Source organism: Sphingomonas oligophenolica (assembly GCF_039522915.1).
Lineage (GTDB): Bacteria > Pseudomonadota > Alphaproteobacteria > Sphingomonadales > Sphingomonadaceae > Sphingomonas > Sphingomonas oligophenolica.
Genome location: NZ_BAAAEH010000040.1, coordinates 1 through 205,043 on the forward strand (window position 1 = coordinate 1; position 205,043 = coordinate 205,043).

Annotated in this window: 201 protein-coding genes, 1 tRNA gene and 2 pseudogenes; 109 read left to right on the forward strand and 95 right to left on the reverse strand. The window is 62.9% G+C overall.

The annotated features are described in order from the left end of the window. Window positions 1–88: 88 nt before the first annotated feature. The 5 genes from ABD050_RS19800 to ABD050_RS19820 form a co-directional block, all read right to left on the reverse strand. Entirely contained in the window at window positions 89–319 is a 231-nt protein-coding gene (locus ABD050_RS19800; RefSeq protein WP_343891228.1) for a DUF4170 domain-containing protein, read from the reverse strand. 63 nt (window positions 320–382) lie between these two features. Continuing rightward, window positions 383–802: a hypothetical protein gene (locus ABD050_RS19805; protein ID WP_343891229.1), complete on the reverse strand. Its 420-nt coding sequence runs from the start codon at window positions 800–802 to the stop codon at window positions 383–385. Beyond that, window positions 799–1,149 carry a DUF3618 domain-containing protein gene (locus ABD050_RS19810; protein WP_343891230.1) on the reverse strand — a complete coding sequence of 117 codons (351 nt, stop codon included), beginning with the start codon at window positions 1,147–1,149 and terminating at the stop codon, window positions 799–801. Before ABD050_RS19810 ends, ABD050_RS19805 begins: the two co-directional genes overlap by 4 nt. Then, complete coding sequence (locus ABD050_RS19815; RefSeq protein ID WP_343891231.1) at window positions 1,146–1,502, reverse strand: phage holin family protein; 357 nt, start codon at window positions 1,500–1,502, stop codon at window positions 1,146–1,148. The genes ABD050_RS19810 and ABD050_RS19815 overlap by 4 nt, the downstream gene beginning before the upstream one ends. Before the next feature lie 36 nt (window positions 1,503–1,538). After that, complete coding sequence (locus tag ABD050_RS19820; RefSeq protein ID WP_343891232.1) at window positions 1,539–2,177, reverse strand: hypothetical protein; 639 nt, start codon at window positions 2,175–2,177, stop codon at window positions 1,539–1,541. Window positions 2,178–2,326: 149 nt separating this feature from the next. Between ABD050_RS19820 and eno the strand changes: the two genes are divergently transcribed. Together eno and ABD050_RS19830 are read left to right on the forward strand one after the other, a co-directional pair. Then, window positions 2,327–3,604: a phosphopyruvate hydratase gene (gene eno, locus ABD050_RS19825; protein WP_343891233.1), complete on the forward strand. Its 1,278-nt coding sequence runs from the start codon at window positions 2,327–2,329 to the stop codon at window positions 3,602–3,604. 52 nt (window positions 3,605–3,656) lie between these two features. Then, the gene (locus ABD050_RS19830; RefSeq protein ID WP_343891234.1) at window positions 3,657–3,971 is read left to right on the forward strand and encodes an FtsB family cell division protein; all 315 of its coding nucleotides are present in this window, start codon (window positions 3,657–3,659) and stop codon (window positions 3,969–3,971) included. Window positions 3,972–3,977: 6 nt separating this feature from the next. Here ABD050_RS19830 and ABD050_RS19835 read toward each other — a convergent pair whose 3' ends face one another. Next, window positions 3,978–4,154 carry a hypothetical protein gene (locus tag ABD050_RS19835; protein ID WP_343891235.1) on the reverse strand — a complete coding sequence of 59 codons (177 nt, stop codon included), beginning with the start codon at window positions 4,152–4,154 and terminating at the stop codon, window positions 3,978–3,980. Window positions 4,155–4,279: 125 nt separating this feature from the next. On the opposite strand from ABD050_RS19835, the gene ABD050_RS19840 reads away from it, so the two are divergent. From ABD050_RS19840 to ABD050_RS19850, 3 genes are all read left to right on the forward strand, one after another. Next, window positions 4,280–6,007: a DUF885 domain-containing protein gene (locus ABD050_RS19840; RefSeq protein ID WP_343891236.1), complete on the forward strand. Its 1,728-nt coding sequence runs from the start codon at window positions 4,280–4,282 to the stop codon at window positions 6,005–6,007. A 13-nt stretch (window positions 6,008–6,020) separates the two neighbouring features. Next, window positions 6,021–7,019 carry a GlxA family transcriptional regulator gene (locus ABD050_RS19845; RefSeq protein WP_343891237.1) on the forward strand — a complete coding sequence of 333 codons (999 nt, stop codon included), beginning with the start codon at window positions 6,021–6,023 and terminating at the stop codon, window positions 7,017–7,019. A 62-nt stretch (window positions 7,020–7,081) separates the two neighbouring features. Next, the gene (locus ABD050_RS19850) at window positions 7,082–7,702 is read left to right on the forward strand and encodes a cytochrome P460 family protein (RefSeq protein ID WP_343891238.1); all 621 of its coding nucleotides are present in this window, start codon (window positions 7,082–7,084) and stop codon (window positions 7,700–7,702) included. Here ABD050_RS19850 and ABD050_RS19855 read toward each other — a convergent pair whose 3' ends face one another. After that, complete coding sequence (locus ABD050_RS19855) at window positions 7,703–9,097, reverse strand: MFS transporter (RefSeq protein WP_343891239.1); 1,395 nt, start codon at window positions 9,095–9,097, stop codon at window positions 7,703–7,705. A gap of 57 nt (window positions 9,098–9,154) precedes the next feature. Further along, window positions 9,155–9,646 carry a pyridoxamine 5'-phosphate oxidase family protein gene (locus tag ABD050_RS19860; RefSeq protein WP_343891240.1) on the reverse strand — a complete coding sequence of 164 codons (492 nt, stop codon included), beginning with the start codon at window positions 9,644–9,646 and terminating at the stop codon, window positions 9,155–9,157. Window positions 9,647–9,783: 137 nt separating this feature from the next. On the opposite strand from ABD050_RS19860, the gene ABD050_RS19865 reads away from it, so the two are divergent. Continuing rightward, the gene (locus ABD050_RS19865) at window positions 9,784–10,122 is read left to right on the forward strand and encodes a WYL domain-containing protein (protein WP_343891241.1); all 339 of its coding nucleotides are present in this window, start codon (window positions 9,784–9,786) and stop codon (window positions 10,120–10,122) included. On the opposite strand, the gene ABD050_RS19870 is transcribed toward ABD050_RS19865, so the two are convergent. Beyond that, the gene (locus ABD050_RS19870) at window positions 10,119–10,538 is read right to left on the reverse strand and encodes a cupin domain-containing protein (RefSeq protein ID WP_343891242.1); all 420 of its coding nucleotides are present in this window, start codon (window positions 10,536–10,538) and stop codon (window positions 10,119–10,121) included. The genes ABD050_RS19865 and ABD050_RS19870 overlap by 4 nt on opposite strands. A gap of 9 nt (window positions 10,539–10,547) precedes the next feature. Beyond that, window positions 10,548–11,492 (reverse strand): phosphatase PAP2 family protein, encoded by a 945-nt coding sequence (locus tag ABD050_RS19875; protein ID WP_343891243.1) that lies wholly within the window; start codon window positions 11,490–11,492, stop codon window positions 10,548–10,550. 313 nt (window positions 11,493–11,805) lie between these two features. On the opposite strand from ABD050_RS19875, the gene ABD050_RS19880 reads away from it, so the two are divergent. After that, a complete protein-coding gene (locus ABD050_RS19880) occupies window positions 11,806–12,315 on the forward strand; it encodes a hemerythrin domain-containing protein (protein ID WP_343891244.1) in 510 nt (169 codons plus the stop codon). A 132-nt stretch (window positions 12,316–12,447) separates the two neighbouring features. Here ABD050_RS19880 and ABD050_RS19885 read toward each other — a convergent pair whose 3' ends face one another. The 3 genes from ABD050_RS19885 to ABD050_RS19895 all read right to left on the reverse strand — a co-directional run bounded on the left by ABD050_RS19885 (window position 12,448) and on the right by ABD050_RS19895 (window position 14,316). After that, on the reverse strand, window positions 12,448–13,458 hold the full coding sequence (locus tag ABD050_RS19885) for a GlxA family transcriptional regulator (protein WP_343891245.1): 1,011 nt from the start codon (window positions 13,456–13,458) through the stop codon (window positions 12,448–12,450). 50 nt (window positions 13,459–13,508) lie between these two features. Next, complete coding sequence (locus tag ABD050_RS19890; RefSeq protein WP_343891246.1) at window positions 13,509–13,781, reverse strand: DUF4242 domain-containing protein; 273 nt, start codon at window positions 13,779–13,781, stop codon at window positions 13,509–13,511. Between the two features lie 97 nt (window positions 13,782–13,878). After that, the gene (locus ABD050_RS19895; protein WP_343891247.1) at window positions 13,879–14,316 is read right to left on the reverse strand and encodes a hypothetical protein; all 438 of its coding nucleotides are present in this window, start codon (window positions 14,314–14,316) and stop codon (window positions 13,879–13,881) included. Between the two features lie 172 nt (window positions 14,317–14,488). Here ABD050_RS19895 and ABD050_RS19900 point away from each other — a divergent pair, with 172 nt between their 5' ends. Further along, window positions 14,489–14,692 carry a hypothetical protein gene (locus ABD050_RS19900; protein WP_343891248.1) on the forward strand — a complete coding sequence of 68 codons (204 nt, stop codon included), beginning with the start codon at window positions 14,489–14,491 and terminating at the stop codon, window positions 14,690–14,692. Between the two features lie 125 nt (window positions 14,693–14,817). Here ABD050_RS19900 and ABD050_RS19905 read toward each other — a convergent pair whose 3' ends face one another. The 6 genes from ABD050_RS19905 to ABD050_RS19930 form a co-directional block, all read right to left on the reverse strand. Beyond that, the gene (locus tag ABD050_RS19905; RefSeq protein WP_343891249.1) at window positions 14,818–16,656 is read right to left on the reverse strand and encodes an aspartyl protease family protein; all 1,839 of its coding nucleotides are present in this window, start codon (window positions 16,654–16,656) and stop codon (window positions 14,818–14,820) included. A gap of 80 nt (window positions 16,657–16,736) precedes the next feature. Further along, window positions 16,737–16,892 carry a hypothetical protein gene (locus ABD050_RS19910; RefSeq protein ID WP_343891250.1) on the reverse strand — a complete coding sequence of 52 codons (156 nt, stop codon included), beginning with the start codon at window positions 16,890–16,892 and terminating at the stop codon, window positions 16,737–16,739. A 157-nt stretch (window positions 16,893–17,049) separates the two neighbouring features. After that, a complete protein-coding gene (locus ABD050_RS19915; protein ID WP_343891251.1) occupies window positions 17,050–17,847 on the reverse strand; it encodes a PDC sensor domain-containing protein in 798 nt (265 codons plus the stop codon). Between the two features lie 556 nt (window positions 17,848–18,403). Next, window positions 18,404–19,207 carry a DUF6454 family protein gene (locus tag ABD050_RS19920; protein ID WP_343891252.1) on the reverse strand — a complete coding sequence of 268 codons (804 nt, stop codon included), beginning with the start codon at window positions 19,205–19,207 and terminating at the stop codon, window positions 18,404–18,406. A gap of 145 nt (window positions 19,208–19,352) precedes the next feature. Further along, the gene (locus tag ABD050_RS19925; RefSeq protein ID WP_343891253.1) at window positions 19,353–19,775 is read right to left on the reverse strand and encodes a type II toxin-antitoxin system VapC family toxin; all 423 of its coding nucleotides are present in this window, start codon (window positions 19,773–19,775) and stop codon (window positions 19,353–19,355) included. Next, entirely contained in the window at window positions 19,775–20,017 is a 243-nt protein-coding gene (locus tag ABD050_RS19930) for a type II toxin-antitoxin system Phd/YefM family antitoxin (protein ID WP_343891254.1), read from the reverse strand. The genes ABD050_RS19925 and ABD050_RS19930 overlap by 1 nt, the downstream gene beginning before the upstream one ends. Before the next feature lie 141 nt (window positions 20,018–20,158). Here ABD050_RS19930 and ABD050_RS19935 point away from each other — a divergent pair, with 141 nt between their 5' ends. After that, on the forward strand, window positions 20,159–20,770 hold the full coding sequence (locus ABD050_RS19935; RefSeq protein ID WP_343891255.1) for a plasmid pRiA4b ORF-3 family protein: 612 nt from the start codon (window positions 20,159–20,161) through the stop codon (window positions 20,768–20,770). A gap of 240 nt (window positions 20,771–21,010) precedes the next feature. Then, window positions 21,011–21,520, forward strand: coding sequence for a DUF2147 domain-containing protein (locus ABD050_RS19940; protein WP_343891256.1), 510 nt, complete (start codon window positions 21,011–21,013; stop codon window positions 21,518–21,520). Window positions 21,521–21,656: 136 nt separating this feature from the next. Here the strand turns inward: ABD050_RS19940 and ABD050_RS19945 are convergent, their stop codons facing one another. Continuing rightward, on the reverse strand, window positions 21,657–22,226 hold the full coding sequence (locus tag ABD050_RS19945) for a hypothetical protein (RefSeq protein WP_343891257.1): 570 nt from the start codon (window positions 22,224–22,226) through the stop codon (window positions 21,657–21,659). Window positions 22,227–22,510: 284 nt separating this feature from the next. Then, window positions 22,511–23,986, reverse strand: coding sequence for a lignostilbene-alpha,beta-dioxygenase (locus tag ABD050_RS19950; RefSeq protein WP_343891258.1), 1,476 nt, complete (start codon window positions 23,984–23,986; stop codon window positions 22,511–22,513). 118 nt (window positions 23,987–24,104) lie between these two features. Between ABD050_RS19950 and ABD050_RS19955 the strand changes: the two genes are divergently transcribed. Beyond that, window positions 24,105–25,010: an AraC family transcriptional regulator gene (locus ABD050_RS19955; protein WP_343891419.1), complete on the forward strand. Its 906-nt coding sequence runs from the start codon at window positions 24,105–24,107 to the stop codon at window positions 25,008–25,010. 387 nt (window positions 25,011–25,397) lie between these two features. Here ABD050_RS19955 and ABD050_RS19960 read toward each other — a convergent pair whose 3' ends face one another. The 3 genes from ABD050_RS19960 to ABD050_RS19970 form a co-directional block, all read right to left on the reverse strand. Then, window positions 25,398–26,372, reverse strand: coding sequence for a hypothetical protein (locus tag ABD050_RS19960; protein WP_343891259.1), 975 nt, complete (start codon window positions 26,370–26,372; stop codon window positions 25,398–25,400). A 342-nt stretch (window positions 26,373–26,714) separates the two neighbouring features. Beyond that, window positions 26,715–27,848, reverse strand: a complete 1,134-nt coding sequence (locus tag ABD050_RS19965; protein WP_343891260.1) for an SIR2 family protein — start codon at window positions 27,846–27,848, stop codon at window positions 26,715–26,717. Between the two features lie 207 nt (window positions 27,849–28,055). Beyond that, window positions 28,056–30,356, reverse strand: a complete 2,301-nt coding sequence (locus ABD050_RS19970) for an ATP-dependent helicase (protein ID WP_343891261.1) — start codon at window positions 30,354–30,356, stop codon at window positions 28,056–28,058. 150 nt (window positions 30,357–30,506) lie between these two features. Between ABD050_RS19970 and ABD050_RS19975 the strand changes: the two genes are divergently transcribed. The 3 genes from ABD050_RS19975 (at window position 30,507) to ABD050_RS19985 (ending at window position 32,638) form a co-directional block, all read left to right on the forward strand. Further along, window positions 30,507–31,997 (forward strand): amidohydrolase family protein, encoded by a 1,491-nt coding sequence (locus ABD050_RS19975; protein ID WP_343891262.1) that lies wholly within the window; start codon window positions 30,507–30,509, stop codon window positions 31,995–31,997. A 75-nt stretch (window positions 31,998–32,072) separates the two neighbouring features. Continuing rightward, window positions 32,073–32,345, forward strand: a complete 273-nt coding sequence (locus tag ABD050_RS19980; protein WP_343891263.1) for a CopG family ribbon-helix-helix protein — start codon at window positions 32,073–32,075, stop codon at window positions 32,343–32,345. Continuing rightward, window positions 32,333–32,638, forward strand: coding sequence for a type II toxin-antitoxin system RelE/ParE family toxin (locus ABD050_RS19985; RefSeq protein WP_343891264.1), 306 nt, complete (start codon window positions 32,333–32,335; stop codon window positions 32,636–32,638). The genes ABD050_RS19980 and ABD050_RS19985 overlap by 13 nt, the downstream gene beginning before the upstream one ends. A 19-nt stretch (window positions 32,639–32,657) precedes the next feature. Here ABD050_RS19985 and ABD050_RS19990 read toward each other — a convergent pair whose 3' ends face one another. From ABD050_RS19990 to ABD050_RS20000, 3 genes are read right to left on the reverse strand one after another with little or no spacing between them, the layout of a single operon-like run. After that, the gene (locus ABD050_RS19990; RefSeq protein ID WP_343891265.1) at window positions 32,658–33,233 is read right to left on the reverse strand and encodes a DUF1348 family protein; all 576 of its coding nucleotides are present in this window, start codon (window positions 33,231–33,233) and stop codon (window positions 32,658–32,660) included. Continuing rightward, complete coding sequence (locus ABD050_RS19995) at window positions 33,133–33,765, reverse strand: pyridoxamine 5'-phosphate oxidase family protein (protein WP_343891266.1); 633 nt, start codon at window positions 33,763–33,765, stop codon at window positions 33,133–33,135. The genes ABD050_RS19990 and ABD050_RS19995 overlap by 101 nt, the downstream gene beginning before the upstream one ends. A gap of 55 nt (window positions 33,766–33,820) precedes the next feature. After that, window positions 33,821–34,363, reverse strand: coding sequence for a carboxymuconolactone decarboxylase family protein (locus ABD050_RS20000; RefSeq protein WP_343891267.1), 543 nt, complete (start codon window positions 34,361–34,363; stop codon window positions 33,821–33,823). A gap of 115 nt (window positions 34,364–34,478) precedes the next feature. Between ABD050_RS20000 and ABD050_RS20005 the strand changes: the two genes are divergently transcribed. The 3 genes from ABD050_RS20005 to ABD050_RS20015 are packed head-to-tail and all read left to right on the forward strand — an operon-like array spanning window position 34,479 to window position 38,454. Next, window positions 34,479–35,384: a LysR family transcriptional regulator gene (locus ABD050_RS20005; protein ID WP_343891268.1), complete on the forward strand. Its 906-nt coding sequence runs from the start codon at window positions 34,479–34,481 to the stop codon at window positions 35,382–35,384. A gap of 60 nt (window positions 35,385–35,444) precedes the next feature. Further along, complete coding sequence (locus ABD050_RS20010; RefSeq protein WP_343891269.1) at window positions 35,445–37,097, forward strand: inorganic phosphate transporter; 1,653 nt, start codon at window positions 35,445–35,447, stop codon at window positions 37,095–37,097. A 55-nt stretch (window positions 37,098–37,152) separates the two neighbouring features. Further along, window positions 37,153–38,454: an MFS transporter gene (locus ABD050_RS20015; protein WP_343891270.1), complete on the forward strand. Its 1,302-nt coding sequence runs from the start codon at window positions 37,153–37,155 to the stop codon at window positions 38,452–38,454. Here the strand turns inward: ABD050_RS20015 and rsmD are convergent. Both rsmD and ABD050_RS20025 read right to left on the reverse strand, forming a co-directional pair. Beyond that, complete coding sequence (gene rsmD / locus ABD050_RS20020; RefSeq protein ID WP_343891272.1) at window positions 38,432–38,968, reverse strand: 16S rRNA (guanine(966)-N(2))-methyltransferase RsmD; 537 nt, start codon at window positions 38,966–38,968, stop codon at window positions 38,432–38,434. The two genes, ABD050_RS20015 and rsmD, sit on opposite strands and share 23 nt — an antisense overlap. 3 nt (window positions 38,969–38,971) lie before the next feature. Next, the gene (locus tag ABD050_RS20025) at window positions 38,972–40,351 is read right to left on the reverse strand and encodes a pseudouridine synthase (RefSeq protein WP_343891273.1); all 1,380 of its coding nucleotides are present in this window, start codon (window positions 40,349–40,351) and stop codon (window positions 38,972–38,974) included. A 147-nt stretch (window positions 40,352–40,498) separates the two neighbouring features. Here ABD050_RS20025 and ABD050_RS20030 point away from each other — a divergent pair, with 147 nt between their 5' ends. Further along, the gene (locus ABD050_RS20030; protein WP_343891274.1) at window positions 40,499–40,930 is read left to right on the forward strand and encodes a response regulator; all 432 of its coding nucleotides are present in this window, start codon (window positions 40,499–40,501) and stop codon (window positions 40,928–40,930) included. A gap of 126 nt (window positions 40,931–41,056) precedes the next feature. Here the strand turns inward: ABD050_RS20030 and ABD050_RS20035 are convergent, their stop codons facing one another. After that, window positions 41,057–42,199, reverse strand: a complete 1,143-nt coding sequence (locus tag ABD050_RS20035) for an aromatic ring-hydroxylating oxygenase subunit alpha (RefSeq protein ID WP_343891275.1) — start codon at window positions 42,197–42,199, stop codon at window positions 41,057–41,059. A 65-nt stretch (window positions 42,200–42,264) separates the two neighbouring features. On the opposite strand from ABD050_RS20035, the gene ABD050_RS20040 reads away from it, so the two are divergent. The 3 genes from ABD050_RS20040 to ABD050_RS20050 are packed head-to-tail and all read left to right on the forward strand — an operon-like array spanning window position 42,265 to window position 44,911. Continuing rightward, window positions 42,265–43,995: an AmpG family muropeptide MFS transporter gene (locus ABD050_RS20040; protein ID WP_343891276.1), complete on the forward strand. Its 1,731-nt coding sequence runs from the start codon at window positions 42,265–42,267 to the stop codon at window positions 43,993–43,995. Then, window positions 43,992–44,165: a hypothetical protein gene (locus ABD050_RS20045; protein ID WP_343891277.1), complete on the forward strand. Its 174-nt coding sequence runs from the start codon at window positions 43,992–43,994 to the stop codon at window positions 44,163–44,165. The genes ABD050_RS20040 and ABD050_RS20045 overlap by 4 nt, the downstream gene beginning before the upstream one ends. Further along, on the forward strand, window positions 44,162–44,911 hold the full coding sequence (locus ABD050_RS20050; protein ID WP_343891278.1) for a tetratricopeptide repeat protein: 750 nt from the start codon (window positions 44,162–44,164) through the stop codon (window positions 44,909–44,911). The genes ABD050_RS20045 and ABD050_RS20050 overlap by 4 nt, the downstream gene beginning before the upstream one ends. An 18-nt stretch (window positions 44,912–44,929) precedes the next feature. Here the strand turns inward: ABD050_RS20050 and ABD050_RS20055 are convergent, their stop codons facing one another. The 16 genes from ABD050_RS20055 to ABD050_RS20130 form a co-directional block, all read right to left on the reverse strand. Beyond that, complete coding sequence (locus tag ABD050_RS20055; RefSeq protein WP_343891279.1) at window positions 44,930–45,391, reverse strand: DUF6628 family protein; 462 nt, start codon at window positions 45,389–45,391, stop codon at window positions 44,930–44,932. A gap of 70 nt (window positions 45,392–45,461) precedes the next feature. Next, entirely contained in the window at window positions 45,462–46,808 is a 1,347-nt protein-coding gene (locus ABD050_RS20060; protein WP_343891280.1) for a bifunctional folylpolyglutamate synthase/dihydrofolate synthase, read from the reverse strand. A 37-nt stretch (window positions 46,809–46,845) separates the two neighbouring features. Beyond that, window positions 46,846–47,700 carry an acetyl-CoA carboxylase, carboxyltransferase subunit beta gene (accD, locus tag ABD050_RS20065; RefSeq protein ID WP_343891281.1) on the reverse strand — a complete coding sequence of 285 codons (855 nt, stop codon included), beginning with the start codon at window positions 47,698–47,700 and terminating at the stop codon, window positions 46,846–46,848. After that, the gene (trpA, locus tag ABD050_RS20070) at window positions 47,697–48,509 is read right to left on the reverse strand and encodes a tryptophan synthase subunit alpha (RefSeq protein ID WP_343891282.1); all 813 of its coding nucleotides are present in this window, start codon (window positions 48,507–48,509) and stop codon (window positions 47,697–47,699) included. Before trpA ends, accD begins: the two co-directional genes overlap by 4 nt. 1 nt (window position 48,510) lies before the next feature. Further along, window positions 48,511–48,891 (reverse strand): endonuclease domain-containing protein, encoded by a 381-nt coding sequence (locus ABD050_RS20075; RefSeq protein WP_343891283.1) that lies wholly within the window; start codon window positions 48,889–48,891, stop codon window positions 48,511–48,513. Window positions 48,892–48,946: 55 nt separating this feature from the next. Beyond that, complete coding sequence (gene trpB, locus ABD050_RS20080; protein ID WP_343891284.1) at window positions 48,947–50,176, reverse strand: tryptophan synthase subunit beta; 1,230 nt, start codon at window positions 50,174–50,176, stop codon at window positions 48,947–48,949. Between the two features lie 59 nt (window positions 50,177–50,235). Beyond that, window positions 50,236–50,874: a phosphoribosylanthranilate isomerase gene (locus ABD050_RS20085; RefSeq protein ID WP_343891285.1), complete on the reverse strand. Its 639-nt coding sequence runs from the start codon at window positions 50,872–50,874 to the stop codon at window positions 50,236–50,238. Between the two features lie 111 nt (window positions 50,875–50,985). Then, window positions 50,986–51,663 (reverse strand): orotidine-5'-phosphate decarboxylase, encoded by a 678-nt coding sequence (pyrF, locus tag ABD050_RS20090; RefSeq protein ID WP_343891286.1) that lies wholly within the window; start codon window positions 51,661–51,663, stop codon window positions 50,986–50,988. Next, complete coding sequence (locus tag ABD050_RS20095; RefSeq protein ID WP_343891287.1) at window positions 51,660–52,049, reverse strand: hypothetical protein; 390 nt, start codon at window positions 52,047–52,049, stop codon at window positions 51,660–51,662. The genes pyrF and ABD050_RS20095 overlap by 4 nt, the downstream gene beginning before the upstream one ends. Before the next feature lie 60 nt (window positions 52,050–52,109). Then, window positions 52,110–54,404, reverse strand: a complete 2,295-nt coding sequence (locus ABD050_RS20100) for a patatin-like protein (protein ID WP_343891288.1) — start codon at window positions 54,402–54,404, stop codon at window positions 52,110–52,112. A 172-nt stretch (window positions 54,405–54,576) separates the two neighbouring features. Next, window positions 54,577–55,272 carry an endonuclease/exonuclease/phosphatase family protein gene (locus ABD050_RS20105; protein ID WP_343891289.1) on the reverse strand — a complete coding sequence of 232 codons (696 nt, stop codon included), beginning with the start codon at window positions 55,270–55,272 and terminating at the stop codon, window positions 54,577–54,579. A 42-nt stretch (window positions 55,273–55,314) separates the two neighbouring features. Continuing rightward, on the reverse strand, window positions 55,315–56,805 hold the full coding sequence (locus tag ABD050_RS20110; protein ID WP_343891290.1) for a tryptophan halogenase family protein: 1,491 nt from the start codon (window positions 56,803–56,805) through the stop codon (window positions 55,315–55,317). Between the two features lie 19 nt (window positions 56,806–56,824). After that, a complete protein-coding gene (locus ABD050_RS20115) occupies window positions 56,825–57,856 on the reverse strand; it encodes a cupin-like domain-containing protein (protein WP_343891291.1) in 1,032 nt (343 codons plus the stop codon). Between the two features lie 10 nt (window positions 57,857–57,866). After that, a complete protein-coding gene (locus ABD050_RS20120; RefSeq protein ID WP_343891292.1) occupies window positions 57,867–58,619 on the reverse strand; it encodes a SapC family protein in 753 nt (250 codons plus the stop codon). Between the two features lie 223 nt (window positions 58,620–58,842). Next, window positions 58,843–61,977, reverse strand: coding sequence for a TonB-dependent receptor (locus ABD050_RS20125; RefSeq protein ID WP_425542490.1), 3,135 nt, complete (start codon window positions 61,975–61,977; stop codon window positions 58,843–58,845). 205 nt (window positions 61,978–62,182) lie between these two features. Beyond that, the gene (locus ABD050_RS20130) at window positions 62,183–62,860 is read right to left on the reverse strand and encodes a DJ-1/PfpI family protein (RefSeq protein WP_343891294.1); all 678 of its coding nucleotides are present in this window, start codon (window positions 62,858–62,860) and stop codon (window positions 62,183–62,185) included. Between the two features lie 281 nt (window positions 62,861–63,141). On the opposite strand from ABD050_RS20130, the gene ABD050_RS20135 reads away from it, so the two are divergent. The 5 genes from ABD050_RS20135 (at window position 63,142) to ABD050_RS20155 (ending at window position 69,349) form a co-directional block, all read left to right on the forward strand. Then, window positions 63,142–63,771 carry a zf-HC2 domain-containing protein gene (locus ABD050_RS20135; protein ID WP_343891295.1) on the forward strand — a complete coding sequence of 210 codons (630 nt, stop codon included), beginning with the start codon at window positions 63,142–63,144 and terminating at the stop codon, window positions 63,769–63,771. Further along, the gene (locus ABD050_RS20140) at window positions 63,768–65,036 is read left to right on the forward strand and encodes a S8 family peptidase (protein ID WP_343891296.1); all 1,269 of its coding nucleotides are present in this window, start codon (window positions 63,768–63,770) and stop codon (window positions 65,034–65,036) included. Before ABD050_RS20135 ends, ABD050_RS20140 begins: the two co-directional genes overlap by 4 nt. After that, window positions 65,008–65,745: a TorF family putative porin gene (locus ABD050_RS20145; protein ID WP_343891297.1), complete on the forward strand. Its 738-nt coding sequence runs from the start codon at window positions 65,008–65,010 to the stop codon at window positions 65,743–65,745. The genes ABD050_RS20140 and ABD050_RS20145 overlap by 29 nt, the downstream gene beginning before the upstream one ends. Before the next feature lie 153 nt (window positions 65,746–65,898). Continuing rightward, on the forward strand, window positions 65,899–67,647 hold the full coding sequence (locus ABD050_RS20150; RefSeq protein ID WP_343891298.1) for a flavin monoamine oxidase family protein: 1,749 nt from the start codon (window positions 65,899–65,901) through the stop codon (window positions 67,645–67,647). A 1-nt stretch (window position 67,648) separates the two neighbouring features. Next, entirely contained in the window at window positions 67,649–69,349 is a 1,701-nt protein-coding gene (locus ABD050_RS20155; RefSeq protein ID WP_343891299.1) for an alpha-keto acid decarboxylase family protein, read from the forward strand. A 98-nt stretch (window positions 69,350–69,447) separates the two neighbouring features. Here ABD050_RS20155 and ABD050_RS20160 read toward each other — a convergent pair whose 3' ends face one another. The 4 genes from ABD050_RS20160 to ABD050_RS20175 all read right to left on the reverse strand — a co-directional run bounded on the left by ABD050_RS20160 (window position 69,448) and on the right by ABD050_RS20175 (window position 73,964). Continuing rightward, window positions 69,448–70,773 carry a hypothetical protein gene (locus ABD050_RS20160; RefSeq protein ID WP_343891300.1) on the reverse strand — a complete coding sequence of 442 codons (1,326 nt, stop codon included), beginning with the start codon at window positions 70,771–70,773 and terminating at the stop codon, window positions 69,448–69,450. After that, window positions 70,770–71,921 carry an ATP-binding domain-containing protein gene (locus ABD050_RS20165; protein WP_343891301.1) on the reverse strand — a complete coding sequence of 384 codons (1,152 nt, stop codon included), beginning with the start codon at window positions 71,919–71,921 and terminating at the stop codon, window positions 70,770–70,772. The genes ABD050_RS20160 and ABD050_RS20165 overlap by 4 nt, the downstream gene beginning before the upstream one ends. Beyond that, window positions 71,921–73,276, reverse strand: a complete 1,356-nt coding sequence (locus tag ABD050_RS20170; protein WP_343891302.1) for a protein kinase domain-containing protein — start codon at window positions 73,274–73,276, stop codon at window positions 71,921–71,923. The genes ABD050_RS20165 and ABD050_RS20170 overlap by 1 nt, the downstream gene beginning before the upstream one ends. A 433-nt stretch (window positions 73,277–73,709) precedes the next feature. Then, window positions 73,710–73,964 carry a hypothetical protein gene (locus ABD050_RS20175; protein WP_343891303.1) on the reverse strand — a complete coding sequence of 85 codons (255 nt, stop codon included), beginning with the start codon at window positions 73,962–73,964 and terminating at the stop codon, window positions 73,710–73,712. 195 nt (window positions 73,965–74,159) lie between these two features. On the opposite strand from ABD050_RS20175, the gene ABD050_RS20180 reads away from it, so the two are divergent. The 4 genes from ABD050_RS20180 to ABD050_RS20195 all read left to right on the forward strand — a co-directional run bounded on the left by ABD050_RS20180 (window position 74,160) and on the right by ABD050_RS20195 (window position 77,381). Next, window positions 74,160–74,807, forward strand: coding sequence for a VOC family protein (locus ABD050_RS20180; RefSeq protein ID WP_343891304.1), 648 nt, complete (start codon window positions 74,160–74,162; stop codon window positions 74,805–74,807). 89 nt (window positions 74,808–74,896) lie between these two features. After that, window positions 74,897–75,889 (forward strand): hypothetical protein, encoded by a 993-nt coding sequence (locus ABD050_RS20185; protein ID WP_343891305.1) that lies wholly within the window; start codon window positions 74,897–74,899, stop codon window positions 75,887–75,889. A 111-nt stretch (window positions 75,890–76,000) separates the two neighbouring features. Then, the gene (locus ABD050_RS20190) at window positions 76,001–76,570 is read left to right on the forward strand and encodes a hypothetical protein (RefSeq protein WP_343891306.1); all 570 of its coding nucleotides are present in this window, start codon (window positions 76,001–76,003) and stop codon (window positions 76,568–76,570) included. A gap of 97 nt (window positions 76,571–76,667) precedes the next feature. Next, window positions 76,668–77,381 carry a VC0807 family protein gene (locus ABD050_RS20195; RefSeq protein WP_343891307.1) on the forward strand — a complete coding sequence of 238 codons (714 nt, stop codon included), beginning with the start codon at window positions 76,668–76,670 and terminating at the stop codon, window positions 77,379–77,381. Window positions 77,382–77,412: 31 nt separating this feature from the next. On the opposite strand, the gene asd is transcribed toward ABD050_RS20195, so the two are convergent. After that, on the reverse strand, window positions 77,413–78,264 hold the full coding sequence (asd, locus tag ABD050_RS20200) for an archaetidylserine decarboxylase (RefSeq protein ID WP_343891308.1): 852 nt from the start codon (window positions 78,262–78,264) through the stop codon (window positions 77,413–77,415). 151 nt (window positions 78,265–78,415) lie between these two features. Here asd and rsgA point away from each other — a divergent pair, with 151 nt between their 5' ends. Further along, window positions 78,416–79,408, forward strand: a complete 993-nt coding sequence (gene rsgA, locus ABD050_RS20205) for a ribosome small subunit-dependent GTPase A (protein ID WP_343891309.1) — start codon at window positions 78,416–78,418, stop codon at window positions 79,406–79,408. A 46-nt stretch (window positions 79,409–79,454) separates the two neighbouring features. Here rsgA and ABD050_RS20210 read toward each other — a convergent pair whose 3' ends face one another. From ABD050_RS20210 to cofH, 5 genes are all read right to left on the reverse strand, one after another. Then, on the reverse strand, window positions 79,455–79,793 hold the full coding sequence (locus ABD050_RS20210) for a hypothetical protein (RefSeq protein ID WP_343891310.1): 339 nt from the start codon (window positions 79,791–79,793) through the stop codon (window positions 79,455–79,457). Between the two features lie 78 nt (window positions 79,794–79,871). Next, window positions 79,872–80,231, reverse strand: a complete 360-nt coding sequence (locus ABD050_RS20215) for a hypothetical protein (protein ID WP_343891311.1) — start codon at window positions 80,229–80,231, stop codon at window positions 79,872–79,874. 155 nt (window positions 80,232–80,386) lie between these two features. Then, window positions 80,387–80,968: a 2-phospho-L-lactate guanylyltransferase gene (gene cofC / locus ABD050_RS20220; RefSeq protein WP_343891312.1), complete on the reverse strand. Its 582-nt coding sequence runs from the start codon at window positions 80,966–80,968 to the stop codon at window positions 80,387–80,389. A 12-nt stretch (window positions 80,969–80,980) separates the two neighbouring features. Next, a complete protein-coding gene (gene npdG, locus ABD050_RS20225) occupies window positions 80,981–81,631 on the reverse strand; it encodes an NADPH-dependent F420 reductase (protein WP_343891313.1) in 651 nt (216 codons plus the stop codon). Between the two features lie 36 nt (window positions 81,632–81,667). Continuing rightward, window positions 81,668–84,010: a 5-amino-6-(D-ribitylamino)uracil--L-tyrosine 4-hydroxyphenyl transferase CofH gene (cofH, locus tag ABD050_RS20230; protein WP_343891314.1), complete on the reverse strand. Its 2,343-nt coding sequence runs from the start codon at window positions 84,008–84,010 to the stop codon at window positions 81,668–81,670. Between the two features lie 158 nt (window positions 84,011–84,168). Between cofH and ABD050_RS20235 the strand changes: the two genes are divergently transcribed. Then, window positions 84,169–85,275 (forward strand): helix-turn-helix transcriptional regulator, encoded by a 1,107-nt coding sequence (locus ABD050_RS20235; protein WP_343891315.1) that lies wholly within the window; start codon window positions 84,169–84,171, stop codon window positions 85,273–85,275. Between the two features lie 25 nt (window positions 85,276–85,300). Then, window positions 85,301–85,714: an EthD domain-containing protein gene (locus tag ABD050_RS20240; RefSeq protein ID WP_343891316.1), complete on the forward strand. Its 414-nt coding sequence runs from the start codon at window positions 85,301–85,303 to the stop codon at window positions 85,712–85,714. Window positions 85,715–85,749: 35 nt separating this feature from the next. Here ABD050_RS20240 and ABD050_RS20245 read toward each other — a convergent pair whose 3' ends face one another. Further along, the gene (locus ABD050_RS20245) at window positions 85,750–86,265 is read right to left on the reverse strand and encodes a nitroreductase/quinone reductase family protein (protein ID WP_343891317.1); all 516 of its coding nucleotides are present in this window, start codon (window positions 86,263–86,265) and stop codon (window positions 85,750–85,752) included. Between the two features lie 156 nt (window positions 86,266–86,421). Here ABD050_RS20245 and ABD050_RS20250 point away from each other — a divergent pair, with 156 nt between their 5' ends. Beyond that, window positions 86,422–87,576 (forward strand): sulfotransferase family protein, encoded by a 1,155-nt coding sequence (locus tag ABD050_RS20250; RefSeq protein ID WP_343891318.1) that lies wholly within the window; start codon window positions 86,422–86,424, stop codon window positions 87,574–87,576. A 14-nt stretch (window positions 87,577–87,590) separates the two neighbouring features. After that, complete coding sequence (locus tag ABD050_RS20255; RefSeq protein WP_343891319.1) at window positions 87,591–88,628, forward strand: hypothetical protein; 1,038 nt, start codon at window positions 87,591–87,593, stop codon at window positions 88,626–88,628. A gap of 3 nt (window positions 88,629–88,631) precedes the next feature. Here the strand turns inward: ABD050_RS20255 and ABD050_RS20260 are convergent, their stop codons facing one another. The 3 genes and pseudogenes from ABD050_RS20260 to ABD050_RS20270 form a co-directional block, all read right to left on the reverse strand. Next, a complete protein-coding gene (locus tag ABD050_RS20260; RefSeq protein WP_343891320.1) occupies window positions 88,632–89,495 on the reverse strand; it encodes a helix-turn-helix domain-containing protein in 864 nt (287 codons plus the stop codon). 101 nt (window positions 89,496–89,596) lie between these two features. Next, a pseudogene (locus ABD050_RS20265) lies at window positions 89,597–90,308 on the reverse strand (molybdopterin dinucleotide binding domain-containing protein); the annotation flags it as partial. 145 nt (window positions 90,309–90,453) lie between these two features. Beyond that, window positions 90,454–90,693 (reverse strand): response regulator transcription factor, encoded by a 240-nt coding sequence (locus ABD050_RS20270; protein ID WP_343891420.1) that lies wholly within the window; start codon window positions 90,691–90,693, stop codon window positions 90,454–90,456. Window positions 90,694–91,098: 405 nt separating this feature from the next. Here ABD050_RS20270 and ABD050_RS20275 point away from each other — a divergent pair, with 405 nt between their 5' ends. Both ABD050_RS20275 and ABD050_RS20280 read left to right on the forward strand, forming a co-directional pair. Beyond that, window positions 91,099–92,445 (forward strand): GntT/GntP/DsdX family permease, encoded by a 1,347-nt coding sequence (locus tag ABD050_RS20275; protein WP_343891321.1) that lies wholly within the window; start codon window positions 91,099–91,101, stop codon window positions 92,443–92,445. A gap of 50 nt (window positions 92,446–92,495) precedes the next feature. Further along, window positions 92,496–93,173: a FadR/GntR family transcriptional regulator gene (locus ABD050_RS20280; RefSeq protein WP_343891322.1), complete on the forward strand. Its 678-nt coding sequence runs from the start codon at window positions 92,496–92,498 to the stop codon at window positions 93,171–93,173. Between the two features lie 6 nt (window positions 93,174–93,179). Here ABD050_RS20280 and ABD050_RS20285 read toward each other — a convergent pair whose 3' ends face one another. Together ABD050_RS20285 and ABD050_RS20290 are read right to left on the reverse strand one after the other, a co-directional pair. Then, window positions 93,180–94,073: an alpha/beta hydrolase gene (locus ABD050_RS20285; RefSeq protein WP_343891323.1), complete on the reverse strand. Its 894-nt coding sequence runs from the start codon at window positions 94,071–94,073 to the stop codon at window positions 93,180–93,182. Next, window positions 94,070–94,627, reverse strand: coding sequence for a gluconokinase (locus ABD050_RS20290; RefSeq protein WP_425542491.1), 558 nt, complete (start codon window positions 94,625–94,627; stop codon window positions 94,070–94,072). Before ABD050_RS20290 ends, ABD050_RS20285 begins: the two co-directional genes overlap by 4 nt. 333 nt (window positions 94,628–94,960) lie before the next feature. On the opposite strand from ABD050_RS20290, the gene ABD050_RS20295 reads away from it, so the two are divergent. Together ABD050_RS20295 and ABD050_RS20300 are read left to right on the forward strand one after the other, a co-directional pair. Then, the gene (locus ABD050_RS20295) at window positions 94,961–97,990 is read left to right on the forward strand and encodes a TonB-dependent receptor plug domain-containing protein (protein WP_343891324.1); all 3,030 of its coding nucleotides are present in this window, start codon (window positions 94,961–94,963) and stop codon (window positions 97,988–97,990) included. Window positions 97,991–98,099: 109 nt separating this feature from the next. After that, complete coding sequence (locus tag ABD050_RS20300; RefSeq protein ID WP_343891325.1) at window positions 98,100–101,123, forward strand: glycosyl hydrolase family 28-related protein; 3,024 nt, start codon at window positions 98,100–98,102, stop codon at window positions 101,121–101,123. A 77-nt stretch (window positions 101,124–101,200) separates the two neighbouring features. On the opposite strand, the pseudogene ABD050_RS20305 reads toward ABD050_RS20300, so the two are convergent. Beyond that, window positions 101,201–101,542, reverse strand: a pseudogene (locus ABD050_RS20305) (sugar phosphate nucleotidyltransferase); the annotation flags it as partial. A 794-nt stretch (window positions 101,543–102,336) separates the two neighbouring features. Here ABD050_RS20305 and ABD050_RS20310 point away from each other — a divergent pair. From ABD050_RS20310 to ABD050_RS20400, 19 genes are all read left to right on the forward strand, one after another. Next, the gene (locus ABD050_RS20310) at window positions 102,337–102,465 is read left to right on the forward strand and encodes a hypothetical protein (protein ID WP_343891326.1); all 129 of its coding nucleotides are present in this window, start codon (window positions 102,337–102,339) and stop codon (window positions 102,463–102,465) included. A gap of 389 nt (window positions 102,466–102,854) precedes the next feature. Beyond that, a complete protein-coding gene (gene rfbF / locus ABD050_RS20315; protein WP_425542496.1) occupies window positions 102,855–103,613 on the forward strand; it encodes a glucose-1-phosphate cytidylyltransferase in 759 nt (252 codons plus the stop codon). Continuing rightward, window positions 103,598–104,692 (forward strand): CDP-glucose 4,6-dehydratase, encoded by a 1,095-nt coding sequence (gene rfbG / locus ABD050_RS20320; RefSeq protein ID WP_343891327.1) that lies wholly within the window; start codon window positions 103,598–103,600, stop codon window positions 104,690–104,692. The genes rfbF and rfbG overlap by 16 nt, the downstream gene beginning before the upstream one ends. Further along, window positions 104,683–106,047, forward strand: a complete 1,365-nt coding sequence (gene rfbH, locus ABD050_RS20325) for a lipopolysaccharide biosynthesis protein RfbH (RefSeq protein WP_343891328.1) — start codon at window positions 104,683–104,685, stop codon at window positions 106,045–106,047. The genes rfbG and rfbH overlap by 10 nt, the downstream gene beginning before the upstream one ends. A 174-nt stretch (window positions 106,048–106,221) precedes the next feature. Next, window positions 106,222–106,812, forward strand: a complete 591-nt coding sequence (locus ABD050_RS20330; protein ID WP_343891329.1) for an aldolase/citrate lyase family protein — start codon at window positions 106,222–106,224, stop codon at window positions 106,810–106,812. Next, window positions 106,812–107,522, forward strand: a complete 711-nt coding sequence (locus ABD050_RS20335) for a hypothetical protein (RefSeq protein WP_343891330.1) — start codon at window positions 106,812–106,814, stop codon at window positions 107,520–107,522. Before ABD050_RS20330 ends, ABD050_RS20335 begins: the two co-directional genes overlap by 1 nt. After that, window positions 107,512–109,257: a thiamine pyrophosphate-binding protein gene (locus tag ABD050_RS20340; protein ID WP_343891331.1), complete on the forward strand. Its 1,746-nt coding sequence runs from the start codon at window positions 107,512–107,514 to the stop codon at window positions 109,255–109,257. The genes ABD050_RS20335 and ABD050_RS20340 overlap by 11 nt, the downstream gene beginning before the upstream one ends. Window positions 109,258–109,266: 9 nt before the next feature. Continuing rightward, window positions 109,267–110,280: an NAD-dependent epimerase/dehydratase family protein gene (locus tag ABD050_RS20345; RefSeq protein ID WP_343891332.1), complete on the forward strand. Its 1,014-nt coding sequence runs from the start codon at window positions 109,267–109,269 to the stop codon at window positions 110,278–110,280. Window positions 110,281–110,375: 95 nt separating this feature from the next. Further along, on the forward strand, window positions 110,376–112,322 hold the full coding sequence (locus ABD050_RS20350) for an SLBB domain-containing protein (RefSeq protein ID WP_343891333.1): 1,947 nt from the start codon (window positions 110,376–110,378) through the stop codon (window positions 112,320–112,322). Continuing rightward, window positions 112,319–113,452 (forward strand): GumC domain-containing protein, encoded by a 1,134-nt coding sequence (locus ABD050_RS20355; RefSeq protein WP_343891334.1) that lies wholly within the window; start codon window positions 112,319–112,321, stop codon window positions 113,450–113,452. Before ABD050_RS20350 ends, ABD050_RS20355 begins: the two co-directional genes overlap by 4 nt. Continuing rightward, entirely contained in the window at window positions 113,445–114,395 is a 951-nt protein-coding gene (locus tag ABD050_RS20360; RefSeq protein ID WP_343891335.1) for a glycosyltransferase family 2 protein, read from the forward strand. Before ABD050_RS20355 ends, ABD050_RS20360 begins: the two co-directional genes overlap by 8 nt. 4 nt (window positions 114,396–114,399) lie before the next feature. Beyond that, the gene (locus ABD050_RS20365) at window positions 114,400–114,789 is read left to right on the forward strand and encodes a GtrA family protein (protein ID WP_343891336.1); all 390 of its coding nucleotides are present in this window, start codon (window positions 114,400–114,402) and stop codon (window positions 114,787–114,789) included. 38 nt (window positions 114,790–114,827) lie between these two features. Beyond that, the gene (locus tag ABD050_RS20370; protein ID WP_343891337.1) at window positions 114,828–116,195 is read left to right on the forward strand and encodes a hypothetical protein; all 1,368 of its coding nucleotides are present in this window, start codon (window positions 114,828–114,830) and stop codon (window positions 116,193–116,195) included. Between the two features lie 45 nt (window positions 116,196–116,240). Continuing rightward, window positions 116,241–117,974 carry an ArnT family glycosyltransferase gene (locus ABD050_RS20375; protein WP_343891338.1) on the forward strand — a complete coding sequence of 578 codons (1,734 nt, stop codon included), beginning with the start codon at window positions 116,241–116,243 and terminating at the stop codon, window positions 117,972–117,974. Between the two features lie 109 nt (window positions 117,975–118,083). Then, window positions 118,084–118,242 (forward strand): hypothetical protein, encoded by a 159-nt coding sequence (locus ABD050_RS20380; protein WP_343891339.1) that lies wholly within the window; start codon window positions 118,084–118,086, stop codon window positions 118,240–118,242. A 272-nt stretch (window positions 118,243–118,514) separates the two neighbouring features. Further along, window positions 118,515–119,666, forward strand: a complete 1,152-nt coding sequence (locus ABD050_RS20385; RefSeq protein WP_343891340.1) for a tyrosine-type recombinase/integrase — start codon at window positions 118,515–118,517, stop codon at window positions 119,664–119,666. A gap of 574 nt (window positions 119,667–120,240) precedes the next feature. Further along, on the forward strand, window positions 120,241–121,302 hold the full coding sequence (locus ABD050_RS20390; RefSeq protein WP_343891341.1) for a hypothetical protein: 1,062 nt from the start codon (window positions 120,241–120,243) through the stop codon (window positions 121,300–121,302). Between the two features lie 176 nt (window positions 121,303–121,478). Continuing rightward, complete coding sequence (locus ABD050_RS20395) at window positions 121,479–121,769, forward strand: hypothetical protein (protein ID WP_343891342.1); 291 nt, start codon at window positions 121,479–121,481, stop codon at window positions 121,767–121,769. A gap of 2 nt (window positions 121,770–121,771) precedes the next feature. Next, on the forward strand, window positions 121,772–122,593 hold the full coding sequence (locus ABD050_RS20400; protein ID WP_343891343.1) for a formyltransferase family protein: 822 nt from the start codon (window positions 121,772–121,774) through the stop codon (window positions 122,591–122,593). A 583-nt stretch (window positions 122,594–123,176) separates the two neighbouring features. Here ABD050_RS20400 and ABD050_RS20405 read toward each other — a convergent pair. Beyond that, window positions 123,177–124,076: an ArdC family protein gene (locus ABD050_RS20405; RefSeq protein ID WP_343891344.1), complete on the reverse strand. Its 900-nt coding sequence runs from the start codon at window positions 124,074–124,076 to the stop codon at window positions 123,177–123,179. Between the two features lie 238 nt (window positions 124,077–124,314). On the opposite strand from ABD050_RS20405, the gene ABD050_RS20410 reads away from it, so the two are divergent. Continuing rightward, window positions 124,315–124,503, forward strand: coding sequence for a hypothetical protein (locus tag ABD050_RS20410; RefSeq protein WP_343891345.1), 189 nt, complete (start codon window positions 124,315–124,317; stop codon window positions 124,501–124,503). A gap of 218 nt (window positions 124,504–124,721) precedes the next feature. Here ABD050_RS20410 and ABD050_RS29075 read toward each other — a convergent pair whose 3' ends face one another. Beyond that, on the reverse strand, window positions 124,722–125,522 hold the full coding sequence (locus ABD050_RS29075) for a DUF1036 domain-containing protein (RefSeq protein WP_425542493.1): 801 nt from the start codon (window positions 125,520–125,522) through the stop codon (window positions 124,722–124,724). 791 nt (window positions 125,523–126,313) lie between these two features. On the opposite strand from ABD050_RS29075, the gene ABD050_RS20415 reads away from it, so the two are divergent. Continuing rightward, a complete protein-coding gene (locus ABD050_RS20415; RefSeq protein WP_343891346.1) occupies window positions 126,314–126,691 on the forward strand; it encodes a hypothetical protein in 378 nt (125 codons plus the stop codon). A 204-nt stretch (window positions 126,692–126,895) separates the two neighbouring features. Here the strand turns inward: ABD050_RS20415 and ABD050_RS20420 are convergent, their stop codons facing one another. Continuing rightward, a complete protein-coding gene (locus ABD050_RS20420; protein ID WP_343891347.1) occupies window positions 126,896–128,539 on the reverse strand; it encodes a recombinase family protein in 1,644 nt (547 codons plus the stop codon). 273 nt (window positions 128,540–128,812) lie between these two features. On the opposite strand from ABD050_RS20420, the gene ABD050_RS20425 reads away from it, so the two are divergent. From ABD050_RS20425 to ABD050_RS20440, 4 genes are all read left to right on the forward strand, one after another. After that, complete coding sequence (locus ABD050_RS20425; protein ID WP_343891348.1) at window positions 128,813–130,174, forward strand: hypothetical protein; 1,362 nt, start codon at window positions 128,813–128,815, stop codon at window positions 130,172–130,174. A gap of 83 nt (window positions 130,175–130,257) precedes the next feature. After that, entirely contained in the window at window positions 130,258–130,599 is a 342-nt protein-coding gene (locus ABD050_RS20430; protein WP_343891349.1) for a helix-turn-helix transcriptional regulator, read from the forward strand. Beyond that, window positions 130,596–131,129 carry a hypothetical protein gene (locus tag ABD050_RS20435; protein WP_343891350.1) on the forward strand — a complete coding sequence of 178 codons (534 nt, stop codon included), beginning with the start codon at window positions 130,596–130,598 and terminating at the stop codon, window positions 131,127–131,129. The genes ABD050_RS20430 and ABD050_RS20435 overlap by 4 nt, the downstream gene beginning before the upstream one ends. A 520-nt stretch (window positions 131,130–131,649) precedes the next feature. Continuing rightward, window positions 131,650–132,816, forward strand: coding sequence for a type IV secretory system conjugative DNA transfer family protein (locus ABD050_RS20440; protein ID WP_343891351.1), 1,167 nt, complete (start codon window positions 131,650–131,652; stop codon window positions 132,814–132,816). A gap of 216 nt (window positions 132,817–133,032) precedes the next feature. Here ABD050_RS20440 and ABD050_RS20445 read toward each other — a convergent pair whose 3' ends face one another. Genes ABD050_RS20445 through ABD050_RS20455 form a run of 3 tightly spaced genes read right to left on the reverse strand, consistent with a single transcriptional unit; the run spans window position 133,033 to window position 137,407 of the window. Further along, a complete protein-coding gene (locus ABD050_RS20445) occupies window positions 133,033–134,481 on the reverse strand; it encodes a hypothetical protein (RefSeq protein ID WP_343891352.1) in 1,449 nt (482 codons plus the stop codon). Window positions 134,482–134,483: 2 nt separating this feature from the next. Then, a complete protein-coding gene (locus ABD050_RS20450) occupies window positions 134,484–135,524 on the reverse strand; it encodes a toll/interleukin-1 receptor domain-containing protein (RefSeq protein WP_343891353.1) in 1,041 nt (346 codons plus the stop codon). After that, complete coding sequence (locus ABD050_RS20455) at window positions 135,521–137,407, reverse strand: tetratricopeptide repeat protein (protein WP_343891354.1); 1,887 nt, start codon at window positions 137,405–137,407, stop codon at window positions 135,521–135,523. Before ABD050_RS20455 ends, ABD050_RS20450 begins: the two co-directional genes overlap by 4 nt. A 473-nt stretch (window positions 137,408–137,880) precedes the next feature. Between ABD050_RS20455 and ABD050_RS20460 the strand changes: the two genes are divergently transcribed. After that, the gene (locus ABD050_RS20460; protein ID WP_343891355.1) at window positions 137,881–138,453 is read left to right on the forward strand and encodes a tyrosine-type recombinase/integrase; all 573 of its coding nucleotides are present in this window, start codon (window positions 137,881–137,883) and stop codon (window positions 138,451–138,453) included. Window positions 138,454–138,584: 131 nt separating this feature from the next. Here the strand turns inward: ABD050_RS20460 and ABD050_RS20465 are convergent, their stop codons facing one another. Further along, window positions 138,585–141,695 carry a phosphorylase family protein gene (locus ABD050_RS20465; RefSeq protein WP_343891356.1) on the reverse strand — a complete coding sequence of 1,037 codons (3,111 nt, stop codon included), beginning with the start codon at window positions 141,693–141,695 and terminating at the stop codon, window positions 138,585–138,587. A 378-nt stretch (window positions 141,696–142,073) separates the two neighbouring features. Between ABD050_RS20465 and ABD050_RS20470 the strand changes: the two genes are divergently transcribed. From ABD050_RS20470 to ABD050_RS20480, 3 genes are all read left to right on the forward strand, one after another. After that, a complete protein-coding gene (locus ABD050_RS20470; protein WP_343891357.1) occupies window positions 142,074–142,565 on the forward strand; it encodes a hypothetical protein in 492 nt (163 codons plus the stop codon). Between the two features lie 84 nt (window positions 142,566–142,649). Continuing rightward, a complete protein-coding gene (locus ABD050_RS20475) occupies window positions 142,650–143,147 on the forward strand; it encodes a Ros/MucR family transcriptional regulator (RefSeq protein ID WP_343891358.1) in 498 nt (165 codons plus the stop codon). A gap of 20 nt (window positions 143,148–143,167) precedes the next feature. Continuing rightward, window positions 143,168–143,362, forward strand: coding sequence for a DUF6961 family protein (locus ABD050_RS20480; protein ID WP_343891359.1), 195 nt, complete (start codon window positions 143,168–143,170; stop codon window positions 143,360–143,362). A 55-nt stretch (window positions 143,363–143,417) separates the two neighbouring features. Here ABD050_RS20480 and ABD050_RS20485 read toward each other — a convergent pair whose 3' ends face one another. After that, complete coding sequence (locus ABD050_RS20485) at window positions 143,418–143,819, reverse strand: hypothetical protein (RefSeq protein WP_343891360.1); 402 nt, start codon at window positions 143,817–143,819, stop codon at window positions 143,418–143,420. Window positions 143,820–143,926: 107 nt separating this feature from the next. On the opposite strand from ABD050_RS20485, the gene ABD050_RS20490 reads away from it, so the two are divergent. Beyond that, window positions 143,927–144,553 (forward strand): SOS response-associated peptidase family protein, encoded by a 627-nt coding sequence (locus ABD050_RS20490; RefSeq protein ID WP_343891361.1) that lies wholly within the window; start codon window positions 143,927–143,929, stop codon window positions 144,551–144,553. Between the two features lie 27 nt (window positions 144,554–144,580). Here the strand turns inward: ABD050_RS20490 and ABD050_RS20495 are convergent, their stop codons facing one another. From ABD050_RS20495 to ABD050_RS20505, 3 genes are all read right to left on the reverse strand, one after another. After that, on the reverse strand, window positions 144,581–144,895 hold the full coding sequence (locus ABD050_RS20495; RefSeq protein WP_343891362.1) for a hypothetical protein: 315 nt from the start codon (window positions 144,893–144,895) through the stop codon (window positions 144,581–144,583). After that, window positions 144,895–145,317, reverse strand: coding sequence for a hypothetical protein (locus ABD050_RS20500; RefSeq protein ID WP_343891363.1), 423 nt, complete (start codon window positions 145,315–145,317; stop codon window positions 144,895–144,897). Before ABD050_RS20500 ends, ABD050_RS20495 begins: the two co-directional genes overlap by 1 nt. Window positions 145,318–145,808: 491 nt before the next feature. Further along, complete coding sequence (locus tag ABD050_RS20505; RefSeq protein ID WP_343891364.1) at window positions 145,809–146,210, reverse strand: hypothetical protein; 402 nt, start codon at window positions 146,208–146,210, stop codon at window positions 145,809–145,811. A gap of 124 nt (window positions 146,211–146,334) precedes the next feature. Here ABD050_RS20505 and ABD050_RS20510 point away from each other — a divergent pair, with 124 nt between their 5' ends. The 3 genes from ABD050_RS20510 (at window position 146,335) to ABD050_RS20520 (ending at window position 152,568) form a co-directional block, all read left to right on the forward strand. Continuing rightward, entirely contained in the window at window positions 146,335–146,997 is a 663-nt protein-coding gene (locus tag ABD050_RS20510; protein ID WP_343891365.1) for a hypothetical protein, read from the forward strand. Between the two features lie 180 nt (window positions 146,998–147,177). Further along, entirely contained in the window at window positions 147,178–147,951 is a 774-nt protein-coding gene (locus tag ABD050_RS20515) for a hypothetical protein (RefSeq protein ID WP_343891366.1), read from the forward strand. Window positions 147,952–148,173: 222 nt separating this feature from the next. Then, on the forward strand, window positions 148,174–152,568 hold the full coding sequence (locus ABD050_RS20520) for an SIR2 family protein (protein WP_343891367.1): 4,395 nt from the start codon (window positions 148,174–148,176) through the stop codon (window positions 152,566–152,568). 34 nt (window positions 152,569–152,602) lie between these two features. On the opposite strand, the gene ABD050_RS20525 is transcribed toward ABD050_RS20520, so the two are convergent. The 3 genes from ABD050_RS20525 to ABD050_RS20535 all read right to left on the reverse strand — a co-directional run bounded on the left by ABD050_RS20525 (window position 152,603) and on the right by ABD050_RS20535 (window position 155,164). After that, window positions 152,603–154,216: a peroxidase family protein gene (locus ABD050_RS20525; RefSeq protein WP_343891368.1), complete on the reverse strand. Its 1,614-nt coding sequence runs from the start codon at window positions 154,214–154,216 to the stop codon at window positions 152,603–152,605. A 543-nt stretch (window positions 154,217–154,759) separates the two neighbouring features. Beyond that, window positions 154,760–154,903 carry a DUF3761 domain-containing protein gene (locus tag ABD050_RS20530; RefSeq protein ID WP_343891369.1) on the reverse strand — a complete coding sequence of 48 codons (144 nt, stop codon included), beginning with the start codon at window positions 154,901–154,903 and terminating at the stop codon, window positions 154,760–154,762. A 33-nt stretch (window positions 154,904–154,936) separates the two neighbouring features. Beyond that, complete coding sequence (locus tag ABD050_RS20535; RefSeq protein ID WP_343891370.1) at window positions 154,937–155,164, reverse strand: hypothetical protein; 228 nt, start codon at window positions 155,162–155,164, stop codon at window positions 154,937–154,939. Between the two features lie 159 nt (window positions 155,165–155,323). Between ABD050_RS20535 and ABD050_RS20540 the strand changes: the two genes are divergently transcribed. The 6 genes from ABD050_RS20540 to ABD050_RS20565 all read left to right on the forward strand — a co-directional run bounded on the left by ABD050_RS20540 (window position 155,324) and on the right by ABD050_RS20565 (window position 160,537). Beyond that, entirely contained in the window at window positions 155,324–156,232 is a 909-nt protein-coding gene (locus ABD050_RS20540) for a S1/P1 nuclease (RefSeq protein ID WP_343891371.1), read from the forward strand. A gap of 303 nt (window positions 156,233–156,535) precedes the next feature. Continuing rightward, complete coding sequence (locus tag ABD050_RS20545) at window positions 156,536–157,102, forward strand: M15 family metallopeptidase (RefSeq protein WP_343891372.1); 567 nt, start codon at window positions 156,536–156,538, stop codon at window positions 157,100–157,102. 127 nt (window positions 157,103–157,229) lie between these two features. Continuing rightward, a complete protein-coding gene (locus tag ABD050_RS20550) occupies window positions 157,230–158,312 on the forward strand; it encodes a hypothetical protein (RefSeq protein ID WP_343891373.1) in 1,083 nt (360 codons plus the stop codon). A 131-nt stretch (window positions 158,313–158,443) separates the two neighbouring features. Continuing rightward, window positions 158,444–159,172: a hypothetical protein gene (locus tag ABD050_RS20555; RefSeq protein ID WP_343891374.1), complete on the forward strand. Its 729-nt coding sequence runs from the start codon at window positions 158,444–158,446 to the stop codon at window positions 159,170–159,172. Between the two features lie 114 nt (window positions 159,173–159,286). Next, window positions 159,287–160,087, forward strand: coding sequence for a hypothetical protein (locus ABD050_RS20560; RefSeq protein ID WP_343891375.1), 801 nt, complete (start codon window positions 159,287–159,289; stop codon window positions 160,085–160,087). Between the two features lie 255 nt (window positions 160,088–160,342). Then, entirely contained in the window at window positions 160,343–160,537 is a 195-nt protein-coding gene (locus ABD050_RS20565) for a hypothetical protein (RefSeq protein ID WP_343891376.1), read from the forward strand. A gap of 137 nt (window positions 160,538–160,674) precedes the next feature. Here the strand turns inward: ABD050_RS20565 and ABD050_RS20570 are convergent, their stop codons facing one another. From ABD050_RS20570 to ABD050_RS20600, 8 genes are all read right to left on the reverse strand, one after another. Continuing rightward, window positions 160,675–161,625 (reverse strand): replication-relaxation family protein, encoded by a 951-nt coding sequence (locus ABD050_RS20570; RefSeq protein ID WP_343891377.1) that lies wholly within the window; start codon window positions 161,623–161,625, stop codon window positions 160,675–160,677. Window positions 161,626–161,726: 101 nt separating this feature from the next. Beyond that, window positions 161,727–163,703 carry a type IV secretory system conjugative DNA transfer family protein gene (locus ABD050_RS20575; RefSeq protein WP_343891378.1) on the reverse strand — a complete coding sequence of 659 codons (1,977 nt, stop codon included), beginning with the start codon at window positions 163,701–163,703 and terminating at the stop codon, window positions 161,727–161,729. Beyond that, window positions 163,700–164,455, reverse strand: a complete 756-nt coding sequence (locus ABD050_RS20580) for a hypothetical protein (protein WP_343891379.1) — start codon at window positions 164,453–164,455, stop codon at window positions 163,700–163,702. The genes ABD050_RS20575 and ABD050_RS20580 overlap by 4 nt, the downstream gene beginning before the upstream one ends. Window positions 164,456–164,760: 305 nt before the next feature. Beyond that, entirely contained in the window at window positions 164,761–164,952 is a 192-nt protein-coding gene (locus tag ABD050_RS29080; RefSeq protein WP_425542494.1) for a helix-turn-helix transcriptional regulator, read from the reverse strand. A 502-nt stretch (window positions 164,953–165,454) separates the two neighbouring features. After that, a tRNA-Thr gene (locus tag ABD050_RS20585) sits at window positions 165,455–165,530 on the reverse strand. 30 nt (window positions 165,531–165,560) lie between these two features. Then, on the reverse strand, window positions 165,561–166,430 hold the full coding sequence (locus ABD050_RS20590) for a hypothetical protein (protein WP_425542495.1): 870 nt from the start codon (window positions 166,428–166,430) through the stop codon (window positions 165,561–165,563). Continuing rightward, on the reverse strand, window positions 166,430–166,777 hold the full coding sequence (locus ABD050_RS20595) for an MmcQ/YjbR family DNA-binding protein (RefSeq protein ID WP_343891381.1): 348 nt from the start codon (window positions 166,775–166,777) through the stop codon (window positions 166,430–166,432). Before ABD050_RS20595 ends, ABD050_RS20590 begins: the two co-directional genes overlap by 1 nt. Then, complete coding sequence (locus tag ABD050_RS20600) at window positions 166,774–168,087, reverse strand: replication-associated recombination protein A (protein ID WP_343891423.1); 1,314 nt, start codon at window positions 168,085–168,087, stop codon at window positions 166,774–166,776. Before ABD050_RS20600 ends, ABD050_RS20595 begins: the two co-directional genes overlap by 4 nt. A 211-nt stretch (window positions 168,088–168,298) precedes the next feature. On the opposite strand from ABD050_RS20600, the gene ABD050_RS20605 reads away from it, so the two are divergent. Both ABD050_RS20605 and ABD050_RS20610 read left to right on the forward strand, forming a co-directional pair. Continuing rightward, a complete protein-coding gene (locus ABD050_RS20605; protein ID WP_343891382.1) occupies window positions 168,299–168,871 on the forward strand; it encodes a PadR family transcriptional regulator in 573 nt (190 codons plus the stop codon). A gap of 102 nt (window positions 168,872–168,973) precedes the next feature. Beyond that, a complete protein-coding gene (locus ABD050_RS20610; protein WP_343891383.1) occupies window positions 168,974–169,285 on the forward strand; it encodes a DUF2218 domain-containing protein in 312 nt (103 codons plus the stop codon). A gap of 283 nt (window positions 169,286–169,568) precedes the next feature. Here the strand turns inward: ABD050_RS20610 and ABD050_RS20615 are convergent, their stop codons facing one another. Next, entirely contained in the window at window positions 169,569–170,717 is a 1,149-nt protein-coding gene (locus ABD050_RS20615; RefSeq protein WP_343891384.1) for a glycosyltransferase family 4 protein, read from the reverse strand. Window positions 170,718–170,905: 188 nt separating this feature from the next. On the opposite strand from ABD050_RS20615, the gene ABD050_RS20620 reads away from it, so the two are divergent. The 13 genes from ABD050_RS20620 to ABD050_RS20680 all read left to right on the forward strand — a co-directional run bounded on the left by ABD050_RS20620 (window position 170,906) and on the right by ABD050_RS20680 (window position 180,169). Then, on the forward strand, window positions 170,906–171,613 hold the full coding sequence (locus ABD050_RS20620; RefSeq protein WP_343891385.1) for a glutathione S-transferase family protein: 708 nt from the start codon (window positions 170,906–170,908) through the stop codon (window positions 171,611–171,613). A 346-nt stretch (window positions 171,614–171,959) separates the two neighbouring features. Then, window positions 171,960–172,421 (forward strand): hypothetical protein, encoded by a 462-nt coding sequence (locus ABD050_RS20625; protein WP_343891386.1) that lies wholly within the window; start codon window positions 171,960–171,962, stop codon window positions 172,419–172,421. Between the two features lie 11 nt (window positions 172,422–172,432). Continuing rightward, window positions 172,433–173,806, forward strand: coding sequence for a DNA repair protein RadA (radA, locus tag ABD050_RS20630; RefSeq protein WP_343891387.1), 1,374 nt, complete (start codon window positions 172,433–172,435; stop codon window positions 173,804–173,806). 80 nt (window positions 173,807–173,886) lie between these two features. Further along, complete coding sequence (locus tag ABD050_RS20635; protein ID WP_343891388.1) at window positions 173,887–174,462, forward strand: CvpA family protein; 576 nt, start codon at window positions 173,887–173,889, stop codon at window positions 174,460–174,462. After that, entirely contained in the window at window positions 174,459–174,893 is a 435-nt protein-coding gene (locus tag ABD050_RS20640) for an iron-sulfur cluster assembly scaffold protein (protein WP_343891389.1), read from the forward strand. The genes ABD050_RS20635 and ABD050_RS20640 overlap by 4 nt, the downstream gene beginning before the upstream one ends. After that, the gene (locus ABD050_RS20645) at window positions 174,890–176,680 is read left to right on the forward strand and encodes a cation:proton antiporter domain-containing protein (protein WP_343891390.1); all 1,791 of its coding nucleotides are present in this window, start codon (window positions 174,890–174,892) and stop codon (window positions 176,678–176,680) included. The genes ABD050_RS20640 and ABD050_RS20645 overlap by 4 nt, the downstream gene beginning before the upstream one ends. Beyond that, window positions 176,677–177,054, forward strand: a complete 378-nt coding sequence (locus ABD050_RS20650) for a diacylglycerol kinase (RefSeq protein WP_343891391.1) — start codon at window positions 176,677–176,679, stop codon at window positions 177,052–177,054. The genes ABD050_RS20645 and ABD050_RS20650 overlap by 4 nt, the downstream gene beginning before the upstream one ends. Before the next feature lie 10 nt (window positions 177,055–177,064). Next, on the forward strand, window positions 177,065–177,397 hold the full coding sequence (locus tag ABD050_RS20655; RefSeq protein WP_343891392.1) for a DUF423 domain-containing protein: 333 nt from the start codon (window positions 177,065–177,067) through the stop codon (window positions 177,395–177,397). 64 nt (window positions 177,398–177,461) lie between these two features. Beyond that, entirely contained in the window at window positions 177,462–177,731 is a 270-nt protein-coding gene (locus ABD050_RS20660) for a CopG family ribbon-helix-helix protein (protein ID WP_343891393.1), read from the forward strand. Then, the gene (locus ABD050_RS20665) at window positions 177,728–178,024 is read left to right on the forward strand and encodes a type II toxin-antitoxin system RelE/ParE family toxin (protein ID WP_343891394.1); all 297 of its coding nucleotides are present in this window, start codon (window positions 177,728–177,730) and stop codon (window positions 178,022–178,024) included. The genes ABD050_RS20660 and ABD050_RS20665 overlap by 4 nt, the downstream gene beginning before the upstream one ends. 254 nt (window positions 178,025–178,278) lie before the next feature. Continuing rightward, window positions 178,279–178,731, forward strand: coding sequence for a DUF1003 domain-containing protein (locus tag ABD050_RS20670; protein WP_343891395.1), 453 nt, complete (start codon window positions 178,279–178,281; stop codon window positions 178,729–178,731). A gap of 101 nt (window positions 178,732–178,832) precedes the next feature. Beyond that, entirely contained in the window at window positions 178,833–179,294 is a 462-nt protein-coding gene (locus ABD050_RS20675) for a carboxymuconolactone decarboxylase family protein (RefSeq protein ID WP_343891396.1), read from the forward strand. After that, window positions 179,294–180,169 carry a sigma-70 family RNA polymerase sigma factor gene (locus ABD050_RS20680; protein ID WP_343891397.1) on the forward strand — a complete coding sequence of 292 codons (876 nt, stop codon included), beginning with the start codon at window positions 179,294–179,296 and terminating at the stop codon, window positions 180,167–180,169. The genes ABD050_RS20675 and ABD050_RS20680 overlap by 1 nt, the downstream gene beginning before the upstream one ends. A 20-nt stretch (window positions 180,170–180,189) precedes the next feature. Here ABD050_RS20680 and ABD050_RS20685 read toward each other — a convergent pair whose 3' ends face one another. Next, the gene (locus ABD050_RS20685) at window positions 180,190–180,597 is read right to left on the reverse strand and encodes a hypothetical protein (RefSeq protein WP_343891398.1); all 408 of its coding nucleotides are present in this window, start codon (window positions 180,595–180,597) and stop codon (window positions 180,190–180,192) included. Between the two features lie 261 nt (window positions 180,598–180,858). Between ABD050_RS20685 and ABD050_RS20690 the strand changes: the two genes are divergently transcribed. From ABD050_RS20690 to ABD050_RS20700, 3 genes are all read left to right on the forward strand, one after another. Further along, window positions 180,859–181,167 carry a hypothetical protein gene (locus tag ABD050_RS20690; protein WP_343891399.1) on the forward strand — a complete coding sequence of 103 codons (309 nt, stop codon included), beginning with the start codon at window positions 180,859–180,861 and terminating at the stop codon, window positions 181,165–181,167. A 244-nt stretch (window positions 181,168–181,411) separates the two neighbouring features. Beyond that, the gene (locus ABD050_RS20695) at window positions 181,412–181,834 is read left to right on the forward strand and encodes an ester cyclase (protein WP_343891400.1); all 423 of its coding nucleotides are present in this window, start codon (window positions 181,412–181,414) and stop codon (window positions 181,832–181,834) included. Between the two features lie 19 nt (window positions 181,835–181,853). Then, complete coding sequence (locus ABD050_RS20700; RefSeq protein WP_343891401.1) at window positions 181,854–182,468, forward strand: TetR/AcrR family transcriptional regulator; 615 nt, start codon at window positions 181,854–181,856, stop codon at window positions 182,466–182,468. Window positions 182,469–182,522: 54 nt separating this feature from the next. Here ABD050_RS20700 and ABD050_RS20705 read toward each other — a convergent pair whose 3' ends face one another. Beyond that, the gene (locus tag ABD050_RS20705; protein ID WP_425542497.1) at window positions 182,523–183,482 is read right to left on the reverse strand and encodes an alpha/beta hydrolase; all 960 of its coding nucleotides are present in this window, start codon (window positions 183,480–183,482) and stop codon (window positions 182,523–182,525) included. 490 nt (window positions 183,483–183,972) lie between these two features. On the opposite strand from ABD050_RS20705, the gene ABD050_RS20710 reads away from it, so the two are divergent. Then, window positions 183,973–184,464 (forward strand): YHS domain-containing (seleno)protein, encoded by a 492-nt coding sequence (locus ABD050_RS20710; RefSeq protein ID WP_343891403.1) that lies wholly within the window; start codon window positions 183,973–183,975, stop codon window positions 184,462–184,464. 128 nt (window positions 184,465–184,592) lie between these two features. Next, window positions 184,593–184,982, forward strand: coding sequence for a TlpA family protein disulfide reductase (locus ABD050_RS20715; RefSeq protein ID WP_343891424.1), 390 nt, complete (start codon window positions 184,593–184,595; stop codon window positions 184,980–184,982). 199 nt (window positions 184,983–185,181) lie between these two features. Here the strand turns inward: ABD050_RS20715 and aroB are convergent, their stop codons facing one another. Together aroB and ABD050_RS20725 are read right to left on the reverse strand one after the other, a co-directional pair. Then, complete coding sequence (gene aroB, locus ABD050_RS20720) at window positions 185,182–186,291, reverse strand: 3-dehydroquinate synthase (protein WP_343891404.1); 1,110 nt, start codon at window positions 186,289–186,291, stop codon at window positions 185,182–185,184. Beyond that, window positions 186,288–186,827: a shikimate kinase gene (locus tag ABD050_RS20725; RefSeq protein WP_343891405.1), complete on the reverse strand. Its 540-nt coding sequence runs from the start codon at window positions 186,825–186,827 to the stop codon at window positions 186,288–186,290. Before ABD050_RS20725 ends, aroB begins: the two co-directional genes overlap by 4 nt. A 201-nt stretch (window positions 186,828–187,028) precedes the next feature. Between ABD050_RS20725 and ABD050_RS20730 the strand changes: the two genes are divergently transcribed. The 3 genes from ABD050_RS20730 to ABD050_RS20740 are packed head-to-tail and all read left to right on the forward strand — an operon-like array spanning window position 187,029 to window position 190,681. Then, window positions 187,029–188,810, forward strand: coding sequence for a hypothetical protein (locus tag ABD050_RS20730; protein WP_343891406.1), 1,782 nt, complete (start codon window positions 187,029–187,031; stop codon window positions 188,808–188,810). Further along, complete coding sequence (locus ABD050_RS20735; RefSeq protein WP_343891407.1) at window positions 188,807–189,721, forward strand: tyrosine recombinase; 915 nt, start codon at window positions 188,807–188,809, stop codon at window positions 189,719–189,721. The genes ABD050_RS20730 and ABD050_RS20735 overlap by 4 nt, the downstream gene beginning before the upstream one ends. Before the next feature lie 12 nt (window positions 189,722–189,733). After that, the gene (locus ABD050_RS20740) at window positions 189,734–190,681 is read left to right on the forward strand and encodes an acetyl-CoA carboxylase carboxyltransferase subunit alpha (RefSeq protein WP_343891408.1); all 948 of its coding nucleotides are present in this window, start codon (window positions 189,734–189,736) and stop codon (window positions 190,679–190,681) included. Between the two features lie 456 nt (window positions 190,682–191,137). Here ABD050_RS20740 and ABD050_RS20745 read toward each other — a convergent pair whose 3' ends face one another. Both ABD050_RS20745 and ABD050_RS20750 read right to left on the reverse strand, forming a co-directional pair. Beyond that, entirely contained in the window at window positions 191,138–191,305 is a 168-nt protein-coding gene (locus ABD050_RS20745) for a Flp family type IVb pilin (RefSeq protein ID WP_272626647.1), read from the reverse strand. A gap of 129 nt (window positions 191,306–191,434) precedes the next feature. Continuing rightward, window positions 191,435–191,875: a Flp family type IVb pilin gene (locus ABD050_RS20750; protein WP_343891426.1), complete on the reverse strand. Its 441-nt coding sequence runs from the start codon at window positions 191,873–191,875 to the stop codon at window positions 191,435–191,437. Here ABD050_RS20750 and ABD050_RS20755 point away from each other — a divergent pair. From ABD050_RS20755 to ABD050_RS20765, 3 genes are all read left to right on the forward strand, one after another. Then, on the forward strand, window positions 191,783–192,115 hold the full coding sequence (locus ABD050_RS20755; protein ID WP_343891425.1) for an NUDIX domain-containing protein: 333 nt from the start codon (window positions 191,783–191,785) through the stop codon (window positions 192,113–192,115). The two genes, ABD050_RS20750 and ABD050_RS20755, sit on opposite strands and share 93 nt — an antisense overlap. A 54-nt stretch (window positions 192,116–192,169) precedes the next feature. After that, the gene (locus ABD050_RS20760) at window positions 192,170–193,312 is read left to right on the forward strand and encodes a sterol desaturase family protein (protein ID WP_343891409.1); all 1,143 of its coding nucleotides are present in this window, start codon (window positions 192,170–192,172) and stop codon (window positions 193,310–193,312) included. 105 nt (window positions 193,313–193,417) lie between these two features. Beyond that, window positions 193,418–195,661 (forward strand): CHASE2 domain-containing protein, encoded by a 2,244-nt coding sequence (locus ABD050_RS20765; RefSeq protein ID WP_343891410.1) that lies wholly within the window; start codon window positions 193,418–193,420, stop codon window positions 195,659–195,661. A 56-nt stretch (window positions 195,662–195,717) separates the two neighbouring features. Here the strand turns inward: ABD050_RS20765 and ABD050_RS20770 are convergent, their stop codons facing one another. Further along, window positions 195,718–196,638 (reverse strand): TIGR03619 family F420-dependent LLM class oxidoreductase, encoded by a 921-nt coding sequence (locus tag ABD050_RS20770; RefSeq protein ID WP_343891411.1) that lies wholly within the window; start codon window positions 196,636–196,638, stop codon window positions 195,718–195,720. Window positions 196,639–196,776: 138 nt separating this feature from the next. Then, window positions 196,777–197,715: a tetratricopeptide repeat protein gene (locus tag ABD050_RS20775; protein WP_343891412.1), complete on the reverse strand. Its 939-nt coding sequence runs from the start codon at window positions 197,713–197,715 to the stop codon at window positions 196,777–196,779. Between the two features lie 128 nt (window positions 197,716–197,843). On the opposite strand from ABD050_RS20775, the gene ABD050_RS20780 reads away from it, so the two are divergent. The 5 genes from ABD050_RS20780 (at window position 197,844) to ABD050_RS20800 (ending at window position 204,682) form a co-directional block, all read left to right on the forward strand. Continuing rightward, on the forward strand, window positions 197,844–200,297 hold the full coding sequence (locus ABD050_RS20780; RefSeq protein ID WP_343891413.1) for a cyclic nucleotide-binding domain-containing protein: 2,454 nt from the start codon (window positions 197,844–197,846) through the stop codon (window positions 200,295–200,297). Between the two features lie 20 nt (window positions 200,298–200,317). Continuing rightward, entirely contained in the window at window positions 200,318–201,193 is an 876-nt protein-coding gene (locus ABD050_RS20785) for a hypothetical protein (RefSeq protein ID WP_343891414.1), read from the forward strand. A gap of 10 nt (window positions 201,194–201,203) precedes the next feature. Further along, the gene (locus ABD050_RS20790; protein ID WP_343891415.1) at window positions 201,204–203,015 is read left to right on the forward strand and encodes a cytochrome c3 family protein; all 1,812 of its coding nucleotides are present in this window, start codon (window positions 201,204–201,206) and stop codon (window positions 203,013–203,015) included. A gap of 15 nt (window positions 203,016–203,030) precedes the next feature. After that, the gene (locus ABD050_RS20795; protein ID WP_343891416.1) at window positions 203,031–203,879 is read left to right on the forward strand and encodes a phosphodiesterase; all 849 of its coding nucleotides are present in this window, start codon (window positions 203,031–203,033) and stop codon (window positions 203,877–203,879) included. Between the two features lie 116 nt (window positions 203,880–203,995). Then, on the forward strand, window positions 203,996–204,682 hold the full coding sequence (locus ABD050_RS20800; protein WP_343891417.1) for a hypothetical protein: 687 nt from the start codon (window positions 203,996–203,998) through the stop codon (window positions 204,680–204,682). A gap of 11 nt (window positions 204,683–204,693) precedes the next feature. Here ABD050_RS20800 and ABD050_RS20805 read toward each other — a convergent pair. Beyond that, window positions 204,694–205,043 (reverse strand): hypothetical protein (locus tag ABD050_RS20805; protein ID WP_343891418.1); only part of this gene is annotated, 350 nt, incomplete at its 5' end.

Sequence of the window (205,043 nt, forward strand, 5' to 3'; positions counted from 1 at the left end):
CATGGCGCATCATGTCCATCGGCATGCGCGGCTGGGCTAAGGAGTTCTGACTAATGGGACTTGGTATGAAGCGCTTTCGCGCCGGACATCAGGCCTGAGGGGGCGTCAGCAGATCGGGCTGGAGCAGCCGGTGGAGATGGACCACCACATATTTCATCTCGGCGTCATCGACCGTTCGCTGCGCCGCAGCGCGCCACGCCTTTTCAGCGCTTTTGTAATCGGGGAAGATACCGACGACCTCGATCGAATTGAGGTCGTCGAAATCAAGACCGCGCGGATCGCTGACGCGGCCGCCGAAGACGAGGTGGAGCTTGCTCATGGATCGGGATTTCCAAAGGGAGGGGTCGCCCAGCCTTTAGAACCTGATTCGAGCGAGGTGAACTCATTCCTTGCCGCTTGATGCCTTCGCAGCTGCAGCACCGGCGCTCGAGAGCGCCTTGATCACGCCCTCGATCACCTTGCCGACCTGATCGCGCGCGGCCTCCTTGTTGAGGCCGAGCGAATCGAGTTCCGCCTTGCCCGCATCGCGCGCAGCCTGGACTGCCCCCGTAGCGGTCTCGGTGAGGCGCTTGCCGACCGGTGCGAGGAGTTTGCTCTCCTGCTCGGTGCGCGGGATCAGGGCGCCGGCGAGCACGCCGAGGGCAACGCCGCCGACGAGTACCGAGATCGGGTTCGCCTCGATCCCCTCAGCGGTGCGGCGGGCGGCGTCGCGCGCCGTCTGCCTCGTGGTGTCGATCGCCCTTTCCACTGCCTTGCGGGGCGCCGGCTTGGGCTTGTTGTCGATGGTCACGGGAGCGTTCATTCGGAGGATCCTTTCGGTCGGGCGCGAGTCCGTCTGGCTTTCAAACTCGCCGGGGCCTCTGGGGTTTCATCGAGATAGGTATCAATAACATGCCGGAGCGGCCCCCGGGCGAAAAACAGGCCGAGCGCCGCGGTCGCCCCGGCCAGGGTGATGGGATGGCGCTTCAGGCTCTCCAGCCCGTCGCGTGCGATTTCCTGCGCCGCTTCCTTCAACTCCTGCGCGGCCTCGCGCGCAAGCGCCTTGGGGTTGAGCCGCGCCTGGATGTCGACGAGCGTACCGGCCAGCCTTGCGCGCGCCGCCCCGGCCCGGCGTTTGGCGACGGCGAGATCATCATCGTCGCCCGTCATTCCGGCTTATCCTTGATTTCGGTGATCGCTTGCACCTTCGCGATTGCAATGTGCACGAGCAGCGCGGCGATCCCCAGCGAAACGGCCACGACGATAATGGTCGCCCACACTTCCCCGAGCGGATGCCGAAGGATCAGCAACAGGCCGAGTACCGTCGCGATGACCGCCGACTGAGCGAGCAGCAGCGCGACGACACCGAGAATGATCGCGACCCGGGCCTCGCCGACGCGACTCAGGAACTCGGCACGATAGAGCCTGATCTCCGCCCGCACGAAGCGTTCGGCATCATCGATCAGGCGCGAGAACAGCGCCGCGATGCTGTTGCGATCATCGTCCGCTGGTCGTTCGGCCATGGTCCCCCCGGCTATGTGGTCAGGCCCGCTTTTGTGTCAGGCGTCGCGATCGGCTGCGTCGAGGCCCGATTTGATCAGCCGCACCAGCACGAAGCCGAGCGCCGCCGCAGTGCCGATGGCCACCGCTGGGCTCTTCTTCACGAAGTCGCGCGCATCCTCGATCAGGTCATCGAGCTTTTTCGCCTTGAGCGAATCGGAAAAGTCCGAGACGCCGCCGGCAGCACTGCGGGCATATTGGCCATATTGCTCACCGAGCTTCTCGTCGACCGTGCCGGCCGCCTCGTTCATCATCCGGGCCAGTTCGTCGAGCACGCCACCGGCGCGGGTCTTGCCCTCCTCGGCATAGGCGCGGGCCTTGTCGCCGGCCTCCTTGGTGAGCTTGGCCGCGCTGTCCTTGATGAGCTGCGAGGCGTTGGGTTTCGTGTCCGCGGGCTTCGCGCTGCTGCCGGAGCTCTCGGGTTTGTCGATGGTGCTGGTGTCCACGGTGGGGCCTTTCTTCGGCTTTACCGGTTTGGGGGTTTGGGCCGGTTTGGGGGTCGGGGCTGCGCGCGAGGGCTTGGCGGCGGCAGGTTTCGGCGACGCGGCCCTGGCCGTGACGGCCTTTGGCGTCGCGGTCGTCGCAGCCTTCTTCACCGGCTTGGCGGGTTTGGGAGCCTTGGGTGTGTCGGTAGCCATGCTGTCGCCCTTTTCTCGCTCGTCAACAATGAACCGGTCAGTGCATGTCGTGGTTCCATGCACCGAGACGAATTGCCGATCCGGATGATAGCCGATAGAGGCTCGCCCGGCATCCGTAGATACCCCAAGTTCGTTAGAAGGATCGTAACGTGACCGCAATCATCGACATCCACGCCCGCCAAATCCTCGACAGCCGGGGCAATCCTACGGTCGAGGTCGATGTGCTGCTCGATGACGGCTCGTTCGGCCGCGCCGCCGTGCCGTCGGGCGCGTCGACCGGCGCGCATGAAGCGGTCGAGCTGCGCGACGGCAACAAGAGCTTCTATCTCGGCAAGGGGGTGACCAAGGCGATCGAGGCAGTGAACACCGAGATCGCCGATACCGTGCTTGGCCTCGAGGCCGAGGACCAGGCCGATGTCGACCGCGCGATGATCGCGCTCGACGGCACCGAGAACAAGAGCCGGCTCGGCGCCAACGCGATCCTCGGCGTCAGCCTGGCGGTCGCCAAGGCGGCGGCCGATGCGCGCGGCCTGCCGCTCTATCGCTATGTCGGCGGGGTTTCGGCGCATGTCCTGCCGGTGCCGATGATGAACATCATCAACGGCGGCGAGCATGCCGACAACCCGATCGACTTCCAGGAATTCATGATCGTACCGGTTGGCGCCACGACCATCGCGGACGCAGTGCGCTGTGGCTCCGAGATATTCCATACGCTGAAAAAGGGCCTGCACGACAGGGGGCTGGCGACGTCGGTCGGCGACGAGGGCGGCTTCGCCCCCAACATCGCCTCGACCAGCGACGCGCTCGATTTCATCATGAGCTCAGTCGAAAAGGCCGGCTACAAGCCTGGCGACGATGTGATGCTGGCGCTCGATTGCGCCGCGACTGAATTCTACAAGAACGGGAAGTACGACATTTCGGGCGAGGGCAAGATCCTCTCAAGCCATGAGATGGCCGAATATCTCGCTGACCTGACGCGTCGCTACCCGATCTTCTCGATCGAGGACGGCATGGCCGAGGATGATTTCGAGGGCTGGAAGGCGCTGACCGATCTGATCGGCGACAAGGTCCAGATCGTCGGCGACGATCTGTTCGTGACCAATCCGAAGCGGCTGAAGATGGGCATCGAGAAGGGGCTCGCCAACTCGCTGCTGGTGAAGGTCAACCAGATCGGCACGCTGACCGAGACGCTCGAGGCGGTGTCGATGGCGCAGCGCGCCGGCTTCACCGCGGTGATGTCGCATCGCTCGGGCGAGACGGAGGATGCAACGATCGCCGACCTCGCGGTCGCGACCAATTGCGGGCAGATCAAGACCGGCAGCCTCGCCCGCTCGGACCGGCTGGCGAAGTATAATCAGCTCATCCGGATCGAGGAGGAACTCGACGAGTCGGCGGTTTACGCCGGGCGGAGCATAATTCGCGCTTGATTAGGTAAAATTCCCGCTTGATCCGCGAGTCGCTAGCTGCGAGAATCGCGGAATGGCCAGACGTTCCACCTTCCGCACGATGCTCCGCCGGGCGATGGCGCCGGCAGCATTGCTGATCGTCGGCGCGTTTTTTGGCGGCTATGCGATCATGGGGCCGAACGGCGCGCTCGCTTATGGCGATATCAAGCGCCAGCTCGCCAAGCGCCAGGCCGAATATGCGATGCTGGACAAGCAGCGCGCCGAGCTGAAGAACCGTGTCGACCTGCTCGATCCGCGCCATGCCGACCCCGACATGGTCGATGAGCTGGTGCGCAAGAAGCTCAACGTGGTGAATCCCGACGAGGTCGTCGTCGAAGGGGCGAAGTAGCCGCCCTCAGCGCAGCCCGGCGAGCTGGTTGATCGTCAGGGCCGCCAGCAATCCGCCCGCGGTCCAGGCCAGCACCGGGCTGTTGGACAAGGAGACTCCCAGGACGATCATCAGCAGCGGCGCCATGACATGGTACCGGGCGCGCAGAAGCTTCAGCTTCTCCTGCATGGTCATCGGCTTCATGACGAGAGGGTGGCACGGGCGCACCTGGTTCGCAACGCGTGAACATCCTGCCCGGCGCGAACCCGCTGGCGCGCCCCGTCGCAAACTGCCAGCATCCGGCCGTCAACGAATCGAAGGAATGGGGAATGCGGAAGGTCTTGCTGGCGGGGATCGCGCTGTTGGCGGTGGCGGGATGCGGGCCGTCAACCACGGCGCCGGCCGACAAGGGTAGCCTGGCGCTGCCAACTGACAGCTGGAAGGATTTCCGGGACAGCTTCATCGAGGACTGGTTCAAGCTCGACCCGGCCAATGCGGTCTATCAGGGCAGGCATGATTTCGACGGTGGGCTGCCCGACTGGAGCGCTGCCGGGCTGAAGCGGCAGGCTGATTTCCTGACTGACGCGATCGCCAAGGCCAGCGCGTTCCCCGATGCACGGCTCGACAAGCACGAGAAGTTCGAGCGCGATTATCTGACAGTGGTTGCCCAGGGAAAGCTCTTCTGGCTGACCGACGCCGATCAGCCGCATACGAACCCGGCTTATTATGTCGGCGGGGGGCTCGACCCCAACACCTATATCGCGCGTAATTACGCCGACGCGCCGACCCGGATGAAGGCGATCATCAAATTCTTCAGGAACGTCCCGGCGGCCGCCGCCAACATCAAGGCCAATCTGAAGACGCCGATGCCGCTAAGCTTCGTCAATTACGGGGTCGCGGGCTTCAAGGGCTTCGCTGATTATTACACCGGCGATGCCAAAAAGGCCTTTGCCGGCGTGAAAGATCAGGCACTCCAGAAGGAGTTCGATGACGCAGCGGCCCCTGCGGCCAAGGCGATGGCCGATCTCGCGACCTGGCTGGAAGGCCAGCGCGGGTCCGCCACGCAGGGCTTTGCGCTGGGCGCCGACAAATTCTCGCGGATGGTGAAGCTGACCGAAGGCGTCGATGTGCCGCTCGACACGCTCGAGGCGGCGGGCAAGGCCGATCTCGCGCGCAACCAGGCAGCGCTGAAGGACGCCTGCGCGAAATATGATCCGGGGGCGACGATCGTCGCCTGCACGCAAAAGGCGGGCGCGCACAAGGCGGATGGCGGACCGGTCGCCGCGGCACGCAAGATGATCCCGGATTTGCGCGCCTTCGTCATTGCGCATGATCTCGTCTCGATCCCGGGAACCGAACAGGCGCTGGTCGAGGAGAGCCCGCCCTATAACCGGCAGAACTCGGCCTATATCGATCCGCCGGGGCCGTTCGATAAGGGCGTGCCCTCAATCTATTATATCTCTCCGCCCGATCCCGCCTGGCCCAAGGCCGAGCAGGACGCGTTCGTGCCCGGCTATGGCAATCTGCTTTTCACCTCGGTCCATGAGGTGATGCCCGGGCATTTCGTCCAGTTCCTCCACGCCAACCGGTCGCCCTCGCTCTTCGGCCGCCTGTTCGTCGGCTATGCCTTTGCCGAAGGCTGGGCGCATTATGCCGAAGAGATGATGTGGGATGCGGGGCTCGGCAACGGCGATGCCGAGACTCATGTGGGCCAGCTTTCCGAAGCGCTGCTGCGCAATTGCCGCTATCTGTCGGCGATCGGGATGCATGCGCGGGGCATGACCCAGGATCAGTCCCGCAAGATGTTCGTCGAGCAATGCTACCAGGACGAGGGCACGGCGAAGCAGCAGGCGGCGCGGGGCACCTATGATCCCGCCTATCTCAACTACACGATGGGCAAGCTGATGATCCGCAAGCTGCGCGACGACTGGACCGCGACCCATGGCGGGCGGCGGGGATGGAAGGCGTTCCACGACCAGTTCCTGAGCTATGGCGGCCCGCCGATCCCGCTCGTCCGCAAGGCGATGATGGGCGGCGACGGCAAGGCGGTATTTTGAGCGAGTCCGGCTTTTGAGCGCGCCAGGCCTGCTCGCCACCCGGCGGGTAGGCCTGATCGCGTTCGAAGGTGTCAACGGCATCGATCTCGCTGGGCCGCTGGAGGTCTTCGCCACCGCCACTGCGCTCGATCCGACCCGGCCGGGCTATACGGTGGAGGTGGTCGCGGCCGCGCCTGATCCGATCAGGACCGAAGCGGGGCTACTCATCCTCCCGGACCGACTGTTCGCCGATGCGCCCGATTACGACACGATCGTCGTGCCCGGCGGCGCGACGCTGCGGGAAGGCGATGTCGCCCCCGCGGTCGTCGATTGGCTGACGACACGGTTGGGGCGAACGCGCCGGCTCGCCTCGGTCTGCACCGGCTTTTACGGCCTCGCAGCGACCGGTGCGCTCGATGGTCGAAGCGCGACCACGCACTGGCGGTTCGTATCCGACGCACAGCGTCGCTTCCCGGCGGTGCGATTGCAGGCAGATTGCATCTATATCGAGGACGGGCCCTGTTTCACCTCGGGCGGGGTCTGCGCCGGGATCGACCTCGCGCTTGCACTGGTGCGTGACGATCTCGGGCCGAGCGCGGCGCTGGAGATCGGGCGCGAGATGGTCGTGCACAGCATGCGCGCCGGGCCGCAGCCGCAATTCTCCGAAGCCTCGCGCGTTCAGGCACGTGCGCCGCGACGGCTTGCCGATCTCGTCGCGTGGATCGTAGCCAATCTCGGCGCCGATCTGTCATTGCCTGTGCTCGCGGCGCGCGCGGCGATCGGCGAGCGTCAGCTTTCGCGGATGTTCCGCGACGGTCTTGGCGAAACCCCCGGTGCACTCGTCGCGCGGCTGCGCCTGGAGGCGGCGCGCGACCTGCTGAGCGCGGGGCGGGTGCCGGTCAGTGAAGTCGCTCGCCTGGCCGGCTATCGCAGCGCCGATGCGTTCGGCCGGGCTTATGTCCGTGCGCATGGCGAGCCGCCGGGGGTGACTCGCGACCGACTCAGCCGGACGATGTCCGAAACGGCAGGATAGTCGACAGCGTCACCGATGTTCCGATGACCTATCCTCATCGCATTCGAGGTCGGGAGAATGAGATGAGCCGTTTGACGAAATGGATGGCGCTCGGCGGTGCCGCGGTGCTCACTGCGTCGATGGCGGTTGCGACCGGCAGGGCCGGGGCGCCGGAAGGACCAGCGGCGCAGTTCACCGCCAAGGGCGAATTGCTCTTTCCGGCCGACTATCGAAGCTGGACCTTCCTGACATCGGGTCACGGTATGAGCTATAATGCCCAGGCCAATGCTGCGGCAGACCAGCCGTTCGACAATGTCTTCGTGAATCCGGAAGGCTATGCCGCCTTTCTGAAGACCGGTCACTGGCCCGAGGGCACAATGCTCGTCCTCGAAATCCGCCGCAGCACCTCGAAAGGCTCGATCAACCAGCACGGCGCCTTCCAGTCGGGCGATCCGGTCGGCATGGAGGTGCATGTCCATGACAGCAACCGCTTCAAGGGCGGCTGGGGCTTTTTCAGCTTCAACGGTAGCAAGCTGGCGACGCTGATCGGCTATGAGGCCAGCTGCTACGCCTGTCACCAGGCGCACGCTGCGGTCGATACGACCTTTGTGCAATTCTACCCGACCCTGCTGCCGGTCGCGAAGGAGCACGCGGCATTCAGCGCCGCCTATCTGGCTGACGAGAAGGCGGCCGCGAAACCCTGATCAGCGCACTTGTGCCGCCGGCTGGACATCCTGGGTTTCTTCGCGCTGCGGATTGCGGATCGAGGGGCGCAGGCGGGCGAGGCTGCACGCGCCGGCGACAAAGGCTAGGCCGGCAGCGACCAGGGGCGGGGCCATCCCGGTGCCGATTCCGACGGCAAGCAACGCAGCGACCAGGGTTGCGCCGGTGGTCTGGCCGAGCAGGCGGATGGTCGAGACCATCCCGCCCGCCGCGGCAGCGCGCTCGCGCGGCGCCGAGCCGATGATCAGCCGGGCATTGGGCGGCAGGAAGGTGCCGAAGCCCGATCCGCAGAGCGCCATGCGCCAGATGATGTCGAAATAGGAGGGATGGACCGGCATGAACGCGATCAGCACCAATGCGACGATCGAGATCGCCATGCCGATCCCACCGAGCAGCCCGGCCGGAATCCGGTTCGAGAGCCAGCCCGTCAACGGCGCGACGACGACATTGGTGAGTGGCCAGGGCGCCATCAGGATGCCCATTTCTGGCGGCGTGAAGCCGAACTCATGCTGCAGCCGGAAAGGCATCGAGATGATCAACGTCATTGATGCGATGAAGGCCGTATAGGCGCCGATGGCCGATAGCGCGACCACCGGACGGTCGAGCAGGTCGAGCGGCAGGATCGGGTTGGATTCGCTGCGTTCGCGCCGGACGAAAAAGACGCCGAGCACGGCGCCTGCCAGGACGATCGCAGCGGAGACGACCGGGCTGTCGCCGTGCACGCCGCTTTCGAGCCCGCCGATCACCAGTCCGAACATCGCCGCGCACAGGATCGCGCCAGGCAGGTCGAACGGTAGGTCGCGGGCGCGGGGATTGGGCAGCGTCCTGCCGAGGGCGAGTGAGCCGATCGCGAAAGGTATCGTGCTCGCAAAGACCCAGGGCCAGGGCGCGATACCGAGGATGAGTCCGCCAAGCGACGGCGCCAGCGCGGCGGACGCCGAGACGATCGCCGAGTTGATCCCAAGCCCGCTGCCGAGCGACCTGGCTGGATAGGTGGAGCGGATCAGCGCTGAGGACACGCTGAGCGCCGCCGCCGCGCCGATCGCCTGCGCGGCGCGGACGATCAGCAGGAAGGGCAGGCTTTTGGCGAAGAAACAGAGCAGCGTGGCGACGGTGAAGACCATCTGGCCTGTCTGGTAGAGGCGCTTGAGGCCGATCCGCTCACCGAGCCCGGCAAAGGGCAGCAGCAGCATCACCAGCATGAGCTGGTAGATGGTCACGATCGAGACGACCGAGCTGCTGTCGACATGCAGGTCGCGTGCGATCGACGGCAACGCGATATTGGCCACGCCGCCGTCGATGATGATCAGCGCATTGCCGAGCGACAGCGCAGCGATCGCGAGATAGCGGCGGGGAAGGGGGAGGCCGTCGGTCATCCAGCCCGCATAGCCGCCCGCGCTTCCATGGCAACCATGAGCCGCCCCATTCTGTCGTCAGCCGAGTGAAACCTCGGCCACCTTGTCCTTGTAATCCTCTTTGGGATCGGACCCGAGCATCATCTTCACGCCTGCCAGCAGGCTCGAATCGTTGAGCCAGATCTGCGCGCGCTCGGGGTCGAAGCGGAGCAGCTGGAGCTTGGGATCATCCTTGCCACCCTCGAACCAGGCGGCGACGAAGCGGTTCCATAGCCGGTCGATCGTCGAACGATCATTGTCAGCCACCAGATTGCCGTGGAGCGTCGCGAACAGGTCGTGACCCTTTGAGACGAAATGAGCGACTCCATTGCTGCTGCCGCGCAATTGCTGGACGAGATCAGCTTCCTTCGAGGTGAAGAACCAGATCGGGCCGCGGTCATCGTCGCTGGCGAATTGCGCGGTCATCGGCTGGGCGTGGCCGTCTGCAATGCCATCCAGGCCGAGCATCAGCGTCATGTCGGACCGCAGCGCTTTCCAGAATTTCGCTTCGATTTCCTGAGGTTCGGTCATGATGCTCATCCTTGCTCTGTTGCGGCATCCGAACGGGTGGGGGGCTATGGTGGTTCCGATTGCATTCTGTTCGGCACCATAAGGTTTCGTCGATCGTTACTTGCTGCGATGCAGCATTTTGGTGTAAGGGAGATCGCATGAAGCTACCCTCAGAAAGCGACAAGGGCGCGCCGAGCGGCCCCGTTCCAACCATCTTCGAAGCGATCGTGCGTCAGCAATGCGTCGTCGCGACCTATAATCGGGTGACGATGACGCTCGCGCCGCACGTGATCTACACCAAGCATGGCGACCTGTTCATCGACGCGGTGGCGATCGACCGGGACGGCAAGCCGCCCAAGGAAGTGAAGCTCGGCACTTTCAAGCTGGCCGGGCTCAACGACCTGCAGCTGACGGAGCGCAGCTTTCCGGCAAATCCGTTGTTTCATGCGAACGACGCAAAATATGCCGAAGCGCTGATGGCGGTCGAGGCAGCCTAACCGGGCTCCCAGCCCTCGGGCGCGAGTTCGAAGCCGGCGAACTCGAACGCTGGCGTCACCATGCAGCTGACGAGAGTCCAGCCGTCTCGCGCTTCTGCCGACTGCCAGGCCCGTGGCGGCACAAGCGCCTGTGGCACTTCGCCTGCGAGTATGTTTCCACCCAGCCGATAGTCGCTCGCTATGCCGTCATGGACGAGCAACGCCAGCGGCGCGCCGGCGTGCCACAACCACAGCTCAGTCGCGTCCACCCGGTGCCAATGCGAACGCTGGCCCTCTTCGAGCAGGAACAGGATCGCTGTCGCCAGTCCGCGACCATCCGGATCGGGTGCGGGCTGGCGGAAAGTTTCCCGGTACCAGCCTCCCTCGGGATGGCGCTCGAGCCCTAGCCGGGCGATGAGGGCGGCAGTTTCGCTCACCCCGCGACCCTAGCTGCCCGTAACGACGCTCGCCATCGCCAATTCGGCGGGCGCACGCGTCGCCAGCCGATAACGCACCTCGGCGATGATACCGAGCGCGGCTATTGCCACCAGCGCGCCGGCGATCATGTCGGCAAGATAATGGGTGCCTTCGACCGGGGTCGAGAGCAGCATCGCCACGTTCAGTACCAGCAGCGGCCAGCGCAGCCGACGGAAGGGCCAGGCGGCGGCGATGTAGAGGATGGCGCTCGCGGTGTGGAAGCTCGGCGCCGATACCAGCCCGCGCAGCGCGCCGAGATCGACATGGCTCATGGCATGATGGCGAAGCTCAGGGATGAGCGACATCTCCCACAAGGCGCTTTCCGGCATATAGGGGATCGGTCCGTGCCACAGAAAGGCGAGCGGTCCTTCAGCGGGCAGGAAGGGGAAGAGCAGGAGAGAGAGTATCGCGGCGACCCAGAAGGCGGCGATGAAACCGCGAGCCGCGGCGCGGTGGCCGGTCCAGGCGAAATAGCCGAGCAGAATGGCAGGCGACACGAAGATGCTCTGATAGGCGGCGGTGCCGAGCAATTGCAGCGAACGGTGCGCGGCGACGAGATCGTACCAGACGATCCAGTTGAAGCGGAGCACAGCGTCGATCCGCTCGAGCGACGGATCGACAAAGCCGTGGGTGCCGGCTGATAGCGGATAGGTCGCGATCGCGCCCATCAGCGAAATGAGGGTGAAGAGCCCGAAATACTCGCTCGCGTCGCGCGCGATGCGCTGGGCGCGCGTCGCGGGATTGCGCAGGGCATAGCTGGTCGCGGCGAGCAGGCCGGTAACGGTGCCGAGCAGCAATGTGCTTCGCGCGAACGGATCGACCTTCAGATGTTCCCACGCCATCAACGCAATCAGCGCGGTCAGGCTGAGCAGGGCGGCGCTCGCCAGCCACCGGCCCGGGACGAGACCGTGCAAGTGGGGGCGGGGCGTATCGGTATGGCGTTCATTGACGGAGGCAATCAGGAACGATGATCGGGTCGGTAGGTACACGTATCAGCCTGGTTGGGGCGGCGCAGACGCGCTGCCCTGAGATTGAATCACGGTTACCGTGATGTGGACGCTCTAGCGTGAACTTTATGTGACAGCCAGATGAAGATGTGATCGCGCACGGCCCCGGAATGTCCTGATCTCGATCAAGGGCTTTAGCGAACGACTCGCAACAGTTTGAAAAGCTGGAACGAAATGAAACAAAGGGGGGTTTTCAGCCTCACATTGACAGGAGGCTAACATGGCAGACACAAAGCAGGACGCGATCGCCCTTCTCAAGGCCGATCACCGCAAGGTCGAACAATTGTTCGAGCAATTCGAGGGCGCGACGGGCGACGGCAAGAAGCAGAAGATCGCGCTGCAGATCTGCCTCGAGCTGACCGTTCACGCGCAGATCGAGGAAGAGATCTTCTATCCGGCGTGCGAGGGCAAGATCGACGAGGACCTGCTCAAGGAAGCCTATGTCGAGCATGACGGCGCCAAGGTGCTGATCGCGGAGATAGAGGCAGGCGGGCCGGATGATGACTATTATGACGCCAAGGTGAAGGTGCTTTCCGAGCAGATCGAGCATCATGTCGAGGAAGAGGAAAAGCGCATGGAGGGCATGTTCTCCCAGGCGCGGCAAGCGGGGCTCGATATGGATGCGCTCGGCGACCAGCTTCGCGCCCGCAAGGAAGAGCTGATTGCGACCTACAAGGCGTCCGGTCTGGCCAAGCCGGAGACATCGACCTTCGAAGCCGTCACGGTCTGAACCGCGCAGCCGCCACGACGATCGTCGAAAAAGGGAGATGACGGATGGGCAAGGGCATATTGATGTGGCTGATCGGCATTCCGATCCCGATCATCATCCTGCTGCTGATCTTCTGGCACTGAGCAATATGCTTCAGCCCCGCTCGGCCGCGGCATTGCCGCGCACGCTGAGCGGGGCGAAGTGGCGGCGATATTCGGCCGGCGTCATGCCGGTGCCGCGCTTGAAGAGGGCGCGGAAGAAGGACACGTCGTCATAGCCGATCTCAGAGCTGATCGACTGGATCGGCTTTGCCTCACGTTCGAGCATTGCCTTGGCCGCCTCGATGCGGAGTGCCTGGAGATAGGCGGCGGGCAGGCGGCCGGTGGCTGACTTGAAATGGCGGACGAAGGTCCGCTCGCCGAGCCCGGCGCGATCGGCGAGCGAGCGGGTTGGTATATCGTGGCGGAAATTGGCCTGCAGAAACGCCTCGACCGCCCGGATCCGGGCATCGTCATGCGGCTGCGATACCGGCAGGGTGGCATAGCTGGATTGGTAGAGGCGCGGCATCGGCAGCAGCAGCGCCCGCGCGCATTTGACTGCCACCTCATGCCCGCACAGTTTCTCGACCAGATAGAGGCTGACATCGATCGATGCGCCGACACCGCCGCTGCACAGCAGGCGCGAATCCTCGGTGACGAACAGCTCCGGCCGCCACCGCACCGAGGGGTAACGGGCAGCAAAGGCGCCGGCTATCGCCCAGTGCGTGGTCGCGATCCGGCCGTCGAGCAGGCCGGCTTCGGCGAGATAGGCAGCCCCCATGCACACGCCGACGACATAGGCGCCCTGTTCATAATGGCGGCGCAAATGCGGAAGGAGAGCGCTGTTCTCGAGCAGCTTGCCGTCGAACTCGAGTCCCGAGGTCGGCACGATCAGGATATCGGTGCGGTCGACATCGCCGATCGCGCCGCCGGGGGCGACCGAGAAGCCAGTAGGCGAGTGGACGGGGCTGCCATTCAGCGACACCGTCCGTACCCGGAAAGCGGGTTCCGCGGGCTTGTCGTTGAGCTCGTTCCACAGAGCGCCGGCGCAATGGAATATCTCCGCCGGCATGACCGCGGTGGAAGAAAGGCCGTCGTCGAGCAGCATTATCGTCACGTCGAGCATCGCATATCCTCTGCCGTCTCGGCCTTCTCCACCGCGCGCGCCGGGGCGCGTCAACCCGCGGTGGTGGGGTCGATCACCCTGACCAGTTCGGTGATGCGCGTTGCGGGAAAGCCGCTCAACCGCGCATGGTCCTCGATCGCAGCCTCATCCTCGGCGAGGTAGATGCAGAAGGTCTTGTCTGCCGCGACAAAGGATTCGAGCCACTGCACGCGCGGCGCGAGCTGGGCGAGAGCGCTGTTGGAGGTCGCCGCTGCACCCTTCAGCTCAGCACCGCCGAGCGTGTGGACACCGGGAATCGCGCGTTCGATGACGTATTTCTTCATGACCATCTCCATCGTTGAGACGGCCGGAATGCCGGCGAGCGCGCGTCGCTGCTAGGGAGCGATCCGGACAATGAGGAGGGGCAATCGCGCCGGCCCCTCAGCGCTCGGGGCGCACTGTCAGCGCGCGGCCGTCATCCGTGTCGAAATAATGGGTGCCGATGAAGGTGCGACGGTGATGCACGCCCTGGCCGACAGCCGGACGCTGGCCGGCGGCAGTAGTGGCCCATTCGCTGCCGTCGGCGAGGCGCACGCGATAGAACCCGTTCTGAAGGGGCGATACCGCGACCACGCGGCTGTCGAAGGTGCGGTTGGGGTTGGCGTCGGCCGAGGCCGGGGCAGCGGGCCGCCGCGCCAGTTCGACCGGGGCGGGCGCCGCGGCCGGCGGCGCCGAGCCGCTGTCGCGCGCATCGTAACAGGCGAGGCGGCGGGCGGGATCGGCGATCGCATGGCAATTCTCGCCCTGGGGAGCCGCCACCGCGCCGCCGGCGAGAAGGAACGCCGCCGAGATCGCCAGCGCCCGATATGACAGCGTCATCACCATTCCCCTTCCCTATATCCTATATCCTGTCCGACATTTAGCGCGGGCATGGCCTCGGCGCCATAGGCGTGGCGAGTGCCGGACTTGATTGGACCGCCACGTTCCCGGGCGCATCCATCCGCAGCCCGGGACGTTCTGGCGGAGCGTCGAGACACGAGAGGAGCATGACATGAATGATCCAACACCCCGCAGCACCCCCGATATCCCGCCGGAAAACGGTAAAAGGGCATGGATCGATTCAGCGACCGGCGAAGTCCATGGCAGCGGGGTCGGTGCGGGCGGCGGCAGCACCGGCGAGGATTATGACAGCGACAGCGCCGCGGGCGACGGGCCGGTGCCGCTGCCGGGATCGCCGGAGAAATCCGGAGACTGATCCGCCCAAGATGCGGCGCTGAAGCGCCCCAGCTTTCGGAGTCGCGGGCGAAGGAACTGGTCATTGTCCGGCTATGGCATTGCCGGTACCGGGGTTGAATCGGCAGCGTTGGTGGCGCCGGCTGGCTAGTCGGGCGCTCCCGCCAAGCCGATCTTCCTTGCTCTTTCGGGCAGATCCGGCTCGAGCGCGACGGCGGCGGCGATGTCGGTTTTTGCCTGGGCGGCAAGGCCCTGTTTCTGCTCGATGATACCGCGGCCGTAGAGCGACCAGGCGAGCTTCGGTTCGATCGCCAGCGCCGCCTGGTAATCAGCCATCGCCTTGTCGAGATCGCCATTGCGCAGGCGGGCGAGACCGCGGCTGCCGAGATAGGCGGCGGTGTGCGGGCGGAGCTTCAGCGCACGATCGCAATCCGAGATCGCCCCGGCGAGATCATGCCCGGCGAGCGCGCGTGCCCAGCAGCGGCCGTTGAGCGCATTCGGCATCCGGCTGTCATCGGGATGGGCTGCGATCCAGCGATCATATTGCGGGATCGCCGCATCGAGATCGCCGACCGCCTCATAGGCATGGCCGAGCTCCAGGCGCTTGTCCGAAGGCGCGGCGAGCACGCGATCGGCCGTGTCGAGATCGGCGCGGGCGGCTGCCCTGTCGCCGCCGCGCAGCCGGAGGTTGGCGCGGAGCAACAGCGCATCGGCATGGTCGGGCTTGAGCGTCAGCGCGCGCTCGAGATCAGCCATTGCCATCGGGCGTCGCCCGGTCCGCAGCAGGACGAGCGCGCGCTGGTAGCGATAGTCGGCATTGTCCGGCGCGAGCTCGCAGGCGCGCGTGAGATCGGCGAGCGCCGACACGAAATCGAGCCGCGCGGCCCGGGCATTGCCGCGCAGGCTGTAGTCAGCGGCGGTGACGGGTTCGGGCCCGTCAGCCGGCTTCGCCTCCGGAGGTTTTGCCGCGTCCGGTGCCGCCGGGGCGGGCGTCGCCGTCGGGGCGGCGTTCGCGATCGTCTGGGGTTCGGCCACATGGGTTTCCTGCGGCCTGACGCTCAGGTCGAACACGCGGCCGCCATTATAGGTGAAATACATCTTGTGCTGCGCGTTCGACACATAGATCCGGTGCGACAGGAAGAAGTCGGCGCCGAGCAGCATGTCGAAATCGACATCGCCGAGATCGCCGAACCGCAGATGGATCTTCCGGATTTCCTCGTCGCCGATCTTGAGGCTCTGAAAGGGGCCGATCCAGGTGCGCGCCGTGTGGCGGCCGAGGCCGCTGCTGAACCCGGCGCTGGTTACGCCGGGGCTGTCCGGCTTTACGCCGGCACGGGCGGCGGCGGCGCTCGTCAGCATCGACACGGGCGCGCCGGTATCGAAGACGGCGCGAATCTTCACGCCATTGAGGAGGACAGTGCCGGCGGTGTGATATCGCGCCTCGGACGGCGTTTCGATGTCGAGCTGCGAGATGGGTTTGTCCGCCGCCCAGTAAGCGAGGATGGTGTGGGGGCAGTTGTGCGGCTTGAGCAGGCGGATCGCCGCATTGGCGAGATCATATTCGACATCGTCGAGGCCAAGGACGTTCTGGCCGAGCAGGCCGGCATTGCCGCCGACCTCGCTGCCGCCGACGAGGAACTGGACATGGTGGAGAATCGACGGGCCGAGTCCGAAATCCTTCGGAATCGCAATCGACATGTTCGCCTCGCCGCCGATCCCCCTGACGATGAGGCCTGGCGGCGCCGATTGCAGCTTGAGCCCGAGCTCGGCGGCCGTGCCGGGGGAAATCGAGCTGTAAAAGGCGCCGCTGTCAGCGATGAACCTGACCTCATGCCCGTCGATCGTGGCGGGCACCATCGGGCGCAGGCCGACCATGGTGACCGGGAATTCGAGGAATTTGTCGACGGAGCATTTGGTTTCGGCAGCGGCGGCGCCGGGAAGCGCCCCGGCCGCGAGGGCGGCGAGGAGTGCCAGCAATGTCCGCACTTTATGCCCCCTCTGGTGAGAGTCGTCAGTCGCTGGTGTTTGCGCCGGGGCGCGGCCCGGTCAAGGGCGGAAAGAGGTTGTCAGGCGGAGACCCTGTCGCGCGGGCCGGCGATCAGGTTCTTCAGGACCGCAATGCGCTGGCGATCTTCGGTGGCGTCGCGCGAGGGGTGTGCCTGGATGCGATCGAGCAGGAACCGCAGTTCCTTTTCCCATTTGTGCGTGTCGAGCTGCGACATGGATGCCTCCTCTCCGGTGGGTTCGCGGCTGAAACGAATGCCCGGGATTGCGGGTTCCGTCCGGCCGTGCGGCGAGCCTGCCCGATGGGCTTGCGCGGGGCCCGAAGGCCGGGAGGATGTGCCCCGGGGAGCAATCAGGGCAACAGGCTAGCCTATCCTACCGCCCGACCCGGACGAGCACGAACCGCCAGCCGGTCGCGTCCGATGTCCGGAAGATGGCGGTGCGATCGTCGTTGCGGAACCGGTAATGCACAACCCCTTCGCGCTGCCCCAGGATGGTCTTGACCGCTGCCTTGAGCGAGGAGTCCCCCATGTCGGACGGGAAGGCGAACATGAGGTCCGGATCCTTGTGGATCGCCGTCTTGCCGGTGGAATCGAGCGCATAGAAGGTCAGGTCGGCAGGCAACAGGCCATGGTCGGTCACCAGTTGCGAGATCAGCCTGGCGCGCAAGGTGACGCCGATCGCGGCCACGACCTTGCCGTCGCGCATCACCGGTGTGGCCACGACGATCGAACGGTGCCCGGTTGCCTTGCTGACGACGAGGCTGCCGACGACATCCTTGCCCGCCATCAGCCCCGGGAAATAGGCACGGTCGCTGAGATTGTCGGGGCTCTGGCCGATGGCGGTCGTCGCATAGCTGCCGTCAGGCTGGACATAGGAGATCGTCGCGGCCGTCGGCAGATCGGCGCTCAGTCGCTCCAGCGCCGGCCTGATCCTGGCCCAGTCCCCACTCCGGGCGTCCGAGGTCACCGCCAGGGCCTTGATGCTGCGCAGGACGCCGGCGAGATGCTCCTCGACCATGGCCTGATAGGCGGCGAGGGCGAGGGTGCCATCCACCTTGAACGCAGCCACGGGCCGTGCGGGTTTGGCGGGGCCAGGCGAGGAAGCAAAGCCGGGGGAGGATAGTGCGAGACAGGCGGCAAAGGCAGCGCACGGGAACGCAGGACGAAGCATGAGAGCTCTCCTCGATCGCACTGGAGCGCAGGCGGAAACGCGCTACGACAGGCGATGGGAGTATCCCATTGCAGCGAGGCGCTGGCCAGCTTTTTCAGGAGGCCAAGGCTCCGCGCGGGAAATCCGGACGCCGGATTTGGGCGCATCGTGAAAAGCTGAAAACCGCTACCTGTCCCCCCGCCTTGGCCCGCCAGTACGTCCAACCGCGGCTCCGGTTTTCCGCTGTTCCCTGCTGTTACCCGCGATTTTTTATTTTCGCCGCTGTTATGTTGGATTTTTCGTCCGATTTTCTCGATCGTTATCAGTATCTTACCGGAAATCCCGCTGTTATCGAATATCAGCGGGAAAACAGCGGGGAACAGCGACGATAACAGCGGCGAGGAACAGCGGGATCAGCGGAGGAACAGCGGGCCTGTCGGAATGGCAGCGCCGCCGGCTGAAGAAAACGGTCATATCAAAGAGCAGGGGCGGAACCCGGGCAGCATCCCACCCGTACGCGGTCCTTTCACAATCTCCCCCAGCGTTGAATCGAACCAACCCATTCCCGATCGCATCGTCACGCTTCCCGATCGTCGAGCCTGAAATGGAACAGGCGGCTCGGGCCGTCTTCCGGCAAGAGAAAGAGATCGCGGCCCTTCAGCGCCATGCCTTCGCCGGTGTAGGGCCTGGCGCGATCGGTGACGCCGGTGCGCTCCGTCCGCAGGAGCTTCATCGAGGGCCAGTCGATCCAGTCGATCGTCCCGCTGAGCGGCGTTACCGTGCCGCTTGCGACAAGCCGGCCGCCCACGAGCTTGATGTCCTGATAGGCCGTCGCGAAAGGGTTGGGCACGACCCGGAGCTGTTTCCCGCTGCGCAGATCGAAGATGCGCAGCAGCCGGCTGTCCCAATTGCCCGCGATGAGAATGGTATCCGAGACCGCCACGCAGCCGAGATGGTCAGCGACATGGATCCTGCGGCGGATCTGCAGGCTGTCGGTGTCGATCTCTTCGAGCGTGGCTGAGCTGTTCGGCGTCATTTCAGCGACGGCGACCCAGATCGAGCCGCCGTGCAGCGAGAGCCCGCCGGGATGATAGCGGGGGCCGTCGGTGAGCTCGAGGCGCCGCAGCAAGGCGCCGCTATGCCGGTCGAATTCGTGGAGATAGGCTTTGCGGTTGGCGCGATCGACCGAGGTGACCCAGATGCGCCGGCTGTCGAGATCGACCCCCTGGACGTGGAAGACCTCGCCGTCGAGGGGGAGGATATCGACGAGCTGCGCGTCCTGGATCGGCTCGCTGATTTCCTGCTGCGCGGTGGCCGCGGTGAGGCCGAGCAGCAGCAGGGAGAGGGCGGTGAGGGTGGTCCGTATCGTCTTGCGGGTCATGTCGTGACGCCTCCGGGGCTTTCGGCTCATCCGCTGGGGATGCGCGGCCGGTAGCGTCGGTTTGCGACGGTGATGTGAATGGGCGGTGGGGTGCGGAATGATCTTGGCGGAGGCGACCGATGTCGGCGCGAACGCTGCGGCCGTTTCAGGGCATCAGCATGCGAACGCCCAGCGCGGTTGCCGCGGTCGCCAACAGCCTGTCCAGCGTTACCATCACCTGGCCGGCCCCGGCCGCAACGGCGAGATGGAGAGCATCGCCGGCGCGCAGCCCGAGATCGACATGGTCGATGAAGCCGGCGGCGGTCGCGAAATGGGCCTCGGTGACCGGCAGCATGGTGAGGCTGGCGGCGCGCAGGTTCGTCCAGGCGGCGATCACCTCGGCGCGCTGTTCTGGGGTAAGGGCGCCGGTGCGAACCTTGATCGCCAGCGCGCTCGACACCTCGGTCAGTGCCCAGCCGCTGACATAGAGGCTGCCGGCGTCCTGCGCGGCGAGCCATGCGTGAATGCGGGCGGTTGAGTCTTCAGGGAGGAGTGCCGCGATGATGACCGAGGTGTCGAGGTAGAGCATTAGCTGCGATCGCTATCCCGCATGTGGCGGACCATGTCGGCCGCGCTTTCGGGCTGGGCCGGCAGGCGCTCGGTGAGCGCGTGGAGCGCCGCGGCATCGACCCTGGCTTTGACGGGGCTGGGCGGGGTCAGCCGCGCAGCGAGCTTGCCACGGCGGACGATGTCGATCGTCTCGCCGGTCTCGGCGCGATCGACGAGCTCGCTGAGATGGGCCTTGGCGTCGGCGAGGTTGATGCGGTCCATTGAAGCTCCTGACTAGTTTGGTGACTATATCGCTGCCGTGGGCGTCGCGCAACCGGGAGGGGCTGATGCGGATCGTCGGCGTCGGACGCGACCGTGATCCGGGACTGGACAGCGGAAACCACGCGCGGCAGCTTAAGCGACATGAGTGAGACCATTGCCCGCCTGCGCATCGCCCTGTCCGATAGCGACCCGGAGATCTGGCGGACGGTCGACGTGCCGCTCGGCGCCAACCTCAGGATGCTCCACGACATCGTCCAGGCAGCGATGGGCTGGCAGGACCATCATCTGTGGGAGTTCGAGGTGGCCGGCCGGCGCTATGGCCGGCCCGATCCTCATTGGAGGGACGGCAACCTGTTCGCCGCGAGCAACATCAGGCTCAAGGCGCTGGTCGATCGCGGTGTCGGGCAGTTTGGCTATACCTATGACATGGGCGACGACTGGCACCACGACATCGCCATCGAACGCGTCGAACCGGGCCAGCCGGGCACGGAATATCCGCGCTATGTCGGGGGCGCGCGCCGCTGCCCGCCCGAGGATGTCGGCGGCATCCCGGGTTTCGAGAATTTTCTCGATGCCATCGCGAACGCCGACCATCCCGAGCACCAGGACATGACTGACTGGCATTTCGCGGGGTACCGGACGGCGTTCGACCCGGACCTCGTCGACGAGCTTGCGGCAAGGCGGCGCATCGGCACCATCGTCAAACGCCGCGCGGCCGGGAAAGCCGCCTATGCCAAACAGCAATCCGGGTGAGCGGGGCGCGATATCGCCAAGCGGCTCATCGCGTTTCGCGAGAGGGCGCGTCGGCTGTCGGTTTGCGACGGTGATGTGAATGGGGGCGGGCTCGCTGCCCGAGAGGGGCGTCGCTTCCCCCTGTCGCGCTCCGGGGACCGCGACACGGCCGCGCGGCAAGCGACGGCCTCGCCAATCGCCGCGACGATCAGGGCGGAGTGTGGTAAACCGGCCGCAAGTCGCCACGGCACGGTAAGACCGATGATGATGCTGAACGGAGCGAAGCCCCCGGTCTTGCCGCGCGGGCTGTTGCGCCTGGTGCGCTGGCTGCCTCCCATATTGCTGTGCCTGGCCGTTCCTTCCCCATGCGTCGGCGGCGCCCCGGTTACCGAGGGCGTGTGGCTCATGGACGCGAAGGTGGCCGTCCAGATCTTCGATTGCGGCGAGATGATGTGCGGGCGGATCATCTGGCTCATCATACCGCGCGACGCGCAGGGCGTGCTGAACCGTGACCTGCGAAACCCCGATGCGGCGCTCCGGCAACGCCCGCTGTGCGGCATGACGATCCTCTGGGCGCTGCATCCGGTGGGCAGCGATAAGTGGGAGGGCGGCTGGTTTTACAATCCGTTCGACGGCGAGACCTATCGCGTTTCGGCGCGGCTCAAATCCGCCGATGTGATGACCGCGCGCATCTATCGCGGGCTGCCGCTGTTCGGGAAGACCAAGACGCTGCAGCGCGTAGTGCATGGGACGGTGGAGGGGTGGTGTTGATTGGGGGACGCTGGCGGGGGCGGTAATCGTTCTTGGGTCCGGTGACAGTCACCTATCTCGGACTGGAAGGCGCTAGTTATCGGATTGGTAGGCCAATTAAGTGGACTCTTACCGTAATTCCGGTGCCGAGGCGCGCTCAGCCGCGAGGGCGGATCAGCAGGTTGGTGTAGAGAAATTCGCCGGTCGAGCAGACGATGCTCACGACCGGCTTCGCCGCCGTGAAGGCGAACTGCTTCTCATGGCCGTCGACTGACACAGTGACATGCGTGCCGTCATAGAGGACCGAAAAGGGTATTTCGGCGCCGCTCGCGATGGCGATGGGCTGCATATCCGGTTTCTTCCCGGTTTCTCTGATCGAATAGGCGACGATGGAGGCGGCGGGGTTTTTCTTGTCGGCCGGAACCATGTCGAATTCGAAACCCGCCCAAGCCTGATCGGACGGGCCCGGCTGATCGGAGGCGTTGCTGATCGCCAGGCGCGCGAGCGGCAGATATTCCTTGCTGGCGGCGACCTGATTCAGCCTTACCTTGCCGGCGACGGTGAAGGGAGCCGCGCCCGCCGGCAGGATCAGTTCCGAGAAATGATTTGCGGCGGTGTCGCAATCATAGGTGATGCCTGAGTCCTGCGGGGTTTGCGCGAACGCTGTCGTGGGGACCGCGGCGAGCGCTGCCGCGATGATGGCGACGCGCAAAGAGTGTAACGGCATGATTTCCCCCCGGTTCGTGATTCCCGCGACTTCAGCTGACTTGTGGCGCTGCGTCAATCATCCCGCTCACAGCCGGAGTGAGGCGGCGTTGCGGCCTCGGTCGAGCGGCGAGAGGTAGGTCTCGGGGGACGGCATATCAGAGTCTTAGTTTGGGGACTGTTGCACCGGTCTCCGTAACTCCCAGTAACGAGTCCTACTTTCTGTCACGGCGCCAGCGCTCAGATAGTTTGGGGGTAATTGCACGTGTCACCGTAATTCCACCCCCAATTAGGCGCACTCTCCCGTTACGCAGAGCAGCTTGTCTTCGGCAATTTTGACCGGTCAGCCCAGGTGCCGTGCAAGCCGTTGCGGGTGCGGAACGGCAGGTGGATGCGTGCAATCGGACCATCTTCGATCCGCAAGGCCTGAAGGATCACCAGATCGGTGTAGTTGGTGACCTGATTATCGACCAGCGCCAGCAGCCAGCCATCGCCTTCGGCTGCATCGGCGGACTTCGGGATGAATTGCGGTTCCTGGATCAGGGACTGCGGTCCGCAGAACCAGGTTTTTTCTTCGCCGGTCTTTCGGTTGAAATGGCCGATCTTGTTCATCCGGAAGCCGGATGCCCGCACGCCTTCGCCCTCGTACGGCATGTCCGGGTCCATCACGAGCATCCAGCCATGCTCATAGGGCTGGCCGATGTACCGGTCATCGATCCGGGGAAATTCGCCGATCAGATCGGACACGCGCTCAACCGAAACGAAATCGTCGGTTGGCGATGCCATGTCCACGATCCAGCGATGCAGATACGGTCTCGCCGCGATGGGATCGAACGGGGCGTCGTTGATATCCGGGAAGAAGGGGAAGGCGTTGCCCTCGGCCTGGGGGATATCGAAGATGATGCGGGTGCCCTCGTTACAGGCGTTCATCACATGGCTGGCGAAGATCGTTTTCGGCGCCTTGAACAGGCGCATGTCCCTGGCCTGTCCACGGCGTGGCAGCACCGCGAGGTAGACCGGCAGCGAGGTGTCAAAGCCGAAATGGGGCTTGTTGGCCTTCAACCGGTCCCAGTTCGATGTGATGGGACACAGGTGAAAGACCGCATAATCCTGCGTGATCGTGAAATCGTGCATCATGCAGTAATAGGGGACTTCGAAGAAGGTCTCGAACAGCAGCTCACCTTCGGGACTGATCTCCATGTAGGACACATCGCGGCTTAGAAGCCCGGTGGCGGCGTAGCCGAAATTGCAAAGGTTTCCGCTGGCCGGGTCGATCTTTGGGTGCGCGGAAAAGGTCTGGTTGCGCATCTTGCCGTTGAAGTCGGAAAACCCCTCGGTCTCCAGCGTGAGCGGATCCATCACCAGCGGCGGGCTGTCTTCCTTGAGCGCCAGCAGCTTGCCCGCATGGACGATCGGCGTGGTGTTTGCGGTGGAGCGGATCATGCCCTTTACGGATTCATCGTCGGTCAGGGGATTGCGATAGGCCCCGAACAGGGCCTTTCCCGCCTTGCGTTCCGCCTTCAGCTTGTCGGTCAGCGCATAACGCTGTTTGAGATCGACCCGGCCATTGCGAAAATCGAACTGCGTGATGAGCCCGTCCCCGTTGAAGAACTGGTCGTCATCGAACCTGGGCGGGAACTGGGCGTCGGGCTGGACGCGCTGATACGTCCCGTCGATTTCGGGCGGCACCGTACCTTCGATGTCGAGATCGAGCAGGTCGCACTCAAGCCGCACCGGCTTCAGTGCATGGATGAAGGCGCGGGTTTGCGGAAAATGGGACATGTCTGCCTATCCTCTCCTTGCGGCCGAGCTTTCCTGATCAGCCATGCGCGGAGCATAGGATGGTCGCCTTGTGACAAAAATTCACAAAACCACCTAGTTCATGGTACTTTTCATCACGATGATCGAAACAAGCCTTTCGGCCAATCCCGCATCGCCGCGCGCGGCGCCAGTCGTGGCCGTACCCGGGGAGCAGGCATTCGCACTTGCCCGCCGCGCGCCGGATGGAGTGGCTGGCCGGGCTGGCTTTCCTGTCGCCCCCCATGTCCATCCCGATATGCTGCAGATCATTCTCGCGATGTCGGGAAACTGCTGCTTCACGATCGATGGCGAACGCCATCAGGTGGAGGCACCCTGTCTGATTACTGTTCCAGGAGGGGGTGTCCATGGCTTCGAAGTGGGGCCGGCGGTCAGGGGCTGGGCGGTGACGATCGCGCATCAACGCGTGCTTGACCTGGTGGTCAATCGTGGCCTGGACATCGGATTCCTGCTGCGCCGCTCGTACATCGCGGGATTTGGGACGAATCGGAGATGTCTGCACGACCTTGCGATCGCGCTGCGGAACCTTTGCGGGGAATCCGGCGGCGGACTGGACGGCGAGGCGGTCTGCGTCGAGGCACTGCAACGGATTGTCCTGGTTCACGTGCTGCGGACGATCCGGCAAGGACAAGAGCCGGGTGGTTCAAAGGATAACCGTGATCGGGACTTGTTCCTCGAATTTCGGGCAATGGTCGAACGCATTTTTCTGACCGAGCGCGGCATGGCGCGCTATGTCGCGGCGCTACGGTGCAGCCATGTCCGGCTGAATCGCGCCTGCATGCGGTTTGCCGGCCTCTCAGCCAAGGGGGTCATTCTCGATCGCCTGGCTGACGAGGCGCGCCGCCGGCTGATCTATACCACATCTTCCGCCACCCAAATCGGCTATGCGCTGGGCTTTGCCGAGCCATCCTATTTCGTACGGTTTTTCCGGAGGCATACCGGCATGACGCCGGGCCAGTTCCGGAAGGCGAACACATCCGGCAGGTGATGCAACCGCAATGTGAAGGCGCGGGAGCGGGCGCTGGATACGTGCCGTGTCACCGAAATCCCACATGTTGTGCTACAAAATTGACGCCGCCGGATGCCGCTTTTAGCGCTCTTGCTTTTCGTTGTCGTCGTCCGTCACCTCGACGAATTGGCCGGTGCAGGCAATAAATCACTCTGGCCCCTTTTCCACTTTACTTCTGTTGCATCCCCAGTGCGCAGATAGTTAGGGGGGTATTGCACGTGTCACCGCAATTCCCTCAAATGTCCGGGCAACTTATTACGTTGCCGAAAGGAGGGACGGGGGCGGCATGTCCGAGAAGCCTATTGGGAGTTTGCGGACAGGTGCATCAGTCAGCGTAATTCCCCAAAAATTAACAATATTCTAATCTCACGCAGACCCCTCAGCCCTAAGTCTCGCGAGTAGCGCAGCCGTCTCCTTTATAAGAAAACCCACATCCGGACTAGTGTCTCCTTTGGTTTCACGATAACGGATTGCGCGCTGGCGAACATCCCGCATCATATCCAGAAACTGATTCTTCTGATCATCGTCCCATTTGTCAAAATGGCGCGCAGCTACGCCCACGAATTGACGGCTAGTTTTAAAAGGGTAGTGCCGATTGTTGTCCTCGAAAATTTGTTTCGTCAAACGCACATTAGCATCGTAAAATAATTTAAATGCCTTATCGCTATCGATCTCAGCGACCGCTTTCTTCATTTCGAATCGAGAATAGTAATTATCTATTCTTCTTAAACGCGGTTCCTTTTTCTTTCTCTCTCTAGAGTAGGCATTATCAAAGGCAATCTGAGCTCCATCTAAGTCATCGTATGACGTACTTGCGATACCGACTTGCAACCAGTAGTCTGAGTTATTTACCGTATCGCGAACAGAGCGAATTTGATTGTAATAACTCATTATCATCGGGTGCTTGTTGGCTTCGCTGAGCATAGGCTCAATTGCGCCGTATCTCATCAACTCAACTCTCAGGTCTGCTAGATATGAATCGTAATCTTCCGCTTCGGCTGCGGCCGCGTAGAGTGTATATAAGCAGTGCACTATGTCCGAATCGTCGGCAAAGTTCTTCAAAATATGCGAACTAAGGAGACCCGAACGTGGGCTCAAATCGTCTCCGGAAACGCTCATAAAATTCGCGAACTGCTCAGAATAGTTACGAATTATTCGTCTTATTGAATCAATTTTGAAGAATGTTTGCCAATCGTTTATCTCAAATCGAAATCCAAGAGAGCTAACTATAAACGCACTCACGAATACTAAAAGCGCCTTTCGATCGAAAGTCAAAGGAGTTAGTAGGCGGCGAATGTCATCTTGAACTTTATCAGATCTAATGACTTCAAGCAGTGCCAAATATAGTGAGCCAGATAGATTAGATCGAAGATAGCTTGCTTTTCCAGCGGCACTCAAGCCGGCTCGCTCCCCCCACAGTCCCGAGAAATTGATCAATTCCGAGAAATTTTGGAGGTCAGATTCTTCCAGTCGTCCCAGATAGCATTCGACAGCTGGGCCGAAACCAGAGGAGCGCTCGACCGCTCCAGCTATAAGCTCGTGTGAAACTGTCCGCTCGGAAAGTACAATTCGGTGCGTGGGCCGTCGGCGCGCAACATAAGCTTTTATCTGATCTATAAAAGCTCCGTATCCGTCAAAAATTACGCAAACAAAAGTGTCGCGTTGAGCAAGTCTCTCGAGATCTTAAAAAAGATGCGGTCCCTGAGAGGCAATATAAACTTCATAATCATTATTAATGAAGTGCTTTGCTGCGAGCAAGCATGCACAGCTTTTGCCAGATGCTAACTCTCCGTGTATAAAAATATCCCGCCCTTTGCCGGCATCGATGGCAGAAAGGGCCTGGGTAAGCTGCGCCCGCGGTCCGATGTATGATGTATTTGGAAGTGGCTCAGCGGAAAGAAGAAATTCCTTTTCAGCGACCCGACCATAGACCAGTTGACGATAAACCAGTTCTGCCGAGGATGCAGAGCCTAATCGCTCTTTTACTTGGATGCGCCGTAGCTCTGTGAATAAGGCATTTTCTACTGGAACATACGAGGAAGAAACGTCCGTTAGGCGGGTATATAGGTCATCAAATCCACCCGTTCTTACTTCACCATACGAACTTAGAGTTTCAAGTTCAACATCGTCTGTGTCAGGCGAAACGTAAATAATCGTTTTTCGTGAAATTTCGGGGTCTATCAGCAGCAATCTGACGATATCGAGATCAGCCATACTATAGCCAATAAAAATAATGCTTCGTGAAGTCCTTATGTCTACCAAAAAACGATGGGACCAATCTGAGTCTTGAAATTCATTAACAGAATAACTAATATCAGTTAGTACCGCGTCTTTATTAAAGGAGTCCGGTTTTATAGAGTCTATGTAGCCATTTAAGTGAACAACTGCTCCTTGTGGTGCAGTAGATGGGTCATCAGTGAGAGTAAAAGAAGATACGAGGCAGTGGCCGCGACGTGAATATTCAATCGCGTCATCGTAATTTGTCGTATATATTCGTAGCCAAGGAAGTCTATAGAGAGTCTGCAATCTATCATCAACCTCTACGACCTTAAGACGATCTCTTAACAGGGCCAGTAGGCGATCTGGGCCTAATTTTCCTAGTGCGAACTGAGAAATTCTCTGGAGGCTGTGGCGACCCTCATCAATTCCGAACTCTTTATGTAGCAAATTTGCTAGCGTTCTACCGTTGGGCAGTTTCTCGTCGCTCAAAGCCTTCGCAAGGAAGCCGACCCCAGAGCCAACAAACAGCATTGCGGTGCCGTCGAGAGCGTGCCTCAATGCTTGAGTGGATCTGTGCTCGCTAGGTTCAGTAGTCAACTCGTCCTCCCCTTTCGTCAATGCTAGTCGAGGTTCGCGACTTGCGCAAATCGGAGGTAGTCCGAGGCGACACTGGAGAGACCGCTGTTGCTGACAGCCCAGCTCCAGCAATGTTCGGACGGTGCTTGGCGATGACCAGCTTGCGATCGTCAGACACGCACAGCAATCGAGCTTAGAATTTTCTCGATGTCGGTTGCTCGCCCAAGTTCACCCCAGCGACACAAAACTATCCATAACCCGCTTGCGCCCGGCACTCTCGAAATCGATCTCGAGCTTATTCCCCTCGATCTCGGCAATCTCGCCATAGCCGAACTTCTGGTGGAACACGCGCATCCCCACCGACAGATCGTCCCGCCCCTTGTTCCCGATACTCACCGCGCTCGCCCGTGCCTCCACCACCCGCGAAGGCTCGCGCGTGAAGGTACGGCTGGTGAAGCCCCCACCCGGGTTCACGCCCGCCGCGCGCTGCCAGCCCGGGCCTCTCCCGGTGCCGCGCGCCACATCCGCAAAGGGATCGGCGCGTTCGGACCAGTTGGCGCGCCACAGGCTCTCGCCGCCCGACATGCTGTTCTCGCTCTCGATATGCGCGTCGGGCAGTTCGTTGACGAAGCGGCTGGGGAGCGAGCTGGTCCACTGGCCGTAGATGCGGCGATTGGCGGCGTGGAGGATGACCGCGCGGCGGCGGGCGCGGGTGATCGCGACATAGGCGAGGCGGCGTTCCTCCTCGAGGCTGGCATTGCCGCCCTCGTCGAGCGCGCGCTGCGAGGGGAACAGGCCTTCCTCCCAGCCGACCAGGAAGACGGTGTCATATTCGAGCCCCTTGGCGGCGTGGATCGTCATGATCGTCACCTTGGCCTCGTCAGCCTGGGCCTCATTGTCCATCACCAGGCTGACATGCTCGAGGAAGGCGCCGAGATTCTCGTACTCCTCCATCGCGCGGACGAGCTCGGTGAGGTTCTCGAGCCGGCCGGCGGCCTCGGCTGACTTTTCGGCCTGCCACATGCCGGTATAGCCGCTCTCGTCGAGGATCTGGCGGGCGAGCTCGGGATGGGGCAGATCGGCCGCCATGCTGCGCCAGCGCGCCATGTCGCCGACGAGATTGCCGAGCGCGCGGCGTGCTTGCGAGGTCAGCTCGTCGGTATCGAGGATTCGCGCTGCGGCGACGGTGAGCGGCACGCCCTCGGCGCGGGCGAGCTGGTGGACCTTCTGCACCGCCTTGTCGCCGAGGCCGCGCTTGGGGACGTTGACGATGCGCTCGAAGGCGAGGTCGTCGGCGGGCTGGGCGACGACGCGCAGATAGGCGAGCGCGTCGCGGATCTCGGCGCGCTCGTAGAAGCGGAAACCGCCGACGATGCGATAGGGCATGCCGATGCTGATGAAGCGGTCCTCGAACTCGCGGGTCTGGTGCTGGGCGCGGACGAGGATGGCGATGTCGTCGATGCTCTTGCCGGCGCGCTGGCAGGCCTCGATCTCCTCGCCGACGCGGCGCGCTTCCTCGGGGCCGTCCCAGATGCCGAGTACCTTGACCTTCTCGCCGTCCTGCTCGTTGGTCCAGAGCGTCTTGCCGAGGCGGCCGCTGTTATTGGCGATGACGCCCGAGGCCGCGGCGAGGATGTGGGGGGTGGAGCGGTAATTCTGTTCGAGGCGGATGACTTTCGCGCCGGGAAAATCCTTCTCGAACTTCAGGATATTCTCGACCTGGGCGCCGCGCCACGAATAGATCGACTGGTCGTCGTCGCCGACGCAGCAGAGATTCTTGCGCTCCTGGGCGAGGAGGCGGAGCCAGAGATACTGGACGCTGTTGGTGTCCTGATATTCGTCGACCATGATATATTTGAAGCGGCGCTGGTAATCGGCGAGCACCTCGCGGTCGCGCTTCAGGATGGTCAGCATGTGGAGCAGCAGGTCGCCGAAATCGCAGGCGTTGAGCGCGATGAGGCGGGCCTGGTAGGCTGCGTACATCTCCTTGCCGCGGCCGTTTGCGTAGAGCTCGCTTTCGCCGGCGTCGATATCGGCCGGGGTGAGGCCCTTGTTCTTCCACTGGTCGATCAGGCCGGCGAGCTGGCGGGCGGGCCAGCGTTTCTCGTCGAGATCAGCGGCGAGGATGAGCTGCTTGAGCAGGCGGAGCTGGTCGTCGGTGTCGAGGATGGTGAAGTTGGAGTGAAGCCCGACCAGCTCGGCATGGCGGCGCAGCATCTTGGCGCCGATCGCATGGAAGGTGCCGAGCCAGGGCATGCCCTCGACGACATCGCCGACGATGCGGCCCACGCGGTGGCGCATCTCGCGCGCCGCCTTATTGGTGAAGGTGACGCTGAGGATCTCGGAGGGCCAGGCCTTCTTCGTGTAGAGCAGATGGGCGAGGCGGGCGGTGAGCGCGGCCGTCTTGCCGGTGCCGGCGCCGGCCAGGACGAGGACCGGGCCTTCGGTGGTGAGCACGGCTTCGCGCTGCGGGGCGTTGAGGCCGGCGAGATAGGGCGGGTCCTGGGGTGTGGGCGCGGGGAGACTCATCGGTGAACAGGTAGGGAACGGGAAGGGTGGGGGCAAGCTAAACTCCCTTCTCACACTTCTCCCGGCGGGAGAGGGAAAGAAGATTGCCCAGCCGCACGCGCTCCGCCACCATCACGCCATCGCACGATTTCTCCGGAAAGAGCCCCGGCCATGATTCGACGCATTCCCATCCTGCTCGCCTCGGTCGCGCTCGTAGCGGCGTCGCCGAAGGTCGATATGGCCGCCCGCATCCTCCCGCCGCCCGCAGCGCCGGGCGAGGCGGTGAAGCCGTTCGTGAAAATGCCGGCCGGCAAGACCGCGCTGGCGCATGTGCGGGTGATCGACGGCGCCGGCGCGCCGGCCGTGGAGGATCGGACCGTGCTGATCGACGGCGGCAGGATCGTAGCGGTGCAGGCGGGGAGCGATCCGGTCCCGGCCGGCTATGCCGTGAGCGACCTTAGCGGCGACAGCGTGATGCCCGGGATCGTCGGCATGCACGACCATCAATATTATATCGCGCGGCCCAATCTCGATGCGAGCGGGCATTCGGACGCGCCGCTGATGGTGCCGCAAATGGCCTTTTCCTCGCCGCGGCTCTATCTCGCCTCGGGCGTGACGACCTTGCGCACGACCGGCAGCGTCGAGCCCTATACCGATCTCAACATGAAGGCGGCGATCGATGCGGGCACCTTGCCGGGGCCACATATGGACGTGACCGGGCCCTATCTCGAAGGATCGGGCAGCCCGTTCATCCAGATGCATCCGCTGAAGGATGCGGCGGATGCCACGCGCACGGTGAATTTCTGGGCGGACCAGGGCGCGACCTCGTTCAAGGCCTATATGAATATCAGCCGGGCCGAGCTGAAGGCGGCGATCGAGGCGGCGCATGCGCGGGGGCTGAAGGTCACCGGGCATCTCTGCTCAGTGAGCTATCCCGAGGCGGCGGCGCTCGGCATCGACGATCTCGAACATGGTTTCTGGGTCAACACCCAGCTCGACCCGGGCAAAGCGCCCGATGTGTGTCCCGACAGCAGCGGCGGGCCGACCTTGCAGGCGATGACCGCGGAGAGCGCCGAGGGGAAGGCGCTGATCGCGCTGCTGGTCGCGCATCATGTCGCGGTGACCTCGACATTGCCGGTGTTCGAGGGATCGTCGCCGCACTATCGCACGCTGCCGCCGCGCCAGCTCGAACTGATGAGCCCCGAGGCGCGGACCGATTATTTCTATGTCCGCACTTTGGGGCTGGCGCGCCCGGCGGCGCGCACCGCGCAGGCCGCCGCGATGTGGGGCAATGAGCTTGGGCTCGAACGCGCCTTCGTCGCTGCGGGCGGGCTGCTGCTTGCCGGGCCTGACCCGACCGGGGGCGGGCAGGTGCTCCCCGGCTTCGGCGACCAGCGCGCGATCGAGCTGCTGGTGGAGGCCGGGTTCTCGCCGGTCGAGGCGATCCGGATCGGGACGCTCAACGGGGCCACCTATCTCGGGCTGGCCGACCGGATCGGCTCGATCGCGGCGGGCAAACATGCCGATCTGGTGGTGGTGAAGGGCGATCCCTCGACGAAGATCGCCGACATCGAGAATGTCGTGACGGTGTTCAAGGACGGCGTCGGCTATGATCCGGCACCGCTGCTTGCCTCGGTGCGGGGGCGGTACGGGCAATATTGAGCCGGGACGATGTTGCCAGCTTATCGCTGATTGATTATATCAACAGGTAGTACCTTACGATACCGGGAAGCGCTCATGGCAACCTCGCTGAAGATCGATGACGAGCTGAAGGGCCGGGTTCAGCAGCTTGCCGCTTTGCGGGACCGCTCGCCGCACTGGATCATGCGCGAGGCGATCAAGCAATATGTCGAGCATGAGGAAGCGCGGGAGAGTTTCAGAGCGGAAGCGATGGCATCATGGACTGCCTATCGGGAAACCGGGCGGCACCTGACCGGGGCTGAGGTCAGCGGGTGGCTGAATGACTGGGGCTCTGAGGGAGAAACGGAACGCCCCGAGTGCCACGACTGATCGTCACCGAAGGAGCGGCAGAGGGGATGGTTCGATGCCGGCGGTTTCTCGTCGGCAAAAGCCCGGACGCGGCGAAGCGCGCTGGCCAGACGATTTCCCGCAGGCTTGGGGCGCTTGAGACCAACCCCGGTATAGGCCGGCCGTTCGACCTTGAAGTCGGGCTGCGCGAACTCGTGATAAGCTTCGGGGATTCGGGCTATGTGGCCTTGTATCGCCACGAGCCCGATGACGATGCCGTCTATGTGCTCGCCTTCCGGCATCAGCGCGAAGCGGGCTATCAGGGCGGAACCTGATCGCGCGAGATTGCTGCGCTCAGCCGTTCACGCCCGCCAGCCCGGGATAGTCGAGCGGGCGCGGGCCGGGCGCGTCCCACAGGAAGCGGCGATCGGCTTCAGCGATCGGCACGTCGTTCACCGATGCCTCCCGCCGCCGCATCAGGCCGTTTTCGGCGAACTCCCATTGCTCGTTGCCATAGCAGCGATACCATTGGCCCTCGGTGCGGCATTCATACTGGAAGCGCACCGCGATGCGGTTGTCGGTGAACGCCCAGAGATCCTTGACCAGCCGATATTCCTCCTCGCGCGCCCATTTGGCGGTGAGCAGATCGATGATCGCGGCACGGCCGGTGAGGAAGCGGTCGCGGTTCCGCCAGGCGCTGTCGATCGTGTAGGCGAGCGCGACCCGAGCCGGGTCGCGGCTGTTCCAGGCGTCTTCCGCCGCGCGGATCTTCTGCAGCGCCGTCTCGCGGGTGAAGGGCGGGAAGGGTGGGCGGGGCGTTTGATGTCGGTCATGCTGGGCCTTTCGTGGCGGCGAGCTGCTCGCGCAGCGCGCGGTTTTCGGCTTCGAGTTCGGCGAGGCGTGTCTGGAGCGGCGCGACGGCGGCGGCAATCTCGCTTTCGGTAAAGCGCGGCGTGATGTGCTGCGGGCAGTTCCAGTCGAACGCCTCGAGATGGAGCAGGAAGGCGCGCTCGGGGATGGCGCGATAGCCGGGCAGCATCAGCCTTTCCGCAAGAGCGGGATCATCGGCGAGTTCGCGCACCTCGACATGGGCGTAGAGTTTCATGCGGGCGCGGCGGGGATAGTCCATCATGATCAGCGCGACACGGTCGTTCGCATTGGTGTTGCCGAGGCTGATATATTGGCGGTTGCCGCGGAAATCGGGGAAGGCGAGCGTCCTGTCGTCGATCAGCTTGACGAAGCCGGCCGGGCCGCCGCGATGCTGGACATAGGGCCAGCCCGTCTCCGACACGCTCGCCATGTAGAAGCTGTCGCGCGCGGCGATGAAGGCCTGTTCGTCGGGGCCGAAGCGATCGAAGCGGCGGTGCGCGCCGGCCTTGTCGTAAAGGCCGGCGCTGCCGTTCGCCACCTGCGCCGCGTGGACGCTCGGGGTGGTTGCGATGTCGAGAAAGCCATAGGCCATGGCGACGCTCCATGAGGTGCCGGCGGACCGGGGCCGGTCCGCCGACGGGGATCGGTCAGGCTGCGTCGGCGAGGACGACGGGGAAGTCGATGTCGGTCTCGGCGACGTTGTTGATATAGTTGGTCAGCACGTTCAGCGCGACGGTGGCGACGATCTCGATCACCTGCGCCTCGGTGAAGCCGGCGAGGCGGACGGCGGCGAGGTCGGCATCGCTGACCTTGCCCCGCGCTTCCAGCACCTTGCGGGCGAAGACGACCGCCGCGTCGGCCCTGGCGTCGCCCGAATGGCCCGCGCGGTTGAGCGCTATCTCCACCTCGTCGATCCTGGCGAGGTTCAGGCCGAGATAGGAATGCGCCGACAGGCAATAGTCACAGCCATTGGCCTGGGCGATGGCGAGCGCGATCCGCTCGCGGGTCTTTGCGTCAAGGGTGCGGGCAAGCGCTGCGTTGAGGCCGAGATAGCCTTCGAGCGCCGCCGGACTGGTGCCGACGAGACGGAAGAGATTGGGAACGACGCCGAGCTGCTTCTCGACGGCGTCGAGCATCGGCTGCGACGTGGCGGGAGCGTCTTCGCGGGCGGGAATGGTGAGGCGGGACATGGGTTTCTCCAGAAGCGGGCGGCCCGATGCCGTCTGCCCATTGAAGATGCCACTGAAGTCCATTTGTGATAATGCCTTCGTTGTACACTTCACTCATGCGGAAATCGGGATAATCATGGACCGGCTCGACATGCTGCGCACCTTTGTGACGGTTGCCGACGAGGCGAGCTTCGCCGAGGCGGCGCGGCGGATGCGGATTTCTCCGACCGCGGCCAGCCGGGCGGTCGCGGCGCTCGAGGCGTCGCTGGGCACGGCCTTGCTGCGGCGCACGACGCGGTCGGTGCGGCTGACCGAAGACGGCGCGGCCTATCTCGCGCGATGCCGGGCCGCCCTCGCCGAGCTCGACGATGCAGCGCTGGCGCTGCGCGGCGCGGGTGCTGCGCCCGGCGGAACGATGGTGATCACCGCGCCGATCGTGTTCGGCCGGCTCCATATCCTGCCGGTGGTGACGCAGTTGTTGCGCGACCATCCGGCGCTCTCCATCCGGCTGACGCTGAGCGACAGGATCGTGCGGCTGGTCGATGAGGGGATCGATATCGCGGTACGGATCGGAGACCTTTCGGACAGCGCGCTATATGCCGCGAAGCTGGCCGAGGTGCGCCGCATCCTGGTCGCCAGCCCCGCCTATCTGGCGGAGCGCGGTTTACCGGCCAATGTGCCGGCGCTGCATGGCCATGACCTGATCTCCTTCGCCGGCCTGGACGCCGAGAATGAATGGCGCTTCGGCCCGGCCGGCAAGCCGGCGATCCGGATCAGTCCCCGGCTGACGGTAAACAGTGCCGATGCGGCGATTGCGGCGGCGGTCGCGGGGCTTGGAGTCGCGCGCGTGCTGTCTTATCAGGCGATGGACGCAATCGCGGCGGGCGGGCTGATCGCCGTGCTCGACGCGGCGGCGCCGCCACCGCTGCCCGTTCACCTCGTCTATCAGGCGGGTCGCGGCGCATCGGTCAATGTGAGGGCATTCATCGACGCCGCACGCGGCCATTTCAAGGACTTGGGGCCGTTGACGGCGGAGGCTTGATCGCGGTCAAAACATTTTTGTCATCAACCTGTCACACAAGCGCGCGAAGCGAGGGGCGCCATGGCAACAACCTATTCTGCGCTGCCCGAGTCGGCCGCGCGCGCACCACACGGGCCCCTGCTCGACACATCATTGCCACGCGCGGGCCGCTGGGCTTTCCTGGCGGTGCTGTTCGGCGCGCTCGCTTATGCCGGGTTCAGCATCTTCGTCGATACCGCGCAGGTCGGCGAGACGATGGCGATGGGGGTGTTCCTGTTCCTCGGGCTGGCGCTGCTGATCGCGCTCGGCTTCGAGTTCGTGAACGGGTTCCACGACACCGCCAATGCGGTGGCGACCGTGATCTACACCCATTCGATGCCGGCGCCGCTCGCGGTCGTCTGGTCGGGGTTCTTCAATTTCCTGGGCGTGATGCTGTCGAGCGGGGCGGTCGCCTATTCGATCGTGACCTTGCTGCCGGTCGACCTCATCCTGCATGTCGGCAGCAATTCGGGCTTTGCGATGATCTTCGCGCTGTTGCTGGCGGCGGTGATCTGGAATCTCGCGACCTGGTTCGTCGGCCTGCCCAATTCGTCGAGCCATGCGCTGATCGGCTCGATCCTCGGCGTCGGCCTCGCCAACCAGCTGATCTCGGCGAGCACCAGCGGCACCTCGGGCGTCGACTGGGCGCAGGCGGAGAAAGTGCTTTCGGCATTGCTGTTCAGCCCGCTGGTCGGGTTTGTCGGCTCGTTGCTCCTGCTGCTGCTGATGAAGCTCGTGCTGCGCAGCCCGAAGCTCTACCGCGAGCCTGAGGGCAATGCCCCGCCGCCCCGCGGCATCCGCGCCACCCTGATCGCGACCTGCACCGCCGTCTCCTTCTTCCATGGCAGCAATGACGGGCAGAAGGGCATGGGGCTGATCATGCTGATCCTGATCGGCTGCGCGCCGACCGCCTATGCGCTCAACCGGACGGTGCCGGCGAGCGCGACTCCGGCCTTCGTCCAGACCGCGACCGCGGCGGCGAATGCGTTTTCGGCGCATGGCGGCGATGCGGCGGTGGCTGACCTTCCCGAGGCGCGCGCGGTGCTGACCCATGTGCTCGAGGCCCGGCAGGCGGCCAATCCGGCCGCCTATAGCGCGATCGCGGTGCTCTCGCGCGACGTGAGCCAGCGGATCGGCAATTACGGCTCGCTCGGCAACGTGCCGGCCAAGGCGACGCCCAATCTGCGCAACGACATGTATCTGGTGCACGGCACGGCGCAGCTGGTGGTGAAGGACAAGGCAGCGGCGGCGACCTTCTCGCCGGCCGAGCTGAAGACGATCGGCTCCTATCTGAAGGGGCTCGAGCAGGGCACGCGCTACATCCCGCTCTGGGTGAAGATCATCGTCGCGATCGCGCTCGGCCTTGGCACGATGATCGGCTGGAAGCGGATCGTCGTCACGGTCGGCGAGCGGATCGGCAAGAGCCATCTCACCTACGGCATGGGCGCCTCGGCCGAGCTGGTCGCGGCGGTGACCATCATGCTTGCCGACCAGTTTGCGCTGCCGGTCTCGACCACGCATATCCTGTCGAGCGGCGTCGCCGGCGCATCGGTTGCGAACGGATCGGGGCTGCGGGCGCGGACGATCGTCAATATGGCGCTTGCCTGGGTGATGACGCTGCCGGCGGCGATGCTGCTCTCGGGCGGTCTCTACTGGCTGTTGCTGACTCTGCTCGACGCATTCGGCGCGCGCTGAAGGGCCGGCGAGAAGCGCCATTCGACAAGCCCGTGCCGTTTGTTATGGTACCGGCATGAACGCCGCAGCCACCGCACCGCATTCGATGTCCACCCACCGCCGCGTGTTGCTGGCGAGCCTGATCGGGACGGCAATCGAATTCTACGATTTCTATATCTACGCGACCGCCGCCTCGCTCGTGTTCGGCGCCCTGTTCTTTCCGAGCGCATCGCCCGCGGCGCAGCAGCTGCTGGCCTTCGCGACGCTTGCGGTTGCGTTCGTGGCGCGGCCGGTCGGCTCGCTTGTGTTCGGGCATTTCGGCGACCGGGTCGGGCGGAAATCGACTCTGGTCGCCTCGCTGCTGACGATGGGCATCTCGACGACGTTGGTCGCGTTCCTGCCGAGCTATGCCAGTGCCGGCTGGATCGCGCCGCTCGCCTTGTGCGTGCTGCGCTTCGGCCAGGGCTTCGGGCTTGGCGGCGAATGGGGCGGGGCAGCGCTGCTTGCGGTCGAGAATGCGCCGCCGGGGTGGCGCGCGCGCTACGGCATGTTCCCGCAACTCGGCGCGCCGGTCGGGTTCATCGCGGCCAACGGGCTGTTCCTGCTGCTCGGGCTGTGGCTGACGCCGGCCCAGTTCCACGACTGGGGCTGGCGGATTCCCTTCGCGCTGAGCGCCCTGCTGGTCGGCGTGGGGCTGTGGATCAGGTTGCGGCTGGCCGAGACGCCCGAATTCGCCGCGTCGCTCGCCGAGGCGCCGCCGCCGCGCGTGCCGCTGGCCGAGCTGGTGCGGCTGCATCCCGGGCCGTTGCTGATCGGGACGTTCGGCGCGGTGGCCTGCTTTGCGCTCTATTATATCTCGACCGCCTTCGCGCTCAGCTACGGCACCAAGACGCTCGGCTATGCGACCCAGCCATTTCTCGCCGTTCAGCTCGGCGCGATCCTGTTCATGGCGCTCGGGATCGTCGCCTCGGCCTGGCTCGCCGACCGGCACTGGGATGAGCGGCGCGTGCTGATGGGAGGCTGTGTCGCCACGATCGGCATAGGCTACGTGATGGCGCCGATGATGGGCAGCGGATCGCTGCTGCTGGTGTTCGTCTATCTGGCGGTGGCGCTGATGCTGATGGGCTTCGTCTATGGGCCGCTCGGCGCCTGGCTGCCGAGCCTGTTCCCGCCGCGCGTGCGCTACACCGGCGTGTCGATGGCGTTCAACGTGGCCGGCGTGCTGGGCGGAGGACTGACGCCGGTGGTCGCGACGGCGCTGGCGAGCTGGGGCGGGCTGGCGCCTGTGGGCTATTATGCCAGCGGCGCTGCGCTGGTCAGCCTGGTAGCGTTGGCCCTGGCTGGCTCCCCGGGGGTCAGGCGCGTCGCAGCAGCGTGATCTTGCCCTTGCCATGGACGCGCTCCACGTCAGTGGCGAAACCCTCGACCTCGACCGTCTCGTTCTTCGCGGTCTCGATGCTGATCCAGGTCGACTCGTCAGCCCAGCCGAGCCGGCCGAGCTTGTCGAGCGCCACCGCGCCAGCGCCGGTGCCATAAGGCGGGTCCATCAGGATCAGGTCATAAGGCTTGGTCGCCGGCGGCAGCGCCAGCACTGATTGGGCCCGCACATCGGCTTTTGCGCCGAGCTTGGCGATATTGGCCTTGAGCGCGTCGACGGCGGGACGGTCCTGCTCGACGAAAACGCAGGACGCTGCGCCGCGCGACAGCGCCTCGAGGCCGAGCGCGCCCGAGCCTGCGAAGAGATCGGCAACAGCGAGATCCTCGAAGCTGCCGAGGCGGCTGGCGAGCATCGAGAACAGCGCCTCGCGCATCCGGTCAGCCGTGGGGCGGGTGGCTTCGCCCTTTGGGGCGATGATGGGACGGCCACGCCATTGGCCGGCGATGATGCGCATAGATTATTTCCGGGTGCGGGGTTTGGGCTTGGGCTTCGCCCAGCCTGCCTTGGGCCGAGGCTTGCCGCCTGGCTTGGCGGGGGCGTCGGACGGCGCTGCGTCGCGCGGCGGGCGCGGCGGTTTGGCGCGGACGTTGCGCCCGAGTTCGGGATTGAAGACGCGCGCGGGGCGGGTTTCGGCAGCGGCGCCCGGACGAGCGTCGCGTTTCGGCCTGGCGTCGTAGAAGCGCTTGGGTTTCGCCCCGGCGGGCGCCGGTCCGGCGGCGCGTTCCTCGGCCGGGCGGCTGTCGCGCGGCGACCAGTTGGCGCGCTTGGCATCGCCCCCGGGTGCGCGGCGCGGCGGGCGTGCGTCGGTGAAGGCCGCGCGATCGGCGCGGGCGGCATCCTCGCGGGTGATGCGGGCCGGGCGCTTCGGTGCCTCGGGCGCGGGACGAGCGTCTCGGGCGGCGGCGGGGCGTTCGGTGTGCCGGGGGCGCTGGTCCGCCGGACGAGGAGGTTTTGGCGCAGCGGATGCGCCGCGCCCTGAAGGCGACGGGCCTTGCGGTGCAACGCCGCGCGGTTGCTTCAGCCGGTCGCCGGGCACTGGAGACGGCGCCGGCGCGCGGCGCTTGAGCTCGGGCGGCAGTTGCTCGGGCGGCGGATTCTTCGTCGGGTTCTTGCGGAAGGCGAGGAGATCATGCTCGCGCACCTCGCCGATCTCGCCCGGCGGCAGATCGCCGAGCACGAACGGACCGTAGCGAGTACGGATCAGGCGCGAGACGCGCAGGCCGAGATATTCGAGGACGCGGCGGACCTCGCGGTTCTTGCCCTCGGTGAGGATCATCTCGATCCACACATTGGCGCCGGTTCGGCGTTCGAGATTGGCGTTGATCGAGCCGTAGCGCACGCCCTCGATCTCGACGCCGTGGATCAGCTCCTCGAGCTGCGCCTGAGTCACCGGGCCATAGGCACGGGCGCGATAGGCGCGTTCCACGCCGGTTGCCGGCAATTCGAGCTGGCGCTTGAGCTCGCCGTCGGTGGTGAGGAGCAGGAGCCCCTCAGTGTTGAGATCGAGCCGGCCGACGGGCACGACGCGCGGCAGGTCGTTCGGCAGCTTGTCGTAGATGGTCGGGCGACCGCCGGGATCGCGCTCGGTGACGAGCAGGCCGCTCGGCTTGTGATAGAGAAACAGCCGTGCCGGCGCGGCGGCTTCGACGGGATTGCCGTCGACGGTGACGCCCTTGAGCGAGGTCAGAACGGTCGCCGGCGTATCGATGACGGTGCCGTTGAGCGCGACGCGCCCGTCGGCGATCATGCGCTCGATTTCGCGGCGCGAGGCCACGCCGGCGCGGGCGAGCAGCTTGGCGATGCGCTGCTGCTCCTTGGAAGGGCGAAAAATGGACACGCCGCGCTGATAGCGACTTTCGGTTGTCATACGCGAAAAAAATTGTTGCGGCGGATCGTGATGCCGCGCGTTAAGGGACGGGTGCGTAACAAGGCGGCGGGATCGATGCTTCCCACAGCCCGGTAAAAGAAGGCACGGACAGGCCCCATGTTGTTCGGCAAGAAGAAAAGACGGATTTCGCGGTTGCTGATCGTCGAGGATGAGCCCCTCGTCGCGTTCGATACCGAACATTTCCTGCGCGAGGCGGAATTCGAGATCGTCGCCACCGTCGACCGCGTCGCCGATGCAATGGTGGTGATTCGCGGCGGTGACGAGGTCGACCTGATTCTGGTCGACATCAGCCTGGCCGATGGCAGCGGGCTGGATGTCGCGCATGCCGCACGCGAAGCGTCGATTCCGGTGCTGTTCGTGACCGGCTCATGCCCCGAAGGCGCGCGGAGCGTTGCGGTCGGGTGCCTGGCGAAGCCCTATGCCCAGCGCGATTTGCTCGTGGCGATCCAGGTGATCGAGGCTGTGCTCGATGGAAGGAAGCCGAAGCGGTTGCCGAGCGGATTCAACCTGTTCGATCAGGCGGCGTAGCTGAATTCCCTCTCCCGGCGGGAGAGGGAGGGAGGAGCGTAGCGACGGAAGGGTGAGGGCGAGCGGTTTGTCCTACGTCACCCTCATCCGGCGCTTCGCGCCACCTTCTCCCGGAGGGAGAAGGATTTAGAGCCTCGCCTCAACCGCATCGTGGAAGTTCCTGATCCCCGTCTCCAGCGTCCCCAGCGTCACCCGCTCGATCGCTCCCGAGGCCAGCCCTTGTTGCCCAAGCGCCGCCGCGCGGAAGTCCTCGCCCGCGAAGACGCCCGCATCGAGCAGGTTCCAGCTCTTTTCCCAATGCGCCAGCGCCTTGTCGGTGGCCGGCGCCTCGGGGATCAACATGAAATCCTCGACCAGCACGCGGCCCTCGGACTGCGGCATCAGCACCATCAGGTTCATGTAATCGGGGCTGACGATCAGCACCGTGCCCGGAAAGAGCTGATAGGTGTAGGTGATCGCCGAGCGCAATGTGGGCCAGTCCTCCGCTTCGCACGCCGCCAGCGCTGCCTCGCGTCCGACCGCCGAGCGTTGATGCGGGCCGATATGATCGCCGGTCGAAACGCCGTCCTTGAAGAAGGGGCCGATCGTCGCGGCATGGAGGCGCTGGACGTGATAGCTTTCGAGGAAAGCGTCCATGATCAGCTTCCAGTTCGCCGCCACATCATGCGTGCGGCGGCGGAAGAGGTGCTGGCCGGTGAGATCGAAGGCATCGAAATCATGGCCGAGCGCCTCGGCCTCTCCGAAATCGGCCGCTTCGTCGAAGGCGAACCAGATCAGGCCGCCTGCCTCGCGCGTGGGGAGGCGCTTGAGGTTGTATTCGTGCCGGTCGAGGCGCGGGAAGCTGTCGGGGCGCGGCAGGCCGGCAAGTGCGCCGTCGAGCGTGTAGCTCCAAGCGTGGTAAGGACAGATCAGCCGCGACGCGCAGACCGGATCGTTGCCCTCGACCAGCCTCGTGCCACGATGCTGGCAGACATTGAGGAAGACCTGTGCGTTCCCGTCCTTGTCGCGTGCGATCAGCAGCGGCTTGCCGAAGCCGTCATGGGGAACGGCCATGTTGGGCTGGGGCAGCAGTGCCGAGGGCGCGATGACCAAAGGGACATGCGCAAAGATGCCGGCTTGCTCGGCGACGTGCCGCTCCGGCGAGGTGTAGGCGGATGCGTCGACATAAGTGATGCCGGCATTGGTCCGCGTGCCGCCCGCCGCAAGCTGCGCGGCAAGCGCAAGCTGCCCCGGCGTCGGCATGAGATTGCGCAGCAGCGGCGCGTTCATCCTTTCCCTCCTTGTCTTTGTTCCTTAGTCTCGCGCCGATCGGGATGCGGAGCAAGGGGCAGTGCGTGGCGGTAACCGGAACGAGCGACACCGACACCGTGCAGGTAAGGCCAAAGGGCTTCCGCCTGCTGATGACGGCGCTGCAGACTCGAAAATCGGCGACGATGCTGGCGTTCGGCTTTTCGTCGGGGCTGCCGTTCGCGTTGCTGATCGGCACGCTGAATGCCTGGCTCGGCGAGGTGAAGATCAACCTCGCGACGATTGGCGTATTGTCGTGGATCGGCCTTTCCTACGCATTCAAGTTCCTGTGGTCGCCCCTGGTCGATCGCTTCGAGCTGCCGCTGCTGAACCGGATAGGCAGGCGCAAAAGCTGGATCGTATTGTGCCAGGCGATCATGGTCGGCGCGTTCGTCGGGCTTGCCGCGACTGATCCGGTGACCAACATCGGGACCTTCGCGATCTTCGCGGTGATCGCGGCGCTTGCGTCGGCAACGCAGGACGTCGCGGTCGATGCCTGGCGGATCGATGTCTCCGACGTCGAGACGCCGGTGGAACTGCTCTCGGCAATCTATCAGTTCGGCTATCGCATCGCGAGCATCGTCGGCGGGGCTCTCGCCCTGGTGCTGGCGGCGCGGGTATCCTGGCCGCTGGTTTATCTGATCATGGCCGGGCTGATCGTCCTGATGATCTTCGTGGCTTTCCGCGCGCCCGATACCGAGCGTCCGGCAAAGGGGATTCTCTATCAGGCGCTGGCCGAGCCCGGCGCGATCGACCCGCGGACGCGCGGTATCGCACTGACGATCGTCGGGATAAGCTGGGTCTGGGCGATCTTCTCGATCGGCAGGTTCATGACGAGCATGCTCGAGACTCTGCCGCCCGGCGCGGTGCGGCCTTCCGCATCCGATTTCATGAAGACGACCGGGCCCTGGATCGTGGTTGCGACCGTGGTCGTGCCACTCATCGTTTCGGCGACGATGAACTGGCTGAAGAGCCATGACCGGCATGTCCTGAAAAGCGCCGATCCGACTCATACGCCGGGGCGGACGGCGATGAACCATCTCTATGTGGCGCTCGTCGCACCGCTCGCCGAGCTGTGCGCGCGGCTCCGCTGGGGCGTGCTGATCGTGATCGGGCTGATCCTGACCTATACGCTCTGCTACAATGTCTGGGCATCGTTTGCCTTTCCCTTCTATCTCGATTTCCTGCATTATTCGAAGGACGAGGTCGCCTTCGCCTCAAAGGTGTTCGGCATCTTCATGACGATCATCGGCATCAGCCTGGGCGGCTATCTGTTCGCGCGGCTCGGGCGGCTGCCGACGGTGATGATCGGCGCGATCCTGCCGATCCTCGGCAATTTCGTTTATGCCGACCTTGCCGAGGGCGGCGCGCATATCGATTTCGTCGCGAACCTGTTCGGGCTCAATGCGCTGGCGGGGATGCTCGGATCGGACGCGCGCATGGTGCGGCTGCTGCTGGCGATCTCGGGTGAGAATATCGCGACCGGCATCGCGGGCGCTGCCTTCGTCGCCTATCTTTCGGGGATCGTCAGCAAGAATTACACGGCGGTTCAGTATGCGCTGCTGTCGTCGCTCACCTTCCTGATCGGGTCGCTGGGACGTGGAATCGCCGGTGAGGCGTTCGACTCGATGGGCTATGCGGTCGTGTTTCGCTACACCGCCGCGGTCGGGCTGCTGGCGGTGCTGTTCGTTGCGCTGGAGTGGGTGCGCACGGCGCGTACCGGATCGAGCCGGCAGCTTACCGTTCCGCCGGCGGCGGAAGAGCCCGGCACGCCGTGACCGTCATTGCCGTTATCATCGTGATCCGGATCATCTGGTGGGTGGTCCAGTCGCAGTCCGCCGCGCCGAGGGTGAGGCTCGAGGAAGCGCGGCCTGAAGATCATGCGCCGCGGCGCCCGCAACTAGGCGGCTATGGCGTCGCTGCGCCAGAGGAGCATGACGCCCGATGATTCCCTATTTCCTGATCATGGCGGTCGAGGTCATGCTGATCATCGATGTGATCCGCAACGGCCGCAACCAATTGTGGATCATGGCGCTCGTGTTCCTGCCGGGGCCTGCCACGATCGCCTATCTCGTGCTCGAGGTCTATCCGCGGCTGCAGGGCAATCGTCATGTCCGCACCGCACGCGCCAAGGCGGTCGCTGCGATCAACCCCGAGCGCGAGGTGCGCGCGGCGCGCGACGCGCTTGATCTCGCCGATACCGCGGCGAACCGCATCAGGCTGGCCGACGCGCTGGCCGCGCTCGGGCGGTATGGCGAGGCGTTGCCGTTGCTGCGCGAGGCGATCCAGCGCGGGCCGCTCGACATGCGCACCGGCGAGAAGCTGGCGCGCGCCGAATATGAGACGGGCGATGCGGCCGGCGCACTCGCGACGCTCGAGGCCAACCCGCCGGCAAGCGCACAAAGCGACCGCGACCGGCAGTCCCTGCTCCGCGCGCGCATCCTCGAGGCTCTCGGCCGCAAGGAAGAGGCGCTGGAACTCTATGCCGATCTCGTCACGCGGCTGCCCGGCGAGGAAGGGCGGTGCCGCTACGCTGCGCTGCTGATCGACCAGGGCTGGAACAAGAAGGCGATCGCGGTGCTTGAAGAGGTGGAGTCGCGGATGAAGCGGCTCGATCGGCAGCAGCGTGCGGCGGAGGCGGATATGTATCGCTGGGCGATGGACAAGCTGCGCGCGTTGCGGGCCGAGCGCTGACCAAACCCGGCCCCTCCCTTAAAGGGAGGGGCTCGAAGAAAGAATAGGGCGACCGGCGTCGGCAAAGGCGGCGGCGAGCAGGGTGGCGGTCGCGAGGACGCCATCAACCCGCCGAAGGCCAAGCAGGTCAGCGAGGAGCAGGCCCGCGGTGTCGGGCGCCGTTTCGGCGCGGGCAAGGACCGTCAGCAGCGCTGACTCGGCCGTGGTCATCCGTGCGCAGCAACAGGGCGCGATCGCCACGGTGCCGGTGGCGCTGGTCGCGATATCAGTCATCAGGGCGCGCATCAGGACCAGCGGGCGGCGGAAACCCTCGCCGAAGCCGTTCACCATTGCATGCGCGGCATGGGCATCGAGCAGGCCGTGCGCGCCCATCCGGCGTATCGCGAACAGCGCCAGTCGCGTGTTGGGGCAGGCGGGGAGTGCGTGCGGCAACATCTGGATCGGGGCGGGGGCAGAGTATTGAGAGGGACGGGAGGTCATGATCGGCGACTCCATGGGCTTGGTCGCCAGCGTCGCCGCTTCGTTATTGCAAGTCAATAGCAATAAGGCATCAGCTAGGCGGCTCGCCATTCGCGGCCAGCACTTCTCCGGCCAGATAGAGTGAGCCGAGGATCAGGACGGTCGCCGGGGCGTCGCCTGCGTCGGCGGCGATGGCGCTGAGGGCAGCGTGGATGTCAGGCGCGACATCGGCCGCGATACCCAGCGTACGGGCGACGGCGGCAAGCGACTCCGGGTCGTGATGCTCGTGATTGGGGACGGGGACGGCATGGAGCGTGTCGGCAAGATCTGCGAAGGGCGCGAGCAAGCCGGCTGGATCCTTGTTGGAGAGCATGCCGAGGACCAGCTTCGCCTTTCTCGCCCGGCCTTCGCCAAGGAGGATATCGTGAAGGGCCGTGGCCACCGATGTGCCCGCTGCGGGATTATGGCCGCCATCAAGCCACAGTTCGCTCCCTCGTGGCAGCAGATCGGTCAATGGCCCCGTGCCCAGCCGTTGCATCCGCGCCGGCCATGTCGTGGTTTCGGCGGCGACCCGGAACGCCTCGGGCGGGATGGTGAGGCGGTTCTGGTGGCGCAGCAGTGCGATGGCCAGCGCCAGATTTTCCGGCTGATGCGGGCCGGCTAGGCTCGGGAGCGGCGTCTCGATACGGCCGGCGGCGTCCTTGTAGGTCAGCTTGCCGCGATCCGTCGCGAACAGCCATGGGCCGCCGGCCGCCGAGACCGGCGCGCCCGCGGCGCGCGCAACGGCGGCGACGCGCGCTGCTATCTTATCCGGATAGCGCATCGTCACCAGCGGAACGCCCGGCTTGGCGATCCCGGCCTTTTCTCCCGCAATCTCCTCAGGCGTGTCGCCGAGGAAGAATTGGTGATCGACGCCAAGCTGCGCGATGCCGGTGACCAGCGGGCGCGCGATGACATTGGTCGCGTCGAGCCGGCCGCCAAGCCCGACCTCGATGATGCAGGCGTCCGCCGGGGTGCGCGCGAAGGCGAGGAAGGCAGCTGCGGTCGTCACCTCGAAGAAGCTCGCGCCGATCCCGTCTGCCCCCGTTCCTTCCGAGGCGTCGAGCACCTCCTCGAGCAGCGCGGCCAGCGCCTCGTCCTCGATCAGCGTGCCGGCGATGCGGATACGCTCGTTGAACCGGACGAGGTGCGGGCTGGTATAGACATGCGCGGTCAGGCCGGCGGCTTCGATTGCCGAGCGCAGAAAGGCGCAGGTCGAGCCCTTGCCGTTGGTGCCGGCGACATGGAGGACCGGCGGGAGATGTTCCTGCGGGTTGCCGAGGCGATCGAGCAGCGCAGAGATTCGCTCGAGGCCGAGGATGTCGGCACCGGGGGAGAGCGACCAGAGGCGATCGAGCTGGCGCTGGACCTTGCCGGAGGTGGACGTGGCGAAGTCCATTACCTCCCCTCTCGCTTGCGGGAGGGGAGGAAGAAGGTTACGCCGCCTGTTTCGTGCACAGATAGCCGATCAGGCTGGCGAGCGTCGCGCGCAGTTCCTTGCGGTGTTTCACCATGTCGAGCATGCCGTGCTCGAGCAGATATTCGGCACGCTGGAAACCCTCGGGGAGCTTTTCGCGGATCGTCTGCTCGATCACCCGCTGGCCGGCAAAGCCGATCAGCGCGCCCGGTTCGGCGATCTGGACGTCCCCCAGCATCGCATAGCTGGCGGTGACGCCGCCGGTGGTGGGGTCGGTCAGCACGACGATATAGGGAAGCCCCTCGTCGTGAAGCATCTGGATCGCGACGGTCGCGCGCGGCATCTGCATCAGCGAGAGAATGCCCTCCTGCATGCGTGCGCCGCCGGCTGCGGTGAAGATGATATAGGGGCACCGGTCCTCGATCGCGTTCTGGACGCCGCGGACGAACGCCTCGCCGACCGCGAGCCCCATGGATCCGCCCATGAAGGCGAAATCCTGCACGCCGACGACCACTTTCTGGCCCTCGATCAGGCCGCGCGCGGTGATCAGCGCGTCGCCCTCGGCAGTGGCCGTGCGGGCAGCCTTGATCCGGTCGGCATAGCGCTTGGTGTCGCGGAACTTGAGCGGATCGTCCTGAACCCTGGGCAGGGGGATGATCGTATAGCTGCCCTCATCGAAGATATATTTGAAGCGCAGGATCGGCCCGATGCGCTCGTGATAGTCGCAGTTCGGGCAGACATGGAGGTTGTCCTCGAGCTCCTTGAGGAACACCATCTGCCCGCATCCCTTGCATTTGTGCCAGAGATTGTCGCCGCCATCCTTTTTGGGGACGACGAACGAGAGGGCGTTGCGGACGCTGGTGAGCCAGCTCATACGACTTCCTTCCGTGCGACGGCGATCGCCGTGGCGAGCGAGCGGATATAGGCGCTGACCGGCCCCGGCGCATCCTCTCCATGTTCGCCGACCAGCTCGACGATCGCCGAGCCGACCACAACGCCGTCAGCGACGCGGCCGATCTGCGCTGCCTGGTCGGGGGTGCGGATGCCGAAGCCGACCGCGACCGGCAGATCGGTGGCTGCCTTGAGGCGCGCGACGGCGCTTTCGATCGATCCCTGTGCTGCCTGTTGCAGCCCGGTGATGCCGGCGACCGAGACATAATAAAGGAAACCCGATGCGCCATCGAGCACCGTGGGGAGACGCGCGGCGTCAGTGGTCGGGGTGGCGAGGCGGATCAGGTCGATCCCGGCGTCGCGCAGTTCGGGGCCGAGGGCATCGTCCTCCTCGGGCGGGATATCCACACAGATGACGCCGTCGACGCCGGCATCGCGCGCCACATTGGCGAACCAGGCCGCGCCGCGGCGGACCATCGGGTTGGCATAGCCCATCAGGACGAGCGGCACCCCGGGGTGGCGGCTGCGGAACGCCTTGGCGATGGCGAGGATGTCGGCGGTCCTGGTGCCGGCCGCGAGGCTGCGCAGGTTCGCCGCCTGGATGGCGGGGCCGTCAGCCATCGGATCAGTGAAGGGCATGCCGAGCTCGATCACATCCGCACCCCCTTCGACCAGCGCATCGAGGATCGAGGCGCTGGCGGCGGGGGTCGGATCGCCTGCGGTGACGAAGGCGACGAGCGCCGCGCGGCGTTGCGCGCGGGCGCGGTCGAAGGCGGCTGAGAGGCGGGTCATCTTAAGCCCTCTCCCCTTCAGGGGAGAGGGTTGGGAGAGAGGGCTGTCCCAGAGCAGCGCCGAGCGTTGTCAAAACGCCTTCGAGGTTGGTCATGACATCGTTATTGTTGAAACGAAGCACTCTGTATCCCTGTTTTTCGAGGAAACTGGTTCGGTCCGCGTCATAGCCATCGCGCCCGGCATGCAGGTCTCCATCGATTTCAATCACGAGCATTGGACTACGCGCGGCAAAATCGACAATGTAAGGGCCGATCACCTTTTGTTGTCGAAACTTCACACCGGCAAAACGTTTGGCGCGCAGCGCAAGCCACATGCGAAGTTCCGGCTCTGTCGGCGTGCTGCGCATCGATTTTGCGAATTCGATCAGGCGAGGGTCGCGCATACGACTCCCCCTCTCCCAACCCTCTCCCCTGAAGGGGAGAGGGCTTTTAGGGCGGTCATATCTTCACCCCCAGTGCTGCGGCGACGGTGAAGATGTCCTTGTCCCCCCGTCCGCACAGGTTGCACAGGATGATCTGGTCGCGGTCCATCTCGCGTGCCACCCGGGCGACGGCGGCGATGGCGTGGCTCGGCTCGAGCGCGGGGATGATCCCCTCGGTGCGGCACAGCAGCTGGAACGCATCCAGCGCCTCGGTGTCGGTCGCGCTGGTATAGGTGACCCGACCGATCGAATGCAGCCAGCTGTGCTCGGGGCCGATGCCGGGATAATCGAGCCCGGCCGAGATCGAATGCGCCTCGGCGATCTGGCCGTCCTCGTCCTGCAGCAGATAGGTCTTGTTGCCATGGAGGATGCCGGGCGATCCGCCCGCAAGGCTCGCTGCATGCTGCTTGTCGAGGCCGTGGCCAGCCGCCTCGACGCCGAGCATCGCGACATCCTTGTCGTCGAGGAACGGGTGGAACAGCCCGATCGCGTTCGATCCGCCGCCGATCGCCGCGACCAGCAGATCGGGGAGGCGGTTGATGCGGGCGAGCATCTGCGCGCGCGCTTCCTTGCCGATCACGCTCTGGAAATCGCGGACGAGCTCGGGATAGGGGTGCGGGCCGGCGGCGGTGCCGATGATGTAGAAGGTGTCGTGGACGTTCGCGACCCAGTCACGAAGCGCCTCGTTCATCGCATCCTTGAGCGTCATCGCGCCCGACGTGACGGGGATCACTTCGGCGCCGAGCAGCTTCATGCGGAAGACGTTGGGCTGCTGCCGCTCGACATCCTTCGCGCCCATGAAGATGACGCACGGCAGGCCGAAGCGCGCGCAGACCGTCGCGGTGGCGACGCCGTGCTGGCCGGCACCGGTCTCGGCGATGATCCGTGTCTTGCCCATGCGAATCGCAAGCAGGATCTGGCCGATGCAATTGTTGATCTTGTGCGCGCCGGTGTGATTGAGTTCGTCGCGCTTGAACCACACCTGCGCGCCTTTCCCTTCCGGCGCGCTTTCCCGCAGCGCTTCGGTCAGCCGCTCGGCATAATAAAGCGGGCTCGGGCGGCCGACATAATGTTCGAGCAGGTCCTCGAACTCGGCGGTGAAGGCCGGGTCCGCCTTGGCGGCGCGATAGGCGGTGTCGAGCTCGAGGATCAGCGGCATCAGCGTCTCGGCGACGTAGCGGCCGCCAAACTCGCCGAAATGCCCGCGATCGTCGGGCTGGGCGCGGAAGGAATTTGGGACATTCATGGTGCGGGCGCTTTAGCATCCTCGCCGTTGGTGTCGAGGCAGCTAAGCTGTCCGCAGCGTTACAGCTGCTTTACCGCCGCCAGGAACGCAGCGATCCTGCCGGCATCCTTGATCCCCGGCGCCGATTCGACGCCCGAGGAGACGTCGACCATGGCGGCCCCGGTCGTCGCCACCGCTTCAGCAACGTTGAACGGATCGAGCCCGCCCGAAAGCGCCCAGGGCAGATTGTGCCGTACGCCCTGGAGCAGGCTCCAGTCGAAGCGGACGCCCATGCCGCCGGGAATCACGGCGCCGGGGGGAGTCTTGGCGTCGTAGAGGATGCGGTCGGCGGCGCCGGTAAAGGTACCGGCCGCGGCGAGGTCAGCGCGCGTCTTGACCGCGACCGCCGCCCAGACTTCCAGGCCAGTGCGCGCCTTGATTGCGACGGCGCGGGCCGGGCTGCTGCTGTGGAGCTGGAGCACCTGAAGGCCACCGGCGGCGATCGAGGCTTCGAGCAGGGCGTCATCGGGATCGACGAATACGCCCACGCGAGTCACATGGCCCGGAACACGCGCGGCAAGTTGCGCGGCCCGCTCGCGGCTCACATTGCGGGGGGAGGGCGGGAAGAAGACCAAACCGACATGGCTCGCCCCGCCGCGGATGGCGGCGTCGAGAGTTTCGGGCGTCGAGAGGCCGCAGATCTTGGCGGTGACGGACATAAGCTTCTTTCGTCACCCCGGATGTGTTCCGGGGTCCAGTGTTCCGCAGGGGCGGAACGCGCCGCTCATGCGGCACAGCGGATGCGGGGACAAGCCCGGCATGACGGCCGGTTACAGCGTCGCCTCGATCTCGCGCGCTGCGGTATCGGGATTCTCCGCTTGCGTGATTGGCCGCCCCACCACCAGGATGGAGGCGCCGGCATCGATCGCCTGGCGCGGCGTGACGACCCGCTTCTGGTCTCCCGTGGCACCATTTGCCGGGCGCACGCCGGGGACGACGAAGAACCCCTTGGGCCAGAGCTTCTTCGCGGCCGCCACCTCGGCGCCGGAACACACCACGCCGTCGACCCCAGCCGTCATCGCCAGCTCGGTCAGCCTGAGCACCTGGTCGTGCGGATTGTCGGGGCAGCCGATCGAGGCGAGATCGGCGCCATCAAGGCTGGTGAGCGTCGTCACCGCGACGACCTTGGTGCCGGTCGGCGCCGCTGCCTTGGCGTCCTCGAGCATCGCTCGGCCGCCGGCCGCGTGGACGGTCAGGATCGCGGGCTCGAGCGGACGGAGAGCCATGATCGCCTTCGCGACGGTGTTGGGGATGTCGTGGAATTTGAGGTCGAGGAAGATCGGCAGCCCGATCTCAGCCATCTCGCGCACACCGGCGCGGCCATTGGCCATGAAGAATTCCAGGCCGAGCTTGATCCCGCCGACATGATGATGGACGCGCGTTGCGATCGCCTTGGCGCGCTCGAGATCAGGCGTGTCGAGCGCGACGAAGATCCGGTTGGTCGTCATGCGGCGGCCGGTGGCGTGGTAACCGGCGCGGCGAGCGGCGGAGCCGGTTCGGCAGGATGCGGCTCGACAGGGACCGGCGCGATCGGCTCGAAGCCCGGATCGGCGACCACCACCGGCGGTGGCGGCGGTGAAAGCGCAGCGCGCAGATCGCTCACGGTCCGCTCCGAGGTGGTGAGGCGATTGCGCAGCCGCCACCGCACTGCGTTGTAATAGATCATCGTCGGCACCAGCCCGATCAGGAAGGTGACGAACAGCAGCAGCGGCAGGTTCACCTCGGCGACCAGGCCGCTCCACAGCTTGATCTGCACTGTCGTCCAGTTGCCATAAGTGAAGATGGCCGCGAGGAAGGCGAGCAGGCACCAGAACATGATCTTCAGAAACTGCACCCTGGCCTCCTGTTTTCGGCTTGTCGCAAAACTACGCGCGCCGAGCGGATTTGGCCAGCCTCAGCCGATTTCACGGCGCAGCGATGCGATCAGGCCCGGAATCGCGGTAAGCCGGGGCTCTTCCTCATCGAGGATCGCGACGAAGGCGGCGTGCTTGATCACGGCGACCCGGCCCGGCTTCAAACGCCCATTGCCGGTGAGCGACGAGAGCACGATGTCAATCAGCCGTTCCGCACCGTGGAGCCGGCCCCAGAGATAGTCGTTCTCGCGGTACGCGCGGCTGAAAAAGGCGCCGAAGTTGTTGAACTGAATCCCCTTCAGCGTCGCCTCCGCGCCGCCCGCGCGGATCGAGGTCGCGTCATCGGGGGCAATGCGATCGACCTTGATCGGGTCGAATTCGTCGAGCCCTTCGCCCTGGAGCAAGGGCAGGGTCGCCACATCGAAATAGGGAAAGCCGAGATAGGTGAGGAGGATCGGCCGCTTCACATCGCGCGCGAGGCCAGTGAAGGCCTCGGCGAGCCGCTTTTCGGTTGCGGTATCGAGCTGCTTCAGGTCGAGCGATGCGGCGAGCTTGTCGAGCAGCGGCCCGGCATCGCCGCGCAGCAGGCGGACCTCCTTGCGAAGATGGGCATGCCGGTCAGTTCGCTTGCACTCGAGATAATCGGCGAGGCTCGCATAGATCGCCTCGCGGATCGGCTCGAGCTCGGATTCGTCATGGTCCATCTCGAGCTCGGTCACGCGGCGCGCCAGCATGCGCAGCCGGCGGATGCGGAAGCCGAGATCATAGGAGCGCAGAAACCCGATCGTCTTCTCGCTGGCGCCATCCGAGAAGCTCGGCCGCAAGTCGTCGAAGCCGCGGGCGCTGACCGCGTCGGCGATATGGCTGCGAATACTTTCCCAGCGCTGCGGACCCGGCTCGCCGCCGGCCGCGAGGAGCAGGGAGGTGATCGCCTCGATCACCCCTGTGATCTTGAGATGACCATAGGCCGCATAGCCATAGCCTGCGCTTTTCGCCGCGGCTGATTGAGCGCGGGCACGCCAGGCGGCGAGGCGGCCGACGGTCGGTGAATCCAGGAACAGGGTATAGCCGAACAGGGTTTCGACCTGCGCCTCGACCTCGGGGCGGATGCTCGAGACGATCGTGCGCATCCGCTCGATCCGCCGCGAGCGTTCGGCGATGTCCTCGAGATTGTCGCGGATCGGCTGCTGTCGCGGCAGCTCGGAGATCGATCCGATGATTGTCTGGAAGAAGCCGGGCGCCGCATTGATGCCAGGCCCGAAATGGATCTTCGCAGCCGGGGTCGGATCGATATAGACGAAACGCCGGTCGATCTCGCGCCGCGCCGGGCGTTCGCGGAGCGCCTCGATCGCAGGGCGAAAGGGCGCGTTTGCCAATACCGAGCCGTCGATCAATACGGCCTGCTCGGCCGCATTGGCGGCGAACTGGCGCGGCAGAATTCGCTTCAGAAACTCTTCGCGGCCCGGCCATGTCACCTTGCGGGATTTCACCACGGCGTCGAGCTCAGCGACCATGAAGGGCGGGAAGGCGCCGGGAAAGCTCGAGGTCGCGCGCGCGGCGAAAACAAGCTCAGCCGGGTCGGCCAGCGATTTGGTGACCGCCCCGTGATCAGTGAAGGGCACGACAAGCCGGTGCTCGGTCTCGACCACTTCCGGCGGCGAGTTGAGCGTCAGCCGTTCGGGATGGCCGCGAAAATCAGTGACGGTGACGAACAGGTCGAGCGGCTGGCCCTCGGGCAGCAGCCGGGGTCCGCACGGCGCGGCGGCCATTGCGTCGAGCGCATCGAAGATCAGTCCGGAGAAGAGTTCGCCGCCAAAGGGCGGCTCGAACCAGCGCGACCGCACGAAATGGGAGAGCTTGGAACGGACCTCCTCGCGCGCGCCGGGCTCGACCAGTTGATTGACTGAATCGGCGCTGCGCCGCGCCGCCATCCAGGCGATCGGTGTCGCCCAGGCCTTCGACCAGCGGCCGGACGGGGCCGCGACCGGATCGATCAGCGCCTCGACATCAGCTGAATCGAGCCAGAGCTGAGTCAGCGGCTCGAGCGACTGGCCGGTCGTGATTGCCTGGGCAAGGAACACGCCGTTGATCCCGCCGGCGCTGGCGCCGGCAACGATATCGACCAGCACGCGCATCCTGAGCGCGGTTTCGCTCTCGATCTCCTGCAGCAGCGCGCGATAGACGCCCTGGCTGCCGCCCTCGGTCTCCTCGTTATGATGAAAGGCCTGGCTCGCGCGGGCGAGGCGCCAGATCTCCTTGGTGATGCCATGCATGTAAACGGCGAGGCTGATCCCGCCATAACAGACCAGAGCAAGGCGAATTTCCTTTTCGCGCATCAGGCCTTGCCGCCCTGGCGCAGGCGAAGTCCTGTCGTAATGACGCGCAATCCCTCAACCGTCGTGCCGGACCTGCTCCGGCCTCCACAGCGCCGATACAATACCGGCGTGTTGAATCGTGGCGCAATCGACCACAGGACAAGCCCGGGGTGACGGGAGGAGAGTTTGCGGCTCACACTACCTCCAGTGATGCCCAGATCGGCAGATGATCCGATGCCTTGCGCGCCGTGGCGCTGTGGTGGACGCCGCATTCGACGACGCGAAGCTCCGACGACACCATGATCCGGTCGAGCCGCGCGACAGGGCGGCGGACATGGAAGCTGGGGCCGGTTGCCGCGAAGCCATAAGCGCGGCCGAAATCGCGCAGGCAGCCGCCATGCGCGCTCCACTCGTTGAGATCGCCCATCAGCACGGTCGGGCGGCGGATGCTGCACGAATCGACATGACTGAGGATGGCATGTGCCTGGCGCCGGCGCCACAGCCCTGAGAGATCGAGATGCATGCCGACCACCCGGATCGGCGTGCCGCCGCTACGCACATCCGCCATCACCGCGCCGCGCGGCTCGAGCGTCGGCAAATGGATCGCCTCGCAGTCCATCAGCATCGATTCCTTGCGGATCAGCAGGACATTGCCGTGCCAGCCCATGCTGCCGGCCCTCAGGCCGAACGAGATTGCCTTCCACGGACTGTGCTCGTCCAGGATATGCAGCGGAATGACGCAGGTCTTCGCGCCGAAGCGGCGATCGGCTTCCTGCAGGGCGATGATATCAGCGTCGATTTCGCGCAGCACTTCGAGAATCCGTGCCGGATCGCGGCGACGATCAAGGCCGATGCCCTTGTGGATATTGTAACTGGCGACCTTGATCATATGCGTGGAGGAACGCCTCAATGGCCGGCGGGTGCCGTCCGATCAATCCGCGGTAGCCGAGCAATATCGATTCAGGAACTCCTGATGGCTCGGCATCGCCGCGACCGTGCTGGTGATACTCGCCTTGAGATCGGCGAGCACCTGACGCAACCGGCCCGGCGGCATCATCCGGGCGACATGATGATAGCCGCGCGGCCAGACGCGCTGGCCGAGCATGACCTGGACCCAGGAGTCGGCACGGAACAGGTCCTCCGATGCCTGCCACGCTTGGGCATTTTCGCGAAACATCGCGATGCGGATGGCAAGCGAATCCGGCACGTCCATGGTGCGGCAGCGCCGCCAGAACGCGTTGTCATCGCGTTCGGTGAGCTTGTAGTGGAGGATGATGAAATCACGCACGCCTTCCAGCTCGGCGCGCGACATCGCATTGTAGCGCTCGATCAACGCCTCGTCGAAACCGTTGAATGGAAAGGATTTCATCAGCCGCGTCACCGCGTTCATGATCAGGTGGATGCTGGTCGATTCGAGCGGCTCGATGAAGCCGCCGGCAAGGCCGAGGGCGAGGCAGTTCTTGCTCCAGACCTTGCGGCGGCTCCCGGTCCGGTACCGGATCAGCCGCGGATCGAACAAGGGCTCGCCATCGATCTCGCGCAGCAGCAGCGCGCGCGCGTCCTCGTCGGCCATATGCTCGCTTGAGAAGACCAGCCCGTTGCCGATGCGGTGCTGAAGCGGGATTTTCCAGCGCCAGCCGGCCTCGTGCGCGATCGCCCTTGTATAGGGTATCGCCGGGCCGGTTGAGTTGGTCTGCACTGCATAGGCGCTGTTGGTCGGCAGCCAGTGGCTCCAGTCGTCATAGCCGGTCTCCAGCGTCTGTTCGATTAGCAGCGCACGAAAGCCGGTGCAGTCGATGAACAGATCGCCTTCGATGAACTGACCTGATTCCAGGACCAGGGCCTGGATGAAACCGGTCTCCGGGTTCTGGCGAACTTCCTTGATCTTCCCCTCAACGCGCTTGATTCCGGCCGGCTCGCTGAGCTTGCGCAGATAGCGTGCATAGAGTGTCGCATCGAGGTGATAGGCGTAGTTGATCTGCGCCTGCTCGCCGGTCGCGAACTTGTTTGCCTCGGCGGCCTGGAGTTCGAAACAATAGTCGCCGAGATCGCCGGCAGTCCCGTCGGCGCGCGCCTGCAGCCAGAAATGCTGGAAATCGGCCATCCAGGTGGATTTTCCGATCAGCCCGAACGAGTGAATGTAGCGATCGCCGATCGCGCCCCAATTCTCGAACGCGATGCCGAGCTTGAAGGTGGATTGAGTGGCGCGCATGAACTCCTGCTCATCCACGCCGATCAGCGCGTGGAAGGAGCGGGTGGTGGGAATGGTGGATTCGCCGACTCCGATCGTGCCGATCTCGTCGGACTCGACCAGCGTGATGTCGAGCAAGCCGCCGAGTTGCTTGACCAGCGCAGCCGCCGCGATCCAGCCCGCGGTGCCGCCGCCCGCAATGACGACCTTTCTTACGATCTGGGCGTCCAAAGTGGCTCTCCTGTCTTGATCAGCGATTGAGGCGATTGAGCAACATGGCCCGCAGTCGGCGCGCCTTGGTCTCGTCAAGGCGCGCGAGATTGCCGCGTGCCGCCTCGGGTAGATGCGCGCCCGCAAGGTCGGCGGGGCCGAAGACATAATAGTCGAACAACTCCCGCCAGGCGCGCTTTTCGGGCTCGGGACGATCGCGCAGGCTGAGCAGCGCGTGCAACAGCGTGTTCTGCGGGTTGTCGATGAAGGCGGGTGAGGTGTTCCACCAATAGTTGATCATCGCGTTGAAGCTGTCGAGCGCCTCGACATGATGCCACCACAAAGCGGGATAGAAGAGGATGTCGCCGGGCTCGAGCTCGGCTACCTGGCCTGCCTCCAGCGCCTCTGCGAAGCGGGGGTAGCGATCGAGATCGGGGGCGCTGAAATCGACCATGCTGACGACCTGGCCGCCGGGGGTCGGCTCGAGCGGGCCGGGATAGAGATTATGGACCTGGTCCGGGGGAAACAGGGTGAAACGGCGATGCCCTGCCATGCAGCAGGCGATGTTGTTCGACATGTCGTAATGCGCCGAAGCGGTGGTGCGATTGCCGATCCAGATGCTGACGATCGGTGGATTCTCCTCGAACATCGGATTGTTCAGGACAAGGTCGTTCTCGGCGCGCAGGCCGGGCAGATAGGTGTCGAGATCGGTCGAGCCGACATAGAAGGCCGGAGCGTCGGGATCGTCCAGGTGCGTTTCGATGCGCCCGAGCACTGCGGCAAGCGGCTCCCTGCCGGCCTCGAAATTCATCCCGCTGACATCGTCGTCGTAGAAGAAACGCCCCCTGATCTCTGGCTTGCCGGTATAGGCCGTGACCTGCCTGCCGCCGTCGAATGAAAGAAGATAGCCAATCGCTTCCGCGGCGGATTTGCGGCCTGCCTCGACCAGCGGCCAATCGCTCGCCACCCCCTTCAGGATGGCCGGCTCCTGCGCCTCCATCAGTGCGTCGAAGGGGATCCGGTCTGGCGAGAGTCCCGAAATCTCCCTGGTCTTGCGCGAAATGGCCATCATGCGCCGCTTCCTATGCCGTGCCGGCCGGCACGCCCTGATCTGCGCGTTGCTTCCTGTTCTTGAGTTCGATCAGTCGATTCACGTTGCCCATCGAGGATGCGACCATGAAGGCGACCCCCAGGAAACCCGAGCGGTTCAGCCGCTCGAGACGTTCGCCGTCGAGCGCGGCGAGTGCGGCGCGGCCGATGGTGAGAAAATCGGACAGGACATATTTCCGGGCATCGTCGATCTCGATCTCGACCGAAACCGGTTCAATCAGGCCCGCCTCCTCGAACGCAGCGAACATCGGTGCAGTCGCCTCAATGCCTGCATAGATGGCTCGAAGAACACCGGCCATATGGTTCAGATAGGGCGCGTTGCCGCCATGCGGCAGGAACAGGGGCAAACCCTCGCTCTTGCTGACCCGGGGATCATCCAGATCTATATGGATCATCGGTTCCTGCTTGGTATCGCCCTCCGCCGCGCGTTCCTGAAGGCCGATCAGGAAAGGGCCGCGCTGCAATACTGCGGGAACGTAACGACCCTGCCAGCCGTGCTCGTCGAGAAACAGATTCTCGTCCCGGTCGAGCCCGAGCAGCGCGATCGATTGCAGCGCGCCGCTCGGATCCCGACGAAAGAAGATCGGATATTCGCGCTGGATGTCGTCGAACTCGGTGGGGAAGACCAGCACCTGATTGACGCTGTCGCCAAATTCGGCCGCGCGGCGCGCAATCACCCGAAGATCGGAGTGATCGACGTTGTTCAGCAGCACTTTGTTGGTCATGCCCGGTTATCCAGCCTGATTAATTGCGTCGCCCTTGGTGATGGCCTCGCCACAGGCCGGGCGCGAACTCGTCCCGGGTCATGATGGAGCAAAGCCGCCACGTGCTCAACCGTCGGGGACTGGCGACCGGCACGCTGATCGGCGGCGATGTGGCGGTCTCGGAAAAAAGGCCGCTGCGAACAGCGGCCTTTCTCCCCCCTTGTCTCGGACCGGATCTCCCGGCTCAGAACTTGTATCGTGCTCCGAGCATGAACCGGCGTTGCTGTTCCTGCGCGAAGAACAACTCGACCGGGGTACGGCCATATTCGCGGATGCCCTGCTCGGTGAGGTTGATGGCTTCCAGCGACACCGCGATTTTCGGCGTGATGTCGTAGGAGACATTGAGATCGAACTGGCCGTGTGGCTCAGTGTAAAGCGGGCTCTTATAGCCATCCCGGTTCAGCTGGGAAAGGAACTTGGCCCGCCAGTTATAGGCGAAACGGGCCGAAATCCCGTGCTTGTCGTAGATCAGCGTTACGTTCGCGGTATCGCTCAACCCGGCAAGCGCGAATTGGTCGATAGAGGGATCAGCCCCATTGTCGAACTTCGCGTTCGAGCGGACATAGGTGTACGCCGCCGCGACGCCGAGACCGGTATCGCCGAGGAAGTAGGAGCCGGCGAGTTCGAAGCCCCACACTTCCACCTCGCGATTGTTGATCGGCTTGCTGAGCTTGAACACATAGGCTGGATCGCTCGAGTTCCCGCTGATGTTGTATGCCGTCAGGATCGTGTCGACATAGGACTGCTCCAGCGAGCGCGTCGCTGTATTATAGTGTGCGGAGAACTGGCTCGTCGCCGCAGCAGTCGAGCCGGTCTGGTCGATCAGCGCCGTCATGGTGAACAGGTTCACGTCGCTGAGGTCGGCGCCGAGCCCGGTCAATGCAGCCTTGGCCGCACCAGAGCGAGTCCCTGCAGCGCCCGAACTCGGGTCGGTCAGCCCGAACAACGGCGTGTCGGTGATGCCCGTACCCACGAAATTCTTGACCCGCTTGTCGAAGAAGCCGAGCGAGAGGTAACTTCCCGGCTTGAAATAATATTCCAGCGACGCATCGATATTGTCCGAAACCAGCGGAATCAACGATGGATTCCCCGAGCTCGCGGTCGGGAAGCCGCCAATTGCCGTAGGCCGGCCCGGCCCGCCCACGCTCGTGGCGGAGAACAGGTTGCTGTAGTCGGTGCGGGCGATCGTTCGGCCGAACGAGAAGCGACCGACCAGCTTGTCGGTGAACTCGAGCCGGAAATCCATCGACGGCATCACATTGCTGTAGTGCGACTTCTGGACAAGCGACTGCAAGACGTTCGACGCGACGACCGTGAAGTCGTTGTCGGCGTCCCAGCGGATCGAAAGCGGGACCTGCTGGATCGACGCCGAGGTGGAGGTGGTCCGCTCGTATCGGATGCCCGCAACGAGGTTCGCGTTCATATTGGCAAGCTTGCCCGACCAGGTAAGCTGCCCATAAGCGGCCCAGATGTCCTCCTGGACCCGATTGTCCTGGCTGTTGGTGCTGGGTGGCGCGAAGTGACCGGTCAGCGTGCTGTAGAGCTTCGCGGCATCCTCCACGCGGAACGCCTTCAGCGCGTTTCCGGTCGCCTGCAGATCAAGAGAGTGGAATTTGCAGGGGAGGCAGAATTCGAACAACTGCCCGGGTGCCAGCGCCACGACGTCGCCAGGATTGGCAACGCCCCAATCCCCGAGCGGCTGGTATGTCGATACCTGAGTCGAGCGTACTTTCGAGGTGCGATAGTCGCCGCCGAAATCGAACCGGCTACCGCCACCGAGATCCCATCCCGCGTCCAGGCGAACCTCCTTGAGGCGCTGGGTCTGCGTGGACGTGTAGGTGCGGCCGACCTGAGTGCCGATGTCGCCGATGTCGAGCACGCCGTTGCGGTTGCCCTGTCGGGTGCTTCCGTTCGACGCGGTATCGTTGAAATCGAAGATCTGCACCGGCACGCCGCTGCTGTAGTCGACCGAGTGCGCGGTGATGCCGTAACCGGCGATCGCGACCAGTGTCGATGTATTGCCGTTCGGATTGTCAGGCAGCGTGTCGGAAAGGCTGATATGGCCATCGAGCCCGACGTGGAAATTGTCGGTGACGTCCCAGGCCAGGTTCAGGCCGTAATCCTGCAACGTGCTTTTGGTCGCGCGATACTGGTTTTCCGATCCGGGTCCGTCCTTGGTCGGGCTCAGGACCTCGTGCAGGTAAACCGCACTGTTGATGACGGGGTTGCCGTCGAATTTGACGACATCGAACGGACGGTTGAACCAGTTGCCTGAGTCGCTACGCCGTTCGCTCTGCCGGTTGCGCGCATACAAGGCGTCTGCCGTAATGGTAAGCGAGTCGGTCGGCTTGAACTGCACGACACCCTGGCCGTTGATGCGCTCGCGGCTGTCCTCGGAAAAGTCCGAACGGCTGTCGTTCGGCACGGCAACCAGCGTGTTGGGGTTGGTCGGCGCATTGGTAATCTGGGTCGAGGCGTTGGTATAGCCCAGGAAGGTCGAATAGGGGACGATGTTCCAGTCGTTGCCGCCCGTACTCGCCACCGAGAAGTTGCGCTTCTGGTAGCTGCCGAACAAGGTCACGCCGAAGGTGTCGGCGTCATCTGCCCAACTGAGCAGGCCAGTCACTTCCGGGGTTACGTGACTGCCGCAGTCGATGCAGTCGCGAGTGCTGGAATCATATACCGCCTTGGCGCCGATGCTCCCGGAAAATCCGCTCTGACCGTGATCCAGCGGCCGACGCGTGACAACGTTGATCGTCGCGCCGATGCCGCCTGACGGCACGGCCGCGCGCGCGGTCTTGTAGACCTCAAGCGTCCGCACCGATTCCGACGCGAGGTTGTCGAAGTCGAAGGAACGGCTTGAGCCGGTCGCGCCGTCCGCATTGCCGTCGCCCCCGACCACGCCGATGTCGGTCGCCGCCAGCGTGCGGCCGTTCAGTGTGACGAGGTTGTAGCCTGGGCCAAAGCCGCGGACGGTGACCTGCGAGCCTTCGCCGTTGACGCGGTTGATCGACACGCCGGTGACGCGCTGGAGCGACTCGGCAAGGTTGGTGTCGGGGAACTTGCCGATGTCCTCGGCGGAGATCGCATCGACCACACCCGTTGAGTTGCGCTTGATGTCGATCGAACGCTCGAGGCTGGCGCGGATGCCGGTGACGATGACGTCCGGTCCGGCGTCGCTCTGCGCGTCGACACTGGTATCAGCGGGTTTTTGCGGATCAGCCTGAGCCAATGCCGCGTGCGGCATCAACAAACAGGCGGCGACTGCGATTACGGAAGTCGACCGTGCAAACGTCGACAGATGCCCAAGGCCCTTCATGTTCCCCCTCCTAGACTGCGAACTCTATCGGTCGCGATCAATATGTTAGCGAGTCAGCTTGGCGCTGCTCGATGGTAACGCTATCAGGAAGTCCCACGTTGTCAACCTTAACTGGTCCTGACTCGCGAAACTGTCGCCGATATGGTTGGAAAAACAGGTCGGCGGTCCAGGCGCACCTGACACCAGCGCAATTTGGCGACCTCCTTCAGTCCGATGCGGTACCATATTGGTCGAGTGGACAGGCCTTATCGGATGGAATCGTGCCGTTGACCGGCGGGCAGGGGAAATATTGAGTCGATAACTGTACGGCGCGGGCCGCATCGGTCCCTTTCAGGAGCTCGATCAGCTTCAGGGTTTCATCAAGACCGGAGGAAATGCCCCCGCCGGTCAGGCGGTCGCGATCGAGGTGGTAGCGCGGATGGCCCTCGACGACCTTCACTTTGTGGTAGCGTTTCAAACAGGGGATGAACGCCCAGTGGGTGGTCGCCTCATAGCCGTCGAGCAGCCCGGCCGCGGCAAGCAGCATCGCGCCTTCGCAGACCGACGCGACCAGCGGCGTCTCGGCCGCCTTGGCGCAAAGGAAGCCGAGATAATCCTCGTCCTTCATCAACAGGTTCAGCGCCGCCGGGTCGCCGCCCGACACCCACAGCACGTCGTAGCGGCTCGCCTTTGCAAAGCTCTTCGTCACCTCGAAGCGGAAGCCCTCGCGGAACCGGTGCATGCCTTTCCTCGCAGCGACCAGCTCGACCTCGATTCCAGCCCAGCGGAGCATTTCGAAAGGGCCGGTGACGTCGAGCATGTCGACCGCGTCATAGACCGGCATGCCGACGACCAGCTTGCCATTGCTCCCGGCGCGGCGCGCGCGCTTCGGCTTTTCCTTCACCCCCAGCCTCCTTCCCGGGCCTGTCACGCGCCGCATCATAGCCCGCCGCCCGGCAATTTTGGGGGCAGCTGCAGCCAGAATGGTTGCTTGGCCGCGGGGGCAATCGGTGTTTAATTCGGGTGGCGGCTTGAACCTTGCGCCGGGCTGGGCGCACTCATGGGCATCCGTGCGATGGAAGACACATCTTGATCGATGCCGTGACGACTCACCTGCCCGCGCTGAAGCGTCCATTGCGCCGCCATCTGGCTGCCAGGCCCACGGACCGGTTATAGGACGCGATCATGGCTGACATCGTTCACCTGCACGAGGATCCGCACGAGCGGGCGCGGAAGCTGCTGCCCTGGTACGCCAACGGCACGCTCGAGCCGGGCGAAGCGGCGCTGGTCGAGGAGCACCTCGCGGCCTGCGCCGAATGCCGCGAAGCGCTCGAGATGGATCGCGCCCTTGGGAAGCAGGGTGCGGATAGCCAGCTCGATGTGGAGCAAGGCTGGGCCGCGATGCGCGACCGGCTGACCGCGACGCGCGACCGGCCAGCCGCGCCGGTCCGTCTTCTGCGGCGCTCGATCCCGATCGGCTGGGCGATTGCGGCCCAGGCAATCGCGGCGACGCTCATCCTTGCCCTCGCTTTGCCTTCACATCCGCCGACCGGAAACCCCGCCTATCACGCTCTCGGCGCCGTGCCGACGGTCGCGGCGGGCAATATCATCATCCAGTTCAGGCCCGACACCACCGAGCGGGACATGCGCAGCGCCTTGCAGCGAGCGGAGGCCCGCCTGGTCGGAGGGCCGACCGCGGGCGGCGCCTATCTACTCGCGGTTCCCGCGGCGAGGCGGCCCGATGCGCTGAGGCAGCTCCGCGCCACATCCGGCATCGTGCTGGCCGAGCCGATAGATCGCGGCGACGGATCATGAGATTGCGCCGATCGATTGCGGGCGCGATCGCGACGGCACTGCTTGTGTTCGCCTTGCTGCTGCCGGTCGCTCGGGCGCGCGCGGAAGGCCCGCCACCCGCCGATGCGAGCCGGGAAATCCTGGTCATGCTGCGGCTGGCGCCGCCGCATTACAGGCCCAATTCGGGTTATGGCGGCGGCTATGGCGATGCCCAGTCGCGTGCCGCGCGCCACCGGGTCGCGCAGCAGATCGCGCACAGGAACCGGCTCGAGCTGGTCGATGGCTGGCCGATGCCGCTGCTCGGCGTCGACTGTTTCGTCATGCGCCTTCCGGCCGACATGACGATCGACGCGGCGATCGCGAAGGTGTCGCGCGACCCGATGGTGGTCTGGTCGGAGCAGATGCAGGTCTACCGGACCCAGGGGGCGCAACGCGGCGAGGGCGATCCCCTGTTCGCCGTCCAGCCGGCCGCTGCGGCCTGGCGGCTTGCCGACCTCCACCGCGTCGCGACGGGGCGCGGCGTGACGGTGGCGGTGGTCGATAGCAAGGTGGAGGTCGGCCATCCCGATCTCAGCGGGCAGTTTACGGCCGAGGAGGATTTCAGCGGAAGACCGTCAGGTCCGGCCGAACAGCACGGCACCGGGATTGCCGGCGTGATCGCCGCCAAGGCGGGCAATGGGCTGGGCATCGCCGGGATCGCGCCGGGCGCCCGTCTGATGGCGCTTCGTGCCTGCTGGCAGACGGGTGGCGCCACCGCGCCGGGGGCGACGCTGTGCGACAGCCTGAGCCTCGCCAAGGCGATTCACTTCGCGATCGAGCACAAGGCGCAGGTGATCAACCTCAGCCTGAGCGGCCCGCCGGATGCGCTGCTCGGCAAGCTCATCGACATTGCGCTCGCCCGCAACATGTCGGTCGTTGCCGCCTTCGATCCGACGCTTCCCAAAGGTGGCTTCCCGGCCTCGCAGGCCGGGGTGGTCGCCGTTGCCGACGAAGCCCTGTCGTCGCTCCCGTCACGGGTATATGGTGCGCCCGGCCGTGATGTGCCGACGACCCAGCCGGGAGGCAGATGGTATCTGGTGAATGGCAGCTCCTATGCAGCAGCTCATGTCAGCGGCCTGCTCGCACTGCTGCGCGAGCAACGCCGGTCAGGCGGGACGCCGAAGCTGGTTTCAGCGAGCGCTGGCGGCGGCATTGTCGACGCCTGCGCGACGCTCGTGCCGACCTCCCCGGCTTGTGGCTGTTCCTGCGCGGTGGCTCGTGCGGTCGCGATGGCCGATCGTCGATAAGCCGCCCGCTTCGCGGACCTCGCGCGCCCTTCTGGCTGCAGCGATCGGGCTATTTCCCGCGACGCAGGCTCAGGCTCAGCTCGCCGCCGCGATCGGGTTCGAAAGCGATTACCGGCTGCGCGGCCATTCGCTGAGCGCCGGCTATCCGGTGGTGACCGCGGATATCAGCTATGATGATCGATCCGGCCTCTATCTCGGCGCGTCGGCGATCGGCGTGGTGAGCGGCGAACGGCCGGGCTTCCTGGGCGCGCAGGCCGATATCGGCTATGCGAAGCGCCTCGGCCCCGATCTGACGATCGATGTCGGGTTGCTGCGCTCGAACTACACGTCGCGGTTCAGCGGCAGCCGCGCGGCGCATTATACCGAAGCCTATGTCGGGCTGACCCGACGCTGGCTCTCGTCGCGCCTCTATGTCTCGCCCGACTATTTCGGGAACGGCGTCTCGATCGTCTACGGGGAGATCGAGGCGGTGGCCGAGCCGCTGCCGAAGCTTCAGCTCAACGCCCATCTCGGCGGGCTCACCTATCTGAGCGCGCCGCCGCTTTACGGGAGGCGCGGCCAATATGACTGGCGCCTCGGCGTGTCGCGGCAATCGCGCCTGATCGAGGTTCATGCGGCCCTGTCGGGAGGCGGGCCGGGGCGCGACTATTACTCCGGCACGCCGCGCAGCCGGACAGCGTTCGTCGTCGGCGTGAGCCATTCCTTCTGAGGCGCCGCGCCAAGTAAACTCATTATGGTTTTGAAACGACTGGCGCACATACCGGCCCGATTGTAGCCCTTTCTCCGCCCGGTAAGCCCTACGCGTTCGATGCAGATCGGCCTGTCGATGGTGCCTGCCGTGCTTTGATCAGGAGAGGGCGGCATGGATCTCGATGTGGCGGTGGTGGGCGGCGGTGTCTCGGGCGCGTACAGCGCGTGGCGGCTCCAGCAGGATCGCGGCAAGCAGCAGGCGATCGGCCTGTTCGAATATTCGGACCGCATCGGCGGGCGGCTCTACACCGTCTCGATCCCCGGCATGCCCAACGTCAAGGCGGAGCTCGGCGGGATGCGCTACATCCCGACCGAGCACATCATGGTCGCCGACCTGATCAAGCATCTGAAGCTCCAGACGGTCGACTTCCCGATGGGCGCCGCGCCGCCGGTCGGATCGAACTGCAACCTCTTCTACCTGCGCGGCAAGCATCTGCGCCTCCACGAGCTCGCCGACCCCGACAAGGTGCCCTACAACATGGCCTGGTCGGAGCGGGGGCTCGGGCCGACCAACCTGCAGGTGCAGGTGATGAACAACCTCTATCCCGGCTTCGCCAACCTCTCTTTGTGCCAGCAGATGCAGGTCAAGGTGTTCGGCAAGCCGATGTACGAGTACGGCTTCTGGGACCTGATGTTCCGGGTGCTCTCGAACGAGGGCTATGCCTTCATGCGCGATGCCGGCGGCTATGAGGCGAACGTCGCCAATGCCTGCGCGGTGACCCAGCTGCCCGCGACCGAGTATAGCGACACCACCCAGTTCCTCACCCTGGCGGACGGCTATGACATGCTGCCGATCACGCTTGCCGAGGAGTTCAACACCAGGTTCGACGGCAAGGTGGCCAAGGGCAAGCGAGTCCATATGAACCACCGCCTCGCCAGCTTCGAGGTCGGGACGGGCGACTATCCCTATACGCTCCATTTCGTGCCGACGGTCAGCGACGAGAACCGGCGCACCTCGGACGCCGAGGGCAAGGACGCGCGGACGGTGACGGTGCGCGCCAAACAGCTGATCCTCGCCATGCCGCGGCGCAGCCTCGAGCTGATCGACAGCCCCTTCTTCGACGATCCCTGGCTCAAGGAGAACCTCTCCTCGGTGCTGATCCAGAGCGCCTTCAAGCTGCTGATGGCCTATGAGACGCCCTGGTGGCGCTCGCTCGGCCTCGTCGCCGGCCGCTCGGTGACTGACCTGCCGGTGCGCCAGATCTATTACTTCGGCACCGAGGGCGAGCAGGAGAATGGCAAGCCCTTCCTCAACTCGCTGCTGATGGCGAGCTATAACGACATCTCGACCGTGCCCTTCTGGAAGGGGCTCGAGATCGGCGGGCGCTATGAAGGCTATCGCCCGGCCTGTCTCGAGGAAGGCGTCGAGAACTGGATCCCGCTCACGCCCTATTGCGCGACCGCCGAGATGGTCGATGTCGCCAACCGGCAGATCGCCACCGTCCACGCGCTGCCGCAGGTGCCGGCTCCTTACTCGGCGGTGTATCACACCTGGAACGAGGACCCTTATGGCGGCGGCTGGCATGAGTGGAAGGCCGGATACCGGCTCGACCAGATCATGTGCCAGATGCGCAAGCCGGTGAAGGCGCAGGAAGTCTATATCGTCGGCGAGGCCTATTCGCTCGGCCAGGGCTGGGTCGAGGGGGCGCTCGACATCGCTGAATCGACGCTGCAGGATTTCTTCGGGATGAAGCCGCCGAGCTGGCTCGACCCGAGCTATGCGCTGATGCCCAATCCGTGCCCGCCCGGGGATCCGTGCGTGGGCTGCGGCGATCTCGACGGTTGCATTCCGTGCTTCAACTGCGGCGCGATGCTCTCGGCGATCACGCCCAATTGCCTGTGCGCTGTCGAGGAGGGCTGAGATGGACGTCGCCCATTACATCCTCGAACGGTTGCGCGAGATCGGCGTCAGCCATGTCTTCGCGGTGCCCGGCGACTATGCCGGCCGCTTCCTCGACGCGCTCGATGCAGACCGGCACATCACCCGGGTGCCGACGATCAACGAGCTCGGCTCGGGCTATGCCGCCGACGGCTATGGCCGGTTCAGGGGCGTGGGCGCCGCCTGCGTGCAATATGGCGTCGGCGGGTTCGTCGCGCTCAACTGCGCCGCCGGCTCCTGGGTGGAGCGGGTGCCGGTGGCGATCATCTCGGCGAGCCCGGCGACCAGCGACCGGCTGCTCGAGAGCCAGCAGCAGATCCTGTTCCACCATTCGACCGGCAATCTCGACGCCGACCGCAACGCCTATGCCAATGTGACGGTCGCCTCGGAGATCATCACCGACCCCAGTCTCGCGCCCGGGCAGATCGACCGCGCGCTCACCGCGATGCTGACCTTTCATCGCCCGATCTATCTCGAAGTGGCGGCGAATGTCTGGACCCAGGCGTGCGCCAGGCCGCACGGCACGATCAAGCCGGTCGTGCTCGAGAGCAACGCCAAGTTCCTCGCCGCGATGGTCGCCGCCGCCTGGGGCAAGATCGTCAGCGCGCAGTCGCCGGTGCTGTGGTTCGGGGTCGAGATCCAGCGCTACGGGCTGCAGAAGCTCGCGCAGAGGCTGGTCGATGTCAGCGGGTTGCCCTTCACCACCACCAGCCTCGGCAAGACGGTGCTCGACGAAGCGCAGCCGCAGTTCATCGGCACCTATGCCGGCCCGGCCTCGCCGGCGGTGACGCGCGATGTGATGGGTGCCTGCGATTGCCCGGTCGCGCTCGGGGCGATCATCACTGACGATTATCTCAACATCATGGCCTCGAGCTATGCCGAGATGATCGCGATCAACGACGACTATGCCCGGGTGGGCAGCACCTATTATGCGCAGGTGACGCTGGCCGGTTTCCTCGCCGCGCTGATCGGGCGCTTCGAGGAGGACGATGCCTTCCCGCGCAACTGGGACGCGGTCGACCCGTGCGAGGATGACGAGGAAGTCGCACCCCCCGGGCAGCTTACCTATAACCGCTTCTATCATCAGCTCAGCCGTTTCCTGAAGGACGAGGACCTGCTCGATACGAGCGTGCTGGTGCTCGGCGAGAGCACCTCGCTGTACGTGTTCGGCAACCTCTTCGGGCTGCCGCGCGACAGCTTCGTCGCCCAGGCCGCCTGGGGTTCGCTCGGCCATGAGACGGGCTGCGCGCTCGGCGTCGCGATCGGATCGGGCAAGCGGCCCTGGGTGGTCGCCGGCGATGGCGGGTTCATGATGATCTGTCAGGAGATATCGAGCCTGGTGCGCGCCAATGTGAACGCCGCCGTGTTCGTGATGAGCAACCAGGGCTATGCGATCGAGCAGGCGTTCGTCGACATCACCGCCTTCACCCCGCAGGGCGCGTTCGCGCCGTTCGACGTGCTGCCGGCCTGGGATTATCTGGCGCTGGCCAAGGCGTTCGGGGCGAGGGGGTTCCGGGTCGAGACGGTCGAGCAACTCGCCGCCGCGCTGACCGAGATAGAAGGGCTGAGCGACGTGCCGGCCCTGGTCGAGGTGGTGATCCCGCAAAAGGACCTTGCGCCGCAGCTTGCGCGGCTGGCCGCGCCGCCGCCGCCGCTCAGGAAGTATAACCGGGGGCCGGAGTGAGAGGCGGGCAGCGCCTAGCCTCGACCCGGGGTTTCCCGCTGTTCCCCGCTGTTCCCGGCAAAGCGATCCGGCGATCGGGCGCGGGACTGAGTCCAGAGCTATCGCGACTGCCTGCTGCGTGTGGGCTTGAATAAAGAGCGTTGTCGCTCGCCCCGCACATAACCGCTGGCAAGCTGGCGGGCGCGGTCGATGAGGTAGCCTGCCTCATCCAAGTTTCTCAGAAGCAATTCGGTCTCGTCGCGACGAGTGAAGTCTTCTGGTGCCGCTTCGCTGACCCGGCTCAGGACGTTTGGAAGCAACTCGACATCTAGACAATTGGGAGCATGCGTCGCCAACTGAAAAGCTTCGCCGTTCGTCATGAACCGTAACTCACTCGAATTGATATCTGCACGCGGCGGTGTGAACGGGTTATCTACTCGAGCGAAGTCTCTCACCAATCTTCGGCCGGCGGAATTACCGTAGGTGAGCACATTGCTCTCCTCGAACAGGGCCGCGCAAATTCCAAACCACGTCACTGCTCCGTCCAGCCAGCCGTCAAATTCCCGTGCCGACCGCAACAACTCGAACGAGCCATTCCCCGCGATTGCGAGCATTAAGCCGGCGACAAATTCGGACCGCAGCCCGCGATCGCTGCGCCGCTTTAGGTCGGCGACCATCTCATTGAAGCGATTGATCCGCTCCTCGCGCGACGCTGCCAACAATCCCATCAAATCGACCTGCCCGGCAAGCGGATCCAGAGATCGCAGCATGTCAGGTTGGATCGATCCCCGCGCGAGCGCCGTCGCGAGGAAGTCTGCGATCAGACCATTGTCATCAGTACGAGTGTGCCTTGGATTCGCGGATGCCGTGAGCAAGATCCTCCACGGCTTGCTTGCTCCCTCAATGTCCTGAGTCCGGAGAGTGTCACCTGGCTGGCGACGGAGTTCTGCCCACTCCTTCAACACCCAATCGAATGCCGCCTCATCGTAACCAGCCAACACGGTTTTACCGAGTGAAGCCGAAAGCGAAGATAGCAATAAGGGAAGCACGTTCTTTGGGCGATCGGCTTCCCGGTCGGACGCCACCCACGCCTCTGCCATGGCCGCCCCGGCGACGCATTTCGCGCCCGCGATGCCATCGATCAAACTGTCGCGAGGCTGGAGCACCGAGATCAGCTCAAACGGAAGCACGCGGAAGAATGCTGTGAAGGGCCGCACCTTCGTATAGGTCGATACAAACGCATAGAAGTCGTGAATCTGCGATTGCCGTACGCTCAGCACCGGCCAAGCATCCGCCTTATCTCGAGCCCAAGCGAGCGTTACGTCACCCGGCTTCTCACCGCCAGACCTGCCCGCGTTGGCCTTTACGGGAACGCCCGATAGAGCCTTTGCCAACCAGCTGACGAAGTCTTCTCGGTTGAGACGGACCGTCTCCATCGCGATCATAGAAAAAGGTCCTTCAAATTTGGCTCAATGGGTTTCGCGATCTCACAAGCGTTCAGACCTTTCTCAAAGTATCCGGCCAGGCCACCCTCATGGTACACGACCAGCGTCGTTTTGGCGCGCGTCACCGCTGTGTAGGTCAGATTTTTCTGCGTTCTGTATTTTTTGAGCTTCTCGGCCGCGATCATATGCACTGCGCGGAACTCGAGCCCCTTCGCGCCCTGCACCGTGGTGACGACGACCGGCCGATCCGGTGAGATGGCGCCGTATGCGCCTGAGCGCTGCACCTGAACTTCGCCCGCAATTTCACTTTGACCGAGCAGGTCAGCAACTTCGCCAAGTTCGGCCGCGCGAGGGCATAGGATACCGATCATCTCGCCGGGATAGGCTTGCAGCTGAGTTTTAATGCGCGGAATGGCTTCGCTGACCTGCGTCGCTAGGTCAATTCCGCCGAGGACTTCGACGGTGGACGGGAAGCTGCCCTCGTCATAGTTTGATGTTGCCTCCATGCCGGACGCATCATCCAATAGGTTTTTGATGCCGTCCGCGACCCGACAGATTTTTATTCCATTGCGATAGTGATGTCGTAGATTCGTCCGGGTTGCGCCGAGTTCCTCCAGCTTCTGTAACGCGCCCGTCTGGTCCGTAATGCGCTGATTGTCATCGCCCACGGCAAAGATTTGGGCGCCAAAAGACCGAAGCAAGGTCGCCTCTTCCGCCGAATAATCCTGCGCCTCATCGAGGAGAATGACGTCGAATACATTTTCTGCGGCGCCCTGTTGCTCCACCTGTGAGAGCCCCTCGAACAAGCGAGTGCGAACCTTGTCGAATTCGTCGCTGTCTTCGATCTGGATCCCATTCGCGGCTAGCACCTCGTAGCCCCATCGCACGAATGTCTGCACCTTGTCAGCGGCGAACGGATAGTGTTCGGTACCAGACGAGATGAATTCTTTTAGCACTCGCCCGAAGGCTAGCACCTTGATATTTGTCACGCCCTTTGCATGAAGGTAGCTTGCTCTAAGGAGCAGTAAGTTGGTCTTCCCACAGCCGGGGGGCCCGACAATTAAGTGGTTCGCATCGTCATCCAGCGCGATCGCCTTTTTCTGATCGTCATCCAATTCGCCGATACTTTTCCACCATGAGGCTTCCATCAGTTCACTCCCACATCGGCAAGGCTAAGCTGGCCACCAGCGCCGCCCTGCGCTTGGTCCAGCGCGACGATGATCGTAGCTTCGATCCGATCGCTGACGGCGGCGGAGCTGTAAGGCCCCCGAAAGATGGTCGTGCGGTCCGCCCCCTTAGCGGCGACAGCGGCACTCGCTTGAAGTTGCACCGCCTGCGCCTCGGCGTCTATCACTTCGACGCAAATCTCCATGCAAAGCTCGCTCGCGAGCTCGAACTCGGCTGAGGCGTTCATCTTGATGTTCACGGTCGGGGCGCGTTTCGCGCCGCGCGTGATCTCCAACGGCGGCATGATGCTCGCATTAGCTTGCCTGATCCGGCGAAGTTCCACTTTCAATCCCTCGATCACGGTCTCCAGCAGTTCTGCTATTGCGGGGCCCGGGTCACTCTTGCTTTCGGTCTGCGCCTCGGCGAGCAGAAGCCTCTTCCCGATCCGTTGTCTCGCGGCGTCCACAGCCGACGTTACGACCGGGGGACGGAAAGCGTCCCAACTCACGAGTGATAGCCGCTTCTCGGGATCCTTCACCAGCGCCATTCGGCACGCGTCGACAAGGTAGGACGGGACAGCCTCGCTCGCGATGTTCGGCAGTTCATGCTGGACGGCGTTGACGAGGGCGGCGTACGGATTGGTGAACTCGTCAAAGATCGGGCGACGCATGATCAAGTCATGGAGGACTGCACCGACTTGGTAGATCGTGAGCGCGCGCCACCCGAGAGCATCGTCATGCTCGTCGCGAAGCAGGAACTCTGGGGAACTATACTGGAGCGTCCCGACAAACAGCTTCTGCCCGTCCACGTCGGTGAGGCCGGCCTCACCGACAGGCTTCAATACCCCAAAATCAAGCAATATGAGGCGGCTGAAGTTATCAACGAGAATGATATTTGCGGGCTTAATGTCACGATGAGCGAGTCCATTTTCTTCAAGAAATTCACAGGCTGAGACGAGCTGTTCGATAAGGTCAGGGATGTTACCTTCGGGCACCTCGGGGAGGCATTTGGCGAGGCTTGGACCGTCGAGATACTCCATGATGATGTAGTGATTTTTGCTTTCGTCATGAAATCCTCCGCCGAGCAATGCGACCATGTTTGGATGGTGCTTACCGATCAGCCCAAGCTCACGGTGAATACGCTCCAATTGAGTCTGATCACCGTGCCGTTGTATGAGTTCGTCATCGAAAATCTTGAGAGCAGCCACTCGGCCCTCACCAACCGCTTTGAACACTGCGGCTGACTTGCCGTGATCGATAAGCGAGTCGATCGTCCACCCCTCGATTGCTTGGCCGCGTAGCTTGGCCTCCCAATCCTTCGCCTTCGCCTCGTCCACCAGCGTTCCTCCCCCGAACAGCGTGTTGGCGACTGCCCGCCTGCGTATTGATTCAGGTCAGAAGTCCACCTTCTGCTAAGTCGCGATGTAAACTCATCCGTCAATTGATTTCGGCGCAGTTTCTGAACCACTTCGGTGGAACATCTCGCCCGATTCCTCGAGAATTTCGGTCTGTGTGCAAATGCCCCTCAATTCATAAGGCTACCCATCATCCACCAAAAAAAAGGGATTGTTGCATGCATCACCGAAATTCACTCGCTAGCTTGAGCGAGGGGAGTTACGGTGCCACGCGCAATAACCCCCAAATACTCTGCGAGCCAACCGCGCGTTAAGGGCTGACTACGCGTGTCACCAAGTGTGCGGGGCCGGGGTAGCCCGGTTCCCTGCGGCGATCTCGGGTCATGTTTCCTCCCCCCATCCCCAACATCCCGGATCACCACCGATCCCGATCGCTGGTCGATGATGATCTCCTCTGCATAAGGATCATGCCCGTCATCCTCCGTCCCAAGCCGCTCTCGCCGCTTTGCCGCCCATTCGTGGCCCTGCGCTCTATCACATTGTCGATCGCCACTTGCGCCCGCTTCTGCTCATACTCCGCCGTCTGCACCATCGCCGCCCAGCGCTCCTGCGCGCGCTGGTTGCCGCTCAGCGCCGCGACGCCGAGGGCGCGAAACACGGCTTGGTTCATCGACAGGGTGAGGACCGGAATTACGGTAACACGTGCAATAACCACTTAATTCTTATGCCATTTAATTAGGGGCAATTGCACACGTGTCACCGTAATGTCCTGTAATGCCAGCGGCGCGGCGGCGGGCTTGCGCGGGGTCGGGAAGATCAGGTCTGATGTTGCGCTGGCCGGCATGAGCGAGCCGTGGAGGGAATGGTGAGCGAACAGGGTTGGAAAGCGTTTCTGGCCGCGACGGGCGTGGACGACTGGGCTGTGCTGCATGGCGGCGCCATGGCATTTTTCCGAACTGCCTCGCTCGGCGCGGCGGCACGCCTTGCCGAAGGCCTGGCGGGCATCGCCACTTTACCCGGACGTGGCGCTATCCTCACCCTATCCGACCGCGGCGTAGCCGTTCGGTTGAACCGTGACATCTGGCAGCTCGAGGTCGACGATATCGGATTGGCGCGATCCATCTCGGCGGTCGCGCGAGAGCTCGGCGGTGTCGCGGATCGCAGTGCGATACAGGAAGTTCAGGTCGCGATCGCGGCGAAGCCGGACGCAGTGAATTGCGGCTTCTGGCGCGCCGTGCTCGGCTATGCGCCGATGGCCGATGACAATGCCGTCGATCCGCTCGGCCATGGGTCGACCGTCTGGATGCAGGAACTCGACGCGGCCAGGCCGCTGGCGCATGCAATGCATATCGATGTCTCCGTCCCGCGCGAGCAGGTCGGCGCGCGCCTGGAGGCGGCGATCGCGGCCGGCGGACGGATCGTGGACGACTCGCACCAACCCGCGCACTGGACGCTTTCCGACGGGGCCGGCAACCGTGTCTGCGTCTGCGCCTGGCCCGATAGCGCGGAGTAGCCATCTGCTCCTGGCAAGCATCGAACTGAAACGCGTCCATGGGTGCGGCGAAAAGATAGCCCTGGCCGGCCGAGCAGCCCGGCACCCGCATGATCGCGCGTTCGGCCTCGGTCTCGATCCCTTCCGCGACGGCCCTGACGTGGCGCGCTCCTCCAATCGCCGGGCGCGCCCGCGCCCGCCATGTCGCCCGTTTCCCCGCGCATTCCCGCGCTCGATTCAACTTTATGCTCGACCATGTCAGCGTCCTCCTCATGAAGAATCGCCTCCTGAAAGCCGATTTCGGGCCGCTGCTGAATCGAGCTTCGCTGTTATGCGCCTCGGCTTTCGCTGTTATGGCCACGGCGTTTCGCTGTTCCGCGGATCGGTTTCGCTGTTATCGATTATCAGCGAAAACGAGACTTAAGTCTTTGACTTGGAACAGGAATATTTCCAACAAACCGGCCGAAAAAGCGCGAAAAAATTTTCTTTCCCTGTTCTTTCGCTGTTACGGCCCGATAACAGGGAAAGCGGCGGGCATCCGCAGCCGCGCTTGCGCTATGCACCGGCAGGCGACGTCAATCGCACCAGCAGCCCGAGGCACGCATCTGATGGCACATAAGGCACCATGGCTCGCGCTCCTGTTCCTGCTCGCTGGATGCGGCCCGCATCGCACGCCGCCGGCCCGGCTCCTGTTCGAGGGACTTCCGGTCACTGGCAGCCTCGCCGACGCCCAGCGCGCGGGCTTCACCGATTGCGTTCAGCCCGATCACATCAGCCTGCGCTGCCGCAAGCACGGCGTGATGTGGGGCGGCACCGGCCCCTATGAAGCCGCGGTCGATCTGGTCGGCGGCGACGGCAATGGCGGCTTCGACCAGCTGATCCTGTGGCACGAGCGCGATCAAAACGCCGTCTACGCGATCACCGACATCCTCGAAAAACAGGGCTGGAAGAGCTGCACCACCAGCATCGACGCGGATCGCGGGGATCAGATGATCTATACCCGCAAGGGCGCGCCGGTCCGGATTTCGATGGACCTGAGCTATTGGTCCAAGCGCCGGCTGCGGGTGATCCCGGCATCGGACAGGACGGAACGGCGGTGCTGAGGCAAGGCGCGCGCGTTCAGGTCTCCCTCTTGCTCTGCGGCCCACCTCGGGGGCATGATTGAGGCGAATCCTGAAAACGGGATGCACGCATGAAAGTGGGGAGAGAATGCGATGAAGTCGCTCGTTGCCGCCGCCGCACTGTTGTTCGTTCCCGCTGCCGCCATGGCCCAGGCGACGCCGGCTCAGGCGCCGGCCGCGGCTCCGGCCGCTGCGGCCGATCCGATCGCCAATATCTATGACAAGGCGCTCGGCGCCGGCTGGGAGAATATGAGCTCGGCCAAGACCGAGTTGAGCGCCGACATCGGCAGCGCGCACATGCCGATCAGGGTCGAGGCGCAGGGCTATCAGGCGCTCTATCTCCACCACGCGCCGTTCAGCGCCGCGCCCTATCGCGGCATCTCGATGCTGATCCAGGCGGTCGGCGGTGAAGCGGAGGTCCGCGTGGTCGGGATCGTCAACGGCAAGCCGATCCCCAATGGCGCCAGGGTCGGTGCCGACGGCCAGCCCGAGCCCAGGATGAAGGTCGTGAAGGTGGTTCCGGGGGGCTGGACCAAGGTGCAGATTCCCTTCGACCAGCTCGGCATCGGCGAGGGCACGACGATCGACGGATTCTGGGTGCAGAACAACAAAAGCGAGCCTGCGCCGCACCTCTATGTCGCGGACATCATGCTCGATCGCTGAGCGCATTTGGCGGGCGCTGTCGCAGCGCCGGCACGCGGCCTTGTGACTTTCCCTCAACGCATTATCCTGACCGCACGGGCCGACAGGGAAGTGACAGGTGGACGCGAAACCAGGGTTGATCGTCCGCATCGCCGCCTATCTCCGCAAGAATGGCGTCCAGGTCCTCGGCGAGGCGCTGGTCAATTTCATCCTGCCGTTCGTGATCTACACTTATGCCGAGGCCCCGCTGGGCGAGGTCCGTGCGTTGCTGGTCTCGTCGGCGCCACCCATTTTGTGGAGTCTGGTTGAGTTCGCGCGCCACCGCCGGATCGACGCGCTGTCCGTGCTGGTGGTGAGCGGCATCGCGCTGTCGCTGCTGGCAATGCTCGGCGGCGGCGGGGCGCGGTTCCTCCAGCTCCGCGAGAAGCTCGTCACCGGGGTGATCGGGCTGGCGTTCCTCGTGTCAGCGCTGATCGGCAAGCCAATGATCTACGAGCTCGCCCGCGCCAGCATGCGGCGCAAGTCCGAAGGTGAGGCGCAGCAGTTCGAGATGCTCCAGGTGAATGCCGGCTTTCGTCGGACAATGACGGTGATGACTGTTGTGTGGGGGCTGGGCCTCCTCGTCGATGTCGCGATATCGGTGGTGCTTGTGTTCGCCCTGAGCATCCGGGACTATCTGATCGTCAATCCGATCCTCGGCTATGGCACGATGGGCGCGCTGAGCCTGTGGACCTTTCTCTACGGCCAGCGCGCCAGGCGCCGCGGCGAGGCGCGCCGGGCGGCGGCGGCCGCGCTCGCGGTTGGCCCGGACTCCGGCGGCAGCGGCGGCTGACTCCGGCCTGCCCGCCAGGGCGAGACCCTGCTCAGCCCGGGCGATTCCCCATCATCTCGCCGAGGCGCACCGGCCGTTCAGGCGCCCAGGCCGGGTTGAAGGCGATCGTGCCATGCCCGAACAGCATCACGATCGTCGAGCCGAGAAGGAAGCGGCCCATTTCAGCGCCCTTGTTCAGTGCGATGTCCCGATCGGCATAGGTCCATTCGGAAAGCGTGCCGGTGCGTTTCGCGTTGACCACGCCGTGCCAGACGGTGGCCATGCTGCCGACGATGGTCGCGCCGACCAGCACCATCACGAACGGGCCATGCTCTGGCGATTCGAACACGCAGACCACGCGCTCATTGCGGGCGAACAGGTTCGGCACGCCGCGCGCCGTCGTCGGGTTCACCGAGAACAGCGTGCCCGGCACATAGATCATGCGCGTGAGCCTGCCGTCACAGGGCATGTGCAGGCGGTGATAGTCCTTGGGCGACAGGTAGAGATTGGCGAAGCTGCCGTGGCGGAACAGCGCCGCCAGCGCGGTGTCGCCACCGACCAGATCGGTGGTGGTGAAGTGGTGCCCCTTGGCCTGCAGGATCTGGCCGTCCTCGATGGCGCCGAACTGGCTGATCGCGCCGTCCACCGGGCAGATGAAATCGGCCGCGGCCAGGGGCCTCGCGCCGGCCTTGAGCGGGCGAGTGAAGAAGTCGTTGAAGCTCGCGTAGCTGGCGATGTCCGGATTCTCGGCCTCGCTCATGTCGACGCCGTATTTCCGAACGAACCAGCGGATCAGCGGAAGCGTCATCGCGCTTCCCCGCGCGCCGGCGACCCGGCCGGCAAAGGCGGTCAGGCCTTGCTTGGGCAACAGATATTGAAGCAGAATCTTGAGAGTATCGGACATCGTCCGACTCTTAGACATGGTTGACGCGCCTGGACAATTTTTCTCAGGCGCGGCCCTGATAGGATCTCGCGACGGACCGTGGTAGCGGGCCTTGAGATATGCCCGATGCGGGAAGCCGCCGGGTCGGAAAGAAAGCCGCAGCTATCGCCCTATGAAATCGACTGATGAGTCTTTGGAAGAGCTCGGCTGGAATGCTTTTTTCAGCGAGCAGCTTTCGGTCGAGGAGACGCAGGACTGCCATCCCGTCCGCGTCATGGCGGTTCATCGCGGGAAAATCACGGTCGCGGGCGCGGGCGTGCAGCATTCGGTTACACCCTATATTCCCGGCGCCTCACCCTCCGACGATCATCCGACGGTCGGCGACTGGCTGCTGATCGACGACGCCACGCTGCAGCCGACCCGCGTCCTGCGTCGGATGAACCTGTTCAAACGACGGGCACCGGGGGATCCGCGCAAGGAGCAGATGATCGCCGCCAATATCGACACATTGTTCATCGTCGCCTCCTGCAACCAGGATTTCAGCGTCGCGCGGCTCGAGCGCTATCTGGTGCTGGCGCACGAGGTGGGCGTGCACCCGGTCGTGGTGCTCACCAAGACCGACCTGACCGAGACCCCGGAGGCCTTCGCGGCGGCGGCCCGCGCGATCGAGCCCGGGTTGCGGGTCGAAACCATCAACGGCCGCGACCCCGCCAGCGCGGCGTGCCTCGCCGCCTGGTGCGGACCGGGCAAGACGGTCGCCCTTCTGGGCTCCTCGGGCGTCGGCAAATCGACCCTCGTCAACACCTTGCGCGGCTCGGACAGCATCGCCACCCAGGCGATCCGGGCAAAGGACGATACCGGCCGCCACACCACCACCGTGCGCGAGATGCATCGGCTCGGTGGGGGCGGCTGGCTGCTCGACACGCCCGGCATGCGCGAATTGCACCTGTCCGATGCGGCCGCCGGGGTCTCGGAGATCTTCGACGATTTCGTGCTGGCGGCGCAGGGCTGCCGCTTCTCCGATTGCGCGCATGGCAACGAGCCCGGCTGTGCCGTCCAGGCAGCGATCGCCGCGGGCACGCTCACCGCGGCGCGGTTCGATCGCTGGCGCCAGCTGACCGCGGAGGAACGTGCCACGCCCACATACCCGAAGCGCCGCCGCTGACGAGGCCGGCCTGAAATCGGCCCGGGCGCCAGAGCCGCAACCCCGATCAGCGCTGCTTCTTCGCCGTGCTCGCGGTGAAATCCGGGTCCTTCTTCGCCACCCAGTCGACGAATTTGCGCACATTGGGGTTGGCCAGCAGCGCCTCCACATCCATGCCGTGGCGCTGCAGTTCGGCATTGGTGAAATTCGTGGTCAGCGCCTGCTGGCAGATGGCATGCATCGGCACCACGTCGCGCCCGCCCCGGCTCTTGGGCACGGGATGGTGCCAGATGATCGTCTTGCCGGTCGGCCGGCCGCACAGCCAGCAGAGCACCGGCGCGGCCGGCGCCTCCGCCTCGCGATCCAGCTCGCCATAGGGATCTTGTCTTGAATGTCTGCGGGCCATGCGCCCGCCTTAGGGCCTGGAACCCGCGCTGCCCAGCCGTGGCGGCACGCTGAGCATCACCGGCGTGTCGGGCCGCGCTCATTGATAGCGCAGCGTCTTCTCGAACCCCTCATTCGCCTTGGTCATCCTGGCCAGTTTTCTGAGCTGACCGCGAACATGCCGCTCGAACCGCGTATCGTCATTGATGCCCGTCGCCGGATAGTCTTCCTGGCCGATCAGTTCCTTCAGGCGCTTCGCGAAACTGGCCTGGTCGGTTGCACAGTCAGCGGCCTGAAGCGCACGGCAGACCCATTCCTCGGCGGCGGCCTTGTCATACTCGTCCTGCGCCTCGTATCCGCGCCGGTCCGCCGCCGCCTGATCCAGCTTCGAAGCCTCGAACCGGCGCTCAAGCCATTTCCGGACCAGCTCTCCATCCCACGCCTTTGACGGATTGCTCATCATTCGCTCTCCAACCTGACCCGCCATGGCCCATAGAGGACATGCTGGCAGAAGCCAGGCCCGCCGGGAGAGGCGGCACAGTGTCGGCCTTTCGACATCGTTGCGGTCTCGCCCATCCGGGCGGCCGTTACTGACCGGAATCGGGCGATCCTGATCTAGCGGTCGCCGCCTGGAATCCGCCATCGGGGCGCAGCCTCGACGAGCTCCAGGTCTTCAGGCGTGTCTACATCAAGCGCGAGGCCTTCCCGGCGGATGATCGCGCCTTCAGGCACGCTTCGACGGTGAAGCGCGAAACTGTCCGGCCCGAAGCGAGGCTCTACCACCATGCCGGCGCGGCAGGCGAGGGCGTTGGTGCCGCGATCGTGGCGGTCGGGGGCTATCGCCGTGCCGGTGCGGACGGCTGCGTCGAGCAGGGCCTCGACATCGGCGCGCGCCAGCAGCGGCAGATCGGCGTGGATGATCAGCAGGTCGCTCGCGCGCTCGGCCGACTGAAACGCCGCCAGCTCGGCATTGAGGCCGCGTCGCTCGTCCCTGATCCAGTCGTGCGGCCAGTTTTCCGGCGCGGCCGGGGACAACAGGACGATGCGCCTGATCGCCGGCGTCGTACCCAGCACGCCGATGACATGGTCGAACATGCACTCGCTCAGCAGCGCGCGCGCATCGGCGGCCATGCTGCCCGCGAGACGGCTCTTTCGCTCGATCCTGTGCTTCAGGGGGACGAGAGCGGTCCAGCTCATGGCGATCCCCGATCAGCCACCAGCGGCGGTGCCGAGGCGGGTGAAGCGGATGCCGGCGCCGTCCGCCTTGTAGGTCTTGTTGAGGAAGATGAGGATCGAGGTCAGGGCCTCGGCCGCGGCCGAGTTGGCAAGCGATCCGCCCGCCAGGGCCCGCATGCCGATGCTTTCGATCAGCGCGGTCACCTCGGCGCGCGCCTCGGTGTCGTCGCTGAAGACGAGGACGTCGCAATCGACATCCTCGTCGGTCGCCAGCCTGTGGGCGGCGACATTGTGGAAAGCGGAGACGAGGCGCACGTCGGGGCCGAGATGCGCCTGTGCCTCGAGCGCGGCACAACCGGCGGCGGGGAGCTGGACGCGCATCACCCGGGGCGGGACGAGCGGCACGGTCGCGTCGATGACGATGGCGGTGCCGACTGAGTCGCGGATTTCAGCGAGGGTGCCGGCCTGGGCGGCATAGGGGACGGTGACCAGGACGAAGTCGCAGCCTCGTGCTGCCTCGGCATTGGTGGCGAAGCCGGTGGTACCGCCGATCTCGAGCGCGACCGCTTCGGCTGAGGCGGCCGAGCGCGAGCCTATCGTGATATCGTGACCGGCGCGCGCGAGGCGCCTGGCGAGTGCTGAGCCGAGGTGACCGGTTCCTCCGACCACGGCGATTTTCGACATTCCTGTTTTCCTTCTGAGGGTGTGCTCGCCGGATTTTCACTGGATTTTCTCTGGCGTTCTCGCTTCGGGTCCGTCGATCAGCCGGTACAGGGTGGTGCGGCGGCGCAGCGTGCGACCGGCTGCCGTCGCCGCGGCGCCAAGGTCGTCGACGCTGATTTCCTGGCCGTGTGCCGCGCCCGCCGCGCGGCTGATGCTTTCGTTCATCAGGACGCCGCCGAGATCATTGACTCCGGCGCCGAGACAGGCAGCGGCGCCGTCGATGCCGAGCTTCACCCAGGAGCATTGGATCGACGCGATCGCGCCGTGGAGGACGAGGCGGCTTACCGCGTGCATCAGGATGGTCTCGCGCCAGGTCGGTCCCTTGCGCGCCCTGCCGCGGCGGAAGAGCGGGGCTTCCATATGGACGAAGGGCAGGGGCACGAATTCAGTGAAGCCGCCGGTGTCGAGCTGGAGCCGGCGGATCGCGGTCAGGTGGCGGGCCCAGTGCTTCGGCTGGTCGAGATGGCCGAACATGATCGTCGCGGTGGTCGGCAGCCCGGCCTCGTGTGCGGCGCGGATGACGTCGAGCCATTGCTGCGTGGTCAGCTTGTCGGGGCAGATCTGCGCGCGGACTTCGTCATCGAGGATTTCAGCCGCGGTGCCCGGAAGCGAACCCAGCCCGGCGTCCCTGAGGCGACGGAGGTAATCATTGACGCTGACGCCGAGAGTCGCGGCTCCCGAGCTGATCTCGAGCGGCGAGAAGGCGTGGACGTGCATGTCCGGACAGGCGCGTTTTACCGCGGCGAGGATGCCGGCATAGGTGTCTCCGGTGTAGCTCGGATGGATGCCGCCCTGCAGGCAGACTTCAGTCGCGCCCGCCTCCCAGGCCTCGACGGCGCGGGCGGCGACGACTTCATCGGCGAGGACATAGGGTTTGTCGCGGGTTCCAGCCCTGGTCGATGTCTTCGAGAAGGCGCAGAAGCCGCAGGAATAGGTGCAGATATTGGTGTAGTTGATGTTGCGGTTGACGACATAGGTGACGGTGTCGCCCTTCACTGTGGCACGCAACGCGTCGGCTGCAGCCACCACCGCCTCGGCATCGGCGCCGCGGCTGGTGAACAGGGCGACGATCTCGGTCTCGGCGAGCTCCTCGCCGCGCGCTGCCCGGCCCAGGATGGGATCGAGGTTGTTGCTGCGGAGGACCGTGGCGGTGCCGAGCGGTCGGACGGGCGATCCGGGTGCGGGCAGGAGCGTGCCGGGGCTCCAGGCGGTGTCGCGGGCGAGGCCTTCGGAATCGCTCAATGGCGCCACCTTCGGGAGCATGGCCGCATCAAGCCACTCCTCGGGGGCGCTGGCGAAGGGCGGATAGAGGGTCAGCCGCTCGACCAGGGGGCGGCCGGCCGCTTCGCAGACCTGCGCCAGCGCTTCGATCTGGGGCCAGGGCGCCTCGGGGTTCACATGATCGATCGTGACGGGCGAGATGCCGCCCCAATCGTCGATGCCGGTGTCGAGCAGGGCGGCGAGCCGCCCGGCATTGAGATTGGGCGGCGCCTGGACCGAGACGTCGTCATCGAGGATGATCCGGGCAGTGGCGATGGCGCGGTAGAAATCCTCATCGCCCGGCGGGGCTACGCCTGCCATCCGGGTGCCTGACTTGGGCTGGAAATTCTGGACGATGACTTCCTGGAGATGGCCGAAGCTGCGGTGCAGGTCGCGGAGCGCGAACAGGGCGTCGATCCGCTCGTCTTCGGTCTCGCCGATGCCGATGAGGATTCCGCTGGTCATCGGCACGCGCGCTTCGCCGGCGGCGGCGATCGAGGCGAGGCGCACCGCCGGCACCTTGTCGGGCGAGCCGAAATGCGGGCCGCCACGCTCGCACAGGCGACTGGACGCACTTTCGAGCATCAGCCCGGCCGATGCCGAGACGGCGCGCAGCTGCCGGAAATCATCGTGCGAGAGAATGCCCGCATTGATGTGGGGCAGCAGGCCGGTTTCGGCGAGCACGAGGCCCGCCACATGCGCCAGATAGTCGATCGTCCGTGAGAAGCCGAGCGCCGCGAGCGCCTCCCTGGCTGCGCGATAGCGCCGCTCGGGCGCGTCGCCGAGGGTGAACAATGCCTCCTTGCACCCTGCGCCTGCGCCGCGCCGGGCGATCTCGAGCACCTCTTCGGGCAGCAGAAAGGGGGCCCTGACGCTGCGCGGCGCCTTGGCGAAGGTGCAATAGTGGCAGGTGTCGGCGCAGAGCTGGGTGAGGGGGATGAAGACCTTGCGCGAATATGTCGTGCGGGCCGGACCGCGCCCGGCACGCCGCCCGCGCGCCTCGGCCAGCAGCATGGCGGTCGGGGTGTCGAGCAGATGGCGTCGAAGCGCGGGGTCGCTCATCGTTCCGATTGCCGGCATCGTCACTCTCTCACCCAAGCGGACTTCCCGAGATGCGAAGGTCCATTGTTCCGACTGTGGAGATGGCATAGACCCGGCTTCGATGAACTCCCCAAATGGGAGGATACAAGGGATTGCGCCGGAGCGATACTGAGTCGCTCGTTCAGGAGGAGCAGGAGATGCCCGCGGACCTTCCGCCAGGGGATTTGCTCGAGGCGCTTTTCGAGGGAATCTTCGAGCAGCCGACATGGTCGCGATTCCTCGATCGGCTGCGCGCCGTCACCCGCGCCGATTATGCGAGCCTGATTTTCCGTCCCCCGGCGCCGGCGCGGCCGTCAGTGGTGCATCTCTATTCGGGCGAGGGATCGCCACCGCTGATCCAGCAGCTCTATCGCGATCGTCTGCACAAAAGCGATCCGCTGCCTTACCATCAGTTCGAGGAGGGGCGGGTCCATGCGCTGGAGGCGCTGCTCGACACCGGGGATCCCGCCGACCAGGCCTTTTTCCACGCGCTCCTCGCGCCCAGCGGCATGAACTTCGTCAGGCAGATGCGGGTGGTCGAGCAAAGCGGGGTGAATGTGTGGCTCACCCTGTCGCGGCGCGGCGCAACATTCGAGCCGGAGCAGCATGCGCTGGTCGAGGCGCTCGCCCCCTGGCTTCGCACTGCCTTGCGTACCTATGTCGCGCTCGAACGCGAGCGCTTCGCCGCATCGCTCGCCAACGAGGCGACGCGACGGCTCGATCTGGGCTGGCTAACGCTCGACGCCGCCGGGCGCGTGCTCGAGACCAATGCGCAGGGCGCGCAGATCCTCGAAAACTCGAACATCCTGCGGCGTGACGGGCGGGGCATGCTCAGCGCGCGGTCGCCGGAAATGCGCCAGGAAATCGCGGGTGAAATCGCGGCGCTGCTCGCTGACCCGGGGCGTCGGTCGCGGGCGATGATCCTGAGCCGTGAGCCGTGGCTCGACATGCTGCTGATGCCGGCGAACCGGCACATGATCTCGTCGGGCCCGCCGCCGGCGTTGATTGCCTATGTCCATGCCGATAGCGGGTCCTCGGCGGATCGCTGCGCGCAACTCGCGCACTTGTTCGGCCTGCTGCCGAGCGAAGCGCGGCTTGCGCTTGCGCTTAGCCGGGGGATGACCATCGCCGAGGCAGCGGCCGAGCTCGGCCTGACCATCCAGACAGCGCGAACCTATTCGAAGATCATCTATGGCAAGACCGGCGCGCGCGGGCAGACCGACCTGGTGCGATTCATCCACCGTAGCATGCTTGCCTTTGCGTAACACGATACAGGCGAGAGGATGCCCGATGTTCAAGCAGATCTGTTTTTTCCGGAAGCGGCCGGACATGACCATGGACGAATTCATGGACTATTATGAGAACCAGCATTCGCAATTGTCGAAGCGCATGGGGCGGGCGCCCTCGATCCCCAACGCAGTGCGCTATGTGCGGCGATACCTGACGCCGGAGAAGAACCCGGTGACCGGCGAGGTGATCGATCCGGGCTTCGACTGCCTCATGGAAATATGGTGGAACAGCCGCGAGGATTTCGAGAAGTCGCAGAAGATCATCGGCGATCCAGCGCGGCTGCCGGCAATCATGGAGGATGAGGCGAAACTGTTCGCCTCGCACAGCAATCCGGTCTGCTCGGTGGTCGAATTCGATTCGCCGATGGGGCCGAACGGGCAAGCGACAAGCGTCGAGCTGAAATACGGGGATTGAATTTCTTCCGAGCGGGTGTTTTGACGCATGTCGATTCAGAGCTGTCGCACCCCGGTTGCGTCCGACTCCTTGAAGACGGCGATCGGCTCGACCGCCTTCATCATCACCAGCGGGATCAGGCGTTCGGTGGAGGCCTGGTAGGTTGCGTAGGAGGGGAAGGCGTCGACCACGAACCGCCACACCTTCTCGCGCTCCTCGCCTTCGGGCTCGCGCCAGGTGCCACGAAACGCCTGGGTGGCGATCTGGAATTCGACATGGTCGCTGTCGCGGATGTTCAGATACCAGGCGGGATGCTCGTCGGCGCCGCCCTTAGAGGCGACGATTACCACTTCGCCGCCGATATCGCCGTAGATCAGCGGGGTGATGAAGGTCTTGCCGCTCTTCCGGCCGGTATATCTGATCATGCAGTGAGTCGTGAAGGAGTGGCCGCCGACCGCGCTGATATCGAGGATATGGCCCTGCGCTCCGCCCGAGCGGAGATACATCTCGCGATGCTCGGTCATGAAGTCCTTGCGGGTGTCGCGAATGGCGGCGGCTGAATCGTCGCTCATGATGCTCTCCTTGCTTCGCAGACCCTGCTTGTGGCCCGTGGCGATAAGTTTGTCCCGCTGATCCTGGCCTGGGCCGTTGCAAATCGCGGCTGCGATCGGGAAGTTGATGGGCGGCGCGAACCGGGTGAACCGGCAGGCGTGCGGGGAGGATGTCGCATGGATCGGGTGTCCGGACTGCTCGACCAGGCGCAGGCGGCGACGTCGCTGGATGATTTCGGCGATGAGTCGTTTCGCGAGGGGCTGGGGAGGCTGGTCGCGTCGGCCGATGCCGAGGCGCGGTTCAACGATGCCGGCCACGCGATGTTCGACGCGCAGATCGTCTCCTTCCTGTCGAGCCGGTTGCGGATCGAGCATTGGTATCGCCTTCATCCCGAGATCGACGAGGAGGAGATCGTCGCCCCGCTGATCGGCCTCGGCCTGCCGCGCACGGGATCGACCGCCTTGTCGTGCATGCTGGCGCAGGACCCCGCAGTGCGCTTCATCCGCAACTGGGAAGGGACTGATCCCTGTCCGCCGCCCGAGACCGCGACCCAGCATGACGATCCGCGGATCGCGCTGGCCGAAGCGAGGATGAAGCAGCGCGACGCGATGTTCCCGCGCATGAAGCAAATGGTGCCGAGCACGGCGACCACGCCGACCGAGTGCCAGACCTTCATGGGGTTCGATTTCAAGTCGCAGCTGTTCCAGGCGATGGCGCGGATCCCGAGCTATGTCGCCTGGTTCAACCATGAGGCCGATCTCGCCCCGACCTATCTCTATGTGAAGCGCGTGCTCAAGCTGCTGCAATGGCGTTGCCCGCCCGACCGGTGGCGGCTGAAGAACCCGACGCATATCCTGTTCGTCGATGCGCTGAACCAGGTGTTTCCGGACGCGCGGTTCTGGATGACTCACCGCGACGTGGCCGATGTCATCCCGTCGGTCGCCGATCTCTATTTCGAATTGAGCCGGCCGTTCACCGATTCCATCGACAAGGCCTGGCTTGGGGAGGTCACCGCCGATTTCTGCGAGATCGGCATGAAGCGGGTGATCGCGTTTCGCGCGGCGGGGAATGACGATCGCTTCTTCGACGTGGATTTCGCGCCGTTCATGCAGGATCCCTACCCGACCCTCGAGGACCTCTACGCCTTTCTGGGTGAGATGCTCACGCCGGAGACGCGCGCGCGGATCGCGGCATGGCGGCTCGAGGCGGCCCGGGACAAGCATGGCCGGCACCTTTACGACCCAGCCGATTTCGGCCTCGATCCGCACCGGCTGCGCGACCGCTTTGCGTTTTATTCGAGGCGTTTCGGCCTGAGTTCAGCACCCGTTTGAGAGGATCGACCATGGTGACGACGCGTACGGACCGGACCGGCGGGCTGGCGCCCGAAAAAGACCTCATGCTGCCCGCACGGCCCGACGATCCGGAGATGCGTGAAAGCGCGTCGATCTGGCTGTTCGAGGAGAATGGGGAATTCGGCTTTCCCCGGATCGGCATCGAGGCCGAGGCGACTTCATGGGAGGACCGGCGTTTCCAGGCCAATTTCGCCCTTCGCGACGGGCGCATCCTGAACGACAACGGGTCCGGCCCCGCGCCGTCGGCGACCGGGCCGGATGGGCGGCCGACCGTGCTTGGTGCCGGACCGGTCACCTTCCGGTGCGTCGAGCCCTTTCGCACATGGACCGTGCATTTCGACGGCTCGGCGACCGACAGCCATGTCGACCATCAGATCGCCCGGTCAGTCGATCCGGCCAGGCGAACGCCGCTTCGCTTCGATGTCGAGCTGACGATGGTGACGCCGGCCTGGGTGCAGGACAATTCCCCCGAGCGGGTGGCCCAGATGTCCGAGGCGGAGTCGATCGAGGCGGCCAATATGGGGATCGGTTACCGGATCGAGCAACTCTTTCGCGCCGAGGGGCGGTTCGAAATCGACGGACGCGTGCGGGATTTCAAGGCGGTCGGCTCGCGGATTCACCGCCAGAGCGTGCGGCCGCTCGCGGGTTTCCGGGGGCATTGCTGGCAGTCGGCCGTGTTCCCGGACGGCCGCGCCTTCGGCTATATCGCCTATCCGCCGCGCGAAGACGGCTCGGACGCCTATAATGAGGGCTATCTCCATATCGACGGGCGGATGATCCCGGCGCGCGCAGTGAAAGCGCCCTGGCTGCGCCGCGCGATCGGCAGCGGCGACGATGTCGCGGTCGAATTCGAATCCGAGCTCGGCATCACCCGGATCGAGGGCGTCACCACGCTCTCGACTTTCCGGATCGGCAACCCCGACATGGGCGGCTTCAACCTGCAGCAGAGCGGCGCTCGCTATCGTTGGGACGGTCAGAGCGCTTACGGGATGATTGAACGATCCTCGCCGCACGCGCTCGAGCTGGGCTAGGGTTTACCGGCTCGATGCGAGACGCGCGCGGAATTGGCGAGGGGATTCGCCCGTCGCCCGCGCAAAGGCCGAGGAGAAATTGGCGGGCGCGTTGAAGCCGAGCCGGTGAGCGATCTGCTTCACCGGCAGGTCGCTCGCCAGCAGTCGCTTCGCCCGATCGACGCGGGCGCGAACGATGTCGTCGCCGATCGAGCGCCCGCGGGTGGCGCGATAGCCACGGGTGAGCTGGCGAATCGACAGGTCGCACAGCGCGGCGAGCTCGACCAGGCTGGGCATGGTGGCTGAATCGGCGAGACGCTCGTCGATCCGCCGCAAACGCCAGGCGGCGAGGCCGCCTTTGCAGGCCGGCCCTTCGGCGTTGCAATGGCGGGCGAGATCGACTGCCGCCTGCATCGAAAGCAACTCGCACAGGCTTTCGCTCGCAAAGCCAGGACTGCGGATTTCATCGTGCAGGCGGTGCAGCGATGCCTTGAGGACCGGGCTGGCAATGTCGAGATGCCGCTCGAGATTGCGGCTGGTCCAGTGCGGCGCGCTTTCCATCCAGCCGCTCAGCGAGTCGGGTTCGAACTCGCAGACGACCGAAAGCTGGTCGCCGCACGTGCCTATCGCGCGGAGCGGCTCGCCGGGCGGGATCAGGAACATCTCCCCGATCGGCTCGAAGCGATGCGGTCCCCAATGCCCGGAAAAGCAGGCGCGCCCGCCCTTGGGCCGCGGCAGCAGGGCGAGTTCGAGCCGGTATCCCGGCGGCGTGCCCGTAACGTCAACCGGCTGGTCGGTCCGGTAGCGGATCATGCGGATGCGCGCCGCGGGGAGGTTCAGATCAGCCTCGATCCGCGCGAAACCCGCCTCTTCCGATGCGCGTGCCATGTCTCGTCTCTCCAACCGGCCCAGCCTATCCCGGCTTTGCAGTCGAAGTCGACTCAGTACCCGCGAGCACGCCGTTGCCGACGCGCTTGAGCGCCGCCTTGTCAGGCGGCAATCCTGACGGGGACGGATTTGGCCGCCGGCACATGGCTCGTCTCGGCATGGTGCTCGACCGGCATCAGGACATTGCACTCGGGATAATAGGCGCCGATGCACCCCCGGGGAATGTCATAGGGGGGTGACGATCAGGCCTTCGCGGCGGCGCCGCTTGCCGTCCCCGGCGTCACTCTCCAGCGCGACGACCTGGCCCTCGCTGAGCCCGGCATCGGCAATGTCCGCTGCATGCATGAACAGCACGTCACGCGTGCCTTTCACGCCGCGAAAGCGATCGTGATAGCCATATATTGTCGTGTTGAACTGATCGTTGGAGCGCAGCGTCATCAGCCGGTAACGCCCGCCGGCGTCGGCAAAGCCGGTCGCGGACAGGCCGGTTGGGGGCAGGAACTCAGCCTTGCGGCTCGGCGTCTGCCAGATCCGCTCGGCGGCCTTGTTGCCCTTCCAGAACCCGCCGGGCGTGAACAGCCGCTTGTTGAAATCCTTGAACACCAGCGGATAGGTTTCCTCGATCGCATCGCGGATCGTCGCATAATCGGCGACCCATGCATCCCAGTCCACCTTCGGGTTCCGGGGGAGGATCTGCTTTGCGATCCCGGCGACGATCGCCGGTTCCGACAGCAGATAGTCGCTCGCCGGTTTAGCCTTGCCCCGCGATCCGTGGATGCAGCTTGTCGAATCCTCGACCGACACGACTTGCGGCGATGGCGATAGCGACGGTCGCCGGAAAGACTCGGATATTGTTACAGATTTCGCGAAGGGGAGGCAGGTCGCGACCAGATCCGGATAGCCGTTCGCTCGTCCGCCGCCCGGGGCGCAATGCGGTCGTGGCCTCTTCCCGCTGTCCTCAGCGGGCGGCGGCTTCCCGCCGCGCGCCCATGCTCTCGGCGATGATCGCGACCTGCGTGCGGTTGCGGACATTGAGCTTGCGCATGAGGATCGTCATGTGTGCCTTCACCGTCGCTTCGGCGATACCGAGATCGAAGGCGATCTGCTTGTTGAGGCGGCCCGAATGCACGCCTTCCAGCACTTTGCGCTGGGTCGGGGTCAGATGCACGCGATCGTCCTGGACATCGCGCTCCCGCATCGCCGTGTGCGATACCGCATCATTTGCTTGAGTAGCTATCACTCCACTCTCCCTTTGCTGCGCGCTCGAACCAACGCACTTGCCGGGGCCTTGTCGGTTTGAACCGATCTCCCGGCGCTGAGCCGAATCAGCCCGCCCCGGGAGCATAACGGAACTTGTTGGACAGCTTCAAGGGTCAAAAAGGGTGAATACCCCAGTTTATTTGTCATTTTTGCAGTTTTTGGTGGTGATCGCCGAAATGCTGTCATACTGATTATTCCTGAGAATGATGCCGTGCGCCAGAGGCTGGCGGACCGGCGGCACGTGGGGGAGAGGTGGATTGAACATCGCGCGGCAACGGGCAGGTTGGTACGATGCGCCACGCCGGCAGGGCGCCCACAGCCTTGCCGGAAGGGAGAACCGCCGATGATCGGCGCCGACGCGCGCCTCATCGGCGCCGCCATTACCGGCATCGTCCTGTCAGTGGTGCTCGTGGTGCGCGGCCGCTTCCACCCGTTCGTCGGGCTGTTGTGCGGTGCGTTCGCCGTCGGGCTGCTGGCCGGCATGCCGCTCGCCGATACCGCGAAAGCCGTTCAGAAGGGTGTTGGCGACATTCTCGGGGGAACCGGGCTGGTCGTCGCACTCGGCCTTGCCCTGGGCGCGATGCTGCAATTGTCGGATGGCGCCGGCGGGCTCGCGCGCGCGGCCCTCAGGTTATCCGGCCCGGCGGGCGCGCCGGTGGCGGCCCTGGTCGCCGGCCTCGTGATCGGCTTGCCGCTGTTCTTCGAGACTGGCCTCGTGCTGTTGCTGCCGATCGTGGCGACCGCGGCCGCCGCGCTGCCCCAGCGCGGCAAGGGGGACGAGGCCAAGCTCTCGCTGATGCTGTCCGCCATCGCCGGTCTCGCCGTGGTTCATGCGCTCGTGCCGCCGCATCCAGGGCCGCTGCTCGCGGTCGACGCGCTGCACGCCAATATGGCGCGCACGATCGGCTATGGCCTGCTCGTCGGTATCCCGACCGCCATCATCGCAGGACCGCTCCTCTCGAAAATCACGGCGCGCGGCGTGCGCATCGCGCCGCCGGTGCTGGCCGCGGTGCGCCTGAACGTCCCCGATCCGGGGGTCGGTCGGGCCCTGCTCGTCATCCTGATGCCGGTGGTGCTGATCGCCGCCGGCCAGATCCAGCCGCTGTTGCCGCACGCAATGGCGCCGAACCTTGCGTGGCTCGGCTTTGCGAGCAACCCGGTGGTCGCCCTGCTGATTGCCTGCCTGGCTGCGCTCCCGCTGCTGTTCGGGCGACAATTGTTCGCGCCCACCGTGCAGGATGCGATCTGGACCGAGACCATGGTGCCTGCGGGCACCATCCTGCTGGCGATCGGCGCCGGCGGCGCGCTCAAGCAGGTGCTGGTCGGCGCCGGCATTTCGGACCTTCTGGCGCGCCTCGCGAGCGGCGGCATGCTGTCGCCGATCGTGGTGGCATGGCTCGTTGCCGCCGCGATCAGGCTCTCGATCGGCTCGGCCACGGTCGCGACGATCACCACCGCGGGCATCATGCCGGCGCTGGTGGTCAGTTCGGGTGCGTCGCCGGAATGGACGGTGCTGGCGATCGGCGCGGGATCGGTATTCTTCTCGCACGTCAACGATCCCGGCTTCTGGCTGGTAAAAAGCTATCTCGGGACCGATACTCCCGGAACCTTCCGGACCTGGTCGGTGCTGGAAACCGTCGTTTCGGTGGTCGGCCTTGCCTTCATCCTGATCGCCAGCCAGTTTTTCTGAGGCGCTTGAACGATGATGGTACGATCCGGATTGAAGGACGGGGGCAGGATATGACCGAGCCGCGACTGGCCGACAAAGCCTATTCGGGCATCGTCGAGATCATCAAGACCGACGGTCTCGAGATCGGCGACCGGCTGCCCGCCGAATCGCGGCTGGCCGAGATGTTCGGGATTTCGCGCACCATCGTGCGCGAAGCACTCGCACGGCTCGCGTCGGACGGCTTCATCGAGGCGCGGCGCGGGGCCGGGTCGTTCGTCAAGAGCCGGCCCTCGGATCGGCTGATGACCTTCATGCCGATGGCTGAATTGTCGGCGACGCTCGGCAGCTATGAGGTCCGTTTCGTGCTCGAGGCCGAGGCCGCGCGGCTCGCCGCGGCGCGGCGTTCGGTCGAGGACATGGCCAGTATCCAGGCGGCGCTCGATCAGCTCCGGACGGCACTCCTGTCCAGCGCGCCGGCCGATGCCGAGGACATGGAATTGCATCGCCGCATTGCCGCGGCGACTGCCAATCCCGCCTTCGGCCTGGCGTTCGAGGCGCTGTTCGGGGAAGTGGAGCGGATCATGCGCGCCGGCGTGGATATTTCACGCTCCCGTCCCCCCGAGGTGATCGGCGCGATGATGCGCGAGCATGAGATGATCGTTGAAGCGATCCGCGCGCAGGATTGCGACGCGGCGGCGCTGGCGATGCGATGGCATCTTTCGGAGGGCCGCAAGCGGCTGATGCCCTAGCGGGGCCTAATAGTTGCCGGGGGTGGGCTTCGAACCACCGCCGGGACGAAGCCACCCGCCATCCGCAAGCCAGTCGGCGAGCCGGTCGGGCCAGTGGGCGACGCCGAGGCGCTCCGAATGCATGCCGATATTGAAACCGTGATCGGTATCGGCGAACAGGTGGAGTTCAGCGGAGACGCCCGCGGCGCGCAACTGCTGGTACAGCGCCATCGTCGGCGCCGCGCAGCACGGGTCGAGCGTTCCCGCTGCGAGAAAGGCGGGTGGCGCGGTCGCCGCGGCTCGCGCCGGGATGCCGAGCGGGCCGGGATAGATCAGGACCTGGAAATCCGGCCGCCCGCTGGCGCGATCGACTGAGTCGGCTCGTGCGGGCGCCGCGGGTGCGGGGTTGTCCGCCACCAGCGACACGAGCTCGCCGCCCGCGGAAAAACCCATCAGCCCGATGCGATTCGGATCGACGCCATAGTCGGCTGCATGCAGCCGCACCCAGCGTACGGCGCGGCGTGCGTCGGCCGCCGCATCCCGCTCGATGTCGTAAGGCGAGCCCGGCTCGCGGGCGAGGCGGTATTTAAGCACGAAGGCTGTGACGCCGAAGCGATTGAGCGCGCGCGCCGGCATCATGCCCTCGTTCACCCAGACGAGCATCCGGTGGCCGCCGCCGGGGATCACGATGATGCCGACGCCGTTGGCGTGGGCCGGGTCGGCACGAAACACCGTGAGCGACGGCGCGTGGACATTGTGGATGTAGGTGTTGTCGACGACCTCGGGCTCACCGCGATGCGCCTCGCTGCCGGGAGCCCCCTGCGGCCAGAGCTCAATCGTCGGCGCGGCGGGCGGAGCCGATGCGCCGCCGGTCACGGCGAGGGCAAGCGCAGCTGCGACGCGCAGCCATCCGTGAATCATGATTGCCTCCGTTGCTGCCGGGCCGTGCTGATCGGGTGTGCAAGCCAGCCGAGCACCTCGCGCACCAGAAACTCGGGCGGCACCTGGGTGCGGAGCGTCAGCGCCGCCTCGTCGGGCGCCGGACGTTCCAGCGTGGCGAACTGGCTCGCCAACAGGCTGGGAGGCATATAATGGCCGAGCCGCTGGGCTAGGCGGCGGCGCAGCTCATCGGGATCATCGTCTAGAAACACGAAGCGGGTCTCGGCTGGGACTGAATCGACGATGCGGTCGCGATAGGAGCGTTTCAACGCCGAGCACGCCGCGACCGCGACACCGTGAGCCCCGACCTCGGCAGCCAGTGCAGCACCGATGCGATCGAGCCACGGCCAGCGTTCGACATCAGTCAGCGGCTGACCGGCGCTCATCATGGCGATGGACGCCGGCGCGTGGAACGAATCGCCCTCGATGAAAGCGCATCCGAGGCGTGCCGCGAGGAGCGCGCCGAGCGTCGACTTGCCGCTGCCGCTCACCCCCATGACGACGATCGCCGTCGGGTGGATTTCGTTGCGACTCACTGCCGATTGCACACGACTTCCCCGACTCTCTTGCCAGATTCCCTGGGCGGTCGCCGCCGGATGCGGGGCGATGCGGCTGCAGCGTATCTGCTGCTCTGCCCGCCGGGGGAACTACGACCTTGGTCGCGGATGATCCCGCCGGGTTTCGGTTTTAAGCCATAGCCAATGACTGGCGACGCCTGCGGGTGAGACGGCCGGAGCGAGAAAGAAGGTGGGGACATGACATCGGACGTGCTGGCGAGGGCGACGGATTTTCAGGGAATGATTCGCGCCGCCCGACATGCTCGCTCCACGCGACTCAATGAAAATACGCATAAAACAGGAGGGGATCAGATGACCGGAATTCAGGGTTCTTCGCGCCGGACGTGGCTATTGGCCTCAGTGGGAGCGGCGCTTGCCGTCGGCATTGCGCTCCCGGCACAGGCTCAGCAGCTGGCGGCGAATGCCGATGCTCCGGCCGCTGCCCAGCAGGTGAGCGATCCCGCCGCCTCGGTTGACCAGGCCGATGCGGCGAAAGCCGCGCAGACCGACGACATCGTCGTCACCGGCTCACGCATCGTCTCGAGCGGCTTCAAGGCGCCCACGCCAACGCAGATGCTCAGCGCCGCCGACCTCACCAGGAACGCGGAGCCCAACGTCTTCACGACGATCGCCCAGCTGCCTTCGCTGCAGGGTTCGACCGGCACCTCGGTGAACGTCAACAGCACGTCGAGCGGCCTGCAGGGCCTGTCGTCCTTCTCGCTCCGCGGCCTCGGCCCGATCCGCACGCTGACATTGCTCGACGGCCAGCGCGTGGTGGGCGCGAACGTGACCGGCGTGCCGGACATCAGCCTGTTCCCGCAGCTCCTGATCAAGCGAGTCGATGTGGTGACCGGTGGTGCCTCGGCCTCCTATGGTTCGGACGCAGTGGGCGGCGTGGTCAACTTCGTCACCGACAAAAGGTTCGAGGGCTTCAAGGCCAATGTCGCCGGCGGCATCACCACCTATGGCGATGACAAGCAATATCTCATCCAGGCGGCTGCGGGTCACAATTTCGGCCGGTTCCACGTCGAGGTGAGCGGCGAATACGATCATGAGGACGGCATCCCCTCGCCGCGCTTCGGCGAGGCCGGCGCCAATGGCCGCGACTGGTATCGTACCACGACCTTCATCAACCGCGGCGTCACCAATGACGGCTCGCCGCAATATCTCGTGCGCGATCACGCCCAGGCCTATCAATATACGAAGTACGGCCTGATCACTGCCGGCCCGCTCCAGGGCACTGCCTTCGATGTGAACGGCAATCCGTTCACCTTCCAATATGGCGGCGGCACCCCGGCCAAGAACGCGGCCGGCACGGTGAACGGTTGCTATTCGGCAGGCGCTTTCTGCCTGGGCGGCGATCTGTCGGGCAATGTCGGCAACGGCACCACCCCGCAATCGGCGCTGAAGCGCTGGGACGGCTATAGCCGGATCGGCTACGACATCGACGACAACAATGAAATCTACGCGTCCGTCAACATCGCGCGCGTCGACACGAGCAACACGCCGAACCCGGGCGCCAACAAGACCGGCCTCACCATCCAGTGCTCGAACCCGTTCGTGCCCGCGTCGATCCAGGCGCAGTGCGTGACCGCAGGCATCACCAGCTTCCAGTTCGGCACCTCCAACGGCGAACTGCCCAGGGACATCACCGTCTATCCGACCCGCAGCCAATATCGTTTCGTCCTCGGCGCAGCCGGCAAGGTGAGCGCTCTCGGCAGCGATTGGAGATACGATCTCTATGGCGAGCACGGTGAGAACATCACAGACATCCATGTCGAGAATATCACGCTCAACTCGCGTTATGCCGCGGCGGTCCAGGCGATCACGGTGGGCGGGCAGATCGTCTGCGCCGATCCGGTCGCGCGGGCCAATGGCTGCGTGCCGCTCAACATCTTCGGCGGCGCGACCCCAAGCGCTGCGACGCTGGCGTATATCTCGCCGGCCAACGGCCCCTTCCAACACACCCGCCAGACTCAGGATGTGGTGAGCGTCGCCTTCAGCGGCGAGCCCGTCACGCTTCCGGCCGGCCCGCTCGCGGTGGCGTTCGGCGGTGAGTACCGCAATGAATTCTACCATGTCACCGCTGACCCTTATGGCAACGGGGTGACCGCCGAGACCCCGAACAGCGCCGCCTATCCGGCCGACCCGGTGCTCAACTCCGGGGGTGCGAACTGGTATGCGGGCAATTACCACGCAGGCCGCGGCAGCTATAACGTGTACGAGGGCTTTCTCGAGCTCAACGTGCCGCTGTTCAAGTCGACCGAGGCTGGGCGCGCGAACCTTAACGTCGCCGGTCGTGCGACTCATTATTCGACCTCGGGCACCGTCTACACGTGGAAGATCGGCGGCACCTGGGATACGCCGTTCGATGGTATCCGCTTCCGCGCCGTTACCTCGCGGGATGTGCGGGCTCCCAACCTTTCCGAGCTGTTCGCGGCGCCGACGACGACGACCTTGCCAAGCTTCACCAATCCCGACCCGAACCGTCCGGCGGGCTCTCCGGCAACCTTGCTCGTCTTCCAGAACACGATCGGCAACACAGCGCTGAAGCCGGAGGTCGCCCACAATACCGAGGTGGGCGTCGTCCTGTCGGGCGCGTCCTGGCTGCCGGGGTTCTCGGCCTCGGTCGATTACTACCATATCAAGGTTGACGGGGTGATCTCCACGCTCGGCGCGCAGCAGGAGGTCAATCTATGCTACGCCGGCGTCACCACGTTGTGCGGCGCATTCAACCTCTACACGCCCGCCGGAACGACGCCCTATGTGAACGTCCAGGCGTTCAATCTCGCCTCGATCAAGACGGACGGCTTCGACATCGAGATGGGCTATCGGCAGCGCATGCTTGGGGGCACCCTGTCGCTCCGTGCACTGGCGACTCATGTCAGCCACTTCATCACTGATCCGGGTATCCCCGGCACGATCGCGGTGGATACCGCGGGCGCGAACTCGGGCAACACGCCGCACTGGAAGCTGCTGGGTACCGAGAGTTTCGAAACCGACAAATTCACCTTCAACCTGCAGCAGCGCTGGTTCAGCGACGGCGTCTACGCGAACACCTATGTCGTCTGCAGCGCCGGCACCTGTCCGACGGGCCGCAGCGCGACCGACAATGCCAATTATCCGACGATCGACAACAACACGATGAAGGGCGCCTTCTATCTCGATGTTGGCGGCTCGTACAAACTGACGCCCAAATTCACCGCCTATTTCAAGATCGACAATGTGTTCGACAAGGCGCCTGAGCCGTCACCGCAGACCAACACCGGCGTCGACGTCAACGCAGCGCTTTACGATCTGCTGGGCCGCTTCTTTCGGGTCGGCGTCCGCTACAATTTCTGACACCATAACAGTGTCATCACGAGCCTCCCTTGCGTCCCGGCCTTGCGTGCCGGGACGCTTTTTGTTTTTGCGCCCGGGCGCGCCGGACCGCCCGCAGGAGCTGTAACCCATGACCAATCGCCTGCTCCTCCTCGCTGCCCTGGCCACCGTCGCCAGCCCGGTCTGGGCTGCGCCGTCCCGCTCGGCCTATGAGACCGCACCCAACGACCCGCGCGCAGTGAGCGTCGCGGGCGTGCGCGACGGGCGGGCCGACGACAGCGCCGCGCTGCAGGGCGCCATCGACACTGCAGCGGCCAAGGGCGGTGGCGGTATCGTGTTCGTGCCGTCGGGCCGGTATCGCATCAGCCGCACGATCTACCTCTGGCCCGGCGTTCGGGTGTTCGGCGTCGGGCCGACGCGGCCGGTGATCATGCTCGGGGACGCCACGCCAGGCTTTCAGCGCGGCATCGCCAATATGGTCATCTTCGCTGGTGCGAAGCGGGGCGAGATTCCGCGCGTCCCGTTTCCACCCCCCGGCAGTGTTCCTTTCGACGCCACGATCGCCGACGCCAATCCGGGCACCTTCTACTCGGCGCTGAGCAATGTGGATTTCGTCATCGGCAAGGGCAATCCGGCCGCCGCCGCGATCCGCTTCCACGCCGCCCAGCATGCTTATCTCAGCCATATCGATTTCGCGCTGGGTTCAGGCCTGGCGGGGATCTATCAGGTCGCGAATTTTGCCAGCGATCTTCATTTCCATGGCGGCCGGTATGGCATCCTCACCGAAAACCCGTCGCCGGCGTGGCAGTTCACGCTGGTCGATTCTACCTTTGACGGGCAACGCGACGCAGCGATCCGCGAGCATCAGGCCGGCCTGACTCTCGTCAACGTGGCGATGCGGAACGTGCCGGTCGGGATCGACGTGGATCCGGGCTATGGGGACTGGCTATGGGGCAAGGATGTCCGGTTCGACCATGTCGCCCATGCCGCCATCGTCATTTCGAACGAAGCCAGCGCCTATACGCAGATCGGTTTCGAGAACGCCCTGGCCAATGCTACCCCCGTCTTCGCGCGCTTCCGCGATAGCGGGAAGACAGTGGCGGGCAAGACTGCTGCGTACCGCGTGACGGCATTCAACCACGGCCTGGCCCTGCCGGCACCGGGCGAGATGGGCAGCATCGCGACAGTGATGAAGGCCGAAGCCCTGCGGTCGCTGCCGCCCGCATCGCCCGCGCTGCCGCCCTTGCCGGGCTCGGCATTGTGGGTCGATGTCCGCACGCTCGGCGTGAAAGGGGACGGCGTCACCGACGACACGGCCACGATCCAGAGCGCGATCGATCGGCAGCGTATCCTGTATTTCCCGGCCGGACGCTATGTCGTGACCGATACGTTGCGGCTCAGGCCGGATTCGGTGTTGATCGGGCTCCACCCCAGCCTCACCCAGATCACGCTGCCCGATCGCACCCCCGCTTTTCAGGGAGTCGGCGCGGCCAAGGCGGTGATCCGGTCAGCGGACGGCGGTGCCGCGATCGTATCAGGACTGGGAATTGCCACCGGCGGGATCAATCCCCGCGCTACCGGGCTGCTGTGGACCGCCGGCGCCGGATCGTTCGTCGAGGACGTCAAATTTCAGGGCGGTCACGGCACTGACCTGCCCGACGGGACCCGCTTCGATCCGTACAACGCGACTCATTCCGGGGATCCGGATCCCGCCAAACGCTGGGATGCGCAATATCCTAGCCTGTGGGTGACGCGTGGCGGGGGCGGGACGTTCGCGAACATCTGGACGCCGAGCACCTATGCGGGCGCGGGCATGCATGTTTCCGATACCGAGACGCCGGGGCATGTCTATGAGCTGTCGAGCGAGCATCATGTCCGAACTGAAATCTCGCTGGATCGCGTCGCGAACTGGGAGTTTCTCGCGCCGCAGACCGAGGAGGAATGGGGCGAAGGGCAGGACACCGTCTCGCTCGATATCCGCAATTCGCGCAATATCCTGATCGCCAATTATCACGGCTACCGGGTCACCCGCTCGATCAAGCCAGCGGCGAGTGCCGTCAGGCTCTATAATTCAGCCGATATCCGGTTCCGCAACGTCCATGTGAATGCGGAAAGCGGCATCGGCACGTGCGACGAACAGGGATGCTTCACCTATTTGCGTGCGAGCAAATATCCGTACTCGGATGCCATCCAGGATGTCACGCATGGCATCGCGGTCCGCGAGCGCGAGTTCGCGACGCTCGACATTCCCGCCGCGCCGGCCCCGGTTGCTCCCTCGGTCTATCCGGCGGGGGCGACGGTTGAAAAGCTTGCCGATGGATTCCACTCGATCTCGGGCGCTGCCGCCGCTGCTGACGGGACGCTCTATTTCGTCGATCATCGCCAGCAACGCATCTATGGCTGGTCGGCGGGGCGAAAGCTGTCGGTCGTGCAGGACAATGCGCTCGATCCGGTAAACCTCGCCGTTTCGGCCTCGGGCGACCTCATGGTGCTGTCGTCGGACGGAGGCGAAGGGACCGTGTACAGCTTCACGCCCGGTGCGCCGGACGGCGCGGTCACGGTCATTCCACCGAGCGACGCACCGGTTCCGCCCGGGGCGATGACGGTCCTGCCGGTCAACTACTGGAACAATGGCGAGTTCAAGGACCAGCTCGATCCGCTGACGTTGCGCTACACGACCCTGGCGGAGATGTTCGCGCGGGACATGGCCCTTCCCAAGACGCGCCACTATGTCTCGCCCGACGGCAGCCTGGTGATGCCCGCCTATCGCACCGTCAGGCAGGGGCCGCCCGATTTCCGGGGCTGGCGCTTCTCCGATCCGCTCGACGCGTACGGTTTCGTCACGGCGGCGTCAGGCAAGCGCGTGTTCGTCAGCAACGAGTCGGAGGATCGCACCTATAGCGGCCTGCTCGGCGCGCGGCGCGAGATCACCGATCTGCGCCCCTTTGCCGAGCGCGGCGGAGAGAGCGTCGCGGTCGGCGCCGACGGCCGCGTCTATGTCGCGAACGGGCAGGTGTTCGTTTACGGCTCGAGCGGCGAGCAGCTCGGTCGGATCGACGTACCTGAACGACCGCTGCAGCTCGTCTTCGGCGGCGCGGACAAGCGCACCTTGTTCATCCTGACGCATCACGCGCTGTACGGGGTTCGGATATAGTCTGGCGTGGTGCCGGTTGCGGCCAGATAACCGAAGTCGTCCTCATTACGTCACAGGGTCACGACGGCGCCGATCGTTCAATCCGTCATGAGCGATCGCAAATATGTTGCATAGTCACTTCGCGCGAGGCGAGCGACAGCACGCTCCAGGCCCTCGTCGTCAATGAACTTCATCCTCCACGCAATCTCCTCGGGGCAGGCAATCTTCATGCCTTGCCGGCGCTCGAGCGTGGCGACGAACTCCGCCGCTTCGAGCAGGCTATCCGGGGTACCCGTATCCAGCCAGGCGAAGCCACGCCCCATGGCTTCAACCGAAAGCTTATCGCGTTCGAGATAAATTCTGTTGATGTCGGTAATCTCGAACTCGCCGCGCGCAGAAGGCTGGAGATTAGCGGCGATTTCAATCACATCTGCATCGTAAAGGGGCCACGACAGTTCCGATCCGCTGGGTGGTCCAGAAAGGCGTCGCGCCCCGCTCGCCAAAGGGCTTATCGCAAACACTACAAGTTTGTGGTTGGAGAGCCTCCAACGGATCCGATAATCTCGGGAAGGGCAACCGTGTTTTGATGTTTCCATGGAGTGCGCGCGTGCTCATTCGCGTGTCGCGCAAGCGGGTGCAGCGAGTCACCTCGTAAGGTAGCTGACAATGAGCGCATGATCCAAACGGCCGATTCCGAACACGACAGTTCGGAACCGCTGGTGCGAGAGTGCCCGCAATCAGACGTTTTTGGGGATTCGCTCGCGGTCGGTTTCTCAGCATTCGGCGCGGGTTCGTGTCTTGATTTCGGCCGGGGCCACGCTGGGACCACGCAAAGTCGAGGCGGTCGATAACGGCGCGATATCAGCCTGTTAATTGACGACTTCGAGTCCTCTAAGCCTGAAAACAGACCTGAAATCCTCCCGCGGATGCGCCGGCACGCAGCGACGAAATGACGGGCGCAACTCGAAGCTGGTCTGGCGATGGCAAGCCCGCTCCTGGCTAAAGCCGATCTTGTCGACTTTGGCGCGGCCGGGTGCGAGGCAAGACGGGCGGCGGCGAAACCGTCGCCTACCATGCTTCCCCGCGGGGAGTCTGTTATGGCGCTCGCTCTCCCCGTTGTGCACCGCATGGTGTTCGGAGCCTTCTAGCTGTCGGTTCGTCCCAATCGCATTCAACTCGTCGCAAAAAAGCAACAGCGATCGCCCGGGATGCGCAGTAACATGTCACCGGATCGGTGACAAAAGCACTGACCGAAGCGCATGCTTCCGGTCGGAAGGGACGGCGCGGGTTTTTAACTTTGTTTCTCAGCGTCTTCTGCCATTACATCAGCGCCATCGGTACGGGTACTAAAAAAGTCACCTGATAAAACAACAGGATAAGAACGAATAGATCAGCCTATCTAACATTGACGATCGCTACCCATGGCTATGGGTGCGGTCAATTCCATTCCGCGCTAAGCCATCAGTTCAGTGCTGAACTTATTCGGCGTCAATACTAAAATGTTACTATAATGTAAGAAAGAATTACATCAAAAAATAACATCTGTTTGATGGAAAAATATTCGTATGCGATGAGAAAAAATATATCCAGAATGGCTCTTTTTCCGTATTGCGAGATGGAGTGCTATGTGGCTTGCCGCCTTTGTGGCAGTTTCGTGACAATGCGCAGCAAATCCAGTTCGTTAAGTTGACAAATGACCGAGCGGGCGACACAGGGACCCAGGAATCTGGGGGATGTTTCTTGTCGCGTGTTGTGCTGCTTGCTGGAGGGCTGGGGACTCGTCTCGGAGAGGAAACGAGTGTTCGGCCTAAGCCAATGGTTGAAGTCGGCGGTATGCCAATATTGTGGCATATCATGAAGATTTATTCATACTACGGATTCAATGATTTTATCATTTGCCTTGGATATAAGGGCTATCTGATCAAGGAATATTTCGCGAATTACTTCCTGCATACCGCCGATGTCACAATTGACCTCCAAAGGAACGAAACGGTCGTCCACCACAAGCGCAGCGAGCCGTGGCGAATCACAATGGTCGATACTGGCGCCGCCACAATGACCGGCGGTCGGTTGAAGGCTATCCGGCCTTATCTGCGCGACGATGAGCCTTTCTGCTTCACTTATGGTGATGGCGTCGCCGCGATCAACATTGCGGATCTCGTCGCATTCCACCGGTCCCATGGTCGCAGGGCAACGATGACCGCGGTAGCGCCGCCCGGCCGGTTCGGTGCGCTCGACATGACTGGTGATCTGGTCACCAGTTTCAGGGAAAAGCCTGCCGGCGACGGCGGCCTGATCAATGGCGGCTTCTTCGTGGCTGATTCATCGGTGCTCGATCTGGTCGACGGTGCCGACACGATCTGGGAGCAGGGTCCGCTCGAACATCTTGCGAAATCCGGCGACCTTATGGCCTATCGCTATGACGGCTTTTGGCAGGCGATGGATACGCTGCGTGACAAGCAGCACCTGGAGGAGCTCTGGGAACGGGGCGCGCCGTGGAAAGTCTGGTAAGGGCGGAACAGTGGCACGGTCGTCGGGTCTTCCTCACCGGGCACACCGGTTTCAAGGGAAGCTGGCTTGCGCTGTGGCTGACTCGGATGGGCGCCGACGTTACCGGTTTCTCCCTGCCGGCTCCGGCTGAGCCGAGTCTGTTCGAACAGGCGCGGGTCGGCGAACTGGTGACCCACATCGAGGGTGACGTTCGGGATTTCGCCGCTGTCGAGGCAGCGATGACGCAGGCGCGCCCTGAAATCGTGTTCCATCTCGCCGCACAGCCACTGGTGAGGTTGTCGTACGACAAGCCTGTCGAAACCTTTGCCACCAACGTGCAGGGCACCGTGCATGTCCTCGATGCCTGCCGCCGCGTGCCAGACCTGCGTGCGGTGGTTTGCGTCACAAGCGACAAATGTTATGAGAATCGCGAATGGGTTTGGCCCTATCGCGAGAGCGATCCGATGGGCGGCCATGATCCTTACAGCAGCAGCAAGGGCGCTGCCGAACTGATCATTTCGGCTTATCGCAGCAGCTTTTTCCGCGATGGACCGCTTGTAGCCTCGGTTCGCGCGGGTAATGTCATCGGCGGCGGCGATTGGTCGACCGATCGGCTGATTCCCGATATCATACGAGCCTTGCTGGCCGATCGGGCTCCGTTCATCCGCTCACCAAGTTCGGTCAGGCCCTGGCAGCATGTGCTCGAGGCGTTGGGTGGGTATCTGCTGATCGCCCAACATCTGTTGCGCGGTGACCAATGGGCAGCCGGTGCATGGAATTTCGGCCCGGCCGACGAAGACGCCCGCCCAGTTCACTGGATCGCCGATCGATTGGTTGCCGAGTGGGGCGGACGGGCGTGGGAAAGCGCCGAACTCGTCCAGCCGCATGAAGCAAAGACGCTCAGGCTGGATTGTTCGAAGGCGCGCAGCGAACTCGGCTGGCGACCAGCGATGACGCTCCACCAGGCGCTTGCCAAAGTTGTTGCATGGCATCGCGACGTCTCCGAGGGCGCTGACGCTCGCGCCGTTTGCCTGACCCAACTCAATGAATTTCGCGCGGCTGCATCGTCGGGCGACACAGGGAACCCGACATGGAACTGAAGCTCGCTGCCACATCAGTGATGGACGCGTCAGCTGACGGTGCTGAAGCGCGGATGCGCGCGCAGATTCTCGACATGGTCGGTGAATATGCCCGCCGTTTCCACGCACCCAAGCCGTTCTTGCCAGGGCAGAGCGCAGTGCCGGTATCGGGCAAGGTCTATGACGCTTCAGACATGCGGATGCTGGTCGATTCCGCGCTCGATTTCTGGCTCACCACCGGGCGCTTCAACGACGCGTTCGAAACGCGTCTGGCGGCCCGCCTTGGCGTGCGGCATGCATTGACGACCAATTCGGGTTCGTCGGCCAACCTGCTGGCACTGTCCTCGCTCACCTCGCATGCCCTGCGTGACGAGAAGCTCAACCCGGGCGACGAGGTAATAACCGTCGCGACGGGCTTCCCGACCACGGTCAATCCGGCGCTGCAATATGGTCTCGTGCCGGTTTTCGTCGATGTCGACATCCCGACTTACAACATCAGGCCCGAGATGATCGAGGCGGCGGTTACCGACCGCACGCGGGCAATCATGATCGCCCACACGCTTGGCAACCCGTTCGATCTCGGCGAGGTAATGCGCGTTGCCAGGAAATATGATCTGTGGGTCGTCGAGGATTGCTGTGACGCGCTCGGCGCGACCTATGACGGCAAGGGTGTCGGAACATTCGGCGATATCGGCACGCTGAGCTTCTACCCGGCGCACCATATCACGATGGGTGAGGGCGGGGCCGTGTTCACGGGCAAGCCCCGTCTGAAGCGCCTGATCGAATCAATGCGCGATTGGGGCCGCGATTGCTGGTGCGCCCCGGGGATGGACAATACCTGCGGCAAGCGCTTCGGGCGCAAGCTGGGTACGCTGCCACATGGCTATGATCATAAATATACCTACAGCCATTGTGGCTATAATCTGAAGATCACCGACATGCAGGCCGCCGTCGGGCTTGCGCAGATGGACCATCTCGAGGACTTCATTGCTGCGCGCCGACGCAATTTCGCCCTGTTGACGGAACAATTGCGCGCACTCGAGCATGTATTGATCCTGCCGCAGGCTACGCCGAACAGCGAGCCTTCGTGGTTTGGCTATCCCGTCACGGTGCGTGCCGACAGCGGCATTGACCGCGACGAGCTGGTCCAGTTTCTCAATCAACGCAAGATCGGTACGCGGCTGCTGTTCGGCGGCAATCTGCTGCGCCAGCCCTATATGCGACATCAAAACTATCGCGTGGTCGGCGATCTGGCCAATGCCGACTTCGTAACCACCAATACCTTCTGGGTGGGGCTCTACCCCGGTCTCGGCGAAGATCAAATCACCTACATGGTCGATACCATCGCTGGCTTCGTCGCTGCCCGCGGGCGTTGAATCGCACCCGCCTTCTCCGGCGCCCCGGTACGGGCCACGGCGTCACGAACAGGATCTGGACTTGTGGACTTATCAAAGGTCGTAATGCTCAAAGGCGAGTTCGAGGCGGAAGGCCTGTCGCGCGACAGTGTCGCGGCTGAGGCAGCTTTCGCGGCCCGAAACGGCCTGCCTTACATGGTCAAGATCGGTGGCTGCGAAGCCAAGTCCGACCTGCGCTTCCTGATGATGATGGGAATCCGCAACGTCGTCGCTCCAATGATCGAAAGCCCGTTTGCAATGCGCAAATACCAGGAGATGCTCCCTGAAGGGAGCTTCGACCATGTTGGGGTGACGATCGAGACAATTGATGCAGTCGCTCGGATCGAGGAGATACTCGATGCGGGCGTAAAGCTCAGCGACGTCACCGTGGGTCGCACCGACCTGACGGCCAGCTTTGGCGGATCAGGGGTGGACGCCGACGAAACCGTCACGATGGTCAAGGCCGTGGCGCGTGCGGCCGCCGCGCGCGGCTTGCCGACTACGATGGGCGGATCGGTGAATGCAGGCACGATTTCCCTGCTGCAGAGCGACGACGAGCTGCGCAGCCTTGTCGCGTTTGTCGAGACCCGCAAATGCATCATGCCGGTGGATCAATTCCTGAGCGCAGGGGCACTCGACGCTGCCTTTGTGATCGAGCGCGCCCTGCTGGACATGCAGCTCGCGCACCACGGCAGTATTGCTGCGGCGGCGGAAAAGCGCGTCGAGCAGTTGCGGGCGCGCGGGTGATGGACGTAAAATTCGTCCTCGATTTCGACGGCGTGCTGTTCAACAGCGCGTTCGAGGCCTTCACCGTGGCGAACCGGGCGACCACCGGCCGTGATGGTTTCCGCCAGGATATCGCCTATGAGGAATTCCTCGCCTATCGCGCCGTAGTCACCGACGCATGGCACTATAACCGCCTTTACAGCACCGCTCAGGCGGTCCCCGCGGCAGCACTGCGCGAGGTCGAGCCGACCGACGCAGATTGGGCATTCGCACGCGATTTCTTTGCGGCGCGCGCCGAGATCATGGCCGACCCGGAATGGCCGAAGGTCATGCCTGCCTATGATTTCTTCTTCCTCCTGAAACCGTTGCTTCAGCAATATCCCGACCGCTTCGCCATCCTCTCGACGCGCAATATCCAGTCGATACGAGAAACCCTCGCCTTCCACGACGCTGATGTCGTGCGCGTCTTCGGGCAGGAAGATATCCGCCGGCTCGGCAGCAAGCTCGCGGTGGCCAAGCACGAGCATTGGCTCGATCGCGGCAAGTGGCTGATCGTCTATGTGGACGACATGAACAGCCATCTCGAGCCGTTCGAGGGGCAGATCCACCTGCCCCTGCATGCCAATTGGGGATACGACCATGTAACCCTCGGCAGCCTGTCCGCCAACCAGGTTCATACGATCATTTCTTCCCTGCTGAACATCGCGGAAAGGGCGGCCGATGAAGTATAGTGACCAGATCGGTGCCTGGCTGAAGGCGGCGGGATATACGCATTATTTCTATGTCGGCGGCGGCAATATCATGCATCTGACCGAAAGCCTGGATCGCTATCTTTGCGGCGTGCCGGTGATCCATGAGGTTGCCGCGGGCATCGCCGCGGAATATTTCAATGTCATCGCGGCGCCGCGTAAAGCGCTTGCACTGGTCACTGCGGGTCCTGGCCTCACCAACGCCGTCACCGCTATCAGCGGCGCCTGGCTCGAGAGTCGGGAGCTGCTGGTCATCGGCGGGCAGGTCAAGACAAGCGATCTCGCGCGCCAGCAATTGCGCTCGCGCGGCATCCAGGAAATCGATGGCGTCGAGTTGCTGCGCTCAACCACCAAGCTTGCCTATCGATTCGAGAGACCAATCGACGCGGCCGATTTTCTCGGCCTGATCGAGCAGGGCTGGGCGCCTCGCAAAGGTCCGGTGTTCCTCGAAATGCCGCTCGATGTGCAAGCAGCTACGGTCGAGGAAACCTCGCTTCCCCAGATCCTTCCGCCAGACCTCGATGTCGTTGGGGACGTCGACATAGAACGGATTGTCGCGCTCTATCAGGCCGCGCAGCGCCCGGTGCTGTTGGTTGGCGGCGGCGTCGACTACGACACGGCAGAGCAATTGCGCGACCGCATCGCCACACTCGGCATACCGGTGATGACGACCTACAATGCGGCCGACCGGTTCGACGGTGACGCAGCGAATTATCTTGGTCGACCTAACACGTGGGGGCAGCGGAGCTCCAATATTCTGATCCAGCAATCTGACCTGATCATTGCGCTGGGGACGCGGCTAGGATTGCAGCAGACTGGCTTCAACTGGCAGGAATTCGGCCGCGCGGCTCAGATCGTTCAGGTCGAGATCGACCCTTGTGAGCTGAACAAGGGTCATCCGCGAGTCGACCTGGCCTTCGCCGCCGACGCCAACGATTTCCTTGAGCGCTTCGTGGCCGCTGACCTTCCCCGTAAAGACGCGTGGTTGCGCGAGGCGCGACATCTGCGCGATGCCGTGCCGCGCGTCGAGGACGTCAATCACACCGGTGCGGACTATATCTCGCCCTATGACTTCATCGTTCGCCTCGAGGCGCTGACAACGCCGGATGATCTGATCATACCCTGTTCGAGCGGGAGTGCGTTCACTCTGTCGATGCAGCTCTACAAGCAGAAGCTTGGACAGCGGATGATCACTAACAAGTCGCTCGCGTCGATGGGCTATGGTCTGGCAGGTGCGATCGGTGCGGCGATTGCCGGCGCCCCGCGGCGCACGATCCTGATCGAGGGCGATGGCGGGTTCGCGCAGAATATGCAGGAACTCGGCACCGTCGCGATCAACAATCTCAATCTCAAGATCTTCATTTTCGACGATCAGGGCCATGCCTCGATCCGCATGACGCAGCGGACCTATTTCGAGGGCAAGTATCTCGGCTGCGATATCCGGTCGGGCCTCGGTCTGCCGAACTGGGAGAAACTGTTCAGCGTCTGGGACATCCCGGTGATGCGCTTGCCGCTCGATTTTACCGCGGACCCCGATTTCCGGGCGCGCCTGGCCGCAACCGGTCCCTGCGCCTTCATAGTGCCGATCGATCCGGAGCAGACCTATTTTCCCAAGATCAGCAGCCGCATAACGGTCAGCGGTTCGATGGAATCGAACCCGATCGATCGGATGACGCCGGACGTCGACTATCTCGCGCGAACTCAGGTCTTGGACTGAGCGCTGCCAATGGTCCTTGTCCCGGATCTCGATCGTCAACGGGCGAAATTCGCGCCGCCGGCGCGTCGCGCGTTGCTGGGCGATGATCGCCGCATCATCATTGTCGGCGCGCGCGGGTGGATCGGGCGCACGGCAGTGACCCTCCTGCATGAGGCGCTGGGTCCGGCGGCTTTTGCCAGACGGGTGCATTGTTTCGGATCCCAGGCTGGTCCAGTCTTCGCCGGCCCGCTTGAGGTGCAGCAACGCGCGCTTGGCGATCTTGCCACACTGGATCGCCGCCCTACGCTGCTTCTCCACCTCGCCTTCCTGACCATGGACAGCTATGCGACGATGGATGCCGGCGAGTATGTAAACGCCAACCGCGCCTTGTCACGTTCGGTATTCGACGCCCTGACGCAGATCAACGTCGACCGTCTGTTCGTCGCGTCCTCGGGGGCGGCGGCGTTTGCCGACGATGCAGATGCGGCCGAAGGCATGCGCTGCTACGGCCTGCTGAAACGCGAAGACGAAACGAAATTCGCTGCCTGGGCTACCGAAATGCCAGATGCTCGGCGTGCGGCGATCGGAAGAATCTACAGCCTGTCCGGTCCATATATCAATAAACACGAAACATATGCACTCGCCAGCTTCATACTCGATGCGTTGGCAGGCCGGCCGATCGAGGTGCGCGCGCCAATGCGCGTCATGCGTAGTTACACCGCAGTGCGCGAATTGCTCTCGCTGGTCTTTTCCTGCCTTCTGGCGCGGGACGGCGACTCAGTACTGCGCTTCGATACCGGCGGTGAGGGACTTGAGCTGGGCGAAGTGGCGACCGTGGTCGCGAATACGCTCGGCGGGGAGGTCGTACGCCGAGCCGTGCAGGATATGGCGGCAAACCGCTACTTCGGTGACGGGTGCGGTTGGTCCGCATTGCTTGAACATCATGGCATCGAACCGCTGGCGTTGGCTGACCAGATTCTGGAAACCGCCGCTTATCTCGCTCGCCAGGCCGCATTGAAGTCGACTACCGTAGACGGCCTCTGAGGAGCTCGGCGGAGACGTAGCCAGGCGCGACACTTGTTTTGAAATGTTTTGAAATCGATCCTCCGCAGCGGATCTGAGTTAGGGGTTACGAGAAAGTGGCATTTGCCAAGATATCTGTGAGCGGAGGAAAAGCCGCGATCGCCGGGATTTGGCTGAGTCTGGCGTCGGCTGGTTTCGCGCAAGTCACCAACGTACCGAGCGGATCGCCGCTTGCTCCTGATGGGACGACCTCGCCGCCGTCGGCCACAAACTCTCAGTCGAATTTGCAGACCGGCAACAACGGTGGCAACAATCCGTTTGCCGACAACGGGACCATCGGCTCGCTCGACGTCAGCGAAAAGAATCAGAATAACCCGCTGACGCTCGAGCAGATTCTCTCTGCAAAGGGTGCAACCGCAGACAAAGCTGACAATGTCATCAAGAAACCGCCGGAGCCGGGCGAGTTCGAGAAGTACATCGAAGCGTTATTGGGACGGAAGGTGCCGCTGTTCGGGACCAAGCTGGTACTGCCGGCGTTGCGCGATTTCGCTGCTCCGGCAACCGCTACGGTGCCGCCCGATTATATCGTGCAGCCGGGCGATACTATTGACGTCGCCCTGTCAGGCTCGCTTGACGGATCGGTTGAGCGTCAAGTCGACACCAACGGCAAGATCTTCCTGACCGGAGTTGGTGCGGTTCGTGTGGCAGGCGTGCGGAATTCCGACCTCCATGACATTGTCGCGCGTGCGATCGGCACCAAGTTTCGCGGCTTTACCGCATCGGTGACGATTACCAAGCTGCGCGGTATCCGTGTCTACGTGACCGGCTTGGCCAACAATCCAGGCGCCTTCACGGTCAGCAGCCTCTCCACGCTTGCCAATGCGGTATTTCAGGCAGGTGGCCCCAACGGGGGCGGCAGTTGGCGGGCGATAAAGCTTTATCGCAATGGACAGCAGGTCGCGGATTTCGACCTGTACCAGTTGATGCGCGGAGGCAGCCGGGTCAACGACGTTCAATTGCAGAACGAGGACGTCTTGTTCATTCCGCCCGCGGGGCCGCAGGTGGCAGTGATCGGGAGCGTTCACGAAGAGGCAATCTACGAGGCCAAGCCGGGCGAGAGCGTCGCCGACATGCTTGCCGCCGCCGGTGGGGCGAACACAGTGGGCGATCCGACGCACTTCGTGCTCTATCAGACGGGCGATCCCGAGCGGGCTGGCCCGCAATGGCTGGCAAGCTCGGTCGCGACGGGTACGCCGATCGGGGCGGGGGACATCATCCAGATCCTGTCGACCGGCACCCTGGCAATGCCGATCGCGCAGCAAAAAGTTCTGGTCCGGATCGAGGGCGAAGTCCAAAAACCGGGTGTATATTACGTCTCGCCCGGTACGACATTTGCGGATATTGTCGGCCAGGCTGGCGGCCTGACGTCGAAAGCTTACGCTTTCGGTGCGAAATTCACGCGTCAGTCGGTGAAAATTCAGCAGCAAGAGAGCTTCAAGGAAGCTCTCGATCAGTTGGAAATCTCACTGGCCGCTGCACCGCTTAACCAGGATCCGACGCTCGCCTCGGGCGACCGGGATGCCCAGCGCGCAGCCGCGCGCGCAGTTCTCATGCGGTTGCGCGAGGCCAAACCCGACGGACGCGTGGTTCTGGGAATCGCGCCCGGCGCCACGAGCTTGCCCGGGAGGGTCGTGCTTGAAAACAACGACGCGATCTACATCCCCCCGCTGGCATCGACGGTGGGTGTCTTCGGTGCAGTATATCGTCCCTCCTCATTCCTTGTCGACGCTGACCATAACGCACGGCGCGTTAGGGACTATATCGACCAGGTCGGCGGCAGTTTGCCCTCCGCGGATAAGGGGGGCATCTTTGTGGTGCGTGCGAGCGGCGAAGTCATCCCGAAGAAACGCGGCGCGCTGAATGCTAGGGTGCTGCCCGGCGATGTTATCTTTGTGCCGGTGCGTACCCAGCCAAACCTGTTCTGGGCCCATTTGCGCGACCTAACATCGACTCTATTTTCATTCGGATTGAGCGCGGCTACCATCGTGGCGGTGACGAAATGACGCCGCGGCACAGCGCGGTGGGCACATTGGCTGGCTGGAATTTGTTGGCGCGGTTCCGCAATCGGGCACTCGCTTTCGGCGTAGCGATTGCGGTTTGTCTTGTGTTGACGTTTTTTCCGCAACGTTTTCGAGCCGAGGCACTTCTTGCGCCGACCGACCCCAGCAGCTTGGGGCTGAGCGGTACGCTTGGGCAGCTCGGCGCCTTAGGAAGTGTCTTCGGCAATCAGGCCGCAATCGAGGTCGCGCTTCGTGTAGCGGACAGCGGCGAAGTGCGGCAGCATGTCATTGTTGATGCAAAGCTGCAGACGCGCATGGGGATGACGCCCCTTCAATTGCAACGCTGGCTGCGTCGCCACTTAGATGTTCGGTCGTTGCGAGGCGGAATCATTCAAGTCGATCTTGACGATACCGATCCAAGGCTCGCGCAAGATATTGTCGCCGCCTTCACTAATTCCCTGCAGCGCCGGCTGGGCGAAATCAGTCGACAACAGACGTCATATAAGCGCCAGATTCTGGTGAAGTTGGTACGCGATGCCTCCGACGGACTCGCCTTGGCGCAGGCCAATTACGACGATTATCGGCTCAAAAGCCAAGATGCTGTGCCCGAGCTCCAGACCGGTAGCGTCGCCGGTCGGATCGCGCAGCTGGAAGCGGGAATCAAGGGCAAACGCATTGCTCTATCGCTTGCTCGCCAGATGTATACTGACGAGAATATTATGGTAAAACAGATACTAGCCGAGATTTCGGCGATGCAGCAGCAGCTTTATGAAGTAAAGGAAACTAATACGCAATCAAACCAAAGTGTTGGCGGTGTTGTAGCAAGTACGAGTAAGCTATATCGATTGCAGAGAGAGCTTGGCCTTCAGCGGGCGCTCTATGATAGCTATATGCGTTTTTTGCAAGGTACTTCGGTCGAAGACTTGGCCTCGACCGCCAACATGCGTGTATTGGAGCCGCCGCATATCGATGCCGAACGGCAGCATTGGTTTCCCGCGATGGCAGTCGGAATCGCGCTCATCCTATTGTGGGCGATCGTTGAGTTCTATCGTCTCCGCCCACCACTAGGTGCCCCGATCGCATCGGAAGAACGCCGCCCGATGAGCGGCGCGCGCGAGGGCGAGCATGCGTAATCGAGCTCAAGGCGTGCCCGAAATCTCGGTCGTCCTGGCCTGTCGCAACGAAGAGGACAATGCGGTGGCTATCGCAGCCGCGGTCATCGAGAAACTTGATCCGATAGTCGAGAGCTTCGAGCTGATCTTCATCGACAATGAATCGCAGGATGGCACGGTAGAGATCGTGAAAGGTATGTGCGCACGCGATCCGCGGATTCGGCTGATCGTTAACACGCGCAATTTCGGCCAGATGCGGTCGCCCACGCATGGGATCTATCAAGCCGCCGGGCAGGCGGTGATCTCGATGTGCTCGGACTTTCAGGATACGCCGGATCTCTTGCCCGAATTTGTCCGGCGCTGGCGTGCCGGCAGTGATATCGTGCTCGGCGTGCGTCAAAGCGAGAAATCTGGCGCCATCCTGACCTTCATGCGTGGGTTGTCCTATCGCCTTCAGAAACGCTTCGGCGACTATGCGATAATTCCCAACGCAACCGGCTTCGGCATCTATGATCGCCGTGTGGTAGAAGCGATCCGGGCGCTGAACGAGCCGGAGCCGTTCTTCCGCGGCCTGCTGGTCGAGACCGGCTATGCCATCGAGACGATCCCCTTCAAGCGCCCGCCGCGCGCAGGCGGCAAATCGAACAACAACTTCTTTACCCTGCTCGACTTTGCGCTCAACGGCCTTGCAGGATCCTCAAAGAAGCTGTTGCGTGCGCCGCTCTACGTGGCGTTCTTGATTTCGCTGCTGACACTCACCTGCCTAGTCGGCGCAACGGTTGCGGCGTTCACCGGTCATTCCTGGCAACTATGGCTGTTCGCTGCGATGCTCGAAGGGCAGTTCGGTCTACTGTTCCTGTTTTTGGGGCTTCTAGGTGTTCAGGTGGCCCTCGTGTCGGAACGCACGCGCAATCAACCCCTTGTGATCGAACGTGAACGTGTCAACTTCCCGGACGGAGCCTGACGTAATGTTCGAGTGGAAGTCTATCAAGGAGTGGAAAAGACTATTTCGCTATTATCAGGCCGGGCTGCTCAATATGGCCTTTGGTTTTGGCCTGTACGCACTTTTCGTGCGACTGGGAATGAACATATACGTAGCTCAGATTTTGAGTCACTTCATGGGAGTGACTTTCAACTATTTCACATATAGCCGATATGCGTTTGTCGGCCACACTGGAAAGCGGCTTCGTTTCATTATCTCATACGTAATTAATTACGTATTTAACTTAATTTCTCTTGCTGCAATGGCTGTGATATTAAAATCGCCCTATATTGCCGGCTTGATCGCGACTATTTTAGTTTCTTTTGTAAACTATTTCGTACTAAAGCGCTTGGTATTCCGTGAGCGCATCGCTTAATGCAAAAGTATAAAATTTTCCGTGCGCTTGAGCACGTTATGGCACTGGCGATAGTGATCGCCCTTGTCTATGATTTTTGGTACTTTTTTACGTATAAATACTTTCCGCAACCGTTCTTCTACGACATTGGCGATACGTGGATGGACTGGTTCAACCCGGCATATTGGTCGCACGTTCCCGGAGCCTATGATTCCTATCGGACCATCTATCCGCCTCTGACTTATGTCATCCTGAAGGCAATAACTTGGGGACCGTGCTATCCCGGCGCGCAAGGCGGCTGGGCACGCGAATGCGATGCCATGGGCATCATTTCTCTGCATTTGGTCTACGTCCTCTGCATTGTGCTCACAGCGCGTACCTTGCTTAGGGTTGACCGCCGCACCGCGCTGCCCCGCTCCCTCGCGATTTCGCTCGGGTTGCCGATGCTTTGGGCACTCGACCGGGGGAATGTGATCCTCATTACGTACATCTTCATGCTACTTGCTTATGGACCATTGCTGCAAAGCGCCCGCCTGCGCTGGCTGTTCGCGGGTCTGGCGGTCAACATGAAGGTCTATCTGATCGGCACAGTCGCCGCACAGCTCCTTCATCGCCGCTGGCGGTGGGCGGAAGGGGCGCTTGTCGCCTCGGTCTTGGTCTATCTCGTCACATACGCGCTGTTCGGCTCCGGCAATCCGGTGGAAATTTACCACAATATCACAGACTATGCCGATGGCCTGGTCATCAATAACCCACTCGACATCTGGATGGCCTCGACACTGCTGCCGTTGCAGCAATTGACGCACTCGGACGTTTTTCCCACCTTGCTCGTGCTCGGCTCCAGGCTGACGACTCTGATCGACACACTGGTCCCGCTCATCATGCACTCTGCTCAGGCGATCATTATGATCGGGGCATTCGCCTGCTTCCTACGCCCCGAAGTGGTCCCGCGCAGTCGCATGCTGGTCCTGAGCGTCGGCTTGGCTGTCATTTCGACTGAAGTCAGCGGCTACACCGAGATCATCGTCCTATTGTTCACTTTCATGGAGCCGGCGCGTGGCTTTCTGCGGCGCTACGCGCTGGTGGCGGCATACCTCGTCTGCATTCCCTTCGACATCAACATCGACTCCCTTCCACCGCTCGCCAAGGAGTCTTTCTTTTTCGGCACCGGTGTGATCGTCGAATATGTTGTTCAACTGGGGCCATTCATCCGCCCGTTGGCAACGCTTTCCATCCCGGTCTCGTTGGCACTGCTGACGATTATCGACGTTTGGCGTGACATCCGGCTTCAGGGGTGGGCGGGGCGTTGGCGCTTTCGTCATGATGTGCCGCTCCTGCCTTCCGTCCTGCCACCGCTGCGGCCCACCCGAGCGGAGGTTGCACGCGTTGGCGAAAACGCTCCCAGACCCGCAAACGCGACAGCCTGATCCGCAATGGGTCGAACGGATCAGTCTCGGTCGTGGCGTGTCACTATGGCAATATTGCTGGTGGCGTTAGCGCTGCGGCTGCACGCAATCTCATTCGGCCTTCCCGCGTTGAACGACCCGGATGAACTGATGTTCGAACTCGGCGCGGTCCGCATGCTGCGCGGCGCGACGCTCAATCCGGGTTGGTTCGGCCATCCGGCGACCACCACCATGTATGTCTTGGCGTTGATCGACGTAGGGGTGTTCGGTGTGAACTGGCTGACTGGCTCGGTCTCCGGGCCAGCCGGTTTTGTCCAGGCGATCTGGGCCAATCCTGGTCTCGTCATTCTGCCCGGTCGGGTGATGATCGCCTTGTGCGGCGTGCTCACCGTCGCATTGACCGCCCGGTTGGGCGAGCGCCTGTTCGATCGCCGTACGGGTTTGGTCGCGGCGGCGTTCCTGGCGATCGACCCCGTTCATATACTCTGGTCGCAGGTCATTCGCTCTGACATCATGGCCAGCATATTCCTTATGCTGTGCCTGCTTGCCACGCTCGAGGTCGCGCGCGAGGGAAAGCGGCGCGACACGCTGCTGGCCAGCCTGTGGCTCGGTCTTGCCGTGGCGACGAAGTGGCCCTTCGCCGCCGCCGGCCTCGGCATGGCAGGCGCGGTGATGATGCGGATCGTCAATGATGGCAGGGCGCGGGATCGCGAGCTGCGCCGGTTTCTTCTGTTCGGAAGTGCGGCCCTCGCCACCCTCGTCATTGTGTCGCCGTTCCTGCTGATCGACTATCCGACCGTCTTGCGCAATCTTGCGGGAGAAGTGCGGCCGTATCACCTCGGGGCAACGGGGGGCTCCCCTTTGTGGAACCTCGGCTGGTATCTTGCGAATCCCTTGCGCAAGGGACTTGGACTGGCCGGCCTGGCGCTAACCCTGGTCGGGTCGGTGCTCGCCTCCCGACATCGGGAGGCACGGGCCATTCTCGGTCCGCCGGCGGCGGGTTTCCTGATCATGCTGCTTGCGCAGAGGACGGTTTGGGATCGCTGGGCGCTCCCGCTCTTGCCGATTTTGACGATCGTCGGGGCCTGGGGAGCGGTCTGGCTTATCGACAAGCTCATGTTGAATCGGGCGCGAGGTTGGAAAAATGCCGTCGCGCTGGTCCTGGCCATCTCCGCTGGCGGGCCGTTGCTGATGACAGATATCGCGCAGGGCCGGGAGCGGCTGAACGACACGCGTCAGCAGGCATCGCGCTGGGCGGAGGCGCATATTCCCCCCGGCAAGAGCGTCCTGCTTGAGCACTTCGCCTTCGATCTAGTGAGGCGGCCCAATATTTTCCTGTTCCCCGTCGGGGTCGCGGGTTGCCTTGACGCCATGTCGCTCATCAAGGGCAGGATCGGCTATTCCACCATCGACAAGCTTCGTCAGGCCCGGTCGAATATCGACATCGGGACAGTGGCGCACGACAAATTGGGAACCTGTCGTGCCGATTATGTGATTACCACTCAACTGGATCGCTATGATGCGGAGCGGCAACGCTTTCCGGAAGAATATGCGCAATATCGGGCATTATTGGCAGACGCCCGACAGGTTGCAGTATTCGCCCCGCACACAGGCGAAGTCGGTGGTCCGGTAACGCGGATATTCATGCTCGATCGACAAGTCGGAACGCCGGATAAGGTCGCGGCCTTATGCCAGGATTCGAGATCGCAGGTTTGCGGGCTAGCGGGCAACCGCGGTAGTGAAGCGAGCCGGCAAACGGTTGGAGTTTACCATGCCGAGCTCGCTCGCCGTGGACCTTGACCCGCCCAGGCCGCAACGGTGACGCGTCCGCACCCCCTCCATGCCGCACCTCAAAATGCACATGGGCGCGCGCCGCCTCAGTTGTGTAACCTTGTCACCCTGAGTATAGATGAAAGAACAACCGATTGTTCGAGTGGCGCTTGTGAAACCAGAGAATTTATCCGACGATGAGCTGATCGCTGCTTTCGAGCGCGCCAACAGCGATGGGGACGACGCCGAAGCCAACTCGCTGTTTGCTGAGATTCGCCGCCGACAGCTAGATATCTGAGCTGGCTCGGCGCCCGTTCCTGATCCATTGGGGCGCGTCTGCCAAGCGAACGCGACACTTCCGAAAGCGGTCATGCGCTCGAGGCTTGACGATGGTGCCGGTTGCAGGCAGCGGGCGGCATTCTCATCGCTCCACATACCTGCTCATTTTCTCTTATTTTCAAAGCATTGTGGAAAATCCCTTTCTCATGTCAGCTCATCGCAGAACACTTGATCTCAACATCAAGGGTGGTCTAAAAGGTGGACTGAAAAAGGCTTTGGAGCTCGGTTCCTGTGCGCCACAACGTCCTCACGCAAATGTCCGCCAAAGCCCTCGATCGCGGGAAGCATGCTGACGGCCAGGGGTTATGGCTCGTAAAGCGCGATAAGGTTTTCGGAAAATGGACGCTGCGCCTGGTGGTGTGCGGCACGCGTCGCGAGATGGGGCTTGGTAGGTGGCCCGATGTCTCAATAGCAGAGGCGCGTGATCGCGCCGCAGTCGCGCGAAAATCTTTACGCGATGGCAGCGATCCGATTGCCGATCGTCGGAAAGCAAAACGGACAATCCGAAAACTGACGCTTCGTGAGGCGATCGACGGATGTTTCGAGGCGAAGAAGGCAGAACTGAAACGCGACGGCGACGCGGGTCGGTGGATGTCACCCCTCAATGTGCATATCATTCCCAAGCTGGGCGAGGTCCCCATCGAGGACGTTGACCAGCACCAACTCATCGATGTTCTGCGGCCGATTTGGCATGACAAGAGCGATTCCGCGCGGAAGGCGCTCAATCGCCTCAACATGACGCTCAAACACGCTGCGGCACTTGGGCTCAATGTCGATCTGCAAGCACCCATGAAAGCGCGGGCGCTTCTCGGAAAGCAGCGGCACACCGCTGAGCACATTCCGTCGCTTCCGTACGCTGATGCTCCCGCCTTCTATGCGTCGCTCGTCCGGTCTGAAGGCATTGCGGCGCTTGCGCTTCGGTTTCTCATCCTGACCGTCGCCCGCACCAGCGAGGTGCGCTGTGCGACCTTCGACGAGTTTGAGGCGGACATCTGGAACCTGCCGGCGGCCCGCACCAAGACCGGCAGAGATCGTCGCATCCCCCTGACCGGAGAAGCTGTCGCAATCGTCGCCAAGGCTCGCAGCCAGGGCAATGGCGAGTATTTGTTTCCTTCGATGGGAGGAAAACCGCTTTCTGACGCCGGTATGGCCGCCATTATGAAACGACAAAGTCTGACGGCACGGCCCCACGGTTTTCGCGCAACATTTCGTACGTGGGTCGAAGAGAAGACCGATACGCCCTTTGAGGTGAAGGAAAGCGCGCTCGGACATGTCGTCGATTCTGATGTGGTGCGGGCATATCAGCGCTCCGACCGGTTCGAGCGTCGGCGAGCGCTTATGCTATTGTGGGAGCAATATCTTGTTCACGCTGAAATAGCATGATTTCGGCAAGCCCATGATCAATAGCCTCGGGCCTGGATTCCTCGTCGTCGTGGCTGAGGCTTGGAAGGCTGCTGCACTACCATTGTGCTATACCCGCAAATCAATAGCTTAGCGTCTTTTCCGTCCGTCCGTGGCTCTTTTCTGGCTCTCGGGTCGGTCAGGCTGACCTATCGACTCGGGCCCTCCTTATCAAATCCGTTGCCGATGTGAAGGTCTCTAAGTCTCGCGTTCGCAATCAACAGGCAGGGGAGCGGCGCAGCAATTCCGCCTGAGGCCCAAATCAGCGGCTCACGACACAAAAAATCGGGGCTCCCTAAGGGCTGATTGCTGGGCAAATACGACCAAGTTCCTTGAGCGCTTTCGGCGACAGCCACACGAAGAATTCCATCTCAAACTTTGAACTGGGAAAATGGCCAACCCGAAGTTATGGTACGAACACCCAAGAGATTATAGTTGTATGGTCGTATGGTAGCCACCTGAGAGAGGCTTCGTCAATTGAGAGCCGTTGTCTTAAAATTGCCTAAGCCCTGCCGGCCCACAAAGGTGCCCTGATAAAGGAGTGGAGGGACATGCCATGCCGAAGATGACCGGAAGGTCGGTTTCCGATCGTTCATCCCGTCGGGTGACGCGCATGACGGATCTTGAAATTGGCATTGACGATCCTGGCCGCTTTAGTGACCGCCATAAAAGAATTTTGAAGGCGGCGCTGTCGGCTGTCTGCGCTGCTTTCATCCTGTGGCTGTTCGCAACCGCAAACTACGATATCTCGAAGGTAGGTTCCATTGCTCTCAGCCCCGCTGGGCTCGCGTTCATCGCGCAGGGAATTATGAGTATGGTCCTCGGCGTCACATCTGCTGTGTTCTTTGGCGCCATTGAGAATAGGTACTCGAGGAGTAGGCTTGAAAAGATTTATCAATCTGGCCCGATCGATCTGATAAAGGACGTGTTAGGATTGATTCGAGTTAAGGGACAAAAGGGGTTCGTTTACGGAGAAACGATAGAGTATATACTTATGCCAAATAAGCATGATGAGTTTCTCACAATGCGAGTTCAATTCTCCTATAGTAAAACGCTCGCTAGCAGGGATCTTCTATTTAGAGTATTCACTCTTAAGACCTCCGACGATCAAATGGCATTCGTGAGAGATCAATCTGCCGTAGATGCATTGTACGAAACTAGTGAGTTATTTTTTCACGTGCCGGACGCGGAATTGCGAGAGCGCTTTGGCGACGAAGCGGTCGATGCCACATATGCATTTCTATTTCTACGAATAGCTGGCGTAAATACTGCGCCCACACCGGTGCCGGGCGATCCAACGCTGTTGTTCTGCCGCGTTCCACAGACCCACGATTTATCGCAGCCGGTCCATCTAGAATACGCCTTCCAGTACGCTGTGCCAAAATCCGATATAGTTTTTGGTCTTGCGGAATGCTTGACTAAAGGGTTGACGATTAAGTTCGTGCGGGATGGCGCCCTAGCGGGAAAGATCGAAGCGGAGGCGTACGAAATTATAACAGCAGCACACGGGAATCCGGCTATCAACGAGGATCCGCCCGGCACCCACCTCATTAAACACGATGGTTGGGTCATTCCGAAGAGTGGTGCCGTATTCCACTGGTGGCCAATCGAGCAGTGACAACTACTTGTGTTCGAGCGGCCCTGTCGTGCATCGCAGAGCATTTGGGAACGCCAGGTCCAAAACACGATTCGTTCTGTCGTGCCGTGCGAGATATGCGGGATTCGCGCGTCCACCTTCTGGGCTGCACTCATGTGCTTACGCGCTTTACGCCAACAGCATTGTGTATGAGGTATATGGCAGCCGTACCTTTTGTAGGTAAGGACTGCTTTGGCTCAGAGATCGTGAACAATGCAAAGAACGGCAGGACCTTCGCAATCGCGGTATTATCCACCGCGCCTTCATTTTACAACATACCGGAATCTTGGAGTCATGTGATAGCTCGATTATACGAAGGGGAGTCCTTTGAAATGTTTGACTCTCTGAAGTATGATGCTGATGTGAATGCTTATCTGTCGAGAGAACTTGATTCATTTTACGGCAACATAGACGCTATTAGCGTGATGTTTTATTTGAAAGAAATATAGTCATGAAAATAGCTTATTTCGGATTTGACTTCTTTGTGGAAGCGCTAGACGCAATTCTAGGTGACGGACACAACCTGGTTCACGTGCAGACCTTCGACGTTGATGGAAAGTTTATTAATCGGAATGGTCAGCTGGTGGGCCTCGCCGAGCGCGAGGGTTCACCGATTGCGTATGGCCCGGTCGGCGTTTCGATATTGGAAGGCTTACGTAGCGCCGGCTGTGATGTTGTGTTGGTGATGGGTTTTCCATTCAAGATTCCCGTAATTGAAGGCTTAAGAATGGTAAACTTGCATCCAACCCTTTTGCCGCAGGGCCGTGGCCCGTTCCCCATCCCTTGGCTTATACTTCATCACCCAGAGTACTCAGGATTGACGCTTCATAAGGTTACTGAAGAAATGGATAGAGGAGCTATCCTCGTTCAAAGCGCGGTGCCTGTTACTGAATTGGAAGCTTTAGACTCGCTTTGCGCGAAATTGCAAATGAAGGCGGTTGAAATCCTGCCCACGGCGCTCAGGAATTTTGACGATCTCTGGAAGAATGCAGCGGATCAGGGCCCTGGCGGAACATACTGGAAGGCGAGCGAAGCAGATTGGCAATTGCCCTGGGAAAAAGGATGGTCGGCCGTAGTACGTACCGCCCGAGCCTTCGGGGCTTTCGAAAGCGAGGCCATTATAGACGGCAAGGCATGGTCTGTCACAGACGCGACTGGTTGGGACGCAGAACATTCCTTCCCGCCGGGGTTCTTGGTGCATCGCATGGCGGGCGACCTCGTTGTTGCTGCGCGGGATGGATTCGTGTTATTGAGAAACCCGACTTGTGAGTGAGTTATTGACATGACGCTTCGATACGCTCGTTTTATTGCAGCAGTACAAGTGCTTAGCGATATGGGTTGCGGAGGAGGGCCGCGGACTAAGGCGGCGCCTCGCCTGATGGGGCAGCACGCGGAGGGTTTCCGCTTTCATCGGTTTAAGTAGATCAACATATCGCTGTAGCTTAACGCGTCGGTCCCCTCGCTTGGTCGAGTTTGGTTGAACCGCGGTTTTCCGCGCCTAACCAAGGTCGTCTCGCGGCGTTCCCGGCGGCGTGTTCAGCCGAGACTCGTAGCTGGTGCTCGCAGAGCCTCAAACATCGGAGCCAAGCTCAAGCGTAAGTTTCGGTCATTGTCTAGCCGCCTTCGGTAGTCGGCAGCATTCGCGTTGCAGGAAGCCCCGGTAACTGGAGTTCCAGCGCGGCCCCAAAGATCCCTGCATCAAGGCCTTGGGACCGAGCCGCAAGCACTGCTGGATGAGCACGTTCAAAGTAGCGGCTGGCTGACGTGGGGGGACTTCGAGCTCCTCGTACCGCTCGCGGTGACGCAAATGGACACCTCTGAGAAGAACAGCCTCCCTTTGGGGAGGCTGTGTGAGGTCACCAATCGCTTGTGGACGCCATTTCGTGCAAATAGGTGGCCGCCTGATTTGCGAGCCGGGAGGCAGTGAAAATCGCGCGCGCGTCATTCTTAAGTAGCTGCAGCCAGTGCGCGACATAGGCGGCATGGTCGGGTCGCGGCTGGTTGCTCACCCCCAGGTCGGCGCACAAGAATGCGGCGCCGATTTCCGCCACCAACTCTTCTGCGGGGACCTCATCCTTCGAAAGTCCCTCGCCAAAACGCGCAAGTCGATGCCGGGCGCCTGCCCAATGAACAAGCTCATGAAGTAACGTGGCGCTGTACGCTTCTGTCGCGGAGATCGTTGTCGACCCAATGAACCGAGAGCGTTCGGGCATTTCAATATAGTCGTCCGTGATGTGATAGCAGGCGATGCTTCCGCCGCGATGGACCAGTGCCTTGGTCGCGGCGATGAACGTCTCGACCGATTCCGTGGTTTGGGCATCCCCATATGATCTGGAAGGAGCCGGCGGCTGCCAGCCTGCGACCTGATCAGCGTTGAAGACTCGCGAGGCGCGGGCAACAAGTCGTACCGACGTTGGTTCGCCTTCAGCAGGCTCGCCTTCGATCCTCTTGAAGAAGACAATTGTTGAGCCCTCGGCGCCCTTTACCACCTGTGCGCCCGCGTGCTGCCATTGCCTGTACGAAGCCCAATATCCGCTTCGATACCCGCTCAGATCTGCCTGGGCCCAAAGGGCCAGAACATTGATGCCGTGATATTCCATCTGGGTCAGCGCGTTCTGGGGCTTGGCGATGGCAACACCGTCGTCGTGCCAGGGCATGACGAACTCACCGGCCCCGGCTTCGATGGCGGCGATGATGCTGTCAGTGACGGCGCGATATACGTCGAACCGAGAGTGTGAAAGAACTTCAGCAGTCATATCTTCCTCCTGCGCAAGGCGGGAGAGCCGCACGATCGCGGCGCTCCAGAGTGCGCGGGAGGGTCTGGAATCAGTGTGAAGCAGGCGGCGGAAGCCGACACGACGTCACTTTATGCGTCGTTGCATGTGCGCAGGGACTTGGGGACGTTAGGGACGTGTTCGGGCACCGACGCACGCGATCATCGGCGTCAACCACGAATAAAGTGACGCCGTGCCGAGCTTGGCTTGAAGCGAGAGAATGAACGGCATCATGGCCTTATCCGAAGCCAGCCTCGACGAATTCATCGACATATACGAGCGCGCCGAAGGTGAGCGCCTTCCGCGCGAGGAAGCTCGGGAGATCGCGAACAACCTGGTCAACCTGTACCGCCTCATCATGCGGCCTCCTCCAAACGAGCAGGCTCAAACTGCTCTCGAAGCGTCCTGAGGCCCGCGAGCAATTCGGTCGCATTCGGTGCGCCAGCTGCTTCGGTGATGCCGTGAAGGAAGCGTTCGGCCTCGGCGATCACGTCAGGTGAAAAAGTTCGAACTTCCTCCACGACTCCCAGCAAATATGCATCAGGTGCATAAAGTGCCGCCTTGGCAGAACGGCTCGGATGCTGGCCAGTCACCTCGACGAATTGATGATGTAGGCCCAAGGATTCGCTATGGATTGAAGTTATACGTCGCTTTAGTGGAACTTTGTGCTTCCCATTTCGAAAATTTCCTTACATTATCCGGACATCTTGAGCTAGACATTTGATCGTCATAAATCTCAAATGGGCCGGGATTAGAAACGCATTCCCTTGTGTCCCCTGTCCAGATCCACTTTCTTCCATCGCTCTCCGCATAAACATAGGCAATACTGTTATTGCTATCAAAAAGTGCATCACATTGTCCGCTCTCCACAGTCCACCATCCCTGACTTTTCCATCTTGAGTTATTTACATCAACATAATAAGCCGCAACATGTATTTTTATGTCTGATTTGTTGCAGACTGTCCACTCGATTGACGCGGAACTATTCCGCTCTATTCGGAGCGTAGGTGCTGGAGGCGGCGGAGGCGTTGCTCGCGGTGGCGTATATACTGGCGCTGGCGGAGTATATACTGGTGGCGGCGTATACTGCTGCTCTGAACTCGGCGAATCTTGTGGAGGCGAGCTCCTTCGCGGTTGCCCACTGGTTATCGGAAAGTGGCATGTCCCGTATGTGCCTGCGTCATTGCCCGAAAGGAATTCACCGTTAAGGGCATCACACTTTTCGCGCGCCACCCAGCCTTCCATACACCAGCCTGGCCGGTCAGGCATTTGCGACGAGGCGCTATCGCCGAATGGCTGCATGGGACAGTCATAGCCAGTTTGAGCGATTGCCGGGGCAGAACTACCTACAAGAACCAGCCCCAACAAAGTGGCGCTGGCGCACAAAGCGATCGCTAACAGGGCTTTGCCGTTCATCCATGGTGCCATTTCACAAGCCCCAATCGCTATAACTATCGCACGCTACCTTTTCCTTCCGCCTGCGTCACGAAAATCTGCGAAGACCCCTGGAGTTCGCTAACCGCCTCGTCGCGATATACCGACTGATTCTGTCATCTCCACCGGCGCAAACGTCTCACACGTTGCCTGTAGAGCCCTCAACTCCGCCAGCAGCTCGCCGCCGTTCAGAGCGTCGGCCGCGGTCGTGATGTCGAGTAGGAATTCTTGCGCCGCTTCCATCCACTCAGGTGGAGAGGTGCGAACTTCCTCTACTACTCCCAGCAAATATGCATGGAGCGCATAAAGTGACGCCTTGCCACCGCTCGGGTTGGGCGAAGGTTCGGCAACGCATAGGACGCGTCGGCGTTGGTGGGTAGAAATGCCAAATCAACTGCGACATCCCAGTCAGAATTTCTCGGTAACAACCCTCGCGATCGCGATAGCCACCCAACCACGCAGGGCGTCATTTTATGCGAATTCGCTGACGGCTGCCCACTTTCGTTTCGCTCAAATTTCGGGTATAGATGCTTCCGGTGCTGTGTAGAAAACACGGTTCCGTGCACCCTGGCGCCCAGGGGTTTTGGGTATTTGATGCGGGCAGGGCCCGTTCTCTCGCTCCCGGGTAGCCGGTAGAGCCGCCGCCGACCCGCTCTGGCGCCGATATCTGTTTGCCAAAAGAAAACCTCCAGATCCGCGCGGAATGCGAATCTGGAGGCCTAGCGGCGAATTTAAGCTCGCAGCCAATGCGGGGTGTTACCCATAAAAGCCCATCGGAGGCTTTCATGAAGAAGACACCTCAACATCTGATAATTATATCTGCTTTAGGCACTTTTTTCCACTGCGCTCACCTGACGGTCGCAGTTACGGAACAGTATCTATCAATCCCGCGGTATTCATGGCTCGACATTTTTTCTAGCTATTTAGTTGCTGCATCGGTCTGGCTGTTCCTATTCAAGCTGCTACGCCCTAGCCTGTGTCTGTTGGCGTGGTGCATCCAGATCCTTATTCGCGGCGTGGATGCAATCGGTGAGCTGGATTCAAGGATTGAGCGGTGGGCAAAGCGATGCGCGCATACGGCGTTTCGAAGCTTGGCCGATCGTTTCGCTGATTCAGCACCTGAAGGTGTGTCGGAAGTGGTCCCCCTTAATCAACCGCACTGACGGTTGTCGATAGGCAGGACTTAGGGACTTCAGGGACGTTTCCTTGGCGCCTGGCGCGCGCCATGATTCAATGTGCGTCAATGGTCATATCTGAAGCAAGTCTCGATGAATTCATCGACTTATACGAACGCGTTGAAGGCGAGCGCCTTCCGCGTGAGGACGCCAGAGAGATCGTAAACAATCCCGCCAATCTGTACCGCATCATCATGCGGCCTCCTCCAAACGAATGGCTTCAAACTGTTTCCGTAACGCCATGAGCTCGGCGACGAGCACGTCCACCTTGGGGTTACGAGAGAAATCCGTGATGTCCTTGAGAAATTCAACAGCCTCAGCGCGGTTTTGGCCATCAAAAGTTCGAACGTCCTCTACGACTCCCAGCAGATTAGGAATTGGTCCGAAAATAAGCGAACTTCGGAAGGGTTTCATGGCCTGAAACCTTACTATTTTCTCCGTCAGAAAAAGGTTCGATCCGGTCATTTTGAGCAACAGGGACTTTGCCTTGTCATCGGCCCGCAGAAACCATTCCACGGCCATTTTGCTGAACAAAATCACCTCTTCAAAAAGTTCGATCCGAATACGAGCAGCGAAGGCGCCCACGGATTTTGCGAGCGTTGAGCGTTCGCCTTCCAGGCGTTGACGCTCATTCACGAACTCCTCGTCGGTCATCAAACGGCGCAGGCGTAGGGCGGTCAATTCCCGTAGCTGGGTCGCAATCTCGATGGCGGCGGCATCGCGGGAACGTTGCAGCGCAGCTGCTACCTCCTCCTCGTGGCCAGCGTCCTGCTCAAGTTCTGTTCGCACCCAGGCCTCGATATCTGGGTCGATCGCAAGAGAGGCAAGGAAGTCGACCAGTTGACCCTCCAAGGCCTTCTGCTCGATCGATCGCTCAGGACAACGCGATGGCGCGCCCTTCTTGTTCGTGCAGTGATAATAGATGTAGCGATGGCCATAGCGGTTCACTTTGTGCTCGGCGGTGATGCTGCTCCCGCACGATCCGCAGCGAATGAGGCCGGTGTAAGGGAAAATATGCCGAGAGGAGCGCGGTTGACGATCACGGTTTAGTAGGAGCTGCACCCGGTCGAACTCCGCCTTGGTAACGACGGGCGGGTGCCTGCCATCATATATGCGATCACCCCACGGGATCTCGCCGCAGTAAAATCGGTTGCCGAGCATGCGATAGAGGGTTGAGAGCGCGAGCGGTCGTCCGCCGCTCTTTTTCTTCCGTGGCGTTAGAAATCCCCAATCGTCTCGCGCCATCAGATAGAGATCGTAGGGAGAATGCGTGCCAGCGAGCAACAGGTCGAAAATCCGCCGAACCAAGGGGAAATGGTCGGGGTGGGGGATGACCGTCTTCGTGTCAGGGCAGTTCTTGTACCCGATCGGCACTTGGTTTGGTCGCCAGCCCATTTCGAGCTTGGTTTGATTGCCACGCTTCACATTCTCAGAGAGCGCGTCGCTATAATATTTTGACTGCCCGAACATGATCTGGAGCATGAATTTGCCCTGAGAATTGTTCTCGAACGTGTACGTCGAGAATTTCAGGTCATGAAGGATGCCCTGATCGAGCAGGTAGATAATCTGGCCGCCATCGATCGAATTGCGCGCAAGGCGGTCGGGTGCCCACGCGATGATGCCCGCGGCTTCCCCTCGCTCAATCCGGTCCAGCATCGCAGCGAACACCGGGCGGCCCGGCGATTTCGCGCTTCTCGATTCCTCGAGAATTTCGACAATCTCGATGTCGGTGCGATCACCGGCAAATCGCTCCATAGTGGTTCGCTGGGAATCGATCGACATCACCTGCCGATCTTCATCCTCGGTCGATTTTCGGCAGTAGAGGAAATATTTCATATGGCATGGGCGACGTCCCTGAAGTCCCTAAGTCCCGGGAGCGAACACACGTCGATCTGGCGGCAGCATTGCCAGCCAGTGATTTGATCAATGCGTGGGGGGAGGGGGGCATAGTAGGGAGTCGACCGAATCCTACGCCTTGAATCGGGTTCGCGCGAATCGGTTATCCCCAGATTGTGGGCCTGAGCGCCACCAATGCCACGGCGTCACTCTACGAATATGCGCATATTCTGACGCCTAGGAGCGAAGCGTCGCTACCCGCATGCTTGGGGCATGAATACCGACACGCCCGTGCCGACACCGACGATTTCGCGCCTCTGCGCAGACGGCACGATGATCGAACTGCTGTACGACGCCGATCTGGCCATCACGTCGCTTGCCGTTTGCCGTCCGTCCGGAAAGGTATCGATCGAAACCCAGGTCGATCTGTCGACCGGCGAACGGCTGGTGTCCTATGCGCCCACCAACAACCTGTTCACGTCAGGCTGCGTGCTGCTGCCGTCCGAGGTAGGGACCTTTGACGACAAGGCGGAGCTTCTCGAACAGGTTCGCGCCTTCATTCACCACTACGTCGATCTCTCGCCCCTCTACGAAGACATTGCCGCCCACTATGTCCTGCTGACGTGGGTGCATGACGCCTTCAACGAGCTTCCATATCTGCGGTTCAGGGGCGATTTCGGCACCGGAAAAACCCGCGCGCTGCTCGCCATCGGGTCTATTTCATACAAGCCGTTCTTCGCGTCCGGGGCGTCGACCGTCTCTCCGATCTTCCATATCCTCGACGAGTTTGGCGGAACGCTGATCCTCGACGAAGCGGATCTTCGCTTCTCCGACGCGACTGCAGACCTTTCCAAGATCCTCAACAATGGGAACATGAAAGGCCTGCCGGTGCTTCGCACCATGACCAACCGCAACAGGGAACTCAATCCACGCGCGTTCAAGGTTTTCGGCCCAAAGATCGTCGGGATGCGCGAGAGCTTCGCAGATCGAGCCCTTGAAAGCCGCTTCCTCACCGAGAACACGGGCGGGCGCCCCCTCCGGCCCGACATTTCCATATACCTGCCCGACGCGATGAAGACCGACGCCCAGGCACTGCGCAACCAGCTGCTCGCCTGGCGCTTTGCGGCCCGGCACACCGTCGGTATCGATCCGAACCGCTTAATTGCCGGCGTATCGCCCCGTGCCAATCAAATCACTCTGCCGCTGCTGTCACTCATTGACGACGGAGATTTGCGCGACCGGATCGCCGCGGAGCTCGTGGCCGAGGAGGCGCGCGTTTCAAGCGAGCGCGCCTCTATACCGGACATCGCGGTGCTCGCGGCGATAACGGAGGCAGCGGCTGTATCACCAACGGCGCACATTGCCGTTGCCGACATCGCACGCCGGGTCTCCAGAAAAAATTCAGGAAGTTTTGAGAATTCTTTCACACCGAAAGCGGTAGGCTCGATCGTGCGGACAAAGCTGCGGTTGCCGACCGTGAAATCGAACGGCGTCTATGTGATCCCGAACACCGCGCGACCGGCCATCGCTGCACTTGCGACGAGACATGGACTATCGGCCGACGCCACGGATTCGACAAATGCAACAGCGCGTGGATTTGTTGCGCGAAGCGCAAAAAATGCACGCGGCGCATAAAGTGACGCCTCCGCTACCGGGCTGACGTACGCAATTATGAAAACTCGGCACACATTAGCTGCCGTAATCTAATCCACCCTGTCATGACACACTCGCAAACCGTGCAATCAAACAGAAAGGGATCGGCGCTGACCCAAGAGGAAATTGCCGGGCTGCTCAATGTTTCGCAGTCGACTGTCTCCAGGCTCGAACTTGAAGGTTCGTCGCCCACTCTTGAGCTCGCACTCGGCCTTCAGGTCATCTTCGGCGTTCAGCCGCGCGTCCTTTTCTCGACGCTCTATGCAGAGATCGAGGATGCCGTGATGAGGCGTGCTGCCGTGCTTGATAAGAAGCTGCGCCATATGAATGACCTCGTTTCGGAAAAGAAGAAGCGGCATTTGGCCTCAATGTCCAAGCGGGCGCTGGTAACCGGAAGGGGAGCATGACGCCGAAGAACCCGCTGGTTCTCGCGCTTCACGCGACCTCGCATGGATTCGGCTATGTTCTGTTCGAAGGCCCGTTCGCGCCGCATGACTGGGGCGCGGTGACGGCTCGCAACAACAAGAGCACTACATGCCTGGGCAAGCTCGAAAAGCTCCTCGACCGGTTCACGCCAGAATGCCTCATTCTCGAAGAATTTGGTCACGGTCTATCGCAACGCCGTCAGCGGCTAACCCTCCTGTACCGCAGTATGGCGAGCGTCGCCGCCAGCCGCAGCATCGACGTGTACGTATACACCAAGGCGCAAATCCAGGCCTGTTTCGTGACGGTCGGCGCCCGAACGCGCCACGAGATTGCCGACGCGATCGCACGGCAATTTGAAATCTTTCGCCACAAGCTGCCGAAAGCACGCAAGCCGTGGGAAAGCGAAAAACGCGGCATGGCATTATTTTCCGCCATCGCGCTTATCCTCACCCATTACCGATTAGGTGCGTCCCAACTGTTCGATGATCTTCTGCACGATGCACCCGGCTGATCTTGAGGTCGAAACCGCGACCGCCGGGAGGGTAAGCAGACGTAAAGGAATGTACGGCTGCAAGGCGTCCAAATATCCGCCCGCGCATAAAATGGCGCCGTTGCAAATTTCCAGAACCTGCGACCATGGATACTGCTCGGCCGAGCAACCGTGAAGTGCCAACCCAAGTACATGGCCTTCCTGTTCACTGACCTAAAAAGCGGCTCAAGCGCACCTCGTGTGATACTCGCGGCCAGCATGGCTTGCATGGGCGGCAACCGAAGCCGCGCCCAAGAACATCGAAAGCCCGAAAAGCACACCAGCCCGCAAAAGATGAAACACGGACGCGGGGCGGATCACGAGCCTAAACTACAACAGACCCATTGGGTCTGTTTTTTCATCGCCGAAGCGAGCCGAGAGGCCGCCGCACCGTATCGGACAGCTCCATGTCCCGCCACGCCCTGATTGCTGATCGCTCAGTATGTACCGGCGCATGAATGGACGCCGTGCATGACGGGGGCGGCCCCGGCACACTTTCAGTATGAGTGACGAAAACCGGAAAGTTTCATATCTGGGTACGACGAACTTCCGCCGGAGCTTCGTGCCCTTCGGCATCCGACAGGCCGATCGGTTTTCGCACATCTATCTGATCGGCAAGACCGGCGTCGGCAAATCGACCATGATCGAACATCTCGCACGCCAGGACCTGGCTGCGGGCCGCGGCTTCGCGCTTATTGACCCGCACGGCGATCTCGCAGAGCGGATTAAGCAGGAAGTCGGGTCTCGTCCTGACACCTTGTACCTCGACGCCGCCAACCCGAACCAGCCGCTTGGATATAACCCGCTTCGTCGGGTGGCAGCCGAGAAGATTCCGCTCGCGGCCTCAGGCTTGCTTGAGGCCCTCAAAAAGCTCTGGCCCGACGCCTGGGGCGTTCGCATGGAGCATGTGCTGCGCAACAGCCTGTATGCGCTTTTGGAACGCGAAGGATCGACCCTCCCCGACATCCTCCGCCTCTACCGAGACGACGCGTATCGAAAGCAGGTCGTGGCCGGCATCAAGAATTCGGTGGTGCTCAGATTCTGGTCCGATGAGTTCGCCGCATATCCCGACCGCTACCGTGCCGAAATCGTGGCGCCGATCCAGAACAAGCTTGGCGCCCTCCTTACCGATCCGCGCCTGTACCGGGCGCTCGTGTCGCCCGAGCAACCCATCAGCTTCCGACGCCTTATGGATCAGGGTGGGGTGCTTCTCGTGAACCTCGCGAAGGGCCGGCTGGGAGAGGACAGCGCGAGCGTCCTTGGCGGGCTTATCGCCGCGACCATCGGACTGGCGGCGCTGAGCCGTGCCGAAGACCCGCCCGAATCCCGCCGCACATTCCATGTCTACATCGACGAGTTTCAGACCTTCACGACGCTCTCGTTCGTGAACATGCTGCCGGAACTGCGCAAATACGGCGTCTCGCTCACCTTGGCTCACCAGTACCTGCACCAGCTTGACCCAGAGGTTCGCCACGCCGTGCTCGGGAACGCTGGCACGCTCATATCGTTTCGGGTGGGGCCGGAGGACGCAGATGTGATGGCGGCGGAATTCCAGCCCACCTTCGAGACGATGGACCTGACGAACCTGCCCAATCGCGACTTCTATCTGAAGCTGATGATCGATGGTGCGCCAAGCAAGCCGTTCAGCGGACGAACGTTAGACCAATGACCCCGGTGTTCATGGGGCTGTGCAAGCTCGAGGCTCGCGCGGGAACGCTAGCTCGTACAACGTTGCAGCCTGGTTTAGCCGCAGCCGGCCGTTGTCCCGTCAGGGGTATTGCCGACCTTTATCTCTCGCCGCCGACCAATGCGATCGTCTTATGTGTTGATGAGAAGCGGTAGATACAGACGCTTTCATGGTCGACAATTATACCGATGCCGCCCGCTAAGGCTTGGCAGCGCCTTCTATTTGGCGGTGTTCATTTGGCATCGCTGCAAGTACCTGAGAAACAATCAATATTCTGGCGTCGACCAAGTGATACTCGGAATCTCGGTGAGCCTCTCGCAAGACGCGGGCGTATTTCGTGAGCACATCCACATAGTTCTCATATCTGGTCTTTAGGGAATCCGGGTTGTATTTTGAGGACACGAACGAGCACGAGCTGAAGCCAAAATTTAATACATATCCTTTGTCGAGCTGGGCATGTTCAGTCGCGGCCCACCCACTGTTTGGATCGTTACGGGTACCATTTATTTGATAGCCGATATCTTCCGGAGATTCCTTTGTTAGAGCTTCGAAAAGCGGGAGCGCGCGACGATAAGAAACAATTGCAAGGTCGGTATCATGACTTAAATAGGCGATGTATCCTAATCGCTCCCAATCAAAGGCTATATTTCGACGGGAATATGACGATTTCTCCAACACAAATACGTGAGTATCGTCAGAAATGATCTCATTTTGTCGCTTTATGGCATCCAAATAATTGCCGTCTTCAACTAAATTATCTACGAGTCCAGAAACTGCATGGGTGTACGCGTACACCTTGTCTCTATCATTAGGGTATTTCTTCAGTTCTTCTAAATGGTATTTCAATATATCGTTTCTGATGACCTCCTCATCGTCGCGATTGCCGATAAGAGAGAGCTGCAGTGCTACCTCCATCCATGCGTCAATTTTGTCGCACTGCGTTGTCGCGTTGTTAACGGCGGAATGCAATGCGAACAATACCTTGTCATTGTCGCCAAAATACAAATCGGCCAAAATTATCCAGTCGTGATAATTTCTAGGGTCAAGCGCGACTATTTCCTCATACCTATCGATGATATTCGAGATATCAATTTTTTGCCGAAGGTAGGATTCATAGGCCAGCATCGCAATTCTACGCGCTTGTTCTGCGCTGGTGAAATTCTCGCGAGCTCTGTCCGCAGCGGCCATCGCGTTGTGATCTGCGGCCCGAAGCCTATCGAGAATCTCCAACGCTTCGACTTCCTGACCGGAATTGTATTTTTCGAGAGCTTGGGCACCTTCGGGCGTACTGGCGATATCCGTTACCGAGTTGCGGAAGACTGCAATCGCTAACGCATATGCGTGGTCCCGTTCGGCGAGTGCCGCAACGAGTCGGTTCTGTGCGGCGGCCAGTTCTGCGATTTGCCGGCGTCCCGCACGCACCTCCCGCGTCATCGAAGCGATGTGCGCCTGCTCTGCGCGCAGCTCGACATCGTATGTCCTTGCCAACGCGGATTGCGTCGCTGAAGCGTTATACAGTGCTGCAGTTATCTCAGCAGCAGCATCACTCGATGTCGCGACAGCCGTCACCAGTGTAGCGGCCGGGGAGGGAGCCGCCGCGACCGCCAAGAAAAGCGCTGTCACCACGCCAAGGATCCGATGCTTCACCGTTAGGCTCCGCAGCTTTCGCGCTCAACTTGCGTTCGTTGCGCCAAACCGCACTCGGCAGTGCCGTCAAAGCCGCAAACCGTGCCTTCACCGGTCGCCTCGCAGGACCAACTCTCCACGCGCGGCATGGCGGAGACGTAATGGAACAGCGTTCCTGAACCAAATCCCCTGCACAATATCTCGGCGCTTTTCTGCGACGTGGCGATAGCGCGAGCCTGTGCTTCTCCGCGCGATGGCGCCGGAGTGAGATTGCCGGGTTGATACAGCCTCAGCGAGTGAGTTGCCAGCGTCCATTTCTCCTCGATCCACGTCCGTTTGGCCGTGATCAGGTCGGCGGCTTCTTGACGATAAGCGCCGCGGGGAAAGGTCTGAACGAAGGTTCTGAGTGACTGGCAGTTTGCTTTGGGCAGCTGTTCCCAGGCCATGCGCTCGTCATGGTTTGGCCGATTGCCGATGCCGATCTCGCCGCAACCGTCCGAAAGGCTGGGTTGCAGGCCGGGCATGGTGCAGACCTTGGAGGCGACGCCGAAGGTGTTGAAGGAGAAGGTTGCTATCGCTGCTAATCCGGCGGTTGAGAATGCACTGTAGATCAGGCGGCGACGAATACGCGCTGTCGGGCCGGATGGCTTGGGTACCGGTTGACCATTCAGTTTGGCCTCGATCGACTTGACCAAATCTTGAAGAAATGGGTCATTAGGATCACCTTTCCAGTGCGATAGATCGATCGCCTGTATGTCGCCGAATCCCAGTGGAATTCTCACACGATCGAGGAGGACGGGCACCAAAACATTGTGGGTAAGCCCCCTCGAAGCCTCGTCGCGAACGTACCGATTCTCCGGTCCGGTGCTGGCGTGGGTCCACAACACCACCACACAGCCGGCGGTTTCGACACGCTGTTCCAGATTCTCGGGCCAGCTTTCGCCGCCAGGAAGTTCGCGGTCCCACCAGACGTTAACACCGGACTTTTCGAGCGCTTGGACAAGCCGGGCGACGCGCAACTCGTCCTCGCGCTTATAGGCGATATACACATGCGGGGCGGTCATGGGCGGACTTCCTCCTGCTTGCGAGATGCGTCGAGCATGGTGCGATCCTCGGCGCTCAGCATGCCCTTGGCCTCGAAAGGCTCCATCAAGGCGATCACCTGCTTCCAGGTGACACCCGAATCAGTCAGGCGCGCGAGCCCGTCGAGCGCGATCCACTGATTCCGCTGCCATTCGATATTGGCTGGATCGACCGCGATTAGTTTCTGGGCCACCTTGAGAGCCTGCTGATAGCTCGTGCGGGCACCGACGAGATCACCTTTCGCGGCTGTTGCTTTGGCAAAATCGGTCAGAATCTGAATAAACTCGCTGACGAAATCGCCAGTACCCGGACCGGACTCAATCAACTGCTGCATGGTCGCGGCAGCTCGCCGGAAGTCGTCGAGGGCGTCGGCGATATCGCCTTGTGCGAGCATTACCCTGCCGCGGTAGTATTCCAGATCCGCCATTTGAGCCTGGACCATGAGGTTGCCCGAATTGGATTTTGCGGTCGGGCCGAAGATCGCCACGGCCTCGTCCGCGTCCTTTCGTGCGTCCGTAAGCTTCCCTCGGGACAGCTCGATATCAGACAATATTTCAAGCGCTTGGGTGACAATCAATTGCTTGAGCATGTTTCCGGGCTCGGTCTGCAGTTGCCGACGAGCAATGGAAAGTGCTTCCTCTGCAACGCTCTTGGCGGCCGCCAAATCACCTTGCAGCTTTACCGTCCGTGACGAGTCCAACAAAGTTCGTTCGAACTGAAGCACCGCGATACCATTGCTTGGATCGGTCGTGATCAGTGCCCGATGCGCGGTTAAGAACAATTCGTAAATGTTGCGAGCCTCAGCATAATGACCCAGCGTCCTGTATAGTTCGCCACCTGCCAGTCCCAATTCCGACAATTGAGAGAAAAGGTCGTACTTCGGATGCGCTTGTAATAAACTCCCAGCTATCTGCAGCGCCTCGCCGATCTTTAGCCCTGCATCGGCTGCATGCCCTTGCTCGCGCATGTACGATCCCAGATTCCCGAGGCTTATCGCCAAACCTACCTGTGCTTGGACGTCCGCCGGATTGGCCCCGGCCCGACGACGAGCGATCGCCACCGCCTCATCCAAGACCTTGCCTTCTTCCGCTATATCGCCGTGCAGCAACAAGCTGTTCGCCAAAAGATCTAGCGCCATCAAACGTTCGGAATCGTCCTGGGCTAAGCGCTGAGCCTCGCGAGCTGCGTGCAGACCATCCGGCAGACGGTTTGCCTGCGCGTAAAGGCTCCCCAGCACCGACCAGTCCGTCGAGACGTTTGAATCGAGAGCGACGACTGCCTCAAAGCGCGCTATTACGTCGGCCGTGCTCAGTTTTCCCCGCCATTGAGCCTCGAAGGCGAGCATCGCGATTCGCCGCTTTTCCACAGCGCTTTCGATAGCGTCGCGCTTGGCGCGAGCGGCATCGTTGGACGCGGCCAGCTTGTCGAGAATCGCCAGCGCGCCGGCTTCGTCGCCGCTGTTGAAACGCGCCAGCGCTTTCAGCCCTTCAGGCGTTGAAGCAATATCGGTCACACCGCGCCGGAAGATTGCAATCGACTGCGCGTAGGCGCGGTCCCTCTCCGCCAGTTGCGCGACGAGTGATTCTTCGGCCGCAGTCAGCTCGGTGAGCCTGGCCCGCCCGTTGTCCGACAGTTCCGATCTCTTGGCCCTTTCCGCACTCAGTTGCTTTCTCAGTGTAACGATCTGTGCCTGCCGCGCCCGAAGATTGGTGTCGTAGGTCTTCGCCAGCGCGGCCTGCGTGGCCGATGCATCATAGAGTGTAGCTGCCACCTCCGCAGATGCGTCTGTCGTGGCTTGGGCCGGCACTGCTGCGACGCAGATGACAAATGCACCAATGATTGGAGCAATGTGAGACTTCAGCACAGCGACTCCCCCCAATCGATCGCGTTATTTCTATCGTAACAGATGCACAAGGATCGGACGACGCGTATTGAGAGGTATAGCCTGCTAAAGAAGGCTAGGAGAGGATGGTCCGATGGCTGGCACCAAGTAGCGTGTAAGCCGTGAGGATTTTACAGTTATTTTGATGCATCATTGGCAATCATCACCGCGGCGCGCGCGGGCTGGTATGACGGCCGCGACCGTCGAAGCGCGCGTCTCAGGGTGTGGCAAATCCACGATCCGCGGCGGCCACGGGCGGTTTATGGACAAAGCTGGCGACAATGGGCCGCAAAGTAGGAGGTGCCGTAATCTAAAGTAACTTCGCATATATCTACATTGATTTACAGCTGTACCAAACGATACCTAATTTGGTATAGTACTTAACACTATGAGGCATTCTGTTCATCAAATTACTAGAAGTCAATGGCTCGCGAAGTTCCATTAAGGCGAGCGGTATGTTGTATGACGCATCGGGCAATCGGAAATATCTCACCATTCGGGAACGGCGACGCTTCATTGAGATAGCGCGGCATCGCGCACCCGATGTCGAGACGTTTTGCCTTACTCTCGTCTACACGGGTGCCCGCATCTCCGAAGTGCTTGCGCTCAAAGCCACCAATATCGATCGGGCTGCCGGCATCATTGTGTTCGAGAGCCTCAAGAAGCGGCGCAGAGGCGTATATCGTCAGGTGCCCGTTCCGCGCGAATTGCTTCAGCGCCTCAACGCGAGCCATGATCTTGGCCACGCAGATCCCGCGATGAAATTATGGCATTGGAGCAGGACGACAGCGTGGAAGCGCGTGAAGGAGGTGATGCACGAGGCGGGGATTCCGCTTTTCTGCGCGATGCCCAAAGCGCTCCGACATGCCTATGGCGTCGCCGGAGTGTCCGAGGCCCGAGTGCCCCTTAATATGATGCAGAAATGGCTAGGCCACGCGCGCATCGAAACCACGGCGATTTACGCGAATGCCGTTGGCCAGGAAGAGCGAGCAATCGCTAGCAGAATGTGGTCTGGGTGGGCGAAATAGACTGTACTTTCGCATTGCACCGAGATGTGATCATTCAGCGCGGCCAATTGCGATCCAAAAACTTGGCCTTGGTCAGATTTCCCTTCTGACCAATCTTGCTCGAATGGTTATGATTGTTATGCGTACCGACATCAGTCTACCGACTTTGCTGCTGTGTCTTTATCTGGTTCGCGCTTGACCATGCGCCTAAGCTCCGCCTTGTTGATAGTAAGTTCCACTGGCCTTATGGCTTCGTCAGCGATGTCGAGAAGAACGAGACGGTCGTCCTTGCGCCAGTGATTCCAGTAAACGCGGGCCAAGTAGTGCGAAGCCAGAGTGATCCTGAGGAAGGTCGCGCGCGGTAGGGCCCGAATCGCCTCCCTGAGTGGCGCTTTACCACGTGCAACGTCGATGTCGGCCAGCCACGTGCCGTGGACGATTTTCTCCATGGGACCGTCCGGCGGGGACCCGGCGACGCTGGTGGCGAGCACTCGCTGACGGGCCTGTTCGCACATAAAGCTCATGACGCGTCGCACCGGGTCCGCCATGGCCGTGTACTCGAGAATGTCCAGAATGGCTTCGATAAAGCGCCTCTTCTCCTCCGGATCGTCGGGACCCGGAAGATCCGCCAGAGTTGCATCGGTGGTCAACTCCCGCCTAATGGCCTCGAAGTCGATCTCCATCTGCGCGCGGCTCCACTCGTCAATCAATCTCGACGCGCCAGTCACGATCGCCTTGACAAGCCGACGTTTGACGGCGGCATCCAGATGCTCGGCGCCGGATCCTAGAAGGACCGTGGCGGCCACCCAATGCCTGGCCATATCCGATAGCGGCTTCAGGGCGTCTTCGGGCGGGTCCTCGCCCTCCTCGTGCCCCCGGATCTTCTTCCGCTTTCGGCCGGAGGCCTCGCGGATGCGTTCGCTGAGGTCAAGCAGCTCCTGCTTCTCCTTGGAGGCGTCGATCCCGCTTTGAACGGCCTCGCTCGCATTCTTCAGACGCGCCCGAAGAGCTTTGGTCCGATTGGGCTGCCGGATGTTCGGAGGCGAGACGTCCTCGCCGAGCAAGATGTGGTTTGAGTCCTCCTTTAGTTCCAGCGCGCTTGTCGACGTTGCCAGCTTCTCGAAGACACTTGAAACGAACTGGTCGGAAGCTCCGATTTCTGCATAGAGGTCGAAAGTCGGCAGGTCGAAGTGTACGTCGTCGAGGTCGAAGTAAGTTGCGGCGCTTGCCGGATCGGCGGCCAGCTCAGCCGCCAACAGATATGATTCGATGAACGGCAGGGAGATGTGCACCGTGTCCGCCTCGAAGTGCATGATGCCCTGATCGAGGAAACCCTGCACGAACGCCATGGGGTCGATGTCGAAGTCGTGCTTGGCCGCGAAGTCCTTAACCCGCTGGATCAAGGCTGCTTGACCGAAGGTTCGCTTCTCGACGTGCATGTCTATGACCAGTCGCCGAAGGAAGCGCTCCCGTGTCGAGCGACTGAGAGCGACGTCGGCCTTGTCGCCAGCTACGATGAAAGTGAGGAAGCCGGTGACGGCCAGTTGGATCAGCTCCGACCTCCTGTTCGCCTGAAGAAGAGCCGCTAGCGTCTCCTTCGGAATGCCTGCGAAGTAGGTGGGGTGCGCGTCCAGTTCGAAGCGATTGAAGGTGTCCCGTAGCCGGAGCGCCACAACCTCGGCCTCCGAACCAGTCATCTCGAAGTTCTTCTGCACAAAATGCGAAATCTCGCTAAACGAAATGGGGCAGAGTTCGTACGGCACGGCTCCGGTCTTGGTTGAGAATTCCGTCTCGGCGATGAGATTCGCCTCGCCACGAGCCAGAAACACGAACTTCGCATCGGTGTGCGTGCCGACCTGCTCCACGACGGCATCGAGGCGGTGGGCAGAGCCGAAGGGGATGTTCTCCACGATGAAGACCAGCTTGGCGCCCTCATGTCCGAGGAGCAATTCGTAGTCCACGCCAGCAGCGCCGCCAAAGGTGGACCGCTTGCTGCGCATGCCCTCGGCGTCGATCACGATCGGCACGGCCTGTCTGCCGTCGAACTCGGCCGACAGCAGGTCGTTGGCGACAACCCAGCCTAGGCTCTGGTCGGGATACGTGCGGGGCAAGTTGACCAGGATTCTGTCGTGTCGGTCGAGCGCGGTGCGCACGTCCGTCGGGTCGATGGGTTTCGATCCGCGGAGCTCGTCCTCTTTCCGCTCCGGCCGGACGCGGGGGGTCGGCAGATGGTAGCCCTTGGGCTGCAGCTTGTACTCCGGCGACAGCTTTCGCAGCGCATCGTCGATCTCACGATCGATCTGCAGGAGCGCGTCCCCCAGAGCGTCGATCTCGTCCGTCGGATTGACGAGGTTTAGTTCGGTCTGCCTTCCGTGGTGGCGTGCCGAGAGGGCGGCCAGAAAACGCGGGTTACTTAACTGAAGTCGCAGGAACGAGGCCGCGTTCTCGGCCGCGAGCGAGCGGACTCGGCCCTTGCTCGCCTGCTCCAGTTTCTTCTTGTCCTTGTCGGCGAAGTCCGAAATGCCGCGGATGGCCAAGGCCGGCACGCCGTTCGCTTTCGCTTGCGCGAACACGCCGCCCGCCTCGGTCTCGATCGCGAGCAGGGACCGTTCAAGGTTGCGCAGCTTGCCGTTGTACACCTTACTCTTGCTGACCGCTCCGCAGACGATGTAGCCGTCCTTGGATGCGGGTTTGCCGATCCTAATACGGGTGCCCCCGGGTCCCGGCACCTCAGCCGCAACGCGGTCGAGAGCGACCGCCTCCCGCGCGTTCTGCCAAGCGAGGTACGCGGGACGTAGAGCGGGTTGGGTGCGCATGAAGCTAATTGCGCTCGTGAAGTTGAGTGGCGTTTCGTAGTGGGTAGGTGAGAACTCGGTTTCGCTGGTGTTGGCCTGACCGTCGCCGTCTTCGACATCGACCACCTTGGTGTTGTCGAGAACGTCGATGACGTTGCCGGTGTAGCAGACATCCGCCAGCCCCATGTCGTCGGACATGCTACCAGCGATGCCGAGGCAGACGATCAATCCGATGTCGTATTCGGACAGAAGAGTTCCGGCCGCCATGGCCGCCGCAGTCCGCCCCATCGCCTGCTGCTGCATCACAATCATAGACACGTCCGGCGAACCGCTCTCCACGATGTGACAGAAAGTCGTCGCAGTGCTGCGGTCCTCCGAGGTTGTGAACACCTCCATAAAGGGTATGATTTCGTCTTCGAGAGGCACTATCACCGCTATGTCGATATAGGGACGTTGTATCTTGTGCATTTCGTCTCCGTTCTCCCGATGTTCTAAGACTTGAACTCAGAAGCTGCAACGGCCTACGATCCACGCAACGACGAATGAACGCGGAAACGACTAATCCGCGCTCTAAAAAGAGCAGGCCGAAATGCGCCATCGTCATATCCGACGGCCCTCTATTTTTTAGCTTATAAACCCCGAAAGACCGGGCGCTGAGCGGCAGCCGATGCAGGTCGGACTCTCAAGATCTGTCGTTCTTCTATGGGCCAGGAATGGGCTTACGATCGCAGATTGTTTCCGGAATCCTGACGGGTGAGGTCGCGGATCGGTTAAGGGCTCGCCGAGCAGCAGGCCTCATGATGAACAGAATGCCTCATTCCGTTCGCGAACGGCCTGGGGGTGGTGATGGCGGGACGCATCAGAGCATGGCGGACGTTCGCTGCGATCGTATCGTTCGGGCTTGCGGCGGCCACGTCCGCCCAGGACTTTCCCCAGGCGTCGAGCATACGGACCATGGGATCAATGGAAGGCCATTCCGCCCCCATGGAGGCCTTCAGGCCGTCGCTTCACTGCGTGCACAAGGATGAGTGCATCGTCCTCGTCAACAATTCGACCGACTATTATGTCGTCGGCTTCTACATCGATGACGAAGGGACCGACAAAAAGGGCCGGCTCAAATGGTCGGATAACTTGTTCCGCCCGGACTTTACCCTCAGATACCATGAAGCTTGGTGGATTCACCGATCGACCAAGCTCGGCTGCGTGATCCTCGCCAAGGTCGAAATGCGCGAGCGCAAGACCCGTAAGCGCTGGGAGTCGGCGTTCAATAAGTTCGACCTCTGCAAGGATGGCATTCCGTACACGATCATTGCGCTCAACACGCCGCCGAAAGACTGATACCTATGGTAGCGGTATCCCAGCAGCGTTGACCTCGGCACCAATGCTTCTAGACACCGAAATATATCCATTTCGGAGATTGCTATGGCGGACGACGCTACAGAGCTGAACACGATCGAGCTCGCCACCGAACTCACGATCGCCTGGCTCGGCAATACGAACACCCGTGCGAGTGCCGAGGATGTGCCGACATTTCTCAAATCGATGCATTCGGCCCTGACTGCGCTGGCAACGCCAAGCGGTGAGGCGGCGCCGTCTGAGACCGTGCCAGAGCACGTTCCGGCCGTAACCGTGCGCAAGTCGCTCGCCTCGAACGAGCATCTCATCTCGCTTATCGACGGCAAGCCGTACAAGGCGCTGCGGCGCCATCTCTCGGCCAATGGCCTGACGCCGGACGAGTACCGTGCGCGCTACAACCTCAAGCCAGACTACCCGATGGTCGCGCCGGCATATTCGGAAGCGCGCCGCATGATGGCCAAGAAGATCGGCCTCGGCCGCAAGCCTGGACAAGGCGTGAAGGCACCTGCGGCGGGCGCACCGGCACCAAAGGCCCCACGCGGCCGACCGAAAAAGGCGGAATAGGCGCATGATCGAGGAGCACGGTGACACCTGACCAGGAGCGGTGGGCCGAGGCCTTGAAGGTGGAAGAGATCCACGGCGACAGCGCGCCAGTCTATATCGCTGAGCGCATTGGCGCGCTGGCCGAGGAGGGCGATCTGGAAGGCGTCCAACGCTGGCAGCAAATAGCGATCCGGCTCGATCAGCTTCGCTATCCGAGGACGTTCTTGCCTGGATAGGCGCTATCTTCGGGCAACCCCCGATCGCCCGCGTGAGTACGGCGTCGTGATGAGATCACTCTGCCACGACGTGCGCGGCGTCTGATTCAAAGCCGTACTCATCCTCATCGTCGAACACATGGTCACCTGCCATCTCGGCACGATATTGCGCTGTCTCCTGGGCGGTCGCACGTTCCGGGTGATCGCCCCAAGTCCGACCTACCGACACCCAATCGATTGGGGCATCGAAGGTCGCGGTGGCGCCCTCGATATGCATCGGGGCTTCGCCTGCCATCTCAAGCAGCAGGCCCTCGCCGATTACTCCCTTTAAAAGCGTTCCATCACTCACCGCGACGAAGAACGTCTCGCCGGGGTTCGGTGTCGGTTTGATTTCGAGGAAGGCGCCGACATCGCCGGATACCTTGATGATCGGGAAGCCGGCCGGGCGGGTGATAACAAGCGTGACTGTGGTGCTCATGCGTGCGTTCCGATTCGCTGCTCTGACTGGAGAACAATACGAGAACATGCATTCGGAGTCGAGTCACGCCACTTGCGTCTAACGAATGCGCCGCGCAGATTTCGGACATGTGCAATCTCTACAACCTCAAGACGACGCGCGCGGAGTATCTCGCCTATTTCCAAGCGAACGAAGATGCCCGCAACGAACTGACCGTCGAGAAGGACTACGCCGCCCCGGGCAAGCCCGGTTACGTCATCCGCGAGCAGGACGGCGCCCGGGTGCTGAGCACCATGAAATGGGGATTCCCGACCCGCAAGGAGCGGAAGCGCCCCGCACGCGAGGGCGAGATGCTTTACCTCTACGGCTGGTGGACCAATTGCCGGAACCTCGGCAACTCTATGTGGAAGCCGTGGCTGCTTAAGCCCGAGCATCGCTGCCTGGTGCCTTTTACACGGTTTGCAGAGCCTAAGGCGCCCGCCGATCGGAACGGGTCAGGCGATCTCAACTGGTGGTTTACGGTCGAGGATCAGCCGGCGCCATGCTTTGCCGGCGTGTGGAAGATCGATCAGGACCATGACCGGGTATACGCTTTCTGCACGACCGAGCCTAACCCGCTCGTTGCACCCAAACACCCAAAAGCCATGCCGGTTATTCTGTTGAAGGAAGACCACGATCGCTGGCTTCATGGCTCGATGGATGATGTGCTCGCGCTTCAGGCGGGTTACCCGTCGCAGATGATGGCGGTCAGCTAGGCAATCCTCCTAGGTGTCCACCCTCGATCACGATCGAAACCGGTTGATTGCGCGCTTCCACGTGCCGATGTCTGGCATCGGCAACCGGTCGAGCGTTGCCTCCTCCCGCACGAGTGTGAGTTCAACCCGCGTTGAAACCGGGCAGCGCAGGCACCGGAAACGGGCTGCGGCCTTCGTCAGCCGATTATCCCAGCCTTTGCGCTCAAAGTGCCACCAGAGCGCGTGCGGATCGAGAATGTTGGAATGCCCGCACCGACAGCAGCGGGCCTTGATCGCGTACTGGAAGGCTGCAGCCTCGAAAATGGTCGTGTAAACCCGAATGCCGTCGCGATAGTACGTCATTACCGCGCACCCGGGCGCCGCCTGATATGCACGAATACCGCGATCTCATTCGGGAACGCGGCGCAGGCTTTGGCTGACTTGAGGGTAACCGCATTGCTGATCGCGCGGACAAGCAGACCGTCATAGGTGGCCCAGAGCTCAGGCGGGATTCGGGCCAGGCGCCCGGCCCTGCCGCCGTCGATCGTCACTTCAACCGGATGAAGCGAACGATGCTCAGCGACCCATATAGCTATGCTCACAGGCTTCGTTTTCTCCACCCATTCCTCGGCGGCTTCCCGGAGCGGGAGCGTCGCAACGAGACAGCCGTCGGCGAGGATCTCGAACTTCGTTACCCCGCAATCGAACCGCTCCTTAATCTCGAACGGCCATTCAAAATCGAGCCAGTTCCGGTTTCGGAGAGAATCGGGGACGCGGGCGGGCATCCGGGTAACCTGCCTCTGCCACCTCCGATTCGGCAAGAACATTTCGCGAACATTCTTCGTTGCACACGCCGGTCCGCAATCCGTGACGCCATGGCAAAGCAGCGGCACGCACGACTGTGGCTTGATATCTCGCTTGATTCGCTTGCGACCGCCCGCATTATGCGCGACTCGACAGAGAGGAAGCCATGCTTCGCTGGTCCCTCGCACTTTCCGCGGCGTCCCCGATCGCAGATCCGCTCAGTGCCGCGACCAAGCCAACGCAGTGCAAACCCAGCAGTTTATAAAGTGCCCGCTCGCAGTCACGGTGCGAGGGGCCGCGCATCTCGCACCATTGCGATAAACTCCAGCACGCCGGCGCGTAGGCGCCCCGCGTATTCGGGTTGCGGAGGGCAGCGGTTAAGAATTCCAGAAAGCGGCGCCGTGCGCGAGCATTGGCAGGCGTGATCAGTCCGGCAGTGACAGTTCGCGCGCGGGACAAGGGACGACCTGTTTCACATCGCCATCCACTCGGGCATTATCGGCGGATTAGCAGGGTCTTCATTGATATGTGTCACGCCGAGCAGCTGGCGGTTTCTCTCCAATAGGCCCCACAGCTCAGCACCCGATTTAGACACGAATCTGATCGCCCCCGCCCGGACAAGAATTTTCCGAAGATCGTTATCGCTGAAACCTCCCAAGTGTATTTTAATCACGTTTAATGACCGCAATGGCCATTCCGATTGCAGCAACTCGTGCGCCACCCGCTCGGCTGCGTAATCGAGAACGAATTCACGCCTTAGCCGTCGCTCCGTGCTGGAGCGGGTGAGCGATGCCGTGACCAAACCTGTCACGAGGGCAACCAGCCCTCCGATCAAAGCGGCCATTACGGTGGCTTCGGCGGGACTAATGTCCATGATAACCCCTTCTACATCTGACAATACACATTATCATCTGCAGTAAAGCGTCACCAGAGTCTTGCCGCGACAATTAGTGATGATACACCGGCCTAACGATCCTGCTGACCGTAAGGAGTGTTGAATGTCCCGCCTGGCACGCACGACTAATGGCATATTTGCGGTGGTGGGCATAGCCGTCCTCGCCGATTGCTCTCCATCGAATTCGGCCAACACAGCATCCAATCAACCTGGCGCGACGACCATTGCTAAAGAATCTCCGCTCCTGCAATGGCATACCTTCACAGATCCCTTGACGGGAATGGCAAGCAAGAAAGTTGAGAAGGTGGTCGTGCTAGAACGGGCCGGTCAGGCTCGTCTTGTTGCTGGATGTGATGAGCGCGGCCCGAGGACGATTTCGATTAGCTTCTCCGCCGCTGACCAAACGCCACTTGCTGTTCAACGCGTCGAGACTACCCGGCTCATCACCTCTGGCGGTAGCACGCAGAATTATGGGCCTGCTCTTGATGGTTCTAACACTGTCATCCTTGACATATTGTCGCCCAATGGAAAGTCTAATCCGGACTCCTACGGCGAGGTACTGGATTCCGGGATTCCCCAAAGGGTCGAGATACCTTTGTCCGATGGAGAGACGCCGATCATTGACTTTGACAACCGAAATCCTGTTCTCGTCGGCGCATTTAAGGCATGCCCAGCAAACCGGTCGCTTGCCTCGCATATGCCAAACATTAACGACGCTCCCATGATCGATAATGGATCAGGCGCGTCCGATGACCATCCGAAGTGACGGCAACACATCAAGGCGAACGATTGTGGTGCAGCTCGCGGAGCGCATGAAATACGGGTTGGCAGCACCAAAAGCTCGCACCAAAAAAACGCTGTGAAAACCGCTTGATATGCCCGGGTTTCAACGCGCGACCAGTCGCATGGCGCCGGCGCTCATCGTGGTCGGCTTGGAGAGGAAAAGATGATTTTGATGCCCTCGGTCTCGGCTTTGATCGCTCAGACCGGCGTTTCGGTTATTGCCAGTTTCGCCGCAGCCTATGCGGTGCTCAAAATTCTTGGGAAAGGTTGGATCGACAGCTATTTTTCAAAGCAAATCGAACAGTTCAAGGCTGATCAGGCCGGCGCACTCGAAGAGCAGCGTCGCCAAATAGCGCTTCAACTCGAGCATATCAAGTTCGATAGCTCCAAACTCATGGACCGTGCTATAAAACTGCATCAGCAAGAATTCGATATTCTACCGACGCTGTGGGATCGCATCACCCATGCTATCGGCGCGACGCTGTCGCTGACCAATTCGTTTCAATTGCGACCCGAAATCGCCCATATGGGCGCTGGGGAACTGCAGGATGTTATCCGCCATACTCCGCTAACCGAGTGGGAACGCGGCAAACTAGTCGAGTTGCCGGCCGACGAGCGCAATGCGGCGCTATGGAACATGCTATCCTGGCATCGCTTCCGCAGTGCGACGGATGACCATTCTGCTTTTCACAATTACCTGATCTCCAAGGGGATCTTCATCGAAACGGTGCTCCGAGAAGAGATCCTCGCGCTCAGCAACTTGAATTACGATGCTTTGAAGGAGGTACGCGAGAAGTTGGAGTCCGGCGAAAGTGGAAGCATCGCGCGCAGGGCGCTAGAGAAGGGATGGCAAGCGCACTTCACATCGATTCAGGAGCAGATACGTGCGCGCTTGTTAAGCACGTCGCTCAGCGAAGAGGCTGCCCCGACAGCATGACTGCGCCGTGACATCGCAGAAGTTTTTGACATCAGCATAGGCCTCTCTCGGAAGCAGCTCGAGCTTCGCCGCCTGTTAGCCGAATCAATCTTCGTCGGTATCCCAATGGTATAGTGACCCATCGTCGAGCGGATTAAAGGACGCAGAACTGATCCGCGCGGGACTAAAATGAAGGCTTGTCTATGAGCATAGTCTCGATAAGCTACCATTGGGGGGATCGGCATGGTTAGCAATTATCTTAAGCGAAACTATTTCGACGACAATAAGCTCGCGCAGCGTGCTCGGCTGGAATTCTATCGAGCGCTAGAAACCGGCCGCATGATTGCTTTCACAGGGTCGATGGCGACGCAGGCGTTTGGGTATGGAAGCTGGCGTCAGATTTTCGTTACCTTTTCTTCGCTCGCCCTGCGGCTCGTCAATTCCATCCGGGCCAAGGACCGACATCCGGAGGATTTTAAGGCCTCAATTGCCGTAATTGAGGGGCTCGTCGAACAGGGTTTGAGCGGCGCTATGAGAGAAAGCGTCTGCATGAGCCTGATAGAAGCAGCGCTCGACAAATTCTTCTATGATACGCCCGTGCCGCTCGCATGGCTCGATGAGCAGGGACTTCGCTCCCAGCCAGACTGGCCGCTCGACCAGGCCACTACGGCTTCTGAGCTGCTGAGGGCCGCGTTCGCGTGCTGTTTTCGCGCGCCCAATCGGGACTGGTCGATCGACCGGGTCATGCTCGCGGGCACATCGTTTCGCAGCTACGATACAATGACCGCGCTTTGGTCCGAACTCGGCATCAGGCGCTTTGCCACGACCAATTACGATTTCGAGGCCGAACAATCTTCGATGTTAAATGACACGATAAATTATCGCGAAGAAGGAGCCAGGGTCGCGGCAACGCCGTTTGATCAGCTGGTTACTATGCGCCGACGCTCGGAGGCAGGCAGTTTTTCATGGGATCTGGGAAGCGGCCGTATCCGCCGCGTCTATCCGGATGGCTGGGCACTCGAAAGCGATCTACTCAATCGCGAGCGCATTGACCGCATGATCGAATTCGGGGTGGGGACGGACGATGTCGACAGCCATGTGATGCATCTGCACGGCCGTGCGTGCAATTGGCGAACGATGATCGTCAGTAACCGCGATTATGACAATCTATATCGTCGCAACGACCTTAATCGTGCCCCCTTCGAATTCGCCCGACGCCTTCTCATGAGCGCCAATCCGATCCTGTTCGTCGGATTGGGTATGACGGAAAAAGAACTCAACAGCGATCTCGAGGAGTTTATCAGCAACGATCCCTATCAGCGCGCAGCGCCGGCCTTTCTGCTGTGGTGCTCGGGGCCCGACTCGCTGACCGAAATTCAACGTGAAGCCAAGCGGCGCGACTATCTGGCGCGCTTGGGTGTGCTGACCATCTTCGACGACGATTTGTTGATACGGGACGAGAAGCGACAGGCCAAAAGAAAAGCGCTTCAGGTCCAAAAAAAGGCGGCTGAAACGGAACTCGGCAAGCTGACGGCCACAGACCTTGCCGCGATCGTGACAAGGAATGAACCGGAGAAGCTGGCCCGGCTGACCCGCCAGATCGACGAAGCGAGCGTGTACGACCTGGAGGACCTGCAAGAAGCTGTCGAAGCGTTGTCCGAGCGACGCGCGCGAGGGCCGAACGGAGAGGTCGAGGAGGGTCGCGAAGATGTCGCAAAAGATCCGAGCTTTCGCGAACGGTACGACGGAAATCGCTGGCGTTCGATGAAGGGGCGCGTCGAGCATCGCCCCGACGGCAAACCCGGGCCCGCAATTCTGTGGACGGTGACGCATGAATACACGCCGAAACTAAGCCGGCTCGCTGCACCGATCTATCGTAGCCTGGCGCACGCGATGCAGAACCATGCTGTGATCTGCGTTATCGGTCCGCAGGGCTGCGGACGCGGCCACCTGGCCCGGCAGCTTACTGAGTTTGCCGGACTAGCTCCGGCAGCGAGCTCATTCCTGCCGCCGCCGGAGCGGTGCATGGTGATAAACGCGGGATTCTGCTTCGATACTGACAGCATGCTCGATGCGATCGCGTGGTTTCTCCAGCGAGCACTCGACATTCCGCGTGCTAAGCAATGGAAGAGCGGTCCAAGTGAACACGCACAGTTCAGCAGAGAACGCTTCTTCGAACAGTTGGATCTGGGAATGCAATCGCCGGCGTCGGGACCACCCTCAGCATTGATCGTCGTGAACGGTCTCGAGCGATTCTTTGGGATTGACGGCCGACCACTCAGCGCCGAGCTCGATCAATTGATCCAACTGTGTGCATCGGCAGACCACCGGGGCGGACGGCCACGCGTCCGCTGGCTCCTTTTGGCAACCGAACGCGCGCGGCCCCACATCCAAAAACTCGAAATTCCAATTGCCGACTTTCAGAAGATTTGCGGAAACGAGTATCTGAATACGAAGATGTCCGTTCCAAGCTGGTACCTCAACACGATCTGGAAGGAGGCTGAAAGGCGCGGCGTCAAGATCGACGGGCCACTTCGCCGCGCAATCTGGACATATCGAGCTGAGGCGGCCGGCCGCATCAGCGGCGATTTGGTAGAGATCAGGAAGAAGCTTTTCGGCAACATCTTTGATGAACGAAAACTCGCTAGAATCCTCTTCGACGAAGAGGATGGGGACGAGGCAGGATCCACCGAGAAACTGGCGCCGGCACCCGTCGTCAGCCTCGCCCGCAAGCTCCTGCGGGCACTCGCCTTTGTTGGCGCGCCCACCGAGCTCTCGGTCTTGCACCGATTTCCAGGCCTCGACAGCTCCACCGCGTATGGCGAGCGACCCAACACATCAGACGACGAAAGTCAGGCGCCAAAGCGGTCTCGGTTTGAGAACATTGAGCTCAGCGACATCGAGCGCGTCGCCAAGCGCTTGGAGAAGTGCCATCTGGTCTTGAAGGCCGACGGCTATCGGCCGCCAGACCCCGCCCCTGGCGATCCGCCCTTTAGATATGTCCTGCATCGAACGCTGCTGACCGAGTTGCGGTACCGCTTTGGCATACCGCTCAACGAGGCAAAGCTCTCAACGGCATTCAACATGTCTCTGTACGTCGCGCAGCCGATCGATGGCGATATACCTGATCTCGATGTTCATGACGAACTGGGCGACGCGATAGACAAGCTGATCGGCTCCTACACCGTTCCGCAGCAGACAACTCATTGGGACATTAAATTCGACGTCGAAAAGAAGACGGACTTGTTTGAAAACATTGTTGGCCGCGTAGGCGAAGCATGTGGGGACAGCCAATCCCGGAGGAGTTCTACTTGGAAACAGGATAACGGCTGGTATTTCAAGATCCTCCGGCTGTGCTCCCAGGAGCACGTACAATGCCTGCGGGCGGCACTCGCTCTGATTCGGTGCTACTATTCTACGACGAGTTTGCTGACGCTGAACAGTGGCGATCGCCACCTGCGCGAGGGCCGCGACGGCATTCTCAGCGAGCACGCGGAACGGCTCGACGATCTAATCGATGGCTTCGGAAAACTTTCGATTGCACGGGAATGCATGCGCGAGGAATTCGACCGTCACTTGCCTGCGGATCAGGCGGCCACCGAGTTTACAAGGCTGTTCGGTAACAGCGAGCCATTCTATGCCGACGAACTCGTCTGGCTGCACAACGAGCGCGGCGTCGTGCGGCTGGCGATGGGACATCTGTACGAGGCAAAGAAGTCGTTCGACCGGGCTCTCGGTATTAACCGGAAATGGGTGGAAGGCGATGACCGGGCGCACAACTGGCGCGTGATCCGATTGAACCAGATCACCTTGGAAGTTGAGCGCGGTGAGATCGGAACGGCCGAAAAGAAGTGCCAAGAGATGCGGCAAATATGCCCTCGCACGCCCGTGGGTGGCAAGGAACCTTCGAGGGAGCGGCGGCTATGCCGTGCGATCGCGACCGGGAATCTCGCATGGTGCGTTCACCTGCGCGGGCAGCTCGGACAGGCGCGTGACCTTTACAGGGAGGCTATGGAGGAGCTTGGGCAATTGAACGAAGTGCGCGCGCTTGCCTATTTCGGTCGCCTTCAGAGCAATGTACTGCGAAGACTGGTCAGCCCAGAGGAGGGTGACCGACGGCTAGCAGAGGCGCATGAGCTCGCGCAGTCGGCAAGGCAGATGGACATCGTACACCGTGCGGAAATCACGATGGCGGTACACCTCCTCGCCTCCGACCGCGGCCAAGGCTCGCCGGCGGATCGGCGGACTGCCAACAGTCTTCTTGAAGACGCGATGACCTACGCCTTGCAGACCGACGTTCACCGGGTCAGGTGCGAGGCGTCAACGATGATCGCCCGGTCGCGCTTACAAACCCATGATTACGAGGGAGCGTTGCGCTACGCGATGGATGCGATGATGATTGCTACCCGCTACGGCCATGAGCTGAGGAAGATCTCGCTTCGGGCCCTGATCGCAGAGGTACTCGTCGCGCGCGGCCATCCGATCACTGCCGAGCATTTGGCAAGGACGTGCATCAAGATGGCAACTCGCCAGCAATATTATTCTGCCATCGCCGCTGCCGAGAAGGTTCTCCTCGAGATACCCCCAACTTCCGATGCCTTGCGACGTTCTGACGGATCAGGCCGCCGAAGCTACTAAATGCAGGTGCCCCAAAACCTTGTTCTGCGCGCGGTCAGACAGAATGCCAGTCGGGGCGCGTCATGCCAACGAACCTGTCCGCCACGCCGCTGGCGTTGCGGACAAGGATATCGCGGAGCTTATTGGTCGCGGCGATTTCGGCGATCCCCATATCGGTGAACGTGAGCTTCCGGTTATCCGCGTCACCCCAGACATGTTCGCTTAGTAGCGGGTTGGTAAGGGCCTGCGAAAAAGCGTCCATAGCAACCATCGATAAAATGAGCTCCGGCAGCGGACCGTTCTTTTCGCGCGGCTCCGCGAAAAGGCCGACATAATATTCGACGTTCTCAACGGTGCCGTAGAGCCGTTTCAATTCAGCTGCGAGCGCCATTCTGCGGGCATTTTCAACAGGGTCGCTCGCGTTACCAACGATGTCCGCAAAGCTCTTGGCGGGATCGAGCGACATAGCCCGGCGATAATCGTTATATGTCGCAAGGTTGTTGAGGCGCGCTTGGGAAAGGGCCCTCAGCTCGAAGCCAAACACAAAATTTGCGGTGTTCCCGAGCCCAAGCTCGGTTGCATGGTTGGCTGAGGTGGTAACGAACGCCTCCGCGAGACCGGACGCCTCAAGCCGGCTGTTGTCTAGCAAGAGAGTCGATCCATCGACCGACTGGCCAGACCAGGAAAATGTCTGGGGAATCAGGGAATGCCAGCGATAGAGCAGGCTGAACTCAGCCGTCATCCAGTTCGGCTTGTTCCACTTGGCATGCCAGGCCACCGAAGGATCAGACCGGAATTTAAACACCGATGTGTTGATGTGATTGATATACTCTTCGACCACTATTTTGATGAACATCACGATCAGGATGTTGCGAGCTGTCTGAAAAACGCGTTCGTCATCCCACCCCGAATTGGCTGCCTCGAGTTTGGCTGCCAGCCGATTGTGTTCGCGCAGGAACAATACGTTGACCATAGCGACCTGCGGGGTCGCATTAGCCCGATCGCCACCGACTGCGAATATCGTTGCCTTTTTACCCACGTGATCAATACCTAGCGGCAAGTCCAATATGCTATTACCGGCCGCATCGCAGAACTGGGGATCGATCGAGTCATCAGCGAGGAACAGCTTGAGGGGAAATTCCTCATTCCCGATTTTCTCAGACTTGAGCCTACCCTTACTTCCGGAAATCTTTGGGTCAGCGCGGAGTACACCTGTTTGCTGTTCGGTGCGGCCGTAAAGCGCGCTCATATCAATTTCGTGATTCGAGGTTGTGCGGTGACGATCCTCCTGCGCTGGGTCGTTGGAGAGCCTTGTGCGGATGAAGCCATCGGTTAGATACTGGGCAAAGGCCGGGAAGAGACAGGTCGATTTCGGGCAAACACGCTGTGCGCCCGGCACAGCCGCAAACAGTTTTCCAACTTCATCTATCGGCGGTTGCCGGGTGCCAAGCGCTTCAACGGCGGGATAGGGCTTCGCGGGCAGCAGGCGGGAGTTGTAGGTTCTATCTGTGAGGCCGGTCCAACATATATAATCGTAGCGCGTGGTCCACGGGTGCGGTCGAGTCTGGCCGCTATTGACTAGCCTGTTGATCAGAAAATCATTGATATCGTGATGGCCGACAATTGCCGTAAGTGCCTCAATCGCTATATTCTCTAGGAATCCTCCCACGCGCCTTCTCCCCGTGCGGTATACAAAGACTAGATCGATTCTAAGATCACGAGCAGATTATATGCCCACTTTTCGGGGCGAGGCGATAAATCATCACCAATTCGGACCTTTGTCGATGATGACTACCGAAATTGAAGTATAGCTCGAGTTGTATCTCGCTACCTACCGCGAATAAATCGTCTGAAAAAATCCATAGGCGGGCCGACACTCTGGCGAGCTACATCCATCGGACCTGATTCGGTAAGAACATTTGGGAAGCATATGGGCTAGACCGCCGCACTCACACCGTAGCCAAGCGAGCAACAGGACCGCTACAAGATCGCCCGGAGCATTTAATATCTAGTTTGATTCCCCGTGGGCGCGTCCAACGGCTTTCATGTCAAGCGGGTCGGCGGTTGGCTGCCAAGCCCTGGCCGCCGAGCGACAGGAGCCGGCGTCGATTCAAGAGCATGGTTCGGCGTAGCCGCTCGCCCCTATCAAAACGTTGCCTCCGATCCGTCCGCGGCGAAAGAAGTGTCCATCCGCCGCGGATATCTCAGCCAATCAATACCATTGGGCGACACCTCCATGGCGCGAACATGTCCCGGAACGGTGCGCGGAGGTGCTGTAGGTGCCGTCTTTGCACTTCGCGGTAGCGCCATTCGGACCACCGGCATGGGTGTTCTGGTCCCAGGCAGCAACCGTCATGGGTGCGTCAGGCGCCTAGAGGTCAGCCATGGCTCACGGGCACTTCACGAACTTGCCCTTGTTCGGACCGGCCTTCCAATGGCACTTGCCGTTCTTGTCCTTGGTAACGTCCGCAGCCGTTGGCCCTACCACCACCTTGACGGTGGGCGGGCACTTTATGAATTTCTTGGTCTTCGGGTCCTTGCACTGGTTGGGATTGGCGGCGCCGACTGGTGCCGCGATCAGGGAGACGGCAGCGCACGCGAGGGACAAGCGAAGCATGGTGATTCCTCATCTGTTGAGGCGCGCATAATGGACCGCGGCGCGGGGGAATCAAGCGGCTCTCGTGGTTTACGCCCACCTGTCCAATACCGACGTTCGTGGCTGGCCCGCCGCCGATAGCCGCTTGCCACAATCTCGCCGAGCAGGAATGGTCTCCCCATGAAAACTTCATTCACGTGCCTCGTCGTTGCGACTATCGTTACTGTCGTACCCGCTCCCGTTTTTGCCTGGGGAAGCGAAGGCCATATCCTCGTAGCGGCGATCGCCCGATCGCGACTCACTCCTGAAACCGTGGCCAAGATCGACGCGATCCTTGCGCAGGATCACGACACGCTCACACCGCCCGACATGCTGTCGCGCTCGACCTGGGCCGACGCGTGGCGCGGTGCCGGCCATCGCGAGACAGCCGAATGGCACTTCGTAGACGTCGAGCTCGGTCATCCAGATTTCGACGCCGCCTGCTATGGGCATCCCGCTCCAGCCACTCCTCCAAGCACAGGCCCGGCGCAGGACTGCATTGTCGACAAGGTGGCGCAGTTTGCGCAGGAGCTTGGTGCGCGCGACACTCCGCCTGCAGAGCGGATATTGGCGCTCAAATATGTCCTCCACTTTGTGGGCGATCTCCATCAGCCGCTGCATGTTGCCGACAACCACGATCGCGGTGGCAACTGCGTTCACATCGCACTTGGCGGGCAGAGAACCGTGAACCTCCATTCGTACTGGGACACAGTCGTTGTGAGCGAACTGGGGAGCGACGCCAGAGATATCCTCGGCAAGCTCGAAAGCGGGATCACGTCGGACCAGGCTGCTGCGTGGTCCGCAGGCGACTTCGGCTCCTGGGCGAAGGAGACGAACGGTGTAGCTGTCTCCGTCGCTTATTCGTTCAAGACGCCACCCCGCTGCGAAATTGACATGGTGCCGCTCGATCTTCCCGCCGGCTACGATGGCCGGGCTCAGGCAGCCGCCTCCCTGCAACTGAGGCGCGCTGGTGTCCGACTAGCGGTCGTGCTTGAGAAGGCGCTGGGGCCGCTCGCTATAGAAGCTGTTGGACCGAAGGCTGGTCAATGACCGGTACGCGGTGTGGTTTCCATCGCGCGCGAAATGATCCCGCCAAACGCATAGTCTCCTAACAGCTGTGATATGACGCGCTCGGCGCTCGGGAGTTTTCGGTAACGGTCGATCAATCGACCCCTATCGTTTTTGGTCCGCATCTAAGTCAGCCTTTGATCCAAAATGGCTCATTCTGCCGAATAACTACTCTTAACGGTATGCTAAGCTTGGACTTTCGTATCTGTGACGATGGTCGGTTGATTGCGTAGCTAGAAAAAGCGCGAATTTCCATCTTCCCAGGAACTGTTTGAGGAGTTCGCAATGCCGAAGCTGTCGGACCTGGTCCCGCTGAACTCGATACTTCCCTTCAACATCGGCCTTAGCAGTGCAAGCGAAGAGACGATGATCTCCTGCCTCGGAAGGCCCGAGCCGCCGCTGACCATAGAGGACCAACCCGATCACGCTAGCGCCGCCGTAAAGGCGCTGCTGGTCGATGAGCATATTGCCCAGGTGCACGCCCACGGCATTCGCCCGGCAGTGAATAGCCTTCGAACTGCGCTTACCAATGCTTTCAAGGATTTCCCCGAACTGGCAACCGCGTTACGCGCGGATGGAATGCTGGTGGTTCGACTGAGACGTCCGACGAGCGGAATTCCGTCCCACAAGATCAGCAACCACTCCTGGGGCACCGCCATCGATTTCATGCTCGCTGGACAAAACGCGCCGGGCGCGACCGGCGATAGACTCCCGTATTTCGTCGCGCTACTTATCCCTTATTTCAATCATGAGGGCTGGTATTCAGGCGTGGGCTTTCATGACGATATGCATTTTGAAGTAGCCGATACCACTATTCAGAAATGGGCTGCGGACGGATTGCTGAAGCCCTAAAATTCACCAAACCGCACAGCATCCTAGCGATTGGGTATCTATTTGAAGCGCGTGACATAATAGCTCAAGATCGCATAAAATGCTGAGTAACGATAGCGCTTAAGCGCTTATGGCGAGGAGATGAACATTGTTCGGGTTGAAAACGCTGGACGTTGGCATTGGTATGGCCCTCATGTTCCTTTTTGTAAGCCTGATTTGTTCTGCCGTACGAGAATTCGGCGAGCTGGCGACTAAGACTAGAGCGTCAACACTAAAGGCGGGCATTGTGGAAATGCTCGGCTCAAGCCGCGTTGAGGCATTCTTCGAACAACCGCACATATCCGCGCTCTACAAAGGGAATTACCAAGGCGCGCTGGTCAGCTCCATTTTATCCTGGATCCCTTTTCTGGGTCGGACTAAATTGCCATCGTATATCCCGTCGGGAAACTTCGCTAAAGCTGCGCTACAGCTAATTCGCAGCGAAACCACATTGGCATCGACGGCCGCTCTGGCGGTGAGCGACGTGCGCGCTTGGACGGGCCCAGTTCCAGGAGACCAAAAACCAGAAGACGATCTAAGAAAGGCGGTGAGAAGCATTCTGGATTCCACCGGCGATGATCTGAACGCTCTGCAGACCGGCCTCGAGCAATGGTTCAACAGCACGATGGACCGCGTCTCCGGGTGGTACAAGTCGCGCACCCAGATATGGCTGCTAGTCATCGGTTTCGTCGCCGCGGCGCTGATGAACATTGACGCGATCACGGTGATGCAGCGCCTCTCGACCGACGATAAGCTTCGGGATCAGGTGGTCGCGCAGGCCGGAAGCACGATAGCGGAGTGCACCAAAGATCCTGCTCAGTGTGGCGCGCCGCCGAAGCAGGGTGGCACGCCGGATACTCTCAACACCAAGCTCGATAATATCAAAGCCGCGACAGCCCAGATGACCCAGGTAAGCTGGCCAATCGGCTGGTCAGGAGGATATCCGGATCCGCAATTTAAGTTACTGTCCTCGGGGCCTTCCGACAAGAACGATGCGGCCGCTGCCTACGCCGCGATGACCGGATGGGATCAATTGCTGTGGTGGCTCGGAATTATCGGTGGCTGGCTGATCACCGCTATCGGGGTGACCTTTGGATCGTCCTTCTGGTTCGACGTATTGAATCGCTTCATGGTCGTGCGTTCCACGATCAAGCCGGATGAGAAGAGCCCAAAGGAGAAAAGCAAGTCCTGACCGGCGACGCCGGGGCAGCCTGGGTGAGAGATCAGAATCGGCCTCGGCAACGGTGAACCGGTTGATTCCTCGCGAGCCACCGGCGCCCCGATCTCGTCCGTGGACCATAATATGCCTGGGAGGCCGCCGTCATGAAGCTCGATTTCAAGCCATCGGAACTATTTCGAGGCACGCAAATACTGAGGCAGGCGAACAACCTCGCTTACGCCTTCGAGACCAGTCATGCGGCGGCTGACGCTGATGGTGCGCCCAACGCATATCATCCCGCGGACAAGGGGAAAAATTGTCGGCGCGATGCGCATATCGGTCTCGATTGTCTCGGCAACGCTGGCTATCCAGACTTGAGTTGGTGGTCGGATGTCCTAGTACCCGACCCGAACGATCCCCAGCATGCGTTCGTTCAGCCGACCGGACCCACCAAGGGATTTTTCGTAGCACAGACCGCGCTGCGAAATCCGAACGGTGACAAGTACGACCCTGCGACATATGTCGATGCGACTCGGTTCGCCTTTATTGTGAATCCAACCGGCTTTGAAAAACTTCCTCACGTCGGCCGCGTTGGGGACGTCGGATTCGCTACCCACCTGGCGAGTGGGCGATCATCTGCATTCATCATAGGAGACGCAGGTGGCGGCAGTGACGCGCAACTCGGTGAGAGTTCGATCGCGCTATTTGAGGCGCTTGGATTTCCCGGCGCAAATCCCCGCACGGGCGCCAACCTTCCGCGAGACACGATCCAATACATTGTTTTCCCGAACAGCCGCCGGCCTGGCAGCGCGATCTGGCCAAGGGCGGCAGGGGATATCCGGCAGCAGGCGGAAAATTTGATTGGGACGACGCCCGGCATACACGCCGCCTGACCGTGCGGGACCTGACAAGAACCAATGGTCGATCTTTGCGGTCGCGTCGCGACAGGTTTATCTGCCATCCGTGGAGGCTATACAACACGCTGTTGCCCTGGTGAGGAGCTTGCCATGTGCGAATTGATGTTCGCGACAAAGGATATCGCCACGCTTTGCGTGAGCGGCGCAGCGCTGATCACCTCGGTTTCCGTGGCATTCTACAACGCTCGGGTACAACGAGTGAAGCGTTTGGATGATGCACGTAGGTCGTTCGAGGACGCTATTTTGGGCATCTCGAAGGCCAAGCAGGACTTCGAAACGCTCCGAATTAGCGTCGGAGATGAGTTTGACGCACCGAAGTATTCTCCACACCGTACCACAATCGTAGACACACGAAATTTCTATCTCTCTAAGGCGCTTGCGGCATTCAGGGCAGGTAGTTTCGTGACAAGCTCGGCGGACAATATGCTCATAGCCTCTGCTTTGATCGAAAGCGGTCGAGTGGCTGCCTCAATCCCATTTTACGATCGCTCGGTTGAATTCGCGGCGGATCGGTTCGAGCTTGCCATGGCGAAGCGCGTCCTCGGTCGCGCTCGCATTCTGTCCAACGATTTCGAACGGGGCCGGTCGGAGATGCTCGGCGCGGCCAAGATGTTTGGAGCTTTGATCGATGATCCAGGATTTGACGGATTTCGCATGCGCCGTGAGGAGGCGGAGACCTATCGGCGTCTGATAGCGGCTCAGCGCGAAAGAAATTCTCTCGATTTTCTCCTTACAGACGTTGACGCACTGACCGCGCTATTGCCTGCGCTGGATAAACCACGTGCACTTCAGTTGCGCAGCTTTATCGCGGACGCACGGTCAGCGCTCGGCCGCAAATCTAAAGATTTTGGAGGCGGCGGCGGATCTTTTGCCGACTACGCCCCCGCATAGTTCGGTTTCCAGACCGGGCTGCTGTATGATCGAGTCCGCACGATCGATCCGGCATGGAAAACCATGCGACGTTTGTGGCGAACTGCGCCAAGCCGTACGAAGGCGATGCCCAACGGCGGCGGGCCGGGTTTCAGTAAGCGTAAATCGCTGCGCGAACGGCGTGCTGAGCATGCCATCGACACAAGTATCGATATACGGTCTGCGTAAAGATCGTGATAGCAGCGATGGCGACCTGCATGTGAAAGGGGCATCGGAATGACAAAGAAAGCACTGGTGTTAGTTACGATGGCGTTGCTGTTGTTTCGTTCATTTCATTATTTATTTTCAAATGGTCCAGAGCGGTCGGCTTTCAGTGAAGGCGTTCTACTCACCGCGCTCTTTTTCTCGGCGGTCTATTTTCAATTGAGGTCGGACAAGAGTGTTGATGAAAATCGAAATGAACTACGATGAGATTGCGACGGGCTAGCCACCCTCCTGCGTAGGTGCGGTAGCCACGGAGAAGGGGTCGATCGGGACGGGGCACAATATCCTGGCCTCCCGGTCTTCCAGGAGTATGGAGCTCTCAATTTAAGTTGGGCTTCTAGGTCTTATCGCTCACCGAGATTCTTCGAGCCGCGGGTGATAATCCATCGGTCATCCAAGAGCTTTGACAGCACCTCCCTGGGAACCCGCCAATTGGAACCAAAAGCGGGTTCGCAAGTGAAGAGGAAGCGATCGGAGTACTTCTGTACGTCCAGCATCTCGATATACTCAAGAATATTGCGTGCGTGCGTGCCGTTGGTCGTCACGACGAGGACGTGCAGGTTCGGTACGCCCCAGTAGGTACGATACGTCTGATTTCGGAGGATATCGAGATAGCCGGCGATCTTTGCGCCAAAGGCGCTCTGCCTCAGATTCTTTCGTTTGATGCTCTCGGTGTTGCGGTCGATCTCCAGGGCGAAAAAGCGGAAACCGACGCCTGGATATTCTATCCCAAATAGATCGTCAGGGATGACCGTCTTCTGCTCCACGCCGGTGACCGGAATAGCCATCGGGTTATGGCCATCTTTGGTCAGCCTAGGGCATTTGGGATGGGTGAAGATTTCCTCACGCGGGATGTAGCGCAGCCCTTTCGCGGGAGCGGAAAGCTCTAGCGACGAGGCGACGCAGGCTTGCATGAGTTGATGCAGGAACGGGTCGGTGCGCTTTGGTGACAAGCGGCTGAGCGTTCCCCGTTCCGCGAGCGCCACCTTGGCGCGGGGCGCGAGGTCGTAGACGACATGCTGATACCGCGCCTCAAAGCCCGCGAACTGCTGGGGCGGTCGAGTGAGCCAGGCGCCCTGCGCGTCGCCGTTGTAAAACTCGGTCAGACGGTTTTGGAGGTGGGAGTAGTCCCGGCGAATGTGCTTCGTGAACTCGTAGAGGTAGTGGGTCGGGAGCGGGCCGTGGCGGTTGATGGCTTCAAAAATGAGGTAGTCCGCCTCGGTAGGGATGATGCGGCGGACGATCGGCTTCGGCGGGGCAAAGCGTAGACGCCGATTGAGTGTGTCGGTGGACATGGACGGCGACATATTGCGCGGTGAGAACGCTGTAAAAGTGCGGCATGGTCCACGATGGGGCGTCTTGAGCCGCTATAACTCCCTATGCGCACCCAAACTTTTCACCATTCGGGCGAAATATCTTCGTCGGGTAGTTCTCGATCGGCGGGAGCTGGTGGGACCTGCGGCGTACCAAGCGGCAAGGACACCCGAGCGCGGTTGCGCTCGATGAGCTCAGCGAATGCGGCGGATGAAAGCTGGCGCTGTCGCGGCGGTCGCTGAATGGGCACGGACACAGCCTGAGGCGTTACGTTCCTTATATGTGCTGCGAACTGATACTTGGGCTGGTCAAGGAGAAAGTCGGCCGACGTCCGCATTTCCGCTGCCATGGCGCGCGCGTCTGCCGCTGACAGGCCGGACGCGAACTTGATGCTGGTATTGGCGTGGAGTGACGATTTGAGGCTCCCGGTAGCCTGGTCGAGATACTGATGGGCGAAGACGCAGCCGCATTTGTATTTGCGAGCCTCGGTGAGCAGGTCATCGATATTGCTGCTGAAAAAGGACGCGGCCTCGTCGACGATGAGGAAGGTGGGCTTGCGCTGGGCTTCGGGAATGGCGGCGCGCTCGAGCACGGCCTGGAGCACGAGCGAGATGAAGAGCCTGCCGAAGGTTGAGGAGTTCTCCTTGAGGAAATCCTTGGCGGTATCGACGAGAATGACGGCGCCGCGGTTCATCTCGTCGAAGAGATCGACCTTCGTTTCAGGTGAGGTGAACAGGCGCGCCATGGTCGGGTTCTCGATAATGGCCTGGAGGCGGTAGCGGATCTGCTCCTTGGTTTGTTCGAAGGTCTTGCTCATGAAGTCACGCAGGAAGAATTCGCGCGGGATCTCGGGGAGTGCGGCAATGGCGTCCGCGTACGGCGCAGGGTCGCTCATGAGCTTCATCATGTCCAGAATGGTCGCGTTTCGCCCCATGCTCTCGGGCAGCGACAGCATGAGCCGGGCCACATAGCGGAAGAACACGTCCTGCTTGCCGGTGAGGGTCAGGTTCGTGAGGCCGCCGAAGAGATAGTTGAAGGTCTGAATGACGCCGGCTGTGACCTGCTCGCGCGTGGTCTCGTCATACTCGTCCATCCGATCGCGGTTGATGGCGAAAATGTTGAGTGCGGGCGGGTGTTTCGTATCGCGCGGATCGATAATGATGAGCCGTTCCTCGATGCCGAGGTCGGCATGGATGAGCCTGCGGACCAGATCGGAATGCGGATCGATCAGGATGATGGTCGGCGGATCGTCCGAGGCGAGGTCGTGCAGGATGAGGTTTTCAATGAGCGTCGTCTTGCCGGCGTTGGTGCCACCGATGATGTGCATGTGGCTGAAGCGGTCCTCCTGGGTGAGCTTCAGAGGCACGGGTGCCATGAACACATCATAGAAGGGCGTGCCGGCGAGATAGGCATCGACGGTTTCGCCTAAGGGAAGCTTGGCTTCGTCTGGGGTCTTGAGCGGCTTCTTGCTGTTCTCGCTGTCGTGTCCCGACGCCACACAAATGTTGCGAAAGAGCTGGGCGGTGACGGTGCGAAATAGCCCGCGATCGGCATATTCGCCGGATATGAGCGTGCCATAGGTGGCTTCGACCTGCCAGCGCGGTTCGGCGACCGCATAGACGAGCGGAATCGTGAAGGGCGACGGCCCCTCCAGATCGGGCAGACTGGGTGCCAGATACAGGGTGCGGACCAAGCCCTCATGCAAGAGCTGCAGGATCTCATCCTTGTTGGCGAAGAAATATTGCTTGGCGTAGAGGAGGTTCCGAAACTCGACGAACTCCTGCATGCTCATGCGGTGGAAGTCGGGTACCGGCCGATCCCAGATGTACCGCTCCAGCTTTATGAGTTTGTAGGTCGCGGAGGTGAGCGCACCTTTGAGAGGCTCTGGCGTGAATTCGAAAAACTCGATGACGCGATATGCCACGGAACTCGGCGTTTGCGTGAACGCATCCTGTTGCGTCATCACGTACTCGTAGAGCCGCCTGGTTTCCTCGATCTCGCGTGCGCGCTCGTTCGTGAAGCGGCGGGAGATTGGAGTGTAGGTGGAGGGGATGCTCACACGATGCGCAGAAGCAAGAGCAGCAGGAAGGCGCCAACGATACCGCCTCCTATCAAAATGGTCCGGCGCGTGTCCGGGTCGTTCCAATCGAACGGAAGGCCGAAGGTTTCCCCTCGCGCGACATACTCTGGAGCGGCCGGTTCTGGCGCAGGCTTCCACTCGGGCTGCGAATAGTTTGAGGTTAACTCGGGTACGGGCGGGCCGGCAGGTGCGGGTGCGACGAGCATCGGCTGCGGCGTCGTCCTTTGGGCAACAATGGTGGGTTGGTCGCTATTGAAGTCTACGAGCACTTCGCGGCCGTCGAACGTAGCGGCAGTCGCAAGGTATCCCTTCAGGTTCTCGCATGCCGTCATGATGGCGTCCTCCGCGCCAAGCAGCTCATCCAGGCTCTTGCATTCGATGTGCTGACCACGCTGTAAGCTGTTGATCGTGATGGTAAGGCGCATGGCCGAAATCGCGCCGAGCGCGGCCGCTTTGAGACCATGGCCGAGCTTGCCTGTGGCTGAGGTCAGGAAATCGTCGACATTGCCTAGCGCTATCCCCCGCGCCTTGGCATTGGCCGCCGCCGCTCTGCTGCCTTCGGCCGCGCTTCGCGCTCCCTCACTGGTATAAATTATCTGGTTCTGGAGCTTGTACCGGGAGATGTCGCGCGCCTCGGGCGGCGTGAACTCCACCCGCGCATCAAGGCAAAAGATGACGTTGGTCGTTACTATCCCGCCAGTCTTCTGCGAACGCTGTAGCTTGAGCTGCATGGCTTTCTCCCCCAGCGGGCAAGAAATGCCAGCTGTTGCACTTATTCAAGAGATGCCCGGAGAAGATGGGTTCATTTCGGAGACTATTTACGGTGGTCGATTCAACGAGCACTTGTCACCGACTTTCATTATTAAGGAGGCGAGGAGGCGTCGCTGCAATGACCATGACCAAATGTGGCATGGATTCAGTGTGTTCTGGAGTTTATTGTCCGGCATACAGGATAGGGGGCTGTATGCCGTACCTGTATGGTCGTCTGACGATGAAAAAAGGCCGATGGTTTCCCATCGGCCTCAAGTGACTCCGTTCAGGAGCCGGGTGTATCGCGTTCTGCAATGCGTGCGGCGAGCCAGCCGTGAACTTCCTCGTCGACCCACCCAACCCTTCCAGGGCCGAGTTGCACCCGCTTGGGGAACTTCCCGGCCGCCTCCAGGCGGGCAATGTGCTGTGGGCTATACAAGACCATCTCGCGCACTTGCTTCTTCGATAGCAACCTCATGTCATGTCACTCCCGTTAGGGAGCGTCATGACGCCCAGGGTTAAGCCTCGGCGAGCAACCGTACCATGAAGGCTTCGTATTTCGCCAGAGCCTCACGCTTCTCTTCGAGGCGGTCGTACCGGTCGTAGATTTCATCGAGGACGGGTGGCGCGTGATTGATGAGCGCGTCGAAAACTTCAATCGAGCTCTAGGCGGCGTTTCGAGCAATGAGACGACACTTCCGGCGACGAAGGGTTCTGTGCACAGATACTGTGTCGGCACGGTGAGGCGCGATCGGCGCGCGCTCCCTTCACTCGCCTCAGCGACTCGGGCAACGCTGGAGCTTACCCACTTATCGGGAAATCACGTGCGGGCGGGAGCCGCAAAGTTTCTGCGTTCACTGCACGGCTCATCGCGCCACATACGTGCTCAACGGTTCACACTCCAAAAGGTGGACCTGAGAGGGGTCTAAAAACAGAACCTATAACATTTCTTATAAATTACAGATAGATAATCATAGAGATGGTGCCGGTTGCAGGAATCGAACCCGCGACCTTCGGTTTACAAAACCGCTGCTCTACCAGCTGAGCTAAACCGGCATTTCCGATCCTGGTGCGCGGCTCAATGCGTCAGACGACGCCGAAGGTCCAGCCCTCGCGTCGCGCAATCTCGCGGGTCAGGCCGGGCGGATGCCAGAGCTCGGCGCGACCGGCATTGGCGCGGAGCCAGGCCGCGGTGAGGATCGCGTCGGTCGCATGGTCGGTATAGCGGGGGAGGGGCACATGCGGCTTCGATCCGATCGCTGCCAGGGCGGCGTCGAGCGCCGGCCCGTCGCGAAACTTGCTCAGCCCCTTGCGCAGCCCGCCCGCGCGGGCCGCGATGGCGGTGTAGATTTCGACGACCAGTGCGCCTTTCGCCGGGAAGGGATCGATCGGCCAGACCGGGATGGCGCGTCCAAGATGATGCAGCAGGCGCATGCCGGCAAAGCTCGCCTTGGCGACCTGCGCGGCGCCGATCGCGTCATAGACGGTCGAGGGCTTGTGGCCGCCGCTCGCCTTGTAATGCGCCTCGCAGCGGCGGAGATGCATGAAGTCGGCCTTGGTGCCGTCGGCCGCACCGAAATAGAAATGGCGGCCGCGCCGTGTTTCCAGAAAGGTGGCGGCGCCGAGATCGCTGTCGGTGCTCGCCGCATCGACATAGGCCCAGAAGGCGCGGGGCGTGGTTGGCGTATCCTCGCCCGGCAGATAGGCGCCGCGCTCGATACAGGGCGGCGAGAAGGTGAAATCGAACCCGATCAGCAGGGGCTCGTCCGCGTTGGCGCGCATCCATTCGAGGATTTCGGTGCGCGACCATGCCCCCCTCTTCGCGCCGACATGCGGCGGGTCGACAAGCACCGGCGCGGCATCGCCGGCCTCGCACACCGCCAGCGCGATGCCCGGATGATGAAATCCCTTCGCGCCCGACCAGTCGATCGCGGCAAAGCGGGTGAAATGCGGCATCACGCCTTTTTGCGCGGCTTCGGCCTCGGACGCGCGGCGGTCCAGTCGCGCGAGCGCTCGATCATGGCCAGCACACGTTCGGGATCGGGGCTGCCGTAGCGGACGAGAAGGCCCGGCCAGCCATGATAATGCGGCGTCTGCCAGAAGGTCTCGGGATCGGTCTCGATCAGCATTTCCTTGGTGTCCTGGTCAATCGCCAGCACGAACGATCCCTCCTCGCGGCTGCCATGGAGGAAGGCACGGCCGTTGGAGGCCACCTTGATCGCCGGCTTGCCATAGCTGGTCGACAGCTCGGTGTCGGGCAGCCCGAGCGCGAAGGCGGTGACGCTGTTCCAGTCGAGGCTCATCCGCCGCGGTCCTTCAACTCGCTCCAATAGGCCATGCGCTCGGCGATCCGTTTTTCCACCCCGCGATCGGTCGGCCGGTAGAAGGTCTCCGGAGTCATCTCGGCCGGCCAGTAGTTCGATCCCGAAAACCCCTCATCGGTATCGTGATCATAGGCATAGCCCTTGCCGTAGCCGATCTCCTTCATCAGCTTCGTCGGCGCGTTGAGGATGTTCTGCGGCGGCATCAGCGAGCCGGTCTCCTTCGCGCTCCGCCAGGCCGCGCCGGCCGCCTTGTAGGCGGCGTTGGATTTGGGCGCGACCGCGCAATAGAGGCAGGCCTGAACGATCGCGAGCTCGCCCTCGGGCGAGCCGAGAAACTCGTACGCGTCCTTGGCCGCGAGGCATTGCACCAACGCATTGGGGTCGGCGAGGCCGATATCCTCGCTGGCGAAGCGGGTGATGCGGCGGAGCACATAGAGCGGCTCCTCGCCCGCGGTCAGCATCCGCGCGAGATAATAGAGTGAGGCCTGGGGATCGGAACCCCGCATCGATTTGTGGAGCGCCGAGATGAGGTTGTAATGCCCCTCGCGATCCTTGTCATAGACAGCCACCCGGCGCTGCAGGAAGGCCGACAGCCCGGCCGGATCGAGCGGCTCGGGCAGGTCTACCGAGAAAAGCGTCTCGGCCTGGTTGAGCAGGAATCGACCGTCTCCGTCGGCACTGGCGATCATCGCGTCGCGGGCCTCCGGGGTGAGGGGCAGGGGGCGTTCCTCGATTTCCTCGGCGCGGTCGAGCAGCTTTTCGAGCGCGGTGCGATCGAGCCGCTGCAGGATCAGCACCTGCGCCCGGCTGAGCAGCGCGGCGTTCAGTTCGAACGATGGATTCTCGGTGGTCGCGCCGACCAGCGTGACGGTGCCGTCCTCGACATAGGGGAGGAAACCGTCCTGCTGGGCACGGTTGAAGCGGTGGATCTCGTCCACGAACAACAGCGTGCGCTTGCCGATCTTCGCGTGCTCGCGCGCCTCGGCAAAGGCTTTCTTGAGATCGGCGACACCCGAGAACACCGCCGAGATCGCGACGAAGCGCAGGCCCACCGCATCGGCGAGCAGCCGGGCGATCGTCGTCTTGCCCGTGCCGGGCGGGCCCCAGAGGACCATCGACGAAAGCCGGCCTGCCGCCACCATCCGCCCGATCGCGCCCTCGGGTCCGGTGAGATGCTCCTGGCCCACCACCTCCTCCAGACGTGCCGGGCGCAGCCGGTCGGCGAGCGGCGCATTCTCGGCGAGCGCCTCGCGGGCGGGCGGATCGAAGGTCGCGAAAAGGTCGGCCATGCTCGGAAGATAGGGCGGCTCGTTGCCCGTAGCCACCCCGTCATGCCGGACTTGTTCCGGCATCCACTCCTCCGCTTGAGCGGCGATCGCGATGTGCCCGGCCCGGTGGACCCCGGAACAGGTTCGGGGTGACGAAAATAATTCAGGAAGGCACTTGTCAAAACTGTCTCAAGATATATCTTAGACCCATCGTGATACAGAAAGGAATAACATGTTTCATGGAATGCACCGCCATCATGGCGGCCCCCGCGGCGGACGTTTTTCGCGCGGCCCCTTCTCGGTAAGCTGGGAAGTTCATGGCGACGGCGAACGCGGCGGCCGCAGTCGCCGGATGTTCGACGGCGGAGAGCTCAGGCTCGTCCTCTTGAAGCTGATCGAGGAGCAGCCGCGCCACGGCTATGACCTGATCCGCGACATCGAGGAGCGCACCAGCGGTGCCTATGCGCCGAGCCCCGGCGTCATCTACCCGACCCTCACCATGCTCGAGGATATGGGCCTGATCGAGGAGCAGAAAGCCGAAGGTGCGAAGAAGCTCTTCGCGATCACCACTGCCGGGCAGGCGCACCTCTCCGAGCGCGAGGAAGAAGTCGAGGCATTGTTCGCCCGGCTCACCGACATCGGCTCGCGGCGCGCCCGCACCAGCGGCGGCCCGGTGATGCGCGCGATGGGCAATCTCAAGTCAGTGCTGCAACAGCGGCTCAGCGCCGGGGAGATTGATGCCGAGACGATCCACAAGGTCGCCGCGCTGATCGACGACGCCGTTCAGAAGATCGAGCGGCTGTAAGGCCCTGACGTGAGACTGGGCGTGACTCGCCTCCAGCTCCTGCGCCGGCGACTGGGCCTCGCGCCCGCCGCCGGCGCCGCTATCATCAAAAGGAAACCGCGCATGGACAGCGCAATCGCACGCGTGCCGACGACGAGCGGCAGCAAATATCTCCAGCAGCTCTGCAAGCACTGGCAGCATAATCTCGCGGTGGAATTCACCCCCGCGCACGGCACCGTGGTCTTTCCGAAGGATGCGCGCGGTGCGGACTATCCGGGCGACGGGCTCGTCACTTTCGATGCCGGCCCTGAGGCGCTGGCGATTCGGATCGATGCGAGCTCGGCCGAGCAACTCGAGGGCCTCAAGGGCGCGGTCGCGCGGCACCTCGACCGCTTCGCGTTCCGCGAGGCGCCGCTGGCGTTAGACTGGAAATAGAAAATATCGCGGTCGGCCTGACCAGGCGCGGGCAATATCCGCAAAAGAAAACGATGAGATTGTCCGCGCCGAACGGGTTGCAGACTCCCCTCCCGCTTGCGAGCGTGGGGCCGGTCATGCCCCCGGCATGACCTAAACGACGCGGGGCGTCGTTTACCCCACGCTGGGTAGGGGTGGGCTCCCGCTCACCGCGAACGTTCCGCTCGTGAATGGCCGTGAGCCCAGCCCTCGCTTCCCGCCCGCTTGCGGGAGGGGAGGAAGAAGGTACCACGCAATCGTCGCGCTATTCCCGCCGCGCCATCACTTTCAGGTAAACGTCGAGCACCGCCTGGTTGATCGTTTCCCAGCGATAGCCGGCGGCCTTGGCATGGCCGGCCTGGCCCGCCGCGAGGCGCAGCGCATCGTCCTCGCAGTAGCGCGCGATCGCGTCGGCATAGCCGGGGATGTCGGTCGGCTCGACGATCAGGCCGGTGACGCCGTCGTCGATCAGCCCGACCGCGCCCGACGCGCGCGCCGCGACGACCGGAACGCCAGCGGCCATCGCCTCGAGCGTGACATTGCCGAAGGTCTCGGTGACGCTTGGATTGAAGAACACGTCCATCGAGGCGACCGCCCGGCCGAGATCGTCGCCCGACTGGAATCCCGCGAAAACCGCATCGGGAATCTCCTGCGCGAACCAGTCGCGCGCCGGCCCTTCGCCGATCACCAGGGTCCTGTGGCGAACGCCGCGCTGATCGAGCGCGTGCATCGCCTGGGCGAACACGTCGAGGCCCTTTTCCTTCACCAGCCGGCCGAGAAAGCCGACCGCCACCTCGTCATCGGCGATGCCCAGGCTGCGCCGCCATTCCAGGCTGCGACGATCGGGATTGAACCGTTGGTGATTGACCCCCCGCGACCAGCGGCTGATCGGCGTCGTCACGCCCCATTCGCGCAGGATCTCGCCCATCATCTGGCTCGGCGCGAGCACCTCGTCGACTCGGTTGTAGAAGCGTTTCTGAAGGGTGATGATCAGGGGTTCGAGAAAGCCCAGCCCATAATATTGCGGATAGGTCTCGAACCGCGTGTGGTACGAGGCGACCACCGGCAGCCCCTTTTTGCGTGCATAGGTCACTGCGCGATGGCCGAGAATTTCGGGCGCCGAAACATGGATCAGGTTCGGCGCAAAGGCTTCCAGATCGCGGCGGACCGATGCCGGCAGCCCGCGCGCGAGCTTGTATTCGGCGCGCTCGCCCGGCAATTTGAACGCCGGCACGCTGACCAGATCGCCCACCGGCGGGAACGCCGGCCGGCGGCTGGTCGGCGAGTAAATGCGAACCTTCACGCCGCGGCCGAGCAGGTGGCCGACCAGCAGGTTCAGCGTCTGGTTCGCGCCGTCCCGGGTATAATTATAGTTGCCGCTGAACAGCGCCACGCGAAGATCGGTCGCTTGCATCGCAGGTCGCATAGACCCGCCGCGCGAAAACGCCAATCTTTGTGAGTTCCAATCTTTGCAAGCCCCAATCTTCGGAAAGCCCAGTGCGATCTCGCAGCCGGCTTCCCGCGCCGGAGCGACAGCATTTTCCCCGCCGAGGATGAAAGGCCGGCACCGAAAGCCTATCTGGCCCGCGAAGGAGACCGCCAATGAACGATCTGTCCGATTTCCCGATCACGCGCCGCTGGCCCGCGCACTATCCCGACCGCATCCAGCTTTATTCGCTGCCGACGCCCAATGGCGTGAAGGCCTCGATCATGCTCGAGGAAACCGGGCTGCCTTATGAACCGCATCTGGTCGATTTCGCGAAGGACGACCAGAAATCCGTCGAATTCGTCTCGCTCAACCCCAACGGCAAGATCCCGGCGATGATCGACCCGGACGGCCCCGGCGGCAAACCGCTGGCGTTATTCGAGAGCGGCGCGATCCTGCTCTACCTCGCGGAGAAGACCGGCAGGTTCATTCCAGCCGATCCCGCCGGGCGCTGGGAAGCGATCCAGTGGGTGATGTTCCAGATGGGCGGCGTCGGTCCGATGTTCGGTCAGGTCGGCTTCTTCAACAAGTTCGCCGGCAAGGACTGGGACGACAAGCGCCCGCTCGGCCGGTACGTCGACGAGGCGAAGCGCCTGCTCGGAGTGATGGACGGCGTTCTCGACGGGCGGGACTGGTTCCTCGGCGACGCCTACACCATCGCCGACATCTCGATGCTCGGCTGGGTGCGCAACCTGATCGGCTTTTACGAGGCAGGCGAGCTTGTCGGGTTCGACGGCTATGCCAATGTCGCGGCCTGGCTGGAGCGCGGGCTTGCCCGGCCTGCTGTGCAGCGCGGCCTCACCATTCCCGCAAGGCCAGCCTGATCTTGACTCACCACGTCACCCCGGACTTGTTCCGGGGTCCACCGTGCCGCAAATTCATCGGCCTCTAGGTTCGCGGAACGGTGGATGCCGGAACGAGTCCGGCACGACGCTGTCGGAGCGTGTTGACGATTTACGGAGCCAGTTTCCCAATGAAGGTTGCGGTGACCGGTGCAACTGTCCCCGGACTCCGCATCACCAGCCGCAGATATCGCACGCGTCAGGCGTCATCCTCCTCGCCGCTATCCAAGGTTCCCACCGATCCCCACCGCAACCGCAGCGCCATCCATTGCGCTCGATTCAACTTCACGCTCGACCATGCCAGCATGCTCTCATGACAATTCACAGCATGAAAACAGCCGCCCCGTCGTTGAATCGCCTTTCGCCGTTGAATCGCGTTTCGCTGTTATGCGCCATGGTTTTCGCTGTTATCGCCGAAGCGTTTCGCTGTTCCGCAGTTCGTTTTCGCTGTTATCGAATAACAGCGAAAACTGCCATTATCTATTTGATAAAGAACAGAAATATCTCCAACAAAATAGCCAAAAAAGCGCCTGAAAAAATTTCTTTCCCTGTTCTTTCGCTGTTCCGGCCCGATAACAGCGTAAACGGCGGCATCCGCGGCCTCGCCGAAATCCCTCGACAATTCGGACACGCCGCCTGGCGGCACGAAGAGCTGGTTCACGCAAAGGCGCGAAAGCGCGAAGAATATATGCGACCGGACACACCCCGGACAGCAGCAGTCCGCGCCGGGCGATGCGACTCCGCGTCTGTGATGGAAAAATTTGTTCCCCTCTCGTTCCGTTTCGTCTAGGCCTCGATTCCATGGCGAAACCCCAGAAACGTTATGTCTGCCAGGCTTGTGGTTCGGTCGCGAACCGCTGGGCGGGGCAGTGCGCCGACTGCGCCGAGTGGAACACATTGGTCGAGGAGGTCGGCGGCACCGTCACGCCGTTCCAGGCCAAGCATAACCTGCAATCCGGCGGCCGGGCGATGACGATGGTCGGGCTCGATGCCGAGATCACGCTGCCCGAACGCATGGCGAGCGGCATCGCCGAGCTCGACCGTGCGCTCGGCGGCGGCTTTGTCGAAGGCTCGGCGACGCTGATCGGCGGCGATCCCGGGATCGGCAAATCCACCCTGTTGCTCCAGGCCGCGGCGAAGATGGCGCTTGCCGGGTTGCCGGTCGCCTATGTCTCGGGCGAGGAGGCGGTCGATCAGGTCAGGCTCCGCGCGCGCCGGCTCGGGCTCGGACATTCGCCGGTCCAGCTCGCCGCCGCGACCTCGACCCGCGATATCCTGACCACGCTGGGGCAGGGGCGGCCACCCGCCTTGCTGGTGATCGATTCGATCCAGACCATGCATTCGGACCTGATCGAGGGCGCCCCCGGCACCGTCAGCCAGGTCCGCGCCTCGGCGCAGGAGCTGATCCGCTTCGCCAAGGAGCGCGGTACTGCGGTGGTGCTGGTCGGCCATGTCACCAAGGACGGCTCGATCGCCGGCCCGCGCGTGCTCGAACATATGGTCGATACCGTGCTGAGCTTCGAAGGCGAGCGCAGCCATCAATACCGCATCCTCCGCGCCATCAAGAATCGCTTCGGCGGCACTGACGAGATCGGCGTATTCGCGATGGTCGCCGAAGGGCTGGCCGAAGTATCGAACCCGTCCGCCCTGTTCCTCACCCAGCGAGACGAAGGCGTGACGGGTACGGTGGTCTTCCCCGCGCTCGAAGGCACGCGGCCGGTGCTGGTCGAGATCCAGGCGCTGGTCGTCCGGCTGGCGAGCGGCGCGACCCCCCGGCGCGCCGTGGTCGGCTGGGATTCGGGCCGGCTGGCGATGGTGCTCGCGGTGCTCGAGGCGCGGTGCGGGCTCAGCTTCTCGTCGTCGGAAGTCTATCTCAACATCGCCGGCGGCTACCGGGTGCAGGATCCCGCCGCTGACCTGGCGGTAGCGGCGGCGCTCGTCTCGGCGCTCAGCGAACGCCCGGTGCCGTCGGACGCGGTCGCGTTCGGCGAGATCGCGCTGTCCGGCGAGATCAGGCCTGTCGCCCACGGCCCGCTCCGGCTCAAGGAGGCCGGCAAGCTCGGCTTCGAGCGCGCGCTCGTCCCGGGCGCGATCGCGGGGGACAAGAGCGGGCTGACCCTCTCCGGCTTCCGTACCCTTGGCGCTTTCGTTGACCATATGCTCGGTCGGGGATAGCGACAGCCTGGACAGTTACCACATAGGTAGCCAACCAACCCGTTCGAGGACGAGCGGATCGTAAGGCAGGTACGCGCGCGATGGGATTGACCGCACTCGATATTCTGGTCCTGATCGCGGTCGGCGGCGCCGCCGTGCTCGGGCTCATGCGCGGCTTCGTCACCGAGGTGCTGTCGCTGTTCGCCTGGGTCGCGATCGTCTTCATGCTGAAGATCTTCCACACGCCCCTGGCGCAGGCGCTGACTCATGCCGTCGGCACGGTGACCGGTGCCGCGGTCCTCTCCTTCGCGATCATTGCCGGCGTCACCTATTTCGGCGGACGCGCGGTGGCACGGGCGATCGGCGCGCGGACCCGCGATTCGATCCTCGGACCGGTCGATCGCGCCTTGGGCTTCGGCTTCGGCGCGCTCAAGGGGCTGATCCTGGCGAGCCTCGCTTTCCTCCTCGTCGTGCTGATGACCGATACGATGCATGGCGGTCCGTCGCACCGGCCCGAATGGCTCACCACATCGCGCACTTATCCCTTGCTCAACACGACAAGCGCCGGCATCGCCGATTTCGTCGACCGCCGCCGCAAGGGCCAGCCGGTGTTCGGCCATGGTGACAATGCCGCGGCGCCCGTCGACACCGCGAACATGACGGCGCCGCCGCGGTGAACGCGCCGCTTTACAACACAGAGATCCTGCGGCTGGCCGCGACCATCCCGCATCATGAACGGCTGGCCGATCCGATGGGCAGCGCGGAAAAGCGGTCGCCGGTCTGCGGCAGCCGCGTGACGGTCGATGTGAATGTCGACGATGCGGGGCGAGTCAGCGAGGTCGGCCTGCTGGTGCGCGCCTGCGCGCTCGGCCAGGCCTCATCCTCGCTGCTCGCATCGGGCGTGATCGGCCGTACGCCTGAGGAACTGGCGGCGGCACGCGACGCGTTGACGGCGTGGCTGGCAGGCGAGGGGCCGTTGCCCGACTGGCCGCGCTTCGAGCTGTTCACCCCGGCGCTGCCGCACAGCGCTCGCCACGCCTCGATCCGGCTCGCTTTCGAAGCCGCCGCCGAAGCGGCTGAAGCCGCGCGGGCGCGCCGCGCCGCATGACCGAGTCCCTGCTCTTCGACGGCGTCGTGCTGCTCGGCTCCGGGCTTGTCTTCGTCCTGATCTTCCGGCGCCTCGGGCTGGGTGCGACGCTCGGCTATCTCGTCGCCGGCGCGCTGGTCGGCCCGCAGGCGCTCGGGCTGATCGACGGCGCCGAGGGGAAGATCGGCGTCGCCGAGCTCGGCATCACCCTGCTGCTGTTCATCGTCGGGCTCGAGCTCAATCTGCAGCGGCTGTGGAAGCTCAAAAAGGAGATTTTCGGGCTCGGCCTGCTCCAGGTCGTGCTGTGCGGGCTCGCGGTCTCGGGCGTGGTGCTCCTCATCAGCCAGGCCTCGCCGACGCCCTTTTCGATCGCCGCCGCGTTCGCGCTCGGGCTGCCGCTCGCTCTGTCCTCGACCGCGCAGGTCCTGCCGATGCTGCAATCGGCGGGGAGGCTACGTACCCCGTTCGGCGAACGCGCCTTCTCGATCCTGCTGTTCCAGGATCTCTCGATCGTCCCGCTGATCACCATCGTCACCGTCATGTCGCGCAACCCGGCCGATATGAACGGGCCGCCGGGCTGGCTGCTCTTCCTCTATACCGTGCTCGCGATCGCCGGCCTGATCCTCGCCGGGCGCTATCTGCTCCGCCCGATGTTCAGGATCATCGGCAATCTCGGCGAGCGCGAGATGTTCGTCTTTGCCGGCCTGTTCACCGTCATCGCCGCCGCCGCGGTGATGGAGGCGCTTGGCCTGTCGACCGCGCTCGGCGCCTTCGTCGCGGGCGTGATGCTCGCCGACAGCCCCTATCGCCATGAGCTCGAGGCCGATGTCGAGCCCTTCCGCTCGATCCTGCTCGGCCTGTTCTTCCTTGCGGTCGGCATGATGCTCGATCTCCACGCGATCGCGGACCGGCCCTTCTTCGTGCTCGGCATGGCGCTCGCGCTGATCGTCACCAAGGCGGTGATCATCATGGGCATCGGCCTGATCTTCAAGATGACATGGCGCGGCGCGCTCGCGCTCGGGTTGCTGCTCAGCCAGGGCGGCGAGTTCGGCTTCGTGCTGTTCGCCCAGGCGCAGCACGCCTTCCTCATCAAGCCCGAGGCGGCGAGCCTGTTCGGCGCGATCGTCACCCTGTCGATGGCGACCACGCCGTTCCTGATGAGCGCCACAAAGGGCCTCCGCACCGAGCCCGACAAGGACGGCGGCACCCGCGAGGGGCCGATGTCCGACGGCGCCAACGCGCTGGTCGTCGGTTATGGCCGCTTCGGCCAGACGGTCGCGCAGATGCTGATCGCGCAGGGCATCCCGGTCACGCTGATCGACATGGATATCGAGATGATCGATATCGCCGAGGGCTTTGGCGCCAAGGTCTATTATGGCGACGGCACCCGGCTCGATCTGCTGCGCCAGGCGGGCGCGAGCGAGGCCGAGCTGATCCTCTTCTGCATCGATGGCGATCAGCTCGATGCCGAGCTGATCGAGGCGGTGCATGAGGCCTTCCCCAAATCGGCGATCTTCGCGCGCGCCTTTGATCGCCGCGCGCTGATCAAGCTCAAGGGCACGCCGGCGGCGGGCGTGGTCCGCGAGGTGCTCGAATCGGCGGTCAAGATGGCGCGGATGGCGATGCGCAGCCTCAATATCGCCGAGGAGGAGATCACTCGCGCCGAGGACATGTACCGCGCGCGCGACAAGGAGCGGCTCAGGGTCCAGTATGAGACCGGCGATCCGCGGGCGGCGATCGACCGGATCCTCACCCAGCCAGTCCGCGAGAGCGAAGGAGCGAACGAGGGCGAAGAGGAATCAGAATGAAGAACCGCTCGCTTTCCGCGCGGATCGCCTTCGCCGTCGCCGGCTGGAAAGCGGCCTGGCGGCGCGAGCGGAGCTTCCGGACGCAATCATGGTTCGCCGCCCTCGCGCTGCTTGCCTTGCTGATGTTCCGGCCGCCGCCGATCTGGTGGGCGGTGGTCGCGGTGACCTGCGCGCTGGTCCTCGCGCTCGAATTGATCAATTCGGCGCTCGAGGGGCTGATCGACCTGCTTCACCCGGCAATCCACCCCGAGATCAAGGCGATCAAGGACATGCTCGCCGGCGCGGTGCTGATGATCAGCTGTGCGGCGCTGGCGGTCGCAGCCGCGCTCGCGGTCGCCTATGTCCATGCTGTCCTGCAGCGGTTCGAAACATGAGGAATGCGGCATGAACTGGATTGTCGTTCTGGCGGCACTGTCGGGCGCGATCGCCGTCGCGGCGGGTGCGTTCGGTGCGCATGGCGCAAGCGGCGCCGCGGCCGAATGGCTGAAGACCGGCGCGCATTATCAGCTGCTCCACGCCGTCGCCGCGCTCGCGGTGCTGCGGCTCGAGGCGAAGGGGCCGGCCTGGCTGTTCCTCGCCGGCGGCGCGATCTTCGCCGGCACCCTCTATCTGATGGCGCTCGGCCTGCCGAAATGGCTGGGCGCGATCACCCCGATCGGTGGCGCGATGCTGATCGCTGGCTGGCTGTGGCTTGCCTGGATCGGCGCGCGCCAGTGAGGCCGGGGTTGAAGGATTTGGCGAAGCGATTACATCTTAATCAGCTCGATTAGAGGTGATTGTCATGACGGCCGCAACCAGGGTTCTGACGGCACATGTTTCGTTGGCTCTCGCTGACAAGGTGGACGAGATGGCGTCCCGGCTTGATCGGTCGCGCGGCTGGGTAATGAAGCAGGCGTTGGCCGCCTGGGTCGATCAGGAGGAGGAGCGCCACAAGATGACGCTTGAGGCCCTCGCTGAAGTCGATGCCGGTGCCGTGATCGATCACCGTGCGATTCAGGCCTGGGCTGACAGTCTGGCCACGGACAAGCCGCTGCCACCGCCCATTGCATGAAGATCGTGTGGACGCGTCGTGCGTCGGCTGATCTGGTTCGCCTGCACGCCTTTCTCGAGCCGGCAGCGCCCGATGCCGCCGCTCGCCTGGTCCGGCAACTTGCGCGGGCGCCTGATAGGCTGATCGAATATCCGCGGATCGGCGAAAAGCTGGAGGCGTACGAGCCGCGCGAAGTACGCCGCATCATCGTCGGTCACTATGAGCTGCGCTATGAGATCGCTGACGCCGCGATCTTCATTCTTCGGCTCTGGCACAGGCGCGAAGATCGCCGCGAGGGCAGCCCTGAGGATTGAAGACACCGCTCAGGTGACAGCGTGACGCGGCGCGTCACGATGACAAAATCTTCAGTTGATTTTCGCGGCGACAGCCTCCAAATCCCCGCCCGGACGCGCGACCGCGCGCCCGTTTCGTCAATTTTTCCCAAGCCGGGGATCATGTCCAGCAACGACCATAGTCGATCGACCGTGCCGCCAAGGCCTTTCGCGCTGCGCTGACCCTTCAGCTCACCCGCGACAGGCCATGGCGGCCGGTCGCAATGAGGTGAGTTATGAACGCAATCCGTTTCTTCGCAGATCTGCGCCGCGCCAGCCCGCCGCGCGATCCCAATATCCTCTTCGCCGAGCGCCTGACCATGGGCGAGCGGCTGGCCGATCGTGTCGCCTCGGTCGGCGGTTCCTGGGGCTTCATCATCGCCTTCGGCCTGTTCCTGGCCGCCTGGGCGATCGTGAACATGGCGCTGTTGGGCGCGCGCGCCTTCGATCCCTTTCCCTTCATCTTCCTCAACCTGATGCTGTCGATGCTCGCCGCGCTGCAGGCCCCGATCATCATGATGAGCCAGAACCGCCAGGCCGCGAAGGACCGGCTCGAAGCGCGGCTCGATTACGAGACGAATCTGCGCGCCGAGGCGCAGATCGAGGGGCTGCACGAAAAGATCGAGCTGCTCCAGGCGCAGATCGCGCTGCTCGTCGGCAAATCAGCCGAGCGCCAGCTGGATAGCTGAACGCAAGCTTCGCCACGCAAAAAAAAACGCCGGCATGTCACATCCGGTCGCCCTGTCTCGTCTTGTCGTTCGGGAACCGTCCCGAACGACAAGGAAGAAACATGACACCGAGATTGAATCCGTTCGCCGCCGCCCCGGCACCGATGAAGGCCTGGCTCGACTATAGCCTGGGCGTGGTCGATTGCGGCCTCGAGAAATCGCTGCTCGAGCTGGTCAAGATTCGCGCCTCGCAGGTCAATGGCTGCGCCAATTGCCTCCACATGCACACGCTCGACGCGCGCAAGAACGGCGAGACCGAGGAGCGTATCTACCTGCTCGACGCCTGGCGCGAATCGCCGCTCTATACCGATCGCGAGCGCGCCGCGCTCGGCTGGACCGAGGCGCTGACGAAGCTGAGTGAAACGCGCGCGCCGGATGATGTATATCAGGCAATGAAGGCGCAGTTCACCGAGGAGGAGGAAGTGAAGCTCACCTTGATGATCGTGGTGATCAACGGCTGGAACCGGGTCGCTGAGGGATTCCGCTTTGTCCATCCGGTAGCCGCCGCGGCCAAAGCTGCCTGATGGCGCCCGCCCAGCCGTCGGACGCAGCGTCGTCCTTCGATCCGCTGCGCCCGACGCTGGTCCGGATCGCGTACCGCATGCTCGGCTCGGTCGCTGACGCGGAGGATGTCGTCCAGGACGCCTTTCTCCGCTGGCTCGGCGCCGATCGCGCGGCGGTGCGCGCGCCGGAGGCGTTCCTGCGCCGCGTCGTGACCCGGCTCTGCCTCGATCATCTCAAATCCGCCCGCCACAGCCGCGAGACCTATATCGGTCCCTGGCTGCCCGAGCCGGTCGTCGAGGAAGAGGAGGAGGTCGACGACGTGACCCTGCCGTTGTTGCTCGCGCTCGAGCGGCTCTCCCCGCTCGAGCGAGCCGCCTTTCTGCTGCACGACGTGTTCGGGGTGAGCTTCGAGGAAATCGCCGAGACGGTCGATCGCGATCCCGCTGCCTGCCGCCAGCTCGCCAGCCGCGCCCGAACCCATGTCCGCGCCGCCCGCCCACGCTTCGACCTGCCGCGCGAGCACGGCATGGAGATCGCCGAGGCCTTCTTCGCCGCATCGCGCAGCGGCGACATGGGCGCGCTCGGCGCCCTGCTCGCCGCCGATGTCACCCTCCACGCCGATGGCGGCGGCAAGGCCTCAGCCGCCGGCCGGCCCATTATCGGCTTCGACGATGTGCTGAAGCTACAGGCCGGCCTCGCGCGCTATTTCGCGCAGCATATGTCGCGGGTGATCCGCTGGGGCTTCATCAACGGGCTGCCCGGCTTCGTCACGATGGAGCATGGCGACACGCTCCAGACCACTGCGCTGGCGATCGAGAATGGCAGGATCGTCGCGATCTATGTGACGCGCAATCCCGACAAGCTGCGGCATTTGAGCGAGGGGACGGTTAATTGAGGGCGAGGGAGCCTCGACGACTATTCAGCGACCCAGGCCAGCGCATCCTTTTTGGAGACGAAGAACTGGTAGGATTGCTCGGATAGCCGGCCGAGCTGCATCTTCGTGATGGGATTGGAATAAATCACCGCGCATTTGCGCATGCCCATCGACCGGGCGACGACGACCAGTTCAGCCCGCATGTCGTTCAGATTCTGCGGCTGGGGCGGGAATTCAGTCAGGTCTCCGATCAGGCAGAAGGATCGCCCGATATTGCGAAACCGGCTCATCTCGATAACCATCGCGTCATGATATTGACGATAGGTTTCCTTGTCCCACAGCCTGGTGAGCTTGTAATAGACCAAACCCCCGGGGAAATCGGTGGCGATGCTGAAGACCTGCTGGTCGGCGAGAGGCGCGTTTTCCATATCGCCGTCGTAACGAATCATTCTAAATATTATGTTTCCGGTTAGCGTCCCGGGTTTCGACCCGGCGCCTGTCGAGCGCGGCCCCCGCTTCCCATGGGTTCGACGGAAAAGGTGAGGCGCGATGCGCTGCGAAAAACCGCCATCCCGGCGCTGCCCATCGCTCGGTTCATTTGGTGGTCAGGTTGATCCGGGCTATGGACACGCATGACCCGTTTGACGCCCCCGTCCATCCGCGCTTTCCCCATGGCGCTTGCTCTTCTCGCGGGAGGCTCCTGCTGGCCCATGGCGTCGTTCGCGCAGTCGACACCGGCGCCCGCGGAAAATTTGTCCGCCACGAGCGCCGATACGATTCGCCTGACCGACGAGCAGCGAATGAAGATCCTCGACGGCAATACCGCGGAGAGCGCCGCCGCCGCCCGCGGCGAGCTCCCGGGATCGGAAAGTGCCGGCCGGGGCATTCATGGGGAGATCGGCGCCATGATCGGATCGCACGGCACACGCGCGATTTATGGCACAGCCGACATCCCGCTCGGCGATAGCGCGAGCGCCACGGTGTCGTTCGAAAGCAGCCGCTTCGGCTATCGGCGCTAAGGCCTGATTCCGGCGTAAATGCTCGGGCGCGGGGCCATATGGCCGCGCGCTGACATCATGTGCCGTCCCGTCGCGCGGAAGGCGCCTTCCCGATGGCAACATGTCCTGGAGCTTGGGGCGCGTAATCTGAACCAGCTGTTCGTCCTATCGGGCGGGCAGTGGCCAACACGGCCCAGGGCAGTCATCGATATTTACATGAGACAGATATCTCATTATGAATTTTTGTTCTCAGGAGGACTCAATCATGGCGCTGACTCGCGAGCAGATGGATCGGAAGATCGACGAGCATTTCGGTTTCGAAATGCGGGATGATGTGGAGGGTGTGCTGATGACGCTGGCACCCGATGTGGAGCATGACATCGTCGGCTCGCCGACCGGGCCGGCGCATGGCCGGGACGGCGCGCGGCCATTTTATGTCGGGCTGTTCGCTGACCTTTCCGACAGCAAGGTGGAGTGCCTGAAGCGCCTCTATGGCGACAATTTCCTGGTCGACGAATCGCTGTGGAGCGGCACTGCACCCGGCCGGCCCTTCGGCCTGGAGGGGCGGGGCCGCCCGCTGCGGTTCCGGTTGCTGCACGTCATCGAATTCGCGGACAATGGCGACATCAAGCGCGAGAATGTGTGGCTGGATATGGCAGCGATCCTTCAACAATTGCCGCAGGGCTGAGGCGGTGGCCGCCGAGCCGATGGGCCGCCCCAACCAGAAACGGCGCACGCGCAAGGACCTGCTGCAGGCGGCGGCGCGGCTGATGAAACAGGGATCCCGGCCAAGCCTCGAAGAGGTCGCAGAAGAGGCGCTGGTCTCGCGGGCTACGGCCTATCGCTATTTCCCCAGCATCGAGGCGGTGCTGCTCGAAGCCGCGCTTGATCTGGCGGCGCCCGAACCCGGCGATGTGTTCGGCGCGGAATCGCCGGATGACCCGTTCCTGCGCCTTCGGATGGCCGATGTGGCGCTGGACGCCATGATCGTCGCCAATGAGGGCGCGCTTCGGGTCATGCTGGCGAACAGCCTGAACCACAGCACCGGCACCGATCGCGACAGCGCGCCGCCCACGCGCCAGAATCGTCGAACCCCGCTGATCGAAGCGGCGATCGAGCCGGTTCGCGATCAATTCGATCCGGTCGCGCTCGATCGGATGAGCAAGGCGCTGGCGCTGATCATCGGGACGGAGGCTCGCGTGGTGTTCACCGACGTGCTGCAACTCGACGATGCGGATGCGCGCGCCGTGAAGGACTGGGCGATCCGAGCCCTGGTGGCGGCTGCACGCCAGCCCGTTCCCGATACGCTCCCCGACACTTGAAGAAATCGGTGATGGTGCATTCTGCGGACGAAAGCGCGCCGTCACCGATGCTCCCTAGGCTGCGGGCTTGAGCAGATCGTGCATCGCCATCCAGCGCACGAACTCGTCGAACCAGCCCGTGCTGGTCGTCGTCTTGGGGTACATGCCGAAGCCATGCCCACCCTGCTCGAAAAGATGGAACTCGACGGGACGCTTCGCAGCCCTCCAGCTGTCGATCAGCCCATAGCCGGCATTGCCGAAGAGCGGATCGTCAGCGGCGAGCGCAACGAACAGGGGAGGCGCATTCGGCGGCACCGTCACCGGCGCGAGCGAGCCGTAGATGATCCCGATAAAGGCGGGGTTGGCATCCTGCCCGTTGAGGGTGGTCGCCATGGTGAGCCCGGCGCCCGCAGAGAAGCCGACCATGCCGATCCGGTTGGGGTTCACCCGCCATTCCGCCGCCCGACGGCGGATGAGCGCGAACGCTGCGCGCGCATCGGCGAGCGGGGCGGCGATGCCGGCCATCATGTCGCCCGGGGCCCCGCGCGGTGGTCCGCCCGCGCCCGAAAAGCGCGCGCGCATCGCCTGCTCGTAACCCGCAAGATCCGGCGGCGTCTGGTTGAGGCGGTATTTGAGGACGAACGCTGCGACTCCCTTCGCGGCCAGCGCGCGCGCGACATCCCAGCCCTCATTTTCCATCGAGAGCGTCGTGAAGCCGCCGCCCGGCGCGACGATCACCGCCGTCCCCGTCGCCTTGGCCGGGTCGGGCAGGAAGGGCGTCAGCGTCGCGACCGTCACGTTGCGCGCGAACTTGCTGCCATATTGGCTGTGCCAGGATTCCGATGCGGTTGCGCCCGGCAAGGCGCCCGTTCCCAGCTCGATTGCGTCCGGCTGGGCCGGCGCCGCGATCGGGCTCATCTTGTCGTTCTGGGCCAGAGCCGGCGCCGCTGACGCGCAGGCGACGGCAAGCCCAGCCGCCGCCAGAAAACTGCGTACCCGCACCGCAAGGTGCGCCCTCTTCGTAACGCCGCGCATCCGCCTCATAAACGCCTCCCCATGCTTGTTTGGGCTGACTATAGATCATCTGTTTTGTCTGACAAGAACTGCGCTCGCACCCATTCTGGTGGACATCCACCTTCGCGCTGGCACAGCGCCTTGCTCCCGACATGAAGCCGCCGATCGCTTGGCTGGCCAGGCGCAGGTGCCAAAAGAAACGCATGCGCTATCTCGAGCCCGCGCCAGACCTTTTCTGGTAGGAGTTATTTCGCTCCCCCGTATCGCCATCCTGCAGGTAAATGGCGTCCACCAGCGCGAAGATATTTGCGGCCAAAGGCGTGCCAGTTACCTGCTTCAGCGCGACGGTAGCAATCGCGACGGCCCCCGCTTCCGTTCACTTTCCCGATCGTGAAACGAGCCTGCTCGGGCCTCTCGTCGCGCTGTGACGCGGGACCTGTAACCGAAAGCATCTCTCCCCCGAATGCAGAGCGGGGACCGAATGAGCGAGCGTCCCGAGGGAGACAGTCCGATGTACCGCACTATGTTGAAGCCACTCACCGCTGCCCTGATCGCAACCATGCCGCTCTCCGCGATGGTGGCCGCGTCGGCTGCCCATGCCGGCATCAAGGGCTCCACGTCGCAGATCAATGTCGACGAAAAGGGGGTCGCGCTCGGCGGCTACGATCCGGTCGCCTATTTCGACAGCGGCAAGCCGACGCGAGGCCTCGACCGGCTCTCGGCGCGCTATGGCGGCGCGCGGTATCTTTTCGTCACATCTGCCCACCGCAGGGCCTTCCTCGCCAATCCCCCGAAATATCTCCCCGCATTCGGGGGCTTTTGCGCCGTCGGGACTGCCTTTGGCGAAAAGGTCGATGTCGATCCCGAGACGGGCAAGGTCGTGAACGGCACGCTGTATCTCAACAATAGCGCCCGCGCGCTCAAGATCTTCGACCAGGATACCGCCGGCATCATCACCAAGGCGCAGACCAATTGGCCTGTCGTCAAGGACAAGGCGTTTTGAAGCTCAGGGTCCGATCTTCGACCCGGATCGGGATCCTCGCGGTCGCCGGCGGCCTGCTCGCCGCCGGTGGACCGGCCCCACCTGGCGCTCGGCCGGTTTACGCTTCCGCGAAGCCGGATCAGCAGGCGTTGCCCTCGATTCTGCTGCCTGAGGGCTCGTCGCTGTCAGTCGACGCATTTCGAGGCAGGGTCATTCTGGTGAATTTCTGGGCGAGTTGGTGCGGACCCTGCCGGATGGAGCTGCCAAGCCTCGACCGACTGGCGGCGAAGCGCCCCGACCTGGTCGTGATCGCCGCGTCGGTCGACGCCGATCGCGACGATGCGATCGGGGCGTTCATGGGCCGATATCCCCATCTTCGTCTTGGCTTTTCCGGGCTTCCGGCGGTCCGGCACTTCGGCGCGCTCGGCATGCCCTATTCGGTTGTCCTGGACAGGAACGGGCGCGAGGTGGCGCGCGTACCCCGCACATTGTCCTGGGACGGCCCCGAGGGAGCCGCGATCCTGCGGCGCACCCAATGAGCCGCTGGCGGCGAGATCTGGTTGGCAATCTGCCGCAAGACCATCACGAACAGATTTCATTCGTCGGGGTGAACGTCGGGTCGCGAAAGGCAATGATAACTGCGTCCGCACGGCCCGAAACGCGGATCGATCCTTTGTCACGCCAATCCCAATTCATCCTATCAGCCGCCACCCTCAATCCTGCCCGTCACTGCCCGCCTCAATTCGCCGCAACAGCCTCGTCACGCAAGAATGCCGCCACGTCCCGCAGGTCGACCGACTTGTCGAGAAACGTCCTCCCGATTCCGCGCGCGAGGAGGAAGGGCAGGGTGCCTGCGTCCATCTTCTTGTCGTGGAGCATATGCGCGACGAGCGTATCGCCATCGGCCTCGATTCCCGCCGCCGCGATCGTGTCGGGCAGCCCGACGCTGCGCAGATGCGCCGCGACCCGCTCGGCATCCTGGCCCGGACACAGGCCCTTTGCGGCTGAATAGCCGAAGGCAAGCGCCATCCCCGCCGCGACGCCTTCGCCATGGAGCAGCCGGTCCGAAAAGCCCGCCTCCGCTTCCAGCGCATGGCCGAAAGTATGGCCGAGGTTGAGCAGCGCGCGCACGCCCGTCGTCTCGCGCTCGTCGGCGGCGACGATCCGCGCCTTGGTGCCGACCGAATGAGCGATGGCGTAAGCCCGCGCCGCCGGATCGCCGGCCAGAAGCGCGGCGGCATTCGCCTCGCACCATTCGAAAAAGGCGAAATCGTCGATCAGGCCATATTTGACCACCTCGGCATAGCCGGCGCGGACCTGGCGGAGCGGCAGCGTGTCGAGCACATCGGGGTCGATCAGCACCAGAGCCGGCTGGTGAAAGGCGCCGATCAGGTTCTTGCCCGCCCGCGCGTTGATCGCCGTCTTGCCGCCGACCGACGAATCGACCTGGGCGAGCAGGGTGGTGGGGATCTGAACGAAGCCGCAGCCCCGCTTCAGGATCGCGGTGGCGAAACCGACCAGGTCGCCGATCACGCCGCCGCCGAGCGCGACGACATGGTCGCCACGCTCGACACCGAGATCGAGCAGACGATCGGTCAGCAGCTCGAGCGTCGGCCAGCTTTTCGATCCCTCGCCCGGCGCGAGCACGATCGCCTCGCTCGCCACGCCCGAGTCGCTCAGCGACGCCTGCAGGGTGGCGAGGTGCGGCAGCAGATTCTCGTCGGCGACGATCGCCATCGTCCGCCCGCGGGCGAGGGGGGCGAGATGCGCGCCGGCACGCGCGAGCAGCCCTGCCTCGACCAGTACGTCATAGCTGCGGTCGCCGAGTGCCACCGGTACGAGGGTCATAAGTCGAGTGCTTTCAGGATGGCGTTGACGGTCGCTTCGTGCGGTGCGTGGTGGCTTGGCACCCGGATCGGCGCCAGCGCGTATATCGGGTTGCGGATCTTCGCCAGGTCGTCGAGCACCTTGCGCGGATCGCGGTCGCGCAGCAGCGGCCTCGTGTCGCGCCGCCCGACCCGGTCGGCGAGCACCGCGGTATTGGCGTCCAGCCAGATGGCGAGCGCCGATTCGAGGATCAGCGCCCGCGTCTCGTCATTGATGAACGCGCCGCCGCCGGTCGCGATCACCTTGGGGGTGCCGTCGATCAGCCGCGCGATCACCCGGCGTTCGCCGTCGCGGAAATGCGCTTCGCCGAAACGGTCGAAGATATCGGAGATCGACATGCCGGCGGCAGCCTCGATCTCCGAATCGGCATCGACAAAGGGCAGGTGCAGGCGCGCGGCGAGGCGGCGGCCGACGGTCGACTTGCCGGCGCCCATCAAGCCCACGAGCACGATCGGGAGGCCGGTCCAGTCCGGCGAGGGGGTGTGTCTTTGCAACATTGAAACGGGGGCTATACAGCGAGCCTGCCTGTCGGGCAAAAGGCGCGCGCAGCCGGTTTCCCAAGCTTGTACAAGGTTTACCCATGTCCCGTCCGTTGATTGTGCTCATCGTCATCCTGGTCGTGGTGATCGGGGGGCTGTTCGTCCTTGCGGGGCGGTCGCATGAAAAGCCGCTGACGCATGTCGAGAAGGTCGTGCCGCTTGCGAATCTCTCGAACTAGCGTCGCCCTCGGCGCGCTCGCGGCGGTACTGATCGGCGCGGGGCTTCCCGCGCTGGGGCAGGACAGGCCCGAATCGATTCTCCCGCCCGGCTTCGGCGATCCGGTGACGGCGCCCACCGCCGCGCCGGCACCGGGTGCCACGCCCAGGCCTTCGGCATCGGCCACCGCCGCGCCAGTCGCGCCGGACGATTCGCTGCCCACGCCTGCCGCTTCGGGGACGCCCGAGGCGGCAGCGACTGTCGATCCCGCCGCGCTCGCCCGCTACGAAATGCCCGAATATGCCCGGCGCTCGCTTGCACAGGTCGGTCCGGTCGGGCTTGCCGAGGGCGGCATGGCGCCCGGCGCTTTCGGCCGTGAAAACGGCGTCTATCTCGAAACGCTCATGCGCCGCCTCGACACGCCGATCGCGTCGCGCTGGCTTGCGATCGGCCTCAGGCGCGCCCTGGTCTCGCGCCTCGATACCCCGCGGGGCGTCAACGGCGCCGATTTCGCGGCCGAACGCGCCTGGCTGTTGCTGCGCATGGGCGAGGCGCCGAGCGCGCGCGGCGTTGTCCAATATGTCGACGCCGACAATTATACGCCCAAGCTCTACGAAATGGCGCTGCAGACCGCGCTCGCAAATGGTGATCCCGCTGCCTTGTGCTCGGCCGCCGACGGCGGTGCCGCGCTTCGCCGCGAGCGCGGCTGGATCCTCGCCCAGGCGATGTGCGCCGGTCTCGCCGGCCAGCCGGCCAAGGCGCAGGCGCTGATTTCCTCGGCGCGCAGCTCCGGGCTGGCGACTGGCATTGATCTGCTCTTCGCGCAGAAGGTCGCCGGCAGCGGCGCCAAGGGCCAGCAGGCAGTGACGATCGAATGGAACTCGGTCGATCGCCTGACCGCCTGGCGCTTCGGCCTCGCCATGGCGACCGGTGCGGAGATTCCCGACGCGCTGTATGGAACGGTCACCCCCAATGTCATCGCCTGGCGAGCGCTGTCGCCCGCGCTGACGGCAAAGGCGAGGGCGACCGCGGCCGAACAGGCTGCGGTGCGCGGCGTCTTCTCGAACGCGGCCCTGGTCGATCTCTATGGCGCGATCGATGCCGATGAGGATCAGTCGGGCGCCGAGGTCGGCATCGCCCGCGATCTGCGCACTGCCTATACCGCCGATGTGCCGACCCGGCTCGACACGCTGAAGAACCTGTGGGACGAGCCCAAGACGGCCGATGGCCGCTTCGCGCGGCTGATCCTGACTGCGCGCGCCGCCGCGCGCATCCCGCTCGATGCGCAGGGCGCCGATATCGACCGGCTGGTCGCCGCGATGCTGACCGCCGGGCTCGATCGTGCCGCGATGCGCTGGCACGACAAGGCGCCCGCTTATGGTGATGCCTGGGCGATGCTCGCACTCGCCGATCCCGACCCGGCGACGCTCAGCTATGCCGATGTCAGGCGCTACTCCCCAGCGGGCGGCGATTCGCTGAAGCGGCAGATGCTGTTCGCCGGCATGGCGGGGCTCGGGCGCCTGTCGGCCGCTGACATCAGCCGCGGCGCGAGCGCGCTCGATGTGCCGATCGGCGCACAGAACGCCTGGACCAATGCGATCAGCCACGCCGCGATGGCGCATGAACCGGCGACGGTGATGCTGCTCGCGGGTATCGGCATGCAGACCCGGTTGTGGCGCGGCGTCTCGCCGGTGGCGCTCTATCACATCGTCACCGCGCTCCGGGCAGTAGGGCGGGAGGGCGAGGCGCGCATGATCGCCGCCGAGGCCATCGCACGGCTTTGACCGAGCCCGCGCCCGGCACCGACCGCGCGCTGATCGAGCGTTTCCTCGAGATGATGGTGGCCGAGGCGGGGGCTGCGAAGAACACGATCGCCGCCTATCGCAGCGATCTGTCGCTGGCCTCGGATTTCCTCGGGCACCGCCTCGCCGCCGCCTCGGCTGACGATCTCGCCCGACTCGGCGCTCAGTGGCTCGATCTGTCGCGCTCGAGCGTGGCGCGCAAATCGGCAGCGCTCAGGCGGTTCTTTGCCTTCCTCGCCGACGAGGGCCACCGCGCCGACGATCCCGGCGCAGCACTGCCCAGGCCCGGCGCCCAGCGCCGCCTGCCCAAAGTGCTGGGGCACGGCGATGTCGACCGGCTCTTCGAGGCGATCGCGGCCCGCGTCGCCCGCGTCCCGGGCGATCCCAACGATCTCCGCCTCTCGGCGCTGGTCGAACTCCTCTACGGCTCGGGGCTGCGCGCGACCGAGCTCGTCTCGCTGCCGCGCAACGCCATCGCCCCCGACCGGCCCTATCTGATCCTGCGCGGCAAGGGCGGCCGCGAGCGGCTGGTGCCGATCTCCGACCGCGCCCGCGCCGCAGTGGCTGCATGGCGGGCGCATGTCGCGGCTGACCGCGCCTGGCTCTTCCCCTCGGGCAAGGCGCACCTCTCGCGCATCCGGCTCTATCAGCTGCTCCAGGCGCTCGCCGCCGAAGCCGGCATACCGCCCGACCGGATCAGCCCGCACGTCCTCCGCCATGCCTTCGCCACCCACCTGCTCGAAGGCGGCGCCGATCTTCGCGCCCTTCAATCGATGCTCGGCCATGCCGATATCGCGACCACCGAGATCTACACCCATGTCGATGCCAGCCGGCTGGTCGAGCTGGTCAACACCCGCCATCCGCTCGTTGACGCGAAGCGGCGCGGGGCCTAACCGACGCGACCGATGGCAACCTTCCTCGATTTCGAAAAGCCGATCGCCGAGCTTCAGAGCCGGATCGACGAACTCCGCGAGACCGCCGCGGATGGTGCGGTCGATATCGATTCCGAAGTCGCGAGGCTCCAGGCCAAGTCCGACAAGCTGCTGCGCGACACCTATGCGAAGCTGACGCCCTGGCAGAAGACCCAGGTGGCGCGCCATGGCGAGCGCCCGCACTTCAAGGATTATGTCGCCGGCCTGTTCGATGACTTCATGCTGCTCTCGGGTGATCGCGCGTTCGGCGACGATCAGGCGATCCTCGGCGGCTTCGCCCACTTCCGCGGCCGCAAAATCCTGGTGATCGGCCATGAAAAGGGCGACGATACCGCGAGCCGGCTCCGCCACAATTTCGGCATGGGCAAGCCCGAGGGCTATCGCAAGGCGATCCGCCTGATGCACCTCGCTGACCGGTTCGGCCTTCCCGTCGTCACTTTGGTCGACACCTCTGGCGCGTTTCCCGGCGTCCAGGCCGAGGAACGCGGTCAGGCCGAGGCGATCGCCCGCTCGACCGAGGCCTGCCTGTCGCTCGGTGTGCCGATGATCTCGGCGGTGGTGGGCGAGGGTGGCTCGGGCGGCGCGATCGCGCTTGCCGCGGGCAACAAGGTGCTGATGTTCGAGCATGCCGTCTATTCGGTCATCTCGCCCGAGGGCTGCGCCTCGATCCTGTGGCGCACCGCCGACAAGGCCCCCGAGGCGGCCGAAGCGATGAAGGTCACCGCGCAGGACCTGAAGGGGCTCGGCGTGATTGACACCATCGTGCCCGAGCCGCTCGGCGGCGCGCACCGCGATCCGGCGCTGGCGATCGCCAGCCTCGGCGATGCGATCGACGGCGCGCTTGGCGAGCTCGGCAATCAGGGTCCGGCAGAGCTTCGCCGCGGGCGTCGCGAGAAATTCCTGGCGATCGGCCGGGTCTAGCCCCCGGCGCCGCAAAAAAAGGACGGCGAAACCGAAGTTTCGCCGTCCACCCCCCAACTCCAAAGCCGTGAGGCTTACGGAGCCGTCGATTTCGAGGAAAAATAGCTGATCGTCATGTTCAGCTGCTGCCCGGGTCTTGTATGGCAGCGACGGCGTCAACGACGATCGATGCAACGCTGAGGTCGCATGTGATCGCGGTCGCGCCTTTTGTCTCGGCGAAGACCGTGCGCGCTATAGTCATTCCGGCCCCCTCTCCTCGACACGCTCGGGGCTTATGCCCCCTATCCCCCGATAGCGTGCGCATCTTCATTGCTGGCTCGTAATGAAAATGTGGTTAAAATCATAGTGATGATGATCGGAAGTTGATCCATTCCGGATTGGATTAACAGACATGCAAAAAGGGCGGCGAAACCGAAGTTTCGCCGCCCCTTCTTTTCTAGGTAAGCTGGTAAGAGCTTACGAAGCCTTCATGTTCGAAGACACGTTCGTGAACGTGGTCTTGAGCTGGTTGCCCAGGCCCTGCATGGCGGCGATGGCTGCGACGGCGATCAGCGCGGCGATCAGGCCGTACTCGATTGCGGTGGCGCCCTTGCTGTTCTTGATGAACTTGCGAATGGTCTGCATGATTCCGGTCTCCATTATGTTGCAACACTTCAGTACCCGGCCGGACCGGTGAACCGGGCCAGCAGACTCGGTGTAGGGAAGCTAGGTTGAGAAAAGTTTAAGCCGAACCGAAGAATCTTTCGGAACCAATCATCCGCCTGTGCGTGCGGTTTCGATTTTCGTATTCACATTGCCCCACATATCGGTCGTGGTATTCGCCATGCCGATAAAGGCAGCGATCATCGTGATGACGACGAGAGCGGCAATCAGGCCATATTCGATGGCGGTGCCACCCTTTTCAGCCTTGATCAGTTTTCGCATCAGTCGAACAAGCATCAGATGGTCGCCCCCGCCCCGGAATTTCCCGCCCGAGCTTAAATCAAGGAGCGTTAATGAATGACGAAAGCCGCCAACTACGTGGATTCTTTGGTGCTTTTTCCGGTTGTGGCGGTGGCGTTGGTCGATGAAGACGGACGAATTCTCGTTCAGCGCAGGCCGGTGGGGAAAATGATGGCTGGACTGTGGGAATTTCCCGGCGGCAAGCTGGAAACCGGCGAAACCCCTGAGGTCGCCCTTGTCCGCGAGTTGCATGAGGAACTCGGGATCATGGTCGATCCTGCGCACCTCATGCCTGCGGTCTTCGCCAGCGAGCCGCTGGCCGGGCGGCATCTGCTCCTGCTCCTGTATATCTGCCGTACCTGGAACGGCTTGCCGCGCGCGCTCGATGCCGAGGAATTGCTGTGGTGCCTGCCCGATCAACTCCGCGCGCTCGATATGCCGCCGGCCGATCGCCCGCTGATCGGCCTGCTCGAGGCAGTGCTGGGAGATTAGGTCGCTCTTAATTAGGCGCTTATAATGATTGAGGTGGCCGGGGGAGAACGGACGATGAAACGCGGATTTGTAAACGGGCTGCTGCATGATCTGGAGGCGCCGATCGAGGCGCGCGGCTTCGGCACCGGCTGGTTCTCGGGCTTCTTCGCCCTGGTCTTCGCGATCGCCGGGTTCTGCTTCGTCGCCGCCCTGCGCTGGCCCGAATGGTTCGCGATGCCGCAACTCGGCCCGGTCCGCGGCTGGGCGGGTTTCCGGATTGTCATCCACCTGACCCTGCTTGCGGCGTATGGGCTCGCCTTGCTCAGCCTGTTGCTCCGCCCGCGCAAGGCGCTCGGCGCAACCGCTCTGGTCGTCGCGCTCCTCGCCACCCTGCTTGGCGGCGCTGCGGTGCAGCCGCACGAGACTCGGAGCTGGGGCATTTTCTTCGGAATCGACTTCTTCGCGCTCAACATGATCGCGACCGGCTTGATGTTCGCGCCGATCGAGCGGATCTTCCCGCATCGCCCGGCGCAACGCCTGTTTCGCGCCGAATGGCGTGAGGATCTCTTCTACTATCTCGTCAGCTCGATGTTGGTGCAGCTCATCACCTTCCTCGCGCTCGCGCCCTCATCCTTCATCATGGCCTCGACCAGCAATTTCGGTGCGTTCCGCGCCATGGTCGGTGCGCAGCCATGGCTGCTCCAGTTCGTCGAGGCGATGTTCCTGACCGACCTCGTTCAATATTGGTTCCACCGCGCCTTCCACCGCTGGCCCTTTCTCTGGGGCTTCCACGCCGTCCATCATTCGGCGAAGTCGATGGACTGGCTGGCTGGCTCGCGGATGCATTTCGTCGAGATCATCCTGCTGCGCGGCGTCACCTCGCTGCCGCTCTTGACCTTCGGCTTCGCGCCCTCGGTGATGCAGGCCTATGTCGCGATGGTCTATATCTATGCGAGCCTGGTCCACGCCAATCTGCGCGGCAATTTCGACACGCTCGGCCGCTTCGTCGTCATTCCGCGCTTCCATCACTGGCATCACGGCATCGAGGAGGTGGCGATCGACAAGAATTTCGCGATCCATTTCCCCTGGCTCGACCGGCTCTTCGGCACGCATTATCTGCCGCCGGGCGAATGGCCGAGCGGCTATGGTGTGTCGGAAGACGTGCCGCGCGGCTATCGCGCCCAGCTCGCCTATCCCTTCCGGCGGCGGGCGCGTTAAGCCGAGCTGACGGTTCCCGGCCGAGTCGTGTCACGCGCTCGATTCTGTGATAGCCCCTGCCGAAAGGCCCCACAAAAAAGGGCCGCATAGCCGGGGGGCGAACCGATGGCGCGAGGGCCTTCACTGAAGTTCGTGCGCGGCAAGGCCGGCGTGATCCTGCCCGGCATGCTCGCGCTGCTCGCGGTGCTGGCGCTCCAGGTCGCCGGCGTCCGTTCGATCGACCGGATCGGGCTGCTGCTGTTCGACAGCTATCAGCGCGTGGCGCCGCGGCCCTGGCAGGATGCCGGGGTGCGGGTGGTTGACATCGATGACGAATCGATCCGCCAACTCGGCCAATGGCCCTGGCCGCGTACCGACATCGCGCGGTTGACCCAGCAGCTCAGCGACGCCGGCGCCGTGGCGATCGCTTATGATATCGTCTTCGCCGAGCCCGACCGTACTTCGCCCGAACGCCTCGCCGAGCGGGCACGGCGCGATGGGGTGTCCCCGGAAGTGCTCGATACGTTGAAGTCGCTCCCCGATCACGACGCCGTGCTCGCCCGGACGCTCAGCCAGACCCCGACCATCCTCGCCTCTTTCCTCACCCATGACGGCAAGGGCGGGCAGATCGAGCCCAAGGCCGGGATTGCGGTCGGGGGCGCTCAGCCAAAGGTCGGCGACGATTTCAACGGTGCCGTCCAGCCGCTGCCGCTGTTGCGCGACGCGGCACCGGGCGTCGGCGTCGTCACCCTTGTTCCCGACGATGACGGTATCATCCGCCGCGCGCCGCTGGTCGTTTCCGAAAACGGCCAGTTGCTGCCGACCCTTTCGGTCGAGGCGCTCCGCGTCGCGCAGGGGGCGGGCTCGATCATCGTCAAATCAAGCAATGGCAGTGGAGAGCTGGGCAGTGGCGCGAGCGTCCTGTCGATCAAGGATGGGGATCTCACCGTCCCCACAACCGACACCGGCGAGCTGTGGATATATTATACCGCGCCGCAGCCTGACCGAGTCGTTCCCGCCTGGAAGGTCCTGACCGGCAAGCTCTCGCCCGGGGAAATGCAGAAGGCGTTCGAAGGGCGAATCGTCTTCATCGGCACCAGCGCGTCCGGCCTGTACGATCTCAAATCGACCCCGATCGTCGATCGCGAGATGGGCGTGAACGTCCATGCCCAGGCAGTCGAGCAGATGGTCCTGAAAAAATTCCTGAGCCGCCCCGATTGGGGCCCAGGCCTGGAGCGCGCGACATTGGTGATCCTCGGTCTGATCATGGCCTTCTCGCTGCCCTGGCTCGGCGCCACGCGGGGCGCGATCCTCGGGCTGGTGATGGTCGGCGGCATGGTGGCGGGAAGCTGGTTCGCCTTTCGCGACGGCCATTATCTGATCAGCCCGACCTATCCGGTGATCGCGCTGACCCTCGTCTATCTGGTCGAGACCGCGCTCACTTATTACCGCGAGGAGCGCCAGCGCGCCTATATCCACAAGGCGTTCGACCGCTATCTCTCGCCCGAGCTGGTCAAGCGGATCGTCGACGATCCCGGCCAGCTCGAGCTCGGCGGCGAAGAGCGCGAGATGACGGTGCTGTTCTGCGATATCCGCGGCTTCTCCAGGCTCTCCGAAAAGCTCACCCCGCAGGAGATCATCCGCTTCCTGATCTCCTTCCTCACGCCGATGTGCGACATATTGCTCGAACGGAAGGCGACGATCGACAAGTTCATCGGCGATGCCGTGCTCGCCTTCTGGAATGCGCCGCTCGACGATCCCGATCAATTCGCCAATGCCGCGCGCGCCGCGCTGGCGATGACGGCAAGGCTGCGCGCGATCAATGTCGAGATGCGCGGGCGGGAGGCAAGCAGCGCCTGGCCCGGCGAGGTCAGCATCGGCATCGGCCTCAACGCCGGCCCGTGCTGCGTCGGCAATATGGGCTCGGCGCAGCGGCTTTCCTATTCGCTGATCGGCGACACCGTGAACCTCGCCTCGCGGATCGAGGGGATGACCAAATATTACGGCCTGCAGATCGCGATCGGCAGTGAACTCAAGCGCCATCTGCCCCATTTCGCGATCGTCTCGCTCGATTGCGTCCGCGTCGTCGGCCGCGAGACGCCCGAGGAGATCTTCGGCCTGCTCGGCGACGAGAGTCTGGCCGAGACCGCGGGCTTTCGCGACTTCGCGATCAAGCATCAGGCAATGCTCGACGCCTATCGCGTGCAGGATTGGGCGACGGCGCAGACGCTTGCCGAGGCGGGGCAGGGCAATGCGGTCGGCTATGGCCTGCGCAAATTCTACCTCCTGATGCGCGAACGCATCACGCACTTCGCCGCGAATCCGCCGGGCGCGGATTGGGACGGGGTGTTCGCGGCGACGGAGAAGTAGATAAGGGCCACAGCCATTTGCCCCAGGCGGTGGCTCCCGTCCTCATGCGCCGAAAATCACCGCACCCTCGGCCCGACCTCCTCGATCGCCCATTGCGCATAGTCCAGATAGTCATCGACGCCTGTCACCGCCGGCATCGGGAAGGAACTCATCGTCACCCCGAGCTCGCTGAACCAGCACAGCCGATCGACAATCTCCTGAGCGCTCATCCCGTGGCGTACCCTGGGATCGTCGATCACCGTGTGCCCCTCACCGACGCGCGTGGTGCCGAAGCCGTACATCACCTCGAACGGTCCGCCCGTGAAACCTGGCTGCGACTTGATGAAGTCGATCCGCGCCGGCAGATCCTCGGGTTTCGTCAGGAACGGCCACCAGCCGTTTGCATAACGCGCCGCACGCTTCAGGACCGGGTCTGCATCGCCGCCGAGCCAGATCGGCAGATGCGGCTTGCTGAATGGCTTGGGTTCAAAGGCGACGTCCCTGAACGAGATGAATTTCCCCTCGAATTCGGGCGACTCCTTTGTCCACAATTCAATGATCGCAGCGAGATATTCCTCGCACATCGCGCCGCGCTGGTGGAAATCCACCCCGAGGATCTCGAACTCCTTTTCCAGCCAGCCAGCGCCGAAGGTCGCGATGATCCGCCCGCTGCTCAGCCAGTCGAGCGTCGCCAGCGCCTTTGCGGTCACGATCGGGTTCTGCAGCGGCAGGATGGCGATCGAGGAGTTGATCAGGATCCGTTCCGTCGCGCCGGCGAAATAGCCCTGGCCAGCCGCAGCGTGGAAATAATGCGGGCCTGACAGATCGACATGATCGGTCGGGATGATGAAATGCTCGGGCACGCTGATCATGTCATAGCGGAGCGCATCCGCCCGCTTCGCCATGCGGGTCTGGTCGGCACCGGTCACATTTGCCTCCCAGGATAGGGAGGATGCCTTGAGCCGCATCAGATGCGGCATCGAAAACGCGAATTTCATCCGTTCGCTCCGGTTCCGTCACTGCCGTGGTACGGCGAACCGGAAATTCGACAAGGCCGTGCGGTCAGGCCGCGGTTGATATCGCTTGGGCGCGTAATCTGGGTCTCGCCTTCGTGTCTACGCGACGATCCATATGCATCACCCCGCAGGCACGCCCAAGGTTCCGGCCTCGGCCTCGATCCGCGCCTTCGCGCCCGGATTCGCCGCAATCGCGGCCTTGCGTGCAGCCATCGCCTTGGCTGTCTCCCCAAGCGTCATCCGGCTCCGCATCAGCATGATCCAGCCCTCGACATCGGACGGGTCGGCCCGCAGCTTCGCCTCGAGCTTGCCGACCATGCCCTGGATCATCGCATCCTGCTGGTCGGGCGGCAGCGCCGAGGCGGCGCGCATCTGTTCGGGGCTCGGGCCGGGAATGGCGGCGGCAGCGGTCGAGCCGTCGGGCATCAGCGCATGCGCGGCCGGCTGGGTCACCGCGGCGAGCCTTGCAGCAACATCGATCTTGTTGATCTTGCCGACCTGCTCGATCGTCCGCCGCAGGTCGCGCTCCCAGGGCGCGCCCGGCGGGGTCTCGTGGAGCAGCGCCAGCCAGTCGCTGATCGCGCCTTCGTGATCGCCTGACAGGTCGCGCGCGACCGCGATGAAATAGCGCGCCCGCGGGTCCTTAGGATCGATCGCCACCGCCTTGCGAAACGCGGCGAGCGCTTGCGGCGGCATTGGGTCGCCGGTGCTCGCCAACACCCGCGCCTCGCCATATGCCGACCAGAGATCGGCGCGTCTGGGCGCCAGCCTTGTCCCACGATCATACGCGTCCGCGGCTGCCTTATAGTCGCCGGCATCGGCCTGCGCCTGGCCGAGCCTGAGCCACGCTTCGGCATTATTCGGTTCGGTTCGCGTGCGTTCCTGCAAGGTCGCGATCGTCGCCGGCTGGTCCGGCGCAGGGGCGGCACTCGATGATATGGCGCTTTTTTCCGATTTCGTGCCCCGCAGCGCAGCAACGGAAACCGACACGACCAGAACCAGCGCGGCGAGTACCAGCACGATCAGCCCGGCTCTCGACGAATGCTTGGCCCTTTCCATCCGAATCCCCCGTTTCACTATGCTTGAGGGTGTGCGCCCCGGCCCGTACATGCTATCGTACAGGGCCAGGCGGCAAGTGCATTCCTGAAGGGTCGCATCCGGCGGCCTGAGAATGAGGGGGACAGGGCGTGACCGATCGTGTCCGCATCGCGATCATCGGTTCCGGTCCGGCCGGGCTGAGCGCGGCTGCCCGCGCCGCGCAGCTCGATCTTTCCCATGTGCTGCTCGAAAAGACCGACCACCTCTCGGATACGATCTACAAATATCAGAAGGGCAAGCATGTGATGGCGACGCCCAGCCAGCTCGTGCTCCGCTCGGACATGGAGTTCGACGCCGGCAAGCGCGAAGCGATCCTCGGCACCTGGGACAAGCTCGCCGCGAAGAACGGCATCAATGTGCGTTACCGCAGCGAGGTGAAGGCGATCGAGGGCGAGCGCGGCGCCTTTCGCCTCACCCTGACCGACGGCGCAGTGATCGAAGCCGAGACGGTCGTGCTGGCGATCGGCACCCAGGGCAACCCGAACCTGATGCGCTGCCCCGGCTCGACGCTCCCGCATGTCCAGTATCAGCTCGACGATCCCGGCGACTATATCGACGAGCATATCACCGTGATCGGCTCGGGCGATGCCGGCATCGAAAATGCGCTCGGCCTCGCCGCCGATGCCGCCCAGGGCAATGTCGTCACCATCCTCAACCGCTCGGCCGATTTCGCGCGCGCCAAGGGCGCCAATGTGAAGCTGCTCAACGAGGCAGCCGAGCAGGGGCGGATCACCATCCGGCTCGAGACCACCCCCGCCGAAGTCCGCCCCGGCGAGCTGCTGCTCGAAACCCGCGACGGCCAGGAGACGATCCGCTGCGACCGGATCATCGCCCGCATGGGCTCGGCCGCGCCGCGCGCCTTTGTCGAAAGCTGCGGGATCGAGTTCAGCAGCGCTGACCGCGAGGCCTTTCCGAAACTCTCGCCCGTCTTCGAATCGACCAAGCCGGGCATCTTCGTGATCGGCGCGCTCGCCGGCTATCCGCTGATCAAGCATTGCATGAACCAGGGCTATGACGTCGTCGAGTTCATCAACGGCAACACGACGCTGAAGCCCGCCGACGAGCCGATCCTCGCGAAGAAGTTCGAGCGCTTCAAGGCGCGCCGCTCGGTCGATGAATGGCTCGAGATGCTCCGCGCCAACATCACGATCCTGAACGAGCTCTCGCCGCTCCAGATGCGCGAGTTCATGCTCGATTCCGAGGTGCGCTCCTACAAGGCAGGGGAGGTCGTGTTCGAGCGCGCCGATCCCGGCTCCTCGCTGTTCGGCATCGCCCAGGGGACGGCGCTGGTCGAGGTCGACAAGGACAATCCGTCGATCACCGTGGCCGTCGAACAGGGCTCGATCTTCGGCGAGGTCGGGCTGATCTCGGGCCGCCGGCGTGGCGCGACCGTCCGCGCCGGCACCGACATGATCGCTGTCGAGGTCTCGCGCACCGCGGCGCTGAAACTGATGGCCTCGGTCCCCGCCGCCAAGCGCGCGGTGACGCGGATTTCGGTCGAGCGGCAATTGCTCCAGCTGTTCGGTTCGGGCCTTACCTCGGCCGATCTCACCGAGCTGCTCGACGCGTCGGAAATCCAGACCGTCCCCGCCGGCAAGCCGATCCTCGTCGAGGGCGATCCCGGCGAGGACATTTATGTCATCCGCGTCGGCAGCATGATCGTCGAGAAGAATGTCGGCGGAAAACCGGTCTTCCTCTCCTATCTGCCCGCAGGCTCCTATGTCGGCGAGATGGCGCTGATCGGCGGCGGCAAGCGCACCGCGACGGTGAAGGCCGCGGTCAAATCCGAGGTGATCCGATTGCCCGGCGCTGCGTTCCGCCGATTGATGGAGGCAAAGCCGAGGCTGCTCGAAAAGGCCCGCGCCGACATGGCGCAGCGCCAGAACATCAACGCATTCGTCGAAAGCCGGAAGGACAGTTTCTCCGGCGTGGTCGACATGTACTCGCAGACCGCGACCTTCCTTGTCGAGAACGGCATCGGCGAGGCGACCGACGTGCTGCTGATCGACGAGAATCTGTGCGTCGGCTGCGACAATTGCGAAAAGGCCTGCGCCGACAGCCATGAAGGTCTGTCGCGGCTCGATCGCGAGGCGGGGCGCACCTATGCCCATCTCCATGTGCCGACCAGTTGCCGGCACTGCGAGCATCCGCATTGCATGGCCGATTGCCCGCCCAACGCGATCCATCGCGGGCCGGACGGCGAGGTGGTGATCGACGATAGCTGCATCGGCTGCGGCAATTGCCAGCGCAACTGCCCCTATGGCGTGATCCGGATGGACAGCGTGCCGCCGAAAAAGCCGGGGTTGCTGAGCTGGATGTTCCTCGGCATGGGGCCCGGCCCCGGCGAGCCATCGAAGAAATGGCGCTACAAGCACAGGGAAGCCGGCGTCGAGAAACCCAAAAAGGCCATCAAGTGCGATATGTGCTCGGGCATCGACGGCGGCCCAGCCTGCGTCCGCGCCTGCCCGACCGGCGCGGCAATTCGCGTCTCGCCTGAGAATTTCCTCAGCGTCGCCCGGCTCGAAGAGGAGACCGGGTCATAGCCAGCCGTGCCTCCGGGGGGGTGGCGAGGGCCCGCGCGCGTAGCGCGCAAAACGGCGCCGCCGCGCTGCATGAGGGATTCCTGCGCCACAAAGGCTTCCGCTGGCTGAAGATCGCACTCTGGATCAGCGCCTTCGCCATCCTGGTCTATCTGCTGATCGACCGCCGGCCGCGACCTTTCGGCGCGACCTGGTATGGCTACACGCTCGGCACGATCGGCGTGCTGCTGATCCTGTGGCTGACCCTGCTGGGCGTGCGCAAACGCGCGATGACGCCGGGCCGCTGGTCGCTGAAAACCTGGACCAGCGCGCATGTCTATCTCGGCCTCAGCCTGATCGTCATCGCTACGCTCCACACCGGCTTCCAGTTCGGCTGGAACGTCCACACGCTCGCCTATGCGCTGATGATGCTGGTGATCGCCTCGGGCATTTACGGCATCTCGGTCTATGCCGCCGTCCCAGCCGCGCTCAGCAACAATCGCGAGGAGATGACCCAGGCCCAGATGCTCGATGCGCTTCGCGCGCTCGACCGTCAGCTTCACGATGCCGCCCAGCCGCTCAATCAATATCAGGCCGACCTCGTCCAGAATTCGCTGGTCCAGGATCCGTTCGGCGGCAGCATCGTCGCCCGGCTCTCGGGCCGCTATCCGCGCTGCGCGACCCAGCGGACCTTCGACCTGATCCGCGAGCGGACCGGCCCGCGCCCCGATCTCGGCGACGATCCGCTCGAACGCGTCGATGCCCTGCTCGAGCGCAAGATCGCGATGCTCGCCCAGCTCCGCCGGCACCTTCGGCTCAAGGCGCTGCTCGAAATCTGGCTGTACGTGCATGTGCCCGCCACCTTCGCGCTGATCGCTGCGCTGACGGCGCACATCGTCAGCGTATTCTTCTACTGGTGAGGCGGGCACGATGACCTTCCTCGTCAGGCAGGTGAGCTATACGGCGGATCACCGCGAGATCGTCCGTGCGACCACCGTCGATCAGCCGAGCCTGACGGTCGGCCGTGCCGCCGAGAACGACATTTCGCTCCCCGATCTCGCGGTCGATCCGCACCATGCCCGGATCGAGCGGCGCGACGATCGGCGCATTGCCGTCATCGCCACCAGCACGCTTGGCTTCGAGGTCGACGGGCGGACGATGCGCCGTGCCGAGATCAACGCCGCCAAGGGCGCCGAGCTCGGGTTCGGCGGGCATCGCATCACCGTGATGCGCGACGGCGACGGCAATATCGTCTTCACCGTGACGCGTGTCGGGGCGGTGTCGGATACTGCCGGCGAGCGCGACGAGGCCACCGCTTATTCGCTCAAGGGCCTGTTGCCCGGCAGGCGGATGACCGCCTGGCTGCTGGTCGCGGCGGTGCTGATCGGCTTTCTCGCGCTGCCGATCCGGGCGTTTCTCGAGCATGAGCGCCCCGATCACCGCACCATCTATGCAGTGAAGGCCGATCATGTCTGGACGAGCGGCCCGCTGAGCGCGGCGCATCATGGTCTCGAGGGCAATTGCAAGGCCTGCCATGCCGAGGCTTTCGTCTCGGTCCGCGATACAGCGTGCATCGCCTGCCACAAGACGGTCCATGACCATGCGCCGCCCGCACGCCTCGCCGGTGCCCGCGCTCGGCCCGGCCTTGGCGGCCAGATCCTCGCCGGCATCGCGCGCGCCTTCAACAAGCCCGGCCCCGGCGCCTGTGTCGATTGCCACCGCGAGCATCAGGGCGCCGGGCCGATGCCGGCAACGCCCCAGGCATTCTGCACCGATTGCCACGCCACCCTCAAAAGCCGGCTGGCGGATACCAAGATCGGCAATGCCGGCGATTTCGGCACCGCCCATCCGCAATTCAGGCCGCTCGTCACCGTGAGGCCGGGCGCGATGCCGGTGCTGGCCCGCGTGTCGCTCGATCGTCCCGTCGTGGAGCGGAATGGTCTCAAATTCCCGCACAGGCTCCATCTCGACGTACTCGGCGGTGTTGCGCGCATGGCGCAGACGCTGAAAGGGCAGTTCGGGAAAGCACTGGTCTGTGCCGATTGCCATACGCCCACCGCTGACGGCACCCGCTTCCTCCCCATCACGATGGAGCGCAATTGCCAGATGTGCCACAGCCTCGGCTTCGACCGGATCGGCGGCACGGTGCGTACGCTTCGCCATGGCGATGTCCCCCAGGTGATCGCCGACCTTCGCGCGATGTATCGCTCGACCAGCCCGCCGGCACCGCCCGAACTCGGCAATGCCGCGCGTCGCCGGCCAGGGCTTTATGCCCAGGGCCAGGTCTATCATGCCTATTTCGGCGCGCTGGCGGCGCGCCCGGCAAGTGCTGATGCCGCCATCTCGGCGATCTTCACCAAGGGTGGCGCGTGTTACGATTGCCACGTCGTCACCCCGCCGGGTGTCGGCGGTGCTGCCGACTGGACGGTGCTGCCGGTCAATCAGCCCGCCCGCTACATGATGCATGGCTGGTTCGATCACGCCGCGCACAAGACCGAGAAGTGCGAGACCTGCCACGCCGCACGCCAGTCGGCCTCGGCCGAGGATCTGCTTCTGCCCGGTGTCCAGACCTGCCGGATCTGCCATGGCGGCGAAGGCGCGGCGGCGAAGGTCCCGTCGTCCTGTGCGATGTGCCACAGCTATCATGCCGACACCAACGCACCATGGAAGCCGATCAACCGGCGAGAGCGCATCCGGGGGCTGCCATCGGCCGTAGCTGCCGGAAGTGTCGCGGCTCGATAAACCGGGGAGGGGATCATGTTGATCGCGCAGATCACTGACGTGCATCTGGGCTTCGAGCCGGACAGTCCGGACGAGTTCAACAGCCGGCGCTTCGATCTGGTGCTGGCCGAATTGATCGAGGGCCGCAACCGGCCCGATCTCCTGCTCGTCACCGGCGATCTCGTCGACAGGGGCGATATCGACAGCTACCGCCGCCTTGCCGACGCGCTGAAGCGATGTCCGTTCCCGGTCTATCCGTCGCTCGGCAATCATGACGACCGCGTCAATTTCGCCGCGACCTTCCCGCACGTGCCGATGCCCTCGGGTTTCGCCCAATATTGCCTTCCGCTCGACGGGCTCAGGCTGATCGTCCTCGATACGCTCGAAGAGGGTCGCCATGGCGGTGGCTTCTGCGACGTCCGCGCTGCCTGGCTGCGCGCACGGCTCGCTGAGCAGCGCGACACGCCGACGATGATCGTGATGCACCACCCGCCGTTCGATGCCGGGATCGACTGGATGGCGACCCATCCCGACGAACCCTGGGTCAAGCGCTTCACCGCCGCGATCGCGGGCCACCATCAGATCCAGGCGATCTGGTGCGGCCATCTTCACCGCCCGATCGTCGCGCCCTGGAAGGGGATCACCGTCAGCGTCTGCCCCGCGACGGCGGTCGAACTCTCGCTCGATCTCAACCCGATCGATCCCGAAACCCCCGACGACCGCCCGATGGTCAATGCCGATCCGCCCGGTTACGCGCTGCACCGCTGGACGCGGTACGGCATGGTCACTCATTTCGATGCCGTGCAGGAGCATGAGGTGCTGGCCAGGTTCGACGAGCGCATGCAGCCGCTCGTGCGGCACCTGTTTCTCGAGCGGCCGCGTTGAGCCGGTTTTAACCTATCCTACACCGGGTTTTTTCCGAAAATGGCAACGCCGTCGGGCCATAGTCCGCCATGCCGGACAGGGTGTCCTCAAATGCCCGGAACCGACGGGGATCGCACATGGTGTTCAAGGCATTGGGGATCGGGGGATCCGTGCTGCTCGGCGGGCTGTATGTGACCGGCGCCATCGGTGGCGGCGGTTGGAGCCGCGATGTGAGCCGGCCTCAGGCCGAAGTCATGGGTGCGCTCGAGAATCTCGATATCCGCGATCAGCCGGCCTCACCGGCTGCCGATGCCGGGCGATCCGGCGTCCGCTCGGTGCTCAAGGTCGAGCGCAGTGAAAACTCGATGCGCTGGGTGCTGATGAACGGCAACAGGGTCACGCTCAGGATGATCGCTGATTTCAAGCCGATCGACGGCGGCAGGCAGACTCATGTCACCGCCCATGTCGAGCGCGGAGACGCGCCCGACGCTATCGTCGCGCCGGCTTTCCGTTCGAACAATGCTGCCCTCGGCTTGTTCGAGACGGCGCTGGAAGGCGCGCTCAACAATCTGGCCAGGCCGGATTCTGGCAGCTTCGCGCGCGATGTGGATGCCTGTGCCAGGCTGTTCCGCCAGTTCCAGGAAGAGAATCTGGCCGCAAGCGCCAGGGGCAGCCGGGACGGGATTGGCATGGCGACCGCGAAGGGTGCGCGGTTGCGAGCCTATGATGCGCGACAACGCCAGCTGGGCTGCGGGCGCCGCGATAGCGGCGATTCCGCGCCCGGCGAGATAGCGGCGATGGCAGCAAAACAAAGCGCCGAATGATCCGGACCGATTCAATCGAGACTCAATTCGTGAAAAAGCCGTCGGAGGGATGGAGCGCTGCGATCGCCTCCGCCCTGTTCTTTGACATGACCGAAATATGCTGAATGACGAGGGCCGCTGCCATGCGGCGCCGTCCCGCTGATATCGCCGCTGTTCCCCGCTGTTCCCGCTGTTTTCCCGCTGTTATTCGATAACAGCGAGATCGCCTGCAAGTTGTTGACAATAAACAGGGAAATTGTCGGCAAAATCCAACATAACAGCGGGAGAAAAATCATTTCCTGTAAAACAGCGGGTAACAGATGGGGTGGACGCCCCCCGACGGTATCGATGTACCAAGGAGGTGTTGTTGAGCACCTGATAG

What these genes read in the sequence shown, in the direction of transcription:
- ABD050_RS20710 (WP_343891403.1), top strand. Translation starts at nt 183,973, where the DNA reads ATGTACCGCACTATGTTGAAGCCACTCACCGCTGCCCTGATCGCAACC.
- ABD050_RS19925 (WP_343891253.1), bottom strand. Translation starts at nt 19,775, where the DNA reads ATGCTCTACCTCGACACCTCGGTCATCATCGCGGCACTCCTCCCTGAA.
- ABD050_RS20570 (WP_343891377.1), bottom strand. Translation starts at nt 161,625, where the DNA reads ATGTCCACCGACACACTCAATCGGCGTCTACGCTTTGCCCCGCCGAAG.
- ABD050_RS19920 (WP_343891252.1), bottom strand. Translation starts at nt 19,207, where the DNA reads ATGACCCGCAAGACGATACGGACCACCCTCACCGCCCTCTCCCTGCTG.
- ABD050_RS20260 (WP_343891320.1), bottom strand. Translation starts at nt 89,495, where the DNA reads ATGGCACGCGCATCGGAAGAGGCGGGTTTCGCGCGGATCGAGGCTGAT.
- ABD050_RS20345 (WP_343891332.1), top strand. Translation starts at nt 109,267, where the DNA reads ATGGTCCTTGTCCCGGATCTCGATCGTCAACGGGCGAAATTCGCGCCG.
- ABD050_RS20765 (WP_343891410.1), top strand. Translation starts at nt 193,418, where the DNA reads ATGGCGCGAGGGCCTTCACTGAAGTTCGTGCGCGGCAAGGCCGGCGTG.
- ABD050_RS20410 (WP_343891345.1), top strand. Translation starts at nt 124,315, where the DNA reads ATGAACGGCATCATGGCCTTATCCGAAGCCAGCCTCGACGAATTCATC.
- ABD050_RS20535 (WP_343891370.1), bottom strand. Translation starts at nt 155,164, where the DNA reads ATGCTTCGCTTGTCCCTCGCGTGCGCTGCCGTCTCCCTGATCGCGGCA.
- ABD050_RS20270 (WP_343891420.1), bottom strand. Translation starts at nt 90,693, where the DNA reads ATGCGGGAGCGCGATGTCCAGGACGATCGCGTGCATCTGACCCCGACC.
- ABD050_RS20680 (WP_343891397.1), top strand. Translation starts at nt 179,294, where the DNA reads ATGGCGCCCGCCCAGCCGTCGGACGCAGCGTCGTCCTTCGATCCGCTG.
- ABD050_RS20085 (WP_343891285.1), bottom strand. Translation starts at nt 50,874, where the DNA reads ATGTCCGTCACCGCCAAGATCTGCGGCCTCTCGACGCCCGAAACTCTC.
- ABD050_RS20175 (WP_343891303.1), bottom strand. Translation starts at nt 73,964, where the DNA reads ATGAACCAAGCCGTGTTTCGCGCCCTCGGCGTCGCGGCGCTGAGCGGC.
- ABD050_RS20610 (WP_343891383.1), top strand. Translation starts at nt 168,974, where the DNA reads ATGGACAGCGCAATCGCACGCGTGCCGACGACGAGCGGCAGCAAATAT.
- ABD050_RS19900 (WP_343891248.1), top strand. Translation starts at nt 14,489, where the DNA reads ATGAATGATCCAACACCCCGCAGCACCCCCGATATCCCGCCGGAAAAC.
- ABD050_RS29080 (WP_425542494.1), bottom strand. Translation starts at nt 164,952, where the DNA reads ATGAGGTTGCTATCGAAGAAGCAAGTGCGCGAGATGGTCTTGTATAGC.
- asd (WP_343891308.1), bottom strand. Translation starts at nt 78,264, where the DNA reads ATGTCCGATACTCTCAAGATTCTGCTTCAATATCTGTTGCCCAAGCAA.
- ABD050_RS19935 (WP_343891255.1), top strand. Translation starts at nt 20,159, where the DNA reads ATGAGTGAGACCATTGCCCGCCTGCGCATCGCCCTGTCCGATAGCGAC.
- ABD050_RS19830 (WP_343891234.1), top strand. Translation starts at nt 3,657, where the DNA reads ATGGCCAGACGTTCCACCTTCCGCACGATGCTCCGCCGGGCGATGGCG.
- ABD050_RS20530 (WP_343891369.1), bottom strand. Translation starts at nt 154,903, where the DNA reads ATGACGGTTGCTGCCTGGGACCAGAACACCCATGCCGGTGGTCCGAAT.
- ABD050_RS20450 (WP_343891353.1), bottom strand. Translation starts at nt 135,524, where the DNA reads ATGACCGCCCCGCATGTGTATATCGCCTATAAGCGCGAGGACGAGTTG.
- ABD050_RS20360 (WP_343891335.1), top strand. Translation starts at nt 113,445, where the DNA reads ATGCGTAATCGAGCTCAAGGCGTGCCCGAAATCTCGGTCGTCCTGGCC.
- ABD050_RS20010 (WP_343891269.1), top strand. Translation starts at nt 35,445, where the DNA reads ATGGCAACAACCTATTCTGCGCTGCCCGAGTCGGCCGCGCGCGCACCA.
- ABD050_RS20605 (WP_343891382.1), top strand. Translation starts at nt 168,299, where the DNA reads ATGTTTCATGGAATGCACCGCCATCATGGCGGCCCCCGCGGCGGACGT.
- ABD050_RS20650 (WP_343891391.1), top strand. Translation starts at nt 176,677, where the DNA reads ATGAAGAACCGCTCGCTTTCCGCGCGGATCGCCTTCGCCGTCGCCGGC.
- ABD050_RS20140 (WP_343891296.1), top strand. Translation starts at nt 63,768, where the DNA reads ATGAGATTGCGCCGATCGATTGCGGGCGCGATCGCGACGGCACTGCTT.
- ABD050_RS19895 (WP_343891247.1), bottom strand. Translation starts at nt 14,316, where the DNA reads ATGACGCTGTCATATCGGGCGCTGGCGATCTCGGCGGCGTTCCTTCTC.
- ABD050_RS20390 (WP_343891341.1), top strand. Translation starts at nt 120,241, where the DNA reads ATGCCGAAGATGACCGGAAGGTCGGTTTCCGATCGTTCATCCCGTCGG.
- ABD050_RS19940 (WP_343891256.1), top strand. Translation starts at nt 21,011, where the DNA reads ATGATGATGCTGAACGGAGCGAAGCCCCCGGTCTTGCCGCGCGGGCTG.
- ABD050_RS20150 (WP_343891298.1), top strand. Translation starts at nt 65,899, where the DNA reads ATGGATCTCGATGTGGCGGTGGTGGGCGGCGGTGTCTCGGGCGCGTAC.
- trpB (WP_343891284.1), bottom strand. Translation starts at nt 50,176, where the DNA reads ATGAATGTCCCAAATTCCTTCCGCGCCCAGCCCGACGATCGCGGGCAT.
- ABD050_RS19970 (WP_343891261.1), bottom strand. Translation starts at nt 30,356, where the DNA reads ATGAGTCTCCCCGCGCCCACACCCCAGGACCCGCCCTATCTCGCCGGC.
- ABD050_RS19890 (WP_343891246.1), bottom strand. Translation starts at nt 13,781, where the DNA reads ATGAAGAAATACGTCATCGAACGCGCGATTCCCGGTGTCCACACGCTC.
- ABD050_RS20745 (WP_272626647.1), bottom strand. Translation starts at nt 191,305, where the DNA reads ATGCAGACCATTCGCAAGTTCATCAAGAACAGCAAGGGCGCCACCGCA.
- ABD050_RS19910 (WP_343891250.1), bottom strand. Translation starts at nt 16,892, where the DNA reads ATGTCGCAGCTCGACACGCACAAATGGGAAAAGGAACTGCGGTTCCTG.
- ABD050_RS20725 (WP_343891405.1), bottom strand. Translation starts at nt 186,827, where the DNA reads ATGTTGCAAAGACACACCCCCTCGCCGGACTGGACCGGCCTCCCGATC.
- ABD050_RS19865 (WP_343891241.1), top strand. Translation starts at nt 9,784, where the DNA reads ATGAAGCTACCCTCAGAAAGCGACAAGGGCGCGCCGAGCGGCCCCGTT.
- ABD050_RS20035 (WP_343891275.1), bottom strand. Translation starts at nt 42,199, where the DNA reads ATGAACGCGCCGCTGCTGCGCAATCTCATGCCGACGCCGGGGCAGCTT.
- ABD050_RS19950 (WP_343891258.1), bottom strand. Translation starts at nt 23,986, where the DNA reads ATGTCCCATTTTCCGCAAACCCGCGCCTTCATCCATGCACTGAAGCCG.
- ABD050_RS20005 (WP_343891268.1), top strand. Translation starts at nt 34,479, where the DNA reads ATGGACCGGCTCGACATGCTGCGCACCTTTGTGACGGTTGCCGACGAG.
- ABD050_RS20100 (WP_343891288.1), bottom strand. Translation starts at nt 54,404, where the DNA reads ATGCGCGAAAAGGAAATTCGCCTTGCTCTGGTCTGTTATGGCGGGATC.
- ABD050_RS20435 (WP_343891350.1), top strand. Translation starts at nt 130,596, where the DNA reads ATGACGCCGAAGAACCCGCTGGTTCTCGCGCTTCACGCGACCTCGCAT.
- rfbH (WP_343891328.1), top strand. Translation starts at nt 104,683, where the DNA reads ATGGAACTGAAGCTCGCTGCCACATCAGTGATGGACGCGTCAGCTGAC.
- cofH (WP_343891314.1), bottom strand. Translation starts at nt 84,010, where the DNA reads ATGCCGGCAATCGGAACGATGAGCGACCCCGCGCTTCGACGCCATCTG.
- rsmD (WP_343891272.1), bottom strand. Translation starts at nt 38,968, where the DNA reads ATGCGCATCATCGCCGGCCAATGGCGTGGCCGTCCCATCATCGCCCCA.
- ABD050_RS29075 (WP_425542493.1), bottom strand. Translation starts at nt 125,522, where the DNA reads ATGGCACCATGGATGAACGGCAAAGCCCTGTTAGCGATCGCTTTGTGC.
- ABD050_RS20380 (WP_343891339.1), top strand. Translation starts at nt 118,084, where the DNA reads ATGAAAGAACAACCGATTGTTCGAGTGGCGCTTGTGAAACCAGAGAAT.
- ABD050_RS20490 (WP_343891361.1), top strand. Translation starts at nt 143,927, where the DNA reads ATGTGCAATCTCTACAACCTCAAGACGACGCGCGCGGAGTATCTCGCC.
- ABD050_RS20375 (WP_343891338.1), top strand. Translation starts at nt 116,241, where the DNA reads ATGGCAATATTGCTGGTGGCGTTAGCGCTGCGGCTGCACGCAATCTCA.
- ABD050_RS20645 (WP_343891390.1), top strand. Translation starts at nt 174,890, where the DNA reads ATGACCGAGTCCCTGCTCTTCGACGGCGTCGTGCTGCTCGGCTCCGGG.
- ABD050_RS20515 (WP_343891366.1), top strand. Translation starts at nt 147,178, where the DNA reads ATGATTTTGATGCCCTCGGTCTCGGCTTTGATCGCTCAGACCGGCGTT.
- ABD050_RS20520 (WP_343891367.1), top strand. Translation starts at nt 148,174, where the DNA reads ATGGTTAGCAATTATCTTAAGCGAAACTATTTCGACGACAATAAGCTC.
- ABD050_RS20540 (WP_343891371.1), top strand. Translation starts at nt 155,324, where the DNA reads ATGAAAACTTCATTCACGTGCCTCGTCGTTGCGACTATCGTTACTGTC.
- ABD050_RS20500 (WP_343891363.1), bottom strand. Translation starts at nt 145,317, where the DNA reads ATGCCCGCCCGCGTCCCCGATTCTCTCCGAAACCGGAACTGGCTCGAT.
- rsgA (WP_343891309.1), top strand. Translation starts at nt 78,416, where the DNA reads ATGAAATCGACTGATGAGTCTTTGGAAGAGCTCGGCTGGAATGCTTTT.
- ABD050_RS20580 (WP_343891379.1), bottom strand. Translation starts at nt 164,455, where the DNA reads ATGCAGCTCAAGCTACAGCGTTCGCAGAAGACTGGCGGGATAGTAACG.
- ABD050_RS20395 (WP_343891342.1), top strand. Translation starts at nt 121,479, where the DNA reads ATGGCAGCCGTACCTTTTGTAGGTAAGGACTGCTTTGGCTCAGAGATC.
- ABD050_RS20440 (WP_343891351.1), top strand. Translation starts at nt 131,650, where the DNA reads ATGAGTGACGAAAACCGGAAAGTTTCATATCTGGGTACGACGAACTTC.
- ABD050_RS19840 (WP_343891236.1), top strand. Translation starts at nt 4,280, where the DNA reads ATGCGGAAGGTCTTGCTGGCGGGGATCGCGCTGTTGGCGGTGGCGGGA.
- ABD050_RS20800 (WP_343891417.1), top strand. Translation starts at nt 203,996, where the DNA reads ATGGTGTTCAAGGCATTGGGGATCGGGGGATCCGTGCTGCTCGGCGGG.
- ABD050_RS19980 (WP_343891263.1), top strand. Translation starts at nt 32,073, where the DNA reads ATGGCAACCTCGCTGAAGATCGATGACGAGCTGAAGGGCCGGGTTCAG.
- ABD050_RS20590 (WP_425542495.1), bottom strand. Translation starts at nt 166,430, where the DNA reads ATGCCGCATTTCACCCGCTTTGCCGCGATCGACTGGTCGGGCGCGAAG.
- ABD050_RS20355 (WP_343891334.1), top strand. Translation starts at nt 112,319, where the DNA reads ATGACGCCGCGGCACAGCGCGGTGGGCACATTGGCTGGCTGGAATTTG.
- ABD050_RS20565 (WP_343891376.1), top strand. Translation starts at nt 160,343, where the DNA reads ATGACAAAGAAAGCACTGGTGTTAGTTACGATGGCGTTGCTGTTGTTT.
- ABD050_RS19860 (WP_343891240.1), bottom strand. Translation starts at nt 9,646, where the DNA reads ATGACCGAACCTCAGGAAATCGAAGCGAAATTCTGGAAAGCGCTGCGG.
- ABD050_RS20300 (WP_343891325.1), top strand. Translation starts at nt 98,100, where the DNA reads ATGACCAATCGCCTGCTCCTCCTCGCTGCCCTGGCCACCGTCGCCAGC.
- ABD050_RS19885 (WP_343891245.1), bottom strand. Translation starts at nt 13,458, where the DNA reads ATGCTCGACGTGACGATAATGCTGCTCGACGACGGCCTTTCTTCCACC.
- ABD050_RS20470 (WP_343891357.1), top strand. Translation starts at nt 142,074, where the DNA reads ATGGCGGGACGCATCAGAGCATGGCGGACGTTCGCTGCGATCGTATCG.
- ABD050_RS20505 (WP_343891364.1), bottom strand. Translation starts at nt 146,210, where the DNA reads ATGGACATTAGTCCCGCCGAAGCCACCGTAATGGCCGCTTTGATCGGA.
- ABD050_RS20790 (WP_343891415.1), top strand. Translation starts at nt 201,204, where the DNA reads ATGACCTTCCTCGTCAGGCAGGTGAGCTATACGGCGGATCACCGCGAG.
- ABD050_RS20700 (WP_343891401.1), top strand. Translation starts at nt 181,854, where the DNA reads ATGGGCCGCCCCAACCAGAAACGGCGCACGCGCAAGGACCTGCTGCAG.
- ABD050_RS20560 (WP_343891375.1), top strand. Translation starts at nt 159,287, where the DNA reads ATGTGCGAATTGATGTTCGCGACAAAGGATATCGCCACGCTTTGCGTG.
- ABD050_RS20155 (WP_343891299.1), top strand. Translation starts at nt 67,649, where the DNA reads ATGGACGTCGCCCATTACATCCTCGAACGGTTGCGCGAGATCGGCGTC.
- ABD050_RS20190 (WP_343891306.1), top strand. Translation starts at nt 76,001, where the DNA reads ATGAAGTCGCTCGTTGCCGCCGCCGCACTGTTGTTCGTTCCCGCTGCC.
- ABD050_RS20425 (WP_343891348.1), top strand. Translation starts at nt 128,813, where the DNA reads ATGAATACCGACACGCCCGTGCCGACACCGACGATTTCGCGCCTCTGC.
- ABD050_RS20370 (WP_343891337.1), top strand. Translation starts at nt 114,828, where the DNA reads ATGGCACTGGCGATAGTGATCGCCCTTGTCTATGATTTTTGGTACTTT.
- ABD050_RS20485 (WP_343891360.1), bottom strand. Translation starts at nt 143,819, where the DNA reads ATGAGCACCACAGTCACGCTTGTTATCACCCGCCCGGCCGGCTTCCCG.
- ABD050_RS20245 (WP_343891317.1), bottom strand. Translation starts at nt 86,265, where the DNA reads ATGAGCGACGATTCAGCCGCCGCCATTCGCGACACCCGCAAGGACTTC.
- ABD050_RS20215 (WP_343891311.1), bottom strand. Translation starts at nt 80,231, where the DNA reads ATGAGCAATCCGTCAAAGGCGTGGGATGGAGAGCTGGTCCGGAAATGG.
- ABD050_RS20280 (WP_343891322.1), top strand. Translation starts at nt 92,496, where the DNA reads ATGACCGAGCCGCGACTGGCCGACAAAGCCTATTCGGGCATCGTCGAG.
- aroB (WP_343891404.1), bottom strand. Translation starts at nt 186,291, where the DNA reads ATGACCCTCGTACCGGTGGCACTCGGCGACCGCAGCTATGACGTACTG.
- ABD050_RS19930 (WP_343891254.1), bottom strand. Translation starts at nt 20,017, where the DNA reads ATGGACCGCATCAACCTCGCCGACGCCAAGGCCCATCTCAGCGAGCTC.
- ABD050_RS20330 (WP_343891329.1), top strand. Translation starts at nt 106,222, where the DNA reads ATGGTCAAGATCGGTGGCTGCGAAGCCAAGTCCGACCTGCGCTTCCTG.
- ABD050_RS20105 (WP_343891289.1), bottom strand. Translation starts at nt 55,272, where the DNA reads ATGATCAAGGTCGCCAGTTACAATATCCACAAGGGCATCGGCCTTGAT.
- pyrF (WP_343891286.1), bottom strand. Translation starts at nt 51,663, where the DNA reads ATGACGACCAACCGGATCTTCGTCGCGCTCGACACGCCTGATCTCGAG.
- ABD050_RS20185 (WP_343891305.1), top strand. Translation starts at nt 74,897, where the DNA reads ATGATCGCGCGTTCGGCCTCGGTCTCGATCCCTTCCGCGACGGCCCTG.
- ABD050_RS20615 (WP_343891384.1), bottom strand. Translation starts at nt 170,717, where the DNA reads ATGCAAGCGACCGATCTTCGCGTGGCGCTGTTCAGCGGCAACTATAAT.
- ABD050_RS19815 (WP_343891231.1), bottom strand. Translation starts at nt 1,502, where the DNA reads ATGGCCGAACGACCAGCGGACGATGATCGCAACAGCATCGCGGCGCTG.
- ABD050_RS20015 (WP_343891270.1), top strand. Translation starts at nt 37,153, where the DNA reads ATGAACGCCGCAGCCACCGCACCGCATTCGATGTCCACCCACCGCCGC.
- ABD050_RS20115 (WP_343891291.1), bottom strand. Translation starts at nt 57,856, where the DNA reads ATGATGGCCATTTCGCGCAAGACCAGGGAGATTTCGGGACTCTCGCCA.
- ABD050_RS20740 (WP_343891408.1), top strand. Translation starts at nt 189,734, where the DNA reads ATGGCAACCTTCCTCGATTTCGAAAAGCCGATCGCCGAGCTTCAGAGC.
- ABD050_RS19975 (WP_343891262.1), top strand. Translation starts at nt 30,507, where the DNA reads ATGATTCGACGCATTCCCATCCTGCTCGCCTCGGTCGCGCTCGTAGCG.
- ABD050_RS20545 (WP_343891372.1), top strand. Translation starts at nt 156,536, where the DNA reads ATGCCGAAGCTGTCGGACCTGGTCCCGCTGAACTCGATACTTCCCTTC.
- ABD050_RS20685 (WP_343891398.1), bottom strand. Translation starts at nt 180,597, where the DNA reads ATGATTCGTTACGACGGCGATATGGAAAACGCGCCTCTCGCCGACCAG.
- ABD050_RS20750 (WP_343891426.1), bottom strand. Translation starts at nt 191,875, where the DNA reads ATGCAACTCGCGGACAAGGGCGACCTCAGGGGTTTCGCCGGTTTCCAG.
- radA (WP_343891387.1), top strand. Translation starts at nt 172,433, where the DNA reads ATGGCGAAACCCCAGAAACGTTATGTCTGCCAGGCTTGTGGTTCGGTC.
- ABD050_RS20655 (WP_343891392.1), top strand. Translation starts at nt 177,065, where the DNA reads ATGAACTGGATTGTCGTTCTGGCGGCACTGTCGGGCGCGATCGCCGTC.
- ABD050_RS20125 (WP_425542490.1), bottom strand. Translation starts at nt 61,977, where the DNA reads ATGAAGGGCCTTGGGCATCTGTCGACGTTTGCACGGTCGACTTCCGTA.
- ABD050_RS20235 (WP_343891315.1), top strand. Translation starts at nt 84,169, where the DNA reads ATGCCCGCGGACCTTCCGCCAGGGGATTTGCTCGAGGCGCTTTTCGAG.
- ABD050_RS19945 (WP_343891257.1), bottom strand. Translation starts at nt 22,226, where the DNA reads ATGCCGTTACACTCTTTGCGCGTCGCCATCATCGCGGCAGCGCTCGCC.
- ABD050_RS20460 (WP_343891355.1), top strand. Translation starts at nt 137,881, where the DNA reads ATGTTGTATGACGCATCGGGCAATCGGAAATATCTCACCATTCGGGAA.
- ABD050_RS20160 (WP_343891300.1), bottom strand. Translation starts at nt 70,773, where the DNA reads ATGATCGCGATGGAGACGGTCCGTCTCAACCGAGAAGACTTCGTCAGC.
- ABD050_RS19835 (WP_343891235.1), bottom strand. Translation starts at nt 4,154, where the DNA reads ATGAAGCCGATGACCATGCAGGAGAAGCTGAAGCTTCTGCGCGCCCGG.
- ABD050_RS20285 (WP_343891323.1), bottom strand. Translation starts at nt 94,073, where the DNA reads ATGATTCACGGATGGCTGCGCGTCGCAGCTGCGCTTGCCCTCGCCGTG.
- ABD050_RS20675 (WP_343891396.1), top strand. Translation starts at nt 178,833, where the DNA reads ATGACACCGAGATTGAATCCGTTCGCCGCCGCCCCGGCACCGATGAAG.
- cofC (WP_343891312.1), bottom strand. Translation starts at nt 80,968, where the DNA reads ATGAGCTGGACCGCTCTCGTCCCCCTGAAGCACAGGATCGAGCGAAAG.
- ABD050_RS20165 (WP_343891301.1), bottom strand. Translation starts at nt 71,921, where the DNA reads ATGGAAGCCTCATGGTGGAAAAGTATCGGCGAATTGGATGACGATCAG.
- ABD050_RS20055 (WP_343891279.1), bottom strand. Translation starts at nt 45,391, where the DNA reads ATGACCTCCCGTCCCTCTCAATACTCTGCCCCCGCCCCGATCCAGATG.
- ABD050_RS20595 (WP_343891381.1), bottom strand. Translation starts at nt 166,777, where the DNA reads ATGAGCCTCGACTGGAACAGCGTCACCGCCTTCGCGCTCGGGCTGCCC.
- ABD050_RS20690 (WP_343891399.1), top strand. Translation starts at nt 180,859, where the DNA reads ATGGCGTCGTTCGCGCAGTCGACACCGGCGCCCGCGGAAAATTTGTCC.
- ABD050_RS19855 (WP_343891239.1), bottom strand. Translation starts at nt 9,097, where the DNA reads ATGACCGACGGCCTCCCCCTTCCCCGCCGCTATCTCGCGATCGCTGCG.
- ABD050_RS19810 (WP_343891230.1), bottom strand. Translation starts at nt 1,149, where the DNA reads ATGACGGGCGACGATGATGATCTCGCCGTCGCCAAACGCCGGGCCGGG.
- ABD050_RS20295 (WP_343891324.1), top strand. Translation starts at nt 94,961, where the DNA reads ATGACCGGAATTCAGGGTTCTTCGCGCCGGACGTGGCTATTGGCCTCA.
- ABD050_RS20705 (WP_425542497.1), bottom strand. Translation starts at nt 183,482, where the DNA reads ATGCGCGGCGTTACGAAGAGGGCGCACCTTGCGGTGCGGGTACGCAGT.
- ABD050_RS20430 (WP_343891349.1), top strand. Translation starts at nt 130,258, where the DNA reads ATGACACACTCGCAAACCGTGCAATCAAACAGAAAGGGATCGGCGCTG.
- ABD050_RS19805 (WP_343891229.1), bottom strand. Translation starts at nt 802, where the DNA reads ATGAACGCTCCCGTGACCATCGACAACAAGCCCAAGCCGGCGCCCCGC.
- ABD050_RS20365 (WP_343891336.1), top strand. Translation starts at nt 114,400, where the DNA reads ATGTTCGAGTGGAAGTCTATCAAGGAGTGGAAAAGACTATTTCGCTAT.
- ABD050_RS20240 (WP_343891316.1), top strand. Translation starts at nt 85,301, where the DNA reads ATGTTCAAGCAGATCTGTTTTTTCCGGAAGCGGCCGGACATGACCATG.
- ABD050_RS20210 (WP_343891310.1), bottom strand. Translation starts at nt 79,793, where the DNA reads ATGGCCCGCAGACATTCAAGACAAGATCCCTATGGCGAGCTGGATCGC.
- ABD050_RS20660 (WP_343891393.1), top strand. Translation starts at nt 177,462, where the DNA reads ATGACGGCCGCAACCAGGGTTCTGACGGCACATGTTTCGTTGGCTCTC.
- ABD050_RS20600 (WP_343891423.1), bottom strand. Translation starts at nt 168,087, where the DNA reads ATGGCCGACCTTTTCGCGACCTTCGATCCGCCCGCCCGCGAGGCGCTC.
- ABD050_RS20625 (WP_343891386.1), top strand. Translation starts at nt 171,960, where the DNA reads ATGAAAACAGCCGCCCCGTCGTTGAATCGCCTTTCGCCGTTGAATCGC.
- ABD050_RS20620 (WP_343891385.1), top strand. Translation starts at nt 170,906, where the DNA reads ATGAACGATCTGTCCGATTTCCCGATCACGCGCCGCTGGCCCGCGCAC.
- ABD050_RS20135 (WP_343891295.1), top strand. Translation starts at nt 63,142, where the DNA reads ATGGCTGACATCGTTCACCTGCACGAGGATCCGCACGAGCGGGCGCGG.
- ABD050_RS20495 (WP_343891362.1), bottom strand. Translation starts at nt 144,895, where the DNA reads ATGACGTACTATCGCGACGGCATTCGGGTTTACACGACCATTTTCGAG.
- ABD050_RS20665 (WP_343891394.1), top strand. Translation starts at nt 177,728, where the DNA reads ATGAAGATCGTGTGGACGCGTCGTGCGTCGGCTGATCTGGTTCGCCTG.
- ABD050_RS20635 (WP_343891388.1), top strand. Translation starts at nt 173,887, where the DNA reads ATGGGATTGACCGCACTCGATATTCTGGTCCTGATCGCGGTCGGCGGC.
- ABD050_RS20030 (WP_343891274.1), top strand. Translation starts at nt 40,499, where the DNA reads ATGTTGTTCGGCAAGAAGAAAAGACGGATTTCGCGGTTGCTGATCGTC.
- ABD050_RS20510 (WP_343891365.1), top strand. Translation starts at nt 146,335, where the DNA reads ATGTCCCGCCTGGCACGCACGACTAATGGCATATTTGCGGTGGTGGGC.
- ABD050_RS20420 (WP_343891347.1), bottom strand. Translation starts at nt 128,539, where the DNA reads ATGAAATATTTCCTCTACTGCCGAAAATCGACCGAGGATGAAGATCGG.
- ABD050_RS19820 (WP_343891232.1), bottom strand. Translation starts at nt 2,177, where the DNA reads ATGGCTACCGACACACCCAAGGCTCCCAAACCCGCCAAGCCGGTGAAG.
- ABD050_RS20050 (WP_343891278.1), top strand. Translation starts at nt 44,162, where the DNA reads ATGATTCCCTATTTCCTGATCATGGCGGTCGAGGTCATGCTGATCATC.
- ABD050_RS20075 (WP_343891283.1), bottom strand. Translation starts at nt 48,891, where the DNA reads ATGCGCGACCCTCGCCTGATCGAATTCGCAAAATCGATGCGCAGCACG.
- ABD050_RS20340 (WP_343891331.1), top strand. Translation starts at nt 107,512, where the DNA reads ATGAAGTATAGTGACCAGATCGGTGCCTGGCTGAAGGCGGCGGGATAT.
- npdG (WP_343891313.1), bottom strand. Translation starts at nt 81,631, where the DNA reads ATGTCGAAAATCGCCGTGGTCGGAGGAACCGGTCACCTCGGCTCAGCA.
- ABD050_RS20275 (WP_343891321.1), top strand. Translation starts at nt 91,099, where the DNA reads ATGATCGGCGCCGACGCGCGCCTCATCGGCGCCGCCATTACCGGCATC.
- ABD050_RS20760 (WP_343891409.1), top strand. Translation starts at nt 192,170, where the DNA reads ATGAAACGCGGATTTGTAAACGGGCTGCTGCATGATCTGGAGGCGCCG.
- ABD050_RS20775 (WP_343891412.1), bottom strand. Translation starts at nt 197,715, where the DNA reads ATGGAAAGGGCCAAGCATTCGTCGAGAGCCGGGCTGATCGTGCTGGTA.
- accD (WP_343891281.1), bottom strand. Translation starts at nt 47,700, where the DNA reads ATGAGCTGGCTCACCAGCGTCCGCAACGCCCTCTCGTTCGTCGTCCCC.
- ABD050_RS20415 (WP_343891346.1), top strand. Translation starts at nt 126,314, where the DNA reads ATGAAGAAGACACCTCAACATCTGATAATTATATCTGCTTTAGGCACT.
- ABD050_RS19995 (WP_343891266.1), bottom strand. Translation starts at nt 33,765, where the DNA reads ATGGCCTATGGCTTTCTCGACATCGCAACCACCCCGAGCGTCCACGCG.
- ABD050_RS20670 (WP_343891395.1), top strand. Translation starts at nt 178,279, where the DNA reads ATGAACGCAATCCGTTTCTTCGCAGATCTGCGCCGCGCCAGCCCGCCG.
- ABD050_RS20475 (WP_343891358.1), top strand. Translation starts at nt 142,650, where the DNA reads ATGGCGGACGACGCTACAGAGCTGAACACGATCGAGCTCGCCACCGAA.
- ABD050_RS19800 (WP_343891228.1), bottom strand. Translation starts at nt 319, where the DNA reads ATGAGCAAGCTCCACCTCGTCTTCGGCGGCCGCGTCAGCGATCCGCGC.
- ABD050_RS20555 (WP_343891374.1), top strand. Translation starts at nt 158,444, where the DNA reads ATGAAGCTCGATTTCAAGCCATCGGAACTATTTCGAGGCACGCAAATA.
- ABD050_RS20060 (WP_343891280.1), bottom strand. Translation starts at nt 46,808, where the DNA reads ATGGACTTCGCCACGTCCACCTCCGGCAAGGTCCAGCGCCAGCTCGAT.
- ABD050_RS19915 (WP_343891251.1), bottom strand. Translation starts at nt 17,847, where the DNA reads ATGCTTCGTCCTGCGTTCCCGTGCGCTGCCTTTGCCGCCTGTCTCGCA.
- ABD050_RS20465 (WP_343891356.1), bottom strand. Translation starts at nt 141,695, where the DNA reads ATGCACAAGATACAACGTCCCTATATCGACATAGCGGTGATAGTGCCT.
- ABD050_RS20120 (WP_343891292.1), bottom strand. Translation starts at nt 58,619, where the DNA reads ATGACCAACAAAGTGCTGCTGAACAACGTCGATCACTCCGATCTTCGG.
- trpA (WP_343891282.1), bottom strand. Translation starts at nt 48,509, where the DNA reads ATGACCCGCCTCTCAGCCGCCTTCGACCGCGCCCGCGCGCAACGCCGC.
- ABD050_RS20795 (WP_343891416.1), top strand. Translation starts at nt 203,031, where the DNA reads ATGTTGATCGCGCAGATCACTGACGTGCATCTGGGCTTCGAGCCGGAC.
- ABD050_RS20695 (WP_343891400.1), top strand. Translation starts at nt 181,412, where the DNA reads ATGGCGCTGACTCGCGAGCAGATGGATCGGAAGATCGACGAGCATTTC.
- ABD050_RS20405 (WP_343891344.1), bottom strand. Translation starts at nt 124,076, where the DNA reads ATGACTGCTGAAGTTCTTTCACACTCTCGGTTCGACGTATATCGCGCC.
- ABD050_RS19955 (WP_343891419.1), top strand. Translation starts at nt 24,105, where the DNA reads ATGATCGAAACAAGCCTTTCGGCCAATCCCGCATCGCCGCGCGCGGCG.
- ABD050_RS19850 (WP_343891238.1), top strand. Translation starts at nt 7,082, where the DNA reads ATGAGCCGTTTGACGAAATGGATGGCGCTCGGCGGTGCCGCGGTGCTC.
- ABD050_RS20400 (WP_343891343.1), top strand. Translation starts at nt 121,772, where the DNA reads ATGAAAATAGCTTATTTCGGATTTGACTTCTTTGTGGAAGCGCTAGAC.
- ABD050_RS19880 (WP_343891244.1), top strand. Translation starts at nt 11,806, where the DNA reads ATGGCAGACACAAAGCAGGACGCGATCGCCCTTCTCAAGGCCGATCAC.
- ABD050_RS20770 (WP_343891411.1), bottom strand. Translation starts at nt 196,638, where the DNA reads ATGAAATTCGCGTTTTCGATGCCGCATCTGATGCGGCTCAAGGCATCC.
- ABD050_RS20000 (WP_343891267.1), bottom strand. Translation starts at nt 34,363, where the DNA reads ATGTCCCGCCTCACCATTCCCGCCCGCGAAGACGCTCCCGCCACGTCG.
- ABD050_RS20250 (WP_343891318.1), top strand. Translation starts at nt 86,422, where the DNA reads ATGGATCGGGTGTCCGGACTGCTCGACCAGGCGCAGGCGGCGACGTCG.
- ABD050_RS20335 (WP_343891330.1), top strand. Translation starts at nt 106,812, where the DNA reads ATGGACGTAAAATTCGTCCTCGATTTCGACGGCGTGCTGTTCAACAGC.